We start from the raw sequence: 227,352 nt of genomic DNA, 5'->3' as shown, positions 1-227,352 counted from the left end.
ATACTGGCCATGCTGACGCTGATCCTGGTGCCCGCCCTGCTGGGCGCACGCTCAGCGAGAGGCGGGGTGCAATCCCGACCCTGAGGCGGCTACGTCGCCCGGCCCAGCCCGGCCATCAGGCGGTCCAGCGCATTGGCGAATTCACGGCGGTCCGCCTGGCTGAAGGGCGGCGGGCCGCCGATGTCGACGCCTGCGCCGCGCAGTTCCTCCATCATGTCGCGCATGGCCAGCCGCTCGCCGATGGAGCCGGCGTCCAGGCGTTCGCCGCGCGGGCTGAGCACCAGCGCCTGCCGGGCCAGCACCTGCGCCGCCAGGGGAATGTCGGCCGTGATCACCAGGCCGCCCGCGCCCACGTGCTGGACGATGTAGTCATCGGCCACATCGAAGCCGCGCGGCACCTGGACAGCGCGCAGCCATGGCGAGGGCGGGGTGCGCAGCATCTGGTTGGCCACCAGCGTCAGGCGCCGTTCCCAGCGCTGGGCGGCGCGATACAGGATTTCCTTGACCACCGCCGGGCAGGCGTCGGCGTCCACCCAGATGTGCATCGCTCACCGCTCCAGGGCCTGGGCCAGCAGGCGGTCGACCAGTTCGTTCATGGCCACGCCCTCGGCCGCCGCGCGTGCGCGCAAGGCATCGATCACGGGCTGGGTCAGCTTGACCGGGAAGGAGACCAGTCCGGCCGCCTGGTCCAGGCGGCGCTGTTCGCGCCGGTCGGGCACGACGGCTTCGCCGGCAAAGCGGGCCGGCGGCGTGGCCGCCTTCATCTTGCCCATCAGCTTCAGGGCCTTGTTTTTTTCGAGATCCGTTCGTTTCATGTGCTTTCCGCCAAGATCCGGCATGCCCGCCTGAAAGAAGCGGACTGCGCATGGCGGGCGCCATGTGCCGGCATGGCATGCATACTGCTCAGGACGGCCGCAAAAGTCCAGGCATTTATGGCGGCGCGCGACGGCCTGAAGCAAAAAATGCCCCCACGCTGCGCCTTCGGCTTGCTGCCCCCCGAGGGGGTGCTTTTTACCTTGGGGTGGCCCGGCGGCAAAAATGCCCCCACGCTGCGCAGGCTGATCGCCTGCTTGCTGTCCACCTCGAGGCGTGCATGCCGCTTGGACTCGCCAGCCGCGCTACCCCTGCGCGCCGACGTCGGCGCGCACGATGCCGCAGCGTTTGTGCGCCCGCATGACAACGGCGACATCGCTGTTGAGCACTCCCTCCATTTCCCCAAGGCGGCGCGTGACGACATCCCAGAGCTGGGTGCTGTCGCGGCACAGCACATGCCAGAAGAGCTGCGACGGGCCGCTGGTGCCGAAGAGGCAGCGGGTATTGGGATCCTGCGCCAGGTGGGCAGCCAGGGCGTTGACCGCCTGCGGGCGCACCTGCACCGACACCACCGCCTCGACCGGAAACCCCACCAGCGCGGGCTCGACCTCGACCCGGAACGACAGCGCCCGGCGCTCCACCAGATGCTGCAACAGGCGCTGCGCGGTCGGCTCGCTTACGCCGGCGTGCTCGGCCAATTCGGCCAGGCTGGCCCGGCCATCGCGCTTGAGCCGGGCCGCGATTCGCTGCTCGGCCTCGGTCAGCACCGCCGGAGGGCTGACCGGCGCTGCCCCCGCGTCGGCGGCGTGTTGCGCCTGGATGCGCCACTGACCCGCGCGCCGGAAAGAGCGCAGCACCAGACGCGCATCGACATGCTCCACCCCCGCCATGGACGGCAGGATGCGTGTCACCAGCTCGGGCATGTCGGCTTCGTCGGCCAGCGTCAGCTCCGCCATCAGGTCGGCGGAGCCGACCAGCGTCACGACCAATTGGCAGTTCTCCAGCCGCGCCAGCTCCTCGGCCACCTCCGGCACCTGTCCGGCGCGGCAGCGCATCCAGGCATGCAGCACCACGCCCCGCCCCGCAATCAGGGGATCGGTTTCGGCGATCACGCGCAAGGCATCCGTTTCCAGAAGGCGTTTGATGCGCCGCGCCACGGTGCGCTCGGCGATGCCGGCCGCCGCGCCCAGCTCGCGCCAGGACGCGCGCGGTTCGGCCTGCAGGGCGATCAGGCAGGCGAGATCGGTGTCATCGAGTGTTGGCATTAAGGGCTTACCCTTACTTGACCTGACTATATCCATCAAATTAACCTTCCGCAATTGCTAAAAACAAAAACTTTTACCTTAGTTTTGTCTAAAAATAAATTTCCTCGAGGTTTCCATGAGCACCCCCTCCCATCAACCGAGCGCCACGCAGGGAGCCGCCGCTGCCCCGGTGTCACGCGCCCGCACCATCCTGGCCGGTAGTGTAGGCAATGCCGTCGAATGGTTCGACTGGACCATCTACGCCTCCTTCGCCATCTTCTTCTCCAGCCAGTTCTTCCCCGAAGGCAATGAAACCGCAGCCCTGCTGGCGACCTTCGGCATCTTCGCGGTGGGCTTCTTCATGCGCCCGATCGGCGGCTGGCTGCTCGGCATCTTTTCCGACCGCTACGGCCGCAAGGCGGCGCTGGGGCTGACCATCCTGATGATGGCCGGCGGCTCGCTCATTATCGCCGTAACGCCCACCTATGCCGCCATCGGCCTGGCCGCCCCGCTGCTGCTGACCGCCGCGCGCCTGCTGCAAGGCCTGTCGCTGGGTGGAGAGTATGCCTCGGCCACGACCTTTCTGGCCGAAATGGCGCCGCCCAAGCGCCGCGGTTTCTATTCCAGCTTTGTTTTCTTCAGCGCCGCCGTCGGCATCCTCGCGGCTTCGGCCGTGGGCTGGATCCTCACCTCCCTGTTGAGCAAGGCGGAAATGGCCGCCTGGGGCTGGCGCATCCCCTTCCTGCTGGGCGCACTGGGCGGCGTGGCCGGCCTGTGGATCCGCCGCTCCATTCCGGAAACCGAAGCCTTCGCCGAGAGCAAGAAGGCCGGCGTCGAGAAGCAGCCGCTGCGCACCCTGCTGCGCGAGCACCCCGTGGAAGTGCTGCGCATCGTCGGCTTCTCCGTCCTGACGACCTTCGCGTTCTACATTTTCGTGGCCTATGTGCCCACCTACGCCATCCGCCACGTGCAGGCCGACCCCAAGGTGGCCTTCGCCGCCAACACCGTGGCGCTGATCGTCTTCATGCTGGTGCAGCCCCTGTTCGGCGCGCTGTCGGATCGCATCGGCCGCAGGCCGCAGCTGATCGTCTTTGCCGCCGGCTACCTGCTGTTCTTCTACCCGCTGATGAGCACGCTGGGCCCGTCTTTCGGCTCCATCCTGCTGGTGGAACTGTTCGGCCTGGTCCTTTACGCCATGTACACCTCCATAGCCCCGGCCATCATGTCCGAGCAGTTTCCTACCAGCGTGCGCGCCGTCGGCATCGGCACGCCCTATAACCTGATGGTGGCGCTGCTGGGCGGCACCACGCCCTATCTGCTCACCTGGCTGCAGAGCAACGGCCTGGAACGCTGGTTCTTCTACTACGTGCTGGCCGGCGCGGTGATTACGCTGTTCACTTTCATCCGCATGCCGGAGACGGTAGGCCAGAAGCTGCGTTGACCGCTCCTGCCCCGCCCGGCGGCGCCCCCGGGGCGCGCACGACCCGCTTGCGCGGGTCTTGTCCATTTTCAGGAAACCCCATGTCAGAACAAGATACCGCCCTACATTTCCGAGACGCACTTGAGATCGGTCGCGAGATCCGGCAAGGCCGACTGAGCGCGCGGCAGGTCGCCACGCATTTTCTGGACCGCATCGAGCGCGCCGCCGCCCTCAACGCCTTCAGCGTCGTCACCGCCGAACGCGCCCTGGCCCAGGCCGATGCCGCCGACCGCCTGCTGGCGGCCGGCATCGTGCTGGGCCCCTTTCATGGCGTGCCTGTCGCAGTCAAGGACAGCGTGCAATGGGAAGGCACCGAAGCAACGCTGGGCTCGCAGGCCCGCGCCGGGCAGCTCAGCACCGAGACCGCCGCCGCGCTGCGCCTGCTGGCCGCGCAAGGCATGGTCGTGCTGGGCAAGACCCGCATGACCGAGTTCGCCTTCGGCCTGTCGGGCCAGAATGCCACCCAGGGCACCGCGCGCAACCCCTGGGATGCGACCGTGGCCCGCGCCCCGGGCGGCTCTTCCAGCGGCTGCGGCGTGGCAGTAGCCGCTGGCCTGGCGCCCATCGCCCTCGGCGGCGACACCGGCGGCTCGGTGCGCGCGCCCGCCACCCTCAACGGCCTGGTCGGCTACAAGCCCTCCACGGGCGTGATCAGCCGCGCCGGCAGCCTGCCGCTCTCCGACACGCTGGACGTCCTGGGTCCTCTCGCCCGCAGCGTGGCCGACGCCCGTCAACTCGTCGCGGCCCTGTCGGGGCCGGACATCGCCGACCCCGCCACCCTCGCGCTGCCGGCGACTTGCGTGGCCGCCCTGCGCCAGCCCCCCACCCCCATGCGCGGCCCCATCGCGCTGCTCGCGCCCGAAGCCTGGCCGGCCACCCTGGACAGCGCCACGCAAACCCTCTGGCAACAGGCCCTGGACCGCCTGCAGCAGGCCAAACTGGAACTCCAGGTCTGGATGCCGCCGCCGTCGCTCTCCTTTGCGCGCATGGCCGAAGACAACTCGATCGTGCTGGCCTACGAAGCCTACCGCTACTACGGCGAACTGGCGTTGGCCCCCGAGCTGCCTCTGTGGCGCGTGGTGCGCGAGCGCATCGCCGCGGGCGGGCGCATCGATGCCGCCGACTACGAAGCCGCCCTGCAGCGGCGCAGCGCCGACATGCAAGCCTTCGCCCACGCCATGCAGGGCCGCGCCGCCCTGCTCATGCCGGCCTGCGACCAGGCCGCCCAGGCCCTGGACCCCGACGATCTGCGCCACGCCGGCCTGGGCAAGCTCCTGCGCCCCGGCAACTTCCTGGGCGCGGCCGCCATCTCGCTGCCCAGCGGCTTTGACGGCCAAGGCCTGCCCACCGGCGTGCAACTCATGGCGCCCAGCGGCCAGGACGCCGCGCTGCTGGACAGCGCCCGCATCGTCGAAGGCATCCTCGGCCGGCCCTCGCGCCATCCCGACCTCGCGGCCTGGGGCCTCTGAAACGACAACAGGCGCGGCGCCGGATCACGACGCCCAGCGCTTCCACATCCATGGCCTGGGGCGACGCAGTCCAGCGAACGACCGGGCTGGAATCGGTGTCAAAAAAAAAAACCCGCTGAAAGCGGGTTTTTTTGTCGAACCGGGGAATCAGTCCTGACGGTCGGTGACTTCCACCAGGTGGTAGCCGAACTGCGTCTTGACGGGGCCCTGGACCACGCCCACGGGAGCGCTGAACACGACTTGATCAAATTCGGGAACCATCTGGCCGCGGCCGAAGGTGCCCAGTTCGCCGCCCATGCGGGACGAGGGGCAGCTGGAATTTTCCTTGGCCACCTGGCCAAAGTCGGCGCCGGCTTCGATGGCGGCTTTCAGTTCGTTCGCTTTGGCTTCGGTGCTGACCAGGATGTGGCGTGCGGAGGCTTGTGCCATGATGTACTCCTTTTTTGGAAAATCGTTCCAGCTTAACCCAGAACCGGCCCCGGCGCGAAGCCCGGGGGCCGACCCGGGTTCAGCCGCATCAGGCCTGGACCGCCTTGCGCTTGCGCGCCGCCAGCACCCGGCCCAGCACCACGATCAGGATGGCGCCAATCGCCTCGGCGATCAGCTTGGTGGTGGTGGACGGAGCGCCGAAATGTTCCACGAAGACCACGTCGGTCACCAGCATGCCGCCGGCGATCCAGCCCAGCAGCGCCGCGCCGAAAGTGACCACGATGGGGAAGCGGTCGATGAGCTTGAGCACCAGGGTGCTGCCCCAGATGATGATGGGCACGCTGACCACCAGGCCGAAGATCACCAGGCCGATCTGGTGGTCGGGGTTGGCGGTCTGGGCGGCGCCGGCGATGGCGATCACATTGTCCAGGCTCATGACGAAGTCCGCCACGATGATGGTCTTGATGGCCTTCCACAGGGTTGCCCCGCCTTCGATGTTGCCGTGCGCGTCATCGTCGGGCAGCAGCAGCTTCACGCCGATCCATACCAGCAGCAAGGCGCCCACGATCTTCAGGTACGGCACCGCCAGCAGCGTCAGCGCGAACGCGATCAACACCACGCGCAGGCCGATGGCCCCGGCCGTCCCCCACAAAATACCCTGCATGCGCTGCTTGGCCGGCAGGTTCCGGCACGCCAGCGCGATCACCACGGCATTGTCGCCCCCCAGCAGGATGTCGATCATGATGATCTGGAACACTGCCGTCCAACTGATTGTCTGCAAAAGCTCAAGCATTTGTTGCCCGCCTCTTCAAGTTTTTTAATGGAAACCAGACAGCCATCTTGCAGAGTCCGGCGCGTGCAGGAATCGCCCGCGCACGATGCAAAACAAAATGGCCTGTTCCACCAGGGACACAGGCCATCTCCACTGTGGAGAGTTCGCCTTGCCCATGATGGCAAGGTCTTGCTTGCAACCGCTTGGTTGCCCGGACACCGGGAATGCGCAGATGACTGCGGCATTGCCGTAATGACGATGCGCCGGAAAGTAAGCTACTCCCCTTGATAGACGCAGAGTATAGCGGCCTTGCGGTGAACTGAAAAGTCTTCCGTGCGCAAATCCGCCGCCATTTTGTTCGGGATGGCGGCACGGCCCCGCAACATCGGCCGCGCATTGCCTAGATGCACTTGAGCGCGCCGACGTCCCCGGTGTAGGGAAAACGCAATTCCTCGTAGCCGAAGGGCTGAAAATGCACGGTCAGGCCGTCTTCGTTGGGCAGGATCACCGCGTAGCTGGCCGGCTCGAAAGCGGACGTGGCCGCGCCCGGACGCTCCAGGTCCAGCTCGTGCTGGTGATTGGTGCCGCTGACGGTCACGAAGGGAATGCCGTGCCACGTGCCGGCCGCGCAGCGGTGCACGTGGCCGGAGAACAGGTGCACGGGGGCGGGATGGGCCTTGAGCAGGGGCAGCAGCTGTTCCGCGTTGCTCAGGCGCAGCCAGTCCATGGACGGATACTGCAAGGCCGGCAAGGGGTGGTGCGAGAACAGCAGGACCGGTCCGGCATGGCGTTCCATCTCGCGCCGCAGCCAGCCCAGGCGGGCCTCGCACAGATAGCCGTTGGTGTAGCCGTCCTGCAGGGTGTCCAGATAAATGGCCCGCCAGTCGCCCAGGGTCTCGGCATGTTGCACAAAGCCCGGCAGTTCCGTGCGCGCATCGGGAAAGACATTCCAGAAGGCATGCCGGCTGTCGTGATTGCCCATCAGCAGGCGCACCGGCGGAATCAGGTCCTGCAGGCACTCGCGCAAGCGTTCATAGGCCAGGGGATGGCCTGCGTGGGTCAGGTCGCCGGTCAGCACGCACAGGTCCGCATCCGCGTGGTGACGGTTGATGTGCCGCACGCAGCCGAGCAGCCGGTCCGCGGGATCCGAACCGAACAACAGGCCGTCGGGCGGGGTGATGTGCAAGTCCGAGAACTGGATGATTTTCATGAGAGATCCTTAACGAATTCCGGCGCGCAGGAAAGCCTGCATGAACTGCTTCTGGAACAGCAGAAAGCCCAGCAGCAACGGCAAGATGGTCATCAGCGTGGCCGCGCTGATCAGGGAAATGCTGACCCCGCTTTCCGGCGCGCCGAACAGGGACAGCCCCACGGTCAGCGGCCGGGTGTGCTCGGAGCTGCTGATGACCAGCGGCCAGAGGAAGTTGTTCCAGTGCGTGGACACGGACACCAGCGCATAGGCCAGGTACACGGGCCTGACCAGCGGCACATAGACGCGCCACAGCACGCCCAGGCGGCTGCAGCCTTCCAGGCGGGCGGCGTCCTCCAGCTCGCGCGGCACCTGCTTGAAAGCCTGGCGCAGCAGGAAGACGCCGAAGGCGCTGGCCATGTAGGGCACGCCCATGCCCCAGACCGTATCCGTCCAGCCCAGCAAGGCCACCATGCGGTAATTTTCCACGATCAGCACTTCGGGCAGGATGAACAATTGCAACAGCAGCAGCATGAACAGGACCTGGCTGCCGAAGAAGCGAAAACGCGCGAAGGCATAGGCGGCCAGGGTGCAGAGCAGGAACTGGCCGGCCAGGATGGCGGCGACCAGCAACGTGGTGTTGAAGATGTAGCGCATCCAGGGCGCACGTTCCCAGGCCGCGCCGAAATTGGCCAGCGTCCAGCCCGAAGTCGGATCGAAGCGCAAGGCCGCCGACGGGTCGCGGAACGCCGCCCAGCAAGCGTACAGCAAAGGCGCGATCCACAGCAGCGCCAGCATGTGCGCGCCCAATGTATCCAGGGACGGCAGGCTGGGCGCGCGGCGTGGAGCGGGGGCGGTAAGAACAGTATCCATGGCGTTCACTGGTAATGCACGCGCCGTTCGGCGTAGCGGAATTGGAAGACGGCGATCAAGCCCAAGGCCAGCAACAGGCCCACGGTCAGCACGGCGGCGCTGGGCGTGTCCATGTAGGCGAAGGCGGTTTCCCATATCCAGTACAGCATCAGCTTGGATGCGTTGTTGGGGCCGCCCTTGGTCAGAATGAACAGGTGATCCACCAGCTTGACCGAATTGATCAGCGCATTGATCAGGATGAACAGGGTCGTGGGAGCCAGCAGCGGCAGCAGCACGCGCCGACCGTACTGCCAGCGGCTGGCGCCTTCCAGCCGGGCGGCATCGCGCAGCTCGGGCGGAATGGTCTGCAGGGCCGCCAGATAGAAGATCATGAAAAAGCCCGCTTCCTTCCAGATGGTCACCACCATGACCGCGCCCAGAGCCGTCTGCGGCTGGCCCAGCCAGTTGGTGGCGCCCTGGCCGAACAGGCGGGCGATCTGATCCAGCAGGCCCAGGTCCGGCGTGTAGAAGAACAGCCACAGGTTCGCGGCGGCAATCATGGGCAGCATGGTGGGCGTGAAATACGCGCAGCGCACCCAGGCCCGCATGCTCATGGCGCGGTTGGCCCACAAGGCCATCAGCAGCGCCAGGGCCATGGACACGGGAATGACGATAGCCGCGTACCAGAGGTTGTTCTTGAGCACCAGCCAGAAGGTCGGGTCGGCCAGCACCACATCGTAGTTGTCCAGTCCGACGAACCGGGCGGGACGGCGCGCCGTCCCCTTGCTCTGCAGGCTGGACCAGAACGTGTGCAGCGCCGGAATGAAGGCGAACACGCTCAGCAGCACGAACAGCGGCGTCAGCAACAGGTAGGCGAACACCCATTCTTTACGCAGCACACGCAATGGTTCAGCCATCACAGCACCCGCTTAGTTGAAAGGACGCAGCAGGCGCTCGGCCGCCGCCTGAGCCTCGTCCAGGGCCGCCTGGGGCGTCTTGGCATTGGTCAGCGCCGCCTGCACGGCATTGGACAGCAGTTCGCGCACGCGGGCGGTCTCGTAGGTGGCGAACTCGGGCGAGGCCACCGCCAGCTGGTCGCGGGCGACCAGGGCCTGCGGGAAGGTCTTGGCGTAGTCGGTCAGCGCCGGGGTTTCATAGGCGGCGGGGCTGATGCCCACGTAGCCCGTGGCCATGGACCACTTGGCGGCGCGCTCGGGCGCGGTCATCCAGCGCACGAAGCCCAGCGCCGCCTTCTTCTGCTCCTCGCTGGCGCCCTTGAACAGGTAGAAGTTGCCGCCGCCGGTGGGCGAGGCCGCTTTTTCCTTGGCCGGCAGCATGGCCACGCCGAAATCGAACTTGGCCTCGTTCTTGACGGCCGTCAGGTTGCCCGTGGTGTGCCACATCATGGCCGTCTGGCCTTGCACGAAAGCCTGGCGCAGCGTGCCCCATTCTATGGTGCCGGTCGGGCTGACCTTGTGCTTGTAGGCCAGGTCATGGAAGAACTGCAGGGCTTGCACCGACTTGGGATCGTTGAAATAGACCTTGTTGCCGTCCTCGTTCATCAGCTGGCGGCCGTTCTGCAGGGCCAGGGCCTGGAACATCCAATAGGGATAGCCGGTGGACGGGATCATCAGGCCGTGGCGCTTGTCCGTGGTCAGCTTCTTGGCCGTCTGCACCAGTTCGTCCCAGGTCTTGGGAGGCTGGTCGGGATCCAGGCCCGCTTCGCGGAACAGATCCTTGTTGTAGAACATGACGATGGTCGAGCGCTGGAAGGGAATCCCCCAGACCTTGCCTTCCAGGGTGCCGTTGGCCATCAGCGCGGGATAGAAGCTTTTGAGCCACTCCTGGCTGGCCGCATCCCGAGCCACGTCGCTGAAGGCTTCTACCAGGCCCTGCTCGACCAGGTCGTGGGTGTCCAGCGCGCCCAGCACGGACAGCTGCACGGGCTCGCCGGCGCGCAGCGCCGACAGGGCGCGCACGCGGGTTTCGTCGTAATTGCCGGAGTACACGGCCTTGACCTTCACATCGGGATTCTCGGCCTGGAAATCCTTGATCAGGCCGTCCACCACCTCGGTCAAGGGGCCGCCGACCGCGATGGGGTAGTACATGGTCAGTTCCACCGCACTGTGGGCATTGGCGCCCAGGCCCATCAACAGGGCGCTGGAGGTGGCAAGCAGATATTTCTTCAACATGAGAGACTCGCTGGAACGTTAGTCGGTGAATGCATGGGACGGCGACGGCAGGCGCGCCCCGCTGTCCTGGTTAAAGTAAAAAGCATGGGCGGGATCCCAACTCAGGCCGCAGCGAGCGCCCGCCTCGACGCTGCGGCTGTGCGGCGCGCGCACAATCAGGGTGCGGCCATCGTTCAGCCGCACATATACATACGCATCCGCACCCTGGAACTCCTGGTGCACGACCGTCACCGCGACGGTCTCGTCCGTCGCTTCCTGCAGGCGCAGATTCTCGGGACGCACGCCCACCAGCACGCGGTGCGGCTGGTCGAACTGCCGGCGCGCGGGCCACAGACTCAGGGGAACGTGATCGCTGTGGATCATCATCATGGGCGGGCTGCCGATGAAGCCGGCGGTGAAGACGCTGTTCGGCTCGCCGTACAGGTCCCGGGCGGCGCCCTGCTGCTCGATGCGCCCAGCATTGAGCAGCACGACGTGGTCCGCCATGCCCATGGCCTCGGTCTGATCGTGCGTCACGTACACCACCGTCAGACCCAGGCGCTGCTGCAGGGCACGGATCTCGTGGCGCACGGTGTGGCGCAGCTTGGCGTCCAGATTGGACAGGGGCTCGTCCATCAGGCAGATGCGGTGGCCCGACACGATGCTGCGCGCCAGCGCCACGCGCTGGCGCTGGCCGCCGGACAATTGACCGGGCTTGCGCTCCTCCAATCCTTCCAGATTGGTCAGGGCCAGGGCTTCGCGCAGGCGCTCCCGCTGCTGCTTGCGGTCGGCACGGCGCACCTGCAGGCCGAACAGGATGTTGTCGGCCACGTTCAGGTGGGGAAACAGGGCATAGGACTGGAAGACCATGCTCAGCCCGCGCCGGGCCGGCTCCAGCTGGGTGGCGTCCTGGCCGTTGATCAGCAGGCGGCCCTGATCAGGCGCTTCCAACCCGGCGATGATGCGCAGCAGCGTGGATTTGCCGCAGCCCGAAGGGCCCAGCAGGGCCGTGAACTTGCCTTCCTGGATGGACAGGTCCATCTGCCTGAGCACGGCCTGCTCGCCCCAGGACTTGCCTATGCCCTGCAATTCGATGGCGGCGCGGCTCATGGCAGCACCTCGTCGGCGATGACGACCCGCACCCGCGCCGGAATCCGCGTCCGGTATGGTTCCGGGATGGCCTGGTCGCACACCAGGACATCCACGTCTTCCAGCGAGCCACTGCGCACCGGGGCGCGGCGGCCGAACTTGGTGTGGTCCAGCACCAGGATGCGCACGCGGCAATTGCCGCGCAGCGCCTTGTGGCAATCGGATTCGGCCATGTCGAAATCCAGCAGGGCGCCGTCCGAATCGAAGCCGCCCACCCCGGACACGCCGAAGTCCGCCTTGAAACTGTTGAAGAGACGCTCGGCCTCCGGCCCCAGTATTTCCGGGTTGGGCTGGCGCAGCTGACCGCCCGCCAGAACCACGCGGTGGCTCGGGTTGTGCGTCAGCGCCAGGGCGGCGCTGATATTGTTGGTGACCACCGTCAGGTCCTGGTGGTCGGCCAGGGCCAGCGCCACCTGCTCGGGCGTGGTCCCGAAACCCAGCAGCACGCTGGCGCCCGGCGGAATCAGGCCGGCCACGGCGCGGCCGATGCGGGCCTTGGCCTGCAGCTGGGTGATGCGGCGCGTCTGGAAGGACACATTGCGCTCGGCCGCGTTCAGCTCCGCGCCGCCATGGCGGCGGCGCACCAGATCGGCCTCGTACAGGTGGTTCAGGTCGCGGCGTATGGTTTGCGGCGTCACCCCGAAATGCGAGGCCAGACCGTCCACCGACACCGCCCCCTGGGCCCGCAGCAAGTCAACAATAATGCTTTGCCGAACGGAAAGATTCATAACACTGCACGTTGGTTTCGTTTGAATACCAGGCAGTGTAGAAATCCCAGGTTACGGGTCGGTTACGCTCAGATGAAAGTTTTATGACGGATAAATGTTCACATGAACATTCATGGCTGAACGACAGCCGGACCCGCCGCGCTGAAGCCGCGGCAGGGCCCCCTCCAGTCGCTTACTTGCCGGCCTGCCCCGCGCGCCACTCACGCACGGCCTTCAAGGTGTTATTCACATGGTCGTCCGGCTCCATCGCCGTGTATTCGTAGATGATCCGGCCTTCGGGCGAGATCACGTACGAGATGCGCGTGGCGCGTTCCGACTGCGCGCCCATGCCCGCATCGTAGGCGCGTATCACCTTGCCGCCCGGATCCGCGCCCACCGCGAACTTGCTGCCGCAAGGGCCCGTGGAAAAGTCCTTCAAGGTGTCGATGTCGTCGGCGGACAGACCGATGACCGTGGCCCCCAGCGCCTTGTAGTCGGCTATGGCTTCGGCGAAGGTATGCGCCTCCACGGTGCACCCCTGGGTGAAGGCGGCCGGATAGAAGTACAGCACCACCGGTCCCTTCTGCAGCGCCCGGCTCATGGAGAAATCAAAGGTCTTGCCCGCCAGGGCCGCCTGCACCGTGAAATCCGGCGCCGTCGTTCCCACCGCCAGCGCCGCCTGCGCGCCGGGCGCGCCCGCCGTCAGGGCGATGCCCAGGGAGATTCCTGCCATTGCGTTTTTCATGCTGTCACCTTCATGCCGGAAGATTGAACCAGAAACCAGCGTAAGCCGATTAGCCGGCTCAATACAAGCCTTGTGCGGGATCAGGAAAGCAATCCGGACAGCACGCGCCCCTGGCGCGTCCGGACCGCGGCCATGGGGTAATATCCAGTGCGCACACGCGGAAAAAATGAGAACATCGCTGCACGATAGCCAAGCATAAACAAGGAGACACCATATGAAGATCCACCGTTTGCTGCGCCCCCTGCTGGCCGCCGCGCTGCTGGGCGGGGCATTCGCCGTCCAGGCCCAGGTCAACATGATGCTGCCGGCCAATCCGGGCGGCGGCTGGGACTCCACCGGCCGCCAGGCCATGCACGCCATGAACGAGGCCGGCATCTACACCGGCACGGTCAGCTTCACCAACAAGGGCGGCGCGGGCGGCACCATAGGCCTGGCGGACTTCCAGCGTTCGCAGAAAGGCAAGGCCGACGCCCTGGCCGTGTTCGGCGCGATCACGGTGGGCTCCATCTCCATGAACAAGTCGCCCATAGACCTGAGCAAGTTCAAGCCGGTGGCGCGCCTGACGGCCGAATACCTGGTGCTGGCCGTGAAAGCCGACGCACCCTACAAGACCCTGGACGAGTTCGTGCAGGCCCTGAAGGCCAATCCCGGCGGCATGCCCGTGGGCGGCGGCTCGGCCGGCGGCGTGGACCACATCGCGCTGGCCCTGCTGGCGCAGAAAGGCCAGGTGCCGGTGTCCGCCCTGAACTACATCCCCCAGGCGGGCGGCGCCGACACCGTCACGGGCATCGTCAACGGCACCCTCAAGGCCGGCATTTCGGGCGCGTCCGAATTCCAGCAGTTCGCCGACAGCGGCCGCATCCGCATCCTGGCCGTGTCCTCCGACAAGCGCATGAAGGGCCTGGACAACGTGCCCACCTTCAAGGAGGCGGGCTACGACGTGGAGATCGCCAACTGGCGAGGCATCCTGGGCTCGGTGGACATGCCCGACGAAAATTACCGCCAATGGGTGGAGCGCTTCACCAAATTGAACGACAGCCCGCAGTGGCACGCCACCATGGAGCGCCTGGGCTGGGAGCCCTACTTCCTGGGAGGCGAGGCCTTCGGCGAGTTCATCCAGGCTGAAAGCCAGCGCATCAACACCATCCTGCAAGACGCAGGCCTGGTCAAGTAAGACTGCGGAGGCTGTCCATGACGTCTGCACCCCGACAGCCCTGGTGGCTGGGGCTGGCGGTCATCCTGACGGGGGCCGTCTGTCTGTATGCATCCTCCTCCCTGACCCTGTCCGCGCAGTACGCCGCCATAGGCCCGGGCCTGTTCGTGGCCCTGGTCGGGGCGGGCCTGGTCGCGCTGGGCATTCTGCTGCTGTTCCAGATGGCCCGCGGCGCGGCTTTTGACGAAGAGGAACGTGCTGCCGACCCCGGCATGGACAAAGGGCCGTTCCTGACCGTGCTGCTGGCCGCCGTGCTGCCCTCCCTGACCATGGAGCAGCTGGGCCTGCCGCTGACCGCCGCCATCTGCTTCATGCTGGTGGCGCGCGCCCTGGGCTCGCGCCGCATCCTGCTGGACGTGGTCTCGGGCTTCGTGCTGGGCAGCGCCTGCTGGTTCCTGTTCGGCCGGCTCGGCCTGCAACTGGGCGGCTTCCTACCACTGGCGGGGGTGTGATGGATACTCTGTCCTTGCTCCTGCACGGCTTCGGCGTGGCCCTGCAGCCCATGAACCTGATGTGGGCCCTGCTCGGCTCCGTGCTGGGCACGGCCATCGGCATCCTGCCGGGCATAGGCCCGGCGCTGACCATCGCGCTGCTGCTGCCGGTGACCGTGTCGGTGGGGCCGGTGTCGGCCTTCATCATGTTCGCCGGCGTGCTCTACGGCGCCATGTACGGCGGCTCGACCACCGCCATCCTGATCAACACGCCCGGCGAGGCCGGCTCCATGATGACGGCGCTGGAAGGCAACAAGATGGCCCGGCGCGGGCGCGGCGCGGCCGCCCTGGCCACGGCGGCCATCGGCTCCTTCATCGCCGGCACCCTGGCCACCCTGGCGCTGACCTTCGCCGCCCCCGCGGTGGCCGAACTGGCCTTCATCTTCACCCCGGCCGACTACTTCGCCCTGACCATCATGGCCTTCACCTCCGTGGCCGTGGTCATGGGAGCCTCGCGCGTGCGCGGCTTCATTTCCCTGTTCCTGGGCCTGGCCCTGGGCGTGATCGGCATCGACGCCATGACGGGACAGCCGCGCATGACGTTCGGCATACCCGACCTGCTGGACGGCGTGGAGCTGACCGTGGTGCTGGTGTCCGTGTTCGCCGTGGGCGAAATTCTTTATGTGGCCAGCCGCTACCGCCATCAAAGCGAGGAAATCATCCCCATCCGCGGCAAGGCCTTCCTGACCAGGGACGAATGGCGCCGCTCCTGGAAGCCCTGGCTGCGCGGCACGGTGATCGGCTTTCCCATGGGCGCCATCCCGGGCGGCGGGTCCGAGCTGCCCACCATGCTGTCCTATTCCCTGGAAAAGAACCTGTCCAGCCGCAAGGAGGAATTCGGCAAGGGCGCCATCGAAGGCGTGGCCGGACCCGAAGCGGCCAACAATGCGGCTGCCGCCGGCATCCTGGTGCCGCTGCTGACCCTGGGCCTGCCGACCTCGGCCACGGCGGCCATCCTGCTGGTGGCCTTCCAGAACTACGGCCTGCAGCCGGGGCCGTTCCTGTTCACCAGCAATCCCGAACTGGTCTGGGGCCTGATCGCCTCGCTGTACGTGGGCAACTGCATGCTGCTGGTGCTGAACCTGCCTTTGGTGGGCCTGTGGGTGCGCCTGCTCTACATCCCCAAGCCGCAGCTCTACGCCGGCATCCTGGTGTTCGCCATGATAGGCATCTGGGGCGTGTCCGGCTCGGTGTTCGAACTGGCCATGATGGCGGCCATGGGCGTGCTCAGCTACGTGATGCGGGTGTACGGCTTTCCGATCGCGCCCCTGCTGATCGGCCTGATCCTGGTGCCGCTGGCGGAAAACCAGCTCCGCACCGCGCTGGCGGCCGGCCAGGGCGACTTCCTGGTGCTGTTCCACAGCCCCATCGCCGTCAGCTTCTACGTCGTGGCCGCACTGTTCCTGACCGTGCCCTGGCTGCTGAAACGTGTGCAGCGCTAAGAACGCGGACCGTTGCCCGAGGCAATCCCGTGTGTTGCCAAGGGGCGCCACGTGAATAAAGGCGCCCCTGACGATACGGCCGTCCGGCATTACCTGGGCCGCTGGAACCTGAGGCCGGAGGGGCCCGCCTGCACGAGCCGCACGCCGCCCCCTTGCCCAAGCTGACGCCGCTGGAGTCCTGGTTCCGGGATCTGCTGGCTGCCGACCCGGCCGCCCGCCCCATGCTGGAGCGCAGCGCCCAGGCGGCGCGCCGCCTGCTGAACGAGCCACAGGATGTTGGCGTGCTGCACGGCGACATGCACCACGGCAATCTGCTGGACTTCGGGCCGTCAGGCTGGCTGGCCATCGACCCCAAGGGCCTGCACGGCGAGCGCGGCTTCGACTACGCCAACCTGTTCTGCAACCCGGACCCCGCCACGGCCCTGGCCTTTTTTCACCGCCGCCTGAAGCAGGTCGTCCAGGCTGCCGGCCTGGACCGCCGCCGACTGCTGCAATGGATCCTGGCCTGGAGCGGTCTGTCCGCGCTCTGGCTGATGCAAGACGGGAAAGACGCCGCAGGCCGGCTGGATGTGGGGCGGATGGCGGCGCGCGAACTGGACCTGCCTGATTGATCAGGTAAAGAACCACGTCCCTTTCCACCTGAACAATCCTGAACTGGACGGGCATCAATCTGACGCTTCCAGGGCGCCGAACCCGGCGCCTCCTGCCAGCCTGCATTCTCCACTTTATTCTTCAGGGCGCATGTAGTAACGTTGCCACATAAGCCCGTAATTCTTTCTGGAGACGCCCATGACCGTGACGACTTTGTCCAGCCGGGAGCTGAACCACGACCTGGGACATGCTAAAAAGGCAGCGCAACAAGGTCCTGTCATCATCACCGATCGCGGCAAGCCCGCCCATGTCCTCATGAGCTACGAACTGTACCAACGCCTGATCGGCCGGCAACGCAGCCTGGTCGACGCCCTGGCCATGCCCGGCCTGGCGCAGATCGACTTCGATCCCGCACCCAGCCGCATCCACGGCAAGCCGGCCGACCTGTCCTGATGTTCATCCTGGACAGCAACGTCATCTCCGAACTGCGCAAGGCGGGCGACAACAAGGCCCATCCCGCCGTCGTCAACTGGATCGCCGCCCGCAGCGCCCAGGATTTCTTCCTGTCCTCCATCACGCTGATGGAACTGGAAATGGGCGTGCTGCGCATCGAACGCCGCGACGCGCGCCAGGGCGCCCTGCTCAGGCGGTGGCTGGACACGCGCGTGCTGCCCGAATTCGACGGCCGCATCCTGCCTCTGGACGACGCCGTGGCCCTGCGCTGCGCCCGTCTGCACATTCCCGATCCCCGATCCGAACGCGACGCCCTGATCGCCGCCACCGCCCTGGTGCACGGCATGACGCTGGCCACGCGCAACACGGCGGATTTCAGGGCAACGGGGGTCAGATTGGTCGATCCCTGGACGAGCGCCTGACAGGCTCGCCGGGCCTGTTACTACCGGTTCGCAAATCCCCGTACAATCGCCAGCGGCGCCGCCCCCCTGGCAGGCCCTGCGCGAAACGGGGACGAGCATAGGCCAGCATCTCCGCACCACAGAACAGGCACAAACCATGACAGAGCACCAAGCCGCCACGCCCGGCCCGTCCGACATCCCGCCCGCCCGGCGCTGGCCCTGGCTGAGCGTTCTGCTGGCCCTGATCCTGCTGGCCTGCCACGGCTGGCAGCTTCATCAGGCGGAGGCATTGGGGCTGTCCGGCTCGGCGCTGATGACGGAACTGGGCGCCAACGTCGCTCCCCTGAGCGCCACGGGCGATTACTGGCGTCTGCCCGCCAGCCTCTTCCTGCACCAAAGCTGGGAACACCTGTTGCAGAACCTGCTCGTCCTGCTGGCCGTGGGCCTGGCCCTGGAAGCCATCCTGTCCCGCTGGGCCCTGCTGGCCATTTTCACGGCAGGGGGAATATTCGCCGCGTGGGTGTCGGCCTTCGTGCATTTCGACTACACCGTCCAGACCCTGCTGGGCGGCGCCCGGCAAGTAATCTATGTCAGCACAGGCGCTTCAGGCGCCATCCTCAGCCTGACCGGCGCGGCGCTGGTCCTGGCGCTGGCCGCCCAATGGAACGGCCGAACCTCTGCGCACACCAGAAGCCTGATGCGCAGCGCCCTGTTCGTGTCCGTGCTGACCCTGGGCTACGGCATGGTGGACACGAGCATCGACAATACCGCCCATATCGCGGGGTTCGGCTTCGGCCTGCTGGCCGGCATGGTGATCGCCGTATCGCAGTACGCCCCCAAGCCCGCGTTGCTGCTGGGCTCCGGGCTGCTCGCCCTGGGCGTGACGGGCCTGATCGCCTGGACGGGCTATCAAGGCATCCGGCAGAACCCCTCCGCGCAGGACCTTCGGCGGATCACCCTCGACATGCAAAACGAAGCGACCAGAAGCCGCAACCAGAAGCGCCTGCTGGCTGCCGAGCAGGAAGGGCTGCCTCCGGCCGCCAGCGCCGAGGCGGCGCAAGGCCTCGTGATCCGGGAACCTTTCGTGGGGGGCGTCTACACCGCCGGCTCGACGGACCGCCTGCACCTGTTGAAGAATTACGACGAATCCGAAGCCAGGGAGTTCGACCTGAGCGCCGGCCGCGTGGTCTCGACCTGGATCCGCCATTCCTATCCGGACGGCATGACCTGGGGTTGCCCGCACAACTCCTGTTTCGGCGTCGGCGTCGCCGACCTGCACGTCGATGCCCAGCAGGCGTATTTAGCCAATCTGGTCAAAGGCGAGGTCAGCCGCGTGGACATGGCAAGCGGCAAACTGCTGTTCAGCACGCCCACCGGCCCCTTCCCGAGCCGCCTGCTGGTGCATGGGAACGTGATCTACGCCTACGACTGGGCCGCCGCCACGCTGACGCTGCTGGATGCCCGGAACGGCAAAATACTGCAGACCCTCGCCCTGGACGACGAGAAGGATGCCCGGTACCGGTGGCCCCATGGCGACACGCTGGCCTTGTCGCAAGACCAGACCCGGCTATACCTGCTGAGCCCATACGGCCGGGTCCATGTCTATGATCTGGCGGCGCATACGCTGACGCCCTGGGCATCGCCGACGGGCTCGTCCAGCCCGTACTGGCGGCTCCGGGGCGTCGATCCCGACCGCGTGGTGCGCATGGGTACGGACGGCCTGGGCCGGGTGTGGCTGCTGCATGCCGATGGCGTGTCCTATCCGGACGAAAACCAGCGCGGTCCTGCCATCCTCTACAAACTGCCCCGACAGCAGCGCTACCTGACCGACACATTCATGGACGCGGACGGGCGTCACGGCCTGATCCTGTCCATCCTGGACGGCTACATCGCCGCCAGCTCCGCCCAGACCGGCAGGCTGCTGCGCCTGTATCCCCTGGCTTTCCCCGCCTCTTCACTGCTGGTCATGGACATTCTGGACAAGCAGCGCTTCTATGTCGCCGGCCGCGAGGGAATCCAGATATTCGACATAGACCAGGCCTTGCGCGCCGACCCGATCGCCACCGACTACCAGCGGCTGCTGGACGACGAGCGCAAACGCATCAGCGCACTGAACCCGGCCTGAACTGCGTTTTTCCTGCTGCGGCCGGCCTGGCCGGGCGGGCGCCCGACAACCAGTGCCCAATGAAATTTCGGAACCTTCCTGGCCTGGCTGCTCACTTAACAGACTTGCTTCCTTTTGGTCGCATTTTTTTACAGGACGAGCGTGGCCTGCGTCGGCTGAACTTTCCATGCCAGCGCTGCTCAACATGAAACACCAAGCCGTTCGATCAAACACAGAAAAATACTCAACCGCATCAAGGAATAGAACATGTACATGTTTCTGCCATTTTTACTGGCGCTGGGCACGGCAATCAGCGTGCTGGCCGGCAAGAAAAAACTCAGTTATGCCCTGTGGGCGGCGTTGGTTCTGGTCACTGTTCTTTCGTTCAAGCACCACGTGACCGACCCGCTCTCCCTTTCTTTCTAAGACGCGCGATGAACAATACAGCACAACCGGCAGCTCCCCAGACCGTGAGCACGCTCATGAACACGCTCGGCCTATTGGGCATCTGCGTCGCGCTTTTGATCGCCTTTTATTACCAGCTTGCAAAGTCGGAATTGCCGTGCCCTCTTTGCCTGCTCCAGCGAGCCGGCCTGATCATTGTCGGCTGCGGATTCCTGTTCAATGTCCGCCTGGGCGTCAAAGGCGCCCACTACGGCATGGTGCTGGCAGGTTGCGTCATCACCGGCCTGATTGCCGTGCGGCAGGTATTCCTGCACATCCTGCCGGGCGACACCGGCTATGGCTCCGCCTTTTTTGGCCTGCATTTCTACACCTGGGCGCTGCTTGCATCCATCCTGATCGTGCTTGCCGTCGGCGTCATGCTCAGCCTGGGCGACCGGGAATTGCGCACGCTGAAGCTGCCGGCCTTGTCGGTGTTGAGCAAGGCCGTCGGCGTGCTGTTCGTCATCCTGATCGCGGCTAATCTTATTTCCACCATCCTCGAATGCGGAACCGGGCAATGCGAGGACGATCCGGTCAGCTATCAACTGCTGGAATGGACCCGCAGGTGAGCCCGCACCGGGCGCGGAATACTGCAGCCCGACGCTCAGGTCGGGCATGAGGAGGGGACCGACGCCTCGTCCTTAGTTCTACAATCAAGGATTTGCGAGGCGCCGCCGCACGCGTCGCCCTGTCCATGATGGTCCTTCCGTTCCGGCACAGCCGCCCTTCGTTTCCAGGGAGTTATCTATGAATTCTCCCTCCACCGCCCGACGCCCGCTCCACCCCGCCTGGGGCATCGCCCTTGTGGCGCTGATCGCCCTGGTCGGCCTGTATTACGTGAAGTGGTCGCCCTACTACGACCGCGCCTTCGTGGCGGCCCAGACCCACTCCATTGGCAGCTCCATCCTGACGGACGCCAGCGGCGCCGTGCCGGCGCCGTCCTTCCAGGCCGCGCTGGACTACGCCATGGCCTATGGCAAGGCCATCTGGAAAGCCCTGCTGCTGGGCCTGTTGCTGGGTTCGGCCATCCAGACCCTGCTGCCGCCGCAGTGGATCATCCGCTGGCTGGGCGGCTTTGGCGCGGGCAGCGTCGTGAAAGGCAGCCTGCTGGCCATTCCCGGCATGATGTGCACCTGCTGCGCCGCGCCGGTCGTCAGCAGCCTGCGGCAGTGCCGGGCCGCCCCCGGCAGCGCGGCCGCCTTCTGGCTGGGCAACACCATGCTCAATCCCGCCACCCTGATCTTCATGGGCTTCGTGCTGGGCTGGCATTGGGTCGGACTGCGGCTGGGATTGGGCATCGTCATGGTGCTGGGCCTGGGCTGGCTGATCAACCGCCTGAACCGCGGCAACAGCGCCACTGTGGAGGTGCCGGCCGCCGATATGGACCCGGTCGACCTGCACGCCGGCCCCTTGCTGCTGCGCTGGGCGCGCAGCTTCGGCCGCATGGCGCTGCGCCTGTTGCCGGAGTACGTGATCCTGGTCCTGCTGCTGGGCGCCGCCCGCACCTGGCTGTTTCCCGTGATGGACATGAGCATGGACAACAGCCTGTCCTGGATCCTGGGCGCGGCCGTCGCCGGCGCCCTGTTCGTCATCCCCACGGCCGGCGAAGTCCCCATCGTCCAGGCCATGCTGGCCCTGGGCGTGGCCGCGGGCCCCGCCGCCGCCCTGCTCATGACCCTGCCCCCCATCAGCCTGCCCTCCCTGATCGCCGTCTCCCGCTCCTTCCGCCGCACGGACGTGGCGGTGCTGCTGACAGGCGTGATCGGGATGGGGGTGTTGGCGGGTGGAGTGGCGACGGTTCTGAGGTTCTAAGGTCGTTGCGGAACCGGGAAGCCACGCAGCACGGCCGACACCGAAGCCCTGCCTGCGTTATCCGGCGCCCCGGGGCCGGCGCGGGAGCGCATCAGCCTGGCCTTCATTGTGGGCCGGCAAGCAATGCCTCGATCAGGGAATAAGTCGCCTCGACCCGTGCTTCATTCGGGAAATTTCTGTTCGCAAGCACGACTATGCCAAGGCCCTTGGCGGGAAGCATGGCTATATACCCGCCGAAGCCATTCGTTGAGCCCGTCTTGTTCAGTATGACGTCTTTTTGCGGCGGCAGCGCCGGGCTTATGCCTTCGACGGGCTGAGGGTGCAGGATGAAGTCCAGTCCGTTGCCCCGCTTCATAGTTTCCAGGTCGACCGGCCACGGGTACTGCTCCCAGATCATGCCTTGCGTAAAGGCCGTCGTCCGGAACCGTCCTTCCTGGGTGCGCCGCATGGCCGCTTCCAGTTCCGGCGATACGGGCGCGTTCCCAAGCTCGGCGTCCAGGAGCCGGAGCATGTCTCGAGCGCTCGACTTCACGCCGTACGCTTCTGAATCAAGCACGCCTGGCGTGACGCGAATCGCGGCATCGGTTTTTCTGTCATAGCCAAAGGCATACTTGCCCATAGCCTGTTCGGGCACCTGTACCCAGGTATTTTCCAGGCCCAGTTCCTGGATAAGCAGGGTTTCGACGGCATGGGCATACGTCATGCCCAGCGCCTGGGCCGTGATGCGCCCCAGCAGGCCGATGCTGATATTAGAGTAACTGCGGGCCCCAGGCTGCGATGGCTGCCATTTCTTCAGCCAGTCCACCAAGCCGTCCGCATCCTTCACGCCGTCGGGAACCTGCAAGGGAAGTCCGCCGGAATGATGGGTGGCCAGGTCCATCAAGCTCATGTCGTCGCCAATCTTGCAGGCATCGGCGCACAGGTAATGCGCGGCCTTGTCCTCGAGCGCCAATTTGCCGCGCTGCTCCGCCAAGGCGGCCAAGGTCGCATTGAACACCTTGCTGATCGACCCCAGTTCGAAAAGCGTATCCGGCGTGACGGGCTGCTTGTCGGCCCGCGATGCGAGGCCGACCGAGTAGAAATGGTGCTCGCCTCTGTCCGTGACGCCGACGACCAGCCCAGGAATCCTGTACTCGGCGACAGGGCCCGCAAAGGCGTTCCTTGCCTTGTCTTGAAAAGACAGTTCGCTCGCATGCCCGCTTGCCAAGGCGGATAGCGAGAACGTCAGTCCGACGATACGCAAAAACGAGATTTTCACTTCATGTTCCTTGAGATCCGATCAGAGTCATCCGCGATCCTAACACCGCCGCTCGACCACAATCATTGCGCCCGGGCCGGCCCATCGCCTTCAATCGGGCCGCAGCTTTGCCTGGCCGGCCGGACATTGAGCGGCACGTCTTCCTGTGCCGTTCCAGGACGCCGCAAGCTGCGCATGCCGACGCCATCGGTCTGTGCGCCACAATTGCTTTATGCATCACAAGGCGCCGGTTACACTAACCCGGTCTTTCCCGCATCCATCGCACACTCGATTGAGTCGAACTCCAAACTCCAGCCCCCTGCCGCCGGTACTCGCCGGCCCCATCCTGCGGCGCCTTGAGCCTGACCGCCTTGTGCTCTGGCTTGTCGGCAGCGCACCGCTGCGCCTGACCCTGCTGCTCGAGCCCAGCGGCGAGCCGGCCCGCCAGGTGCCGCTGGACGCCACGTGCTGTCGCCTCCTTCCCATCGGCCGCCACGCCTATCTGCATTTGATCGACGTGAACCTGCCTGAGCCCCTGCCGCAGGACGCGCTGATCCACTACGATCTGATCGTCACCGCAGAGGACGGCCGGCAAGCCGGCATCGCGCAATGGGCGCCGCACCTGCTCCATGACGGCGCAACACGCCCCAGCCTGGTGCTGCGCAGCCGCGCGGACAACATCCTCTACGGCTCGTGCCGCAAGCCGCATCATCGCTCCGCCGACGGGCTCGCGCGCGCGGACGGCCTGCTGGCCGGCCAGATCGCCCAGGCCGACGCCCGGCCCGCCATGCTCATGCTGTGCGGCGACCAGGTCTATGCGGACGACGTGGCCGGCCCCATGCTCGCAATGATCCATGCGCTGATCCAGCGCCTTGGCCTGTACGGCGAGCGCCTGGACGGCGCCGTCGTCTCCGACAGCGCCGAGCTTTACGCCCATCCCGCCGGCTATTACCGCCGCGAGGATTTGCTGCCTGCCTTCAAATCCAACGAGGCCTTGCGCGAACGCTTCTTCGGCGGCGTGGAAAAACCCGTCTTCACCACGGCCAATGCGCACAACCACCTTGTGACGCTAGCTGAGGTGCTGGCCATGTATCTGCTCGTCTGGTCGCCCGTGCCCTGGCAGCTCCTGCCCGAGCCCGAAATGCCCGCCCTGGATGCCGAACACGCGCAGCGCTGGCAACGCGAACTCGGGGCCCTGCAGGGTTTCCGCGGAGAACTGCCCCGCGCCGCGCGCCTGCTCGCCCACGTCCAGACGCTCATGATCTTTGATGACCATGACATCACCGACGACTGGAACCTCTCGGCCAAATGGGAAGCCACGGCCTACGGGCATCCATTCTCGCGGCGCATCGTGGGCAACGCCCTGATCGCCTACATGCTGTGCCAGGGCTGGGGCAACCGGCCCGATGTCTTCGGCGCCGTGCTCGACGACACGGATGCCCTGCTGGCCGCGCCCGACGACAAGGGCCGGCTCGACGCCGCGGCGCAGGATGCGCTGGTCGACCGCCTCCTGTCGTTCAAGCGATGGGATTATGTATTGCGGACCCAGCCCACCGTCATCGTGCTCGACACGCGCACGCGCCGCTGGCGCAGCCGTCGCCTGCCCAGCCGCCCCTCGGGACTGATGGATTGGGAATCGCTGGTCGAGCTGCAGCATGAACTGCTGGATGAAGCAGCCGCCGTGATCGTCTCGCCCACCCCCATGTTCGGCGTCAAGCTGATCGAAGTCATACAACGGATCTGCACCTTTGCCGGCCATGCGCTGACCGTCGACGCGGAAAACTGGATGGCGCACCGCGGCGCGGCCAGCGTCATGCTGAACATCTTTCGCCACTCCCGCACGCCCGGCAACTACGTCATCCTGTCGGGCGACGTGCACTACTCCTTTGCCTACGACGTGCAGGTGCGCGACAGCGACCGCATGCCGCACATCTGGCAGATCACCAGCAGCGGCATCAAGAACGAATTCCCGCGCCGGCTGCTGGACTGGCTGGATCGCCTGAACCGCTGGCTGTACGCGCCGCGCTCGCCCCTGAACTGGTTCACCCAGCGCCGCGACCTTGCCATCGTCCCGCGCCTGCCCGATCGCCGCCGCCGCGGCGAACGCGTATGGAACGGTTCGGGCATAGGTCAGGTCTGGCTGGACGCCCAGGGCCGCCCCTCCCGCATCCTGCAACACAACGCCGACGGCCAACCGTCCACTCAATTCCTGAAGCCCGAACAAGACCAGCCCGAAGTGGCGGCCGACAAGCACCCGGCCACGGACGCCTAGTCAAGCCTGATCAGCCCTTTTTATCGGGAACCGCGGCAGCGCCTGCCGCCACCCAAGATGGCGCACCTATGGCGCGACGACTGCGAACACCTGCTGCGTATCCTGAAGCGCAACATAGACAGATCGCGAAAAGCCGAAAAGATATCTCCAGCGTCAGCCAGTATCTTGTTAAGCTTGCATTGGCGCACCCAATGCCGGATAAGCAGGAACAGGAGCAAGAAGCAAATGAGAAAACTTCTCGTCAATACAGGCCTTGTTGTCCTGGGCCTTTCTACGTGGCCCCATGCGTGGGCAGACACCGTCAAACCATGCAAAACCTGCTCGGCGGCGGAAAAGCCCGGCTACGAGACGGGCGCCGTGGACAAGCGATTCAAATTCGGCGGCACCCCGCCCCCTCCGGCACCCCGGGCTTTGCCGATGCAGCCCGGCGTGCAAGCGCCCTCGAAAAACAAACAGGATTCCATCTTCGGAGACGGATCGAAAATATCGAAAGAATTCCGAGTCCAGGAAGAAAAAAATTCTGGCTACACAGGCACTCGATCAGTAAAAGCCTCGAACGGCGATATCGAGTTCAGCATTACACAGGATGACCGCAACCCCAACAGCCATGCGGGGCAACCATCCATCTTCGGATCGAGCGGCTATAACAACGGCCGCCCCCCCGGCATGCAGCCCGGCCCGACCGTGGACGACATCATGACGGGTAATCGGAATTTCAGGAGATAATATAATACTCCAGTAAAAACCTGCTCAAACCATATCAATGATTTACCACGTCGCACTGCCCGAAGCGGAGCAGCATGGTCGAGTGAGTGGTCCGGACATTGAAGGAACAAAGCGTGCATCGGTATTGCTTCGAAAACTTACGGTATGCTAACCGTATGCTTATCGACAGAACACGCTTTTATAAATAACTATCGGTCTTCACACCAGGTACTGAAGATGATGGCTCTAGCTGAGACTTACGCATTAGCTACTCAACCTGTGCAGGTTCTGCTGGGTAAATGCAATCACCGGTTAGAGCTATAAAATATCTTTATAGATCAACGCGGGCTCCACGTACATCCCTTACCTACCGAGGCCATCTGGCTCAACCCGATGCTTCACAAACATGAATTCGATATGTTTGTTGTCAATCGCCAGGTATGATTAATTATCTGTGGAAATCGGCTCATTATTAATTTCCCTGAATCCCTGCCGCAGGGCGCCGGGAATGCCTTTCCATGTGGATCAGATAGGGTTGCCATGACTGATACAATCAGTATCTCTGAACGAAGCCATGTCATGTCTCTGGTTAGAGCGAAAAATACTCGCCCCGAGATGCAGGTCCGGCGTCTTGTGTATAGTGCCGGCTATCGCTATCGCCTACACGAAGCCAAGCTACCTGGCAAGCCGGATTTAGTATTCGCGGGCCGACGTAAGGTAATCTTTGTGCATGGCTGCTTTTGGCATCGACACGAGTCTTGCACATTGGCGCGAATGCCAAAATCCAATCAAGATTTTTGGGCAGCCAAGCTGGAAGGGAACAAGACACGGGATGCCAACAACTATCGCAAGCTCCACGAGATGGGTTGGGAAGTAATGGTGGTTTGGGAATGTGAGTTGCGGGATATGGAGGCAGTGCTGCAAAGGATTACGTGTTTTCTTGACGAAACCCGTAAACCCTCGCTTACGCCTCAATAGCCACGCCATAGGAATAGATGGCATTTTCCTTAAAAAATAATGACGTGGCATGGCAACACAGTAATTTGCCAATTTAGTCTCAACGCGAACTTGACCGGAAGCAGTAGCTCACGAACCGTGTTAGTGCTCGTAGTGAGCGTCATCACAGGCGACTTCAAATCGTGATGAAGTCAACATAATCAGCCACCGAAATTCTGGTATCGAAGGTTATAGGCGAGTTCGTCTTTCATAAAACTCAACAAATCCGCGACTGTGAGAGCAGCCTAAGTGTCATTGCCCCTCGGCCTCGATAAACTGTCCGGATAAACAGGCAGGCGGCATTCGTAAATAGGTGGATGCGTCCTGCGCGATCTGAGCCTGGGTCTCAGGGCGCTGCGCCAGGTTCATGGCCCACGCGCGGCCGGGGTGCAGGACATCCCAGCGCGGTCGCATGCCCGCGTGCCTACCCTTCCCGGGATTATGATTGCCGAAACCATCGATTAGGGAGTTCCAGACGGGGGTGAAGCGCGCGATAATAAGAGATTCGCCCAGAGGTATCCAAATATCGTCCACCACTAGGAAGCGGCAATGAAAATCCTTGATGTGCAGGTTCTCAGCAGCCTTGACGCTTTCGGCGTGCTCCTTTAGCCGTTTATGCAAGACCTTGCCAGCGCTCAGCTCCAGATTGGAGCCCATGCGGGCACCGGCTGGCACCGCCTTGCCTACGTAGATGGGCCAAAGAAACTTCTCGTCCCGATTGAACCTAGCCAGTGATTCGTAGGCCTCAAAGTCGCCTGTGTAGTAGATAGCGTAAATGCCCGCGCCCTCAAAGGGAGAGAGTTCACCCAACGGATGTGCTTCCTTAGTGAGCAACGCCTCAGCAACGCTCGCGCCGAGGTTCTTCTTGTCTAATGGGTTGAATGGAATAACCTTAGCTGTCACGCGTTCACCCTTTTCCTGTCTTTTTGTGTTTTTCCTATGGCCCGCAGTTCGGCTAGCGCCAATTGTTCGGCCACGCTGGAGGCCACACGCTGCGCGAGTAGAACCGGTACGGCATTGCCCAATTGGCGCATGGTCTCGGTCCAGCTGCCGTGAAACCTGAATCCATCGGGGAAGGTCTGGATGCGTGCGCTTTCGCGCACTGTGAAATACCGCACACCGCCATTGTCGTCAACCAGCATGTTCTCACCGCCGGGCACGCCGTGATCGCCGGCTTTCAGTGTCTTGGCTGGCAGGTCCAATGGACTACCGGTGTGGCCGGGATAACTGCGTGCGCCAGCTTGGAACACATGATTAGGTACCTGCGCCGCCGCACGCGAGCGCGGATCGGGCAGCCCTTGAATCGCATCCCTGACCGTACGCCAGGCAAGCGTGTCAAAGAGCGGCGCTTGCCGCAATTTGGCCACTCGATTCGCGAGCTTTTGAGGCATGGGCGGCATACGCATACCATGTCGTCTCCAATAGATACCGGTTATCCACTGATCTCGCAACAACGCGTCATAGCTGTGAGTAGGATTTGGGAAGGACCATTCGATCCCCAAATCATCACGAAAACCAATGATAAAGACCCGCTCACGCTTCTGAGGAACGCCGTAATCAGCCGCGTTGACTAGCGTAGGCACCACGTTGTAGGTAAGCCCCCGCCCTTTGCGCTTACCTGACGTTTTTTCAATCTGCAGGCGGGCAAGATGCTCGGACCAGTCTTCGTTCTCCAGCGGAGGAACTTCGGGGAACTCCAACTGAAGCTGAACATAGGTGAAATAGTTAGCGAAGGATGAGCGCGTCAACCCCTTCACATTTTCGACAATGAAGGCCTTGGGTCTAAGTCGACGGATGATTTCGACCGTCGCTGGGAACATGTCACGGACGTCAACATAGGACTTATGCTTGCCTCCGATTGAAAAGGGTTGACATGGCGGGCCGCCGGAAAGCAAATCGATACCTGGTGGCACCGAGCTCCAATCGAATGTTCGGACATCGCCTTCGTGCAGCACCCAGTTGGATAACAGAGGATAGCCGCGGTTCTGATTCTCGCGCACAGTGTCACAGGCCCATCTGTCCCATTCAACTACGGCAAGGTGATTGAAACCCGCGATTTCGCAGCCCATGGCCAGCCCGCCCGCGCCAGCGAATAGCTCCACCGATTTCATGCCGCACCTCCAACACCAAAATACTGACTTTAAATACAGTATTCTACCAAAAAACCTTCGTTACCGGACCATACCACTTCTCTCGGCGTATCCGTGTCAAGACGCTAGTATAGTCATGCCCGAGCAGAATACACGCAAAAGTTCCAGAGAGACGTTTGCTCACAGTAAACGCTCGCAATCAATACACTATGGGAATCACACGGGGCAATCCGAGACTGGCCAACCTGCGGCTGGAGTGATTTAGTGGCCACCAGGGAGGATTGGCGGCGACATATAGATAAGTTAGATAAGTTCACTGGGGGCTGACCGAAGACAACCCGGGGGGCAAGGACATGCTGTTAGATATTGCCACTGCGGAACTTAGCCGCACTGAAGCAATCAGCACGATAGCGGCCATACTCAATAAGGGCGCCAAGGACGTGCTAGCCACAACCACCGACTTCCAGGCGAAGACCCACCGTTTCCTCAACGGTCCGCCCACGATTCGCACGTCACGTAGATGTTGTATGGCAGTGGACCAGCACTGGTCAACTCTGAGGTCGATGGAGCTTCCCACAGCCTCCCTCGAGGCGGCCGTTTCATTGCGGCATGACTATTCTGAGACAAGGACGCCGGCGGACGGACGAGATGGAGGCTTACATCAGCCCGGCCTGCGTCTCGACCGATAGCGCTGGCCCCGGCTTCGCCGCCTGCAGCCATGCTGCGCAGCCCGCCGGCGAACTCGTTCCGCTGACGTAGAGCGCGCCGGATCCATATAAGGCGAGACGCTCTCGCAACGAGAGGCCCTGCAGGACCCAGACGCCGCCGGCGCGGTCCGTCCAGACGATGCGGGCGTCGGCCCCGCCCAGCGCCTGGAGCAGACCCGCGGCCGATGCGTTCGGCCGCAGCGCCACTACCGTCGTGTCATTATCGTCGCGCAGGGGAAAGAGATTGGCTGCGGCAGCGCAGCTTAACGCGACGACCAGCAGGCCGACGCCGACGCGGGAACGCCTCTTCGGCGGGCCGCCGCCCGCGGACCGGCCGCGCCAACCCGCAAAAAACGGCGCCAGCCCAAACACCACCAGCCATGCCACATCCCAGACCAGTGGCATGTCCGAGTCCATACGGATGCGGTGGATGCCGATGATCCAGTGCGAGAACAGCGCATCGACGATGTGCCACATGCCGAAACCCATCCAGAACGTCGGCCACAAAGGACGCATGGGCGCCGCCGGTGCTCGTTTCCACACCCGGTAAAGAATCCACAGGCCGAACGCGGCCAGCACGTACATGAAGGCATGGAACAGGCCGTCCGCGGCCACCTGCATGCGCAGATCCCCCAGGATCCCGGTCTGGATTGCCGACAGCAAGTGATGCCACTGCAGGATCTGGTGCAACAGGATGCCGTCGAAAAAGCCGCCCATCGCGAAGCCCAGCAGCGCGCCGGCGCGGCGCACGCCGCGCTCGGACGCGTCCAGGGAGGACGCCGCGTCCACGCCTTACCCCGGATTCTTCGGACCGCTGCGCTTTTCCAACACGGCGGGCGTGTCGTCGGCGGGTTTGAATACGCCCGAGTCCTCGTCCCCGTGCGGATTCGGCGAGCCGTCGAATTGCGTCGCCTTGCGGCCGGCAGGCTCCGCTTGGCTCTCAGGTTCGCGCCGGTCTTTCGACTGTTTCAGATCCTTTTGCACACGCAAGGCAATGTCGACCTGGGATTCGCTGCTCGGCTCGGGCGCCTTGGTAGATGGCTGCTGCTGCGGGTCGCTATTGTGTGATGGCTTCATGGTCGCCTCCGTTGTTGCTTACAAAGCGCCCTCCAGCAAGCGGCGTGCCCGGCTGCGCAGCTCAAGCGCCACCGACGCCGCGCACAACCTTGCCTGTCCCGCCACAGGCGTCGCAGGGCTTCTGATCGACCTTGCCGCTGCCGTTGCAGGCGGGACAAATCACCTCGCCGGTGCCGGGCGTGCCGGGAACCGCCTGGTCGCCAGGATTCATGTCTTCGGGAGTGGGAGTCGTCATCATGGCCTCCAGCCGACAGGGGCGGCATGCGTGCAGTCGCCAGACTTTCCTGTCGGTAAATTTCACACTTTATTCCGCCCAGGGCCGCGATGCGGCCCTGGCGCCCTGCGTTTATCGCTTGGCCTGCGTGTCTGGATCTTCAGAGCGCGCAAGAAAACTTTGCACCAGGGCGGGCGAGTGCTCTTCCAGCCATTGCGCCATGGCCCGCTCTTCCCCCAGGATGCGCTGGCACACCGCAGCGGTCTCCATGTCGCCGAGGAAGTCGGCCGCGTCCTTGAGCTGGGTGTAAGCCGCGATTTCCAGGTTCTCGAAAGCGAAGCTGAACATCGCGCCCTTGACCACCTCGTCGGAAGCGAAAACGCCCGAGAAGCCCTGGAAAGCAGCCATGACCTTGCCGGTCAGATCCTTGAGCAGCGAGGTGTCGCCGCCGCGCCGCTCGATGCACGTGCGCACCAGCCGCTGCTGCTCGCGGGTTTCATCGATGTGGCGCTGGATGCGCATCCGCAGTTCCGGGTAACTTTCGATGCGCGAGAGCATGCTGCTCAACATGGTTTCAGATTGCTCCTCCATGGCATGCGCATCCCTGAGCCAGTCCATCAAGTGCTCGTTCGCACGTGAGTCATTTCTATCCATAGCATCCTCCAGTCAGTTTGCCTCCCCGCAACTGCGGCAGGCTGCCGGCCTCCAGCATGCGGCGTTCCCACGGGATGGGCTGGGCCCTGTCGGTGCGATGAAATGTTGGTCAGGACGGGGTAGATTTTGCTGTAGAGGCCGGGGGCGGCTCGGTGTGGTGGTGCGGTGCAAAAGCTGAGGGCGGTCTTTATTTCGTCAGTCCCGGGAACTTAAACTCATTGTCATGGCTAAGAACTAGGTGCGTAATTGCACCAATGTGCGACTGGGAAGATTTTTAGATAATGCCCGGGGCCGGGATCGAACCGGCATGCTTTGCGGCGGGGGATTTTGAGTCGGTGATTTACAGTGTTTCTACAGGGAAATGGCGCGAATTCTAGCGTAGGTCGAAATAGGTAAAACCAGTTTCAAATCAGTAAGTTAGCGTATTTTACCTGAGCTGCTGAAAACTGGTCACTGTACCTGTACTGTACCTGTACTTCACTGAAAAAATCAGTGTGAAGCGAGTAACAATCGCGCTGGTCACTAGCTCCGACTTTAGCTGCCTTGACGCTGCTGGAAGAGATTTCTAGCTCTCATTAGTCCACAAAGGGACAAGCTCTTTCATACACTTGAGAGGCCTTGACTCGAACTCAGGCTCCGTGAGTACCGTCAAGTGTATTGGAGCGCCGTACATTCTCATTGCGCTCACAAGCACCTCCCGCAAAGCATAGTAAGTTTCTATCATGGAACCGGCTTTTTTACCGAGTACGGCGAGTATGTCAATGTCCTGAAATTCTTCTCCGCGAAACGCGGATCCGAAACCATAGACAGAACTAAGCCTGCTCTCGACTAAAGTAATAGTTTGGATTGCCTTTCTGGTCTCGTTGATGATATCCCCAATATTCGCTGGCCCAAAGAGCACCCGACATTTCATTTGTGACATAAAGTCCTATACGCTCAGAAAGACAAAATTCCTTTGCTTGCTCCGTGTAACCGCACCACCCGCCACCAATATAAATAATTGATGGCTTTCCGAATTCATGGATAACACGATGTACTGCGGTAAGCCCCATTGCGTACTCGTTGAGACATATTATGGAAAGATGATCTTGCTGTTGACGTCGATCTAATTCGAACGCGATATCGTGATGCCGGCTGAGGTTGAGAAAGTTTCCGTGGCTTCGAATAAGTCGCTCGAGCCATGAAATCTGGGCAAAGCTCACATTCCAAGTGTTGCTTCCGTTCTGGCTCATGGTTGCATCGCTTTCTCAAACTCTTGGGGAAAAAGTGGGTAATTGTCTAACCTAGTGTATTGGTGTTGCTCAAAGGCCTTAGCGTGATTTTTAAATAAGAAAAATAGATATATTTCTGCTTTGCTGAGCAGCCTAAAGTTCGCCCCGATTGTATTGACGATTTCAATATTATTGGGGACGATCGTATCAAGTTTTCGCAACGTCCAAATTTCATGCATGTTTGATCCGGGATCTGTTTTTGCCACTGAGGATTGCGGCCCTATAGTGGTCCACAGCGCATGGTTTTCAGCAAGCAGAAATGTTATGTGTTTCTTTAATTCTTCAGAGTTCTGAAAAATTTTTGCCATGCCATTGGAACGAATGCTAGCCTCGTGAGATCTTTTCCATAAATGAAGCGTTTCCGTCGAGTAGGTTCCCGACGGAGCTTTGTCGATCTTACGATGACACGTTGGGCACAGAAGAATTAGGTTTTCATACTCATCACTTCCTCCGCCGGCCACTCCTCGTGGGCCAGTAGGGCTACTGGCAATAACATGAGCCATCTCGCCAACGTTGAAGCCACGAATACCCTCGAGCAGGACGGTCAGATCTTCCCGACAGCCAGGATTTGAGCAAATTCCGGCTGCACGGCCCCAGAGCAGCTTTACCGTGTTGTCACTAATTGCCATGGTTAAGCGACTCCATATGCTTCAAGTGCCGGATGGATTTCTACATTAGATATCCATATGGCTGCCCTAGTAATAAATAACGTAGATAACAGTGAGTTCCTAATCTTCCACAATAGCATGTGGCTTTCATTTGGCGAGGAGGATAAATTTTGCGACCCAAACAATTTATCTTCTCGTTTGGCTACGTAGTGACTCTACAGCTTTAGTCAGGGCTGCAACATTTGGAGCTTGTGTTCCCCAATCCTTCCAGAAATCTCGGGTTGCACTATCAGGAACTATGGTGGGCAAGTCCAGTTTGATACGAGAGGGTAGTAGAACCGCGTCGCCTAGCATCAAGGCTTCGCCTGTATCCAGTAAAGGGAGCACGCTGGTCAAGCCGGCTAAGGAATCGGGCATCAAGCGCTTAATTACTCCCTGGTCTGCATCGTTGGTTAATCTCAAAGACAAAAAGTTGTTGCATTGACTTAATATTGTTCTGCTGACGTCTGACGGGCGCTGACTAACGACTAACAATGAAAAGCCGTACTTCCGGCCTTCTTTGGCAATACGCTCGAAAGCCCCCAAGGCTTGACGCTGAACAGCATCAGCATCGTCACGTACCGGAAGGTAGAGGTGAGCCTCATCGCAAAGCAATGTGACCGGCGTGCGATCACTTCCGGCCATCCAGAACTGCACGTCATAGAGTAGTCGAGCAAGAGTTCCTGTGACTACCGGTAAGACATCTGATGGCACCTCTGAGAAGTCGATTATTTTTATGCCCTTTCCTCCATTCGAACCAAGCAATTTTGCAATCTGTCCGGCGAGCCAATCGTAGGCGATTGCAGGGGGTGGCGGGGAGAACATAAATCCATACCGTCGATCCTCCAATTTTGCTTCCATGCGAGAGATAAATCTCGTCAGTTTGTCTTCCCATTCACCTTTAACAGGTCCGTTTTTGCCGACGCCCTTGGTGGTATTGTCTATGTTTAAGAGATCCAGTAGATCCTTTATCTCGTACGGAACTGGAGAGTCAACAGTAAAGGTTTGCGCTACGTCATCTTTGCCTTCTGCTTTGAGCGTTCGCTCTTTTAAAGTGCGTACATGAGACGTGAACCTAGAAGCTTGATTGGGCGCATTTTGATCGCTACGGTCGAGAATCATTGACAGCATCTCATCTCGATTCAACAGCCAATAGGGAAGGAACAACGCGTCGTCGGCTGGCTGAGCCAAGTCCCCGGGGCCTGCGATGCGCAGTCTGCTGGCAAAGCCGCCCTTGCTCTCATCCGACAGCGGTGCATACTCTCCGTGCATATCAAACACAAGGATATTAGGGTACTTGAGCTGGGCTGCCCGCTCGAGAATTAATGCCACTGCATAACTTTTTCCCGAACCAGTACTTCCCAGAATCGCGGCATGTCTTTGGAAAAACTTATCGCCACTGGCAATAGCCTCTGCGGTTCTATCAGCAACAAAAGCTCCCAGCTTTAGTCTTTCGTTCGCCGGGTAGTCGGCGCCAAGTATGCCCATGAATCGTTGAAGATTTGCACCTTCTATGACATAACACTCGCGATCAATCTGTGGAAAACTATCAGCACCGCGTTTGAACGTATTTTTCTTTTCCCCATCTACGGTGCGAAAAGTCCCAATCAATGCGCCTCTTACCGCGTCGGTAGGTACAGCGGTTAGTGGTAAGTCCTCGCCATCCGCAGGCAATTGGTCAGGTAGCGCATCGCTTAGGATACGTGTGACCCGTTCTGTAATTGCAATTAGGAATTCGCGCTCGGTACTACCCTTAATTGCGATTAGGTTACCTATGCCTATTCTGGTCAATAACCCTGAGTTAGATACATCGACGGCGACTTGGCTTGTATCGACCGAAGACACTCGGCCAAGCAACTCAGCTTCGGAAAATTGTAGTGCTGCGGGTGTGGCTGTCATGGTTCAAGTACCTCCGTAACAAAGGAATCAACATCCCATATTGCAATATTTGGGAAGAAAAACTCTTGCTGTTCAATTATGGCGTTCGTGCCGGTGACCCCAGATTTCTGGGCGTGCTCAAGAGCAATAACGCTCGGGAATTTGAATGCAAAATCTCTTGCCACGGCAGATAACGAATGCGTCAGCATCAATGTTGGTTTGCCAGCCCTGATGCTGGGCGACAAATGCGTTTCTAAATGATCGTCGTTAAATCCGTACCCCAAGACTAAGAATCGACTCGCCCGGTCAATTGCTTCGTTTGCCTTGGACCGATGGTGGTCAAAAGGGCTTTCGTAGCCGTTACGAAACTTATTGTGTCCAGGCGTTATTATTAGGCGGCTGACTCCAGTTAATTCTCCGGCATAGAATACCGGGCGCCCATTTCTTGCGTACCAGTCAAGACTTCCGTGAGGTTTGCAAACGATAGCTCTGTGTCTGAACTGTAAAGAGGCCGCTCTCCGGGGTTTCATAGTGATTCCCCGACAGAAGCTCATCCGGCTTTCATTTTCGTTTAGCTGGCCGGCGAAGCGCCCGGTAAACATCGTATCAGCCCCAAGATCCGCCTCTTCCGCGGCGATTTCTACTAACCGGTCATAATTTGTAGTGACAATCGTTAGTCCAGAGGGCGGCTTAACGAGGTGCGAAAGCAGTCGAGTAAGTCGCAGTTTTCGCTTTCCAGAAAATACCTCAGATATAACCGATCGTTCACGCTCAGATATTAGCTCTGCCGTAGCAGAGGAAATGGCTGTTTCGAGGGCAGGTGTTGGAGGCATGGCTAAGAGCGCCGCCTCCAGGCCTTTGCTCAAAATTAATCGCCCTATCTCTTTCCACGCAGTCGAATCGTCTTCTTCTAAATTAGAACCAATATTGGTGAGCAAGTAATTTGCTAGTTCCCCCATCCCCGGGAGGCCCTCAGCGCAGGAGAGGCCGGAACCAACCACCGTAACCATTCCATCGCTGAGGTGCTCTTGAAGGCGTAATTTGACGCTATGAAGCTCCATCCGGTCCTCTCGTCCTTGAAGGTCTTATTAAACTAGCTAAAGATCGTGTTGACGCCCACGTGAGAGTTTTTAAATGACTGTGTAATACAGAACCCGGCGAAAGCCTATCCTGCACTAGTCCCCAAGCTCTAAATTCCTTCGTCATGACGAAGACTTTGGGAGCGTTAACGCGTCAGCGCGCGGCTGCACAAACTCTTGCAGGCTGATCTGACCATGGATGAAACGCTGGGCGTGGGCCTCATCGGCTTCACTGAGCGAGAAACCTTCTAGACCGACGGAGGCCCGCGCGTAGTTAACAGCCGATTGGCGTCGACAGCGTTCGGTCTCTGATATGGTTTTGTGGGGCTGTAACCCGCATTTACCTTCGCCAGCCATGGTGTCTCCTTGCTGTAGGTAACTCGATTTTACAAGAGGTACGCGTATTTTGGCTTAGGTACTCGCAACCTCAGGGGGGGGCGCTGAAATTGTCTTGTTTTACCTGCTATGGATCGCCTGTATTAGCCTGTATCGTAGTTTCCAAAGAGGCTTTGCCTCTCTGGACTCTCCACCCTCGCCGGCGGGAGCCTCGGGGGCAGGGGTTACGGGCCGCTGGCCCGGAACTCCTGTCCCCGGGGCATAGCGTGGGGCGCTCCTGCCGCGTCAAGGGGCCGTGTCCTCGCCCTGCGGGGCTGCGGGCCGCACCAACCCCTTGACCCGCCATCCGCTTGAGAGCACCGCTCCTGACGTTGTTTGGCTGGAAGAGGGGGCCAGGGCGGGACCGGAAGCCGCAGCCCGAAGCGGAGCGTAGGGAACGGGTGAGGATACCGGGCGTAGCCTTTACCCTTGACCCATCTGGAGGCCGTGCAGCCTGTGGCAAGGGGTAGGAACAAGGCGAAGCCGCCGGGCCTGCCCCCGCAGCCAGTCCGGCAAGATCGGACGCGGGATGCAACCGAAGAGGTTGCCCAAGCGAAGCGCGGAGTTTTGCCGCTAGGAATGAAAGGGCCTCGCCGAAAGCGAGGCCAATGCAGGGGCAGATGGCGGGCTATTCGCCTTTGACTGAGCCGCCTGTAGCCGGCCCCCAGTTTTTGCCCATGTTCTGCAAGACGTGTTGCCGGTACGCTGGGTTCCACATTGTGTTGCCTGCTGCGAGATGATTGAGCCGGCCCCCGGTGACCATCATGCCGCTTTGCATGTCGCGGCGAGTTGTTTGACGGTTGAGAACTTGAGTTACGGGGGATGCGGCGGCCTGGCTGACTTGCCTAAGCGTGATACCCGCCGAGGACACGCCTCCGGCCAGGTGCGATGCTGCCTCATATGCGCGTTGCAGCAAGAACAGGGTGACGCCCGTGACGATCAGGATTTCAAGCATTGTGGCAATAGGATGGTCAGTGGTGACGGCCAAAACTTTGGCCGTAAGTGCACTGAAGAACTTCATGCCCATGCCGAGAACCGTTGTCACCAAGGCGATTTGCATGATGTAGGTCATCACTTGGCCAAACCAGCTATCAAACCATTTCGCGGTGACGGGGAACATCAGCATGGCGATGAAGAACGGCCCGATGCCAAGCATGAGGGTGAGCATGATTTTGGCAACGATCACCATTGCCCCTGCCGGAATGGCAATGATGAGCGTGGCGGCGTAGATGATTAGGGCGTTTAGTAGGTCCCAAAACACCATGCCAATCTCATACCAGCGCCGTTTTCCCATCTTGTCGAGCATATCGCCGCCGATCTGGAAGCCATCGGACACCGCCTTATCGAGCACCTGATAAACCGAGGTTGCGGACGTACTGCTGCCGGATGCCGAAAAGGCGTCAGCGACGCCCGTTTCCAGGCCGCGCAATGCCTCGACAACCCATGACAGGTACGTAGGGGCGCTCATTGCCAAACCGCCAATGACGATGAACTTCCCGCAAGTCTTCATGAAGTTTGAGGCAGGGGCTTCGACATATCCGAAGATGATGGCGAATCCCATCATCACGAGTGTGAGCGTGCCGCCGTAGATGAAGATGTCAGTGAACATGGAAATGACATTGCCCGACGTCACCTGAACAAATGCGTTCAGCGTCATGTCGATGCTTTCGCCCATCCATTCAAAGATATTAGATTCAATTGCCACTATTTGCCCCCTTCGAGCACATTGATTGGCTCATGCTTTGTGTATCCGCGCTTCTCTACCGTCAGATTGTTCTGGGCGGTGACGGCATTTATGCAGTTCGGTGATGCGTCCGACTCGCCAGGGTTATTCCGGCACTTGGAAACCATCGCAGTGCGCTCGGCATCGTGCGCTTTGTACCAATCCACGGTTTGGACCGGCTCGGTCTGGTCGCAGCCCGCGAGTGTTGCTGCGACGAAAAGGGTGAGAACGAGCTTTTTCATTTCCGCATCTCCTGTGCGTTGATTTCGATGGTTCGGCCGCCGGTGTATCGGCTCTCGTGCTGCTGCAATACGCCGAGTGCGTGAGCCAGCTCGGCCGCGTCGATGATGCGTAGCGCCGCAACTGTGCGAAGTGCGCTTTCACGCGTGCCAGCCCAATTGCCTGCGATTCGCCCGCTAGAGTTGCGCAGGACGAGCGCGCAACCACCGAGGCAGGACAGTGAAATCAATGCCGCCATCCATGAAGACGTCGGACTCGACTGGCCGGGCAGGACAACCCCGGACCAATCTAGCGCCGCGATCACGAAGGGGAGGATGGCGAAGGCTGCGCCCAGAATGTCACCTTGAACAAGCGAAGGCGCGCGGCGGCCGACCTCGCGCGTGAAACCAAGGCGGTCTATGCATTGCCACCACCGGCGCATGAACATCAGTGTGAAAAAGCAAATTGCCAAAACAGGGATGTGAATATAGGAAATCATGGGCTTGTCTCCTCTTATTTATCCAGCAGATTGAAAGGCTGATGCTTCGTGTATTCACGATTCGCCAGGACCTTCGCGTTGATTTCACGCTGGCGCTGTTCCTGCAACCGGTCTTCCGCTGCCGCGACCATCTGGTACATCTGTAGCTTGGTCTGCTCGTTCTGAATCATGGCCTGCTCGGCCGCGATGCGGCCTTGCAGTTCAGCAATGGCTTTCGGGTCCTGTGTCTGATTGATCTGCCTCATCAACTGGTCGATTTGGCTGAGGCGCTTCTTCGCCGCGTCGTAGGCGTCGAGCGCAAAGGCTTTGTCTTGCGCGCCCTTGACGGCCTGCGCTTCGCAGTTGGTGCGCTGCTCGTTCGAGGTGAAGCCGGTGCAGGCGTCATACACCTTGTTGTTGTCGTAGATGGATTCTGCGCGCCCGCTCAGGCCAGCATAGCCGCCTGATTTCACGCTGTCATAGACCCCTTGCCAGTCTTGCGGCAGGTAGTCACGCAGCTGCGGGTTGTTGAACAGTTCGCCCATGCCGCGCGTGCCAGTGACCGCAGCGTATTGCTGCTTCATCTGGTCGATCTGGCTGACCATCTGGTCGTACTGCATCTTCCACTTCGCCATTGTTTCGATCTGGTTTTCCACGCTCTTGGCGATGGAAGCACCATCCGTCACGGGGATTTGTGCGAAGGCGGCCGACGACGCGGCAATGCCGACGGCCAGAATGCAAGAGGCTGATAGTTTCTTCATGTTCGCCACTCCTGAGAGGTTGAGGGCGAACGTAGGACCGTACTGTCCGGTCTGTCGGTCTGTTCAGTGACCGCGCCCAGTACGACTGTGCGTCCTTGGGGCGACTAAGCGGCCGATCTGCTCTCGGCGGTCGGAACCCTTCTTTTCGGGTCGGCACCCGGTACGCTAGGCGTCCTTGGGGCGGTGCAACGTTCGTTGTGATTAAAGGTACAACCGAAGTTGATTGTACTTACGGTTAATGCAAAGTAGTTTCCGACTACGGCGACCACGCGCGACGGTCAATGATGATGCGGTCCGATAGATACGAGATGTTCGCCAGTTCCGCCAAGGCCATTTCTACGGTTCGGAACCGGTACGGTCGACCCTTGTCGTCCATGACGCGGTGCTCTGTAGTGCCGTCCTGCACGGCCAACGCAAAGCCCTTCCAGTAGTGCGCATACAGAATGACCTGCACATCACCGGTGCGCGCTGGATCATCACAGTAGTCTTGCAGCGCGTCGTAGCGTAAAGCCATCTTATGGTCCTTCTTGCGCAATCAATCAACGGCTCAGGTCGTCTTTGCCTGGGTGGTTGGTCTTATCCAGTTGCTGGGCGTCCTTGGTCACTTCTGTGCTGCTCTGGCTACGCTGTGGGACCTGTAGCGTCTTGTCGTGCGAGGGATCAAGGAACCGCACAATTTCCACGGCAAGCGATTTGTCCTGTATGTCTCCAGCGGCCAAGGCTTTCGCAATGTGCCCGTAGCCATTCCTGATGGCACGTGAAACGCCCGAAAGCTTGCGTTGTTCCCGCTCGGCCGCTTTGGCGCTCTTGCCACGTTTGGCGGCATGTCGCGTCGCCTGCTTGACCGTAGCATGCGTGTTAGACCGTGCCCTACGCGGTGTGGCATTGGCCTCGATGCCTTGTTCACGCAGTGCCTCGGCGAAGCGCTCCCGCCAGCGTTGCAGGTCCGCTTTTCGTGGATTGAGCCGGCTGCCGTCGAGACCGAGCGTCTTAACGCAAAGGTGACCGTGGGGATGGGCTTCATCGTCATGGATTGCGAAGACATACGCGTGGTTGGCGCCGAATTCCGTTTTCGCGAATGCACGGATAGCGTCATTGACTGCGCGTCGGTCGGTGCCGGGTGGCATGGACAGCACGATATTGAACGTTTCGCGCCGCGAGCCGTTGTCAGGCAACCCGTACTGGCCGCTTTTCCATTCGTCGCGAACGTCCTGCACTGCCTCACGGCCAAGGATGATTTCCCCGTCTTCGTTCTCCAACGCTACCAGGCCGTTGCGCGATATGTAGTCGAGGTGTGCTTTCACCTGCGCGATGCCTTTGCCGCCGCCGGAGATCTTCACCATGACTTCGGGCGCTTTGCGAGTGGTGAGCATCAACTTGTCACGGACCCGAGCGCTGCCGGTCAGCAGTAGAGGCGTAGAGGGTGGCGAAGTGCGTGATCGCGTCACCGTGCGCTTTACGCCTTGGCTGGTGACGGGCTTGGTATAGATGCGTTCGCCCCAGTCCTTCAAAATTCCATCAATGACCAGACTCATTCCAGCCTCCAGCGGTCAATGTTGGCGCGCATGATGTCTGCCACCCGCGCGGTGTGGGTTTTGATATGACGGGTCAGTGTGTCGATACGCTCAGCGGTCACCACCGTCTCCAGCGCGCGTCCCGCGTTCATATGCCTGGCGATCTGGTTCAGGTTGCGGCCGATGGCAAGCAGCCTCGAATTCGATTCGCCCAGCGTTCGCAGCTCCGTCATGCCGAACTGTGGTTCGCCGCTGAGATTGGCCCGTATCAGGTGGATGACCCAGCGATTGGCGGACATGCCCTGCTGCAAGGCCAGTGCCTCGATACGGGCGTATTCCGTCTCAGTCAGGCGGAGTTCCAGGCGGCGACGCGAAGTATCGGGTTGCTCATGTGTTGATGGAGTGGGCGAACTGGCTGTTGTTGAGCCGTTGAGTAATCGAACGATGACCTGTCTCAGTGCGTCGCTGGGGGTGCTGCCCTGGCGGACGCAGAACACCTGCCAACGTCGCTTCAGATCGCTATCTAGTCGAACACTTAGTGTGGCCTTGTTGGTTTTCATTTTGGCGTCCTCGCGTGCATGCTCAACTTGGCCTTCAGGTCCTGAAGCCGGGCTAGCGATTCAGCTTTGCTGAGCGGTACAGATTCCGATGTGGGCGACATATCCCGAGCCGCTGTCAGACGTTCCCTTCTGGTTGCTATCGGGATGCCAGCAGCCGGCACGAATCCGCCTGTGCGGTGGCGGTCAACAAGTCCTTTGAGGTAAGCGACCTTCGTTGTTCTGATGGTGCCCGGTTTCTTGATTGCACCTTCCAGTTCGTCAAGCAAAGCCTGGGCGCTTTCGGCGGGAATGTTGGCGATCAGATTCTGTATCGACATCCTTTCAGCAGGAGCCAGCGAGCTAGGGTATTGCAAGCCGTTGCCGGTTCCCGTTGTAGTAGTAGTGTTATAGATAGAGTTAGTGTTAGTAGTAGTGTTACCCGGCCGCCTATCCATACGGTTTGGATAGGGTGTGCATAGGGTATCGGGTTCGCCAACTCCTTGATTAATAAGCGCGTCGTGTGGGGCGCTGTGAATCGATGATTGGCTATCGCTAGGGTCGGCATAGGCTGTCGATACCCTATCGCTAGGAGACGCCAATGCACTGGCTACCGTATCTCGCAGCGGGTCGTCGGCCGGCAGCCGATTGATGAAGTCGTCCACATAGTCGTTGCGCCAGCGTTCGGGAAGGGCTTCGATCTGTTGGAGTGTCTTCTTCCTGAGTGTGGACGCGACGGCCATCTTGGCGGAGTTGTGATCCCACCAGACCTTTACCCAGACGTAGTTCGCGTCAGCGTCGAAATAGATTAGATCGGCGTCAACAAGCCGGCGGATCACGTTTATCAGTTGCGACTCGACATCCCAACCCATTTCCGAGGCTGCAACGCGCAGGACGACTTCATAGGCGCCGATCACATTGCTGAATGGTGAGGTCAGGAAATAGAACAGCGCATAGCGGTCTTCGACCGTGCAGCCTGACAGGCGATTTGAGCGCCATATCTGGTCGTTGATGGTTCTTTGCCGACTCATGCGTGCGGCCCTCGCGTAGCGACCTCTGCGGGCGTGATTTCATCGTCTGCCGGCTGTTCCAGATTCAGCGCTTCCGTGACCTGCAACGTCCGAAAATAAACGCGGCGGCCGACCCGTAGCATGGCTGGTTTCAGCTTGCGCGAAAAATCGGTATCGGTATAAAGCGCAACGCGGACGCCATCGGGAGATCGACCTAGCAAGGTGGCAACGTCAACGATGCTCATCAACGGGCCAAACCGTCCCAACAAATATTCTCCAGTAGTCATTCATATGCCTCACAAGTTCACCGTAGGTAATGCCAGTCTTTACCGTGAAGGCATGGATGTCAAATTTAAGTCATTGATTTTAAATGCCAAAATGGGGTGGCGGCAAAAGCCAGGATTAGCTATCGCCAAATGCCAAGATATGGCACATTGGTTTTCTTGCGATGAAGCGATCAAGCAAGATGAATCTGGAAATCAAGGGCTTAGGCGCGGTCAGAGATGTGCCCTGATTTCGGCGTCTGAAACGTCGATGGACAAGGAAAAATTTTGTGGAAAATTACCAACGATGTGAGCGTGCTTACGCTGTTGGCCCCGCATTCGAAGTGATGACACCAGGATCAGCGGATTACGTGTCACGCTACCGTGGAGATCCACGTATCATGACGGGTATGCAGGACAAGTCGGTAGGGAGTTTTATGGAATTTGGAATGACGCCCGGTAATGTCCGAATCCGGCGCTTTCAATTGAATGCCAACGCCCGTGCAACGCCCGTGATTTCGCGGTGGGTGACATCTATGGTCATTTTGTTCGGCTTGAGGTCGCACTGGCTGCCGTAAAGTTCCCGCCAGAAAAGGACCGATTGTTTTCCGTAGGGGACCTTGTAGACCGAGGCCCTGAATCGGTCGATGTGCTGATTGGGATGCAGCGTATGTGGAATATGTGTTAGTCATCTATACACAGATTTCAAATAGGCACTAACCCAGCGATCAAGCGGATCTTGCTAAGGCGGTCTGCTTACCTTTATCGTGAGTTGTACTCTAAGGACAAAAAAATGGCAGATTGGATGTTTGATGGCCGTGGAGTGGCGAGTCTTATCCTTGACGGGAACAAAGTACGTAGCAATCGAGGACATGTTGTTGGGTGGGTCAACGGAAGTAATGTCTACTCGCTAAGTGGGAGCCACATTGGTTGGTTTGACGGTGGCGTCATCTATGATAGTAACAACTGCGCTCTCGCATTCACGCGCAACCGTACCGGTAGCCTCCCTAGCGTTCCTGGAGTTGGCGGAACTCCGGGTATGCCAGGCTTTTCAGGTACCCCAGGAAGGCCAGGCTTCTCCGGTACTCCCGGCAAACCTGGGCAGGGCGGCTGGTCCCGTCACAATGCGGCTGAGTATTTTGGCGTTTAACCCGGCGCTTAAACCGGCCCGCCGTTTTCGGTCGGCTTAGCTAGTTCATGAGGGCTCAGTTTGAGAGAACCAGACATCCCCCTTACCGCTGAAGAGCAAACCCTGTTCAAAGAAATTTGTTTTGACTGGCGGAACCACGAGGAACTGCGGGGCTCGCTCGCACCTATGGAGGCTCTAGCTTCAAGCCTTCTTGGGCGTGATATTGTTCCCGAAGTGCGAATGGCCTACTTCACTGTTCCTGAGTTCAACCCGACAGGTCGAGGTAAGTCGCGCCAGGAAATTTTCGAGAAAAATGGGACGTCTGGTGCGGAGATACTGAGGCACCCGCACTTTTTAAAGCATCTTGAGTACTTTATTTGCGGCCCCGACTTGCCGACAGCGGCGATTGAGAAGTTCAGACGTGAGGCTGGTTCTTCTTATCTTACTGGCAGTGATATTGTTGAGTTGGGCCCGTACGCTCGATCATGTGTGCGCCAGTATCGCTTGCATCCACATCACGCATCAGAAGAATTCTTCAAGCTGGCTGTCGAGTGTGGAGCTAATCCTAGCTTTGCGGACAACCTGCGCAAGTCGATTCGCGCTGTCAAGCTGACATAGAGTGAGTCCAATCAAGCCGGCGACGCCTTCCGGCACCGCATAATTCATGCTTTAGCAATTGTCTGCTTTGGTCGTTCCGCGCCCCCCAACCACCTCGCAGATCGGCGTAGAACCAAAGAAAAGGCCCTTCACTTACGGTGAAAGGCCTTTCGTTTTACAGCTGGCTCGGGGTTATTATCCGCGCTTGAACAGGCGCTCGTGCATCCATCCATCATTGGTCAGGATGACTGCCGCTTTACCCTGTATATCTCCCTGGGTCTGTTCCGCAAAATTCTTGTAATTGGCACGCATGCCTTCCGATTTGGCCCAGTCATCTGCACCTTCTACCTTGTAGCGGTAGTTCACCTGCGACAGCTTTACGCCCATCATGTCGCTGGGTTCAGTGAAGTTGCTCACTTCCACAACGGTGTACTTGCCGGTGCAGAAGGCATCTTGTCCAGCCATCGTATTGGCACCATTGGCGACGAGGAATTTCTTGCCGGTGTCAGTGATTTGGTACTCGGTGGCCGGCTCCATCTTGTTGCCGAACATGGCTTTGACTTCGGTGTCTCGCTTCGTCAGCAGCCCGGCATCGACCAGCGCGTCGGCGCGCTTCTTGCTCTGACCGCCCAGCATGTCTTGATTCGCCAGGGTGAACGGCAAGCCCTTTGCAGGAATCGCAGCGCACAGGCCCTTCTGAGTATCCAGGTATGCCTGTATGGCCTTGCTGAAGTTGCTCTTGTTGGCGTCCTTGGCGCTGCCGCACGCGGCAAGGGTAAGAGCAAGGCTGCTGATGGCGACGATCTTGATAGCGGTATGCAAAACTAGCTTCCTCCGTAGGTTAAGACAATCGGTTATTCATTATGGCAACGCGATGGAGCGATTACGCGTTGCTCTCTGTTTGGGAGTCGGCCTCACTCCGTTGTTTAGAAGTGGACGGCGCGCGACGCGCGAGGCGGTCCAGCTTCTGCACCAGGTCTTCGGCCCGCAGGTGCGTATAGCGCTTGAGCATCTGCATCGACTTGTGGCCGCTGATGGCCGATACCTCCTGATCGCTCAAGCCGGCTTCCACGAACCGGCTGACAGCCTCGTGTCGCAGGTCGTGAAAGCGGAAGTCTTCAAGGCCCGCTGCTCGCTTGGCATCGGTCCACGCTTTGTCGAACAGGTAGGGGCGTCGTATGCCATCCCGGCCGGGTTCGCCGAAGAACACCAATTCGGTTTCAGCAGGTCGAACGGGGTTGGCAAGCGCCGCGGTGAACACGCGCGTTGCCTCGGCAGTCAGCGGGACGGTACGGGGCGAAGAGTTCTTGGTGTGCTCCAGCCGAACGACGCGCCGCTCGATGTCCACTTGCCGAATGCGTAGCGTCGCAATCTCAGACAGCCGCATGCCGGTCTGGACGGCAATGCGGACGATCCAGCCGAACATCGGGTTCGAATGCTTATCGACGGCTTGTAGCAGACGGTTCTGCTCTTCGGGAGTCAATCGCCGGTTGCGGCCCGAGCCGGGGGCCGGGCGGCGAATGTTGGAGATTGGATTGAAGGGGAGGCCAATGCCCCATTCTTTGATGGCGACGGTGAACAGGTGACCCAGCAGGGCCAGTTCCAAGCGTACCGTGTTGTTACTGCGTGGGCGTAGCTTGCCGTTCTTGTCCACGTCGCCAGCCAGTCGCGTGTCACGGAACTGCGCCACGATCTCGGCGTTCAAGGCGGCCATCGAGTACTTGCCAAGATGCCGGATGATGACCTGCGCCTTCTTGTGCTCGCCGGCTTGTGTCGAGGCCCGCTTGGTGGGTGTGACTTCCTTGAGGTAGCGGGTCAGTGCCGCTTCGACGGTCATGCGCTCGGCGGGTGCGCGCTGGATATATACGCCGCGTACCATTTCGTCTTCGGTACGGCGCGCCCAGTCTTCGGCATCCCGCTTGGTGCGGAACGTCTTGGCCGTGGCCGGCCAGCCTGTCTTGCGAATGAGGGCTTTCCAAGTGCCCGAGGAAGTCTTAACGATCGTAGCCATGAGTACTCCGTATGGGGCTAGCGCCGCATCACTGTACCGAAACTGTACCTGACCACAATTTTAGGAAAATCCCCCGGTGCGGGGCTTGTACTGCGAAATCTTCTAACGGCTTGAATTAGCGGAAGATTTGGAGATGGTGCCCGGGGCCGGAATCGAACCGGCACGCCTTGCGGCGGGGGATTTTGAGTCCCCTGCGTCTACCAATTTCACCACCCGGGCTGCGTGTGGCACCTGGGAATCCAGGTGTGGAAGGGAAGATGCGTATTATACGCAGGTTTCGGGCTGGTGTGACAAGCCTGGTTCGGGCTTTTTTGATACAGGCGGGCGGGCGCCCGCGTGGGCTGGGCCTTGGCGGGCCCTGCCCTATGCAAAAGGCCCGGCTATTGCCGGGCCGTTTGTGTGGAATGCGGGGTTCATTTCTGAAGCGGGTTCAATCGACTTCCACGGGCGGGTGCGCGGCTTCGCCGTTGCGTATCCATTCGCGCCAGATGGCGACCAGCAGGGCCATCAGCACCGGGCCGATGAACAGGCCGACGATGCCCATGGTCTGCACGCCGCCGACCAGGCCGAAGAAGGTGGGCAGGAAGGGCAGTTTCACGGGGCCGCCGACCAGGCGCGGGCGCAGGGTCTTGTCCACGATGAACAGTTCGATGGAGCCCCACAGGAACAGCCCCACGCCGGCGACCAGGTGGCCGGAGCCCACCAGGTACAGCGACACCAGGGTGAAGGACAGCGGCGCCCCGCCCGGGATCAGGGCCATGAAGCCGGTGATGACGCCCAGCAGCACGGGCGAAGGCACGCCGGCGATCCAGTAGGCGATGCCCAGCACCACGCCCTCGCCCAGGGCGATCAGGCCCATGCCGGTGACGGTGGAGTTGACGGTGGCGGGCACCACGCGGGAAAACCGCCGCCAGCGGCCGGGCAGGATGCGCTCGCCCACGATGTCCAGCTGGCCCAGCAGGCGGTCTCCGTCCTTGAAGATGAAGAACAGGGTGATCAGCATGAACAGCACGGTCAACAGCAGGTGGAACACGTTGCCCGTGGCCGACAGCACCATGCGGTAGATATTGCCCAGGTGCTGGCCGCTGACCATCTCCACCATTTCGCCCAGGGCGTGCGGCTCGCCCAGGTAGGTCTGCCAGTATTCCGTCAGGCGCTCGCCCACCAGGGGCATGGCCTTGATCCATTCCGGCGTAGGCGTGCCGTAGCGGTTGGCCGCCAGCGCCCAGGTAATGAAGCTGCCGGCCTCCTTGATGGCGAAGGACAGGGCCAGCGACAGCGGCACGATCAGGACCAGGGTGATGATGAGCAGCGCGATGCTGGCCGACAAGGCCGTACGACCGTTGCAGTACGCCACCAGATGCTTGTACAGCGGCCAGCTGGCCAGGCCGATGATCAGCGCCGCCAGCACGGGAACCAGGAAACCACTCAGGAAATACACGCCCGCAGCAAGCAGGAGCAGCAGCAGCCAGCGGGCGATCAGGAATGCGGGTAAGACAGGTTGCATATAGCGTGGTGACCCTCGAGTCTGGTTGTCTAGAACTCTGGCCTTGCGGCCGGAGCTTCTTCGCCACGATGCGGCGGCGCTTTACGCGCCGCATCAATATCGCCTTGCCTGGCTGCGCCATGAACGGCGAGGCCGGCGCAAGGACGCGTGGCCAGGGCGTGGGCCGGTGCCCGGAGAGGGTTTGACAATAGCATGATAGAAGCAGGCCGAATACCCGTTTTTCCATTGTAAAGCTGAGCTTATTTTACGCTCATACTGACGGGGAGCTGAAAGCCAATATCGGTTCGGACTATGAAATAAGCCCGATCAGCTCCCCTGGAGCCACGCAGATCCGGCCAGTACCGCAACATCGCCTATAAAAGACGAAGAATAAAAAAGCCGGGTCACCCCGGCTTTTTTCAGCGCCGCGCTCAAGGCGCTACAGGCAGCGCCCGTTTGTGGGCGGAGGCATGGTAGGTGCGCAGAATGGTCTGTACGGCGTCCTCGTCTATGGTCTTGCCTTCCAGGAAGTCGTCGATCTGGTCGTAGCTGACGCCGAAGGCGTCTTCGTCGGGCTTCAGGGGAGTCAAGGTTTCCAGGTCGGCGGTGGGCACTTTGTAGACCAGCGGATCCGGCGCGCCCATGGCGGAAGCCAGTGCGCGCACGCGCCGCTTGTTCAGGCCGGCCAGGGGCGTGATGTCGGCCGCACCGTCGCCGAACTTGGTGAAGAAGCCCATCAAGGCCTCGGCGGCATGATCCGTGCCCACCACCAGCCCCGAACGGGCGCCCGCGATAGCGTATTGGGCGATCATGCGCTGGCGCGCCTTGATATTGCCCACCAGGAAATCCTGGTGCGCCGCGTCGCGGAAGCTCAGCCCGGAGGCCAGCAGTTGGTCCAGCATGGCGTCCGTGGCGGGCTTGACGTTGACGACCAGGGTATGGTCGGGCTTGATCACGGCCAGGCCGCCCTGCGCGTCGGCTTCATCGGCCTGCTCGCCATAAGGCAGGCGCACCGCGAAGAACTCCGCCTGGTGGCCCTGGCTGCGCGCCTGCTCAACGGCGCGCTGCGCCAGGCAGCCAGCCGCCAGCGAGTCCACGCCGCCGCTGATGCCCAGCACCAGGCTGCGGGTGCCGGTGCGTTGCAGATAGTCGCTCAGGAAGGTCACGCGACGCTCGATCTCCTGTCGGGCGTCGAACGAGTCGGTCAGGCCGAGCTCGGCACGGATACGTTGTTGCAGGGCGCGTTGATCATCAGTCATGGCGCAGGCTCTCGCAGCGAAGTGAACAAGGCCCTCATTGTAAAGGACTGGCCAGCCCATGCTGTTCAAGAGCCTGTCTCCCGGAGCGTCAATTGGTAACAGCGCAGCCATGAAAAACCCCCACCCCGCCCGTGGCGGAATGGGGTCTGCGGCCAGACGCTACGGCCTACTTTTCCAGTTGCGAAACGTCGCGCACGGCGCCGCGGTCGGCCGAGGTGGCCAGGGCGGCGTAGGCCTTCAGAGCCTGCGACACCACGCGTTCGCGCTTGGCGGGCTTCCAGGCCTTGGCGCCGCGCGATTGCATTTCGGCGCGGCGGGCGGCCAGCTCTTCGTCGGAGATGGCCAGGTGGATGCGGCGGTTCGGGATGTCGATCTCGATGGTGTCGCCGTCCTGCACCAGGGCGATGTTGCCGCCTTCGGCCGCTTCAGGAGAAGCGTGGCCGATCACCAGGCCGGACGAACCGCCGGAAAAACGGCCGTCCGTCAGCAAGGCCGAGCTCTTGCCCAGGCCCATGGACTTCAGGTAGGACGTGGGGTACAGCATCTCCTGCATGCCGGGGCCGCCCTTGGGGCCTTCGTAGCGGATGATGACCACGTCGCCAGCCTTGACCTGGCCGCCCAGGATGGCCTCCACGGAGTCTTCCTGGCTTTCGTAGACGCGGGCCTTGCCGGTGAAGGTCAGGATGCTTTCATCCACGCCGGCCGTCTTGACGATGCAGCCGTTGACGGCCAGGTTGCCGTACAGCACGGCCAGGCCGCCATCCTGCGAGTAGGCATGAGCCTTGTCGCGGATGCAGCCATTGGCGCGGTCGGTGTCCAGGGTTTCGTAGTAGCGGTCCTGGCTGAAGGCCACCTGCGTGGGGATGCCGCCGGGCGAGGCGCGATAGAAGTCGCTGACCGCCTTGACGTTGTCACCCATGATGTCCCAGCGCTTGATGGCTTCGCGCAGCGTGCCGCTGTGCACATTGCCCACGTCCAGGTTCAGCAGGTCGGCGCGGCCGAGTTCGGCCAGGATGGCCATGATGCCGCCGGCGCGGTGCACATCTTCCATGTGGTAGTCGGGCGTGGCGGGCGCCACCTTGCACAGGCAGGGCACGCGGCGCGAGATGCGGTCGATGTCGGCCATGGTGAAATCCACGCCGGCTTCCTGCGCGGCGGCCAGCAGGTGCAGCACCGTGTTGGTGGAGCCGCCCATGGCCACGTCCAGGGTCATGGCGTTCTCGAAGGCGCCGAAGCTGGCGATGTTGCGCGGCAGCACGGATTCGTCGTCCTGTTCGTAATAGCGCTTGGCCAGGTCCACGATCAGGCTGCCGGCGCGCTCGAACAGGCCGCGGCGACGGGCATGCGTGGCCACGATGGAGCCGTTGCCGGGCAGGGACAGGCCCAGGGCCTCGGTCAGGCAGTTCATGGAGTTGGCGGTGAACATGCCCGAGCAGGAGCCGCAGGTCGGACAGGCGCTGCGTTCCACGGTTTCCGCTTGTTCGTCGGAAATGTTGGGATCGGCCGCCTGGATCATGGCGTCCACCAGGTCCAGCTTCTGCACCACGGTCTTGCCGTCGGGCGAGTAGACCTTGCCGGCTTCCATGGGGCCGCCCGAGACGAAGACCACGGGAATGTTCAGGCGCAGGGCGGCCATCAGCATGCCGGGGGTGATCTTGTCGCAGTTGGAGATGCACACCATGGCGTCGGCGCAGTGCGCATTGACCATGTATTCCACGGAGTCGGCGATCAGTTCGCGCGAAGGCAGCGAGTACAGCATGCCGCCGTGCCCCATGGCGATGCCGTCGTCCACGGCGATGGTGTTGAATTCCTTGGCCACGCCGCCGGCCGCTTCGATCTGGCGGGCGACCAGTTGCCCCAGGTCCTTCAGGTGCACGTGACCAGGCACGAACTGCGTGAACGAGTTCACCACCGCGATGATGGGCTTGGAGAAATCGTCGTCTTTCATACCGGTGGCGCGCCACAGGGCACGCGCGCCGGCCATGTTGCGACCGTGGGTCGACGTACGGGAGCGATATTGGGGCATTACTGTTCTCTGGACAAAAAACTGTGTAAAGATATCTATCATAATCGTCCGCAGGCGCTTTGTGCGCGCCAGGGGGCTGGTAACCATCATATGGCTCCCCATATCCCGGCGCGGCTCTCCTGCCCGTATGCTGCAAACACCTCAACTGACTACAGGAGACGTATCATGCCGCAGGCCGTGCCTGACCTTTCCAACCTGCTCCGCCAGGACATCCGCTTTCTGGGCAAGGCCCTGGGCGAAGTCATCCGAGACAGCGAAGGAAAGGCCACCTTCAATCTGATCGAAGGCCTGCGCCGGGCCGCCGTGGGCTTTCGGCGCGAGCACGATCCGCGGCAGGCGCGCATCCTGGAGCAGGACATCCCCGCGCTCAGCGACACCCAGGCGCGCTCGGTGGCGCGCGCCTTCGCCTATTTCCTGCACCTGTCCAACATCGCCGAGGACCGCGACCAGAACCGGCGCCGCCTGGAGCACCGCCCCGAACAGCTGCCCGGCAGCCTGCAGCACGCCATCCGGGCCCTGATGGACGAAGGCCTGAGCGCCCGCAAGATCCGGCGCTATCTGCAGGAAGCCTGCGTGATGCCCGTGCTGACGGCTCACCCCACGGAAGTGCAGCGCCAGAGCACGCTGGCCGTGCACATGGCCATCGCCGCCGAGCTGCACAGCCTGGACCACGACGCCACCGAGGCCCGGACGGCGCGCATCCAGGAAAAACTGACCGGCCTGGTCTCGCTGCTGTGGCAGACGCGCATGCTGCGCGAGCACCGCCTGACGGTGCTGGACGAGATCGACAATGCCCTGGCCTACTACGGCTCCACGTTCCTGCCCACCATCCCGCAGCTCTACCGCGACCTGGACCGGCTGCTGGACAAGCCCGGCAAGAGCCTGCTGGACCAGAAGGCCCGCCCCCTGCCCGCCTTCCTGCGCATGGGCAGCTGGATAGGCGGCGACCGGGACGGCAACCCCAACGTGGGACCGGACACGGTGGAGCAGGCCGTGCTGCGCCAGGCCACCTGCGTGCTGCGCCACTACCTGGAACAGATACGCCTGCTGGGCACCGAAATATCCGTATCCGACGGCCTGAGCCGCGTCAGCAAGGAGCTGGCCGCCCTGTCGGCCCGCAGCCAGGACCCGTCGCCACACCGGCTGGACGAGCCCTACCGGCGCAGCTTCATCCATGTGTATGCGCGCATGGCCGCCACCGCCCAGGCCCTGCTGGGCCGCGAGCTGGCCGACCGCCCCACCTACCCCGCCGAGCCCTATGCCACGCCCCAGGAATTCGCCGCCGAACTGCAGGTGATCGCCGACTCCCTGGCCGACAACAAGGGCGGCGCCATCGCGGGCCTGCGCCTGAACGCGCTGATCCAGGCCGTGGAAGTCTTCGGCTTCCACCTGGCCACCCTGGACCTGCGGCAAAGTTCGGACGTGCACGAGCGCGTCCTGGACGAGCTGTTCCGCGTCGCAGGCACTGAATTCGACGGCCAGCCCATCAGCTACCGGCACCTGTCCGAAGAAGACCGCATCACCCTGCTGCGCTCGGAATTGCGCCACCACCGCCCGCTGGTCTCGCCCTGGTATCACTATTCCGAAGAGACGGAAAAAGAACTGTCCATCCTGCGCAAGGCCGCCGAATGCCGCCGCCGCTTCGGCGCGCGGGCCATCGAGCAGACCATCGTCTCGCACACCGAAACCCTTAGCGACCTGCTGGAAGTGCTGGTGCTGCAACAGGAGACCGGGCTGATCGTGCCCGGCTCCAGCCATCCCGACCAGCAAGGCCTGATGGTCGTGCCGCTGTTCGAGACCATCCCCGACCTGGAGCGCGGCCCCGAGATCATGCAGCAGTGGCTGGACATGCCCGAGATCCGCCAGCGCGTGCGCCATGCGCAGGACAGCGTGCAGGAAGTCATGCTGGGCTACTCCGACAGCAACAAGGACGGCGGCTACCTGACCTCCAACTGGACGCTGTACCGCGCCGAGCGCGAATTCGCACAGGTCTTCGCGCGCCGCAAGGTGCGCCTGCGCCTGTTCCACGGCCGGGGCGGTTCCGTGGGCCGGGGCGGCGGCTCCAGCTTCGACGCCATCCTGGCGCAGCCGCCCGGCACCGTGAACGGCCAGATCCGCCTGACCGAGCAGGGCGAGATGATCCAGAGCCGCTACAAGGACGCCGACGTGGGCCGCTGGCACCTGGAGCTGTTCGTGGCCGCCACGCTGGAAGCCAGCCTGGGCAGCCGCAACCACGGCCGGCCCAGCGACGATGAGCAACTGGCCGCCTACGGCCAGGCCATGGCCTGGATGTCCGAGCAGGCTCACCAGAGCTATCGCCAGCTGGTCTACAGCACCGAACATTTCGACCAGTACTTCTTCCAGTCCACGCCCATCCAGGAAATCGCCGGTCTGAACATCGGCTCGCGCCCCTCCTCGCGCAAGGCCACCCAGCGCATCGAAGACCTGCGCGCCATCCCATGGAGCTTCTCCTGGGCCCAGTGCCGCCTGCCCATACCGGGCTGGTACGGCGTGGGTACGGCGCTGAGCCGCTACCTGGAATACGGCGTGCCCGACGACGGCCTGACCCGCCAGCAGCGCCTGGAACAGTTGCAGAAAATGGCCAGCGACTGGCCCTTCTTCCGCACCCTGCTGTCCAATATGGAACAGGTGCTGGCCAAGACGGACCTGGACATCGCCGCCAAGTACGCCGGCCTGGTCAAGGACGAAGCCTTGCGCGAACACGTCTTCAATCAGATCCGCCACGAGTTCCACCTGACCGTGGAAATGTTCCGCCAGGTCACGGGGCACGAGCTCCTGGCCCGCGACCAGGCCCTGCAGGACGCCCTGGCCGAGCGCTTCGCCTACATCGATCCGCTCAATCACCTGCAGGTGGAATTGCTGCGCCGTCACCGCGGCCAGAGCGACAAAGCCCGCAAAGCCATACGCAATGGGGTGAACAAGCAGCACGTCATCCACCTGACCATCAACGGCATCGCGGCCGGCCTGCGGAACTCCGGCTGAGGCAATAGCAAGGCGTCTTATTTATAACTTTTATATATAAGCTAATTTCCAAAAGAAGTTAAAACGGTACAATTCCTGTATCGGAATTCTTCTTTTGGTCGAATGCGGGCCTGGCGCAAGCCGGGCCCGCGTCATTGAGCTTATGACGCTTGCCATCATTCTGGGCCTGTTGACCGGCCTGTCGCTGGGATTGACGGGCGCAGGCGGCGGCATCCTGGCCGTTCCCGCCCTGATGCTGGGCCTGGGCTACGACATGACGTCCGCCGCCCCGGTGGCGCTGCTGGCCGTGGGCGCCGCCGCCCTGGTGGGCGCGCTGGATGGCCTGCACAAACACATCGTGCGCTATCGCGCCGCCGTCTTCATGGCCCTCATGGGCGCCTTGATGACATCCGCCGGCATACGCATCAGCCATGCCCTGCCCGAACAACTGCTGGTCACGGTGTTCGCCATCATCATGCTGTGGATCGCCAGCAAGATGCTGCGCCGCCCCGCGGAACGCGCCCAAAGCCTGCCCCCTTGCCGCCTGAACCCGGACACCGGCCGGCTGAGCTGGACCGGCGCGGGCACGGCCACGTTGGCCGGCATCGGCGCCGTGGCCGGCCTGTTCTCCGGCATGCTGGGCGTGGGTGGCGGCTTCCTGATCGTGCCGGCGCTCAAACGCTTCAGCAACCTGGGCATGCACAGCATCGTGGCCACCTCCCTGATGCTGATCGCCCTGATCTCGCTCAGCGCCTCGGCCATCAGCCTGGCTCATGGCACGCTCATACCCGCCAGCGGCTGGGTTTTCGTAGGCGCGGCCATGGCCGGCATGGCGCTGGGCCGACAAGTGGCCCCGCACATCGCGCCCGAACGCCTGCAGCAGGGCTTCTCCGTGTTGACGGCCGTGGTGGCCGTGATCATGCTTGCGCGCAGTTATTTGCTGTAATTTTCAATCAATTTGGCTATTAATCATTCTAAGCGGCCAGCCATGGAATTTCGCATCATCAAAGAAAAACCGGCAAAAAAGCAAAAAACATTCATTTTTTATCAAATAATGCAAAAACGGATTGACGCCAAGATTAAATTAAATCAAATAAAATATAAAACATAAGCCAGGAAAACGACACCAAAGAGCTTGTTGATCTAGAGTTTGATGACACGAACACGCAGGAAAATAATAATAGCTTTAACGGCTTCTCGTGGCATGCATTTTCTGAAAATACAGCGATGATCAATCAAGGAGTAAATCCATGAAGATTAGTTCGAATAATTACTATACATATATAAATCAGGAAACCAAAAAAATTTCAGAAAATAGACAAATAAGCAAAAATTTTTCAGACGCACTGACCGCAACCACAGCCAGCAAGAAAAATACTGGAACAGCACAGATTGATTTCACGAAAATGTCGAATATTGAAATGTTCAATTGGATGAACAATCAAGTAAGAAATGGCGAAATGTCTCTAGACGAAAGCTTTCCATTCATGGCGATGACAATAAGAATTCCAGTAAGCGGCAATGTCACTGAGCTTACACACGAGAAGATTAATTTTATTGAGAAAATACGTGACGGTATTGCAGGTGCTCGATCGAGAAACGATGAAAACACCCTGAAAATGCTAGAAAAAGCTATGGCTGTCATACAGCGATTTCAAGGACGAGCCATTGGTGTTGACGCTCACGCTTAAAGCGCGCAGCTACTTGTTCTAATTCAGGCGCACAGGCTGCCGGCCGGCTCGCCGGGGTTGATCAGGTAGCGGCTGAACGAGCCGCTGTCGTCGCGCGGCCTCACGGCCACGATGCGCTGCACGATATGGTCGGGATTGGACTGGAAGCCGTGCTCGTAGGCCACGATGTCCAGGTCGGCGCACCAGCGCAGCAGCTCGCCCGGTTGCAACAGAAAATCGGGATTGCGCGGCGTGTTGTACTGCTCGTTGCCCACTCCAAAGGTTTCGTAGATCAGCACGCCGCCCGGCTCCAGGCTTTCCAGCAGCGTGGGCATCAGCGGCCGCCACAGATATTTGGTGACCACCACCGCGTCGAAGCGCCGGCCCGCGAAAGGCCAGGGACCGTTCTCGATGTCCGCCTGGACGATTTCCCCATAGGGCGCGCTGGCGGCCACGGCTTCGGGATCGCGGTCCACGCCGATCACGGTGTGCCCGCGCTGCGCCAGCCAACGCGCATTGCGCCCCCGGCCGCAGGCCACGTCCAGCACCGTGCCGGGATTGGAGGCCAGATGGGCCCATTGCCGCATCCACGCGCTGGCTTCCCCAGTATCTTTCATCGTCGTCTCCCCTCGATATCCGGGTAAAAACGCACATGGTAGCGCAGGATGCGCCGTGGAGAATTCCAGCCTCGCCCGGTCATCGGATTGCAGCATGGCCTGGGCTACAATCGAGGCAGTTCCCACCCTCTTTTCCGACGGCGTATGAAGACCCTGCTGCGCAAGCCCGTCCTGCTGATGGCCGTGCTGTGCCTGCCTCTCTGGATCATTTTCGGCAATTTCATCCTGGCCGCCGCGGCGTCCATCCTGATTGCCATGCTGGTCGGCATGCTGCGCACCTTGCAGCAACTGTCCCGCGCCCGGGACGCCCGCTCCGGCCCAGCCTCCAGCGCCGACTCCGAACCGCCCAACGACACGCCTCATTGACGCCATGAATGTACTGTCCGCCCCCTCCCTGCCCCACGGCCTGCCTCCCCTGTCGGACGAGCTCAAGGCCCATCTGGACCAGGTCAACCGCTACCTGCTGGAGCGCATCGAGGACGAAGGCGGCTTCCTGCCCTTCGACCAGTGGATGCATCACGCCCTGTACGCGCCGGGCCTGGGCTACTACACGGGCGGCAGCACCAAGTTCGGCGGCAAGCTGCCCACAGGCGACTTCACCACGGCCCCGGAGCTCTCGCCCCTGTTCGCCCAGACGCTCAGCCGCCAGGTCTCCCAGATCCTGTACGCCAGCCAGTCGGTCTCCATCCTGGAATTCGGCGCCGGCAGCGGCGCCCTGGCCGAAGCGCTGATCACGGAACTGCGCCGCCACGACATCGACCCCATCTATTCCATCCTGGAAGTCTCGCCCGACCTGCGCCAGCGCCAGCAGCAGCGCCTGGCTCCCTTGCAGGCGCGCGTCAACTGGCTGGACAGCGCCCCTCCCGACTTCAAGGGCTGCGTCATCGCCAACGAAGTCCTGGACGCCATGCCCGCCAGCCTGTTCACCTTCAGCCAGGACGAGCAGGTGCTGGAAGTGGGCGTGATCGCCGCCGACGACAGCACCGCGGGCGGCCTGCCCGCGCCCTTCTACCTGGCCACCCGCCCCGCCCCGGAACATCTGGCGCAGCTGGTGGCCGAGCGCGTGGAGCCCAATCCCTTCTATCTGTCGGAAATCAATCTGCAGGCCGAAGCCTGGGTGCGCAGCATGGGATCCTGGCTGAGCCGCGGCGCGGCCATCCTGGTGGACTACGGCTTTCCGCGCCACGAGTACTACCATCCCCAGCGCAGCCAGGGCACCCTGATGTGCCACTTCCGCCATCTGGCGCACGCCGAACCCCTGGTGCTGGCGGGCCTGCAGGACATCACCACCCACGTGGACTTCACCGCCATGGCCGACGCGGCCCTGGAAGGCGGACTGGACGTGCTGGGCTACACCACGCAGGCGCGTTTCCTGATGAACTGCGGCATCGCCAATTACCTGGCCACCCCGCCCGAGGACACCTCCCCCGTCGTCCAGCAGCAATGGGCGCGCACCATGGCCTCGGCCAACAGGCTTCTGTCCGAAGCCGAAATGGGCGAATTGTTCAAGGTGCTGCTGGTCGGCCGACACATGGCCTCGCCCCTGATGGGGAACATGAGCGGGGACCGGCGTGACCGGCTGTAAGAAGGGTTTGTTGCAGATTCAGTAGAATGGATCTGTTGATCGATAGCAGAATGGGACTTTGTAAAGACGCCGTTCAAGGAGCTCGAGGGGCAGGCTGGGCTGACTGCTTGCCGGTGCTGCGCACCGGTGCCCTGGTCGGTCCACGTAGCCGGGCGCGTCGTTAACTCCGGCGGGTTGCTCGCCTCCCAGGCGAGCAACAAGCGCCGCCGTCGAACAGAACGACGCTTAGCTCCCGTCCCCGCGTCCCGCCTGCGGCAAGCCGTCTGACCCGCCCTACCTGCCCCTCGAGCTCCTTGAACGGCTCACAATGCCCACTGTATCGGTCATCCTGCATGATTTGCTGCAACGCACTTCAAAGATGGAACTAACACTGCAATTGGAGTGATGCGCTGCCAATCCTGCATGAGTGGTTTTTCGCAAAACCCATCCCTGCTATCGATCAGCCGCCTCGCCCCAATAAAAACTGCAGGGCATCCAGATAAAAGCGGCCAGCATCAGGCCGCCCTCTCCATGGCCTCAAGCCGCGCAGCGCGTACGGCTTCGCGGATCCGGCCCGGTTCCTTCGTGTAGCGCGCCGCCACCGCGCCGGCATCCACCGCCGCCATGGCCTGGCGCAGGTGTTCCCAGTCGTCCACCGGCACATCCCGCAGGCAGGCTGCGGCGGCCAGCAGCTCGGCAAAGCGCCCCGGCTTGCGCAAGGCATCCAGATGCTCCATGACGCCCAGAGCCTGTTCCACCTGGCGGCGCGGCTGCAACAGGGCGGAATCCGCCAGGAGCACGGGCAGCAGGCGGGCCTGGTCCTTCCATTCGGACGGCGCCCGGACCTGGACCGCGACGTCGGCGGGATCATCCGAGACATGGCACAGGATGGCGAAACGTCCCGCCATGGGCAGGCCGCGATCACAGGCCGCCTGCACCCGTTCGCCGACCTCGTCAGTATAGGCCAGGCCGGGCATGACGCGCTCCAGCGCGCCCACTTCCCGCAGGACCTCGAACATGCGCGCCGGGCGCTGCGCCGCCAGGCCCTTGGCCAGTTCCATGTAGACCCGCTCGGCCACCAGCTCGTCGACCTCGCCCTGCTCCACCAGCTCTCGCGCCAGGGCCCAGGTATCGTCCGCCACCTGGAACTGCGTGAAGCGCGCGGCAAAGCGCGCCAGCCGCAGCAGGCGCACCGGGTCCTCGCTGAAAGCCGTGCCCACATGCCGCAACAGGCGCGCCTGCAGATCGGCAAGACCATTCAGGGGATCCTGCAGGCGGCCCTGCTTGTCCACGGCCATGGCATTGATGGTCAGGTCACGGCGGCGCAGGTCGTCAGCCAGGGTGACATCGGTGCCGGTATAGAAAGTGAAGCCCTTGTAGCCCCGGCCCGACTTGCGTTCGGTGCGGGCCAGGGCGAATTCTTCCTTGGTGCGCGGATTCAGGAAGACGGGGAAATCCCCGCCCACCGGCACGAAACCGCGTTCGGCCAAGTCCTCGGGACGCGCGCCCACCACCACCCAGTCCCGGTCGCCGGCCGGCAGGTCCAGCAAGGCGTCGCGCACCGCGCCGCCCACCACATAGACGTCCAGCCCCTCCAGCAAGGGGTCCGGGCGGCCCATGATGGCGGCCAGGGCCGCCTGCTGGCGGGCGTCGAGCATGGCGTCCGCCATCAGGGCAGCGATGCGGTGGTGACGCCGCTGGGGCTGACCGAGCCCAGGCGCGCCTTGAGCGACTGGGGCTGGCCGCTGAACAGCATGGAGTAATACGTGGCGTTGGACAGCACGTTCTTCACATACAGGCGTGTTTCCGTAAAGGGGATGGTCTCCGCGAAGATGGCGCCTTCCACCGTGCCGTTCAGGCGCGAACGCCACTGGATGGGGCGTCCGGGGCCGGCGTTGTAGCCCGCCGAGGCCAATACCTGGGAGCCGCCCAGCTGGCCCAGCACCATGTTCAGGTAATTGGTGCCCAGCACCGTGTTCACTTCGAATTCGTTCACGCGCGCGGGCGAGAAATCCGCCATGTCTATCTTCTTGGCCACCCAGCGCGCCGTGGCCGGCATCAGCTGCATCAGGCCGGATGCGCCCACGCCGGAGCGCGCATCGGTGATGAAGCGCGATTCCTGGCGGATCAGGCCGTAGACCCAGGCCGGATCCAGGTTGATGGACTTGGCCTGTTCGGTGACCCGGCCCTCGAACGGCGCGATGAAGCGCTGGCTGAAGTCGATCTCGTTCTTGGTCAGCAGGGAGGTGTTCACGACGCGGTCGTAGATGTGCTGCTCGCGGGCGAACTCGGCCGCCGCGCGCAACTGGCGGTCGTTCATGCCGCGCAGCGCGAAGTTCCATTCAGGCACGGCCTCGGGACGCCAGCCCAGCTTGAACAGCTCCACGGCCCGCAACAAACCGGCGTTGGTGCGCGCATCCTGCATGTCCTGCGGGGTCAGCGGCGCGGGCTGGGGCGGCAGCGTCGGAGTCAGGCCCAGTTCTTCGGTGGCCAGCTGGCCATAGAAGTTCAGGTCGCCCGTGATGGACTGGAATTCGGCGCGCGCCTGCTCCTTGTGGCCCAGGGCCTGCTGGGCGCGGGCGTGCCAGTACACCCAGACGGGTTCGGCGCGCTGGGCCGGGCCCATCTTGTTGACGGCGGCGGCCACCTGCTTCCAGTCGATCTGGGCTTCGCGCAGTTCGGCGCGCACCTGCCAGGCATGATTGTAGTCCGTCATGGGCGTGCGGCCGGAGCGCCGGTACCACTTGGTTGCGTCATTTTCCACACGCAAGGCGCTGACCAGGCCGAACTGTCCCCAGACCCAGTTCAGGTTCTCCTGGGGAATCTTGCCGGCCCAGGTCCGGTCTATGTAGGCGGCGGCCTTCTCGCGGTCGCCGCGGGCCAGCCGCGACAGGGCCAGCGTCACCAGCTCGGGATTGACGTTACTGCGCCCGGCCTGCTGGTCCAGCCACTTTTGCGGCGAGGCCATCAAGGCGGTGTAGTCCTTCATCTGCGGGCCGGTGAAGATGATGGCGGCCAGCCGGCGGGCCTGTTCGGGCTTGCCGTTCTCCAGGGCTTCGCGCATCAGGTCGCGCACCTGGTGGGTGCTGATGACCTTGCGGGCGTACAGCTGGTCCAATGCCGACCAGCAGGCGCGGCTGGGCGCAAAGGACTCCAGCAGATCGGTGACGTTCACGCCCTCGCCGGCCACGTTCTGCGCCAGCGCGACGGAACACTTGACCATGGACGTGGGCGCCTCCACCGGCCAGAGTTCACGCACCAGCTTGTAGTTGCCGGCGCGCGCCGCCGCCACGATCCAGTCGGATTTCAGGCGATTGGCCAGGTATTCATCCTGGTTGCCGGCCAGGAACAGTCGCACCTGATCGTCCGGCACGGGCTGGGAGTCGTCCTGCAGGATGCGGCGCAGGCGCCAGTATTCGGCGTAGGAACCCAGCACGGGATCGTCGGCGGCCACGGGCGCCAACGCATCGAGCGCCGTCCAGCGCTTGGCGTTGACGGCTTCGCGGGCTTCGATCAAAGCCTGGCGCGCCACGGGCGGAACCGGAGGCAGGCTGTCCCAGCGGCGCGCCGCCTCCTTGGCCGGCGGCAGTGCAGGCGCAGCCAGGGCGATCTGCTGGGCCGGGGCGGGCGTAGTGGCCTGGGCCTGGGGCTGCTCGGCGCCGGCGCAGCCCGCCAGCCCCACGGCCACCACCAGCAAGGTGCTCAGCGAAGGGCGCTGGAAAGCAGGCGGCGTGCCCCAGCCACGTGTTTTCTGGTACTTTAGCTGATCGATACCCATTGTGACGGCCTTTAAAAAATCACCCATGATTCAGAACGTAGAGCATAACGCAGTCGACCTGCGCACGCGACTAAAAGACCTGCGTGCAGGGCAGCCCTCCATCGAGACCAACCGGGGCGGCCTGCTGATCCGGGGCCGCCTGTTCACCTGGCTGGCCACCAACCGCAGCCGCCTGCGCGAGCAGGGCCGCCCGGAGCCGAAAACCATCGCCGCCTTCTGGCCGGTTCAGGGCGAACCGGACCTGCGTCCGCTGATGGCCCAATGGGTGGAGGAAGAAGGCCTGAACGTCTGCCTGCCCGTCGTCGGACAGCCCGACTCGCCGCTGGTCTTTCGCGAATGGACCCCGGACACTCCCATGGAAAAAGGCCGCTACGACATCGAGATCCCGGTGTCGCAAGAAGCCCCGCCGCCCGACATCGTGCTGGTGCCCACGCTGGGCTACACCCGCCAGGGCGATCGCGTGGGCTATGGCAAAGGATATTACGACCGCACGCTGGCCGCGCTCAAGCAGCAGGGCCACGCCTTCACCAGCGTGGGCATCGCCTGGGCGGTGGGCGATCTGTCCGGCACGGCCTACCAGCCCGCCCCCCACGACCAGCGGCTGGACACCATCCTGACCGACAAGGGCTGGGCGGTGCCCGCGCCGGAACTGTAGGCCGGCAGGCAAGGACAGCCTTTTTAAAAAGAAAACCCGCCGGGCTTGCGCCGGGCGGGTTTTTCAATGGGCGGCAGGAAAGGATCAGCGCCAGTTCAGGTTGGGCACGATGGCCATGCTGGCGTCCGCCCCGTTCAGGGTGTACATGTGCAGGCCGGGCGCGCCGCCGTCCAGAAGATCCTGGCACAGGCGCGAGATCACATCGATGCCGAAGGCGCGTATGGACGCGCGATCGTCGCCGAAGTCCGCCAGGCGCAGGCGTATCCAGCGCGGCACTTCCGCGCCGCACATATTGGAAAAACGCAGCAGTTGCGCCGAGTTGGTGATGGGCATGATGCCGGGGATGATGGGCACCGTGACTCCCTTGGCCCGGGCGCGCTCCACGAAGCTGAAGTAGGCGTCCGGGTTGAAGAAGTACTGGGTGATCGCCCCGTGCGCGCCCGCCTTCACCTTGGTCACGAAATGCGCCAGGTCGTCCTCGAAGCCGGTGGCCTGGGGATGCATTTCAGGATAGGCGGCCACTTCGATGTGGAAATGATCGCCATAGCGCTCGCGGATGAAGGCCACCAGGTCGCTGGCGTAGCGCAGCTCGCCCGCGCCGCCGCCCATGCCCGAAGGCAGGTCGCCGCGCAGGGCCACGATGCGCCGTATGCCCTGCTGGCGATAGCTGTCCAGCAGCTCGGCCAGCTGTTCACGGTTGGCGCCGATGCAGGACAGGTGCGGGGCCACGTCGAACCCCAGCTTCTGCAGCAGTTCCACGGCGCCCACCGTGCCCGCGCGCGTGGAACCGCCCGCCCCGAAGGTGACGCTGACATAGGCCGGATTCAGGCCGATCAGGGATTTGGCCGAGCGCACGAGCTTTTCCTGGGCCGCGATATCGCGCGGGGGGAAGAACTCGAGGCTCAGCGTTTGCTTATTTGTCATTTGACCAACAATCCAGACAGCAGCCCGGAGACCAGGCTGTAGACGATAGCCCCGATGACCGCCCACCAGAACCCGTTGACCTGGAAGCCTTTGAGGATGGAGCCGGCGAACCAGAACACCAGTGCATTGAGCACCAGCAGGAACAATCCCAGGGTCACGATGGTGATGGGCAGCGTCAGCAGCACCAGCACGGGCTTGACCAGCGTATTGAGCAGGCCAAGCACCAGCGCGGCGATCAGCGCCGAGCCAAAGGACGCCACGGTGATGCCGGGCAGGATATAGGCGACAACCAGCAAGGCGACAGCGTTCAGGATCCAGACGAGTAGCAAGGTCATGATAGGACTCCAAAAAACGGCGTGCGAAGACGCGCGGGCGTGGACTTAGTAGCGGTAGTGCTCAGGCTTGAAGGGGCCCTGCACCGGCACGCTGATGTAATCCGCCTGCTCCTGGGATAAGGTGGTCAGGTTCACACCCAGTTTCTTCAGGTGCAGACGGGCCACTTTCTCGTCCAGGTGCTTGGGCAGTACATATACTTTACCCGTTTCATAGGCGTCGCCGCGCGTGAACAGCTCGATCTGGGCAATGGTCTGGTTGGTGAAGGAGGCGGACATCACGAACGAGGGGTGGCCGGTGGCGCAGCCCAGGTTCACCAGACGGCCTTGGGCCAGCAGGATGATGCGCTTGCCGTCGGGGAAGATGATGTGGTCGACCTGCGGCTTGATTTCTTCCCACTCCAGGTCTTCCACGGACGCGACGTCGATCTCGTTGTCGAAGTGGCCGATGTTGCAGACGATGGCCTGGTCTTTCATGCGCTCCATGTGCGAGCGGTTGATGACGTGGTAGTTGCCGGTGGCGGTCACGAAGATGTCGGCCTTGTCGGCGGCTTCTTCCATGGTGACCACGCGATAGCCTTCCATGGAGGCCTGCAGGGCGCAGATCGGGTCGATCTCGGTGACCCATACCTGGGCGCGCAGCGCGGCCAGGGCCTGGGCGCAGCCCTTGCCCACGTCGCCGAAGCCGCAGACCACGGCGATCTTGCCGGCCACCATGACGTCGGTGGCGCGCTTGATGCCGTCCACCAGGGATTCGCGGCAGCCGTACAGGTTGTCGAACTTGGACTTGGTCACCGAGTCGTTCACGTTGATGGCGGGGAAGGCCAGCTCGCCCTTCTGGGACATCTGGTACAGACGGTGCACGCCGGTGGTGGTTTCCTCGGTCACGCCCTTGATCTGGGCCAGGCGGGTGGAATACCAGGTCTTGTCCGTTTCCAGGCGGGCGCGGATGGCGGCGAACAGCACGCGCTCTTCCTCGCTGCCGGGCTTGTCCAGCACGGACAGGTCTTTTTCGGCGCGCGCGCCCAGGTGCAGCAGCAGCGTGGCGTCGCCGCCGTCGTCCAGGATCATGTTGGCCTGCTCGCCGGGCCAGTTGAAGATTTCGTGGGTGTACTGCCAGTATTCTTCCAGGGATTCGCCCTTGACGGCGAAGACCGGCGTGCCGGTGGCGGCGATGGCGGCGGCGGCGTGGTCCTGGGTGGAGAAGATGTTGCACGACGCCCAGCGCACTTCGGCGCCCAGGGCCTTCAGGGTTTCGATCAGCACCCCGGTCTGGATGGTCATGTGCAGGCTGCCGGCGATGCGGGCGCCCTTCAGGGGCTGGGAAGCGGCGAATTCCTCGCGGGTGGCCATCAGGCCGGGCATTTCGGTTTCGGCGATGGCCAGTTCGCGGCGGCCCCAGTCGGCCAGGGAGATGTCGGCGATTTTGTAATCAGAAAAAGTCACAGTTGGGCTCCGTAATACGGCACGCAGACTGCGACGCGAGCGATGCGGCCCGCCAGCAGCCTGCCGTGCAGGTCGTGGCGAGCGTCGTTCTTGTGGGCGGCGATGCGCCCATCCATGGTCCGAGCCTGGCAAGACGCACGGGTCTTGTCGCAACGCCCCTCGGGCATGGAAATGATGCGGGTAATTGTACTCGTTTGCGTCGCCTTGGGAAGCGGGCGCCGCGGGGAAAGATCAATATTTGTTGCGGCGCGGGTAGCCCTGGGCGGTGATGCGGTCCCAGACCAGATCCTTTTCGTCCTGGCTCATGAAGACCCAGTTGGCCACCTCCATGGCGGTGCGCCCGCAGCCCCGGCAGATGTCGTCGTACAGCGTGGAGCAGACGGCCACGCACGGCGAGTCCCGGCGGGTCAGGCGGTGGTCTTCGTCGGCGGTGGGCAGGGAGGAGTTCAGGGTGCTCATGGACAAAATAATAGCATTGGCTCGGGGCCGGATCCGCGCATGACCCTGCTGCCGGCAGGCTTGTGGCGGATTGGCCTCAGACAAAAAGAAAAGCCGCCCGCAGGCGGCTTTTTCCTTGAAGAGCAAGCAGTTAGATGGCGTGGCGCAGCACCTGGGCCTTGTCGGTGGCTTCCCAGCTGAACTCGGGTTCGCTGCGGCCGAAGTGACCGTAGGCCGCCGTCTTGGCGTAGATGGGCCGCTGCAGGTCCAGCATCTCGATGATGCCGCGCGGACGCAGGTCGAAGTGGGCGCGCACCAGCTTGGCGATCTCGGCGTCGGGCAGCACGCCCGTGCCTTCGGTGTAGATCGTGATGTTGATGGGCTCGGCCACGCCGATGGCGTAGCTGAGCTGCACCTGGCACTGGCGCGCCAGGCCGGCGGCCACGATGTTCTTGGCCACGTAGCGCGCCGCGTAGGCGGCCGAGCGGTCCACCTTGGACGGATCCTTGCCGGAGAAGGCGCCGCCGCCGTGCGGGCATGCGCCACCGTAGGTGTCCACGATGATCTTGCGCCCGGTCAGGCCGCAGTCGCCCTGCGGGCCGCCGATCACGAACTTGCCGGTGGGGTTGACCAGAAAGCGGGTCTTGTCGGACAGCAGGTCCTCGGGGATGCAGGGCCGGATGATGTGCTCGATGACGGCCTGACGGATGTCTTCCTGGGAAATGTCGGGGGCGTGCTGCGTGGACAGCACCACGGTGTCCACTTCCACGGGACGGCCGTCCACGTAGCGGAAGGTGACCTGCGACTTGGCGTCCGGGCGCAGCCAGGCCAGGCGGCCGTCCTTGCGCAGTTCGCTCTGGCGCTGCACCAGGCGGTGGGCGTACCAGATGGGCGCGGGCATCAGGTCGGGGGTCTCGTCGCAGGCATAGCCGAACATCAGGCCCTGGTCGCCGGCGCCCTGGTTCAGGATTTCCTCGGGGCTGCGGTCCACGCCCTGGGCGATGTCGGGCGATTGCTTGTCGTAGGCCACCAGCACGGCGCAGGACTTGTAGTCGATGCCGTAGTCGCCGTTGTCGTAGCCGATGCGCTTGATGGTGTCGCGCGCCACCTGGATGTAGTCCACGTTGGCGTGCGTGGTGATCTCGCCGGCCAGCACGACCAGGCCGGTGTTGCACAGGGTCTCGGCGGCGACGCGGGCCTGGGGGTCCTGCTCGAAGATGGCGTCCAGGATGGCGTCGGAGATCTGGTCCGCGACCTTGTCGGGATGGCCTTCGGAAACGGATTCGGACGTGAAGAGGAAATCGTTGTTGACCACAGCGTTGCTTCCTTGGGTAAGGGCTGAAGCTTCAGCCCGAGGTTGAACAAACTGCGTTGCACCTCGGAGCCAGCGATGTGGTTACGATAGACGGGGCGCGACGCTTTAGCGGTTTATTGTGGACGGCAGGGCCGCCCTATCGCTCCGCAAGTTGTCGTTTAACTCAGCGATACAATCCATTTTAAGCGAAAATACGCAGTTGTTTCAGCAAAACCTACTTTTCATAGGATTGTCCGGCCCATGTTAGCCGCTCTCTTGCGCCTGGCGGCTCGTCTGCCCCTACCCGTGCTGCACCTGCTGGGCAAGGCGGCGGGACGGCTGGTGTACGCATTTCCCGGTCGCTACCGCCGCCGCCTGCAGGCCAACTGCCGCCAGGCCGGCTACGACGACCCCGCCTTCTTTCGCCGGGCGGCCGGGCACGCCGGCGCCATGATCCTGGAGACGCCGCGCGTCTGGCTGCACCCGGCCGATTGCCTGGCCCGCTGCACCGTGGACGATGAGCAGCTTCTGCGCGCCGCCCATGCCGAGGGGCGCGGCGTGCTCTACCTGACGCCGCACCTGGGCTGCTTCGAGATCACCGCCCGCTACATGGCGGGCCTGGGGCCGCTGACCGTCATGTTCCGTCCGCCGCGCCAGGCATTCCTGGAACCGCTGATGAAGGAATCGCGCGAGTTGCCCGGCCTGCACGCCGTGCCCGCCAACATGAAGGGGGTGCGCGAATTCGTGCGCGCTTTCCGCCAGGGCCAGTCGGTCGGCATGCTGCCCGACCAGGTGCCCAGCGGCGGCGACGGCGTCTGGGCGCCTTTCTTCGGCCGCCCCGCCCTGACCATGACCCTGGCCGGCAAGCTGGCCCGCCAGTCCGACGTCCCCGTCATCGTGACCGCCGCCGAGCGCCTGCCCAAGGGGCGCGGCTGGCGCATCCACAACCTGCGCCTGCCCGAGCCGCTGCCCGAGGATCCCGCCGCATTGGCCGCCTTGATCAACCAGTCCATGGAAACGCTGATCCGGCGCTTCCCCGAGCAGTACCTGTGGGGCTACAACCGCTACAAGATCCCGCACGACGCGCCTCCCATTCCCACCGAATCGACGCCATGAGTTTCAATTCCTATCCGCTGCTCAAGTCCATCTTCACCTATTTCGGACGGGCCTCGGTACGCCAGCGCCAGCGCTGGGGCGCCGTGCTGGGCTGGCTGACCCATCGCCTGGCCGGCCGGCGCCGCCACATCGTGCGCACCAATCTGGACCTGTGCTTTCCGGATGAACCCGAGAGCACGCGGCGCGCCTGGGAAAAACAGCATTTCCGGCTGCTGGCCCAGTCCTACCTGGACCGCGGCCTGCTCTGGTTCGGCCTGCCCAGCACCATCCTGAACACGCTCGAGCTGAGCGGCGAGGAGCACATCACCCGCGCCCTGGAACAGGGGCGGCGCGTCATGCTGCTGGTGCCCCATTTCCTGGGCATGGATGCGGCCGGCACGCGCCTGTCCATGTCCATCTCGCCGCTGGTGGCCTTCTACACGCCGCAGCGCGACCCGAACGTGGACCGCCTGATGTACGAAGGCCGCAGCCGTTTTTCGGACGTGCCGCTGATCTCCCGCAAGGACGGCATACGCGGCCTGATGCGCGCCCTGCAGAAAGGACAGCCCATCTACTATCTGCCCGACATGGACTTCGGCACAAAGGGGGCGGCCTTCGTGCCTTTCTTCAATGTGCCGGCCGCCACTCTGCTGTCCACGGCGCAGATCGCCCGCAACCAGGACGCCGTCGTCATTCCCGTCATCTCCCGGCTGGACGCCCGGACCGGCCACTACCACGTCCAGGTGCTCGAACCCATGGGGGACTTCCCCGGCGAGGACTCCCTGGAGCAAGCCACGGCGCGCATGAACGCCTTGATCGAAAAATACGTGCGCGAGGATCCGCCGCAGTATTATTGGGTGCATCGACGCTTCAAGACCCGGCCCGAAGGCCAGCCTCGCATTTACTGAACGACATCATGAACCGCCCCGCCCCCTCCACCCCTGCCGCATCCCTGTGGCGCTTCACCAAGATGCATGGCGCGGGCAACGATTTCGTCATGCTGGACGGCGTCAACCAGCGACTGGACGTCACTCCCGAACGGGCGCGCGCGCTGGCGGACCGCCACTTCGGCATCGGCGCCGACCAGATCCTGCTGGTGGAGCCCGCGCAGTCCGCGGACGCGGACTTCCGCTACCGCATCTTCAATGCCGACGGCGGCGAAGTGGAGCACTGCGGCAACGGCGCGCGCTGCTTCGTGCGCTTCGTGCACGAGCAGGGCCTGTCCGCGGCCAATCCGCTGCGGGCGCAGATCCGCACCGGCGTCATCACCCTGAACGACGATCCCGAACTGGGCGTGGAAGTGGACATGGGCGTGACGCGCTTTGCGCCTGCCGACGTGGATTTCGACGCGCAAGGGCTGGAGCATGCCGCCCAGGGCCAGGACACGCTCTGGATGCTGCCCATGCCCGGCCAGGACGCGCCCATGGCCTTGTCGCTGGTGTCCATCTCCAATCCGCATGCGGTGCAGGTGGTGGAAGACGTGCAGAACGCGCCGGTCCGGACCGTGGGCCCCTTCATCGAATCGCATCCGCGCTTTGCCCGCAAGGTCAACGCCGGCTTCATGCAGGTGATGGATCCCCACCACATCCGCCTGCGCGTCTATGAACGCGGCGCGGGCGAGACGCTCGCCTGCGGCACCGGGGCCTGCGCGGCCGTGGTGGCGGGCATACGGCGGGGATTGCTCCAGAGTCCGGTTGTCGTGGATACTCGCGGAGGCGCCCTGCGCGTCCAGTGGGACGGACGGCAACTGCGCATGAGCGGCCCGGCCCAGACTGTTTTCGACGGTCAGGTCGATATCGACGCGCTGTGCGCGTCCTTAGCCAGAAAGGAAACCTTCTAGACATGGATACCCCCAGCCTCAGCGCCGCGGACGTGGCCCAGTTCCTGAAAGCCAATCCTGATTTCTTCGACGCCCACGCCGACATCTTCGCCAATCTCATGGTGCCGCATCCGCACCAGAGCCGCGCCATCTCCCTGGGCGAGCGCCAGATCCTGCTGCTGCGCGACCGCGGCAAGAAAACCGAACGCCAGCTGGCCGCCCTGGTCGCCAACGCCCGCGGCAATGAAAAGATCTCGCGCCTGCTGCACCAGTGGAACTGCCAGATGCTGGCCGAGCCCGACCCCGCCGCCCTGCCGGAACTGATCTGCCGCAGCCTGGAGCGCATCTTCGAGATGCCCGTGGTGCGCCTGCATTGCTGGAATCCCGACGAAGTGCTGGCCGACGACCCGATCGCCGGCTGGGCCCACACCCTGTCCAAGCCTTGCTGCGGAGCGCGGCGCAACGAAGAATTCCTGGCGGAACTCCAGCAGGACGCCCAGTCGGCGGCCATCGTGCCCCTGAAGCAGCCCGGCGACGAGCAGCTCTTCGGCCTGCTGGTGCTGGGCTCGCCTGAAGCGGATCGCTTCACGGCCGACATGGGCACGGACTTCCTGGAAGGCATAGGCGAGCTGTGCAGCGCGGCGCTCAGCCGCCAGCAGGCGCGCACCGCCGCCGTCGAGCCCGAATGCCCGGCTTGACCACGCGCCTGCGCGCAGACCTCGCCGTCAACGGCGAGGTCAAGCAAGGCCAGACCGAAACGGCGCTGGAGGCGCCTCCGGATCGTGGCGGGCCAGCTCCGGCCAACAGGCCGGAAGCCCTCACCGAGCCCATGCAGCGCTGGCTGCATCTGCTGGCGCACGAAAAACGCTATTCAGACCACACGCTGCAAGCCTACCGCCGCGACCTGGGCCATCTGCTGGCCCAGCACCCGCAACGCGACCCCGACAGCCTGAACGAGACCGAACTGCGCCAGGCCGCCGCCGGCCTGCACGGCCAGGGGCTGGCTCCGCGCAGCCTGGCCCGCATCCTGGCCGCCTGGCGCGGCTATTATCAATGGCGGACCCGCCAGCAGGGCTGGCCGCGCAACCCGGCCGCAGGCCTGCGCGCCCCCAAGGCGGGCCGGCCGCTGCCCAAGGCGCTGTCGGTGGACCAGACCCAGCAATTGCTGGACAGGCCCGCCGCGCCCGTGCAGGACGACCCCATGGCCTGGCGCGACCAGGCCATGTTCGAACTGTTCTATTCCAGCGGCCTGCGCCTGTCCGAACTGGTCAGCCTGGACGTGCATTACCGGCAGGAGGGCGACTACCAGTCGCAAAGCTGGCTGCTGCTGGATGAAGGAGAATTGGTCGTGACCGGCAAGGGCGGCAAGCAGCGCCGCCTGCCCATAGGGCAAAAAGCACTGCACGCCCTGCGCCAGTGGCTGGAGCGCCGCGCCGTACCCGCCGCGCTGGCGCACGACCCCGACGCCCGCGCAGCCCTTTTCCTGGGCGCGCGCGGCGCGCGCATCCACCCTCGCGTGGTGCAGCAGCAATTGGAAAAATACGCGCGCGCCAGCGGCATGCCCGTGCACGTGCACCCGCACAGCCTGCGCCACAGCTTCGCCAGCCACCTGCTGCAGTCGGCGCAGGACCTGCGCGCCGTGCAGGAGCTGCTGGGCCACGCGAATATCTCCACCACGCAGATCTACACCCGCCTGGACTTCCAGCACCTGGCCCAGGCCTACGACCAGGCCCACCCTCGGGCGCGCCGCAAGAACGGCGGCCATCAGGACTGAGGTTCTTCGCGGATTTCCGGGCATGGGCTCGCCGGCAGCTAGAAGAAGCGCGAATGAAGCCGACTTTCGAAGGTGTGCCGGCCCCGTTCGGACTGACGGCCCTGGCGCCGGGCTTGAACGGCGGTTTCTCGAGTTTGCACCCTGCCCATCAATGGACAGCGGCCCAAAAAATGCTGCGAAGCACCCAGACTAGGGCGTCAGGGCCTCGATCAGCTTGTCGGTGTTCCACTTCATCATGCCCAGGTAGCTGTCCGCGCCCGAGCCGGGTTTGCCCAGCGCGTCCGAATACAGCGTGCCGCCGACCTTGGCGCCGGTTTCGCGGGCCACCTGCTCCACCAGACGCGGACTGACGGTGTTTTCCACGAAGATGGCATGGATGTTCTCGCGCCGCGCCTGCTCGATGACCTGCGCGATTTCGCGCGCCGAGGGCTCCGCCTGGCTGGACACGCCCACCAGGGAAATGAAGGTGATGCCGTATTCCTTGCCCAGGTAGGCGAAGGCGTCGTGCGAGGTGATGACCTTGCGCTGCTCGGCGGGGATGGCCTGCAGGCGCGACTTGATGCTCTGGTCGAGCTGCTGGGCGCGTTGGGCGTAGTCCTGCGCGCGCCGCTGGTAATAGTCCGCATTGGCCGGATCCGCCTGGGACAGCCCCTGGGCGATGTTGCCGATGTAGGTCTGCGCCAGGCTCAGGCTTTGCCAGGCGTGCGGATCCTGGCTGCCATGGCTGTGCGCATGGGGCGGCTCGGCCGCCTGCTCCTTGCCGTGGCCATGCCCATGGTCATGATCGTGATCGTGATCGTGATCGTGATCGTGATCGTGCCCATGATCATGCCCGTCGTCATGGTCCTGGCCGGATTCATGCGCATGATCATGCCCGCCCTCAAAAGCCAGGGCGTCTATGCCCTGGGTGGCCACCACCTGCGGCCCCCGGTAGCCGGCCGATTGCTGCAGGCGCGGCAGCCAGGCCTCGAAATCCAGGCCGTTGATCACCAGCAGCTGGGCCGAGGCCAGCGTCTTGGCGTCGCTGGGGCGTGGCTCGAAGGAGTGGGCGTCGCCATTGGCCGGCACGATGGCGCTGGCCATCACTTTGTCGCCGCCGATCTCGCGCACCATGTCGTTCAGAATGGAGAAACTGCTGACCACGCGCAGCGGCTCGGCCTGCGCCGGCAAGGCCAGGGCCAGCAGACTCAGCGACAGCAGCGCGCCGGCCCGGTTGAAAACTCGAACGTTCATGATTCATGCTCCAGAAGTGAGGCCATGCGCCGTCGCCGCGCCCGGAACGAAGACCAGGCGCGCACCAGGCCGCCGTGCGGCCCGAAACCGACGGACAGGAAATAGAACGCCCCGGCCGCCAGGATGATGGCGGGCGATGCCGGCACGTTGTAGTAATACGAGAACAGCAGCCCCAGGTAGGAGCTGACCATGCCCAGCACGGCCGCCACGATCATTTGCCGGCCCACGGAATAGACCCAGAAGCGCGCCGAGGCCGCCGGCAGCATCATGATGCCCACCACCATCAGGGTGCCCAGCACCTGGAAGCCCGACACCAGGGTGATGACCAGCATGAACAGAAAGACCATGTGCGCCAGCGAGCCGCGCCCGCCCTGGGTGCGCAGGAAGATGGGGTCCAGGCATTCAAGCACCAGGGGCCGGAAGATCAGGGCCAGCAGCGCCAGCGTGACCGAGCTGCTGCCGGTGACCAGCAGCAGCGAGGCGTCATCCAGCCCCAGCACCGTGCCGAACAGCACGTGGATCAAATCCATGTTGGAGCCGCGCAATGACACCAGCAGCACCCCCAGGCCCAGGGAGACCAGGTAGAAGGCGGCAAAGCTCGCGTCCTCGCGCTGCGGCGTCAGGCGCGCGACCAGGCCGGCCAGCAAGGCCACCGCGATGCCGGTGATCATGCCGCCCAGCGCCATGGCGCCCAGCGACAGGCCGGCCGTCAGAAAGCCCACGGCCACGCCGGGCAGGATGGCGTGCGCCATGGCGTCGCCCATCAGGCTCATGCGGCGCAGCACCAGGAAGATGCCCAATGGGCCGGCGGCCGCCGCCAGGGCGAAGGAGCCCGCCAGAGCGCGCTGCATGAAGCCGTAGTCGGCGAAGGGGCTGAACAGGAAATCCCAGAGCGCGCTCACAGGTAGTCTCCGGCGCACAGGTGGCGTGCCAGGTGCAGATGCTCGGGCGTGATCACGGAATCTGTCCGGCCCCAGGCCACGACCTGCCCGGCCAGCAGCAGGGACTGCGGGAAGAAGGCGCGCACCATGTCCAGATCGTGCAGCACGGCGATCACGGTGCGGCCCTGCTCGTGCCATTGGCAGATCAAGGCCATCAGCTCGTCCGAGGTCGCCTTGTCCACCGCCGCGAAAGGCTCGTCCAGCAGCAGCACCTGGGCGTCGTGCATGATCATGCGGGCGAACAGCGCCCGCTGCAGCTGGCCGCCCGACAGCGTGCCGATGGAGCGGCGCGCGAAGTCGGCCAGCCCGACCTGCTCCAGAGCGTGGGCGATGCGCTCGCGCTCCTGGCGCGAGAAGCCGCCGAAGGCGCCCACGCGCTTCCAGGCGCCCATGGCCACCAGGTCATGCACGGTGATGGGGAAGGTCTTGTCCAGGTCGCCCATCTGCGGCAGCAGGGCCAGCTCGTCGTTGACGGCCGGATCCAGTGCGATGCGCCCTTTGAGCGGATTGATCTGCCCGCTCAGGCCCTTGAGCAGCGTGGACTTGCCCGCGCCGTTGGGGCCCACGACCGCGGTCAGCGAGCCGCGCGTGAAGCGCCCGCTGATGTCGCGCAAGGCGATCTTGTCCTTCCAGCCCAGGGCCACATGGTCCAGCTCGATCAGGGTCTGCTGCATTGCGTCACCACCAGCCCAGGGCCCAGGATGTCAGCGCCCACAGGGCGGCGACCACGCACAGGGCGGCCAGCAGGCGCTGGCCGGCGGAGGCCAGCAGCAAGGAGCGGCGCGGCGCCGGGCTGCGGGGCGCGGGAGAAAATTGAGGACAGGACATGAAAAAGGGATAATGCGGCAAAGGCGGATAATATTTTATTCTTGCCATAATGTTATAACATAACAAATACACTGAACAAGCGCCCATGCCTGTGCACATCCTCACGCCCCACGCCATCGAACATCAGCTGGAGACAGCCGAACAGCTGTGCCTGCAGCGCGGCAAGCGGCTGACCTCGATACGCCGGCAGGTGCTGGAAATTCTGATCCAGGCCCAGCGCAGCCTGAAGGCCTATGAACTGCTGGACCGCGTGCGCGAGTTCCAGCCCGGCGCCAAGCCGCCCACCGTCTACCGCGCCCTGGACTTCCTGACCGAGGAGGGCCTGATCCACCGCCTGGACGCAGTCAATGCCTGGACGGCCTGCGTGGACGCCGGCGGCCATCCGCACGACCTGCTGATCGTGTGCACCCAGTGCGGCACGGTGGTGGAACTGTGCGCTCCGGCGCTCAGCCAGAAGCTGGCCGACTGCGTGCGCGACGCCGGCTTCGCCCTGTCCGGCCACGAAACCGAACTGCGCGCGCTGTGCCAGCGCTGCGCCCAGGGGCAAAGCGCTCGAAAACCCTTATCTGCCGCCTAAAACGTGGTGTTTTGCCCTCAATCAGTATATATTTCCCGATCTACTGGCAAACCGTCGCGCTGTTTGGATCACCGCCGTTTGCCGAACGGGCAAGGCTGTGATGTAATCGCACGTTGTTTTTGAGCGGATCAAACAAGCACAGGACGTCGCGGTCACGCCGTGCCCTGTACTCTTGCCATCCGCCTCTGCGAGGCCTGTTATGAACGCCGCATTAGATCTGAAGAAAATGGTCCCGGTCACTATCCTGACCGGCTTTCTGGGCGCAGGTAAGACCACGCTGCTCAAGCGCATCCTGTCCGAATACCATGGCCGACGCATCGCCGTCATCGAGAACGAATTCGGGCCCGAAGGCATCGACAACGATCTGCTGGTGCAGGACACCGAAGAGGAAATCGTCGAGCTGAGCAACGGCTGCGTGTGCTGCACGGTGCGCGGCGACCTGATGCGCACCCTGAACGATCTGCGCCTGCGCCGCCAGTCCGGCGAGCTGAACTTCGAGCGCGTCATCATCGAGACCACGGGCATGGCCAATCCCGGCCCCGTCTGCCAGACCTTCTTCATGGACGACGACATCGCCGAGTACTACCGGCTCGACGCGGTCATCACCATCGTGGACGCCAAGCACGGCATGGCCACCCTGGACCGCCAGGAAGAAGCCCAGAAGCAGGTCGGCTTCGCCGACAAGCTGCTGATCTCCAAGAAGGACCTGGTCAACGAGGTGGACTACGAGGCCCTGCGCGCCCGCCTGGTGCGCATCAACCCGCGCGCCACCATCACGCCGGTCAACTTCGGCGAGACCAACATCCAGGACCTGCTGGAGGTCAGCGGCTTCAACCTGAACTCCATCCTGGACATCGATCCGGACTTCCTGGCGGCCGAACACCCCGACGCCGCCCACGACCACGATCATCACCACGATCACGATGAAGGCGACTGCGGTCCGAACTGCGGCCACCATCATCACCACGAACATGCGGCCCACAACGATGAAATCGGGGCTTTCGTCTTCCGCTCGGACCGCCCCTTCGATCCCGAGCGCCTGGAAGACTTCCTGTCGGGCATCGTCCAGGTCTTCGGGCCGGACCTGATGCGCTACAAGGGCATTCTGTACCTGAAGGGCATCAATCGCCGCATGCTGTTCCAGGGCGTGCACATGATGATGAGCGCCGAGCCCGGCACCGCCTGGCTGGCCAAGGAAAAGAAAGGCAACAAAATGGTCTTCATTGGCCGCAAGCTGCCGCAGGATATCTTCACCCAAGGCCTGGAGAACTGCCTGGCCTGAAGTTATTTCTCATTCAGTAAATGCGGAGCGATTGCGCGTGACGAGAGTTACAGGCTCCCAGACGTCAACAAGAGGTAAGCATCATGGCAACGAAGTCACATGACAGTACTACGACCCTGCTGACCGAGCAGGAGCTTTTGGCGATGCCTGAGTCGGACTATATGAACCCCGCACAGCTGGAGTTCTTCAAGCACCGCCTGCGCCAGCTGGAACAGGAAATACTGGCCAACGCCGGCGCCACCACGGAGAACCTGCGCGAGACCCAGTTCGTCCCCGATCCGGCCGACCGCGCCACGATCGAAGAAGAACACGCGCTGGAGCTGCGCACGCGCGACCGCGAGCGCAAGCTGCTCAAGAAGGTGCAGCAGTCCATCGCCCTGATCGAATCGGGCGAGTACGGCTGGTGCGAGGAGACGGGCGAGCCCATCGGCATCCCCCGCCTGCTGGCCCGCCCCACCGCCACGCTGTCCCTGGAAGCCCAGGAACGCCGCGAGAAGCGCCAGAAGATGTTCGGCGACTGACCCTGGCCCGCCGCATTCTGCACAAGCCCCTGCCGACATGGACTGGCGGGGGCTTTTTTTTGGCTTGCGGGCCGGCCCGCGGCGCCTCGCGCTCTGCCCCAGGCGGCGCCGGTACAAATTCCCGCCTTGAAATTCTCTTGCTCATCCCCAGATTGGAGACTTAAAGGAAGGAACTCATGGAACAATTTCACGCCACTACCATTGTCTGCGTGCGCCGCGGCGACCAGGTCGCCATTGGCGGTGACGGCCAAGTCACCCTGGGCAACATCGTCATCAAGGGCACGGCCCGGAAAATCCGCCGTCTGTACAACGACAGCATCCTGGCAGGCTTTGCCGGAGCCACCGCCGACGCCTTCACCCTTCAGGAACGCTTCGAGGCCAAGCTGGAAAAGCACCAGGGCAACCTGCTGCGCGCCGCCGTCGAACTGACGCGCGACTGGCGCACGGACCGCGTGCTGCGCCGCCTGGAAGCCATGCTGCTGGTGGCGGACAAGGAACACACCCTGGTGCTGACCGGCAACGGCGACGTGCTCGAACCCGAACACGGGCTGGCGGCCATCGGCTCGGGCGGCGCCTACGCCCAGTCGGCCGCCCTGGCGCTGCTGCAGAACACCACCATGGCGCCGGCCGAGATCGTCAAGAAGTCGCTGGAGATCGCCGGCGACCTGTGCATCTACACCAATCAGAACCACATCGTCGAAACACTCTGACCTGCCGGACACGCACCATGTCTACCACCAACATGACTCCCGGAGAGATCGTCTCCGAACTGGACAAGCACATCGTCGGCCAGGGCAAGGCCAAGCGCTCCGTGGCCGTGGCCCTGCGCAACCGCTGGCGCCGCCAGCAGGTGGCCGAGCCCCTGCGCAGCGAGATCGTGCCCAAGAACATCCTCATGATCGGGCCCACCGGCGTGGGCAAGACCGAGATCGCCCGCCGCCTGGCCAAACTGGCCAACGCGCCCTTCATCAAGGTCGAGGCCACCAAGTTCACTGAAGTGGGCTATGTGGGCCGCGACGTGGAAACCATCATCCGCGATCTGGTGGACATCTCCGTCAAGCAGACCCGCGAAATCGAAATGCGCCGCGTGCGCATCCAGGCCGAGGAAGCCGCCGAGGACCGCATCCTGGACGTGCTGGTGCCGCCCTCGCGCGACGCCCACGGCATGCCCCAGCGCGAGGACAATTCCGCCCGCCAGGTGTTCCGCAAGCGCCTGCGCGAAGGCAAGCTGGACGACACCGAAATCGAGATCGAAATGGCCCAGGCCATGCCCCGCATGGAGATCATGGCGCCGCCCGGCATGGAAGAGATGACCGAGCAGCTGCGCAGCATGTTCTCCGGGTTGGGCCAGGACAAGACCAAGGCGCGCAAGCTGACCGTCAAGGAAGCCTTCAAGCAGCTGACCGAAGAAGAAGCCGCGCGCCGCGTCAACGAGGACGAGCTGCGCATGGCCGCCGTGGCCAATGCCGAACAGAACGGCATCGTGTTCCTGGACGAGATCGACAAGATCACGGCCCGCAGCGAGAACCAGGGCGGCAGCGGCGACGTGTCCCGCCAGGGCGTGCAGCGCGACCTGCTGCCGCTGGTCGAAGGCACCGCCGTCACCACCAAGTACGGCGTGGTGCGCACCGACCATATCCTGTTCATCGCCTCGGGCGCCTTCCACCTGTCCCGACCCTCGGACCTGATCCCCGAGCTGCAGGGCCGCTTCCCGATCCGCGTGGAGCTGGAATCGCTCAGCGCCGAGGACTTCGTGCAGATCCTGTCGGCCACGGATTCGTCCCTGACCAAGCAGTACACGGCCCTGCTGGGCACCGAGGACGTCCATCTGGACTTCCGCCCCGACGGCATCCGGCGCATGGCCGAGCTGGCCTTCGACGTCAACGAACGCACCGAGAACATCGGCGCGCGCCGCCTGTACACCGTCATGGAAAAGCTGCTGGAGGAGCTGTCCTACAGCGCCGGCAGCCATGGCGCACAGTCCGTGGTGATCGACGCCGATTACGTCAACCGCCAGCTGCAGGAAACCGCCGCCAGCCAGGACCTGGCACGCTACGTGCTGTAAGGCGCCGCTCCCGCCGCATGGAAAAGGGCCCCTTCAAGGGGCCCTTTCCGCATCCGACGCCGGAGGATCAGGACTTCTCGATCTTGGTGACGATGTAGTCGCCGTCGGTGCGCTGGGCGGTGAACTTCACCTTGTCGCCCGGATTGATGCCGGCCAGCAAGGCCGGATCGATCTTGTAGACCAGCGTCATGGCCGGCAGCTGCAGGGCGTCGATGGCGCCATGCTTGAGGGTGATCTTGCCGGCGGCCGCGTCCACCCGGCGCACCTCTCCCGATGCGCTGGCTTCCTGGGCCTGCGCCACCACCACGTATGCCGCCGTGGCGGCCAGACCCAGGGCTCCCGCCAGCAGTACGCTGCGTTGAGTGGTCCAAGTCATGTCAATCTCCTGCAAATTGGGCAGGGCCGGACAAATGGCCCATAATGCCTGTTTCCAGACGGTTACGCCGTCCGCTTCCAATCAAGCATAACGCCAAACTACAGCAAAAGCATGAGCGAATTTATCAAAGGGTATACGCTTCGCCCCGCCCGCCCCGCCGACATCCCCGCCATCCTGGGACTGATGCGCGACCTGGCCGCCTTCGAGAAACTGGAGCATATCTTCAGCGCCACTCCCGAATCGCTGCGCAACAGCTTCTTTGCCGACGAACCCAGCGCCTACTGCCTGGTCATCACCCCTGAAGACCAGCCGGACACGCCGATCTCCTACATCATGTGGTTCTACAACTACTCCAGCTTCCTGGACCGGCGCGGCATCTACCTGGAAGACCTGTACATAGACCCGGCGCACCGCAAGCAGGGCCTGGGCGCAGCCGTGCTGCGCCACCTGGCCAAGCTGGCCGTGGAACAGGGCTGCGGGCGCTTCGAATGGGTGGTGCTGGACTGGAACAAGAACGCCATCGACTTCTACGAGCACCAGGGCGCGCAGATCCTGCACGACTGGCGCGTGGCGCGCGTCACCGGCGAAGCCCTGCAGCGCCTGGCCGAAGGCCGTCCCGCCCCCGCCACCGCATAGGCCCGCCATGTCGATCCGACTTTCCATCATCAGCACGCGCACCGGCGACGACGGCACCACGGGCCTGGGCGACGGCAGCCGCCTGCCCAAGAGCGCCCCCCTGATCCATGCCCTGGGCGACGTGGACGAGCTCAACAGCCAGATCGGCGTGCTGCGCACGCTGGCGCTGCCGGCCGACGTCGACGCCCTGCTGTCCGACATCCAGCATGATTTGTTCGACATGGGCGCCGAGCTGTGCATTCCCGGGCATCAGGTGATCGCCGCCGGCCATGTGGAGCGCCTGGACCAGGCCATCCGCCATTACAACGAACCGCTGGGCAAGCTGCAGGAATTCATCCTGCCCGGCGGCAGTCCCGCTGCGGCCTGCGCCCACGTGGTGCGCTGCGTGGCGCGCCGCGCCGAGCGCAGCGTGGTGGCGGTCCCGGCCGAGGCCCTGCCGCAGGAAGGTCCGCGCCTGTACCTGAACCGCCTGTCCGATCTGATGTTCGTGCTGGCGCGCAGCCTGAACCGGCACGCCGGGCGCTCCGACGTGCTGTGGCAGCCCAAGCGGACGCAGAACACCTAGGCGAAGCGGCCTAGACCTGATCGATGCGGGTGATGTCGGCGAAGCGGAACTGCGGCTCGCCCGTGGGGTCTTCGTAGACCTGCCATTTCAGCGACTGGCTCCCCACCTGGATGTCCGCGGTGGCCAGCGTGTTTTCCGCATCGCTGTCGTCAGGCTCACAGCGCCAGATGGGATATTGCGCATGGTGCTGGTCCGACAGCACCGCCAGCGGGTCCAGCGCCGCGCCGGCCTGCGCCAGCAGCTGGTGCCCGCGCTCCTGGCGCAGCCGGGACGACTGGGTGATGCGCTGTTCGAATCCCTGCATGGCTTCATGCACGGCATGATTGGCGTGCAGGCTGTTCTGCATGATGGTGGTGACCGACACGGCCTGCGAGCTGAATTCCACGCTGAGCAGGCGCGCATCGCCGCGCTGGGCCAGGCTGAGGTGGAAGGCGCCGGCGCGCGGATGATCGCGCAGGACGGCCACGGCCTGGTCCAGGTCGGACTGGTCCAGCATGGCGCGCGTCAGCACCATGCGCGGCACGCCGGGCTCCACCTGGCGGGCGCGCACATTGTTGACCGTCATGGCCAGTCCCGCCTGGGTGACGGCGAAGGTGTGGCCCGGCACCGAAGCCGGATACACGAAGGACACGAAGGACATGCCGCTGTCGGGGATGAACTTGGCCACGCCGCAATGGCCCGCAAAGCCCGGATCGCCGTCCTCGTTGTGCACGATGCGCGGCTGCCCTTCCCCGGGCATCTGCACCGTGGTGCAGCCATCGGGAGCCATCGCCCAGAGATCGCCTCGGCAGTTCCAGAGCAGCACGTCTTCGAAGGGCAGTTCCAGTCCCAGGGCCAGCCCCTGCAGCTCGGTCCATATTCGGGGAAAATAGCGTTCCGTGAATTCAGCCATGCGGCGCGCCTGATCGCTGCCCTTCCATTGCATGACTCCCTGCCAGGGGGCCGAATGAATCAGATAGGCATGGGCGGCAGGTGCGCCGAAACGTCCCAGGGAATGGCCGATTTCTTTGGGGCCACCGCTCAACTCCAGGTAGGACAACTTAGCCATCGTGTCTATTTCCAGTAGGCACCGGATTGGTGCAATTGATTTTCGGCCAGCTCTATGCCGCTCACGGCCTTGCGTCCGGCCTTGGCCAGGACGTGCTCCACCAGCACCTCCACCAGAGCCTGGGCGGCCACGCCCGATGGAAAGAACGAGGGCACGTCGGTCCCAAACAATAATGTGCTGTCGGCCTCCAGCGCAATAGGGGCGAGCAGGCTGTCGCAAATGGCCAGCAGGCGCGCCCCGGCCTGGCGCGCGGCGCGGTGCGCCAGCACGCTTTCCTGGGAATAAGGCGCAAAACCGAACAGGACCAGCACATCATCCTTGTCCAGGGCGCGCAGGTCCATCTCCAGCGTGCCGGCGTCGCCGCGCAGCAGCGCGACGCTAGGCCGGAACAGGCGGTACTGATAATGAAAGGCGAAAGCGGGCGCGAACGAGGCCCGGAAACCGGCCACGTACACGCGCCGGGCGCGGCTGAGCAATTCCACCGCGGCCGGCAGGCGTTCCTGGTTCAATTCGCGCAAGGCCGCCAGATTGTCCATCTGGGCGGCCAGGGTCTGGTCGAAGCGGTCCGGCTTGTGCCGGTTGCGCACCACTTCCCGGGCCTGGTCCGCATAGCGGCGCGGCCCCTGGCCGTGGAGGGCCTGCGTGAACACCGCCTTGAGCTCCCCCCAGCCCGCGTAGCCCAGGGATTGCGCCAGGCGCAGCAAGGTGGCCGGCTGCACGCCCGCCTGGGCGGCGATCTGGCGCATGGACAGCAGGGGCACCTGGTCGGCATGGTCGAGCAGATGGCGCGCGCCCACCTGGAACTGGGGAGACATGGCGGAGAATTCCGCCTGGATGCGCTGCGTCAGGGTGCTCAGGGTAGTCATGGACAGACGGGGCGAGAGGCAATTCATAAAGTATATCGTGCGCAAAAGCGGCAAAAGGGCAACAGTGAAGAGTTTTATCCCGGCCTTGCGCCGTTCCGTTGATGATTTATTCGTTGAAAGTATTATTATTTAGTCAACAGTTGTTGAAAACATCCTGCTGTCCAACTTCCCACGGATCCGCGCCATGACTCATGTGTTCCATCGCAACCCCAGGCAGACGCTGCCCTCTGCCGTCAAAGGCGACGGCATCGCCATCGTAGACCGCGACGGCAAGCGCTACATCGACGCCAGCGGCGGCGCCGCCGTCTCCTGCCTGGGCCATAGCCATCCGGCCGTCATCCAGGCCATCAAGCGGCAACTGGACGAGATCGCCTACGCGCACACCTCCTTCTTCACCAGCCAGGCCGCCGAGGACCTGGCCGATTTCCTGGCCGAGCGCGCCCCCGGCGACCTGAACCACGTCTATTTCCTGTCCGGGGGCTCCGAAGCCGTGGAAGCCAGCCTGAAGCTGGCGCGCCAGTACTTCGTGGAGACCGGCCAGCCCGAACGCCGCATCTTCATCGCCCGCCGCCAGAGCTACCACGGCAACACCCTGGGCGCCCTGGCCATAGGCGGCAATGAATGGCGGCGCCAGCCCTTCCTGCCCCTGCTGGCGCAGGCGCACCATGTGTCGCCCTGCTACCCCTACCGCGACCAGCGCGCCGATGAAAGCGCCGAGCAGTACGCCGACCGCCTGGCGCAGGAGCTGGACGAGACCATCCGGGAGCTGGGACCGCAGAACGTGGCGGCCTTCGTGGCCGAGACGGTCGTGGGCGCCACGGCCGGCGCCCTGGCGCCCGTAGGCGACTACCTGCGTAAAATCCGCGCGGTATGCGATCGCCACGGCGTGCTGCTGATCCTGGACGAGGTGATGTCCGGCATGGGCCGCACCGGCCATCTGTTCGCCTGCGAAGAAGATGGCGTGACGCCCGACATACTGGCCATCGCCAAGGGCCTGGGCGCGGGCTACCAGCCCATCGGCGCCATGATCGCCAGCGACCGCATCTACCAGGCCATCCTGGACGGCTCGGGCTTCTTCCAGCACGGCCACACCTACATGGGCCACGCCACCGCCTGCGCGGGCGCGCTGGCGGTGCAGCGCGCCATCGAGCAGGACGATCTGCTGGCCAATGTGCGCGCCCGCGGCGAGCAATTGCGCGCCGAGCTGCATGCCGCCCTGGACAGCCACCCCAACGTGGGCGACATCCGCGGACGAGGCTTGTTCGTGGGCATCGAACTGGTGCAGGACAAGGCCGGCAAGCAAGTGCTGGACCCCGCCCTGAAGACGCACGCGAAGCTGAAGAAGCAGGCCTTCGAGAACGGCCTGATGATCTACCCCATGGGCGGCACCATAGACGGCGTGCACGGCGACCATATTTTGCTCGCCCCGCCCTTCATCTGCACGCCCGAGGACATCAGCCGCATCGTGCAATTGCTGACGCAAACCATCGAGACCGTGCTGCCCCGCCAGGCACCCAACGCCGGCTTTTGACGAGGAGAACCATGGCCCGCCTGCCTTACGCCAATCTTGCCGCCCCCGATGCCGCCGCCCTGGTGGAACAGATCATCGCCGAGCGCGGCAGCGTGCTGCATCTGTACCAGATGCTGCTGCACAGCCCGCCCATCGCGCGCGGCTGGCTCACGCACCTGACCGGCATCCGTCACCACAATTCGCTGCCCGGCGATCTGCGCGAGCTGGTCATCATGCGCGTCGCCATCCTGAACCGCGCGCCCTACGAGGCCGACCAGCACGCCCCCATCGCCCTGAAGGAAGGCATGAGCCAGGCGCAGCTGGACGCCCTGCCCCACTGGGAGGATTCGGACCTGTTCAGCGCGGCCCAGCGCGCCGTGCTGGCCTACACCGACGCCATGACGCGCAACGTGCAGGTCGAAGACCCCGTCTTCCAGGAAGTGCGCCGCCATTTCGACGAACGCCTGACTGTGGAGCTGACGGCGACCATCGCGACCTACAACATGGTCTCGCGCTTTCTGGAGGCCCTGCAGATCCACTCCCACGACGCGCGTTAAGGTGGATCGGCCCCCGCGGCCGACAGGCGGCGGGCCAGGAATTCCACGAAGAGCCGCAGCTTGGGCGGCAGGTGCCGCGTAGGCGGATACAGCGCCCAGGCCGCCCCGCAATAATTGGTGCGGAAACCCCAGTCCGGCAGGACCTGCACGATGCGCCCCTCCCGCAGGGCGGCCCCGGCCACGAAGCAAGGCAGACTGCCTATGCCCAAACCGCGCTCGACCGCGTCCAGCCGCACGCCCGTATGATTGGCGGCGTAACGGCCGCGCACGGTCACGCTGACGGCGCGGCCCGCCTTGCTGAACCGCCAGCGCGCATCGCCCGGCTCCTCTCCCAGATAAATGCAATCGTGCTCGCACAGCTGCTGCGGATGCGCGGGCGCGCCCCTGCGCTCCAGATAGCCGGGACTGGCGAACAGACTATGGGTGATGTCCGTCAAGCGGCGTCCCATCAGGCCCGGCGGAGGCTGATCGGTGATGCGGATGGCCAGGTCGAGCTGATCGTCGATCAGGTCCGCATGACGATCGTCCAGCCGCATGAGGACGTCCACCTTGGGATGGGCTTCCAGAAAAGCCGGAATGTGCGGATGGATCAAAAAACGCCCCACGGCCTTGGGCACGCTCAGGCGGATCTGGCCTTGCGCCTCGTCGTGGAATTGGCCTGACACTTCCAGAACGGCGTAGGCGCAGGCCAGCATGTCGCGCGCATGGCCGTAGACGACCTGGCCGCTGTCGCTCAGGCGCAGCTTGCGCGTGGTTCGTTGCAGCACGCGCGTCCCCAACCTCTTCTCCAGGCGGGCCACGGCCCGGCTCACCGCCGAGGGCGTGGATCCGAGCTGGCGCGAAGCCTCCGAGAAGCTGCCCGTCTCCACCACTTTGACGAATACCGCCATGTCGCTCATCAGCGAGCTCAGATTATTTGTGCTCATGGGGAACAAATTATTGTCCTGGACAGGTAATTATCACGGCAAGCACCGGCTTCTACAATGAGGATGGACACACCATCAGACGCAAAAACCCATGACACGCAAACTGTATCTGAACAGTCATGACCTGCAGGGCCAGGCCATCGTTCTCGATTGCCGGCCTGCCGGAGACGATCGCTATGCGATCCGGCTGGATCAGACGCTGTTCCATCCGCAGGGAGGAGGCCAGCCCAGCGACGGCGGTTACCTCAATGACGCCCCTGTCCTGCACGTGATGCAGGATGAACACGGCCATGTCATCCATCTAGTGGCCGAGCCCCTGCCGCCAGGGCCAGCCACGATGCGGGTCGACGCCCCCCGACGGGAGCGACACGCCCGCCTGCATACCGCCGGGCACTTGATCGGGCATATCCTGGCCCGCGCCGGCTGGCGCCCCATCAAAGCACACCACTGGCCTGGAGAGTGCAAAGTCGTCCTTGCCGGCCCCGGGGCCGACCACCTGCCCGATCCGGACTGGCTGCAAGGCGCGTGCGCCGCCGCCATCTTGCGCAACTTGCCTGTCCAGGCGATCCTGCGAGAGGACGGCCGGCGCACTGTCCGCATCCAGGACCTGGGCGACTTCCCGTGCGCCGGCACCCACGTGCGGGGGACTGGCGAGCTGGACGGGCTCCAGATCGTGAGCGTCCAGTTCAAGAAAGACACTCTGACTATCCGCTATGACCTCGCCTCAGACGCCTGAGCCATAAAAAACCCCGGCCTTGCGGCCGGGGCTTGCGGGCGTACCGGGTACGCCAGAGCGCAATCAGATCATGGACTTGCCGCTCTTGCGGGCCTCGATCAAATCACGCGCCAGGTTCGCGACCAGGATCAGCAGGATCACGGCCGAGATCGTCGGCCAGACCAGGATGTACAGGGTCAACCACATGATGTTCTCCTTGCAATAGGGGTTCAGGCGCGCGCCGATGCGGGCTCGCCCTGCTGTCCGGGCGCTTCCTTGCCCAGCATGCGCGCTTCTTCGTAATGGAAGGAAGTGACGCGCTCGGCCAGCACCGAGAAATCGAAACGCTCCTGGCTGCGCAGGCTCAGGGCCACGCAGACCACGGCGCTTACGCCATAGGCGGTCAGGGAGCCGGTCAGCACGATGTACTCGCGCAGCGCGCCTACGAAATTAGGCAGCATGATCAGGGTGGCAATCACGCCCAGCGCGATGGCGATCCTGCTGCGGAAAAAGGCGAAGGCCATCAGCCCTATCACCACGCCGCCGCCAATGGACGCGCAGATCTCGTAGAACACGGCCACTGCGCCCTGGATGGGCACCAGTTCGAAGCGCACGATGGTGAACAGCGCCACGGCGCTGAGCACGGACCAGGTAAAGGCCTTGTTGGTCACGCGGTCCCAGTAGAAGCTGGCGATCACGGGGAACACGATGGCGCCCCAGAGTGCGCCCACGAATACCAGCATCACCAGGATGTCCAGGCGCAGGCTGGCGAAGATCACGCCCACCATGGTCGCCACGATCATGGTGGCGCGGCCCCACCAGAGCATGCGCTGGGGGTTGGGGCGGCCGCGCGCCACGTTCTTGGCGTAGACGTCGGTCATCATGATGGCCGAAAGAGCCGCCAGGTCCGAGTCCGCCGTGGAAGACAGGGAGCCCACCACCAGGATGAAGAACAGCGCGATGCCGAAGGGCGGCAGATACGTGGAGGCCATCTGCGGAATGATGTTGTTCATGTTGCCGTCGGCCGGCTGCAGGCCGGCGAACAGGGCCAGCAGGCCCAGCATGCCCAGGCCGATCACCACCGCGCCGTAGCCCACGGTGGCGGTCAGGAACGTGGACTTGATCAGGTCCTCGCGCACCGCGAACAGGCGCTGGGCGATGGTCTGGTTGCCGATGGCGTAGGCCAGCACCGCGACGAAGTACGGCGCGCCCTGCTCCAGGATGGCCTTGGTGGAATAGAAGTCGGCCTGCTCCGCATCCAGGCGCCACATATTGGTCTGCAGCATCTCGGTGCCGCCGGCGTTGTAGAAGATCAGCGGGATGATCACCACGGCCGACAGGATCATGGCCACCAGCTGGGCGAAGTCCGTCATGACCGACGCCCTGAAGCCCGACCACAGCGTGTAGGACAGCACGCCCAGCCCGGCGATCAGCACGCCCTGGATGAAGGACAGGGGGCTGAGCACGGACACCAGCGCGCCGGCCGCCGTGAAGTTGACCATCAGGCTGATGCAGCTTCCCACGATATTGGAGACGGCCATGATCATCTGGCTGGAGGCGCCGTGGCGGGCATGCACCACTTCGGCCAGCGTGTGGGCCTGCGGCGCCAGCTTGCGAAAGCGCCGCCCGAAGGGGTAGATGAACAGGATCATCAGGGCGCCCCAGAAGCCGTAGTGCAGCGGCCCCGACAGGCCGTACTTGAAGCCCGAGGTCGCGCTGGCATAGAACGAGGCCGCCCAGATCCAGGTGGCGATCATGCTCGCGGCCGACAGGCCGAAGCCCACGGCGCTGTTGGACACCATGTAGCCGTCCACGTTTTCTTTCTTTTGACCGATCAGCAGCGACATCAGGAACGTCGCGCCGTAGAAACCGACCAGCAGCAGCAAGGCCGTGGTCGTCGAGAGTTGAAAAAACTCCGCCTCTTGCATGTCTTTTTTCCTTCCTCTTCTGCGCGCCGGCCGCCGCGAAGGCAGACGGACACGCATGCGTGCCGATTCCGCCTGAGCGCGCTGGGCGGCACTGATCCCATGTGGACCGACACACCCGAAGCCGAAAATGACGCGCGCACACGAGCGCCCATGCTTTTCTCGTGAAAAAGCAAGGCGATGAGCAAGACACACCGCAAGGTGCCTTACATCACGGCAAGCCTGCAGGCCTTACAGACTGGAGAATGGCCAGAGTCATGCCGCTCTGTTGCTGGCCGGAGCCCGGGGGCGTCCGGCTGATTGTTCCGCGACCGGGAGGGTCGGGTGGGGTGTTTCGGCCTGTGAAGCCGGGCTGCTGTGCAGCAGCCTGTTGATGGACCGGCCGGGCTTCCGGCTTGCCTGGCAAGCGGAAATACGGCCTGTTCCGGATGCTGGCCTGAATGGCCAGAGACATGAAGTATACAGATTTAAAATTTAATGGTCTAGTTCATGCTTTTTAAGCATTGATATAAGCATCAAATCATTGCTGGTGAATGCATTCAGAAAGAGTCTTCCTCCAGGCAGGCGCGCGCCTGCTCCTGGCTGGCCGGCTGTACCTTGCCGACGAAGGCGTAACCCTCGCCGCGCACCGAGCGTATGGGCAGCTCCTCCCCGAAGGACGTCAGCTTGCGCTTGAGCCGGCTGATGAGCACGTCCACCGATCGGGCCGTGGTCTCGCGCCCGGTCTCGGACGGAAACAGGCGGTCGCGCTCGACCGTATCAGGGCAATAGGCGAACAACATCTGCATGATGCGCCGTTCGCCGCGCGTCAGCATGACCGAATGGCCCAGGGGCGTGAACAGACGCCAGCCGTTCTCGCGCAGCTCCCATTCCTGCGACAGCACGGCCTGTCCCGCGCCCAGGGCGGCCGGAGCCGACACGCCCGCTCTGGCCGCGCCGCCCGTCTGCAGGCTTTGCCTGAAGGCGCGGCCGCGGCGACGCAAGGCCTGCACGCCCGCCACCACTTCCACCGGCAGGGCGCCCGCATCGAAGCAGGCGTCGGCGCCCACCAGCAGCAAATGGCCGCGCTCCAGGCCGGCCACGCTCTCGGCGCGCAGAATGATCACGCCTGCGGCCGGAAAATCGGCCCGCAGGCGGTTGACGTACAGAAACACGCTGTCGGACTGGAAGCGCAGGGCGCAGACCACGTCCGTAGAGTCGGTGCGCGCCACGGCCAGACATTCATCCATGGACCCGAAGGCCTGTATGCGTACCCCCCACTGTTCAGACTCGGAAGCGATCGTCTGCAACATCGCTTCGTCGTCGTACAACAGAAACACCTGCTCCATCGTCATGGTCTCATTCCTTGCTGCTCCCGGCCGGCGCTTTATTCAATGTCGTTCTTCAGCCTTGTATGCGCCGCAACAGTTGCTGGGCAGCAGCGTCGTCCGGCACGGCCAGGTAGATGCTGCCCTGGTTCATGGGCCCCCCGATGCGCGCCACATGCGCCACCTTGTCGTCCATGACCAGGATCAGCAAGGCGCCGACATTGCTCGCGCTGACCTCGGCCAGCTTGCGGGCGCCCAGGGCGTTGAGATCGAACTGCACCAGATGCCGGCCTTGCGCCGTGCGCACGGTCGCCACCCGGGTCAGGTCCGTGCGCTGCACGATGACCTGGGGGTACAGCCACAGGGGGCCGGCCGGGCCGTCCACCTGCACCAGTCCCTGGGTCGGCTGGGGCATGCCCACGAAAAAGTCCACCTGCGGCGCGCGCGCCGGCACCGGCGTCTGGGACGCCAGAAAGCTGCGCGTGCCGTCCTCGGACTCCACCTCGCGAGGCGCCTGGAGCGCGGGCGGCGTCAAGTCCGCGCCGCCCAGCGAAGCCTGCGGCCCCGTCGTCTGGCAGCCGGCCAGCGCCGCCAGGAACAGAAGGCCCAGCAGGCGCAGCATGGCGAACCCGGCGCGCATGATCAGCTCCGTGCCGAAATGTCGACGCGCCGGTTGGGCTTGAGGCAGGCCAGCAGCTCGCCGCGCTGCGTCTGGGTGCAATTGACCAGCGGTTGCGATTCGCCGGCGCCCGTCACCGTCATGCGCGTGCCGTCGATCCCCTGCGCGCGCAGCTCATTGGCCACGGCCTGGGCGCGCTGCTCGGACAGACGCTGGTTGTAGGCCTGGGCGCCCAGGCGGTCGGTATGCCCCACCACCTGCACGCTGTTGTAAGGCTGCTCCCGCAGCTCGGCGGCGATGCGCGCCACCTCCTGGCGGCCTGCGGGCGAGAGCTGGGCGCTGTCGAAGCCGAACAGCACGTCCGCGCCCAGGCTGAAGTCGCGCTGCGCGGGCGCCGCCTGGCCGGTCTTGAGCAGGTCCGCACAAGCCGGATCCTTCCACAGGAAGCTCTGGGCGCGCTTGTCCGAATCGAACAGGACCTTGTACTGGCAGCTGACATCGCCCTGGGGAGTGCGGAAGTGGAACCAGTAGTCCCATTCGCGCACGCCGACCAGGCCTTCGCTGAAATGCGGCCGGCCCAGCAGGTTGTACAGCTGGTCCTTGGTCATGCCGCGGTCCACCATGCGCAGGTTGTCCAGGTTGGGATAGGACCCGTTCTTGAAGGTCGCATGCTGCGGGTTTGGCCACACGGGCTCCTGCGTGGCGCCCTTGTCGTCCACGCGGCTCAAGTTGCCGCATGCGGCCAGCATCATCGAGGCGGCCAGCGCCAGCGCGCCTTTGCCAACGTTCTTCAGTGTCTTGTGCATTCTTTCTTCTCCGTTCCGGACGGGCCGGGCGGCCATCGTTCCGGACTTGCGAAACCGGGCCGGGCCCGGCGAACGGGTCGCGCGCCGAAGCGACGCGACCCTGCCATTCACAGTCTTACCACTGGTAGCCCACGCCTACCGAGCCGCCGTAGTCGCCGCGGGACGAGCCGGCGACCGTGCCCTTGAGCACCCAGCTGCCGTTGTCGGACACCGTGGACAGGCCCATGGCGTAGCCGCTCTCGCCGTTCCAGGCGCCGCCGGCCACCGAGAACATGCTCTTGCCCGGCATGTAGGCCTGCGGCAGGCCGGCCGTTGCCAGCGCGGCCGCAATGCCCGCATTGGCCCGGTTCTCGACCTTGTTGATGCGGCCGTCCAGGTGGTTGATCTGCCCCTGGATGTTGGCCGTGGCCTGACCCAGCTGGCGTACGTTCACGGCGTCCTGAGGCGCCTTGCCGTCCGCAACGTTGCTGATGGTCTTGTCGTGCATGTCGATGCCGTTCTGGTTGATGGTCGGACCGTTCTCGATCTTCAGCTCGTTCGTGGTCACCGATTTGGCCACCACGCTGTTGACCTTGATGTCCTGCGCCAGCGCCACCTTCACATCCAGGCCCGACCGGGTGATCTCGATGTTGTCGCCGTTCAGGAACTGGACGGTCGAGCCCGGAGCCACCTTGTCGGCCACATCGCCATTGGTCCGGATGTTCCAGCCTGCGCTGGCCACCTGGCCGATGTTGTCGATCTTGTTGTCCAGGCCGCCCAGAGCGTCGTTGACGTTGTGGTAGGTGTTGCCGCCCACGTTCAACTCCGTCACCAGCTTGCCGTCCTCGAACCTGGAGCCGCCGCCCATGCCCTGAGCGATGCTGTCGCCCATGTCGGAGATCTGGCTGCCGTTGACCGCATCCGTGCTGTTGGAGGAGATATCGCCGCGCGCCACATTGGTGATGCCGGTGCCGCCGGTGCGGCCGCCATCGGTGGACTTGTCGCCCTCCATGGAGACCTTGCCCTTGTTGACGGTGCCGTCGCTGTTCAAGTCGTACTTGACGGCGCGGTCGGTCAGGTTCTGCTCCACCTGCTTGAGCTGGCTCACGTTCACCGCATCCGTATCGGCCGTACCGGCCGCCACGTTGGTGATCTTGTGCCCGCCGGCATTGATGCCCTGCTGGTTGATCACCACATCGAAGGCCTTCAAGCCATTGCTGGTCAGCGCCACGTTGTCGCCCACGCTGAAGCCCTTGTTGTTCATCACGATGGAAGGCTTGCCGTCCTCGTCCAGAACAACCACCCCATCCTTGTTCATGGTGGTGTTGCCGGTCTTGACGCTGTTCAGGTCCAGATCATCGTTCAGCGCGATGGTCAGCTTGCCGTCCTGGGCATGGGTGGCGATGTTGCTGTTGCTGCCTTCCACGACCAGGGTTTCGCCCAGCTTGCGATCTGTCGTCGAACCGTCCGATCCCTTGAAGGTCAGCGGATTGTTGTTGATGACGTTCTGCGAGCTGTTGTCCACGTACTCCTTGTTCACGATGTGCGTGTTCTCGGTGATGGGGCCGTCGTAATGAACATCGCCGCCCTGGTTCACCGTGAAGTGATCGCCCAGCCTGGTCACGCCGGTCGTCGTCAAGTTGTTCAGGATGGTGTCGCCGTTCACGGTCAGGTTCTGGTTGACCGTCACGTTCTCGACCTTCAGATCATCGTTCAGCGCGATGGTCAGCTTGCCGTCCTTGGCCTCGGTCGTGATGTTGCCGTTGCTGCCCACCACTTCCAGCGTCTCGCCCAGCTTGCGCTCGGTCGTCGAGCCATCCGAACCCTTGAAGGTCAGCGGATTGTTGTCGATCACGGCCTGCGAGCTGTTGTCCACGTACTCCTTGTTCACGATGTGCGTGTTCTCGGTGATGGGGCCGTCGTAATGAACATCGCCGCCCTGGTTCACCGTGAAGTGATCGCCCAGCTTGGTCACGCCGGTCGCCGTCAGATTATTGACCGTGGTGTTGCCCTGGACCGTCACATTGGTCAGTGCCAGGTCCTTGGACAGCGTCAGGTTCACGTCCGTGCCGGTCTGCGTCAGCACGATGTTGCCGTCCGAGCTGGACAGGTCCACCTTGCCGCCGGGGGCGACCTTTGCAGCCGGGTCCCCGTTGGTGCCCAGGTTCCAGCCTGCATTGGCCGTCGCTTCCACATCCTTCAACTGGCCCAGATTGACCGCATGGTCGTTCTGCGTGCCGTCGGCCAGGTTGGTGATCTGCTTGCCGCCCATATTGATGCCGCCGCCGTTGATCACCGGACCGCCGTTGTTGATGGTCAGGCTGTCAGCCGTCAGGTTCTTGTTCAGCGCCACGGTCAGCGTATCGGCGCCATCGGCTGTCGTGGTGATGTTGCTGTCGCCCTTGACCAGCAGCTTCTGACCCAGGTCGCGATGCACGTCCGTGCCGCCGTCCGCGCCAAAGTTCATGCCCTTGGCCGTCAGCGTGGTATCCAGGTTCGTGATGCTGGTGTTCAGCTGGCCCAGGTTGACCGCATGATTGTTCTGGGTGCCGTCGGCCAGATTGGTGATCTGCTTGCCGCCCATATTGATGCCGCCGCCATTGATCACCGGACCGCCGTTGTTGATGGTCAGGCTGTCCGCGGTCAGGTTGTTGGCCAGCAGGATCTCCATCTCGCCCGCACTGTTCACACTGGTGCGGATATTGCTGGTATTGGCGGCCGCGCTGGACGCCAGCGTACCCTTGATCACCTGGGTTTCACCCAGCTTGCGCGGAGTCGAGCCCGTATTGCCCTGGAAGGTGATGGGCTTGTTCTCCACCTGGTACAACTGGGAGCCGTTGACAGCGTCCTTGCTGGTGGAGGAGACCGTGCCGTCGGCCACATTGGTGATCTTCTGGCCGCCCATGTCGGCGCCCTTGAAGTGCGGCGTCTCGGCGAACTGGATTTCGATCTTGCCGCCTTCATAGACGACGTCTCCGTTCGCATTCGTCCTCTTGGTACCTGAGGTCACCACGGTCTTGACGTTCTGGTTGCTAGTGGTAGAGGTCGTATTGCCGCCGACGATGGCGACAGACGAGTCCATCGTCTGTTGCGTCGATCCCGAATTGCCCGTGAAAGTCCAGGGCGTGTCACGCACGGCGCGAAGCTGTCGGACGTTGACGGCATCCGTATCGGCCATGCCGCCGGCCACGTTCGTGATGCGACGCTGGATGCTGTTCGCACCATTTTCGCCGCCATGGTCCCCGACCGAGATGACACCATGCTTGGAGTCATCGTGCTCCACGCCAGAATAGCGGGCCTTAGACTGCCCATAGCTGGACTGAGTCTTGGAATCCGAACCCAGGGCAACCGAGCCTTTTGCCTGCGAGGAGGCACGCGAACCCAAAGCCAGCATGTCCTCGTTAACCAGCGCATCTTCAGGATTGGGCTGGGCTTTGCCCGCAACGGCACCTACACCCATGGCCATGCTGTTCACGCCATACGCTTGCGCACCGGAACCAGTTGCCACGGATCCAGCAGCGCTAGCGGATGTATTCGAACCCAAGGCGACGGAGTCCGCCGCTTTCGCATGCGCCTTGAACCCTTGTGCGGTACCGCGTACGCCAGAAGTCGACGCTTCGTGCCCGATTGCAATGCCATCGTCGGCCGTCACCTCGGCAGAGCTGCCAAGCACCACGGCATAATTTACTGTGGCACTCGTGTTCTTGGGATCAGCCTGTGCGTTAGTGCCGATTACGATCGAGTCGATGCCTTTGCTGATGCCATCGCGACCGATGGCAATGCCGCCCTCGCCATAGACTTCACTATCAATGCCTACGACAACGCCCTTCTCGCCTAAAGATTGGGTCAAGTGGCCGATCGCTACGCCGCCCGTCTTATTAGTCGATGCCTGGTAGCCCATGGCGATGCTTTGATCTCCGGTGGCACGCGCCTGTGGGCCGATGGCCATGGCCTCCAGGCCGGAGGCGCCGGTATTTTCACGATTGGACGCGTCGGAGGAATTGATAGCGACGTAATGGGTTTTCTTGTTCGCGATCTCCGTATCGACGTAGCGCTTGTTGGCTGCGTCCATGGCGTCGACAGGGGCTGCCACATTGCTGATGACCGTCCCGGTCCCTTGCTCCAATGTGATCTTCCCACGATTCGTATTCGGCTCAAATCGCACCACGTCGGGGTCGATCGGACCCAATGTCCCGCCAGGGGTCGTGATCTGCGACAGGGCCTCATTGATGGAGTTGTAGTAGTTGTCGCCGATCTTGATAGGGCCTTTGCCCGCTTCAGGACCGACCAGCTTGCCGTTTTCACCCACGTGGACTCCGCCGCCCAGGATGCTGCCCACATCGTTCTGGGCAGCCTGCAATTGCCGCACGTTCACCGCATCGGTGGCTGCAGAACCATCCGCCACATGGGTAATGCGCCGGGTCAACTCACCCGCGGCATTGCTATAGCCCAAGGACAGCACCGAATTAGGTGCTGCACTTCCGGTCAGATAACCAGTCGCCGTTGCCGCGGGTCGCTCCGCCTTCGACATCTGGCCCAAGGCAATGCTGTCGCCCTCGGCCTGCGCCTCGCTGCCCAGCGCGATTCCGCCGCCCTCCAAGGCCTTGGCATTGACACCGATCGCCACAGAGGCGTCCTGGATTGCCGATGCTCCGTACCCCACGGCAACCGAATTCGTTCCGGCTCGAGTCTTGGCGCCCAGCGCTGTCGCATGTTCAATCTGGCCTGCATTCTCATTGGCCTGATGCCCCAGCGCCGTGTTGTAATCGCCTTTCAGGCTGGTGCCGGCATGGTTGCCAACGGCAACGTTGTTATCGCCCTCGACGTCATTACCGCTCTCAAAACCCACCGCAATGTCCTGGTTGCCTTTCACGTTCCGGCCTGCGCGGGTGCCGATGGAAATGTGGGACGTGCGGTCGTCCCCCGGAGAGCTGAGCGTACCTTGTCCTGCTCCATTGCCAAGCGAAATACTGTCTATGGTATCGGCCGCTGCGTTCATGCCCATGGCTAGAGCGTTGCCAGCCGAGGCCCGGGCGCCGGCGCCGATGCCCACCGCGCCGGCTGAACTGGCCTGCGCGTCCTTGCCCACGGCAATCGTGGCGGAGTGACCCGCCGTGGCGCCGGTGCCCAGCGCCAGCGCATCGCTGCTAAGGTCACCTGTAACCTTAGCTCCAGTGCCGACTGCCACTGCGTTCTTGGCAAACTCGGACTCAATGGCTGCGTTCTGGCCCAAGGCAATACCGCTTTCACCTTGCACATTGGCCATTTTGCCGATACTGATGCCCGCTTTGGCCTTTTCCCCGATCACCGTGCCATCACCGACGGCAACGGCAGACTCTGCGGCTGCATCCACCATAGCCTCGGCTCCCAGTGAAACCGACCGCTTGGCGCCGGCATTCGCCTGCAGGCCGGCTGCCAATGCGGCTTCACCCGCAGCCGAGGCCTGGGGCCCGATGGCGATCGCATCCGTGCCGCCCGCCGTCGAATCCGCCTTGGTGGAATTGGCATGGAAGTACTTCATGCCATTGCCCGAATTCAAAGCGTTGTATAGCACTTTGCCGGAAATCGCTTCCGTGCTGGTGGCGCTGACCACGCCGTCCGCCAGCCCCGATATCTTGTTGTTGTTCACGTTGACGGCGCGCAGGCTGCTGGTGCCGGTGGCCGTCAAGGTCCCGGTAGTCACGCCGCTGGCATTCAATTGATGTGCCTGCACGGCGCCGTTGATGATGGCGCTGCCTGCGGTCAGTTGATTGGCTACGGTGGCGGAGTCAGCCTGCAGGTTGCCCTGCACCACCGCCGAGCCGGCGCTGAGCTGACCGGTGAATTCCCCCGTCGCGCCCTTGATGGCGCCCGTAGCCGTCATTGAATCGACCGCCAGGTTGGGGTTCAATGCAACGGTCACTTCGCCGTTGTTCTGTGTCAGCGCAATATTGCTGCCCGAGTTCAGCGCGAAGGCGCCGCCGGGCGCCACATGGAAGGCAGCGCCATTGTCCACGCTCAAGTCCCAGCCGTCCGCCGCCTGAGCAGCGGCCGGACGCGCCAGCAGCCCCGCGCTCAGCAGCGCCAGCATGACGGCGCCCAGCTTCCAGCTCAATCCCTGAGTCGGCCCGAAAGCCGCATCCATCCCCATCGTCGTCCCGGTGCTGCGCTTGCCACGGGCTTTGGTGTTCTCAGCCACGGCAACAAACGTACCGGTCTGCTCACTCCAAATCGACTTATAGATTTTGTTCATGATCTCTACGCCTAAAAAGGAAATTAGCGGTGCGCCCTCCCTCCCCGCCTCCCCTCCGCGCGGCCGCGCGTCGATGTTTTTCAGGCGCAACAAGCCCCCTCGCCCCGTCATGGCGATAAATTGGACTTGTCGAGTTGGAAAGACTTGCTGAATCAACCAAATGGATTCAGACAGTTTTATTTTCTTACCTTCTCAGAAACCAAACTTTTGATTTCCTGCGAAAGACTTTTGATTTCCCGAAAAACAACATCAAGAACAGTTAATTTTCTATTTTAAAAATTGATTCAAAGTTTAGTACGGTGCCGCCGCCGGTAGGTGGACGGGGAGAAGCCGCTGTACTGCCGGAAGGCCGTGGCGAAGTTCGCGGGATTGATGTAGCCCGACTCGGCCGCCACGCTGGTGACGGCCAGGTCTGTTTGACTTAGCAGGCTCATGGCATGGCGCATGCGCGTTGAGCGTACGAAATCGTGCACCGTCAAGCCGGTCGTCTGTTTGAATTCGTCATTCAAGCGCCGCTCGCTGGCGCCGAAGAGGGTCGCCAGGTATTCGGCGGACAGGGGCTCGGACAGGTTGTCGCGGATGTACTGCTGGACGGCTTCAACCATGAGGTTGCGGGGCAGATCTTCTTCGCGGCGAATGATATTGTCAGATTCCTGACCACGTTCTTTTTCACGGTCGGCCTCACGCAGATTCAAATGCAGCCTGAGCCGCTCCACCACCAGCTTTTCGTCAGTCTTATTGAAAATGAAATCGCGCGCACCGCTGCGCAAGGCCTGGAGCTGGCTTTCCGCGCAGGCGACAGAGGACAGGAACAGCACGGGAATGGCCGCGGTCAAAGGATTGGCGCGCAGCATGCGCATGAACATGTCGCCGCGCAGACTAGGCAGTTCGTATTCGCTCAAGACGATATCGGGTCGCAGGGACTGGCAACGCGCCAGGCCCTGCTGGGCGTTCAGCGCAAAACTGATGCGGGAGAAGCAGGACCTCAGCAGGGCCGTCAGTTCGGAGACCCCTGCCGGCTCGGGGGCTATGACCAGGATGTGGGCATCAGACGTGGCATACATGACAATCAACCAGAAAGGGCGAGCGCAACGCTCTTGTTCTTAGCTGATTAGCATTCTAATTACTAAAAAAATGTTTCCATTACTATTTACTTAATTTGACTTTTCCCCATTTCAATAAATTTCAATAAAAAATTACATTGTTTCGTTGCGTTACTCATAACACATCGAATTCAAAATCAAATGCAATGAAATAATTCTACAATCCATTAATTCGTTCTTATTTTTTCACAAATATTGCTGAAGTGTAAATAAAAGATACTGAAAAGCACAAATATCCGGCAATAAAAAACCCCGCCTAAGCGGGGTTGCCATTTGTGGCGCCGGCGTCACTGGTCATGAATGCAAGCGTACCCGGCTTGCGCCAGCACCTCCAGGGGCCCCATCTCGCGCACGATGTCGATCTGTTCGGGGGTGCGCACATAAATGCAGCCCGCGTAGGACAACGCATTGATGGAAATACCTTCCACCAGTTCCATGGAGCGCGGCACGACCAGCATCCAGCCGCAGCCGGCCAGCACATTGTGCGCGGGCAGCAGGCCGTCCTGGTCGGGCTTCAGGTCCAGCAGGGAGCAGGCCTGCCTGTGGGCCTGCAACAAGCTGTCGGCCAGCAAGGCTTCGTCGTCGGTATCGGCCAAGCGGATGAAGCAATGCGCAAACGGCAAGGCCGCATGGCGGTGGCTGGTGCCGGGCGCGGCGTCGGCCGGCAGGCCGTCCAGGTACAAGGCCAGAGTCCCGTTGCCCGGCGCCGCCGGCACCCATTGCGTATGCTTATGACGCTGGCTGGCGCCGGCAGGCCCGCCGCCGTTGTAAAAGCCCAGGCCGCCGCAGGCCGCCAGGAAATGCGCCAGCACGCGCAGATCCGTGTCGCGCAAAGGGCTTAGCTGCTCGGAAAACACCTTGTCCGCCAGCACCAGATGCAGCTCGCACACCGCGAACTTGTTCAGCACGATGTTGTGCGTGGCACTGGCGTCATCCACGGTCAGCGCGGGATCCGGAGGCAGGAAAGGATTGAAGTTGGGGTCGCGCGGGCCGCCGGGAATGGACACCTTGGCGGCGTCCTTGGCCGCCAGCGTGGACACCCAGCGCACATGAAAGGGCAAGCCCTGTTCAACGATCAGTTCCTCCTGGGCCTGCACGGGCAGCAGGTCGCCGCTGGCCAACGCCGACTGGCTCAAGCGTTTCAGACGCTGCAACAACTCCTCGTTCATGACTCCTCCTTGCGTGTTCAAGTTGTATAGTGACCCTTATTGTAGGCAAGTCGAGGCCCGAAACCTCCGCTGCCTCTTCATCCGGTTTTTTCACTTCTTTTTATACTCAGGAGAACTTTATGTCCGGCATCCGCCGCATCGCCAGCCCGCTGCCATTGCCCTTTTCCCGCGCCACCATCGCCGGCGGCTTCCTGTTCCTGTCCGGCCAGATTCCCTATGACGCACAAGGACAGGTCGTGCGCGGCTCCATCCAGGACCAGACCCATGCCGTGTTCGATCGCCTGATCGAAGGCCTGGCGCTGGCCGACGCCACCCTGGCCGACGTGGTCAAGGCCACGGTGTGGCTGTCGGACATGACGCTGTTCGAAGACTTCAACAAAGTCTATGCCGAACGCTTCGGCGACACGCTGCCCACCCGCTCGCTAGTGCAGGCCAAGCTCGCCAAGAACGTGGACGTGGAAATCGAAGTCCAGGCCTGGATCGGCGATCGCGCCTGATCCATTCGCCTTCGGACAAGACACAGAAAATAACGCATGAGCTCCAGGGCTATGGCACACTGGACCTTCCATTCATAGCCAGGACACTCAAGGAGAATTCCATGCGTTTCTTTGCCTTGACCCGCGGCGGCCTGCTGGCCGCCGCCCTGCTGGGCGCAGGCCTGACCGGCGCCCAGGCAGCGGACGCAGCCGCTTCCAATTCCCAGGCCTCGGCCATCAAACGCTATGCCAGCGATTCGCCCATGCCCTTCTCGCGCGCCGTACAGGCCGGGGGCTTTCTGTTCCTGTCGGGTCAGATCCCCATCAACGACAAGGGCGAGATCGTGCGCGGCAGCATCCAGGACCAGACCAACGCCGCCCTGGACCGCATCGAAGAAACCCTGGCGCTGGCCGGCGCGGACCTGAGCAATGTGGTCAAGGCCAATGTCTGGCTTTCCGACATGGCCTTGTTCGACGAATTCAACAAGACCTACAAGGAGCGCCTGGGCAGCAATTTCCCCACCCGCTCGCTGGTGCAGTCCAAGCTGGCCGCCGGCGTGGACGTCGAAATCGAATTCCAGGCCTGGATAGGCGACAAGGCGCCGCCCGCCCAGAAATAACGCCACTATAGGCATACGGATATGAGCGACCGCGACCCTGCCCACGCAGCTTGTATGGCACACTAGGCGCTCATTCAAGAATGAAGCATCCCGCGCCAGGCTCTCGAGCCTGGCGTTTTCATGCCTTTTCGGAATTTCCATGATCTACGCGATTACCGCTCTGTTCGTCTTTCAACTGCTTGGCGAGATCCTGGTGCAGGCGCTCTCCCTGCCCCTGCCCGGCCCTCTGGCCGGCATGCTGCTCCTGGCCGTGGCCTTTTTCCTGCGCGGCGGCGTGCCCGCCGCCATGGAACAGACCGCCGGCTCCATGCTGCAGCACCTGATGCTGCTGTTCATTCCCGCCGTCACCGGCGTCATGATGTACTTTGATCACGTGGCCAAGGAATGGCAGCCCTTCCTGATCGCCACGCTGGGCGGCACGCTCATCACCCTGGTGGTGACCGCCGTGGTGCTCAACCGCCTGCTGAAGAATCATAAGGAAGACCAGAAATGAAAGACGGCCTTTTCCAGATCTGGGTCTTCCTGTCCAGTTCGCCCCTGCTGTGGCTGGCGCTGACGTTCTCCGTCTATGCCGGCTCGGTCTGGGTGTACCGCCAATGCGGCAGCACGCCCTTTCTGCTGCCCATCCTGACTTCCGTGGTGGTGATCGTCAGCCTGCTGCTGCTGACCGGCACGCCCTACCCCGTCTATTTCGAAGGCGCCAAGTTCATCCACTTCCTGATCGGCCCGGCCACCGTGGCCCTGGCCGTGCCGCTCTACAGCCAGCTGCGGCAATTGCGCAGGATATGGAAGCCCGTCTGCATCGCGCTGCTGATCGGCTCGGTGACCGCCATCGTCAGCACGGTGCTGATCGCGTGGGCGCTGGGCGCGTCCCTGGAAACCGTGATCTCGCTGGCGCCGCGCTCGGCCACCATGCCCATCGCCATGGCGCTGGCCGACCATTTCGGCGGCCAGGCCTCGCTGGCGGCGGTGGCCGTGGCCATGACCGGCATCGTGGGCACCATCGTCGCCCCGCCGCTGCTCAATCTGCTGCGCATCGACCGTCCCGAGGCGCGCGGCTTCGCCGTGGGCGTGACCGCCCATGCCATCGGCACGGCCCGCGCCCTGCAGGTGCATGAAACCATCGGCGCCTTCTCGGCCCTGGGCATGAGCCTGAACGGCATCCTGACCGCCGTCCTGATGCCCTTGCTGCCCTTTCTGCTGCGCTGGCTGGGGCTGGTGTAGCCGCCCCATCCGTCAGATCCGCGACGCAGTCAGCGCCACTCGTCGCGGTACACGAAGCGCGGCATCTGCCAGTTCAGGCGCAGGGCCAGCATGCGGAAGCCCAGCCCGATGGACATGGGCGCCAGCAGGGCCACGTAGGGATTCAGGTCCAGGTGCATGGCGCCCAGGTACAGGGCGCCGGTCAGCATGGACACGCTGGCGTACATTTCCTTGCGCAGCAGCAAGGGAATGTCGTTGCACAGGATGTCGCGCAACACGCCGCCGGCGCAGCCGGTGATCATGCCGCTGAGCAGCACCACGGTGATGGGCAGGTTCATCTCCAGGGCGATCTGGCAGCCGATCACCGTGAACACCACCAGGCCCATGGCGTCCAGCAGCAGGAACAGGCTGTGCAGGCGGCGCATGACGGGCGCGATCAGCGCCGTCAGCAGGGCCGCGCCGGCCGTGATCCACAAGTATTCCGGGTGCTTCACCCAGGTCAGCGGGTAATGTCCGAGCAGGACGTCGCGCACCGAACCGCCGCCCAGGGCGGTCACGCAGGCGATGGTGCACACGCCCACCCAGTCCATGTCGCGGCGGCCGGCGGCCAGCGCGGCGGTCATGGCCTCGGCCGTGATGGCAATGATGTAGAGCACAAGTAAAAGCATGGCGGTCAGGCATCCAACTGGTTGATAAGGCGCCGGTAGCCGCGCAACATCAGCAGCCCCGGCAGAGCGATCAGCACGGTGCAGATGAAAAAGACCGGCCAGCCCAGGGACTGGACCAGCACAGGCGTCAACGGCCCGGCCAGGTAGGTGCGCCCCACCGCCGACAAGGCCGACAGCAAGGCGAACTGGGTGGCCGAATAGCCCCGGTTGCACAAGGCCATGAGCAGCGCCACGAAAGCCGCCGTGCCCAGGCCGCCGCACAGATTCTCCAGGGCCACCACCACGCTCATCAGCACCATGGAGGGACTGCTCTGGACGGCGATGAACCAATAGCCCAGGTTGGAGACCGCCTGCAGCAGCCCGAACACCATCAGGGCCCGGTACAGTCCGAGCCGCGCCATGACGGCCCCGCCCAGCAGGGCGCCCACCACCGTGGCGGCCAGGCCGAACACCTTGTTGATGGTGCCCACTTCCGACAGCGAAAAGCCGGCGGCGCGGATGAGAAAGGTGGTGGACAAGGCCCCGGCGAACGCGTCGCCCAGCTTGTAGAGCACGATCAGCAGCAGTATGCCCCAGGCGCCGGGCCGCGAAAAGAACTCGGCCAGCGGGGCGGCGACCGCTTCGGACAGGCTGCGCGGGGCGCGGCTGTCCAGCTCCGGCTCGGGCGAAATCAGGGTGACCAGCGCGCACAGGGCCATGAACAGGCCCATGAGCAGATAGGTGTTGGACCAGCCCAGCCAGCGGTCGGCCAGGATCAGGGCCAGGCCGCCGGAGGCGATCATGGCCAGCCGGTAGCCCATGACCTTGACGGCGGCCCCGGCGGCGCGCTCCGGCGCGCGCAGCACATCCGTGCTGTAGGCATCGAAGGCGATGTCCTGCGTGGCCGAAAGAAAAGCCACCCACACGGCCAGCAGGGCCAGGGCGGTCAAATGCGTGCCCGGAGAGAACAGGCCCATGGCGGCGATCGAGGCCGCCAGCAGAAGCTGCGTCAGCAGGATCCAGCCGCGGCGCCGGCCCAGGAAAGGCGGCGCGTAGCGGTCCACCAGGGGCGCCCAGAGAAACTTCAGCGTGTAGGCCGAGCCGACCAGCGTCAGAAAGCCGATTTCAGTCAGCGAAACATTCTCGACGGTCGCCCAGGCCTGCAGAGTGCCGGACACCAGCGCCAGGGGCAGGCCGCTGGCGAACCCCAGAATCAGCAGAGGCAGGACTCGGGGACTGGCGTAGACATGGGACACGGACAGCCTCAGCGCTGGGAAGAGAGAAAATGAGGGGATTCGAAGCGATACACCGCCAGGGTGCTGCGCCAGCCGGGCAGCACGCGCACCTCGGCGCGGTCATTGAAGGCCGCGCGGTGCGTGATGCGCAGCCCCAGTGAACTGGCCAGGTCCTGGAAGTCCTTCATGGTGCACAGGTGGATGTTGGGCGTGTCGTACCACTGGTAGGGCATCTCGCCGGTGACCGGCATGCGCCCGCGCAGGATGGCCCAGCCATGCGGCCAGTAGCCGAAATTCGGAAAGGACACGATGCCGTAGCGGGCGACGCGCGCCATCTCGCGCAGGATGTGCTCGGTATGGTGCATGGACTGCAGCGTCTTGGACAGCACCACGGTGTCGAACTGCAGGTCGCTGAACAGCGCCAGCCCTTCCTCCAGGTTCTGCTGGATGACGGGCACGCCGCGCCGCACGGAAGCGATCACGGACTCGTCGTCCAGCTCCACCCCGGTGCCCGCGACCTGGCGCGTATCGCGCAGGTGGGCCAGCAGGGCGCCGTCGCTGCAGCCCAGGTCCAGCACCTGCGAGCCGGGTTCGATCCACTGGGCGATGCGCAGCAGGTCCTGGCGCAGCGCAGGCTTGTTTTCCGAAATGACAGCAGACATCAGGCCAGCACTCCCGTGGTACGTTGACGCGCCGGCAGGCCCAGCGATGACGCGATCTGATCATAATACCCCTGCACGATGGCGTGATAGCGGGCGTCCTCCAGCAGGAAGGCGTCATGCCCGTGCGGCGCATCGATTTCGGCGTAGGTGACCTGGCGGCGGTTCTTGAGCAGCGCCTGCACGATCTCGCGCGAGCGCTCGGGCGAGAACCGCCAGTCCGTGCTGAAGGACACCACCAGGAACTTGGCCCGGACCTGTTCCAGCGCCTTGGCAAGGTCGCCCTGGTGATGGCGCGAGGGGTCGAAATAATCCAGGGCCCGCGTGATGATCAGGTAGGTGTTGGCATCGAAGTAGCGCGAGAATTTTTCTCCCTGGTAGCGCAGGTAGGATTCGACCTCGAACTCCACGCCATAGTTGTAGTGGAACTCGCCGCCTTCGGCGGGCGCGCGCTGGGTGCGGCCGAATTTCTCGGCCATCACGGTGTCGGACAGGTAGGTGATGTGTCCCACCATGCGCGCCACGGCCAGGCCGGCCTTGGGCACCACGCCATGCTCGTAGTAGTTGCCGCCATGGAACTGGGGGTCGGACAGAATGGCGCTGCGCGCCACTTCGTTGAAGGCGATGTTCTGGGCCGACAGACGCGGCGTGCTGGCGATGACTACGCAATTTTCGACGCGCTCGGGGCAGCTGATGGCCCAGCTGAGCGCCTGCATGCCGCCCAGCGAGCCGCCCATGACGGCGGCGAACTTGCGGATGCCGAAATAGTCGGCCAGGCGCGCCTGGGCGCGCACCCAGTCCTCCACGGTCAGCACGGGGAAGTCCGCGCCCCAGGGCTTGCCTGTGGCCGGATTGATGCTGGACGGGCCCGTCGAGCCGAAGCAGGACCCGATGTTGTTCACGCCGATGACAAAGAAACGGTCCGTGTCCACGGCCTTGCCGGGGCCGACCATATTGTCCCACCAGCCGCGGTTCTTCGGATCGTCCTCGTAGTAGCCGGCGACGTGGTGCGAGGCGTTCAGGGCGTGGCAGACCAGGACCGCATTGCTGCGTTCGTCATTCAGGCGCCCATAGGTTTCCACGGCCAGTTCATAGCCGGGCAGCACCTGTCCGCTGCTCAGGCGCAGGGGTTCGTCAAAGGCGATGAGTTCGGGTTGCACGGGGCCCACGGAGCCTTCGGGGATCAGACCGCAGGATGGGCGAGACGCGCCGTTGTCGGCGCAAGGGACGGATTCAGTGGCCATCAGGACCTCTTTAGCTGGATTTATGGAGCGCCCGCAAGCGGATCAGGCAAATCGGCGCAAAACGTATAGCGGGAAAGTTTAGCACTGCGCCCGCCCGGCGTCCAAATCCAAGGAAAAGGTATCGCCAAAAATGACCTACGGTACCCGCAGAAAATCCTCAGTGCTTTGATTCAAATCATTATTTTCAGGCTTATCAGTATGCCGGCCGCGGTAGAAATTAGTTACATTGCCCCGATGTCCACCACGACCGCAAAAGGAATAGCTTTACCGTGACGCACTTAACTTCACGCGAGCAGTCCTGCCTGAACTGGGCTGCCCATGGCAAGACCAGCTGGGAAATCAGCATCATCCTGGGCATCACTGAACGCACCATCAACTTCCACTTCCAGAACGCCTACGCCAAGCTGGGCGTCTACAGCCGCCAGGCGGCCATCACCCTGGCGCTGCAGCAGCGCCTGATCAGCGGCGATCCGACGAGCGAGCCAAGCCGTCAAAAAAGACCTTCGCCTGCTCGGCGTCCGGCGCCTTCCCGGAATCCGTCATGACAAAGCCCTCCACCAGCCAGCCGGGCTCCACGCGCACCATGCCCTGCATGCGCAGGACCGTGCCGCCCACGTCGCGTCCCATGGAAAAGATTTCACCAGGCGCGGGCAGGGCCGGCGGCGCCTGGCCGGGCGCCTGCCCGGCGGGCACGAACTTCTGGCGCAGCGAATCCTGGACGGCCTGATAGAGCCGCATCCGGGCCGCCTCGTCCTGCTGCAGCTCCGGCGGCAGCAGCGCATGGCCCACGGTGTAGATCTGGCCGCCGGCGGCGGCCGTGGTCAGGTAGAAATCCAGCCTGTGGCGTTCGAAATCCAGCGGGCGGTGGCTGGTGACGGGCTTGCCCGGCAGCATGGCCGGCAGGTCCGTATGCTCGAGCCGGACCTGGCGCCAGTTGAACTCCGGACTGCAGGCGGTCAAGGCCAGGGCGGCCGCCATCGCGGCCAGGGTGCGCCAGATAAGTCTCATGATATTTCCGTATCCTGTCTCGTGCTTTTGCCGCGGCGGCGCAGCGCCGGCTTTATACTCGCCTTCCAAAGAACCAGTTCCAAGCCCGCCGATCTCATGCAACTTAACAAAGCGGACGGGCTCGGACTACTATTTATAATCGGGCAGATGCCCATTGAACAGCCCCGGACCACGCGCCCGATCCTGAAAGTGGGAAACACCGACATGACGACCAGCCACCACCGCCAGCTTGCCCTGCAACAGAATCCCGACATCCTGCGAGGCATTTTGCGCGGTATCGAAAAAGAAGGCCTGCGCGTGGACGCGCAAGGCCGGCTGGCCCGCACGCCCCACCCGCAGGCCGTGGGCTCGGCCCTGACCAATGAACGCATCACCACGGATTACGCGGAAAGCCTGCTGGAGCTGATCACCCGGCCGCATACGCGGGTCGAGGACCTGCTGCAGGAGCTGCGCGACATCCACACCTTCGTGGCCGGCAAGCTGGACCAGGAAATGATCTGGAACCAGTCCATGCCCGCGACCCTGCCGGACGAAAAGGACATTGCGATCGCCTGGTACGGCACGTCCAACACCGGCATGCTCAAGCATGTCTACCGGCGCGGCCTGGCCGAGCGCTACGGCAAGACCATGCAGTGCATTGCCGGCGTGCACTACAACTTCTCGCTGCCCGACGCCATCTGGCCGCTGCTGGGCGCGCCGGGCGAGAGCCTGCAGGACCAGCGCTCCAACGGCTACCTGGCCCTGATCCGCAACTTCACGCGGCACTCCTGGCTGCTGATGTACCTGTTCGGCGCCTCCCCCGCCCTGGCCTCCAGCTTTCTGCACGGCCGGCCCAGCACCCTGGACCATGTGGACGCCGACACCCTGACCATGCCCTGGGCGACCAGCCTGCGCATGAGCGATCTGGGCTACCACAACAAGGAAGCCCAGGCCGAGCTGCAGCTTTGCTACAACGACCTGGACACCTTCGTGATGCGCATGTATCACGCCGCCGTCACGCCCTGGCCCGACTACGAGAAGATCGGCACGCATCGCGACGGCGAATGGATACAGCTGAACACCCACATCCTGCAGATCGAGAACGAGTATTACTCCAGCATCCGCCCAAAACGCACCACGGCCCGTTGCGAGCGGCCCGCCACGGCGCTGGCCCAGCGCGGGGTGGAATACATCGAAGTGCGCTGCATGGACATAGACCCCGAATCGCCCGTGGGCATCTCCGAGCAGACCTGTCGCTTCCTGGACACCTTCCTGCTGTACTGCGCCGCCGAGGACAGTCCCTACTTCCCCGACGGCGGCTATTGCCAGGACAGCAAGAACAACTTCGCCACCGTGGTGCGCGAAGGACGCCGCCCCGGCCTGACCCTGATCAACCAGCAGAAGCAGGTCGTCACCCTGCAGGATTGGGGCCGCGACGTGCTGCAGGAGCTGCTGCCCTACGCCCGCCTGCTGGACCAGGCCCTGGACACCCAGGCCCACACGCAGGCCGTGCAGGCGCAGCTGGGCAAGCTCGTCGATCCCGAACAGACTCCCTCCGCCCAGTTGCTGGCCCGCCTGCGCGAAAGCGGCCTGAGCTTTCACGACTATTCCCTGCAACGCAGCCGCGAGCACCACGCCGCCCTGCTGTCCGAGCCGCTGCAGCCTGCCGCACAGGCCGCCTACGAGGAACAGGCCGCCGAATCGCTGCTGGAACAGGCGCGCATCGAGGCGCGCGACGAGGTTCCCTTCGAAGAATACGTGCGGCTCTACGAGCGCAACCTGGTCCCGCCGGAACTGCAGCCCGACTGAGCTCTCCCCCCGACCGCCCGCCCTGCCGGGCGGTTTTCATTTCCGCCTCGCTGGCGGCACCGGCCTGCCCGCAATGCCCCTGCGCTGGGCCGGGCCATTCCGTCTGCGCACACAAATTGTTATGTTATAACATCACAATTTTTAACGACCAAGCGCAGAAAAACCATGCAAGCCACTCCCCGCCCCTTGTCGCTGGCCCTGGCCCTGACGATCAGTCCCCTGGCCCAGGCGGCCGGCCAGCCGCCCGTCGCCCAGCTGGAAGCCATCCGCATCTCCGTCAGCCCGCTGGCGTTGAGCCAGCAGGAACTGCTTTCGCCCTCCACGGTGCTGCAAGGCCCCAGCCTGGACCTGCGCCGCGCCGCCACCCTGGGACAGCTGTTGGACGGCGAGCCCGGCATCCATTCCGACACGTTCGGCGCCGGCGCCAGCCGACCCGTGATCCGCGGCCAGACCGCGCCGCGCGTCAAGGTATTGAGCGACGGATCGGATGTCATGGACGCTTCGGCGGTTTCGCCCGACCATGCCGTTACGGTGGACACCTGGCTGGCCGGACGCGTGGAAGTGCTGCGCGGGCCTGCCGCCCTGCTGTACGGCGGCGGGGCCATCGGCGGCGTGGTCAATGTGCTGGACCGCAAGATCCCCAGCGCCATTCCCGAGAACGGCTTCGAAGGCTCGGCCCAGGCGCAGGGCTCCACCGCCGACAAGGGACGCGCCGGCGCCGTGGAGCTGACGGCCGGCCAAGGCAATGTGGCCGTGCACGTCGAAGGCGCTTCGCGCCGCGGCCGCGACTATCGCGTGCCGGACTGGACCGACGGCCGCGTCAAGGACTCGAATGCGCGCAGCGACACCGCCAGCGTGGGCCTATCCTTCATCGGCGAGCGCGGCTACATCGGCGCGGCCTACTCCTATCGCGACGACGTCTACGGCCTGCCCGGCCACAGCCACGAGTACGAAGACTGCCATCCGCACGGCGCCACGCTGCATTGCGGCGGCCACGGCCACGATCACGGCCATGACCATGGGCACGATCATGATCACGAACACGCTCATGAGCATTCGGCCACCGCCCATCTGCGCAGCGAGCGCTTCGACCTGCGCGGCGAGCTGCGCGATCCGCTGCCGGGCTTTCAGCGCGCCCGCCTGCGCGCCGGCGTCACGGATTACCGCCATGTGGAAAAAGACGGCGACGTGGACGGCACCCGCTTCAGCAACCGCGGCTACGACGGCCGCCTGGAGCTGGAACATCGCCCCCTGGGCCCCTTCAGCGGGGTGATCGGCCTGCAGACCGCCCTGTCCGATTTCGAATCCCGGGGCGGCAGCGAGGACTTCATCCCCAAGACCCGCAGCCGCAGCCACGGCCTGTTCATCCTGGAGAACCTGCGCTGGCAGGACTGGCGCTTCGAATTCGGCGCGCGCCAGGAATGGCAGACCATCACGCCCGACTCCCCGCGCCTGGAACGCCGCGAGGGCACGGCCAGCTCGCTGTCGGCCGGCGCGGTGTGGGACTTTGCGCCGCAGTATGCCGCCAGCCTGTCGATCTCGCGCTCTCAGCGTCTTCCCAATGCGCAGGAACTGTACGCCCGCGGCGTGCACTTCGCCACCCTGAGCTATGAACGCGGCGATGCCGACCTGGGCCGCGAGACCAGCCACAACGTGGACCTGGGCCTGCAAAAGCACGCCGGCGACCTGCGATTCGACCTGCGCGCCTTCTATACCCGCAGCAAAGGCTATATCTACGGCCGCACCCTGGACCGGCACGAGGACTTCAGCCTGATCCAGTACAGCCAGGATGACGCCCGGTTCTGGGGCCTGGAAGGCAAGGTGTCCTATCCCGTGCGCCGCTGGGCCACCGTCAGCGTGTTCGGCGACGTGGTGCGCGGTAAACTGCTGCATCCGGACCGGAACCTGCCGCGCATGCCGGCCGCCCGCCTGGGCGTGCGCGCCGACCTGGACTGGCGCAACTGGTCGGGCTTCGTGGATTACACGCACACCTTCGCCCAGGGCCGCCTGGCCGAGTTCGAGCAGCGCTCGCCGTCCTACGGCATGCTGGGCGCCGGCGTCAGCTACCGGGGCCGACTGGACCAGACCGACTACACCCTGTACCTGAGAGGAAGCAACTTGCTGGACAAACTGGCCTACAACCACACCTCCTTCATCGCCCGCCAGGCGCCCTTGATGGGCCGCAACATCATGGCCGGGGTCAAGGTGGAATTTTGAGCGCGACTGCGATCCATACCGGCAGCCGCCTGTTCCAGGTCGTGGCCGACATGCAGGGCGAACAGCCCTGGGGCCGCTTCCTGGACGCGGGCACGGGCCGGGGCTCCATGAACTGGCTGCTGACCCTGCCCACGGATGGCTGGACCGCCGTTACCGGCGCGCAGGGCATGGCCGAGCAGGTCAGGCGCGAGCTGGGCGAGCGGCAGCGCCCCCAGGACAGGCTGGTGGTGGGCAACTGGACCGATCCGGCCCTGCTGGAAGGCGAATGCTTCGACACTGTCCTGGCCGACTATCTGCTGGGCGCGATGGACGGCTTCGCCCCCTATGCCCAGGACCAGCTCTTCGCCCGTTTGCGTCCCTTGACCGGCCGGCGCCTGTACGTCATCGGCCTGGAGCCCTATGTGCCCTACTCGGCCGCCGACCCGGCAGGAGCGCTGGTGGTGGAGATAGGCCGCCTGCGCGACGCCTGCCTGCTGCTGGCGGGCGAGCGTCCCTACCGCGAATACCCCATGGACTGGGTGCTGCGCCACCTGCGCCTGGCCGGATTCCGCTGCGTGGATGCGCAGCGCTTCGGCATACGCTACGGCGAGCGCTTCATCCATGGCCAGCTGGACATGTGCGCGCAACGCCTGCGCCGGCTGCGCGACCGCAGCCTGGCCCTGGCCCTGTCCGAGCACGTGGAGGAGCTGCGCCGCCGCACGCTGGCCCTGTGCCAGGCCGAAGGCGGACTGCGCCACGGCCACGACTACGTGATCTGCGCCGAGCCGGCCTGACATCCGCGCCCAAAACAACACATGCAACGACACATGCGTGCGATATGGGGACAGATGAGCAAAAATAGGCCTACAATACTGGGCATTGCCATCCATACTCGACATCAGGCGGCAGCGCCGCCTGCCTTTTCAACTTACGGAGCACACCATGCCGGACGATCCCGAACCGGGGCAACGTCGGCCTGACGCTCTGCCTGCCTGACACATGATGCCGGGCGGCCAGAAGCCATGCCACCGCCCGCCCCTTGCGCCTTATCCGCGCGTCCCGCCTGCCGCCCTGCACAGGCCGGGCGCGCGCCGTTCCTCCCGGCCCGCCCCGCGGGCCCAAGACGACAAGGACCGACATCATGTTCAACTTCGCCTTTCTGAACCTGGGCAAGACGCCCCATTGCCTGAGCCTGGACACCCAGGGCCGCTGCCTGCGCGAGCTGGAGACGGAACTGCGCCGGGCGGCGCGCCAATGCGGCCTGCGCCTGCACTCCTGCCAGCGCCTGAGCCGCCCCGCCACTGATCCGGCCGACAAGACCTGGCGCCTGCGCGTGGAATTCAAGGCCCGCGCCGGCCAGACCCATCGCTTCATGCAGGCGTTCATGGGCCAGGCCGGAACCTTGCCCTTGCGCCAGGTCCGGCTGGAACGCGTCGCTCGCGGGCGCCGTTCATGAACTGTCATCATTTTGTTATGAGCACTATCCACATCACTGCCTATATGTGATGACGGGCCTACCGTAACCGAAGATGCGCCCGCGCATCCTGCGCGGCGCGCCCTTCATCACCAGGCCCACGATGCAGACACAATCCACCACCTCCGGCTCCTGGCTGGCCCGCCAGCCTCTGAACAAACAGCTTTTCCTGGCCTGCACCCTGGCGACCGCCGTGGTCATGGCGCTGATCGGCGCCGTCATGGCCTGGCAAAGCCAGCAGGTCGCCATCGCCAACGTGCGCGCGGCCAACCTGGACTCCCTGGACGCTTTCAACCGTCCGCTGCAGTTGACCTACAACATGGCCATGGAGCGCAGCCAGTCCCTGTATCCGGTACTGCTGCGCTACCTGGGCGGGACGCCCGCGCCTGCCGATCCGCAGGCCATCGAGCACGATACGGGCGAGGCGCCGGAGCTGGGCGTGCAGGGCCTGGCCGTCAACGGGCGCAACGACCTGATGTCCAGCGTGACCGGCCTGCAGGCCGAGATCCTGGCGCGCAGCGGGCGCAACTGGTATCGCATCGCCTCCGCCCTGCATCCGCAGAAGCTGGGCCTGTTGCCCGCGAACCATCCGCTGCTGGACGAACTGGCCCGCGGCGAACCCGCCGCCAATATCGAAAGCCAGGGCGACAAATGGTTCGCCACCTATGCCCATCCCCTGCGCGACGAGGCCGGCCGCCTGTACGGCAGCATTCTCACCCGCATCGACGTCAGCGCCCAAGTCAATCCGCTGCTGGAGGAGATCAAGACCTTCAAGCTGGCGACCTACGGCACCATCAGCATCGTCAAGGCCGCGGCCGACGGCCAGGACTGGGTGCGCATCGGCGGCGCCTACGGCAAGCCCGGCAGCCTGCTCAGCAAGGACAACCCGCCCCAGGACTTCGAAGCCTTCAAGAAGGCCTTCCAGCAGAAACAGGGCGTAGAGCGCCTGATCATCGACGGCAGATCCGTCTTCCTGGCCTGGCGCACCATCGAGAACTGGGGCTGGATCGTCTACGGCTTCGGCGCGGCCGACGACTTCCTGGCGCAGAGCCGCGAACAGACCTGGATCCAGCTGGGCATGATGCTGGCCGGCACCCTGGTCATCGCCCTGCTGGTGGGCGTGACGGCGGCGCGCACGCTGCGGCCCGTGCGTCATGTCGTCGACGGCATGGGCCAGCTGGGCCGGGGCGTGCTGAACTCGCCCATGCCGGGCTTTCCGCCGAACAGCCGCAATGAAGTCCACATCCTGCTGGAGAGCCTGCACCGCTCCAAGGCGGGCCTGCGCCAGGCCTTCGGCCAGGTGCGCGACAGCGTGGGCGAGATCAACGTGGGCATCAGCGAGATCGCCGCGGGCAATACCGACCTGTCCGCGCGCACGGAACAGCAGGCCGCCTCCCTGCAGGAGACGGCTTCCAGCATGGAGCAGCTTGCCTCGACGGTGCGCCAGAACGCGGACCACGCGCGCCAGGCCAGTTCGCTGGCCGAAGAGGCCTCGGCCATCGCCCAGCAAGGCGGCGCCGCCGTGTCCAATGTGGTGAGCACCATGGAACGCATCTCGCAAAGCTCGGGACGCATCGGCGAAATCGTCAATGTGATCGACGGCATCGCCTTCCAGACCAACATCCTGGCGCTGAATGCGGCCGTGGAAGCCGCGCGGGCCGGCGAGCAGGGCAAAGGCTTCGCCGTGGTGGCCGGCGAGGTGCGCTCGCTGGCCCAGCGCAGCGCCGAGGCCGCGCGCGAGATCAAGGACCTGATCGAACACTCCGGCGCCGAAGTCGACAGCGGCGCCCGCCTGGTATCCGAGGCCGGCGCCACCATGGACAGGCTGCTGGATGCGGTCGAGTCCGTGACCGCCCTGATGAAGGAAATCGCGTCCGCCTCCCAGGAGCAGTCCAGCGGCATCGACCAGGTCAACATCGCCGTCGCGCAGATGGACGCCGGCACGCAGCAGAACGCGGCCCTGGTCGAAGAAGCCGCCACCGCCGCCCAGTCCCTGCAGAACGAGGCGCACCGCCTGGCCCGGATCGTGGCCCGCTTCAAGACCGAGGAACGCCCCGAGGAAGCGAGACCGGCAGGCTACCTGGACTGAAGAGCGGGCTTGGCCGCGTGCCTGGCGGGCGGGCAACCCGGGCGCTGAACCCGTCTGCTTGCCGTATCACGATGCGGACGCGCTTCCTGCCCCGCATCGAACCGGCCCGGGTCGCCCCCCCCCCTGGATGCAAGGCGATGACCTGCCACGCCACGAGGGCTGGCAGCCTGGACGTTGAAGCCGTCTGACTGAACGACAAAAGCAGCGCGGCTTTGTGCAAAAGCATGTGGCTCACCGCCGCTTCCGGTCCTCCAGCGTCACTTCCTTCTGGGCCTGCCGCTCCGCTTCTGGCCAGGAGCTCTTGATGTAGGCCAGCGCTGCGACGATGTCTTCGTCGGGCAGGATGCCGGCGTAGGCCGGCATGTCGCTGCGGTAGCCTTCGGGCGCCGTGCGGCCGGGGACCAGGCCGTGGCGGGTGATGTCCAGCAGCACCGCGTCGGCATGGTGCCAGGTGTGGCCGCTGGCATCGTGCGGCGGCGCCGGCAGGCGGCCGTCGGGCCGACGCCGGCGCCAGTCGGGCTGGCCTTCCAGCTGCGCGCCATGGCAGGCCGCGCAGTTCTGCGCATAGACCGTCTTGCCCCGCAGGACCAAGGCTTCATCGTCCGGGGAAATATAGGATGCGCCGGCGTCTGTGCGCATTGCGTACGCGACCAGCGCGACGGCGCAGGCCGCCGCGGCCGCAAGCCACAGGGCCTGCTTCTTTGTTGGCATGAGACAAATGATCCGGATCAACTGTTTGGCGACATCCGGACCTTAGCACGGCGGGCGGGCCAGGGGCGCAGACGATAAAAAAGGCAGCCTTGCGGCTGCCTTGGCAGAGGCCAACAAGCGGCGCCCCGCTTGCGACAATAACAGGCCGTGCATGAAAGCAAACCTTTGAATTCTGGCGCGACCGACAGGAATCGAACCTGTATCGAGAGCTTCGGAAACTCTAATTCTATCCATTGAACTACGGTCGCCAAGACGACTATTGTAGCCTGAGTTTGAATTTTTTTTCAGCAACTATCAGCGAAAGCCATGGCCGGCTTTGCAAGATGCGAATACAAGAGCGGCACACTTCGCTATAATTGGAGGTTGCGCACCTGGGTACGTGCCTTGACACGCGCCCGCTCGCACGAATTTTCGCAGGCGCAAGCCTTCGCTGGTGGCCATTGTTGGCCCTCCCGTCTTTTCTTGTACGAACTCGCAGGATCCGATAATGAGCAACACGGAACAAAAACCCGAAGAACACAACGAGGGTCACAACGCCATGATCAAAACCCCCAAACAATTGCTCGTGACCGTGGCTCTGGCTTTCCTGGTGCCCATCGCGATCATTGTCATGCTGGTCAATCTGGTCACGGCCACCATGAGCACGGGCGCCGGCTCGGACGCCCTGACCCCTGAAGCCATCGCCGAACGCATCCAGCCCGTGGCGGGCTTCAAGCTGGTCGACGCCAATGCCGTCAAGGAACTGAAGACCGGCCAGCAAGTGTACGAAACCACCTGTACCGCATGTCACGCCGCCGGCATCGCCGGCGCGCCCAAGTTCGGCGACAAGGGCGCCTGGGGCGGCCTGATCAAGCAGGGCCAGGATACGCTGGTCGACGCCGCCATCCACGGCATCCGCGCCATGCCTCCCAAGGGCGGCAACCCCTCGCTGGACGACGTCGAAGTGGCCCGCGCCGTGGTCTACATGGCCAACGCCGCCGGCGCCGACTTCAAGGAACCCGAAGCTCCCGGCGCCGCGGGCGACCAGGAAGCCAAGGCCGACGCCAAGCCTGCCGACGTGAACACCGCTCCCAAGACGACCGAAGCGCCCAAGGCCGCCGAGCCCGCCGCCGGCAAGCCTGCCGCCGCCGCTGCCCAGGACGCCGCCAAGGTGGATCCCGCCGGCATCAAGCTGTACGACACCGTCTGCTTCGCCTGCCACGCCGCCGGCGTTGCCGGTGCGCCCAAGTTCGGCGACCAGGCCGCCTGGAAGCCCTACATCGAGACCGGCATGGACACCATGGTCCAGAAGGCCATCCACGGCGTGGGCGCCATGCCTCCCCGCGGCGGCTCGCAAGCCTCGGACGAAGAAATCCGCGCTGCCGTGCAGCACATGGTCAACGCCGCCAAATAATCCCGGCGACGTCCACGAAAAAGCCCGCTGTAAAGCGGGCTTTTTTCATGTTCCCGGGCAATGAGCCCGGGGCCCTGCGCCTAGTGCGCCCGGCACTGGGGCAAAGCCGTCAGGGACAGGCCCAGTTGCACGCGACGCTGCAGCCAGGGGCTGGCGCGATAGCGCATGTCGCCCGTCACCGCCTGCAAGTTGCGCAGCACATCGAGCAGGTCGGCCGCGCCCACGGCGTCGCCCATGGACAAGGGGCCGTTGTGCGGATAGCCCAGGCCCAGGCGCACGGCGGCGTCGATGTCCGAAGGCGTGGCGATCTGCTGCTGCGCGATGTCGCAGGCAATGTTCACGATGGTGGCCACCAGCCGCTGGGCCACGAAGCCGGCCGAATCCTCGATCACGCTGACGGCGGTGCCGTCGCGAGCCAGCAAGGCCCAGGCCTGGTCGCGCCATTGCGGCGCGGTCGCGGCCGAACACATCAGCACGCGACGGCGGCCCTGCTCCAGGCCGAACAAGGTGTCCAGGGCCACGCTGCGGGCCGGATCCAGGCCGTGGCGGGCCACCAGCGTGGCCACGTCCTCGCCATAGGGCGTCAGCAGGATCAGGGCGCCGGCGGGCGGATCGGCCTGTTCGGGCGCCAGCGTGGCGCCCAGGCGCTCGAGCAGCTCGCGCGCGCGCTCGTACCCTTGCGCATGGCAGGGCGCCACCCAGACGGGCGCGGCCTGCTCGACCACAGGCGCGGCAGGCTCGTCAGGAACCTGCTTCCTGCCCTCCACATAGGTGTAGAAGCCTTCCCCGTTCTTGCGGCCGAACAGCTTGCCGGCATGGCGGACCGCCGTGATGGGTGAAGGACGGAAGCGCGGCTCGTCGTAGAACTGGCGATAGATGGACTCCATCACCGGATGGGACACGTCCAGCGCGGTCAGGTCCAGCAGCTCGAAAGGCCCCATGCGGAACCCCGCCTGCTCGCGCATGATGGCGTCCACCTGGTAAAAGGGTGCGACGCATTCCTGGGCGATCTTCAGGCCCTCGATGTTCATGCCGCGCCCGGCGTGGTTGACGATGAAGCCGGGCATGTCCTTGGCGCGCACGGGCGTGTGCCCCATCTCGCGCGAGACCTGCATCAGGGCGTCGCCCACCTCGGGCCGTGTGCGCAGCCCGTCGATGACTTCCACCACCTTCATCAGGGGCACGGGATTGAAGAAGTGGTAGCCTGCCACGCGTTCCGGATGGCGGCAGGCCTGGGCGATGGCGGTGATGGACAGGGACGAGGTATTGGAGGCCAGCACGCAGTCGGGCGCGACGATGTCCTCCAGCTGCTGCAAGAGGCCCTGCTTGACGTCCAGCCGCTCCACGATCGCTTCCACGACCAGATCGGCGCCGGCCAGCGCCTGGAGGTCCGGGGCCACCTGCAGGCCCGCCTGGGCCGCCTGCACCTGTTCGGCGCTGAGCTTGCCCTTTTCCTGCAGCCGGTTCCAGACCGAGCGCAGGTCCGCCAGGGCAGCCTGCACGGAATCGGGGTTCACGTCGTACAGCAGCACCTGCTTGCCCGCCTGGGCGGCGATCTGGGCAATGCCGCGTCCCATGGCGCCGGCTCCGACGATGGCGATGGTTTGTATCTGTTTCATGTCTCGCAACCTGATCAATAAGCAATGAAAATATCGGCGCGCCGCCCCTAGTTGGACAGGACGGCGTCAATGTCTTCCGGCCCCAGCTCCAGCACCCGCGCCAGCACCTGGCGGGTATGCTCGCCCAGGCGCGGCGGCGCGCTGCGGTATTGGACCGGCGTGTCGGACAGGCGCAGGGGACTGGCCACCGAAGGCACGCTGTCGCCGTCCGGGCGCGGCAAGTCCAGGCGCAGGCCGCGCGCCTGCACCTGCGGATCCTCGTAGACCTGCGCCATGGTGTTGATGGGACCGGCCGGCACGCCCGCGGCCTCCAGGGCCTGCAGCCAAGCGTCGCGCGAACGGGTGCGCATGACCTGCGCCAGCAGCGGCACCAGCTCCTCGCGGTGCACCACCCGGCCCGCATTGCGCGCAAAGCGCGGGTCCTGGGCCCATTCGGGATGGCCCAGTTCCTGGGCGAAGCTGCGGAACTGGGCGTCGTTGCCCACCGCCACGATCAGGTGGCCGTCGCTGGCGGCGAACACCTGGTAGGGCACCAGGTTCTGGTGCGCGTTGCCGGGCCGCTGCGGCGCCTGTCCGGTTGCCAGGAAATTCATGTTCTGGTTGGCCATCATGGCCACCTGGCAATCGAGCAGGGCAATGTCCAGGTGCTGGCCCAGGCCGCTGCGCTGACGCTCCAGCACGGCCGCCAGGACGGCCACCGTGGCGTACATGCCGGTCATGACGTCCGCGACAGCGACGCCCGCCTTCTGCGGTTCGCCGCCGGGCTCGCCCGTCAGGGACATCAGGCCGCCCAGGCCCTGGATCATGAAGTCGTAGCCGGGCCGGGCCGCATAGGGCCCGGTCTGCCCGAAGCCGGTGATGGAGCAATAGATCAGGCCCGGGTTGAGCGCCTTGAGCGACTCGTAGTCCAGCCCGTATTTCTTCAGCCCGCCCACCTTGAAGTTCTCCACCAGGATGTCGCTGCGGGCCGCCAAGCGGCGCGCCAGGTCGGCGCCCGCCGGGGTGGCGATGTCCAGGGCGACGGATTCCTTGTTGCGGTTGGCGGCGCCGAAATAGGCGGCGTCGGCCGTGTCCGCCCCGTGGGCGTCTTTCAGGTACGGAGGCCCCCAGCCGCGGGTGTCGTCCCCCGCGCCGGGGCGCTCGATCTTGATGACTTCAGCGCCCAGGTCCGCCAGGTTCTGGGTGCACCAGGGCCCGGCCAGCACGCGCGTCAGGTCCAGCACGCGCAATCCGGCCAGGGGGGAGGTTCGTACGGTCGTGGTCATAAAAAAGCAGCGATCCAGTTAAGCGTTCAATTCTGCATCATTGAAGACAGTCCGGCGTGCGGACAGGTCAAAATGCTCATGCAATGGTCGTTTCGCCACCGGCGCTCGTTGGCGAAGCCGTCTGCGCGCAGGCGCTGAAAACCATCCTAGAATAGCCACAATAGATGGTCAGCGGCAGATGTTCCTCAGGACCTGCTCAATGTCTTTTCATGGCGACCGTTGCTCCTGCCAGTCTGCGGATGCAAGGCGCAGGCGGGCTGCCAGCCCGGCAGGCATCACGAAAAGACATTGAACAGGTTCTTAAAACCCCGCTCAGGCTTGCCGGCGGGGCGCGTATTCCGTTTCCAGGAGACCCGGCTCATGCCTTCGACCTTGACCCAGCAGCTCTACCAGTCCCTGTCCCTGCCCGTCATGGCGGCGCCCATGTTCATCGTGTCCTGCCCGGCGCTGGTCATCGCCCAGTGCGCCAGCGGCATCATAGGCTCGGTGCCCGCCCTGAACGCGCGGCCCCAGGAACGCCTCAAGGACTGGCTGGACGAGATCGACGCCGCCCTGGCCGACCTGCGCGAGCGGCATCCCGAGCGCCGCATCGCCCCCTACGCCATCAACCACATCATCCACCAGTCCAACGACAGGCTGGAGCAGGACCTGGCGGTCTGCGCCGACCATCGCGTGCCGCTGGTCATCACCAGCCTGCGCGCGCCCCAGGAAATCGTCCCGCAGGTGCACGCCTGGGGCGGCAAGGTCTTTCACGACGTCACCACCTTGCGGCACGCGGAAAAAGCCCTGGAGGCCGGCGTGGACGGCCTGATCGTGGTCGCCGCCGGCGCCGGCGGCCATGCCGGCACGCTCAGCCCCTTCGTGCTGGTCAACGAGATCCGCCGCATCTTCGACGGCCCCATCGCCCTGTCCGGCGCCATGACGCGCGGGCACGACATCCTGGCCGCGCAGGCCATGGGCGCCGACCTGGCCTACATCGGCACGCGCTTCATCGCCAGCACCGAGGCCAACGCCTCCGAGGAATACAAGAACATGATCGTGCGCGGCCGCGCCGCCGACATCGTCTACACGCCTTTCTTCACCGGCATACCGGGCAACTACCTGAAGGACAGCATACGCGCCGCCGGCCTGGATCCGGAACGCCTGGACCCGGAACACGCGGCCAACACGAACTTCGGTTCGGGCCTGAGCAAGGCCTGGCGCGACATCTGGGGGGCCGGCCAGGGCATAGGCGGCATCGACGCCGTGCAGCCCACGGCCGACATCGTGGCCCAGCTGCAGGCCGAGTACCGGCAGGCCCGGCAGGCACTGCTGGACTCCCCCTTTTCCTGACCCGTCCGCAGGAGACCGTCATGATACGCACCCATATTGCCGAACACTGGCTGGAAATCACGCTGGACCGCCCCGAACGGCGCAACGCCCTGACCAACGCCATGTACGACGAGCTGGCCGAGCAGATCCGGCAGGCCGACCGGAACACCCAGTGGCGCGCCCTGATCCTGAACGGAGCCGGAGAGCATTTCTGCGCCGGCAACGACCTGTCCGAACTGTCCAGCGTGCGGACAGACGAGGAGCCGCCCGCCATCCGCTTCCTCAAGAGCCTGGTGCAGGCCGACATCCCCATCATCGTCGCCGTGGAGGGCCATGCGGTGGGCATAGGCGTCACGCTGCTGCTGCATGCGGACTTCGTCTTCGCCGCCCGCGACGCCCGGCTGCGCATGCCCTTCACCGCCCTGGGCCTGTGCCCGGAAGGCGCGTCCAGCCACCTTCTGGCCCAGATCGTGGGGCCGCGCCGGGCCAGCCAGTGGCTTCTCCAGTCGCAGGCCTTCACGGCCGAGCAGGCCATGCAGGACGGCCTGCTCACCGAACTCACCGATCCGGGCAACAGCCTGGAGGCGGCGCGCGCCTGCGCGCGTACGCTGGCCGAACAGCCGCCCCTGGCTCTGCGCGCCAGCAAAAGACTGCTGCGCGCGCCCCAGCGCCAGACCCTGCTGGAGGTGCTGGAACGAGAGCGCCAGCTCTTCCTGCAATTGCTGCAAAGCGACGAAGCCCGCCAGATCCTGGCGCAGATGGCGGCCCGCCGCAACCCGGGCTGAGCGGGAGCCGTTTTAGTTAAACCATCAAGCATCAATTCGGACCTGCGGCCGTGGCGCCACAGCCAAACCCTTGGCTGGCACGGCTTACGGGCAAATCGGGGGAGGCGGGAATTTTTTTTGCCCGATCGCAAAAAAATTCTTGCGCGAGAAAAAAAAAAGGCGGTATTTTATTTTTTGCGCTGCAACAAATGCAGCGCTTCACAACGTTCTTTGCGGATGCCCCCCCATGACAAAGTCCTGTCTCCCCCAAGCCCAAGGCTTGTACCACCCCGCCAATGAACACGACGCCTGCGGCGTCGGCTTTATTGCACACATCAAAGGCCAGGCGAGCCACGCCATCATCACCCAAGGCCTGAAAATCCTCGAAAACCTGGACCACCGCGGCGCAGTGGGAGCCGATCCCCTGATGGGCGACGGCGCAGGCATCCTCATCCAGATCCCCGACCAGTTGTACCGCGAAGAGATGGCGGCCCAGGGCGTGACCCTGCCGCCGCCCGGCGAATACGGCGTGGCCATGGTGTTCCTGCCCAAGGAGACCGCCTCGCGCCTGGCCTGCGAGCAGGAGCTGGAGCGCGCCGTGCGCGCCGAAGGGCAGGTGCTGCTGGGCTGGCGCGACGTGCCCGTGGACACCACCATGCCCATGTCGCCCACCGTCAAGGCCAATGAGCCTGTGATCCGCCAGCTGTTCATCGGCCGCGGCCCGGACGTCATGGTGCCCGACGCCCTGGAGCGCAAGCTGTACGTCATACGCAAGACCGCCAGCCATGCCATCCACCGCATGCAGCTGGCCCACGGACAGGAATACTTCGTGCCTTCGGCCTCGGTGCGCACCGTGGTCTACAAAGGCCTGCTGCTGGCCGACCAGGTCGGCCGCTATTACCGCGACCTGGCCGACACCCGCGCCTGTTCCGCCCTGGCGCTGGTGCACCAGCGCTTCTCCACCAACACCTTCCCCGCCTGGCCGCTGGCCCACCCCTACCGCCTGATCGCCCACAACGGCGAGATCAACACCGTGCAGGGCAACTTCAACTGGCTGCGCGCCCGCGAAGGCACCATGGAATCGGCCGTGCTGGGCGCCGACCTGCAAAAGCTCTACCCCATCGTCTACGAAGGCCAGTCGGACACGGCCACCTTCGACAACTGCCTGGAGCTGCTGGTGATGTCCGGCTACTCCCTGCCCCACGCCATGATGATCATGATGCCCGAGGCCTGGGAGCAGCACGCCGAAATGGACGAGAGCCGGCGCGCCTTCTACGAATACTACGCCGCGCAGATGGAGCCCTGGGACGGCCCGGCCGCCATGGCCTTCACCGACGGCCTGCAGATCGGCGCCCTGCTCGATCGCAATGGCCTGCGCCCGGCCCGCTACGTCATCACCGACGACGACATGATCGTGCTGGCCTCCGAGGCCGGCACCCTGCCCATACCCGAACACCGCATCGTCAAGAAATGGCGCCTGCAGCCGGGCAAGATGCTGCTCGTCGACCTGGAGCAGGGCCGCATCATAGCCGACGCCGAGATCAAGTCCCAGCTGGCCAACGCCCACCCCTACAAGCAGTGGATCGACCGCCTGCGCCTGCGCCTGGATTCGCTGCCGGGCGTGCCCGGCGTGCGCACCCAGCTGTCCGAGCGCGACCTGCTGGACCAGCAGCAGGCCTTCGGCTGGACCCAGGAAGACCTGAAGGTGGTGCTGCAGCCCATGGCCGGCAAAGGCGAGGAAGCCACCGGCTCCATGGGCAACGACGCCCCCCTGGCCGTGCTGTCCGACAAGCCCAAGACCTTCTACAACTATTTCCGCCAGTTGTTCGCCCAGGTCACCAACCCGCCCATCGATCCGATCCGCGAGCAGATGGTGATGTCGCTGGTGTCCTTCATCGGCCCCAAGCCCAACCTGCTGGACATCAACAACGTCAATCCGCCCCTGCGCCTGGAAGTGTCCCAGCCCATCCTGAGCCCGGCCGAGATGAACCAGATCCGCCGCGTGGAACAGGCCAGCAACGGCAAGTTCCGCAGCTTCGAGCTGGACATCACCTACCCGCGCGCGTGGGGCCGCGAAGGCATCGAAGCCAGCGTGGCCGCGCTGTGCGCCCGCGCGGCCGATGCCGTGCGCAGCGGCTACAACATCCTGATCATCACCGATCGCCGCATCGACGCCGAGCATGTCGCCATTCCGGCGCTGCTGGCCACCTCGGCCATCCACCAGCACCTGATCCGCGCCGGCCTGCGCACCCGCACCGGCCTGGTGGTGGAAACCGGTTCGGCCCGCGAAGTGCACCATTTCGCGCTGCTGGGCGGCTACGGCGCCGAAGCCATGCACCCCTGGCTGGCCTTCGAGACCCTGCAGCACCTGGCGCAGGACCCGGCCAGCGGCATTGCGGCGGCCACTGCGGAAAGCTACTACATCAAGGCCATCAACAAGGGCCTGTACAAGGTCATGTCCAAGATGGGCATCTCCACCTATATGTCCTACACCGGCGCGCAGATCTTCGAGGCCATAGGCCTGTCGCGCTCGCTGATCGACAAGTATTTCGTGGGCACCGCCTGTCCCATCGAGGGCATAGACATCTTCACCGTGGCCGAGGAGGCCCTGCGCCAGCACCAGGCCGCCTACGGCAACGACCCGGTGCTGCAGAACCAGCTGGAGGCGGGCGGCGAATACGCCGTGCGCGTGCGCGGCGAAGAACACATGTGGACGCCGGACTCCATCGCCAAGCTGCAGCATTCCACCCGCGCCAACAATTACGGCACCTACAAGGAATATGCGCGCCTGATCAATGACCAGAGCCGCCGCCACATGACGCTGCGCGGCCTGTTCGAATTCCGCCTGGATCCGGCGCGCGCCATCCCGCTGGACGAAGTCGAGCCCGCCAGCGAGATCGTCAAGCGCTTTGCGACCGGCGCCATGTCGCTGGGCTCCATCTCCACCGAAGCCCACGCCGTGCTGGCCGTGGCCATGAACCGCATCGGCGGCAAGTCCAACACCGGCGAAGGCGGCGAGGACGAGCGCCGCTACGAGCACGAGATGCAGCACGGCGCCAGCGGCATCCGCCAGGGCGACACGCTGGCCGGCATCCTGGGCGAGGACCGCGTGGTCGCCCACGTGGAGCTGCAGGAGAACGACTCCCTGCGCTCGCGCATCAAGCAGGTGGCCTCGGGCCGCTTCGGCGTCTCGGCCGAATACCTGTGCAGCGCCGACCAGATCCAGATCAAGATGGCCCAGGGCGCCAAGCCCGGCGAGGGCGGCCAGCTACCCGGCCACAAGGTGTCCGAGTACATCGCCAAGCTGCGCTATTCCGTGCCCGGCGTGGGCCTGATCTCGCCCCCGCCGCATCACGACATCTATTCCATCGAGGATCTGGCCCAGCTGATCCACGACCTGAAGAACGTCAACGCCAGCGCCGACATCTCGGTCAAGCTGGTCTCCAAGGTGGGCGTGGGCACGGTGGCGGCCGGCGTGGCCAAGGCCAAGGCCGACCACGTGGTGATCGCCGGCCATGACGGCGGCACCGGCGCCTCCCCCATCTCCTCCATCAAGCATGCCGGCACCCCCTGGGAGCTGGGCCTGGCCGAAACCCAGCAGACCCTGCTGCTGAACCGCCTGCGCAGCCGCATCCGCGTGCAGGCCGACGGCCAGATGAAGACCGGCCGCGACGTGGTCATAGGCGCGCTGCTGGGCGCGGACGAATTCGGCTTCGCCACCGCCCCGCTGGTCGTGGAAGGCTGCATCATGATGCGCAAGTGCCACCTGAACACCTGTCCGGTGGGCGTGGCCACGCAGGATCCCGTCCTGCGCCGCAAGTTCCAGGGCAAGCCCGAGCACGTGGTGAACTATTTCTTCTTCGTGGCCGAGGAAGTGCGCGAACTGATGGCCCAGTTGGGCGTGCGGCGCTTCGACGACATGGTCGGACGCAGCGACTGGCTGGACATGCGCGCCGGCGTGGAACACTGGAAAGCGCGCGGCCTGGACTTCTCGCGCCTGCTGCACCGCGTGGACACGGACGAGTCCCCGCGCCAGATCGGCGTGCAGGACCACGGCCTGGAGCACGCGCTGGACCTGCAGCTGATCGAACGCAGCGCCGTCACCCTGAACGAAGGCAAGCCGCTGTCCTTCATCACCCCGGTGCGCAACCGCAACCGCAGCGTGGGCGCCATGCTTTCGGGCGTGTTCACCAAGAAGTACGGCCACCGCGGCCTGCCCGACGACACCCTGCACATCCAGTGCAACGGCACGGCAGGCCAAAGCTTCGGCGCCTTCCTGGCTCGCGGCATCACCCTGGACCTGGTGGGCGAGGCCAACGACTACGTGGGCAAGGGCCTGTCGGGCGGCCGCATCATCGTGCGCTCCCCCAATGACTTCCGCGGCTACGGACCCGAGCACATCATCGTGGGCAATACCGTCCTGTACGGCGCCCTGGCCGGCTCGGCCTACTTCAACGGCGTGGCCGGCGAACGCTTCGCCGTGCGCAACTCCGGCGCCAGCGCGGTGGTCGAAGGCGTGGGCGACCACGGCTGCGAATACATGACCGGCGGCACCGTGGTGGTGCTGGGCCAGGTGGGCCGCAACTTCGCGGCCGGCATGTCCGGCGGCGTGGCCTATGTCTGGGATCCGGAGCGCCGCCTGCAATTGCGCTGCAATCCCGGCATGGTGGACCTGGAGCCGGTGCTGAGCAAGGCCGATCAGGAAATGCAGAGCGACATCTCCAGCTGGCACAGCCGCAGCCCGGACACGGGCCGGCAGACGGACGAAGCCATTCTGCGCGGCCTGATCGAGGACCACTTCCGCGCCACCGGCAGCTTCCAGGCGCGCGAGCTGCTCAGCGACTGGGACAGCGCCCGCCAGCAGTTCGTGAAAGTGATTCCGCGCGAGTACCGCCGCGCGCTGACCGAGCTGTGGCAGCCGCCGCAGGAGGCGCCCGCGCAGGACAAGCCCGCCCGCAAGAGCAGCAAAACCCGCAGTTCGGCTTCGGCCTGAACCCTTCCCATCACCATCAGGAAACGGAAACATCATGGGAAAGACCACTGGATTTCTTGAGTACCAACGTTTGCAGGAAGCGGTCGAGGCGCCCCTGACGCGGGTCAAGCACTGGAAGGAATTCGTCCAGGCCCTGGACGACAAGCAGGCGGGCGTGCAGGCGGCCCGCTGCATGGACTGCGGCATCCCCTTCTGCCACAACGGCTGCCCGGTGAACAACATCATTCCGGACTGGAACGATCTGGTCTACCGGCAGCAGTGGCGGCAGGCGCTGGATGTCCTGCACTCCACCAACAACTTCCCCGAAGTCACCGGCCGCATCTGCCCGGCGCCCTGCGAGGCGGCCTGTACGCTGAACATCGACCGCATGCCGGTGGGCATCAAGTCCATCGAGCACGCCATCATCGACAAGGGCTGGGAGAACGGCTGGGTCGTGCCCCAGCCGCCCAGCCAGAAGACCGGCAAGCGCGTGGCCGTCGTCGGCTCCGGACCGGCGGGCCTGGCCTGCGCCCAGCAGTTGGCGCGCGTCGGCCACCAGGTCACGGTGTTCGAAAAGAGCGACCGTATCGGCGGCCTGATGCGCTACGGCATCCCCGACTTCAAGCTGGACAAGCACCTGCTGGACCGCCGCATCGCCCAGATGGAAGCCGAAGGCGTGGAATTTCGCCCGTCCACCTATATAGGCCGGGCCGAGGACGCGGCCGCCCGCGAGCCGGGCCTGACGGTGCTCTCGTCCGCAGACCTGGATCAGCAGTTCGACGCCATCGTGCTGGCCGGCGGCGCCGAGACCCCCCGCATGCTGGATGTGCCCGGCAGCGAGCTGGACGGCGTGCATCCGGCCATGGATTTTCTGCGCATCCAGAACAAGCAGGTGGCCGGCGACCGCGGCAAGCCCGCCATCAGCGCCAAGGACAAGCACGTCATCGTGATCGGCGGCGGGGACACCGGCTCGGACTGCGTGGGCACCAGCAATCGCCAGGGCGCCAAGTCCGTGACCCAGTTCGAACTGATGCCGCGTCCGCCCGAGCAGGAGAACACCGCCCTGGTCTGGCCCTACTGGCCTGCCAAGCTGCGCACGTCCTCGTCCCACGAGGAAGGCTGCGAGCGCGACTGGGCCGTCAGCACCGTGGGCCTGGACGGCAAGGACGGCCAGGTCCGGCAGCTGCGCGCCGTGCGCGTGCAATGGCAGACCGACCCCGAGACCGGCCGCATGAGCATGGCGCCCGTGGAAGGTTCGGAGATGACCTTCCCCGCCGACCTGGTGCTGCTGGCCATGGGCTTTGTCTCGCCCGTGCGCCAGGTGCTGGACGCCTTCGAACTGCAGCCCGACGGACGCGGCAACGTGGCCGCCAGCACCGAGGACTACCAGACCGGCCGCGCCAAGGTCTTTGCCGCCGGCGACATGCGCCGCGGCCAGTCGCTGATCGTCTGGGCCATCCGCGAAGGCCGCCAATGCGCGCGCTCAGTGGACCAGTTCCTGATGGGCAGCTCCACCCTGCCGCGCTGACCTGGCCTCATCCCGCCTCGAGAACCCGTCCGCATTGCGGGCGGGTTTTTTTGTCCGGACTGGTATTTCCACGCAGGACAATCGCTGCCTTGCGTCGTAGCCCCGCGCGCTGAAAACCCGCATGCTGGCGACTGTGCTTTGCGAGGCTTTCATGAATGTGCAGGACAGTTGCTACCGCCGGCTTTTTTCTCATCGCGTGCTGCTCCAGGCCCTGGCAAGAGCCGTCCTTGCGGGTCCTCTCCTGCAGCGCTGGCGGTTGGATCAGGCACAGCCTGCCTCGCCAGTCTATGTCGGCCCCGACCTGCAGAACCGCCAAGCCGATCTGGTCTGGAACATTCCTGCGCGGCAGTGCGGACAGAATCCCATCGCGCTGCTGATCGAACACCAGTCCCAGCCGGACCATGCCATGCCGCTGCGCATGCTTACCTATACCGTGCTGCACTATCAGGCCTTGCAGCGCGCCTATCCCCGCCGCAAGGAAAAACTGCCCTGGCTGCTGCCTGTCATCCCCTATAGCGGCCGGCGCCCCTGGCCCCAGCCTGTCCGCATCCAGAATCTGATCGATGCAGCACCAAGTCCGTGGCTGGAGTGCCACAGGCCCCGGCAAGATATTTTGCTTTTCGACCAGAAAAAACAGGTCCTTACAGGCTTATTGCCGCCTGAAGATCCATTGATGCTGATTTGCCAAATGGAGCACAACCAGGGCCTGGTTCATCTAGCGGACTTGCTGCACACTGTTCATTGCACCCTTCCCGACCCGTGCCTGCAGCGAGACCTGGCAATCTGGGTCAACCGCGTGCTCCTGCCCCGCCATCTCCCCCACTTGACTCTGCCTCGTTTTGACCAACTGCTGGAGATCCAAGCCATGCTCATCGATCATTCATATTCCTGGACTCATCAATGGCTGGCGCAAGGACGGCAGCAAGGCATTCAGAAAGGTATACAAGTAGGACGACTACAATCGCACCGTTCGTTGCTCAGCCGCCAGATGCGCCATAAATTCGGCCGTCTTTCCCAAGCCCATTGGGAGCTGCTCGCCCAGGCCGATCTGGCCCAGTTGCAGGCCTGGAGCATCCGGCTGCTGCAGGCTCAAACCTTGGAAGAGGTCTTCAGCCCGTCTCCTGACCGTTCAACAAAACCTCGGTTTTGAGCAGGCCCCCCCGGCGATGCGCATGCGGCCGGCTTTATCGCCCCGCCCTCTTGGCGTCATCTGACGTTTTCCTGAGCCGACGCGCATCAGCCTGGCGCCATCGGCGCGGCAAGGCATGACTGACTGACTGACTGACTGACTGACTGACTGACTGACTGACTGACTGATAATCAAGTTCATGATTTCTGGTTATTTTTTCATGAAACCTAGGGTTTTCCCTAAAAAACCACAACCCTAGGGCCACCTAGGGTTTACCCTTGCTTTAACCCTAGGGAAAACCCTATAATGAAATCTCTTTCAGTCAGACCTTCACCATAAAGGCAAACGAAATGTCTACCATGACCACTTACTCGCACTACATCCACTGGAGTGACGCTGTTGAGCGTGGGGTTATGCAGCATGCCCTGGAAAACGGTGAATCCGTGTCTCTCGTAGCGCTGACCAAGGAAGGCTCGTCGCTGATCTCCCGCGCCGCGCGTAGTGTGTTCAACTATCTCGTCAGCGTTACCCGTGCATTGGACGAAGCCCGCATCCGCGACGCTCGCATGTCGGCCTGCTACTGGTAATCCACGCAACACCGCTGTACACCGCAACCAGATCATCGGTTGATGTTGAAAAGCCTGCTGATTCAGCAGGCTTTTGTTTTTTCCGGACCTAAGTCCTGTTGAGCAGGTTCTTGAGCATGTCCAGGCGTTGCTTGGGGCTCATGGCCGCCTGAGCCGGATCTTCCTGGGCGGCGGGTTCCTCTATTTTCATTTCGTCCACGAAGCGCGAGCGCTCGCGCACCAGGTTCTCCCGGGCGCGGCGGCGCTTCTTGCACCAGGTCAGGCGCAGGCTGCGCTGGGCTCGCGTGATGCCCACGTACATCAGGCGGCGCTCTTCCTGGATGCGCTGCGCCAGGACCTCGGCTTCGCGCTCCGGCGCGATGTCCTCGTCATCCCGCCCCACGTGCGGCAGCAAGCCCTCTTCCACGCCCACCAGAAACACATGCGGATACTCCAGACCCTTGGAGGCGTGCAGCGTAGACAGCTTGACCGCATCGGGGTCTTCGTCCTCGCCGCGCTCCAGCATGGTGATGAGCGCCACGCGCTGGACCAGGTCGTTCAGGCTGAGCTGGTCATCCAGCGCCTTGGCCTTGAGCCAGGTGAGCAGTTCCAGCACGTTTTCCCAACGGGTCTGGGCGGGGCGCTCATCGAACATGTCGTACAGATAGCGTTCGTAGTCGATGGCCCGCAGCAACTCGCCCAGCAGTTCGCTGACGGCGGTTTCATGTTCTTCCAAATCGCTGTCCACCCGGTCGGCCCGTTGCTGGATGCGCTGGATGAACTGGGCGAAGACCTGCAAGGGTTCGAGCTGGCGCTCCGGCAGGCGATCGGTCAGGGCGATCTGGAAGACGGCGGCGAACAGGGACAGTTTCTGTTCGGCGGCGAACTGGCCCAGCACCTGCAAAGTGGCCTGCCCGATGCCGCGCCGCGGCGTGGTGGCCGCGCGGATGAAGGCCGGATCGTCCTCGTCGTTGGCGATCAGGCGCAGATAGGCCAGGATGTCGCGCACCTCGGCCTTGTCGAAAAAGCTTTGGCCGCCCGAGATCGTATAGGGGATGCGCAGATTGCGCAGGGCCTGCTCGAATACGCGCGCCTGGTGGTTGCCGCGATACAGGATGGCGAAGTCGCGCCATTGCGCCTGGCGCTCGAAGCGTTCGGCCGACAGGCGTATGGCCACCGATTCGGCCTCGGCCTGTTCGTCGTCGGCGGCGCTGACCTGGATGGGCTCGCCATAACCCAGGTCCGACCAGAGCTTCTTGCCGAACACCACCGGATTGTTGCCGATGACATTGTTGGCGGCGTGCAGGATGCGCTGCACGGAACGGTAGTTCTGCTCCAGCTTGATGACGCGCAGCGTCGGGTAATCGGTAGGCAGCTGGGCCAGGTTTTCCACCGTGGCGCCGCGCCAGGCGTAGATGGCCTGATCGTCGTCGCCCACCACGGTGAACATGGCGCGCTGCCCGGTCAGGCTGCGCACCAGCCGGTACTGGCACAGATTGGTGTCCTGGTATTCATCCACCAGCAGGTACTGCACCCGGTGCTGCCAGCGTTCGCGCACCTCGGGATTTTCTTCCATCAGTTGGGCGGGCAGGCGGATCAGGTCATCGAAATCCACCGACTGATAGGCGATCAGGGTGGCGGCGTAGCTGCGGTAGACCCGGGCGGCCTCGATCTGGCTGGGCGAGCTGGCGGCGCGCTCGGCCTCGTCCGGACCCATCAGGGCGTTCTTCCACAGGGAAATTTCCTGCTGCACGGCTTTCAGGCGCGCCTTGTCGGTCGTGGCCAGCAGTTCCTGGATGATGGCCAGCGCGTCGTTCGAATCCAGGATGGAAAAGCGCGGCTTCAGGCCCACATGCTGAGCTTCTTCGCGCAGCATGCGCAGGCCCAGCGAGTGGAACGTGCTGACGGTCAGGCCGCGCAGCAGCTTGGGGTCCACCAGGGCCCGGATGCGCTCGTTCATCTCGCGCGCCGCCTTGTTGGTGAAGGTGAGCGCCACCACCTGCCGGCCGCTGTAGCCGCATTCGCGCAGCAGATAGGCGATCTTCTGGGTGATCACCCGCGTCTTGCCGCTGCCCGCGCCCGCCAGGACCAGGCAGGGCCCGTCCATGTAGAGCACCGCCTGGCGCTGCATGGCGTTCAGGTCGGTGGGAACCGTGTGACCGGGCGTGGGCAATGGGTTGGACATTTAGGGCCTGCCAATACTATTCAAGGAGCTCGCGTTCGAGCCAAAGCGGATTGGGTGCAAGGCGCCCGCCGCAGCAAGGCCGGATGCCTTGAAAGGATGGGCAAGGCAAAGAACGGTCCGCTCTGGCTCGAACCCTTCGGGCAGGCATGAAAGCCCCTTCCACTCGGTGTTGCACATCTTGTGCGTATCGACATACGCACCACGACGTACGCCTTGATTGAAAGGGGCTTTCATGCCTTCGCGCCTCCTTGAATAATGTTGACAGGCCCTAGATTTCAAGCGGATCGACTTCGATGGTGATGCGGATTTTCTGCTGTCGGGCCAGTTCCGCGACCCGGGGCGCCCAATGGCGCACGAATGCCTGCAAGGCCGGCCTGTGCACGCTTTCCAGGAGCAGCTGGGCGCGTTCCACCCTGGCCACCCGCACCACGCGCAACGGTACAGGATCATACAGGAAGACCTGGTCGGCGCCGGGATAATCCTGGGGATGTTCTTCAGGCAGGCGGCGCGCCTGCGTCAGCAGGCGTATGGCGTCGGCCAGTTGGGCCGCCTCGGCGGACAGCAGCACCTGATAGGCGAAAGGCGGCAGGCCCACGGACTCGCGCTCGGAGAGGGCCGCCTGGGCGAAGCCGATGTAATCGTGACGCACCAGGCTCTGGTAGACGGCCTGCTCCGGGTAGCCGGTCTGGATGATGACGTCCGCGCCTTCCGTGTGGCGGCCGGCGCGGCCGGCTACCTGCATCAACTGGGCGAACAGGCGCTCCGGCGCGCGGAAATCGTGGGCGAACAGGGTGGCGTCGGCATTGAGCACGCCCACCACGCTGAGCCGGGTGAAGTCATGCCCCTTGGCCACCATCTGCGTGCCCACCATGATGTCGACCGCGCCCGCGTGCACCTGCTCGAACAACTGCTGGGCGCTGCCCTTCAGGCGCGTGCTGTCGGCATCGATGCGGGCGATGCGCGCCGACGGGAAATGTTCGCCCAGGAACTCCTCGATGCGCTGCGTGCCCCTGCCCATGGGCTGCAGGTCCTGGTCGCCGCAATCGGGGCAGGCGCGCGGGACCGGCGCCTGGTAGCCGCAATGGTGGCATTGCAGATTATGGCGATAGCCCGATTGCCGATGCAGCACGGTATACACCGTGCAGCGCGGGCATTGCGACAGCCAGCCGCAGGAGGCGCAATGCAGCACAGGCGCATAGCCGCGCCGATTGATGAACACCAGAGACTGTTCGCCCCGGTCCAGGCAGGCCTCCAGCGCATCGAGCAATTGCGGTGAAAAGCCCGATTCCAGGCGCAGGCGGCGCGTGTCCACCAGCCGCACCCGGGGCAGCGACACGGCCCGCGCGCGGTTGGGCAGGCTGAGCAGCGCGTAGCGCCCCTGGCGGGCATGATTCCAACTTTCCAGAGAGGGCGTGGCCGAACCCAGCACCACCGGGATCTTCAGGTCATGGCCGCGCCAGACGGCCAGGTCGCGCGCCGAGTAGCGCAAGCCGTCCTGCTGCTTGTAGGACGTGTCGTGTTCTTCGTCCACGATGATCAGGCCCAGTTCGGGCATGGGCGTGAAGATGGACAGGCGCGTCCCCAGCAGGATGCGCGCCTGGCCGCTGGCCACCCGCAGCCAGGCGCGCAGCCGATCGCCTTCGGACAGGCCGCTGTGCAGCACCGCCAGCACGTCGCCCGGCAGCACGCGCGCCAGACGGGCGCGCAGCACCTGCTCGAACTGGGGCGTCAGATTGATCTCCGGCACCATGAACAGCACCTGGCGGCCCGCCGCCAGCACCTGTTCCAGCGCGCGCATATAGACTTCCGTCTTGCCGCTGCCGGTGACGCCGTGCAGCAGTACGCAGCCGCCCTCGCCCGCGGCCAGGATGCCGTCCACCGCCGCCTGTTGCTCGGGATTCAGCGTGGGCAGCAGGTCGGGGTCGACGGGCTCGACCTGGCGCGGCTTGCGCTTGGCCATGCGGCGCACCGGGCCGCCCGCGGAGCGCTTGCCCAGATAGGCGGAAGGCTTGCGCAGCGGTCCGGGCAGCGCCGGCATCATGACCTCGCCCAGAGGGCGGTGATAGTACGCGGCGGCGAAACGCGCCATGCGCAGCCAGTCGGGCGGGAAAGGCGGCAGATCGTCCAGGACCTGATCGATGGGCTTGACCTGCTCGGGCGGGTAGGAAGGCTGCTGCGGCAGGGCGACCACCACGCCTATCATCTGGCGCCGTCCGAAGGTGACGATGACCCTCTGGCCGACCTGCACCGCATCGGCATGCTGGTAGTCGAAGACCCCGTCCAGGGGCACGTCCAGCGCGACGTGCAGCCAGCAGGGTCCTTCGGCGCGTTCAGTAGCCGGGGAAGGGATGGCGGCGGGATCGGCAGTCATGGAATGACCCTGGTAGAGAGGCGAAAAAGGCTGAAAGCCTGATAACTCAAGGCCTTACAGAACTGTGGATAACTTTGGGGAAAATGAGATGAATAAACTGGGAAAAGATGCAAGCACAGATACAATTTAATTGCCCGGATCATTGATTTTCAGTAAAAACTATAAATATCAATAAGTTATTGGCTAATATTAAAATCAAATCTGGAATGCAGGTGTATCGTGGCGGGTCGACAAGGTGTGCATAACCCTGGCTCGCCGCCGCCAGGGGGGCGGCGAGCCAGGTCCGTCAGGCGCCGTGGAAGCGGCTGCTGTAGGAATGCACTTCGTCGACCAGGATGCCGACGGCCTCGGGGTCCGTGAAGCGCGAAATGCCGTGGCCGAAGTTGAACACATGGCCGCCTTGCCTCACTGGGCCGAAGTCCTCCAGCACGCGCCGGGCCTCCGAACGGATGGCGGCTTCGCCGCCGAACATGGTCATGGGGTCCAGGTTGCCCTGGAAGGCCACCTTGTCCTGGACGCGGGCGCGGGCGCGCGTCAGGTTGACGGTCCAGTCCACGCCCACGGCGTCGGCGCCGCAGGCGGCGATGTCTTCCAGCCATTGGCCGCCGCCCTTGGTGAACACGATGATGGGCACGCGGCGACCGTCATGCTCGCGGATCAGGCCGTCCACCACCTGGCGGGTGTACTGCAGGGAGAACTGCTGGAACAGGGAGTCGGACAGCACGCCGCCCCAGCTGTCGAACAGCATGACGGCCTGGGCGCCGGCGCGGATCTGGGCGTTCAGGTATTGCTGCGTGGTGCGGGCGTTGATCTCCAGCATGCGGTGCATGAGGTCCGGACGCTGGTACAGCATGCTCTTGACCAGGCGGTAGTCGTCCGACCCCTGGCCTTCCACCATGTAGCAGGCGATGGTCCAGGGGCTGCCGGCAAAGCCGATGAGCGGCACCTTGCCGTCCAGCTCCTTGCGGATCAGGGACACGGCGTCGAACACGTACTGCAGCTTGCCCAGGTCAGGGACTTCCAGGGCCTGCACGTCGGCTTCGGTGCGCACGGGGCGGGCGAAGCGCGGCCCTTCGCCGGCCACGAAATCCAGGCCCAGGCCCATGGCGTCGGGCACGGTGAGGATGTCCGAGAACAGGATGGCGGCGTCCAGCCCGAAGCGGCGCAAGGGCTGCAGCGTGACTTCGCAGGCGAATTCGGGATTCTGTGCCAGCCCCATGAACGATCCGGCCTGCGCGCGCGTGGCGTTGTATTCAGGCAGGTAGCGGCCCGCCTGGCGCATCAGCCAGATGGGCGTATAAGGAACAGGTTCACGCAGCAGCGAACGCAGCAAGACATCGTTTTTCAGTTGAGGTAAAGACACGGCAATCCCTATTCAAAAATGCCTGTTGATTTTAACCATCGTGTTCTTCGTTTGGGTTTGACGCGGATCGAAAGCGCGAGGCATCGATGTGGTGCTTGCGCATCAGGGCCCAGAAAGCACGCCGGTGCTTTTGCGCGGAGCGGGCCGCCATGGCGATGTTGCCGCTGTGGCGGTCGAGGGCGGCGTGGATATAGGCCTGCTCGAAGCGGGCGACGATCCGCCCCTTGGCTTCCTTGAAGGATTCCTGGCTGCACGCATAGCGCGACGCCACGGCCGCCGCGTAGGCGTCCAGGGTGGTGCCTTCCTGCTGCAGGATGGTCTGCGACAGGCGCTGCTCCGTCGGGCCGGGGTGCAAGACCAGATCCTGGCACTCCTGCACCCTATAGTGTAGCCGACCCGGCTGCCGCGGTTCAGTCACGCCCGGCGGCCCGGCGTACAGGCGATGGCGATTGATGCGGGCGCGCAGGTCTTCCAGGCACAAGGGTTCGCGCACATAGTCGGCCAGGCCCAGCTGCAGCAGGTCCAGGAGCGCGGCCGCCTTGATGTGGCGCACCAGGCCGAAGACGGGTATGGGCAGGCTTGCCTGCGCGGCCGACAGGGCCCGGCGGGTGCTGGCCAATGTGGCTTCCTCGATGGGGATGAGACAGGCGTCGAAGCGCAGCAGCAGGGCCGAGGAGCGGCGCAGGAACAGATAGTCCTGGTCGGGATGGGGTGCGGGCGGGGCCAGCAGCGCGTGCAGTTGCAGGCGTTCGCAGGCCGGGGTCGCAGCCAGCAGATCGTCGGCCCAGCCGGGGCGGGTATGGAGAAGGACGCAGTCCAGATGATGACGCATGGGGGCATTCCTTGAGACGGCGGGCGGGCCACGCCGGCCGCCCGATTCATGTCTTCTAGGATAGGGAGCGCCACCTGTCGGAAACAGTCGGAATTCTGTCTACGTAACTTTACTTACTCGGCCCCGATCCGGGAGCGCCGCCACTCCGTGGGCGAGACCCCGAAGCGGCGCCGGAAAGCATGGCTGAACACCGCGGCGTCGGAAAAGCCGACCTGCCAGGCCAGTTCGCTGATCTGGCGCCCCGGATTGCCATCGGCCAGCATCTGGCAGGCCCGCTCCAGGCGGGCGGCCAGAATATAGTCGGCCGGCGCCTGGCCCTGCCGCTCGAACAGCTTGTACAGATAGCGGCGCGATATGCGGAACTGCGCGGCCAGCGCCTGGGCCGTCAGGCCCGGATCGCCCAGATGCGCCTGGATATGCTGCTGGATCTGCAGCAACTGGCCGCGCCGCACCTCGTCCAGGGCCGATTCCGTGGGCGCCGCACGCCCTTCGGCCAGGCTCAGGCCCATCATGCGGATCACGGTGTCCGACAGCTCGGCCAGCGCCGAGGCCGACAGACTGCCGCGCTCCTCCAGGCCCAGCCGCAGCATGTCCATCGCGATGCGGGCCGGCCCGGTGGCCGCGGTAAAGGACCGCGCCACCGCGTCGCGCAGCCAGGGCTGCCAGGACAGCAGGCGCTCCTCCTGGAACTGCAGCACCAGGAAGTGCGACCGGTCCTCCACCGAGACTTCGTAGGGCCGGGTGGTGTCGTAGATGCCCCATTGCCCGGCCTGCAGCACGCTGCGGCGATTGTCCTGCTCGATCTGGCTGCTGCCGCTCAATTGCAGCGTCACCTTGTACAGGGCCTGCTCGGACTGGCTGGCCAGGGCCTGCGTGCGGCGCACGCGCTGGGCGCTGGTGCGCAGTTCGGTGATGCCGACCGCGCCCAGCCGGTCGCTGGCGGCCAGGTTGCAGAAGCCGCGCCGCGAGGCCGGCTGGATCTCCAGCGGCACGAAATAATCGCACACCACCTCCTGCCAGGCCGCCAGGCTCTTGAAGGAGGAAGAAGGAGTGCGCAATAACATGGACATTGCCTGAAGGCCGGATGCGGCCGCCGCCGTTGATCGGAACCGGGACGCGCCAGAGCGTCCCGCTGATTTTTTATAGCTTTAAAAAATTCAAGCGTCTACGGTCGTTAACCCGGCCTTTCAGCGTTCCATGGAGCCGTAGGTGTACGGCGCGGGCTCCAGCCCCATGTCCTGCAACTGCCGGGTCAAGGCGGTGCGCGCCTGCAGGACATCGTCAAAGCGCTGGCGGCGCGAGGCCCCGACCTCCGCGGACGTGAAGGGTTTGTAGTCCGGGGTGATGTCCTCGGGGCTGTACTTGGCCACGATCCAGTTCAGCACCCGGGCCAGTTCCGCATTGTCCAGCTGCGACTGGGCCGCGCCCGGCACCCGTATCATGTATTGCCGCCCGGCGGGCAGGCGCGTGAACAGCCCGATGGACTGGTTGAAATCCGGAATGCCGCGATGCGACAGGCCACGGCCGTCGTAGCGATGGCATCCCGCGCACTGCAGCATGTAGTCCTTGAAGGCCTGGGAGCTTTGCAGGTAGTCGCCCGTCCCCGTCATTTCCTCCTGGGCGTCCGCGAGCGGCGCCAGCGCCAGCAGCAGGGCGCTCCAACAGGCCAGGCGCAAACGTGTGAACACAGTCAATGCCTCCTTGTCGCCGGGCGCCCCGCAAGGCGTCCCGGCCCCTATCCGGCCCGCGGGCCTGTCAGTTCTTGGCCAGCCCCACCAGCACCGAGGTGGTGCAGTGGAACGTGCTGTTCTCGTTGGCCATGCACCAGTTGACGTCATTGTGCAGGAAGAACTCGTAGCCCGGCCGCTCGCGCGTCTGGGTATTGCACTGGCAGCGGCCGCAGGCCGTCTTGCCGCAGCAATCGTGGTAGCTGATCAGGTAGTCCTTGCCGTCATGCGGATTGTGGCAGGTGCCGATCCACGAAATGGGCGAAGGCGTGGAGCCGGGCGGGCAAGTGGTCGTGGTGCCGCCGCAGCAGGAACACAGAAAGCCGTCCACTGCGCAGTGACGCCAGTAATCGCAGGAGTTCAGTTCCTCCTCGCTGACCGAATCCAGGTCCAGGCTGGGGTGCCCGCCTCCCCCGCCGCCGGCGGCGCGGGCCACCGGCAGCACAGGCAGCACGAACGCCGAGCCCACCATCATCTTGCCCACGGTGCGCAGCATGCTGCGGCGCGACGCCTTGTGGGCTACCGAACGGGAGAAGGCCTCCCCGAATTTATCCAGCCAACGCATTGACGTTCTCCTTACGTGATATCTGCACTTCCTTCATGCCGGCGCCCGCGGCCAGGTACTCCTGGGCCGAGGCCACGCCCAGCTCCTTGGCGTTGAACAGGCTCTCGAGCTGCTCACGCGAATTGACCAGCCCCTTGGCCCGCACCACGCCGGCCTCGTCGATCAGCACGGCATAGGGCAGCTTGCTGATCTGGAAGCCCATGCCCAGCTGCGTGGACAGCACATAGGGGAAGGCGTCCAGCTGGGCCTTCTGATAAAAGGCCAGGTGCTCGGGCATTTCGCCGTCGCTGGCCAGCACGATGTCCACCCATTGACCTTCCGAGCCCTGGATGGACTTCAGGATGGGCAGCAGCTTCTTGCACACCGGGCAGGTGGGCGACATGAAGAAGATCAACTGGCTGCGGGGCCGCGCCACGCCCACCGACACGGGGCGCCCGCGCAGGTCCTGCAGCTCCAGCACCGGCGCGGCATCGCCCACCTGGGGTCCCTTGTCCATGGTCAGCGCGCCCATGGGCGCCACGCGTTCGTACAGCACGCCGATCTGGCGCGACAGGGCGAGCACGACCAGCACCAGCGCCAGCACGACCACCCACAGAATGACATTGGAAATCATCAAAGCTGTCATGTTTGTCTCCTAGGACTTCTGCATATTCTGGAATTTGAGATGCGACTCGATCACCTGGTTGGCCGCGTGGTACAGGCCCAGCAGCGCCAGCGTCGCGCCGAAAAAGGTCAGGCCGTCCACCCAGGCCAGCTCGCGCGAACTCTGGCCCGCCCAGCCGCCGCCGGCCAGCGCCAGCAGGGCCAGCAGCGCGTTGCGCCCCACCAGCCACCAGGACAGGCCGGCCGATGATTCGCCCAGGCCCGAGCAGCCGCAATCCACGTCGCGACGGCCGCGCAGCAGGTTCAGCACGATGCCGGCGGTAGCCACGGCCAGAACCGCCAGCGTCAGCACGGCGCCGGCCTGGCGGCTGGCCGGCCACAGCAGCAGGGGCGCCGCCAGGGCCTCGCCGGCCACGAAGGCCACGGAAAACGGCCGCAGCAGCGTTTCGGGCAGCAGGCGATAGCCGCCCACCGCCGCCTCGAACAGGCCGAAGTGGCGCAGCTTGTCCAGCGCCCCCAGCCCCATCAGCACCGCCAGGCAGGCGACGCTGGCGTAGATCAGGACCGGATCCATGTCAGGCCCCTTCCGACGGATGCGACTGGACCTGCAGGGATGCTTCGGCGGCGTTCTCGATGGTGCGCAGGTGCTTGGGCTCGGGCTGGCTGATGTCGTAGACATGGACGTTGCCGCCGTCCAGGGTCAACAGCCGGTTCGCCTTCTGGTCTATGCTCATGGACAGGGCGTCGCGGCCCGGGATGCGCGCCACGCGCTTGTGGGTCCTGGTGTCCATGACCCAGATCTCGGCGGCCGGGAATTTGTGCGTGCCTTCCTTGCCGTCCGGGTGCATCAGCACGTACAGGCGGCCGCTGGCCTGGTGCATGCCGGTCAGGTTGTAGCCGCCGGGCACCCAGCCCTTGACCCGGTCCTCGTCGGTCAGCAGCGACCAGGGCTCCTCGAGTTTCAGTTCCTCGCCGCTGAAGTCCGCCGTGTAGACATTGCCGTAGAAAGACACGAAGCTGACCTTGTCCTTCTGCAAGGCGGGCGCGATGAAGATCGGATCGTCCTTGGTCGAGAACATGGGCTTGCTGCGCGACTGGCTGGCCACCTTGCCGTCCTCGCCCAGATTGATGGTCAGCAAGGCGCCGTCCCCGCAGATGGTCATGAAGCTGCGCGGGCGGTTGGGCTGGGGGATCACGCTCCAGCAGCCGGCGGCGGCGGTGATGTCCTGTACGTAGTCGCCCTTGGCCACGTCCACCACCCCGATCGAGGTGGCGGGCGAGGCGTTCTGCAGCACGATGAAGCGTCCGTCCGTGGTCTGACGGAACATGCCGTCGTAGTTCAGGCCCTGCACGCGCTTCGGGGGAACGATGATCTCCTTGTCGAAGGTCAGCTTGTCGGCGTCCCAGACTTCCACCACGTCGGTGCGCTTGCCGCGCGTGACCCGCTCGTGATAGGTCGTCATGGTGTAGATCTTCCTGCCGTCGTTGGACAGCTGCACGTGGCCGTTGAAGGACGTGGGCACCAGCCCCAGGAACTTGCCGTTGGTGACGTCGTAGACGTGCACGCGGCTTTCGGTCAGGTGGTTGAACACCGAATCCATCACATAGATGCGGTTTTCCCTGGGCGCCGCCACGCTGTGGCCGCCGGTCAGCACTTCGCGCGGCTTGTCCTGCGCCTGCGCCCCGCCTGCCAGGGCCAGCAGGCCGACCAGGGTCGCGGCGGCTGTTTTTCTGAACATGGACTTCATTTGACGTCTCTCCTCATTCGCGGCCACGCATTCAGAACGCGTAGACATAACGGAACTGCAGACCGCGCATGCGCGGGCCGTTCTCGACTTTCAGATCATGGATGTACTGCAGCTGCACCTGATGCGCATCGGTCAGCTGATGAGTGATCTCCGCCGCCAGCTGGTGGTTGCGCGCCCGGCTGACCACGGTCTCGCCGGCTATCCGCTCGCGCCCGCCGGTCTCATAGCGGTAGCGCAGGCCCACATAGGTGTTCTCGGTCAGATTGGTCGAGGCCAGGGCCATCAGGCGGATGGCCGGGTCCTTCTTCAGGGTCTGGCCGTAGTAATTGTCGTTCTTGCCGAAGAACTCGAATTCCGCCACGCCTTCCAGGAACGAAGATTCGCCGAATCCTTTCACGATGGCGAAGTCCTGGATGGTGCTCCAGCGGTTCTTGCCCGCCGAGATGTCCGCGCGCGAGCCGTGGTATCGGCCGGTGGGAACGGTGACGAAAGGCTCCCAGGCGAACCAGAAGCGGTTCTCGGGATCGTTGTGCAGCCACACGGCCGCCCCCGCCGTCACGTCGCCTATGCCGGTCAGGCGATCGCGCGGCTCGCCCGGGATGTCCATCGTCGTGCGAAAGCCAGGCACGATCAGCTCGTACTGCACCGTCTTGCCGGCCAGCTCGCGAAAGTGCATCTGACGATAGATCAGGCCCTGCACGCCCAGCTTGGGGCTGTCGTCCAGGCGCGAGCCTCTTTCATAAAAGCCATGCGACTTCATGCCGGCCATGTAGACCGCCAGCAGGTTGGTCCCCACCGGGGCCGGGATCCAGTCCCTGGCGCTGGGGTCGCCCGCGACGGCCGTCCCGGCGCACAACCCGCACAAGGCGAGCGCGGCGCCTGCGCGCCGAAATGTTGCGTGCATTTTCCTGTCTCCTCATGAAAGGCGCGGGCGGTATCGTTATAGTGTCCGCGCCCGTATCCCTCGTTATGCGGCCGGATAGGCCATGCAGACCGACTTGGTCTCCAGGTAGGCCTCCACGGCGGCCCGGCCGTGCTCGCGGCCCAGGCCCGACTGCTTGTAGCCGCCGAAGGGCATGCCCGGGTCCAGCATGTTGTGGGTGTTGACCCAGACCGTGCCGGCCTTGATGCCCGAGACCAGCCGCTGCACCCGGGCCACGTCCTGGCTCCAGACGCTCGCGCCCAGGCCGTAGTCCGTGTCGTTGGCCAGGGCCAGCGCCTGCGCCTCGGTCTCGAAGGAGGTCGCCACCACCACGGGCCCGAAGATCTCCTCGCGCATGATGCGCGCATCCGGCGCCACGTCGGCGAATACGGTGGGCCGCACGAAATAGCCCTGCTCGGGACGCTCGCCCTCGCCCGCCAGCATGCGGCCGCCCTGCTGGCGGCCCAGCTCGATGTAGGACTGCACGCGCTGCTGGTGGCGGGCGGAGATCAGGGGAGCGATCTGGGTGGACTCGTCAAAGCCCGAACCCAGCTTCATGGACGCGGCCAGGTCGGCCACGCCCCGCACCACGCGGTCATAGATGCCCTTCTGCACGTACAGGCGCGAGCCCGCCGTGCAGACCTGGCCCTGGTTGAAGAAGATGGCATTGGCGGCGCCCTGGATGGCCGCATCCACGTCGCAGTCGTCCATGACGACGACCGGCGACTTGCCGCCCAGCTCCAGCGACATGCGCTTCATGCCGTCCACGGCCTGGTGGCCGATCAGCTTGCCCACTTCGGTGGAGCCGGTGAAGGACACCTTGTCCACGCCGGGATGCGCCACCAGAGCGGCGCCGGTGCTCTCGCCCCGGCCGGTGATCACGTTGATGACGCCGGGCGGAAAGCCGGCGTCCAGCGCCAGCTCGGCCAGACGTATGGCCGTCAGCGGCGTTTCCTCGGCGGGCTTGAGCACCACGGTGCAGCCGGCCGCCATGGCCGGCGCGATCTTCCACACCGCCATCAGCAGGGGGAAGTTCCAGGGCACGATGGCGCCCACCACGCCCACCGGCTCGGGGCGCGTGTAGGCGTGATAGCGCACGCCGGGCGGAAAAGCGATGGAGGGCGAGAGCAGCTCGCCGCTGATCTTGGTGGCCCAGCCGGCCATGTAGCGCAGCCACTGGGCGCTGGCGGCCACTTCCAGGCCGTAGGAAAAGAACAGCAGCTTGCCGTTGTTGAGGGTTTCCAGGCGAGCCAGCTCGTCGCCGTGCTGCTCGACCAGGTCGGCCAGGCGCAGCAACAGGCGCTCGCGCTGGGCGGGCAGCATCTGCGCCCATTCCCCCTGCTCCAGCGCCTGGCGGGCGGCGCGCACGGCGCGGTCCACGCCCTGGGCCCCGGCTTCGGGCTGGTGCGCAATGAGCTGCGCGGTGGCGGGGTCGTACACCGGAATGCGCTCGCCCTGGGAGTGGCTGACGGCCTGGCCGTCGATGATCATGTGTTCGCGAATCGCGGTCCGCTCGGGTCTCTCGTCCTGGCCCATGTTCTGTCTCCACACGCAATGGTTGTGATTCTGGATGGGGCCAGTATAGGAAGGAGAAAGCCGCCGAACTTGCGATTCTGTGCACGGCGGCTTGTCGATTTGGGTACGGAGTGCGAGACGGCTTGCGCTAGAGCAGATCCAGCTCCAGCTGGCTGGGCAGGCTGTCATGGATGCGGCCCTGCCCGCAGGCGCGCACGCGCCGCTCGAAATGCAGCAGGGTGGCCTTGCGGTGCAGGCCGGAGCTGAAACCGGTCAGGCCGCCGTCCGCCCCCTGCACGCGATGGCAGGGCACGACCACGCAAAAGGGGTTCAGGCCGCAGGCCTGCCCCACCGCGCGCATCGCCTTGGGACGGCCCAGGTGCTCGGCCATCTGGCCATAGGTCCAGGTCTGGCCGTAGGGAATGGTCCGCAAGGCCTGCCAGACCTGCCGCTGGAATTCGGTGCCGTGCAAACTGAGGGGCAGGTCGAAATCCTGGCGGCGGCCTTCGAAGTAATCCTCCAGTTGCGCCTGCACCGGCCCGGCCAGGGAGGGATCGTCCACCAGGCCGGCCAATTGCGACGGCGCCAGCCCGTGGACGGCGTCCTCTTCGAAGTCCAGGCGCAGCAAGGCGCCTTGCGGGTCCGCCACCAGGCGCATGGCGCCCAGCGGCGTCTCGAAACGGGCTGTACGCAGTCCGGCGTAGGCAAACATGGCAATCCACCTGTACATGGGTATGCCTTCGATGATACTGCGAGCGCGCCGCCGCTTCAAAGACGGCTGTTGAAGCGATAGAACGGCTCCTCGAACTGGTCCTCGTGCCAGCCTGCGTACCAGTCCTGCATGTAAGGCTTGAGCTGCCCCAGCCGCGCCAGGCGCTCGCGCTGCGCATCGGTCAGGCCGCGTGCGCAGTAATCGCGAACCTCGCAGAACAGGGCCTCCACATCCAGCTGCATGAAGCGCCGGTCGAGCACCGCCACCTTGCCGCCCACCACCACCGTGGCCACGTCCCGTCCCAGGCCACGCTGCAGGAAGGCCTCCATCAGGTCCGCGCGTCCGTCCAGCCAGGGATCCTGGCTGATACCCTCCAGGTCCACCAGGATCGCATCGGCCTTGCTGCCCGGCTGCAGCGTGCCCAGCCCGACCCCGAAACCGCAGACCTGGGCGCCGTTGACGGTAGCCATCTCCAGCACCTCGTAGGCGTCCAGCGCGGGCGAGCGCAAGTCATAGGATGCGCAGCGGTGCATCTTGTGCACCATGCGCATCTCCATGACGGCATCCTCGTCGTCGTTGATGGTCTTGTCGTCCATGCCCATGGCCACGCGCACGCCCGCCTGGCGCAGCTGCGGCAGGGGCGCCAGGCCGTTGCGCATGATGAAATTGCAACTGGGATGATGCGTGACGGACACGCCGCGCGCGCCCATCAGATCGATGTCGGCCTGCGTGACATGAATGGCGTGGCCGAAGACCACGTGCTCGTTCAGGAACTCCTGCTCGTCCAGCCAGGCCACGGCGGTCTTGCCATGGCGTCGCAGGCTGTAGGCCTTCTGGATGGGAGTCTGCAGGGTATGGATGTGGATCTTGACCCCGCCCAGCCGCGCCGAAGCGTCGCGGCAGCGGCGCAGCAGCTCGGGGCTGGCGCCGTGCGCCCAGGAAGGCGAGAGCAGGATGCGCGTGTCGCCGTCGTCGAAATCCCGGTGCAGGGAGTCGAACAGATCGAAGTACGCATCGCGCAGCGCCGCCTTGTCGTAGAAGACCCCGTCGCGCGCCCACTGCCGGATATCCGCGGGCAAGGTGTCGAAGAAGCCCTCCTCGTCCAGCGCAAGCTTGGATTCATCACGCAAGCCAGGGGAGAAGGCCAGCCGCAGGCCGCTGCCCAGGTAGGTGGCGATGGACTGGCGGGCCGCCTGCGGGCCCGAGACATCATCGTCGAATCCATTGTGATGCAGGGTCGTGCAGCCGCTGCGCAGATGGCGATAGGCGCACATGGCCGAGCTCAGCTCGGGCGGCAGCACCACCATGGCCGCCCAGTCGTACAGGGCGTTCTCCAGGAAATCGTTGGCCACGCCTTTCTGGATGGGCGACAGACCGCGCCCGTGACTGTGGGCGTCCACCAGTCCCGGCAGCAGCAGCTGACGGCCATTGCCCAGGACCTGAGCCTGGGGGTAGCGGGCCAGCGTCTCGGGGGTATCGGGCTCGATGCTGCGCACGCGGCCGTCCTCCACCACCAGCACAACGCCCTCTTTCATGCCGGCCTGCTTGAGACGGGCGTCGATCAGGGCATGGCGGGCTCTCAACAGCAACATGGCGGTCTCCTCGATATAAGGCCGGTCCTATACCGGCTGCACGGCCTGGATGGACAAGTCCAGGCCGACGCGGCGCACCACGGCCTCGAATTCGCCGCGGCTGACGTGGTCCAGCGGCGTGGCCGGCTCGCGCACGGCGTCGCTGGCGATCACGCCGCGCCGCATGTAGGAATACTTGCGCAGGGCCAGGGCGACCAGGGGCTGGAACTCGTAGCGGATCAGGGAACAGTAGCGGTCGAACACCCGTGCGGCTTCCTCGCCCTCCCCTTGGCAATGCAGGGCGTAGACCCGCAGCAGGATCTCGGGAAAGGAAAAACCGGTCACCACGCCGTCCGCGCCCCGCTGCAGCTCTTCCAGGAAATGCATCCCGCCCAGCCCGCTGAAGATGCGGAAATCCTCGCCCGCCAGAGCGCGCACGGCGGATATCTTGAGGCCGACCGGCGGGTCCTCCGAATTGAGGACGGCCACGCCGGCCTCGCGGTGCAACTGCGCCGCCAGGGATGGACTGATGCGCGCGGCGAACAGCTCCGGGAAATCATGGATGACCACCGGGATGCGGATGGCCTGGACCACTTGCCGGTAGTAGGCCAACTGCATTGCATCGTCCGCTCCGGCCAGCGGGGCGACGAAGACGGCGTCCGCGCCCAGGTCCTCGGCGCTGCGCGCCTGCTCCACGGCGGCGGCCGTGCCCATGGCGCGCACGCCCACCCAGACCGGCACCGCCCCGCGCACCGCCGCCACCACGGTCTCGATGACGCGCCGGCGCTCGAAGGTGCTCAGCTTGTGCAGTTCACCCATCACGCCCAGTACGGCCAGGCCATGGATGCCGGCCTCCAGCTGGAAGTTGACCAGCCGCACCAGGCTTTGCAGGTCCAGTTCGCCGCCGGGCTTGAACGGCGTGGGACAAATGGAAAAAACACCTTTGTTTCTCATCATGATGCGACAGACTCAACGGGGAATGACCACTGGCTTCTGCATGCGCGAGATGGCGCGCACCAGGGGCCAGAGAAGGATGAAGTAGATCAGGGCGGCGGCGATCAGCGGCGTCTGGCTGTAAGTCTGGCCCTGGGCGATCTGCGCGGTGCGCAGCAGTTCGGGCAGGGCCACCGCCGAGGCGATGGAGGTCTGCTTGATGGCTTCCAGCGTGTTGCTGGCCAGGTCCGGCACGACGTTGCGCACGCCCTGGGGCACGATCACGTGCATCATGGCCTGGCGGGCCGTCAGGCCGGTGGAGCGCGCCGCCTCGTTCTGGCCGGGCGCCACCGACTCCAGCCCGGCGCGGAAGATCTCGGCGAAGTAGCCGCTGCTGTTGAGCACCAGCGCCAGCACCGTGGCCGTGAACTCATTGAGCGGCAGGCCCAGGAAGGGCAGCCCGTAATAGATGAAGATCAGCAGCACCAGGGGCGGAAAGGCGCGGAAGAAATCCACGTACAGCAGGATCAGGCGATTGAGCCAGCGGTGGCGCTGATAGTGCGCGCAGGCGATCAGCAGGCCCAGCGCGGCGGCCAGCGGCACAATGATGACGGCCAGCCTGACCGTCAGCCACAGCCCCTGCAGCAGCAGCGGCCAACTGGCGACCAGCACGTCCGGGTTGAAGAAAGTGTCTATCAGGTCCATGCCGCCTCCTCCCTACTTCTTGATGGCATAGCGCTTTTCCAGCACGCGCGTGAAATGGACGAACGGAAAGAAGATCAGGCAGAACAGGATGGCCCCGGCCGTGAAGGCGGTCGGGTTGGCGATGGTGGACTGGATGTTGCTGGAGACATTGAGCAGCTCCGGCACGGCGATCACCGAGCCCAGCGTCGTGCCCTTGGTGATGCCGATGGCCCGGTTGGTCAGCGGCGGGATGGCCAGCCGCACCGCCTGGGGCAGGATGATGGCGAACAGCGTCTGGCTGAAGCCCATGCCCGTGGAGCGCCCGGCCTCCCACTGCCCCGCGGGCACGGCAGCGATGCCGGCCCAGAAGATCTCCTCGGCAAAGGCCGACAGCACCAGGCTCAGCGCCAGCACGGTGGCCGGCAGGGGGTCGATGACGATGCCGAAGGACGGCAGGGCAAAGAAAGCCAGCACGATGATGACCAGCTGCGGGATGGCGCGAAAGACATCGACATACAGCGTCATCAGGATATTGACCGGCCGCCAGCCGTAGCAGCGCAGCACCGCCAGCAGCAGGCCCAGGGCCGTGCCGAACAGCACCGTCAGCACCGCCATCTGCAGCGTCACCCAGAAACCCTGCAGGATCTCGGGCAGGTAGGGGCTGATCAGCGTCCAGTTGAAGAAGTAATAAAGGATCTGCTCCATGCCGCGACCTCAGTGCAGGCGGCTCAGGAAGTCCTGGATGCGCTTGTGCCGCGGCCTGGCCAGGATTTCCTCGGGGCTGCCCTGGTCCAGGATCACGCCCTGGTCCATGAACACGATGCGGTCGCCCACCTCACGGGCGAACTGCATCTCGTGCGTGACGATCACCATGGTCATGCCCGCGTCGCGCGTGCGCTTCATGACATTGAGCACTTCGCCGACCAGCTCCGGATCCAGGCCCGAGGTCGGCTCGTCGAACAGCATGACCTTGGGTTCCAGGGCGAGCGCCCGGGCGATGCCCACGCGCTGCTGCTGGCCGCCCGAGAGCTGGCTGGGGTAATGATCGATGCGCTGGGCCAGGCCGACCTGCTCCAGGTGGTGGCGGCCCAGTTCCTCGGCCCGGGTTCTGGGCAGCCCCTTGACCTTGCGCAGGGCCAGGGTGACGTTGCCCAGCGCCGTCATGTGCGGATACAGGTGTATGCCCTGGAACACCATGCCTATGTTCTGCCGCACCTGGTTCAGGTCGGTGCGCGGACAGGTCACCTCGCTGCCGGCCACCACGATGGAGCCGCTGGTGGGCGTCTCCAGGCGGTTGATGCAGCGCAGGCAGGTGCTCTTGCCCGAGCCCGAACCGCCTATCATCACGACGACTTCGCCGGTCTGCACGGTCAGGTCTATGCCCTTGAGGATCTCGGCCTGCCCAAAAGATTTGCGCAAGCCCTGGATGCGGACAATGTCATTCATGGTCGCTCCTTGCTGCGCCTGCCGCAGGCAGGCGGGAACCGGCCCGGTGCGGGCCGAACGGTTGGGGGAAAGGCGCGCGGCGCCTCAGGGACGGGAGCAGTCGGGCGTGTGCTCGACGGGGTCGTGGCCGGGCAGGCCGGGCACGCCGTAGCCGGGATAGGACTTGGTCATGGCCGTGCCGGCGTCCGGCTCGGTGCCGAACCATTTGACATGCAGCTTGACCAGCGAGCCGTCCTGCTTCATGCACTCCAGGACTTCGTCGACCCGGTTGCGCAGGGCCGTGTCGTCCTTGCGAAAGACAAAGGCGTAATTGCTGTCCGTGGTGTAGTCGTAGACCGGGGCCAGGGCCGGAGTCTGGGTGGCGATCCAGCGCGCCAGCGGCGTCTCGGACAGATTGGCGAAGGCCCGGCCTATCACCACGGCCTGGACCGCGTCATTGTTCTTGTTGAAGCGCTGGATCTGGAAGCCGTACTTGGCCTGGTTGTCCTGCAGCCAGCGGTCCGAGAAGCTGCCGTTGTTCACGGCGATGGTCTTGCCCTTCAGGTCCTCCAGCTTGTCGACCACCGCGCCCTTCTTGGCCAGGAAGCTCAGGCCGCCGGCCATGTAGGGTTCGGAATACAGCATCTGCTGGGCGCGTTCCATGGTGGTGTTGATGGGGCCGGCCACCATGTCGTAGCGGCCCGAGAACAGGCCCGCGAAGATGGCCGAGAAGGGCGTATCGATTACCTCCAGCCCGTCGTAGCCCATGCGGGCCGCCAGTTCGCCGGCCAGATCGTTGGAAAAGCCGTCCATCTTGCCATCGGGCGCCTTCATGAAGAACGGCACCAGGCCCACGTCCGCCGCCACCTTGAAGCGCTTGCCCTGGTTCGGGTTCTGCGCCTGGGCAGGCAGGCTCAGGGCCAGGCCGGCCGCCAGCGCGGCCAGCAGCATCCTGCCCATGCTGGGGGAATGGCGGCTCCGGCTGCGTTCAGTCCTGCCCGAAACGGCCGCGCCCAACGCGGCGAATTTGCTTGCGCCTTGCATAGTGTCTCCTTGCCAATCGATTTTTCTGCTTGTGGTGAATCGATTCTAGGGGCAGCAAATTCTTGATGTCATATGCTTTTTTATTCGCACTTCATAACATCACGTTAAGTTCATTGCCATTCCACGCGCATGCCGCGATAGCGGGTCGTCACCAGGATGTCCATGAAATCGCGGGCCAGTTGCGAGACCGGGACGACGTTGGAGTGCAGCATGTGCAAAGGCATGGTGGTGCGCGGATTGATGGGACGCACCACCACGTCCGGCCAGACGCGCCCGGCCACGGCCAGTTCGTCCACGATGGCGATGCCCGCCCCCGCCTGGACCATGGCGCAGGCGATGTGCGTCAGGCGCACTTCCACCGCCAGTTGCGGCACGCCGGGCCGGTTGCCGAACAGCTGCTGCACCATCTGCCCGTAGGGGGTGTCGTTGCCATAGCCGATCAGGTCCTGGCCTTCCAGGTCGCTGGCGTCCAGCTCCTGCTTGTCGGCCAGGGGATGGCTGGCCGGCAGCACCGCGACCAGGTGGTTCTCGTAGATGGCCCGGGCGTGCAGGCTGGGGTGGGTCAGGGGCACGATGGCCACGCCCACCTCGGCCTGCTGGGTGATCAGGGCCTGCACCAGGTCGGTGGAGATCAGGGTGCGCACATGCACCTTGACGTCGGGAAAGGCCTTGCGAAAGCGCGTGACCGCCATGGGGATGAGCGTCTGGCCCAGGCTGGGGCTGACGGCGATGTGCAGGCTGCCGTGGCGCTTTTCCACCAGGTCCGTGGCCACTTCATTGACGCGCTGCACGCTGCGGTGCACCTGCTCGACTTCCTGGTACAGGCGGCGCGCCTCGGGCGTGGGATAGAGCCGCCCCTTGATGCGTTCGAACAGCACCAGGCCGATGCGCGATTCCGTGTAGGACAGCAGGCGGCTGATGGCGGGCTGCGAGACATTGAGCAACTGGGCCGCCTTGCTGATCGAGCCGGTCAGCATGATGGCGCGGAAAACCTCGATCTGGCGAAGATTCAGAAGCATACCTTAACGTAGCCTTATGTTTCGAGCACAAATAAGCATAAGACATTTTGGTTTGCCTATGTTTCAATTTTTTCAGGCCGCCATCCCGGCGCGGCCATGCCGTGCCGGGGCAGCAGAGCGGTCCACTGACTACGACACGGAGACGACATCATGCATACCCTGCTCGCACGCGCCCTGGCGGCGCTGGGCCTGGGGCTGGCCGCCGCGGCGCCCACAGCCCAGGCGGCCGACAAAGTCCACCTCATGCTGGACTTCATCCCCACCGGCGACTACGCGCCCTACTACTCGGGCATCGCCAACGGCATCTACGAAAAGAACGGCATCACCCTGAACATCACGCGCGGCACCGGCTCGGGCGACACCGTGCTGAAAGTGGCCGGCGGCGCGGCCGACATCGGCCTGGCGGACATCTCGGCCATCCTGACTTCGCGCCAGAACAGCCAGACGCCGGTCAAGGCCATCGCCTCCACCTTCTCGCATTCAGCCCATTCGCTATTCGTGCTCAAGGACTCGGGCATCACCAGCTTCACGGGACTGGAAGGCAAGAAGATCGCCGTCTCTCCCGGCAACAGCCACAAGCTCTACTTCCCCATGGTGGCGCGCCGCGCCAACACCGACCCCGACAAGATCCAATGGGTCACCGTGGACGGCTCGTCCATGGCGCCGCTGCTGATCAACGGCAAGGTCGACGCCGCCCCCTTCCTGGCCACCAACCACTATTACCAGAACAAGCAGGCCAAGCGCTTCGGCAAGGAGATCGTGGTGCTGCCCTTCAGCGACCAGGGTTTCAACATCTACGCCCTGTCGATCTTCACCACCGACAAGACCCTGGCCGAGCGCCCGCACATGGTGCAGAACTTCCTGAACGCCACCATCCAGGCCTGGGACGCCGCCCGCCAGGATCCGCAAGCCGCCTGCCAGGCGCACGTCAAGGCCAACCCCGAGATCGACCTGGACGACTGCATGGGCAACCTGAAGGCGGTGCTGGGCTACATCTACACCGATTTCAGCGCCCGGCACGGCGTGGGCAGCCTGGAGGAAGAGCGCATGAAGACGACCTACGAGGCCGTGGCGCAGGCCCAGCAGCTCGACCCCGCCTGGGACTACCACCAGGCCTACGACACCCGGTTCATCGTCAAGGCCAACGGCACGGCCAAGCCCTGACCTGCCCATCGCGCGCTCGCCGACGGGCCCGGACGGGCCGGCCGGCGAGCGCCAAGGAGCGCAATGTGATACGCATTCAAGACGTCAACCTGATCTACGGGCGCAACACCGACCGCGAGACCCAGGCGCTGAAACAGATCAACCTGGACATCCAGGACCATGAAATCATCGCGATCGTGGGCGCCTCGGGCTGCGGCAAGTCCACCTTGCTGCGCCTGATCGCCGGCCTGCTCATGCCCACCAGCGGCAGCGTCAGCATCGACGGCGAGACCGTCGCCCACCCCCGCCAGGACACCGGCATCGTGTTCCAGGCCCCGACCCTGGTTCCCTGGGCCAACATCCTGGACAACACCCTGCTGCCCTCCAGCATCATGGGCCGGCTGGACGCGCAGGCGCGCAGCCGCGCCGAGCGCCTGCTGACCACGGCCGGTCTGGGACGCTTCCTGCAGCACCACCCCAAGCAGCTGTCCGGCGGCATGCAGCAGCGCGTGGCCATCTGCCGCGCCCTGGTGCACAACCCCAAGGTCGTGCTCATGGACGAACCCTTCGGCGCCCTGGACGCGCTGACCCGCGAGACCATGACGCTGGAGCTGCTGCGGCTCTGGTACGAGGATCCCAAGACCATCGTCTTCGTGACGCACTCCATCTCGGAGGCCGTCATGCTGGGCCACCGCGTGGTGGTCATGTCGCCCCGCCCAGGCCAGATCCGCGAGATCCTGGAGGTGAACCTGCCCCGCGAGCGCGACTTCTCCCTGGTGGGCACGCCCGAATTCACGCGCTGCGCGGCCGCCGTGCGCGAACTCATTTTCCAGCACGAGGTAGCCTGATGAGCGAACAGACCCAAACCCTGGCCCCGCCGGCCGCGCGCAAGCGCCGCCTGCGCCTGGGCGACTTCAATGAAATCACCATTCCCGCCCTGACCCTGGTCGCCGTGGTGCTGCTCTGGGAACTGGCCAGCCGCCTGTTCGACATTCCCGAGTACCTGGTGCCCGCCCCCTCCCGGATCTGGGAGGACTCGATGCAGATGAAGGACGCCATGCTGATGCACACCCTGGTGTCCGTGCGCACCATCATGCTGGGATTTCTGCTGTCCATCCTGGTCAGCTTCCCGCTGGCGGTGCTGATCACCTACTCGCGCTTCTTCGAGCAGGCCATCTATCCGCTGCTGATCCTGACGCAGTCCATCCCCAAGGTCGCCCTGGCGCCCATCCTGGTCATCATCTTCGGGCCCACCGAGCTGCCGCGCGTGGTCGTGACCTTTCTGGTGGCCTTCTTCCCGCTGGTGATCTCCATGACCTCCGGCCTGCTGGCCGCCCCGCCCGAACTGATCGAGCTGGTGCGCGCCTGCCGCGCCACGCGGCTGCAGGAGTTCTTCCGCATCCGCCTGCCCTACGCCGTGCCCTTCATCTTCTCGGGCCTGAAGGTCGCCATCACGCTGTCGGTGGTCGGCGCCGTGGTGGGCGAGTTCGTGGCCGCCGACAAGGGCCTGGGCTACCTGATCACCACCTCCACCGCCTTCTTCAAGACGCCCGTGGCCTTCGGCGCCATGGCCATCCTGTCCGTCCTGGGCATCGTGTTCTTCCAGGTGATCTCGGTGGCCGAACGGATCCTGTTCCCCTGGGCCGTCAAGGACAACCGGAGCTGAGGCCATGACGTCGACCTATACCGTGATACGCGGCGGCCTGGTGCTGGCGCACGCCCAGGCCCAGGCCGAGCCGCTGGACATCCTGATCAAGGATGACGAGATCCAGGCCATGGGCCCGCCCGGCCTGACCGCCCCGGCCGAGGCCGCCGTCGTGCGGGCCGAGGACCAGCTGCTGCACCCGGGCCTGATCAATGCGCATACCCATGGCCACGGCACCTACGCCAAGGCCATGGGCGACCGCTGGTCCCTGGAGCTGCTGCTGACCGCCGGCCCCTGGATCAACGGCGACCGCCACCTGGAGGACAAGTACCTGAGCACGCAGTTGAACGCGGCGGAAATGCTGCTCAAGGGCTGCACGGCCAGCTACGACCTGTATTCGGAAATCCCCGTGCCCAGCGCCGAGGGCATGGCCGCCGTCGCGCAGGCCTACCAGGACGCCGGCATGCGCGCCACGGTGGCCCCCATGATGGCGGACCTGTCCTTCTACCAGTCCGTGCCCGGCCTCATCCAGGCCATGCCCGAGGAACTGCAGGATTTCGTGCGCCGCCTGGCGCCGCAACCCTTCGAAGCCACCCTGGCCGGACTGGCCGGCTTCCTGGATCAGCGGCACGATCCGGATCGCATCCGCGTGGCCCTGGCGCCCACCATCCCCATGCTCTGCTCCGACGAGTTCCTGCAGGCCTGCGGCCGGATCAGCCTGGAGCGCGGCATAGGCCTGCACAGCCACGTGGGCGAATCCTATGTGCAGGCCCTGACCGGCATGAAGCGCTACGGAACCACCATCGTCCAGCATCTGGACAAGCTGGGCCTGCTCTCGCCCCGCTTCACTCTGGCGCACGCCATCTGGCTGGACGAGCGCGACATGGACATCCTGGCCGAGCGCGACGCCATGATCGCCCACAATCCGGCCAGCAATATGCGCCTGGGCAACGGGATCGCCGACCTGCACGCCATGCTGGAGCGCGGCATCACCGTGGGCCTGGGCACCGACGGCTCGAACAGCGGCGACAACCAGAACATGTACGAGGCCATGCGCCTGGCGTCCTTCTCGTCCAAGGTGCGCGGCCCCGATACGGCGCGCTGGGTCACCACGCGCCAGGCCCTGGCGGCCGCCACCGAAGGCAGCGCCCGCTGCTTGGGGCTGGGAACGCAGCTGGGGCGGCTGGAGGCCGGGCGCAAGGCCGACATCGTCTTCCTGGACCTGGCCCACATCAACTGGATCCCGCACAACGACACCGTGAACCAGCTGGTGCACCTGGAGGACGGGCTGGCGCTGCGCCACGTGATGGTGGGCGGGCGCTTCGCCGTGCGCGATCGCCAGTTGACCCAGGTGGACATGGCGCAGCTGCGCCGGCAGGTCGAGCAGGCCCAGGAGCGCATCGAGCGCAATACCCGCGACAAGCGCCGTGTCACCGAACAGCTGGCCCGCGCCGTGGGCGCTTTCTGCCTGTGCCTGGGACATGACCGCTACCACGTGCAACGCTGGGCGCATCCGGACCAATCATTAACCTGACCTTATGTTTTTCGAATAAATAGGCATACGACATTCATGTCGGGATTTGCTTCAATCTTCAATGACAACATCGCGGACACGCGGCAAGCGCGGGTCCGGGCTATCCAAGGAGGAAAAGAATGAGTGACTTCGATCTGGTGGTACGGGGCAACATCATCGAGCGCGACCGCATCATCACCGACGGCTGGGTGGCCGTGCGCGAGGGGCGGGTGGCGGCGCGCGGCACCGGCGCCGCCCCGCAGGCGCGCGAGCATGTGGATGCGCGCGGCCTGTGGGTGATGCCGGGCGTGCTGGACGGCCAGGTGCACTCGGGCAGCCAAGCGAATCAGGAAGGCCTGGGCTGGGCCTCGCGGGCGGCGGCCGCGGGCGGGGTGACCACCATGGTGGAAATGCCCTATGACGATCCCGAGCCAGTCGCCTCGCGTCCGCAGCTGGACGAGAAGATCGCCCGCATCGAGAGCGACTGCCACGTGGACGTGGCCTGCTACGGCACGCTGAACGACAAGCACGGCCTGGAAGCGGCCGCCGGCCTGATCGAAGGCGGCGTCTGCGGCTTCAAGTTCTCCACCTTCGAGGCCAGTCCGGGACGCTTCCCGCGCGTGGAAGAGGACGTGCTGATGGAGGCTTTCCGCCTGATCGCCCCCTCGGGCCTGGCCTGCGGCGTGCACAACCAGGACCAGGAGCTGACCCGCAAGAACATCAAGCGCATGGTGGAAGCCGGCGACACGGGCTGGGACGCCTTCCTGCGCGCCCACACGCCCCTGATCGAGAACCTGGCCACCAGCGCCATCTACGAGATCGGCGCCCAGACCGGCGCGCGCGCCCACGCCGTGCACGTCTCGCTGTCACGCGGCTTCGAGATCTGCAATATGTACCGGCGCGCGGGCCACAAGGCTTCCATCGAAACCTGCGTGCAGTACCTGATGCTCAACCACGAAGCACACACGCGCCGCTTCGGGGCCAAGACCAAGCACTACCCGCCCATCCGTCCCAAGGCGGAAATGGACCTGCTCTGGACCCATATCGCCAACGACGAATGCACCTTCGTGTCCTCGGATCACGTCAGCTGGGGGCTGGAGCGCAAGCAGTTCGACAACGTCTTCCAGAACTCCTCCGGCGGGCCCGGCCTGGAAACGCTGCTGCCGGCTTTCTGGACCGGCTGCGCCGAGCACGGCATCTCGCCCACCATGGTGGTCAAGCAGCTTTGCTGGGGCCCGGCCCAGCATTTCCTGCTGGAGCATCGCAAGGGTTCGCTGAACGTGGGCGCGGACGCCGACATCGTGATCCTCAAGCCCGAAACCTACCGTTTCGATCCCTCCACCAGTTTATCGGCGGTGACCTGGAGCTCCTTCGAGGACCGCGAATTCCACGTGCGCGTGCAGGCCACCTACGTGCGCGGCCAGCTCGCCTGGGACGGAAAAGCGGTGCGCAACGCGGCGGGCGACGGCCAGTTCATCCGCCCCCACAAGGCAGGCGAGCTGTCATGAGCCCGGCCATGCCCTTGCTGAACCAGGAGCGCCTGTGGCGCAGCACCCAGGAACTGGCCAGGTTCACCCTGCCCGACCAACCCTGGACGCGGCGCGCCTTCTCCGAACTGTTCATGCAGTCGCGCCAGTGGCTGCAGGCGCAGTTCGAGCAGGCGGGCCTGACGGTGCACGTGGATGCGGCCGGCAACCTGATCGGCCGGCGCGAAGGCCGCAAGCCCGGCCTGGCCCCCATCACGACGGGCTCGCATTGCGACACGGTCATGTACGGCGGGCGCTACGACGGAATCATCGGCGTGCTGGCCGGCCTGGAAGTGGCGCGCTGCCTGGACGAACAGGGCGTGGAACTGGATCACCCCTTCGAAGTGGTGGACTTCCTGTCCGAAGAACCCAGCGACTACGGCGTGTCCTGCGTGGGCAGCCGCGCCATGGGCGGGGTGCTGAGCGCCGCCATGCTGGCCGAGCGCAATCCCCAGGGTGAGACGCTGGCCCAGGGCATCGCCCGCATCGGCGGGCGGCCCGGGGAGCTGGACCGGGTTCGGCGCGCGCCGGGCGACACGGCGGCCTTCGTGGAGCTGCACATCGAGCAGGGGCCCGTGCTGGAATCCCGCCGGCTTCCCATCGGCGTGGTCAGCAACATCGTGGGCATCTGCCGGCATCGCCTCATCGTCGAAGGCCGCCCCGATCATGCCGGCACCACGCCCATGGACATACGGCGCGATGCGCTGGTGGGCGCCAGCCTGATCATCGGCGCCGTGGACCGCAAGGCGCGCGCCTACCTGGGCGGCCCCGACTACGTGGTGGCCACCATCGGCAATCTGAACCTGACGCCCAACGCGTCCAACGCCGTTCCCGGCCGCGTGGAAATGATGGTGGAGGTGCGCAGCGACCGCCAGGACATCATGGAGTCCTTCACCCGCGAATTGCTGGAGGAGCTGCGGCCCGGGATCGAGGCCATGGGGCTGGGCCTGGAGGCCGCCCAGGTCAGCCTGGCCCGGCCGACGGACTGCCATCCCGGCGTGATGCGCGTGATCAGCGAAGCCGCCGCCTCGCTGGGCTACCGCAGCATGACCATGCCCAGCGGCGCCGGCCACGACGCCGTCTACATGGCCGGCAGCGGCCCCATGGGCATGATCTTCATTCCCTGCCTGAACGGGCGCAGCCATTGTCCCGAGGAGTCCATCACGCCCGAACAGCTGCTGGACGGCGCGCGCGTGCTCTACCAGACCATCGTGATGCTGGACCGGGCCCTGGAGAGCTGACATGGACTGGCGCTGCGACCAACTGAGCGAACGGGAGCGCTACCGGCTGCTGGTCAACACCGTGCTGCCGCGTCCCATCGCGCTGGTCACCACCTGCGACGGGCTGGGCCGCGTCAATACCGCGCCCTTCAGCTTCTTCAATGTGATGGGCTCGGAGCCGCCGGTGGTGGCGCTGGGCCTGGAGCACGATCCGCACTCGCCCGACGGGCTGAAGGACACCACGCGCAACATCCTGGCCGGCGGGCAGTTCGTGGTCAACCTGATCAGCGCCTCCATGGCGCGGGCCATGAACATCTGCGGCATCCCCTACCCGCCGGACCAGGCCGAGCACCCGGACGCCGGCCTGGACCTGGCCCCCAGCCGGCAGGTGCGCCCGCCGCGCATCGCCCAGTCGCCCGTGCAGTTCGAGTGCCGCCTACACACCGCGCTGGACCTGGGGCCGCTGCGCCACATCGTCATCGGCGAAATCGTCCATCTGCACTGCAGCGACCGTATCCTGACGCCGGAGGGGCGCATCGACATGGACGCCTACGATCCCATCGGGCGGCTGCATGGCTCCGACTGGTACCTCGGCCTTCAAGGCCGCTTCCAATCCGAAAAATATACCCAATATCCCGGGCCCGGCGCCCACGACACGGCAGGCACACCATGAATCGTCGTACGCATATCTACGTCCTGAACCCCAACTCCAGCCAGGCGGTGACCGACGGCCTGGACCGCGCCGTCCAGCCCCTGCGCCTGGCGGATGGGCCCGTCATCACCTGCCTGCGCCTGCCCGAAGGCCCGCCCGGCGTGCAGAGCCAGACCGACATAGACGCGCTGGTCCCGCACCTGCGCGCCCAGGCCCTGAGCCTGCGGGACCAGGCCGCGGCCTACGTGGTGGCCTGCTTCAGCGACCCCGGCCTGTACACGCTGCGCGAAGCCGTGGACGTGCCGGTGCTGGGCATCGCCGAGACCGGCGTGCTGACCGCTCTTGGCATGGGCCAGCGCTTCGGGGTGCTGTCCATTCTGTCGGCCTCCATCCCGCGCCACCTGCGTTACTTCGGCGCCATGGGCGTGACGGACAGGCTGGCCGCCGACCTGGCCATCGACATGGGGGTGGCCGAGCTGGTCGATCAAGGCAAAACCTTGCAGCGGCTGACGCAAGTGGGCCGGCGCCTGCGCGACGAGCACGGCGCCGACGTCGTGGTGCTGGGCTGCGCCGGCATGGCCGGCCAGCGCGAGGCCCTGGAGCAGGCGCTGGGCATCGCCGTGGTGGAGCCTACGCAGGCGACGGTGGCTGCGGCGCTGGGCCGCTGCCTGCTGGGCTGGTGAGCCGCCATGGACTCGCCGCACTACCCCGACTGCCTGGCCGCCGCGCAGCGCCTGCTGGAGGCGCGCCGCCTGGATGCGCCCATTCTCGACTGGCCCGATGCGCTGCGTCCCGCCTCCTTTGAGCACGCCTATGTCATACAGGCCTTGCAGATGACGGCGCTGGGCCCTGTCGGCGGCTGGAAGGTGGGCGCCGCCGCGCCGGCCGCCCCGCCCACCTGCGCGCCCCTGCCCCTGCGCCACCGGCATGCCGATCCCGGCCGGCTTCCCGGCGACGGCTTGTCCGAACGCGGCGTGGAAGTGGAGATCGGCGTGGTGATGGCCCGCGACCTGCCCGTCGAGGACGGTCCCTACGACGCCGAACAGGTGTGGAGCGCCGTCAGCCAGGTCTGCGTGGCGGTGGAAATGGTGGAGTCGCGCTTTGCCGCGCGCGACAAGGTGGGACGGCTGTCCACGCTGGCCGATCTGGCCAGCCATGGCGCGCTGGTCTACCAATCCAGGGGCGCGCCCGCCCGCGACCCTCGTCTGCTGAACCCCGCATGTGTCCGCTTGCAAGTAGGCGGCCAGCCGCCCCTGCAGGGTCCCAGCCAGAACCCGGCCGGCGACCCGATGCGGCTGCTGCTGTGGCTGGCCAACCAGGGCAGCCGCCACGGCGGCGGACTGCGCCAGGGTCAGGTCGTCATCACCGGCTCCTGTCTGCCCATGCTGCGGGCCGCGCCCGGCGACCTGATCCAGGCCGCCGTGGACGGTCTGGGCGAGCTGGAATTCATCTGTGGATAGAGCCGGTCCGCTCCGCCGGCGCCCTCAATTCAGATGCCGCGACACAAAGGCCTCGATGGCGGCCTTGCTGCCGGCGCCGGTCATCCGATCCAGCACTTTCCCGTCCTTGAACAGCAGCACCGTGGGGATGCTTTGCACGCGAAAGCGGCTGGCCAGCTCAGGCGCCGCATCGATGTCCACCTCCGCGAAATGAGCCTGCTCCTGCATGTCGCGCGCGGCCTGCGCATACAGGGGCGCCATCATGCGGCAGGGGCCGCACCATTCGGCCCAGAAGCGCACGACGTGCAGCCCGGGCATGGGGGTGACGGCGCGGTCGAAATTATCGTTGGTCAGAATGCTGATCATGTTGGCGATACCTCGGGAACAGAAAAAACGGGAAGGCGCCGGCCTCAGGCCAAAAAGCGCGAATACAGCCAGGCGGCAATGTAGAGGCCCGCGCCGAAGGAGGCGTGCGCCATCAGGCTGCGCAGGCGCGCCACGCTGGGCTGCGGCGTGCGGGAAGCGAAAAAGCCGGCCCCCATGCCGGGCTGCAGCACCAGAAAGGGCGCGGCCACGGTGAACACCCCCCAGGCCAGCGCGGGCAGAAACGTCGGGGCGCGCAGCCAGTCCGGCCCGGCCAGAGCCAGCAGCACGGCAGCAAAGACCACGCCGACCAGATAATGCACGCCCCAGCCCAGCACCGCCTCGCCGGCGACCGGCGCGGCCTTGGCAATGCTTTCGTGCATCAGGCGGCCGCGCGGCAGATGCGCCGCCCAACGGCCCACCATGGCGTAATTGAGCGATGGGGCGCCGAACAGCCGCTTCAACAGCCACGCCCAGGCATCCATGACCAGGGTGGCCCCTGCGCCGATCAGCGCCGACTGCAGCAAGAAAGACCAGGTTGCGTTCATGTTTCATCCACTCCCGTTCGCATCGGCTGAACAGGCCGATGTCTGATGACTGTGCAGGGCAAGCAGCCCGCCGGCGGGCCGCTCGCGCAGGGACGGTCCGTTTCGACCAAATTAAATTCATTCAATTGAATGATTGAATTGTAGATTGATGCTAGACTTTTCGCCATGAAACCGTCAAGCCTGCCCCTGGATAAAAGCCTGGATCTGGCCGAGGTCGCCAAGACCCTGGGCCATCCGCACCGTCTCGTCCTGCTGCGTCACGTCGAACACGGCGAGCAGCCCGTCGAGCGTCTGGCCGAGCTGTGCGGCATGGCGATCGCCAATGCATCGCAGCACCTGCAGGTGCTCAAGCGCGCCGGCATGGTGCAGACGCGGCGCGAGGGCAAACATGTGTTCTACCGCCTGGCCCCCGGCCCCATCGTGGATATCGTGGACGCCTTGCAGGCTTATGTGGATTTCCGCCATGCGGAGATTCAAGCCCTGGTCCAGGACAGCCGCAATGGTCCTGAAGGGCTGGAGGCCATTGCCCTGAAGGATTTGCTGGAGCGCATGCAGATGGACGACACCCTGGTGCTGGACGTGCGCCCGCAGGACGAGTTCGAGCAGGGCCATCTGCCCGGAGCGCTCAACATCCCGCTGGATGTGCTGGAAAGCCGCCTGGGGGAGCTGCCGCCCGGCCGCCATATCGTGGCCTACTGCCGCGGCCAGTACTGCGTGCTGTCGGCCGAAGCCGTCCAGGCCCTGCGCGCCGGCGGCTACGATGCGCGCCGTTTCGAAGCGGGTTTCGATGGCTGGCAAAAGGCCGGCTTGAAGATCGAAGCGGCTTCGTCCTGAAGGCGGATTGGGGCGCGCCTTCCTGAGCACTGCTTTGAACATGGAAAGCCAATCGCACGCTCCATGAAAAGTATCGGCTGACCGATAGCAGAGATGGTCTTTGTGAAGACGCCGTTCGAGAAGCCCGGGGGACAGTCTGGGCTGGCCGCTTGCCGGTGCTGCGCACCGGTGCCCTGGTCGGGGTATTGCTCCGGGCGCGTCCTTAACTCGTGGGGTGTCTCGTCCCCCGGACGAGACACAAGCGTCCCACTCGAACAGAAGGACGCTTGCCTCCCTGCGCAATTCCCCGCCTGCGGCAAGCAGCCTGACCCGCCCTGTCTGTCCCCCGGGCTTCTCGAACGGCTCACAATAACTATCTCATCGATCACCCGATAGAAGCGTCGCCGATGAGAAACGTCTTACCGCATCGTGACCTTGGGAACCTGCACCGCAGGTCTTGATGGCGCTGGCCCAGCGCTGTTTGGGCCAAGCAAAGCGATGCTGTTTTCTTGAGGGGGGCCTGGGCGGGCCGGCGGGCGAGTCAGGGACTTCGCCGCAGGCAGCACGTTGGGGCGGGAGGCAAGGGGCGTGCTGTTCGAGGAGCGCGCTTGCGGTTCGTCCGGGGGACGAATCGCGCTCCGAGTTCACGACCCGCCCGCCCCGGCGTGCTGACAAGGGAACCCGTGCGCAGCACGGGCGAAGGACCCAGCCAAGCCGGCCCGTCCAGGCCCCCCTCAAGAAAACCGAGACTTTTCCCTGCTTGGCCCAAAAAACACAGCCAGTATCGAAACGTCCCGATAAACAATGAAGCGCCGAAAAAAAAGCCCGCGCAATGCGCGGGCCAAGGTCTGGCTGCAGTACTGCGGAAAAACTCAGATGCCGCCCATCAGCATGTATTTGACGACCATGTAGTCGTCCAGGCCATAGTGCGAGCCTTCGCGGCCCAGGCCGGATTGCTTCACGCCGCCGAAAGGCGCGGCCTCGTTGGACAGCAGGCCGGAATTGATGGCGACCATGCCGTATTCCAGGGCCTCGGCCACGCGCCAGACGCGGCCGATGTCGCGGCTGTAGAAGTAGGAGGCCAGGCCGAACTCGGTGTCGTTGGCCATGGCGATGACCTCTTCTTCCGTGCTGAAGCGGAACAGCGGCGCCAGCGGGCCGAAGGTCTCTTCCTTGGCGACCTTCATGTCCGGGGTGACGTCGGCCACCACGGTGGGCTGGAAGAACAAGCCGCCCAGCTCATGGGACTGGCCGCCCAGCAGCACGCGCGCACCCTTGGAGACGGCGTCAGCTATATGCTCGCGCACCTTGTCCACGGCGGCCTGCTCGACCAGCGGGCCTTGCAGCACGCCTTCGTCCATGCCGTTGCCCACCTTCAGGCGCGACACGGCCGCCACCAGTTTTTCGGCGAATGCGTCATACACCTTGTCATGCACGTACAGGCGGTTGGCGCAGACGCAGGTCTGGCCCATGTTGCGGAACTTGCTGGCCAGCACGCCCTCCACGGCGGCGTCCAGGTCCGCGTCCTCGAACACGATGAAAGGCGCATTGCCGCCCAGCTCCAGCGAGATCTTCTTGATCTGCGCGGCGCTCTGCTGCATCAGCAGGCGGCCGATCTCGGTCGAGCCGGTGAAGCTGACCTTGCGCACCAGCGGATTGCTGGTCATCTCGCCGCCGATGGCCGAGGCCGAGCCGGTGATGACCGAGAACACGCCCGCGGGCACGCCGGCCTCTTCGGCCAGGGCGGCCAGGGCGAAGGCGGAGTACGGCGTCTGGGTGGCGGGCTTGACCACGATGGTGCAGCCGGCCGCCAGGGCCGCGCCCACCTTGCGGGTGATCATGGACGAGGGGAAGTTCCAGGGGGTGATGGCCGCGCACACGCCCACCGGCTCCTTGGTGACCACGATGCGGCGATCGCCCGCCGGTCCGGGAATGGTGTCGCCGTAGGCGCGCTTGGCTTCCTCGCCGTACCACTCCAGGTAGGAGGCGCCGTAGGCGATCTCGCCCATGGACTCGGCCAGGGGCTTGCCCTGCTCGGCCGTCATGATGCGTGCCAGGTCCTCCTGGTTCGCCATGACCAGGTCGAACCAGCGGCGCAGGATGACGGCGCGGGCCTTGGCCGTCAGGGCGCGCCAGCCGGCCCAGGCCTGGTTGGCGGCCTCGATGGCGCGGCGGGTTTCCTCGGCGCCCATCTTGGGAATGGTGCCGATCTGCTCGCCCGTGGCCGGATTGCTCACCGCGATGCTCTGGCCCGAGTCGGCATCCGCCCATCGGCCATTGATGTACGCCTGCTGGCGCAGCAATTCCATTCGTTTCAGTTGCAGCATTTCGCTTTCCTTGTGCCGGCCCGGCCGGCGGGATGACATTAAATGTGTAGCGCCCGGCCGTAGGCGGCCAGCACGGCTTCGTGCATGGCCTCGGACTGGGTCGGGTGGGCGAAGACCGTGTGCATCAGGTCCTCTTCCGTGGTCTCCAGGCCCATGGCGATGGCGTAGCCCTGGATCATCTCGGTCACTTCATCGCCCACCATGTGCGCGCCCAGCAGCTCGCCGCTCTGCTCGTCGAAGATCACCTTGACGAAGCCCTCGGTCGAGCCCATGGCCAGCGCCTTGCCGTTGGCCGCGAAGGGGAAGCGGCCCACGCGCACGGCGCGCCCGCCGGCCTTGGCCTGCGTTTCGGTCAGGCCCACGTGCGCCACCTGCGGATGGCTGTAGGTGCAGGCCGGAATGGCGTCGGCGTTCAGCGGCGCGGGGTTCAGCCCGGCGATGTGCTCCACGCAGATCACGGCCTCGTGCGAGGCCTTGTGCGCCAGCCAGGGCGCGCCGGCCACGTCGCCGATGGCGTACACGCCGGGCTCGCCGGTCGCGCAGAAGGCGTCGGTCACGATGTGGCTGCGGTCCACCTTGACGGCCGTGCCCTCCAGGCCCAGCTCTTCCACATTGCCCACGATGCCGGCGGCCACCAGCACCACGTCGGCCTGCACGCTCTGCGCCGCGCCGGGACCCTGCAAATCCAGCTTCCAGCTGCCGTCGGCTTGCCTGCCGCTGGCGACGATGCGCGTGCCGGTGTGCAGCTCGATGCCGTCCTTCTTCAGGGACGCGGCCACGTGGGCGGACACTTCCTCGTCCTCGGCCGCCAGGATGCGATCGCCCATCTCGATGACGCGCACCTGCGCGCCCATGGCGCGGTAGAAGCTCGCGAATTCGATGCCGATGACGCCGGCGCCGATCACGGCCAGGCGCGTGGGCACGGCCTTGGGGACCAGCGCTTCGCGATAGCTCCAGACCGACTGCCCGTCCACGGGAAAATCGGGCAGGCTGCGGGCGCGCGCGCCCGTGGCCAGGATCACGTGGCGCGCCAGCACGGTCTGCTCGCCGGACTCGGTGCGCACGCTCAGGCGGTTCCGGCCCGCCTGGCGGCCGGCCAGCCGGCCGTGACCGTTGAGCACGGTCACGCCGTTCTTCTTCATCAGGTGGCTCACGCCGCGCTGCAGCTGCGCGGACACCGAGCGCGACCGCGCCACGACGGCCTGCAGGTCCACGCTGACGCCTTGCGCCTGTATGCCGAAGCCGCTGGACTGCGTCATCAGGCGCAGCACGTCGGCCGAACGCAGCAGGGCCTTGGTGGGGATGCAGCCCCAGTTCAGGCAGATGCCGCCCATATGGGCTTTTTCCACCACGGCGGTGCGCAGGCCCAGCTGGGCGGCGCGGATGGCGGCCACATAGCCGCCGGGGCCGCCGCCCACCACCACTGCATCGAAATTCTGTTCAGCCATGGCAGTCTCAGATCAGCGCGGACAAGGGGTTTTCGACGATGCGCTTGAACACGCCCAGCCAGCGGGCCGCCAGGGCGCCGTCGATGGCGCGGTGGTCCACGGACAGGGTCACGGTCATCATCTGGGCGATGGCCATCTGGCCGTCCTCGACAATCACGCGCTGGCTGGCCGCGCCCACGGCCAGGATGGCGGCCTGCGGGGGATTGATGATGGCGGCGAACTCGTCCACGCCGAACATGCCCAGATTGCTGATGGTGAAGCTGCCGCCCTGATACTCGGCGGGCTGCAGCTTGCCGGCGCGGGCGCGCTCGGCCAGGTCGGCCACGCTGCGGCTGATGTCGGAAATGGATGCGCGGTCCGCGCCCTTGACCACGGGGGTCAGCAGGCCGGTGTCGGTGGACACGGCTACGGAAATGTCCACGTCCTTGTACTGGCGCAGGGCCTCATCGGTCCAGCTCACGTTCATCTCGGGCATTTCGCGCAGCGCGGCGGCCACGGCCTTGATGATGAAATCGTTCACCGACACCTTGCGCGGCGCGGCGGCGTTGACCTGGGCGCGCAGCGCCAGCAGCGCGTCCATGCGGCAGTCGGCGCGCAGGTAGAAATGCGGCACGCTGGACTTGCTCTCGGTCAGGCGGCGCGCAATGGTGCGGCGCATGGCGCTGTGCGGCACGTCGGTGTAATTGCCGGCGGCCGGGGCGGCCGCGACAGGAGCGGCGGCAGGCGCCGCAACGGGAGCAGGCGCTGCCACGGGACGGGCGGCGCTCTGCGCCTGCAGCACGTCGCGCTTGATGATGCGGCCGCGCGGGCCGCTGCCGCTCAGCGCGGCCAGGTCCAGATTGGCCTCGCGGGCCAGGCGGCGCGCCAGGGGGCTGGCGAAGATGCGCCCGCCGGCCTGAACCGCCGCAACGGGAGCGGACGCCGCCGCGGGAGCCGCTTCAGCGGCAGGCGCCGCGGCAGGAGCGGCCTCGCCCGCGGCCGCTTCCGCATCCACGCCGGCCAGGGCGGCCTGCAATTGGGCATCGCCTTCGCCCTGGGCCAGCAGCACGCCGATGGGCGCGCCCACCTCGGCCGTCCGGCCGGCGGGCACCAGGATGCGGGCCAGCACGCCGGCGCTTTCCGCATTCATTTCGACGATGGCCTTCTCGGTCTCGATCTCCAGCAGCACGTCGCCCACGGCGACGGCCTCGCCTTCCTGCTTGCTCCAGGCCACGATGAGGGCGCCGTCGTCGCCCGTCGCCACGCCGGGCATTGTCAATACAGTGGCCATGACTTCAGTTCCTCTTGTCCAGGTCGTTTCGGTATTCGCGGATGTCGGCGTATTCCACCAGCTCCAGCACATTGCCTTCGGGGTCGCGGCAGAAGGCCAGGTACACGCCGGGTCGCACCTCGATGCGTCCGGGCCCCGTCATGAACGAGGCGCCGGCCGCCTGCAGGCGGGCGATGGCGGCGTCGATGTCCGCGACGATGAAGGTCAGGTAGGACGAGGTGGGCCGATCCAGGATCCATTCGGTGGGCGCGGGCAGCTCGCCCGCCTCCACGGCCTGGATCAGCTTGATGCGCTCGCCGTAGGACGTCTGCAGGCGGACCACGGTGTAGCCAGCGGCCGACATGGCGGCGGCGCGGGCCTTGTCGGCCGGCACCACGAATTCGCTGACGAACTGGAAGTCCAGCACGTCTTCGTAGAAGCGGCGCAGGGCCGGCAGGTCGCGGCAGCTGATGCCCACTTCCAGGGGGGAAACCATCTTCATGTTCATGATCACAGTCCTTGTTCGCGCATCACGCGCTCCAGGCCTTCCACGACTTCTTCCGTGCGGGCGCAGGCGGCGCGCTCGAGCACCTTGGAGATGCTGGGGGAGGCTTCGCCGCCGGTCACGCGCTGGATGGGCTGGTCCAGCCAGTCGAAGAAGCGGCGCTGGATCTCGTCGGCCAGCCAGCCGCCGTAGGACGTGCCCACCGAACCCTGCTCGACAATCAGCACATTGTTGGTCTTGCGGATGCTTTGGCCGATGGTGTCCCAGTCCAGGCTGGCGCGGTCCAGCCAGCGCAGGTCGATGACTTCGGCGTCCACGCCGGTCTGCTCCACGGCCTCCAGCGTGTGCTGGACCATGGACAGGTAGGTCAGCACCGTCACGGCCTGGCCTTCGCGGCGCACGGCCGCCTTGCCGAAGGGCAGGCAGTAGTCCAGATCGTCCACGGGAGCCAGGCCCGAGGAGGCGTACAGGTCCACGTGTTCGATGACCAGCACGGGGTCGTTCAGCTTCAGGGCGGCGTTCATCAGGCCCACGTAGTCGAAAGGCGTGGACGGGGCCACGATGCGCCAGCCGGGGCTGGTGGCGTAGATGCCGGCCGGGTCCATGGAGTGCTGCGAACCGTAGCCGCTGCCCATGGCCACCTTGCTGCGCAGCACCAGGGGCACGGCCATGTCGCCGCCGAACATGTGGCGGGCCTTGCCGATCTGGTTGAACACCTGGTCGGCCGCCACCCACATGAAGTCGGGGTACATGAACTCGACCACGGGACGGTAGCGGCCGTCCATGGCCAGGCCGCCGCCCAGGCCGGCGAAGGCATTCTCGCTGATGGGCGTGCCCAGGATGCGGTCCGGGAAACGCTCGGCCAGGCCGCGCGTGGCGCCGTTGGTGCCGCCTTTCAGCCGGTGCACGTCCTCGCCCATCACGACCACGCCGGGGTCGGTCTCCATGCGGCGGCCCATGACGTCGGCCACGACATCGATGAATTTGCGCTCCTGCAGCTGGCCGGAAAAGGTGGCCTGTTCTTCGGTGCGTACGCCTTCCAGTTCGCTCAGGTCGCCGCGCAGGCCCACGTCGCGGAAACCGGGCTCGGGCCACAGTTCGGGGCGGATGCGGCGCTTGTTCTTCTTGCCGGCCGGATCGGCCTCGACCAGGGCGGCCACGGCCTGCTTCATGGACGCCTGGATGCGGGCGCGCAGTTGCGCAACCTCGTCGGCGCTGATCAGGCCCAGCTCCTGCATCTTGCGGCCCATCAGGTCCAGCGGGTCGCGCTCGCGCCACTGCTGCTCTTCTTCCTTGCTGCGGTAGCCGAAGGCGCTGCCGGGGAAGCCGCCGTTCTGATGGTAGAAGCGGTACAGGTCCGCTTCCACGATGGTGGGGCCCTTGCCGGCGCGCATGTGCTCGACCGCCTGCTCCATGGCCAGGTGCACGGCCAGCGGATTCATGCCGTCCACTTTCCAGCTGGGGATGTTGAAGGCCTGGCCGCGGGCCGACAAGCGCGGCTCGGCGGTGGACTCTTCCACATTGGTGGACACGGCGTAGCGATTGTTCTCGATGAAGAAGCACAGCGGCAGCTTCCAGGCGGCTGCCAGGTTCATGGTCTCCAGCGCGGAGCCGATGTTCACGGCGCCGTCGCCAAAATAGGTCACGGCCACGGCATCGGTGCCGGCATGCTTGTGCGCCCAGGCGGCGCCGGCGGCCAGCGGAATGCCGCCGCCCACGATGGCGTTGGTGCCCAGCACGCCCGCCTCGTCCCAGCGCAGGTGCATGGAGCCGCCGCGGCCCTTGCAAAAGCCCTGGGCCAGGCCCAGGATCTCGGCCAGCGTGCGCTGCAGCAGCGCGTCCACGGCAGGGCTCAGCTCGGCCTTGGGATCAAAGCCGGCGGGCTGCAGATGGGCCAGCGCCTTGCTCAGGAACTGATGGTGGCCGCGGTGCGAGCCGTTGATCTGGTCGGCGGTCTTCAGTTGCACCAGCGAGCCGGCCGCCCCGCCTTCCTGGCCGATGCTGGAGTGCGCGGGGCCATGCACCAGGCCTTCCATGGCCAGTTCCACCACGGTCTCCTCGAAGGCGCGGATCATGTGCACGTGCGTCAGCAGCGTGCCCAGCAGGGCCGGATCGGCTTTTTTCCAGTCCTCGTCGGTCACGCGGAATTCGACCCACTGCGCGCCGGATTGCAAAGAAGTAATTTCTGGCATGAGTATTCTCTTGGGTAGGGTGTTCGTGCGGCTCAGATGTAGCTGTAGGAGGACCAGCCTCCGTCGGCCACGATGACCTGGCCATTGATGAAGGAGGACTGGTCGGAGGCCAGGAAGAGCGCCAGGGCGGCGATCTCCTGCGGCTCGCCGATGCGGCCCATGGGCGTGCGCTTGCTGAGCGCCTCCAGGTCCATGCGGCCCGCCTTGCACAGTTCCTCCACCAGCGCGGTCTTGATGTAGCCCGGGGCGATGGCGTTGACGCGCAGGCCCGAGGCGGCCCATTCGATGGCCAGCACCTTGGTCAGCATGGCCACGGCGGCCTTGCTGGTGCAGTAGGCGGCGCGATTGGGCGCGGCCACCACGCCGTACATGGACGACAGGTTCAGGATCGTGCCCGAGCCCTGCTCCAGCATGCGGCGGCCGGCGGCCTGCGCGCAGTAGAAGACGCCGTTGACGTTGATGTCCATGGCCTTGCGCCAGTTCTCGCCGGACAGCTCCAGCGTGGGCATGTTCATGGATATGCCAGCATTGTTGATCAGCACGTCCAGCCGGCCGTGCCGGCCCACGATGCCGTCGATGACCGCCTGGACGGCGGCTTCGTCGTTGACCCCGGCCAGCCAGGTGCTGGCCACGGCTTGCGGCGCGACCTCCAGGATCTGGCCGCGCGCGGCCTCCAGGTTGGCGGCGTTGATGTCCAGCAGCGCCACCTGCGCGCCGTTGGCCGCGAAGGCCAGCGCGGTGGCCAGGCCTATCCCGCTGCCCGCGCCCGTGATCAGGACGACCTTGTCCTTCAGGTCCAGGAATGTTTTGCCCTGCGCCAGGCGCGCCAGGGTGTCCAACGACATGCTCGTGCTCATACAGCTAACCAGTCTTTCAGTAGTTGGGGGTTGTCCAGCAAGGCGTCCGGCGTGCCCTGGAACACCACGTTGCCGTGGCCCAGCACGCACACGCCGGTCGAAATCTTCATGGCGATGGTCAGCTTCTGCTCGACCAGGATCACCGACACCCCGCGCCGGTGGATCTCTTCGATGGCTTCGCCCACGACGGTCACGATCTTGGGCGCCAGCCCTTCGGTAGGCTCGTCGATCAGGATCAGGCGGGGATTGCCCAGCAGGGAGCGGCACATGGTCAGCATCTGCTGCTCGCCGCCGGACAGATTGCCGGCCTGGGTGTTGCGGCGCTCCTTCAGGCGCGGGAAGAAGTCGAACATCTGCTCCATGGTCCAGCTGGGCGCGTCGTTGCGCGGCGGCTGCATGCCCATGACCAGGTTCTCTTCCACGCTCAGGTTGCCGAAGACATCGCGCTCCTCGGGAACGAAGGCCACGCCGGCGCGCGCGATCTGGTAGGCGGACTTGCCGGCCAGCTCCTTGCCGGCCAGCGTGACGCTGCCCGCGCTGGGCTTGAGCATGCCCATGATGGCCTTGAGGGTGGTCGAGCGGCCCGTGCCGTTGCGGCCCAGCAGGCTGACCACTTCGCGCTCGCCTACATCGAAGCTCACGCCGTGCAGGATGTGGCTCTTGCCGTAGTGGGCGTGCAGGCCCTGGACCGACAGCAAAGGTTGGGAAGGCGTCGATGTCATGCCTGTACCTCCGTGCCCAGGTAGGCTTCCTGGACCAGCTTGTTGTTGCGGATTTCCTCGGGCGTGCCCGTGGCGATGATCTGGCCGTAGACCAGCACGCTGATGCGGTCGCTCAGGGAGAAGACGACGTCCATGTCGTGCTCCACGATCATCAGCGAACGCCCCTGGCTCAGATCCTTGATCAGTTGCGTGGTGTAGTCGGTCTCTTCGCGCGACATGCCGGCCATGGGTTCGTCCAGCAGCAGCACCTTGGGCTCGGAGGCCAGGGCGATGCCGATCTCCAGCGAACGCTGTTCGGAATAGCTCAGTTCGCCCGACAGGGTGTCGCGGTGCGCCGTCAGGCGCACGCGCTCGAGCAGCTGCTCGGCTTCCTGATTGACAGCGCGCATCGTGGAGACGCGGCGCCAGAAGTTGTAGTCCAGGCCGTGGCGGCGCATCACGCCCAGGCGCAGGTTCTCGAACACGCTCAGTCCGGGAAACACATTGGTGATCTGGAAGGAACGCGCCAGGCCCTGGCGGTTGATCAGGCGCGGCTCCATGTCGTGGATGGGCTTGTCGCCCAGCAGGATCCGGCCCGAGGTGGGATGGAAATAGCCCGAGATCAGGTGGAACAGCGTGGACTTGCCCGCGCCGTTGGGCCCGATGATGGCGTGGCGTTCGCCCTCGATGAGCTGCAGGTTGACGCCGCGGATGATGTGCGCCTCGCCGAAGTGCTTGTTGACATCGGTCAGGGTCAGCGCGATGCGTTGTGCGGATTGGGTCATGGCGGTCACTCCTCGTTGATGGCGTGCCATTTGCGGGTCAGGCCGACCGTGATGGCGGTGCCGATCAGGATCAGCGCCACGGGCAGCAGCCAGGTCGTGGCGGCGCCGGGCAGCCAGTCCTGGCCGAACACGGTCACGGCGGGCCAGTCGCCGCCGGCGCCCAGGCGCGCCTGGTAGTCCTGGCCCAGGATGCGCTCCAGCAGCTCCACGCCGAACACCACGCCGGCGCCCGCAACCAGGATGCCCGCCAGCCAGCCCAGCAGGAAAGCGAAGCGCGTGGCCATGGAATGGCGCTCGCGGCCGCGGTGCCACCACTGAACGATGCTGAACAGGCCGGCCGGCAGGAACATCATGACCAGCACGAAGATGATCCCCTGGTACAGCAGCCAGGAGCGGGTCATGTCGGACACGGCGTAGCCGAAGAAGCTCATCACGGCCGCGCCCATGGCGGGGCCGAAGAAGCTGCCTATGCCGCCGATGTAGGAATTGAGCACCGCCTGGGTGGACAGTGTCATGTCGAACAGCACGTAGTTGGCCGCTTCGTTGTTCAGCGCCTGCAGGCCGCCGGCCAGGCCGGTGAAGGTCGCGGATACGGTGAACACCAGCACGCGCAGCGTGTGCACGTTGTAGCCCAGGAAGCGCAGGCGGTTGGTGTTCTCGCGCAGGCCGTTGCACAGGCGGCCCAGCGGCGTGCGGGTGAAGTAGAACAGCAGGGCCACGGCCAGCAGCACCCACGCCAGGGTCATGTAGTACACCTGGATGGAATCGCCGAAATCAAAGCCCCAGGCCGGCATGCGCATGGCGGATACGCCGCCTTCCCCGCCGAACACGTCTTTCAGGTGCGGGGCCAGGGCATGCAGCAGCTCGGCCAGGGCCAGGGTGATCATGGAAAAATACACGCCGCTGCGCTGGGTGGAGAACCAGCCGGCCACCAGGCCCAGCAGGCAGCCGCCCAGGGCGCCGATCAGCGGCAGCAGGGGCGTGGGCAGCAGGCCCATGCCCTCCACCGCATTCATGGCGTGGATGGTGGCGAAGGTGCCGATGGCGAAGTAGGCGGAATGGCCGAAGGACAGCATGCCGCCCTGGCCGGCCAGCACATTGAAAGCCGTGGCGAACAGCACGGCGATCAGCATCTGGATGGCCGCATTCAGCAACGAGGCGCTCAGGTAGTACGGCGCGGCGAACAGGGCGAGCGCCAGAACGAGCAGGATAAGCAGAGAACGTTTCAAGGCACTACTCCCGGTTGCCCATCAGGCCCGATGGACGCACTAACAAGACCAGCAACATCAGCAGGAACGGAATGGTCGCGGACAGGGACGAGACCTTCAGCGTCAGCAGCCCGCCCGCTTCCCGGGCCCAGTCGCCGGCGCCGAACAGGCCCAGCAGGTCCGCCAGGCTCCAGTCAATGCCCACCGAGAAGGACGAGACCAGGCCGATGATCAACGAAGACAGCATGGCGCCGCCCAGCGAGCCCAGGCCGCCCACCACCACGACCACGAACACCAGCACGCCCAGCTCCAGGGCCATGTTGGGATTGGTGGTGTAGAAGGCGCCGGCCACGGCGCCGGCCAGGCCGGCCAGGCCCGCGCCCACGCCGAACACGCCCATGAACACCATGGGCACGTTATGGCCCAGGGCCTCGACCATGCGCGGCTTGTAGATGGCCGAGCGCACCACGATGCCCACGCGCGTCTTGGTCAGCAGCAGGTAGACCAGGCCGAACATCAGCAGCGAGACGCCGCCGATCAGCAGACGGTAGAAGGGATAGTCGGTGCCGAAGATGGAAAAGGCCGAGAAGTTCAGCTCCGCAGGCACGCGGTAGTCCACGGGATAGTTGCCGTAGAACAGCTTGATGGCTTCCGTGGCGATGAAGGAGATGCCGAAGGTCAGCAGCAGCTGGTGGCCATGGCCGTAGCGGTGCACGCGGCGCAGCATGTAGCGCTCCACGAACGCGCCGATCAGCCCGACCAGGATGGGGGAGATGATGATGGCGGGCCAGAAGCCCACGCTTTTCTGCAGCGTGTAGGCCAGGTAGGCGCCTATCATGTAGAAGGACGTGTGGGCGAAGTTGAGCACGCCCATCATGCCGAAAATCAGGGTCAGTCCCGCCGAAACCATGAACAGCAGCAAACCGTAGATGCTGCCGTTCAAAAGCGACACGATAAAAAATTCCATACGAATACCTTTCTGTGGCCAGAACGCTGGCATGCACCGCCCTTGCCGGCGTGGCGCAAGGCGCGCGGGCGGGGCGTCTAAGGCTTAAGGGGAGAACAAGGCCGGCCCTGGGCGGGCCGGCCCGGGCGCCGGTCAGGCCGGGCGCTTCATCTTGCAGGTGGTTTCCACCGGATTGACGGCGTCGGGACCGCTCAGGAACTTCACGACTTCAAAGCCCATGTCGGTACCGTCCACGGCATGCTTGGCTTCGCGCGAGACCTTGGAGACCACGATGGGCAGCATGACCTGGTGGTCTTCGGCGCGGATCGAGGTCGGGCCCATGGGCGAATCGATGGTGACTTTCTCCAGGTTCAGGGCCAGATCGGTCACGTTCAGCTTGCCGCCCTTGGCGGGCGTGTTCTTCAGGGCCTCGCCCACCATCTGCATGCCGAACACCGTCTGGGGTTCCACATAGGTCGGATAGTGGCCGGTCTTGGCCTTGTAGTCCTCGGCAAAGGCCAGGGTCTTGTCGTTGGTGTCGATGTTGTAGGCGTGGGCGATGTAGTGGCCCAGAGCCAGGTCGCCGGCATTGGCGATGTTGCCGGGCTGGTCCAGGAACACCGTGCCGAAACGCAGCTTCAGGCCCGCATCGCGGGTGGCTTTCATCAGCAGCAGCAGGTCGTTGGACCAGTTGCCGGTGATGACGGTCTCGGCGCCGCTGGCCTTGATGCGGCTGGCGTAGGGCGAGAAGTCCTGGATGCGGTTCACGTCGTGCAGGGTCTTTTCGACCACGGTGTAGCCGCCGGCGGCCGCGTTCTGCTCGATGGCCTTCTGCATGTCCGCGCCCCAGGAATAGTTCTGGTTCATGGAATAGACCTTGGTGCCCAGCTCGTTCACTTCTTTCATGGCCGCGACCAGCGCCTTGACGCGGATCGGGGCGTTGGTGGTGAAGCGGAAATGGTAGAAGTGGCATTTCTCGGCTGTCAGTTCCAGCGCTTCGCCGCCCATGTTCAGGTACAGCACTTCCTTGCCGGGATTGCGCAGATTGTATTTGCGCACGTCTTCGGTGATCTGTCCGGACACGGCCGAGGACGAGCCCTGGATGATGATGCGCGCGCCGTCGGCGATCGCCGCCTTGACCTTGTCGGAAGCGCCCGCGGGGCCGCCCTGGTTGTCGTACTCCATGACCTGGATGGCTTCGCCGTTCCAGCCGCCGGCCTGGTTGATGTAGTCGAGCTGGTACTTCACCGCCGTGCGGTACAGCAGGCCTGTGGAAGCCTGGGGACCCGACAGGGTTTCCACCAGAGCCACTTTCAGGGGTTCGGCGCTTGCCGTGCCGAAAGCCATCAGGCCGGTCACCGTCATGGCCAGCGCCAATTTTGTCAATTTCACGCTCTCATCTCCAAAAGGGGTAAGGAATTTACCGGGAAGCAGGTTCACCGACGGTCGTTCCGCACCGGGAACCGGCCTGGCACAAGGTCTGTTGTATAGGACATGAAAGCCAGATTCTGCGTAGGTAAACTCTTTTTTATAGATAACTTGTCTGATAAGATTTGCCAACTTATCTGACAAGTGAAAAATTCTACACTACGCAAAAAATCAGTGTCAACGAAGCGCCCGGCGAAATCCGGCAACCACCGCTTCGGGCATTGAATCCCGTGGAAAATCAACAGCTTGTCTATATAAGTAGAAACCCTAATACGGAGTAGAGATGATCAGTTTCAAGGGACAGACTGTATTGATTACCGGCGCGGCCGGCGGCATAGGCCGGGCCGTGGCCCTGCAGATGGCGGGGGCGGGCGCGGCGATCGCGCTCAGCGACATCAACCGCGAGGCGCTGGACGCCCTGGCCGCCGAAATCCGCGCCCTGGGCGCGACGGCCAGCGTGCACGTCACCGACGTCAGCCGTCAGGAAGACTGCCTGCGCACCGCTCAGGAAGCGGCGCAGCAGCACGGCGGCATAGACCATCTGGTGCACTCGGCGGGCATCTATCCCGAAGTGCTGGTCAAGGACATGAGCGCCGAGCAGTGGCGCCGCCTCATGCAGATCAACCTGGACGGCACGTTCTTCATCTGCCAGGCCGTGATCCCTTACTTGCGCGAGCGCAGCTCCATCGTCAACCTGGCTTCGGTGGCCGGTCACAAGGGCAGCCATTCGCACGCCCACTATTCCGCATCCAAGGGCGCGGTCTCCAGCTTCAGCAAGAGCCTGGCCCTGGAACTGGCGCCGCGCACGCGCGTCAACATCGTGGCCCCCGGCATCATCGAAACGCCCATGACGGCCGACCTGCTGCGCGCCAAGGGCCAGGCCCTGCTCGATGCCACGCCCCTGCGCCGTTTCGGCAGCGCCGAGGAGGTGGCCGGCGCCATCGTGTTCCTGTGTTCGGACCTGGCCTCCTTCGTCAACGCCGAGACGATCCACGTCAACGGCGGCCTGTATATTGTTTAAGATACGCTGCGCGCATGCCGCCCCGCGGGGCGGCATGTTCACGACAATAACTCTGTAGGAAGACAACACCGCTTATGGCAGGACGCAAACTGAACGCCGCCTTGTCCACCCCCATCGTCGACTGGCTCAAGGCCGAGATCGACGCGGGCCGTCTGCAGGCCGACGACAAGCTGCCCAGCGAAGCCCAGCTCTGCGAGCGCTTCGCGGTCAGCCGCTCGGTCGTGCGGGAAGCCTTGTCGCAACTGAAGTCCGAAGGCCTGGTGCGCTCGCACCAGGGACGCGGGGTCTTCGTCAATGCGCGCGGCACCCGCCGCACCTTCAGCCTGGACCCTTCCGCGCTGAGCGACACCAAGAACCTGGGCCACGTCATCGAGCTGCTGGTGGCCATCGAGGCGGCCGCCGCCCGGCACGCCGCCGAACGGCACACGCCCGAGGACCTGAAGAAGATCCGCCAGGCCCTGATCGGCATGGAGTACGCCATCGCCTGCGACCAGTTGGGCGACGAGGAGGACTTCGCCTTTCACCAGGCCATCGTGGACGCCACCCACAATCCGCACTTCGTCACGCTGAACGAGTACCTGGAGCAGCACGTGCGCCGCCTGATCCGCCAGGCGCGCAGCAACACGGCCCAATATCACCACAACCTAATCAAGGACGTGCAGGCCGAACACCAGGCCATCGTGCAGGCCATCGAAAGCCGCGACCCGGCGGCCGCCGCCGACGCCGCCGAGCGCCATCTGCGCAATGCGGCCAAGCGCCTGAACACCTACATCAAGAACTGAGTCGGCTCCCGGGAAACGAATACGCTTTCCGGGACGCTCAAGCATGCTACATCGCCATCATCAAACGGCCTGGCGATAACCATGGCGACGCAGCGGCAGACTATGCGCCCGCTCTCCAGTTGCCGCCAGCAAGGCATTACACAAAGCAGGAGCAAAAGGCGGAACCGCAGATTCTCCCACGCCGCCGATAGGCCCGTCGCTCGTCAGCAACAGGCACTCAATGGGAAACATATGCTTCAGACCCGGCAAATGGTAGTTATGGAAATTGGACTGTTGCACCTGTCCATCCTTGACCGTGATCTCGCCATCAAACACGCTGGCCAAAGCCCAGACAATGCCTCCCTCCAACTGGCGCCGAACGGTTGCAGGATTCAGTACGGGACCGCAATCAATGGCGCAAACAACCCGGTGGATCACCACATCTTTGCCTTCCAGGGATAACTCCACGCCGACCCCGCATAACGATCCCCAAGCGCTGCTGAAAGCAATGCCGTGAAAACATCCTTCGGCCGCGTGCCCCCATCGCAGCTCATCACTCAAGCGACGCAACAAAGTCTGCGCCCTGTCTTGCCCCTCCAGCAAGGCCAATCGATAGCCCAATGGGTCCTTGCCAGCGGCCCGAGCCAGATCATCCACAAAGCTTTCCAAAAAAAAGCAGTTTTGCGTATAACCCACCCCTCGCCAGAACCCTGCCGGCACTACCGTATTGACCATGGCGTAACGCACCGTCATATTGGGTAGGCTGTAGAGATGGTCAACCACCCCTTCGACCGACTTGGGATCCACGCCCGCCTTGACGCGATCTGGGAAATTTCGGATGTAGATCGACGAACATGCCAATTTGACCTCCATCGCCCAGGGCATCCCCTTCTTGTCCAGCACAGCTCGAAACAAGGCAGTGGCGGCTGGCCGATAGAAGTCTTGCTGTATGTCTTCCTCGCGGGACCATACCAGCTTGACAGGCCGGCCTGAAGCCTTAGACGCCAAGGCAGCCTGAATGAAGACATCGAACTCCTCCCTTCGCCCAAAACCACCGCCCACGAACGTGCTGTGCACTGTAACCTGCTCTTCCTTCATGCCCAGCACGGGCGCGAGCTGCCCAGCCAGTTCGCCGGCAACCTGAGTCGACCCCCAGACCTGAACGCTGTCGGCCTGAACATGAACGGTCGCATTCATGGGCTCCATGGTGGCGTGGGCCAGATAAGGCACTTCGTACTCCACCTCGATCCATTGCTCCTGCTGCGCGTCCATCGCCGCGGAGTCTCCCCGCTGCAAGGCCACCACTCCATCACTGGCAGCCGCATCACGCAATTGTTCCATCAAGGTATCACTCTGCAGCAAAGCGCCTTGCGGCGCAGCCCACTGAGGTTTCAAGCTGAACAAGCCCATACTGGCTGCCCAATAGTGATCAGCCAGCACGATCACCGCCTGATCCAGCTTGACCACCTGCCGCACGCCTTTTCTGGCCAGCGCCGGCCCATCCTCCACGCTCACCAAACGCCCCCCTCGATAAGGGCAGGCCGCAATCGCGCCAACCAGCATGTCCGGCACCTGCACGTCCATTCCAAACTGGGCCAAACCGCTGGTTTTCAGAGGGATATCCAAGCGCTGTACCGACTTGCCCAGAAGGCGCCATTGCGATGCGGGTTTTAATTGAACCTGTTCGGGGCGCGGCAACACAAAGGCTTGAGCGGCCAGCTCCCCATAAGCAAGATGACGACCGCTGGGCTCGTGTCTCACCTGTCCCTGAAATACGCTCACCTCTGCCAGTTCGACCTCCCATCGCTGTGCGGCCGCCAGCTTCAGCATTTCCCTGGCATACGCGCCAATCCGGCGCAGCGGCTCGAACGACCACCGCGCTGACGTGCTGCTCGCGACCGCTTGCACCTTGAACATGCGATTGTTGTAGACAGGATTCGTGGGTGCGATCTGCGCCCGCACCTGGCGCCAGTCGCACTCCAGTTCTTCGGCGACCAGCATGGGAGCAGTCGTGTACACACCCTGCCCCAATTCGGCGGTCGGCACCATGATGGTGACCAGGCCATCGGGCGCAATCACCAGCCAGGCATTTACATCATCTTCATCCTGAAAACTAACCGAGCGCGCCGACGCAACAGGCAGGCGGAACCCCAATGCCAGGGCGGCTCCCGTCAAGGCGCCCGCCTGAAGCAGGCGTCGGCGAGAGATATTAAGCGTCATGCCGGCCTCCTCTGACTATCTGCGCAGAGGCGCCGCAAGGCCTTATCAATGTGTGGATACGTGCCGCAACGACACAAATTGGTCATCCCTGCCTTCATCTCATCATAGCTGGCGCCTTTGCCCTGATTCATCAGACCCGCCGCAGCCATAATCATCCCAGGCTGACAGTACCCGCACTGCGGCACTTGCTCCCTGATCCAGGCAAGCTGAACGGGGTGATCGTTATTCTTGGACAGGCCCTCGATCGTTGTCACCCTGGCATGCCGCACGGCCCCTATCGGAACCACACAGGAACGTACAGGCTGGCCATCAACATGCACCGTGCAAGCGCCGCACAAGCCTCGCCCGCAACTGAACTTAGTGCCGGTCAGGCCAAGCAGATCACGCAACACCCACAACAGGGGGACGTTCTGTTCCACCTCTATGCTGTAGTGTTTATTGTTGATCATGAGGTTCATGAATCAATCTCCTCTCTTCAAGAATCATTCAGACCTGCCGTCACGTCGGCACGGCCAGGCTTGCTTCCAGCAATCGCGCCACCGCCTCTCTGGCCTGCGCCCTCAATTGTTGAACATCCAGTCCCGGAATCGCTCCCTGATCGACCACGACGCTTCCTTGGATCAGGCTGTAACGAACACGCGCGGGCTCCCCGGCAGCCACAGGCGCTACGGCAAGGTCATGGAAGCCGTAGAAACGAGGATGGTCCAGATCGTAAACAACCAGGTCGGCGGCTTGGCCCACTTCCAGCGTTCCTACTTGGCCAAGGCCCAATACCTGGCTGCCACCCCGGCTTCCCCAGGAGATGACGTCCTCGATACGGGTGGCGGCCGCCCCTTGATTGGCACGATGGATCAGCCAGGCGGTATTGAGTTCTCCGAGCATGCTGCCGGACTCATTGGATGCGACGCCGTCCACACCGACGGAAATGGGCACTCCCGCCTGGGCCATCTGGACCACGGGTGCAATACCGCTGCCCAATCGGGCATTGCTGACCGGGCAATGCGAAATCCCGGTACCCGTACGGGCCAGGACTTCTATTTCACTGGCGCGCGCATGAACCATGTGGGCGAACCAGACATCAGGCCCCAGCCATTCGTGCTCCTCGACGAACTCCACAGGCAACTGGCCGTACTTCTCCCGACAAAAGCGCACGTAGTTATCCGTTTCGGACAGATGCGAGTGCAGGCGCAGCCCTTCGCTGCGCGCAAAGCGCGCAACCTCTCTCAGGATATCCGGCGGCATGGAGAAGGTCGGCGTGGTGGGGGCCACCACCACGCGGCGCATCGCATCGCCGGCCTGATCGTGATAGGCCGACTTCAGGCGAACAATATCGCTCTGCATCTCGTCCAGGGTCTCAGGCTCCAGCCCTGTCTTGGCAAAACCCGGGTGCGCCGAGGCGGACTGTATGGCGCCGCCGCGGCACAGCACGAACCGCATGCCGAACTCTGCGGCGACCTCGAACAGCACATCCCCGGTTTCCCGGCCTGTGCCGGCGTAATAGAGAAAATGATGATCGGCGCAGGTGGTCACACCCGACAACAGCAGCTCCGCCATGCCCAGCCGCGCCGCCGTGCGCAGCAATTCGGGGGTAAAGCGCCCCAGGCGGGGATAAGGCACGGCCGCCAACCATTCCTGCAGGTCGGCATTGATGCCTTCGGGCACCGCCTTGAGCAGGTTCTGGAACAGATGATGGTGCGTGTTCACCCAGCCGGGATAGACCACGGCGCCGGAGGCCTCGAGCACCCGCTCTCCCGCCCGGGGCTGCAGACCGGCCGCCATCTCCGCGATGCGGCCGTCGCGGATCCGGATGTCCACCTTGCCGGCGCGGGCGGCTGAACCGGCCAGGCCGGTCATGACCGCCTCGGCGTGCTGGATGAGTAGCGCCTGATTGTCGGTATGCGTCTGCATATCATTCCTTGTCATTGTCGGTTTCTTGCCGCCGGTCAGGTCAGGCTGGACCGGGACGATAGTTCTGAAGGCGCCTCGAAGTGCCCCTGGGCCTCGTGTTCCTCCTGCTTGCCGCAGCCGTTCAGGAGCAGATTCAGCAGGACCGAGGCGAGGCAGGCAACCACCACGCTGCTGTGCAGGAAGGGCTGGGACCACTCGGGCAGTTGCTTGAACAGCGCAGGAGCCAGGACCGGCACCAGCGAGATGGCCAGGGTGAAGGCCACGATGAGAATGTTGTAGCGGTTATGGGTGTAGTCCACTTTGGCCAGGGACTGGATGCCCGCCGCCGTGACCACGCCGAACATGGCGATGGCCGCGCCCCCCAAGGCAGGCGCGGGCGTGGCGGCCAGCACGGCGCCGGCCTTGGGAATCAGGGCCACGGCGCACATGAGCACGCCGCTCATGGCCACGACCCAGCGGCTGCGCACGCCGCTCAGGATCACCAGGCCCACATTCTCCATATGGGCGATGAAAGGAAAGGCGGCGAACATGCCGGCAATGGAGCTGGCCAGCCCATTGGCCCGCAAGCCATTGGTCACGTCCTCGCGCGACACCTTCTTACCGACCAGATCGCCGATGGCCAGGAACAGGCCCATGGACTCGACCATCTGGACGATCATGACGATGGCGATGGTGAGAAAGGGGATCAAGGCGAAAGTCGGCACACCGAAATGCATGGGCAGGGGCACGGTAAGCCAGGGCGCCTCGTCCACGCCGTGAAAATCGCCGGCGCCCAGCATGAAGGCCACGATGGCGCCCAAAGCCATGCCGATCAGCACGGCCAGGTTGCGCAGCAAGGGGGATCCGTAGCGATTCAGCACCAGGATGATGCCGATGACGGACACCGCGATCAGCAGGAACAGCGGCGAGCCGTACTCCGGATGGCCGCGCCCCCCGCCCACCCACTGGTAGGCGACGGGCAGCAGCTGCACGCCGATCACCGTCACGATGCAGCCGGTGACCACGGGCGGGAACAGCCGGCGCAGGCGTCCCAGGAAAGGAGCCATCAGCATGATGAATACGCCCCCGGCCATGACGGCGCCGGAAATGCCGGGGATGCCTACGCCCGGCATCGAACCGATGACGATGATGGGCGTCACGCTGCTGAAGGCCACTCCGTTCAGGATGGGCAGGCGCACGCCGAACTTCCAGAAGCCGACGGTCTGCAGGAGCGTCGCCACTCCCGAACAGAACAAGGTGGTGCTGATGAGAATGATGGTTTCCTCGGTCGACAGGCCCAGGGCCCCCGCGATGATCAGGGGTACCGCGACGGACCCGACATAGGACACAGCCATGTGCTGCAGTCCAAGAGTGAACATTTGCTTCAGTGGTAATACTTGATCCACCGGATGTACTTCGTTCGTCATCGTTGTCTCCGTTATTTCGTTTTTTCGATGCGTACAACAAAGCGGTGTTACCAACTAGCAGATAAGGATCGGGACGCGGCCGGAGCCGCGCGGATTCAGTGCCCGACCAGACACTGGGCCAGCCGGTCATTCAGTGCGGCGCGATCCAGATTCCGGCCGATGAACACGATTTTGTTGCGGCGTTGATCACCGTCATTCCAGGGGTGATTGGGGCGGAACTCGATCTCTTTGTGCACACCGTGCAGCACATAGCAGAAATCGTCGTCCTTGATGGAGAAAATGCCTTTCATGCGGAACAGGTCCTCGCCTTCCGATTGCTGCATCTCCGCGATCCAGCGGCGCATGGCGACCGGATCAATGTGTCCGTCCATCTCGATGCCGACCGAGCTCACGCCCGGATCATGGCGGTGCTCATGCGGCTCGCTCCAGTCATGGCCATGGTCGTGATGCTCGCCATGATCATGGGAGGAATCATGCAGCGCGCCCTCCAGCACGTATTGGCGATTGCGGTCGAATGCGCCCAGGCCAAGAATCTTCTTCAGATCAACACGCGCATAATGGGACGTCACCACGTCGGCCGTTTCATTCAGCTTGCGGATCCGCTCGCGCACCTGCGCCAGTTCGGCTTCATCCACGAGATCGGCCTTGTTGAGCACGACCCGATCCGCGCACACTATCTGGTCCACGGCCTGATTGTCGATGCCGTCGTCCTTGACCTCATCCAGGTGCAGGCCGATATGCTTGGCGTCCACCAGGGTGACCACTCCGTCCAGATACGTCTGCGCGCGGATGGGATCGTCCAGGAAAAAAGTCTGGGCCACGGGATAGGGATCGGCCAGGCCGCTGGTCTCGATGATGATCATGTCCAGGCGCTGAGGGCGCTCCAGCAATTGGCGCACGACACGCAGCAGATCGTCGCGCGCCTCGGCCACGCAGCACACGCAGCCGTTGGTCATCTCGAAGATCTCCTCCGTACTGCCGATGACCAGGTCTCCGTCTATGCCGATCTCACCGAATTCATTCTCGATGACGGCGATCTTCAGGCCATGATTCTCCTTGAGGATGTAATTGAGCAGGGTCGTCTTTCCCGACCCCAGGAAACCGGTCAGGACCGTGACCGGAATGCGGTGCGCTTGCCGAGCGTCGAACATGATGTGTCTCCTTGCTTTTTTGACGTAAAACCGGATACAGGGCGTATCAGGGGGTCTTGAGCCAGCGCTTGACGGTCGCCGACTCCAGATCGAACAAATCAAGCACGCGGCCAAGCGTGTGATCCACCATGCTGGCCAGGCTGTCGGGGCGCGCATAGAAAGCCGGCACGGGCGGAGCGATGACCGCCCCCATCTGCGTGACCGTCAGCATGTTGTGCAGATGCACCTGATTCAGTGGGGTTTCGCGCGCCAGAAGGACCAGCCTGCGGCGCTCCTTGAGCACCACGTCGGCGGCCCGGCCCACCAGGCCGCTGGACACGCCGCCCGCGATTTCCCCCAGGGTCTTCATGGAGCATGGCGCGACGATCATGCCCAAGGTGCGGAACGAGCCGCTGGAGATGCTGGCCGCCACATCATCGGGCTTGTAGAGAAAGTCCGCCCGGCTTTCCAGGTCGGCCAGCTTGAAGTCGGTCTCGTAGGCCATGGTCAGCAAAGCAGACCGGCTGGCGATCACGTGGGTTTCCACGCCCAGTTCCCGCAGCAGCTCCAGCAGGCGGATGCCGTACACGAAGCCCGACGCCCCGGTGATGCCCACGACGATCCGCCGCGGCTCGAGTGTGTTTCGGAACAATGCATTCATGGCGGCGCCCTCAGATTCCATCGAGCAAGGCGGCCGCCCTTGCGACGCTGGCCGCAGCGACGCGGGCGCGCACGCCGTGGAAATGCTCTCCGCGCGTCGCATCCAGGGCCAATCTGGAGGTCGTGCCGTCCGCCGTCGAGGACGGATCCAGGGGACTCCCCGGCAGGCCGTCCACCATGAACAGGTCGCGATGGGGCTGGAAATGGGTGGCCAGCGCCCACAGCACGTCTGAATCGCGCGTCACGTCCACATCGTCGTCCACCGCGATCACCGTCTTCAGGTAGGGATCCCAGCCCATCAAGCCCAGCAGCACCTGGCGGGCCTCTCCGGGCCTGCTCGCCCTGAGGGACACATAGCAGTGGAAATGCGTGCCCGAAGTCGGGTAGTGCAGGCGCGTCACGCTGGGAAAACGCGCCTTCAGCTTTTCGAACATCTCGGCCTCGCGCGGCAGGCGGGCCAGATTCAGGTGTTCGGCGGTCGCCCCGCCCACCACGTCCACCAGCCACGGATCCGTGCGCGACAACATGCTGTCGACGTGAAACACCGTGTTGGTCGAACGGTCGGACGAATAGCCGGAAAACTCCCCGAACGGCCCTTCCTGGGCATGGGCTTCGGGGTCCAGGCGCCCCTCCAGCACGAATTCGGCCGCTGCGGGAACGCCGATCCCGTAGCGGGGGGTCTGGATCAACTGCAAGGGCGCCCCGAACAGGCCCCCCGCCACCGCCCGCTCGTCCACGCCGAAAGGCAGCCTGGCCGAGGCGGCCAGCATGAACAAGGGGTGCGCGCCCACCACCATGGCGACGGGCAGCGGCCGCCCTGCTTCGCGGCACTGCTGGTACATGCGCCAGAGATGCCCCCTGGAATGCAGACTGGTCGCCAGCGCGGCCCGCGCATGCCGCATCGAACGGTGGTAACTCATATTGCTGACGCCCGTCACGGGATCCGTGGCGACAATGATGGCGTTCGTGATGTAGGGACCGCGATCGCTGTCGAAGTGGCGGATCATCGGCATGCGCTCCAGGTCCACGTCCATGTCCTCGAGCACATGCTCGGTGACCGGCCCCTGGCTTAGCACCTGGGGTGCAACGGGCGCATTGGCGCGCCTCTGGTAGTGCTCGTGCAGCGAGCCGACGTCCGTGCCGAACAAGCGTGCGATCCGCTCCCGGCACGCAAAGACATTGGTCACCAGGGGCGCGCGACTGCCCGCGACGGCATCGCACCACAGCATGGGCCGGCGCCCGCGCGCCTCCAGCTCCTGAACCAGGGCCGTCACATCCTGCCCATCGTCAAGCGCCTGGCTCACCCGCAGGACGTCGTCGGGGTAGGCGCTCTGGTACTGCTGCGCAAAGACATGGAAGTCCTGACTTTCGGAAAACGGGGAATAAGACATGGACATCTCCCGGGAAAGCGGCTTGCGGATCAGGAGCGGCGGCGCTCGCACGCCGCAAGCCGTCCGTCATCAGACGTAGGTGGCCTTCAGGCGCTTCTCGGCCTCGGCCAGATCTTTTGGCGGCTTGGTGGGCTCCAGGCCGATCAGGCGGGCGATATTGTTGCCCAGGTAGTCTTCCAGCCCGTCTTCGCTCAGGTTCATGCCCTGGGGCTCGGGGGTGCACAGCACTTCCAACTCCCGCAGCCACATCCCCGGCTCATTGGGCGGCGAGTCCGTGCCGAAGACGATCTTGTTCCTGGGCAACTGCTTGGCGAACTCCACGATGCGCGACTGGAAGCACCAGCCCGATTCGCAATACACATTGGGCGTGTCCATGGCCATCCAGAACGCCTCGAACGAGTAATTGCCCCCCGTCTGGATGCCGAAGTGCCCGATGATGAAGTTCACCATGGGGAATTCGCGGATGATGGGATAAAACTGCGTCGGGATGGAATAGGGGCCATCGCCGGTGTGGATCAGCACCACCACGCCCAGCTCCGCGCATTTCTTCAGGGCCGGACGCAGCCATTCCAAGGCGCGGTCGGGCCGGTAGCCGTGCATGTTGGTGTGCAGCTTCATCATCTTGAAGCCGTATTCCTTCACGTGGAACTCAAGCTCGGCGGCGCCGTTCTCGGGACCCCAGCGTGGATTGAAGGTGAAGTTGCCGATGAAGCGGTCCGGATACTTCTGGGTCAGTTCAGCCACGTATTTCATGTAGTCGCGTATGCCTTCGCGGCCGCGGCGGTTGCCGTCGCGATAGCCGGTATTGCCGGGCGGAGGCTGGATGAAGCCCATGTCGATGCGGCGCGGCTTGCCGTTGATCATGTAGGGTCCGTCCATCAGCTTGAGCATGCGCTCGCCGGTGAAGGGCTCACCCGTATGGCGCCAAGCCTCGTCGACCAGGTTCGTGGGATGCAGGTGGGTGTCGATAATCATCTGTCTCGCTCCTTCAGGCGATGGGGGTGGCCAGGTAGTGTTTGTTCTTGATGCCGTATCCGGCCAGGGCCGCCTCGGCCTCTTCGACCGTGCGCGGGGCGGGGGTCGGCTCGATGCCGATCATGCGGGCCAGGTTGTTGCCCAGGTAATCCTCCAGCGTGTCTTCATCCAGGTTCAAGCCCTGAGGCGGCTCGTGGCACAGCACCTCCAGCAGGCGCAGCCACATGCCCGGTTCATTGGGCGGCGAATCCGAGCCATACAGGATCTTGTGCGTGGGCAGCTCCTTGGAGAACTCCACGATGCGCGACTGCAGACACCAACTGCTCTCGCAGAAAACGTTGGGATACTCCATGGCCCACTGGAACGGCTCGAAACAATAGACGCCGCCGGTCTGCACGCCGAAGTGCGCCATGATGAAGTTGATCTTGGGGAACTCCTTGATCATGGGCACCCATTCGGTCGGGATGGAGTACGGGCCGTCGCCCGTGTGCAGTTTGACCAGCACGCCCAGCTCCTCGCACTTTTTCAGGGCGGGCCGTATCCAGTCTTTGGCGCGGTCGGGACGATAGGCGTGCATGTTGGCCTGGAACTGGACCATCTTGAAGCCATGTTCCTTCACATAGCGCTCTATGGCCTGCACGCCGTTCTCCACGCCGCAGCGCGGGTTGTAGACGAAGCAGCCCAGGAAACGGTCGGGATATTTCCGCACCATCTCCAGGGTGTAGGCCATGTAGTGATCGATGGATTCGCGGCCATCGAGTTCGCCATCGGTCCAGGTATAGATGGTATTGCCCTGAGGCGGCTGGATGAACGCCTTGTCGATGCGGCGCGGCTTGCCGTTGATCATGTAGGGGCCGTCCATCATCTGCAGCATGCGCTCGCCCGTGAAAGGCTCGCCGTCGTGCTGCCAGGCCAGGTCGACCAGATTGGTCGGATAGCAACTGGTGTCGATAATCATGTGCGTGGTCTCCTGTTGCACGGATTCGTTCACAGCGCTGAAGCAACGCTGCGCCAGCTTCCAAACCGCCGGCAACGGGGCGCCCTGTCTTCTCCCGGCCAAATTGATGAAATGCCTGGGAGTATCCTGCAGCCACCTACCGTTGTTTTGAGCTGAAGCCACTATCCCATTCGGTCAACGGTACGTAAAATATTATTTATTCTTCACTTTGATACTTTTTTTATATGACCAAAGACGCACTGAGGCAGATCGACGTCCGCGCACTGCGTTATTTTTCGGTCCTGGCCGAAGAACTGCACTTCGGTCGCGCCGCCGCCAGGCTCAATATCTCGCAGCCCCCTTTAAGCCTGCAGATACGCCTGCTGGAAGAGCGGCTTGGCACGGCCCTGTTTCGTCGCACGCACCACAAGGTCGAGCTCACCGCGGCGGGGGCGACGCTGAAAGACCAGGCGGCGCTGGTGTTTCTGCAGCTCGAGAAAGCCATTGAAATGACGCGTCAGACCGCCCGCGGCCACATGGGCTTTCTGGAAATCGGCGTCATCAGTTCGTCCATGGTTGGCGTGGTGCCCGAGACCTTGCGGGTTTTCCGTGAACGCTACCCGCAAGTGCACTGGCAACTGCACGAATTGACGCCCAATCGGCAGATCGAGGGGCTGCTGGAGCGCCGCATCGATGTCTGCCTGTTTCGCATGCCTCCGGTACAGGAAGGGCTGCACAATGAGCTGATCATGTATGAGGCCTTGTATGCCGCCCTGCCCCAGGGACATCGTCTGGCGCAGCACGAGTCCGTGAGCCTGCAGGACCTGCGCGACGAGCCCTTCGTCATCTTCGGGCTGGGGCAATCCCGCTTTGCCAATTTTCTGTACCAGTGCTGCGTCCAGGCCGGCTTCACGCCCATCATCCACCAGCAGGTGGTCGAGGTGCAGACCCAGCTTAGCCTGGTGGGAGCCAACCTGGGGGTCGCGCTGCTGCCGGCCAGCATGCAGCAGATCGCGCCTCCCAGCGTCGTCTTCAAGCCGATCCAGCCGGCCATACCCAAGGTGCCGCTCTATGCCATTTATCGCGACAAGGACGATTCCGCCGCGCTGCGGCTGTTTCTGGACGTGCTGCGCGAAAAAGTAGGGAACGCCAGGCTCGAGCAAAAGCCTGCAGCCGGGCGCAAGACATCCGTGAAGCGGGCCCGGCGCACGCCCTGACACGGCTGCCCGCCCAGTCGGGCAGGCCCCGGACGCTCAATACCCGAAATACGCCACCATATGCCGCACTTGCTCATCGAGCATGTGCTTGCCAAGGTGGATGCGGCAGCCGGCGGCGTGGGCGGCGTGCAGCAGGGCCGTCATCTCGGGCTTCATGATGATCTCGGCCACCAGTTGCCCCGGCTGCAGGGTGGCGGCCTCCAGCGGCAGGGCGTCGCCCTCTTTCATGCCCAGGGAAGTCGCATTGACGATGATGTCGTAGCCGGCGGCGTCGGCCGTTCCCAGGGCAAAGTCCACGTCCGGGAAGCAAGGCCGCACGCGGTCCAGCACGTCCTGGGCCTTGGAGGCCGTGCGGTTGGCCACGGCCAGATGGGCCACGCCGGCCTGCGCCAGGGCAAAGGCGATGGCGCCGGCCGCGCCGCCCGCGCCCAGCAGCAGGACGCGGCGTCCGCGCGGATCGTTGCCCTGCGCGATCAAGCCGCTGACAAAGCCCGCGCCGTCGAACATATCCCCTTCCAGCGTGCCGTCGGGCAGACGGCGTATGGTGTTGATGGAGCCAATCGCCTCGCCGGCCGGCCCCAGCTTGTCGCACAGCGCGGCCACGTCGGTCTTGTGGGGCACCGTGACGATGATGCCGCCCAGGTTCTTCATCTGGCGAAAAGCCTGCATGACGGCGGGCAGGCCCTCGGATCCCACATGCATGGGCACCATGACGGCGTCGATGCCGTGTTCGGCGAAATAGGCGTTCAGGACTTCGGGCGTGCGGACCTGGGAGACGGGATCGGCAATGATGCCGAAAAGGCGGGTGGAACCGGTAATTGTCGTCATCGGCTTGTAAAACTAAACGAAAACAAGATAGAAAACGACTGTACCACGCCACATGTCAGACAAGTCAAAAACAAGTTGCGGGGCCATTCCAGGCCCCGCGCAGGCGGATTCAGGCCTGGGACTGCGGCGAAGAACCGGCCTCCTGCACAGCCGCGCACCCGCCTTGTTCCGCCCGCTCCTGGTCCTGCTTCATGCGGCTCAGCAGGCTGTGCAGCATTTCCGTGGACAGGCCGTGCAGCACCAGGCGGTAGCCGGCCCGCAGCGTGGACATGGGCACCAGGGGGTGGCCGTTGTTCACCAGGATCAGGTGCTCGGGCGCCTGCAGGATGCGGGCGGCATAGATGCCTATCGTCTCGTCCAGTTGCAAGGAATTGGCGGCGCGCCAGAAGTCGTTGTCGGTCAGCAGCAGCTGGTACAGCGGCGTGAACAGCTCGATGGCGCTTTGCAGGTCCATCTTGTTCAGCCGACCCTGCGGCATGTCGGCCAGCGCCAGCGGCACGGGCCGGATCATGGAGAAGTCCACCCTGGCGGGCGGCCCTATCTCCTTGCCCTGCGCCCGCAAGGTCTCATTCAGGCGGATCACGAAATTGAACAGGTTCAGGTCATGCTTGACGAAGGCATGGTCGCGCAGCTCGTCCAGGTTCATGGGCGTCAGCGGCGAGGTCGAGACCGGCGCGGGCGAATTGGCCGCGATGAAGGCCAGCACCTGGGAGCCCAGGTGGAAATGTCGCAGGATCAGCCAGTTCGCCTCGGGCGAGACGAAACGTTTCAGGCCCCACACCAGGATGCGGTGCAGAAAGCCCGAATGCGACCAGTTGCGCGGCAGGAAGGTCTTGACCACCTGGATCAAAATGATCATCAGCCGCGCCAGCGGCCGCAGAAAGGGCAGCAGGTACTGGCGCGAGGACGAGCTGGAGTCGGCCAGCCAGGCCTGCTTCACATCGTCGGGCAGCGGCGTGCTGCGGTCCAGGTACAGGGCCAGCCAGGGGCTGGGGTCCTGGGGATCGTGGGGCTTGCTCAGGAATTCGGGGCGTCGGTCCATGGCTCACGACTCTTTCACGTATTGGAACTGCATCAGGTACAGGGCGGCCGTGCGGCGCGCCGTCTCGACGATGACCTGCTCGGCGCGGCCGGTATCGTCGCAATCCAGGGCCAGCTCCACGGCCATCAGCCAGCGTGCCAGGTGATGCTCGTCGTTCTGGCCGTGATAGTGCAGGAAGCGGTACATGGACGGATCCAGGTCCAGCGAGGACTTGAGCAGCGGCAGCAGGGCCGGCACGATGCGCTGGCCCGTGCCTTCGATGATGTATATGGCGCCCAGCAGGCCGATCGGGTCGCGGCTGGCGGCCAGGGCGTGCAGATAGGCGTTCAGGGCCTCGCCGCCGGGGTTGCGCGCCAGTTGCGCGATGTCCGTCCTGTCGCCGCCGGCCTGGCGATAGTCCTCGAACAGGATCCGGAAGTCGTCCTGCTCTTCGCCTGCGTGCAGGCGGATCAGCTCGGCCAGGGGCGCATAGGCGGGAGACAGGGAATCGCAGGCCTCGCGCATCCACTTGGCGCCCTCGCGCACCTGGGGAATCCAGTCGGCCATCCACTTGCGGTAATCCTCCATGCCGATGGTGCCGTCATGCAGGCTGCGCAGCAAAGGCGTGCGCCAGACGCGCGAGCGGTAGTCGTGCCAGATGGGCGCCAGGCGCGTCAGCAGCTCGCGCAGTCCCTCCGGCGCATCGTCCGGATCATGCGGCGGAGCGATGTCCACCTGGGCCTCGGGCGTCGCCGCCCGCGCCTGGACCGCGGGACGGGACAAGGCCGGGGCCGGCGCGTCGCAGGCCTCCGCCTCCAGCAGCATGTAGGCCGTCATGAAGCGGCCCGATTCGGGGATGTAGCACAGAATCTGCTCGCCGGGCTTCAGGATCCGGTCGCGCAGGAACTCGGCGAGCATGATCAGGATGGAGGCGGCGCCCGTGTTGCCGCGCCAGCGCAGATTGCTGTACCAGCGCTCGGCCGGGATGGCCAGGCCGGCCTGCTCCAGCAGATCGGCGACCACGGGCATGAATTTTTCGGAAGAGTAATGGCACAGGAAATGGCTGATGCGGGCCGGGTCCACCCAGCCGTCGCGCACCAGCTTCACATATTCGTGGATGCCGATGTCGAACAAGTGCGGCAGCAGACGTATGTCCTGGCGCAGCGCCAGGGCGCCGGCCTGCTCTGCCTGTGCCCAGGAGTCGTAGTCCAGGTGGCTGCGGGAGGATTCGCGCCCTGCTCCCAGCTGCATGCAGACGGGATAGTCGCCCGAGAAGGACTTCTGGTGTATCCAGCGCAGCCGCAGGCGCAGGCCCGGCTGCGCCGTGGGCAGGACTTCGTCCTGATGGCTCAGCAGGGCGGCGCCGGCGCCATCGGACAGCATCCAGCGCAGGAAATGGGAATCGAAGTCCGCCTGGTAGTCCTGCGACGCAAAACGCGAGCGGCGGAACAGGCGCGAAGGCATCTCGCTGGCCACCGCCACGCCGTGCCGGTGCGCGCCCAGTTCGATGCCCTGGGCCGCGGCCTGCAGCGCCGTCACGCCGGCCGCGCAGATGCCGTGCACCGAATGCACTTCCAGGGGCGGCGCGCCCAGCTCGCCCTGCACGGCATTGGCCAGTCCGGGCATCAGCAGGTCGCCGCCGGAGGAGCCGCTGGCCAGCAGGCCGACTTCGCCCAGCGCCAGCCCCGCCTCCTGCAGGCAGGCGCGCACCGCATTGGCGGCCATGACGGTATGGCTCCAGCGGGTGGCGCCGTCCTCGCCGATGGCGTAGTAACGCTGGCGTATCCCGTTCTCCGCCAGGATGCGCTGCTTGATGCGCCCGGACAGGCGGTTCAAGGGCGCGATGAAGCGATCCATGGACTCATTGTCCACGGGTTCGCCCGGCATGAAGAACTGCGCCTGATGGATGACGACCTGCTCGAAGGCCACGGGCATGGGAATACTCCTGACTAGACGGGATCGCGCCGGCGCTCTGGCTCGCCGGCGGGCATGAAAGGTTGACTGCGGCAGGCCGGCACGAACAGCCCCAGCACGAAGACCCGCAGCATGTAGGGCAGCAGGCCGCCCTCGTTCAAGGCGGCGGACGTGCGGTCGCGGTACTCGGTCTCGTGCAGGCGCGTCAGCTCCGACCAATGGGCGCGCGAATGCTCGTGATGCGCCACGTGCAGGCCGATATTGAACAGCAAAGGGTTGACCATGCCTTCGAAATTGCGGGCATAGGCCAATTGCGGGCCGCGGCGCCCCTGCGGCCGGCCGTCCGCATGGGCGTGCTGCAGGTAATTGGTGCTCAGCAGCCAGTGCAGGCCGTGCAACTGCGGCAGGATCACGTACAGGAACCCCTTGACCGGATCCAGCGCCAGGGCCAGGCCCCAGCTGCCCAGCCACAGGCCGTACTGCGCCATGCAATAGCGCCACACGCCCGGCCGGCGGCGGCGCAGGCCGCCCAGCCAGCCAAAGATCAAGGGGTACAGCGCCGGTACCGCTTCGAAAGGATGGATGAGCCAGCCCAGGGTATCGTTGGTGTCGCCGCGCCGGAAACGGTAGGTGCGGGCCACGTCGCGCTCGCCATGCTTGTAGCGATGGTGGTTGCGGCCATGCGCCGGCCAGAACACGCAGGCGGGATGGCCCTGCAGCAGGGTCAGCCAGAAGTCCGTCAGCCGGTTGGGCAGGCGGCCATGCCACATGCGCAGGTGATGGTGGTTGTGATTGATGACGCCCACGCCCAGCGTCAGGAACAGCAGCAGGCCGTACAGCACCCACGAGAACCCGCCCCGCCACAAAGCGGCAGCCAGCGTCGGATAGGCCAGCAGATAGGCCACGCTCTGCCAGTCGCGGCCGTTGCGCAGCCGCCAGCCGGCCGTCATGCCCGCGGCTCCTCCGCCGGCGCGGGACGCTCCGTCAGGCGCGTGCCGAACAGGCGGTCCATGAAGGTGAACTGGAAACCGTAGTTGCCGTTGTAGCGGGCATGGTGCGTCTGGTGCCGGCGGCTGGCCGCCAGCCAATGGCCGCCCGAGACGCGCGGGAAGAAGTCGTAGTTGGAATGGCCGATGCTGTTGAAAAACAGGCTGAACAGCGGCACCGACAGCAGGGACCAGAAGCTGAAGTCGTGCACCACCATGGGCAGCAGGATCACGTTGCCCAGCATCAGCGATTCGATGGGATGGAAGCTGTAGGTGGAGAACGGCGTCACCACCACCGAAGAGTGATGCGGACCGTGGAAGCGCCGCAGCCAGGCCGTGTGCAGCAGGCGGTGATTGATCCAGAAATGCACCTCGTTCCAGATCACCAGCGCCAGGATCTCCAGGGCGATGCGGCCCGCGCCGGCGTCGGGCGTCAGATGCGCCCAGCCCAGCTGCAAAAGCCCCCAGGGAAAGGCCATGCCGGTGCCGAAGATCAGGATGGCGGTGCCGGACTGCTTCAGTTCCCGGCGCAGCTGGCCGGGGCGCAAGGGGCGCGTGTCCAGCGGACGCCCCCAGCCCAGGGCCGGCAGCAGCCAGCGCGTCAGGGCCAGGGTGCCCAGTGCGAACAGCAGGTAAATCCCGCCGAAGAACAACAGCCCCACGCCCATCACCTGCCAGACGTTCAAGGCCTGAAAAGCCTGCCCCATTCCATTCTCTGTGTATCAAATTGCGCCCATCGTAGCCTGAGCGCGGGTAAATCGCCTGCAATATTGGTTACAAATTGCTGTATGCGGCAAAGTGCAAAGGAGCAATACAGTTTTGCGCCAGCGGGGGCTAATCAAGCGCGGGAATCAGGACTACCCTTTGATATATAAACTTTTTTTCGACAGGAACACAACAATGAAAAACGTAATGAGCGTCCTCAACGCACCCCGCCCCCACTGGGTCGGAGACGGCTTTCCCGTCCGCTCCCTGTTCAGCTATCACGACGATGCCGCGCAGCACAGCCCCTTCCTGCTGCTGGACTACGCCGGTCCCGCGCAGTTTCCCGCCGGCTCGCACCGGCGCGGCGTGGGCCAGCACCCGCATCGCGGCTTCGAGACCGTGACCATCGTCTACGACGGCGAGGTCTCGCACCGCGATTCGACCGGCCAGGGCGGCACCATCGGCAAGGGCGACGTGCAATGGATGACGGCCGGCGCCGGCATCCTGCACGAGGAGTACCACTCCGATGCCTTCGCGCGCGACGGCGGCACCCTGCACATGGTGCAGCTGTGGGTGAACCTGCCCGCCAGCGCCAAGATGACGCCGCCCCGCTACCAGGCCATCCTGGACGCCGACATTCCCGCCGTGCCCCTGGAAGGCGATGCCGGCCAGGTGCGCGTGATCGCCGGCGACTACCAGGGCCGCAAGGGCCCGGCCGACACGCACACGCCCATGCACGTGTGGGACGTGCGGCTGAAGGCCGGCTGCCAGGCCCGCTTCACCCTGCCCGAAGGCTGGAACACGGGCGTGGTGGTGCTGGGCGGCACGGTGCAGGTCAACGAGCAGACCATCGCACGCGAAGCCCAAATGGTATTGCTGGATCAGAAGGGTACGGAAGTGCGCCTGGAGGCCAACGGCGATGCGCAATTGCTGCTGCTCAGCGGCGAGCCGATCGACGAGCCCGTGGTGGGCTACGGTCCCTTCGTCATGAACAGCCAGCAGGAGATCGTCGAAGCCATCAATGACTTCAACGCCGGCCGCTTCGGCCAGATGCAGTAAGGCGAGCGGCCCTTCGGGGCCGCGCCTTCTCTTTGCCGCGCGCCCGCTTGCATGCGCGGGCCGGGCATACGATATACTGGGGCTCCCCTGACTTGCTCCCGACAATATGAGACGCTGGTTCGTCGTCGTCTTACTGCTCATTCTCCCCTTCCAGGCCTACAGCGCCCACTACCAGGCCACCGTCCAGGACGGCCTGTCCGCCATGGCTCGCCACGAAGTCAGCCAGGCCTCGCCCGCCGATCGCCTGGGCGCCCGCTGGGTGACGTCCCTGCAGAATCTCTCCGCCCTCATGGCCGAGACCACCATGCAGGACTATGTGGACCATGCCGACACCCCGCTGCCCAGCCTTGCGCAGCCCTCCTGGCTGCTGCTGTGGCCGCCCGAATTCACCCGCCTTTTCCTGCCTGCCATTTCCTGCGAGTTCGCCCCCGAGCGCCGGCCGCCGCGCGCCTGACCTTTGCGCGCGCCCGCGCGCCTTGCACGAAATCCCCGCAGTCTTTTCTTTTTCTGTCTAACAGGACCCCCTTATGGAATGGCTACTCGACCCCAGCATCTGGGTCGGTTTACTGACCCTCGTGGTGCTTGAGATCGTTCTCGGCATCGACAACCTCATCTTCATCGCCATCCTGGCCGACAAGCTGCCGCCCGAGCAGCGCGATCGCGCCCGCCTGATCGGCCTGTCTCTGGCGCTCATCATGCGCCTTGGCCTGCTCAGCGTCGTCTCCTGGCTGGTGACTCTGACCACCCCGCTGTTTTCCCTGGGCCCGCTGAGCTTTTCGGGCCGCGACCTGATCCTGCTGCTGGGCGGCCTGTTCCTGCTCTTCAAGGCCACCAGCGAGCTGCACGAACGCCTGGAAGGAGGCAGCCACCACACCAGCGCCAACAAGGCCTACGCCAGCTTCGGCGTGGTGGTCGCGCAGATCGTGGTGCTGGACGCCGTGTTCTCGCTGGACGCGGTCATCACCGCCGTGGGCATGGTGGAACAACTGCCCGTCATGATGGCGGCCGTCATCATCTCCATCGCCCTGATGATCTGGGCGTCCAAGCCGCTCACCAGTTTCGTGAACAATCACCCCACCGTGGTGGTGCTGTGCCTGAGCTTCCTGCTCATGATAGGCCTGACCCTGACGGCCGAGGGCCTGGGCTTCAAGATACCCAAGGGCTATCTGTACGCCGCCATCGGCTTCTCCATCCTGATCGAATTCTTCAACCAGATCGCGCGCCGCAGCGCCCTGCGCTCGCAATCGCGCCGCCCCTTGCGCGACCGCACCGCCGAGGCCGTGCTGCGCATGCTCAGCAACCGCAAGAGCGAGGCCGGCAAGGACGAGGGCCAGGACGAGCATGCCGCCGAACAGGAGGAACAAGCTTTCCGCACCGAGGAGCGCAACATGGTCAGCGGCGTGCTGAGCCTGGCCGAGCGCCCCATCCGTTCGCTGATGACGCCGCGCCAGGAGATCACCTGGCTGGACACCGAGGACGACCTCGACACCCTGCGCCAGCTGTTGCGCTCCACGCCGCACAGCTTCCTGCCCGTGTGCCAGGGCCAGCTGGACCAGGTGGTGGGCGTGGCGCGCGCCAAGGATCTGCTGGCCGACCTGGATGATTACCCGCAGATCAGCCAATGGCCGGACTTGCGCGAGCCCATCATCGTGCATGAGCACACCGATGTGCTCAGCGCCATTGCCATCCTGAAACAGTCCAACGGCCAGTTCGTGCTGGTCACGGACGAGTACGGCGCCATCGAGGGGCTGCTCACGCCCATCGACATCCTGGAGGCCATCGCCGGCGAGTTCCCGGACGAGGACGAGCAGCCCGCCATCCAGCAGATCGGCCCCAATCTGTGGCAGGTGGACGGCGGCACGGACTTGCTGCTGCTGGCCCAGGCCGTGGACGCCGAGGAGCTGTTCCTGAAGGACAGCAGCTTCAGTTCCGTGGCCGGCTTCCTGCTGGAGCGCCTGGACTCCCTGCCCGAGGTGGGCGCCGTGGTGGAGGCCGACGGCCTGCGCTTCGAGATCACCGAAGTCAGCCAGCGCCGCATCGCCACCGTGCGCGTCAGCCGCCTGCAGGATGCCGAGGCTCCGGCCGAATAAGAAGGCCGGCCCGGCTCAACGACAAAAGCCACTCCTGCGGGGGGTGGCTTTTTTATATGGCTCCTCGCGCAGTACCCCAAGGCCACGATGCGTCACGACGTTCTTTATCGGCAAACACCCCCATCGGCTGGTCGATAAGGTGCCCATTGCTTGAACGGCGTCTTCACAAAGACCAGCTCTGCTATCGATCAGCCGATTTGCGCCCCAACAGGACGATGCCGCCCGGCAGGCGCGTCAGCTCCACCCCGCAGGCGTTGCGTATCCGTTCGGGCGCCTCGTCCAGGCGGTCCAGCGTGAACTGCGCGGTGACGCGGCTGCCGCCCAGCGAGTCATCGGTCAGGATCAGGCGGCCCGCCCAGTAGCGGTTCAGCTCGCGCACCACGTCCGACAGCGGCACATTGTCGAACACCAGGCGGCCCTGGCGCCAGGACGGCGCCTGCGGCTGCGGCACGGCCTGCGGCTGGCTCAGCGGCCGACGACCGTACACCACCTGCTGCCCGGCCTCCAGCGTCTGGCGCTGGCCGGAATAATCCACCAGGGCGCCGCCCGACAGGCAGGTCACGCAGACCTCGCTGTCCAGGTAGCGGATATTGGTGCGGCCGTTGAAGGCCTGGATGGCGCCCGTCCCCGCGAACACGGTGAAGGCCGCCGCCGACATCCCGGCCTGGCGCACCTCGATCTCCCCGTCCAGCAGTTCCACGGCACGGCCCAGGTGCGGATCGTCGCGCAGGTTCAGGCGGGTGCGGGTGTTCATGTCCAGCCAGACGTGCTCGGCCACTTCCACGCGGCGCTGCTCGCCCGCGCCGGTGCGGTAGTCGGCGCGCAGGTCGGCCAGGCTGGGCCACAACTGCATGGGCGGACGGGCGACCAGGTACAGCGCGCCGCAGGCCGCGACGCCGCCCAGGAAGGCGCGCCGCGCCGGGCTGTGGCGGCGCCCCTGGCGCATCTGGAAGTCCTGCGTCCATTGCTCACGGGTCTGCGGCAGGGCCTCCCAGACTTCGCGCGCCTGCGCGAAGGCCGTGGCGTGCGCCTGGCTGCGGCCGCACCAGCGGCGGAACTCGCGCGCCTGCCGCTCGGTCAGGGAAGAGGTCTTCAAACGGATCACCCAGGCCTGCGCCTCCAGCTGCAGGGCGTCGTCGTCCAGATTCGGGGCGGGTGGGGTGGCTGGGTTCATCAAAAAATCAATCAGACAGGGGTGAAACAAAGACGGCTCAGGGCATGGGAGCGCCGACCTGACGGCAATCCGAGCCGGCACCGGGACGCGGCGCCACCGCCAAGGTGACGGGCTGAGCTAAATTGTCCGGAACGCGACCCGGTATCGTCAAGCCGTACGCGTTTCCGACAAGCTGGAGCGGGAAAACGCGGGCAAATAATGCCCATCAGGCGCGGTGGCCCCAATCCGGCACGCGAATACGGCAAGATAAGGCCTGTTTCAACTCTGGAGATTGCTTCATGCCCGGCTCATCCCTGTTCAGCATGCTCATCGCCCTGCTGGCCGGCTCGGCCGTTCCCTTCCAGGCCGCCAGCAATGCGGTCCTGGGCAAGATACTGGGGCATCCGCTCTGGGCCACCCTGGTGTCGCTGGCCGTCAGCGCCGCCCTGGTCGTGCCCACCCTGTGGCTGATGCGCGCGCCCGCGCCGCTGACCGCCCAATTGGCCCATGCCCCCTGGTGGGTGTGAACGGGCGGGGTGGGCGGGGTGATCTACATCAGCGCCGCCCTGATCCTGACGCCGCGCATGGGCGCGGCCAGCTTCATCGTCTGCGTGGTGGCCGGCCAGATGCTCAGCTCCATGCTGATCGACCATTACGGCCTGATGGGGCTGACGCCCCGTCCCGTGCATGCGGGACGCATCCTGGGCGTACTCCTGATCCTGGCCGGCATGGGACTGGTGCAGTGGTTCACTCCGTCCACGCCGGCCCAGGCGTCCAGCGCCGATTCCTCCGCGTCTTAAGACCTGCTCCAGGCCTCAGGCGCTCTGCGCCGCCGCGCCGCGCTGGCTGCACCACCACAGCGAGGCCGACAGCGTCGCGCTGGCCAGCATGCCCAGGGCCAGCAGCAGCGCGCTGTCGAACAGCAGGGGCGCGATCACGCCCGATACCGTCGCGAAGATCAGCATCTGCACCGCGCTCTGCAGCGACGAGGCCAGCCCGCGCATGGTGGGAAAGGTGCCCAGGGTCACCACCGTCATGCCAGGCAGGGCCATGGACATGCCGAAGGCGTAGATGAAGATGGGCAGCACCGCCCAGGGCACGGCGGCCTGGAAGAACAGGTTGTACACCGTGTTCAGCCCCGCGCCCAGGAACAGGATGCTCAGGCCCAGGCGTATCATGCGCGCCGGAGCAATGCGTTCGGCAAAGCGCGCATTGATCATGGAGCCGCCCAGCATGCCGCCGATGAATGGCAGGAACAGCCAGGCAAAGGCGGTTTCGGGCAGGCCGAGAATGCCGATCACGAAGCCGGCGGCCGAGGCGATATACAGCGCGAAGCCGCCGAAGGCGAAGGCCACGGCCAGGATGGCCAGCAGGAAGCGCCCGTTGCGCACGGCCCGGCAATAATTGCCCAGGACCGGCAGCAGCTTCATGGGCTGGCGCGATGCCGGCGGCAGGGTTTCGGGCAGCTGGCGCAGGCACAGCGCGATCAAGCCGACGGTCACCAGCGTCAGCATCCAGAAGATGGCCCGCCAGCCGGTATGGCTGCTCAGGTAGCCGCCCACCACCGGCGCGATGGCCGGCGCCAGGCTGAACACCATGGTGATGTGGGCGAACAGGCGCTGGGCGGCGGCGCCCTGCACGCAGTCGCGCGCCAGGGCCTGGCCGACCACCCGCCCCGCGCCGGCCGAGCAGCCCTGCAGCATGCGAAAGAACAGCAGCCAGCCGAAGGACGGCGCCAGCGCCGACCCGATGGAGCCGATGCCGAACAGGATCAGCGAGGCCAGGATGACGGGTCGCCGCCCGAAGCTGTCGGACAAGGTGCCCCAGAACAGGCTCATGAAGGCAAAGCCGAAGAGGTAGACGCTCAAGGTCTGCTGCACCAGGGACGGGTCCACCTCGAACTCGGCGCCGATGCGATGGAAAGCGGGCAGGTAGGCGTCCGTGGCGAACGGTCCCAGCATGGCCAGCGCCGCCAGCACCAGCGTCAGGTTGCGGTAATTCATACGCGAATATATGTAGACGAATGGAATACGGCATCGTACTCGGATATGTCGCATCGCAGGGGATTTACTGCCGGCTGTCCCTCAGGCTTCTTGAACGGCTCACAGTAACTCTGCGGTGTTCATTCCTGCCTGGAGGGCCCCGCTGTAGGCCGAATCAGGATCGCCGCTGCACTGCCGGCGTGCCGAAGGCTTCACGGCTGGTCTGGCCGAAGCCGCTCTGGTGCAGCAGGCTGCGCTCGATGAAGCGGCTGACTTCGGCGCGCAGCTCCGGCAGCCAGGCCCCTTGGTCGAACACCTGCGGGAACTTCATGCTGAACCAGGCGTACAGGCTGATCTGCTTGCTGAGCAGTTCGGCGTCTTCCAGGCGCGACGGGCTGGCCGATTTCAGCCAGGACGGCGCCGGCGGCAGGGCCAGGGGCCGTTGCGCGACATAGGCGGCCAGGCAGCGCTTGAAGTAGTCCAGCTCCGCGTCCTTGTCCACCGACACGGGCGCGCAGGCAAAGGTGAACTTCTCGCGCAGGTCCAGCCGGGGCGCCAGGCGGTCCACGCAAAAGCCCAGCTCGATGGCGTCCTTCAAGCCCGCCGTCTGGAACAGGGGACTGTCCGAGGCCACTTTCTGGGCGAAATACTGCAGCACCGCGCCGATGTTCTGGTTGTCCAGCAGCTCGGCCAGCGCCTGCACATGGTCCGGGCCGGGCGCGATGGGCAGGCGCAGGTCCACGGGCGGGACGTCGGCCTGCAGCTGCGCGCGCACGTGCTGCAGGTCATGCGCGTCCATGGCGCCTGCGTAGCCTTTGGGATAGAGCCCGTAGCGGCCGGCCCGGCCGGCGATCTGGCGCACTTCGGTGGCGTTGAGCGCGCGCATGGAGCGGCCGTCGAACTTGTGCACGGTGGAGAACAGCACGCGCCGTATGGGCAGGTTCAGGCCCATGCCGATGGCGTCGGTCGCCACCAGCACGTCGGCATGCCCCTGCGAGAAGCGTTCCGATTCGGTGCGCCGCACCTCCGGCGCCAGGGCGCCGTAGATGGTGGCCACCTTCAGACCCTGGGCGCGATAGCGGGCGCTGAGCGTCAGCACATCCTTGCGCGTGAAGGCGACGACGGCGTCTCCCTTGGCCACGCCCTGGGCGTCGCGCTGGCGGTCCTTACGGCCGCGCCAGGGCGGCGATTGGCGGCCGCGCTCGCCGCCGCGTGTGGCGCGCGGCGGCTCCACGGGATGCGCCATGACTTCCAGCGGCGTCTTGCGTTCGGTGAAGGCCAGCTCCATGCTTTCCTCCATGGCGCGCACCAGGCGCTCGCACGGCCGCAGCACGGACGGGTCGCCGCAGACGAACAGGGTGCGCGCCGGCATGCCCACCAGCGCCGCCGTCCAGGCCCAGCCGCGCTGCTCGTCCTGCAGCATCTGGATCTCGTCCAGGACGGCGACGCGCACTTCCATGGTCGGGTCCATCATTTCCACGGTGCAGGCCGTGTGCCGGGCTCCGGGCACCATCACGCGCTCTTCGCCCGTCACCAGGTTGCAGGGAATGCCTGCATTCATCAGCCGGTCCCGCACCTCCATGGCCAGCAGCCGCAATGGCGCCAGGTACACGCCCGAGCGGGCTTCCATCAAGGCCTCCAGCGCCTCGTGGGTCTTGCCCGAATTGGTAGGCCCCAGGCGGAAGACCAGGTGCCGCCGTATGCCGCGCGCCAGGCTGAACATCTGCGGGAAGTCGCCCAGGCGCAGCAGGTCCTGGGCGCGCTGGCGCTCCACGGTCTCCAGGATGCGCCGCACCGGTCCGCCCGCCAGGCGTTTTTCGAAATCCCCGGCCTCGATGTCCTGCTGTTCGATCCCTTCCTCCAGGGCCTGGCGCAGGGCCCGCGCCAGTTCCAGGAAGGACTGGCCGTCGATCAGGGGGCGCTGGGCCTGCAGAAACGCGTCCAGGGCGTCGGCCAGGCGCTGCGCCAGCCGGTTCTGCGCGGCCTGGGTGAACAACACCGCGACGCGCGCGGGCAGGCGGTCCAGCTCGGCGCCCGTGCGCGGCAGGGGCAGAGCCGTCTGCATGCGCACATTGGCCCGCCAATGCTGCAGTTCGCCCGCCACCGGCACCGCGACCGGCAGCCACAGGTCCTTGCGCCACCACAGGCGCTGCGGGTCCTCGGGGTCCGCTTCGTGATGGCATTGTTCCTGGGCATCGATCTGGGCCAGCACCTGCTGCTGCCGCCATTGCGTGCGCGCCCGGTCGGCCGCGCGCTCGTACTGGGCGCGGTCGCGCGCGTTCATGCGCGCCAGCGCCTCCCGGCGCCATTGCTCGATCTGCGCCTGGTCGATGGCGGCCAGCAGGTCGGGATGATGCGCCACGCGGGCGCGTCCACCCTTGGCCGCTCCGCGCAGCTCCAGCTTGACGCTGGGCAGGCGCCGGTCGGCCAGCCAATGCTCGTACTCCTGGCGCGTGATGCCCAGCATGGCCATGACCTCCTCGGGGCCCACGCATTCCTGCTCCCAGGCCCAGCGCTGCTGGCGCTGTTCGCGCAGGCGCTCTTCGCGCTGGGCCTGCGCCTGCAGCAGGATGTCCTTCTGGTCCTGGGGCAGGTCGAACACCTGGGCCAGCACGCCGGCGCTGGCATTGCGGCCGTGCACGGTCATGAACCAGTGCGCCGGCTCGCCGGACTGCAGGCCTTCGAAGGCCTGCACCGGAATGAAATTCGGCCCCGCTCCCTGCTCCCGCAGCCAGCCCTCCAGCCGCTCCCGGGCCTGGGCCAGCTTGCTCTGTTTCTGTTCCTGCTCCTGGCGGCGCGCCTGCTCGCGTTCCTGCCTGGCCTGCTCCCAGCGCTGGCGGCGCAAGTCCTCATCCCTGCGCTCGGCCTGCAGGCGCCATAGATAAGCCTGGGCCAGGGGCAGGGCCTGCCAGGCGCCCACCAGGGCCTCCAGGCGCTCGCCCCGCTCGGCCTCGGGCCAGGCGTCGCTCAGCGGCAGGGACTGGGAGGCGATCGCGCCGGCCAGTTCGGCGCGCCGTTCGATCAAGGCCCCGCGCAAGGCGGCGAAGGACGCCGGATCCAGGTCGGCTTCGCTCATCTGGAACAGCAGGCGCAGGCATTGCACGACCACCTCGGGCACGCCTTGGGCGCGCAGGCGCTCATCGGCATCCGGCAAGGCCAGCTCGGCAGCGATGATCTGATTGAAGAACGCCGCGTCCTGCGGCAGCCGCCAGGCCTTGAGCCACAGGCGGCGGATCGCCTGGCAGTCCTCGAAGCGGGCTTTCTTGACCGCCTGGCGGGCGACGCCTTCCAGGCGCGGATAATCCAGCCATTGCGCATGCAACAGCAGACCCGTCTGCTCGGCTGGGGAGTCGGAATGAGAACAAGCGCGATGCGCGGCCATAGGGCAGGACCTGAAAACACGGTGCGGGAAACAGAAAAGGCCTGGAAACGGCCAGGCCTTCGGCCTCGCCCATTATACGGAACCCCGGCGCGCAACCGCAGTGAAGAACTCAGGCCGCGCAGCCGGGCGGATCAGCTCTTTCATTAAAAACTTGTCGCCCAGCAATAAGTTTTGTCTACAATACGCCGGTTGGCATTCACGATGTCCTCACGGAGTTTCCATGCCCGCCATCTTTCCCCCCGATGACTTCCTGCCCGGCGCCCAGCTGACCGGCAAATCCCTGCAGGCCATCACCCGCATCGCGTCCTGGGCGCGCTGGTTCCTGCTGGTCGTCAGCACCCTGCTGTTCTTGGGGGCCGTCGGACTATGGATCCCGGACGAGGATTTCATGCCCTCGCTGATCATGTTCCTGGAGATCACGCCCGAACAGGTCGACTGGCTCCACATCACGCCGCTGCACCGGCTGGTGGGCTTCGTCATCACCCTGGTGCCCGCCCTGCTGCTGATCCGCAGCATGAACCATGCCCGGCACATGCTCAACAGCTTTACCCGCGGCCAGGTGCTGACCTTGCTCAACGCCATGCGGCTGCGCAGCATCGCCGCCCTGATCACCGGGTTCGGCATCGCCTTCCCCTTGTCCAAGACTCTGACGGCTATCACCCTGACCATCAACAATCCGCCCGAGCGCCAGATCTATTCCTTCATCCTGAACCTGAGCGACATGATGCTGCTGGGCCTGGGCGTGTTCCTGTGGGTGCTGTCCTGGGCCATGGTGGAGGCCGCCCGGGTTGTCGAAGAGAACAACAGCTTTGTCTAAGCTCCTGAACAGGCCCTAACGCCATGATCATCATCCGCCTGGACGTCGTGCTTGCCCTGCGCAAGATGAAGGCCCGCCAGCTGGCCCAGGAAATCGGCATCACCGAACAGAACCTGTCCCTGCTCAAGTCCGGCAAGGTCAAAGGCATACGCTTCGAGACCTTGGAGAAGCTTTGCCGGGCGCTGCACTGCCAGCCGGGAGATCTGTTGGAGTATCAGCCGCACGCTGGCGAATCCTCCGATGCTTGAACAGACCACAAGTTGCAAGCTGCGCGCAGCACAAACTTGACGATTAAAGCAAAGATACGACAAACCTCAGTCTGCTCCCCTGTAAAGCAGGCTTGGAACTTTTACGCTCTGTTGGTTACGCATTAACCGAAAATAATGTCTAAAAAGTGGATGAACGAAAATGTCGGCAGCCAACACTTTTATTTAAATATAAATAAATAAGTAACAAGCGTCTTCCTTTCAGCGCATTTCGCTCGTCTGGTGTAATAATTAATTCCAATTCGATTGATTTGCATGCACTTTGTAATCAAGAGATAGGGGTCAGTCGACGTGCTCCAGACCCGTGGCGTCCCGCCATATTGCCGCTGTTGCGCCTCCTATACTGTGGAACTCTTCCATCATGACTCAACGCCGTCGCCCCGTTCCGGTTGCATTCAAACATAAAAAGAATCAAATATTTGCAGCTCGCAGCTCGCTGCTCGCCCTGGAAACCCGAACCTTGTTCGACGGCGCGATGGCCCCGACCGCCGAACACACGCTCGACGCCGACAAGGGAAACACGAACGGCCCCTCGCCCTCATCGGAAGCCGTCGAACCCACGGCCCTTACGGCCGGCAACAAGAGCGCGGACGGGGCCGCCGGCCCCCGCATTCCTGGACCGGGCCTGCCCGGTTCGGGCGGCGCGACCGACTACGACGACGGCGACAATCAGGCCAGCCTCCTGCCCGGCGACAACCAGGGCCGCAATGTGCCGGTCGCTGTGGACGAAGGCGGCTTCATCGTCATCGACTCCGGCAATCTGAGCGCCTACGACCCCGACTCGCCCGCCGAGCAAGTGCAGTACACCATCACCGTCGAGCCTGCGCAGGGCCGCGTGTACTACCAGACCACGCCCAACGGGCCTGTCACGTATCTGGGCGTGGGTTCCACCTTCACTCAGGAGGACGTCAACCAGGGCCGTATTCATTACATGCATTCCGGCGCGGAAACCTCCGCCAGCCAAACCGGCCCGACGGACAAGTTCACCTTCACCCTGTCCGACGGCGCAACCGAGATCCTCGATAACGAATTCCACATCTACGTTCTGCCGACCAACGACGCACCCACGATCACCGCCCCGGACGGCCCGATTCGCATCATCGATCCGAACGGCGCCACGCCCATCCCCGATGTGTCCATCGGCGACAAGGACCAGGACGGCGGCGGCCAGCTTGTGGATGACTTCGTCCAGGTCGTGGTTCGCCTGCAGAACGGCAACGGTTCGCTGAATGTGGATTACAACGGCGTGACCATCGCCGTGGGCGCGAGCTATTCCGGCCTGCTGATGCCCGGCAAGCCCGATGGCAATGGCACCTACCTGATGCTGCAGGGCAAGCTGGCGGAGGTGAACGCCGCGCTGTCTTCGCTGAGCATCAACTTCAGCAACGATCGCAACGCAATCTATCACCTGGAAATCATCGCGGACGACCGCCTGCGCAACAGCGCCGGCGCGCTGACCGGCGGCGCCAACGGCGGCGGCCAAAACCAGGCGGAGGATGGCTCCCAATCTTCGTTTCCCGTGGACCCGACCGACTACGACTGGAGCAGGGATACGGTGCCGACCGAATCCGGCAACCTGAGCGCCAAGACCATCGTGCTGTGGGCCAGCCGGGACAATGATCTGCCCGTGTTCACTCTGCCTTGGGCAGACGCGATCTATGAGGATGTGGGCTACGAATTCAGTCGCGCAAAGGGCAATCGCATAACGATTGCCGATGAAGAATCGAGCGCCTTCGGCAGCCCCATGCGCCTGACCCTGACAATCTCGAACGGCACGCTGAGCTTCAAGGACACCACCGGCGTGAGGGTGATCGAAGACGGCGGTGGACGGTATGTGTTCGAGGGTTCCGTAGCGCAACTGGAAGCCATGCTGGATCACGGCTACACACTCAAGGCCAGTGCCGACCACCACGGCGAGTCGAGCGTCGTACTCTCCGCTTCGCTTCAAGAAGACAATGGCGGGCTGGATGCCGGCGTCAGCACCAATATCGCCTCCGCCGAAGGACCGCTGCCCATCATTCCCGTCAACGACAAGCCGACCATCGACATTGGCAATAAGGTCGACCTGGGCGGCAACGACTTCGTGCCGCTGGCCATTACCGGGGTCTCGGACGCCAGCGACGCGCAGGGCGCTGACACCGAGCACACCTTGAAAGCGCGCGTGGTCGTGCGCTTCACCGATCCGCAAGGCCATATCGTGACCGAGTCCGACGGCGGGCCCATCCAGTTCCGCCTGGGCGCCGACGATGCCACGATGCGCGACGGCTACTTCGAAATGTTCGGCACGATCGCCGAGATCAACGACGCGCTGGCTCGGCTCCAGGCCAGGTTCTCCGGCGACGCCAACGCCACCTATAGCCTGCAGGTCATCGTCGACGACCGCAACTATTCGACTGACGGCACACTGAGCGGGGGCGCCAACGGCGGAGCCTGGAACCCGGACCCCGACTCGCCCACGGGCGTGAGCCCGGTGGACGGCACGACGACCTGGGACGCCACCACGGCGAGCGGCGGTCTGCCCGCCTTGTACAACATTGCGCTGGCTGCCAAGGACGTCAACGTCTCGGGCATCAACGACGCTCCATACCCAGTGTACGTAGACACGCTCATAGCCACGGAAGACACGCTCAGCACGCTCAAGACAGCCGCCGGCACCCCCTTGAGCATAAGCGACGCGGACGACTTCGGCAGCGACTTCACGGTCGCGCTGAGCGTATATTCCGGCGCCCTGTCTTTCCCAAGCACGACCGGCAGCGGCGTGATGGTCACGGAGAACGGCTCGGGCGGTTTGATCCTGGTCGGCAATCTGACTAATATCAACGCCCTGCTCGAGACCCTGCAGTACCAGCCCCTCGCCGACATGCACAGCGGCACGGGCGGCCCCGCGGGAAAAGTTCCCATCTACGTGGCGGTAACCGACACGCCCCTGCCCGGCAGCGGTCCCGCGCACGAAACCGTGGGCTACTTCGAGATCTTGATAATCCCGCAGAACGATCGCCCCACGATCAACAAAGATGTCAATCTGGGCCCGGCGCATGAGGACGATTCCTTGTCCGTCAGCGTCATCAAGGACCTGGACTTCGGCTATTCGGACGCGCGCGACGACCAAAGCGCCAATTGGGGCGGCAATACCGCGACCGACTTCAGCTACATCGCCATCGTCGGCTCTCAGGGCTACGACCCGCGCCAGGGCCAGTGGCAGATCAACGACGGCAACGGCTGGATCACCATCCCCGCCGCGGGCCTGAGCGACAATGCCGCGCTGGTCTTTCGCAGCTCGGCGCAGATCCGCTTCACGCCCGCCGCCGATTACCACGGCGAACCGGGCAAGCTCGTCATCCGCGCGGGCGACCAAAGCGCGACGCATACCAGCAGCGCGAACGCCGCCGCCACACAAAGCCTGATCCTGGGCCAGACCAGCTCTTGGTCAGACGAAAAGCAGACTATCGGCGTCACCGTGACAGGGGCCAACGACAGCCCCGTCATCGATGACAATGGCATCCTGCCGGCCGGCACGGAGGACGTCACCAACTCCAACGGAAGCTTGGTGAGCGACCTCATCCAGGGCTATGACGATAGTCGCGACAATCAAAGCGGCATTCCGGGCGGAGCGGACAACGCAGGCGTCCTGGGCGGCGTGGCCATCGTGGGCCTGGAAGGATACGATGCGGCGCAGGGAACCTGGGAATATTCTGTAGACGACGGTACAACCTGGAATGCCATCGGCGGCAGCACCAGCGCCGCCTCCGCCATCGTGCTGGACACCGCCGCGCGCGTGCGTTTCGTGCCGTCAGCCAATTTCAATGGAGACGTCAGCGGCAAGCTGGTGCTGCGCGCCAGCGACAAGCCCGTCGCCGGTCGGACCGGCGTGCACGACATCAGCGCCGAGATTGGCGCGGCGAACAGCCAATGGTCCAATGAGGGGAAAATCACCACGTCCATTGCCGCCGTCAATGATGCGCCGACACTGACCGGCTTGCCCGCGCAGGAAGGCTACACGGAAGAATTCTATGAAGGCGCCCCAGCCTACATCATCTCGCTGTACGCCGACGTTACGGTGAACGACGTAGACCTGGGCTCCACGCCCGGCCTGGGCAGCACCATCTTTGGCGCTGGAACCATCACGGTCACGATACGCGGCTACCTGGCCGGCGACACCCTGATCGCCCAGACCAATCCAGGCGTAGCCGACATCAACCAGAACGGCAACACACTCGTCATCACTCTGAACGACAGCGCTACGCTGGCTCAGGTCAAGCAGGCGATCGAATCCATCAAGTTCTACAGTACCAGCCACAACTCGACCGACTTCCAGAGCCACGGAGAGAGATACTTTGATCTGGTCCTGAACGACGGCAAGAACCAGCACGGCGGCTCGAATGCCGGCTCGGGCACGAGCCTGGACAGCAACATGCTGACGGCCTATGTCTTTATCCTGCCGACCAACGACGCGCCGGCCATCGACGGCGTCGCCAACACGGTGACGTGGACCGAGTCCGAGGGAAATGCCGGCGCTCCCGTCAGAATTCTGCCCGACATCATCGTAACAGATGCGGACAACCGCAGGCTGGACCGCGTCGAACTGGACCTGAGCAACTTCGCATATGGCAGCGTCGAGCAGTTCATCTTCGACGGCCGGCAAATCAGCCTGAGCGGCGATAGCCAGCTTACCGTCGGCGAATTCACCATCACTGTCACAGTCAATGAAACGAATGCCAAGGTCGTCATCAGCACTACGGACGGCCAGGGCCGCTCCCCCGGCGAATTCCAGAATCTGCTGCGCGGCATCGAATACAACCTGGACATGCAGGACCCCGAGGCTCAGCTCGACGGCATGGACCGCAGCGTCACGATCACAGTCTATGATCGCGGCAATCTCGACGCCGATCCGGATCGCCAAGAGTCCGCTTCCACAGTCTTCATCCTGAAGGTTGTACCCACTAATGACGCGCCCACTCTAACCAACGGCAGCGGCGCGCTGGGTGCCATCGAGTTCGAAAATGTCGCCAGGCCGCTGGCTCCGGGCATCACGCTTGAGGACCGCGAACTGGAGTCGCGCGATGACTGGCAGGGCGCCACGCTGACTTTGGGTCGCACGCAGCCATCCTCCGACGATGTGTTCGGCTTTGTTCCCGGCATCACGCTGGACGGCAGCGCCATCAAGATCGGCGACAAGACCGTGGGCATGCTGGACGCAAGCACGCCCGGCCAATGGACAATCATCTTCGCCGCCGGCGCCACCTCGGCCGAAGTCAACCAGCTGGCCCGCGCCATCACCTATCGCAACATCAATGCCGCTCCTGGTTCCCTGGACTACAGTTCATACGCCATCAACTGGACTCTGAACGATCGCAACGGCGAAACAGATGGACAGGCTCAGGGGCAGGGCGGCGCCAAGACCGCCATCTGGAGCCAGACACTGAACTTCAATCGCCCCCCTCTCGCCCAGACGGACGCCAATGAGGTCCGGCCCGGCGCGACGGTCGGCGCCAATGTACTGACCGGCAAGGACGGCCAGGGTGTCGACTCCGATCGCGACACCGACGCCTTGGCCGTGACCGGCGTCATCGCCGGCGCCGCCAACGACATCGGCGGCGTGGGCAGCGCCAACGTGGGCTCGGCCCTGACCGGCGCCTACGGCACCCTGACCCTGAACGCCGACGGCTCCTATACCTACATCGCCAACGATGACGCCACGCTGCGCGCGCTCAAAGTCGGCGAGAACGTCCAGGACGTGTTTTCCTACTCCATCTCCGACGGCAAGGGCGGCGTGGACTACACCACCCTGACCATTACCATCCAGGGCCAGAACGATGCGCCCGCCGCAACCCCTGACGGCCACGCCGTCGCCGCCGGCGGCACGGTAGGCTCGAACGTGATCGCCGGCAACGACGGCGCGGGCCGGGACACCGACCCCGACGGCGACGCTCTGACCGTGACCGGCGTGACCGCCGGCATCGTCAGCGACATCGGCGGCGTGGGCAGCGCCAACGTGGGCTCGGCCCTGACCGGCCTCTACGGCACCCTGACCCTGAACGCCGACGGCTCCTATACCTATGCCGCCGACCAGGGGGCGGCCGCAAGGCTGCCCCAGGGCGCCATCGCCACCGACACCTTCACCTACGCCATCTCCGACGGCGAAGGCGGCACGGCCTACGCCACGCTGACCATCACCGTCACCGGCGTCAACGATGCGCCGGTTGTGCTCACGCCGCTGCCGCCGAGCGCCGGCCTGGACAATGCCCCCCTCGCCCCTATCGACACCTCCGTCGGCTTCACGGACATCGACGGCGACGCCCTGACCTACACGGCTGCCGGCTTGCCTTCCGGCCTGAGCATCGATCCGGCCACCGGCATCATCTCCGGCACCCCGGACAGGAGCGCCAGCCAGGGCGGCACGGGCGGCGTCTATACGGTGACGATCACCGCCAGCGACGGCAAGGGCGGCAGCGCCAGCCAGATTGTCGAGATCACCATCGCCAACCCCGCGCCCGCCACCGCGCCTGACAACAATGCGGTCAACGCCGGCGGCACGGTAGGCTCGAACGTGATCGCCGGCAACGACGGCGCGGGCCGGGACACCGACCCCGACGGCGACGAACTGATCGTGACCGGCGTGACCGCCGGCATCGTCAGCGACATCGACGGCGTGGGCAGCGCCAACGTGGGCTCGGCCCTGACCGGCGCCTACGGCACCCTGACCCTGAACGCCGACGGCTCCTATACCTATGCCGCCGACCAGGAGGCGGCCGCAAGGCTGCCCCAGGGCGCCATCGCCACCGACACCTTCACCTACGCCATCTCCGACGGCGAAGGCGGCACGGCCTACGCCACGCTGACCATCACCGTCACCGGCGTCAACGATGCGCCGGTTGTGCTCACGCCGCTGCCGCCGAGCGCCGGCCTGGACAATGCCCCCCTCGCCCCTATCGACACCTCCGTCGGCTTCACGGACATCGACGGCGACGCCCTGACCTACACGGCTGCCGGCTTGCCTTCCGGCCTGAGCATCGATCCGGCCACCGGCATCATCTCCGGCACCCCGGACAGGAGCGCCAGCCAGGGCGGCACGGGCGGCGTCTATACGGTGACGATCACCGCCAGCGACGGCAAGGGCGGCAGCGCCAGCCAGATTGTCGAGATCACCATCGCCAACCCCGCGCCCGCCACCGCGCCTGACAACAATGCGGTCAACGCCGGCGGCACGGTAGGCTCGAACGTGATCGCCGGCAACGACGGCGCGGGCCGGGACACCGACCCCGACGGCGACGAACTGATCGTGACCGGCGTGACCGCCGGCATCGTCAGCGACATCGACGGCGTGGGCAGCGCCAACGTGGGCTCGGCCCTGACCGGCGCCTACGGCACCCTGACCCTGAACGCCGACGGCTCCTATACCTATGCCGCCGACCAGGAGGCGGCCGCAAGGCTGCCCCAGGGCGCCATCGCCACCGACACCTTCACCTACGCCATCTCCGACGGCGAAGGCGGCACGGCCTACGCCACGCTGACCATCACCGTCACCGGCGTCAACGATGCGCCGGTTGTGCTCACGCCGCTGCCGCCGAGCGCCGGCCTGGACAATGCCCCCCTCGCCCCTATCGACACCTCCGTCGGCTTCACGGACATCGACGGCGACGCCCTGACCTACACGGCTGCCGGCTTGCCTTCCGGCCTGAGCATCGATCCGGCCACCGGCATCATCTCCGGCACCCCGGACAGGAGCGCCAGCCAGGGCGGCACGGGCGGCGTCTATACGGTGACGATCACCGCCAGCGACGGCAAGGGCGGCAGCGCCAGCCAGACTGTCGAGATCACCATCACCAACCCCGCGCCCGCCGCCGCGCCTGACAGCAATGCGGTCAACGCCGGCGGCACGGTAGGCTCGAACGTGATCGCCGGCAACGGCGGCGCGGGCCGGGACACCGACCCCGACGGCGACGAACTGATCGTGACCGGCGTGACCGCCGGCATCGTCAACGACATCGGCGGCGTGGGCAGCGCCAACGTGGGCTCGGCCCTGACCGGCCTCTACGGCACCCTGACCCTGAACGCCGACGGCTCCTATACCTATGCCGCCGACCAGGGGGCGGCCGCAAGGCTGCCCCAGGGCGCCATCGCCACCGACACCTTCACCTACGCCATCTCCGACGGCGAAGGCGGCACGGCCTACGCCACGCTGACCATCACCGTCACCGGCGTCAACGATGCGCCGGTTGTGCTCACGCCGCTGCCGCCGAGCGCCGGCCTGGACAATGCCCCCCTCGCCCCTATCGACACCTCCGTCGGCTTCACGGACATCGACGGCGACGCCCTGACCTACACGGCTGCCGGCTTGCCTTCCGGCCTGAGCATCGATCCGGCCACCGGCATCATCTCCGGCACCCCGGACAGGAGCGCCAGCCAGGGCGGCACGGGCGGCGTCTATACGGTGACGATCACCGCCAGCGACGGCAAGGGCGGCAGCGCCAGCCAGATTGTCGAGATCACCATCGCCAACCCCGCGCCCGCCACCGCGCCTGACAACAATGCGGTCAACGCCGGCGGCACGGTAGGCTCGAACGTGATCGCCGGCAACGACGGCGCGGGCCGGGACACCGACCCCGACGGCGACGAACTGATCGTGACCGGCGTGACCGCCGGCATCGTCAGCGACATCGACGGCGTGGGCAGCGCCAACGTGGGCTCGGCCCTGACCGGCGCCTACGGCACCCTGACCCTGAACGCCGACGGCTCCTATACCTATGCCGCCGACCAGGAGGCGGCCGCAAGGCTGCCCCAGGGCGCCATCGCCACCGACACCTTCACCTACGCCATCTCCGACGGCGAAGGCGGCACGGCCTACGCCACGCTGACCATCACCGTCACCGGCGTCAACGATGCGCCGGTTGTGCTCACGCCGCTGCCGCCGAGCGCCGGCCTGGACAATGCCCCCCTCGCCCCTATCGACACCTCCGTCGGCTTCACGGACATCGACGGCGACGCCCTGACCTACACGGCTGCCGGCTTGCCTTCCGGCCTGAGCATCGATCCGGCCACCGGCATCATCTCCGGCACCCCGGACAGGAACGCCAGCCAGGGCGGCACGGGCGGCGTCTATAAGGTGACGATCACCGCCAGCGACGGCAAGGGCGGCAGCGCCAGCCAGACTGTCGAGATCACCATCGCCAACCCCACGCCCGCCGCCGCGCCTGACAGCAATGCGGTCAACGCCGGCGGCACGGTAGGCTCGAACGTGATCGCCGGCAACGGCGGCGCGGGCCGGGACACCGACCCCGACGGCGACGAACTGATCGTGACCGGCGTGACCGCCGGCATCGTCAGCGACATCGGCGGCGTGGGCAGCGCCAACGTGGGCTCGGCCCTGACCGGCGCCTACGGCACCCTGACCCTGAACGCCGACGGCTCCTATACCTATGCCGCCGACCAGGAGGCGGCCGCAAGGCTGCCCCAGGGCGCCATCGCCACCGACACCTTCACCTACGCCATCTCCGACGGCCAGGGCGGCGCCGCCTACGCCACCTTGACTATTACGGTCACCGGCACCCTGCGCACCGAGACGCAACTCCCGCAGCCCGAACCGCCCGCCATTCGCGATGTGCCACCGATGGTGGAGCACAGCATCCCTGGGGAGGCTGGGCTCCACGACCACAGGCTGGCCTCGCACCCGTCCACCGACATGGTCAACCTGGGAATTCCGCTCCACCCCATCATGTATGTGGGAGCCGCGGTCCAGGCCGCACAGATGGAGCGCGAGCTCCAGGACGTCCTGACTCGCGCGGGCTCGCCGGCCCGGTACGGCCTGGACTCTTTCGCCATGCCCGCCGCCCCGCTTCACTTGGGACCGGATCCCGTGCCTTACGTGAGCCAGGCCATTGCCCAGGCCCAGGCCGAACAGGTAAAGCGCTCGCTTGCGGCGAACAACCAGTCCGCCCAGATCCATCTGCAAGGCCATCCAGCCTCCCTGGCCACCGCTCCCGAAACGCTCAGGATGCACAGCCTGGCCGGACAAGACGCGGAAGTCGCGCCGGCCGCGCCCTCAAGCCAGGATGGACAGGATGCGCCCCCGCAAAGCCCCGACGCCGCGCCGCAGCAGACGGGCGCGGAGTCTTTTTCACGCCAGCTTCTGCGTCACACCCTGCCAGACCCGAACGATCGGAACCAGATCGAATCAGGCTCTGGCACGACATCCGCCCCTCACTCCAATTAATTACTGACGACACAGACTCATGCAGAGCACACTGAAAAAAATTGGCGCAATGACTGCGCTGACGCTGGCTTTGGCAGGTTGTTCCACGATCACGCCCACTCCGTTCACCGAGGACGAGATCAAGGAGCGTGTCGCCACCGACCGGGCCGAGATGTACGCCGGACAGGAGCCCATCCAGGGGCCCCTGAGCTTCAATGAGGCGGCCGCGCGCGCCCTGAAGTACAACCTGGACTACCGTCTGAAGCTGATGGAGAACGCCCTGGCCAGGGGCCTGCTGGACGTGTCCCGCTGGGACATGATGCCACGCGTGCTGGCGGGCGCCGGCTACTCCACCCGCAACAATGACTCGGGCGGTCGCTCCATCAATATCGAGACCGGCCAGGAATCGCTGGCGCCCTCCACGTCCCAGGAGCGCAGCCATACCATGGCCAATATGGAAATCTCCTGGAACCTGCTGGACTTCGGCGTCTCCTACTATCGCGCCCAGCAGAAAGCCGATCAGTACCTGATGGCCAGGGAGCGTGAACGCAAAGTTATCCAGAACGTGCTGCAGGACACCCGCAACGCCTACTGGCGCGCTCTGGGCGCCCAGAAACTGATCACCCGCGTGGATTCGTTGATCACTCGTGTGGAAGAAGCGCTGGAGCAGTCGCGCCGCGTCGAAAAACAGGGTCTTCTGCCCCAGCCCGTCGCCCTGGGCTACCAGCGCGCCCTGCTGGATGCCGTCGGCCTGCTGTCGCTGCGCCGCCAGGAGCTGGAACTGGCCCGCGCCGAACTCTCCGCCCTGCTGAGCCTGCCTCCGGGCACGCAATATACCCTGGCCGAGGACCACATCCCCGAGCTGCCCCCCATGCCGGCCGACCTGGAAAAGCTGGAGACCATCGCCTTGCAGCGCCGCCCCGAGCTGATGGAGGAGTGGTATCGCAAGCGCGTCACCGCCAATGATATCAAGGCGGCCATGGTGCAGGCCCTGCCGGGCATCCAGCTGGACTTCCTGAACGTGCAGTACGACAGCAATCGTTATCTGTACAACAGCTCCTGGGTCGATTCAGGCGTGCGCCTGTCCTGGAACCTGTTCCGTCTGGCCAGCCTGCCGGCCCTCAAGCGCGCGCATGAGGCCCAGAACCGTACCGACGACTTCCGCCGCATGGCGCTGGGCATGGCCGTGCTGACCCAGGTGCGCATCGGCGCGCAGCGCTATGCCCTGTCCCGCTCGGACCTGAAGCTGGCCGAGGAATCCGCCCGCGTGGACGCCCGCCTGCTGAACTACGCACGCGCGGCCAGGAGCTCGCGCGTGGACTCCGAACTGGAGGTGATCCGCGCTGAAGCGCGCCAGTTGCTGAGCGAATACCAGCAGTACGCCAGCTACGCCAATGCGCAATCAGCCTGGGGCCGGCTGTACAACTCCGTCGGTCTGGATGTGTTGCCCGATGAGATCGCCAACCTGAATGTGGCCACCTTGGCCCAGGCCATCGGCAAGACCACCAGCCAATGGGAAGACAGCGTGTTCGCCGACGGCGCGCCGGCTCCTCTTCCTACCGCCAGGGTGGAACCCGTCGCCAAATCCGCCAATACGATTTCCAAATAGACATCATGACTCGCATCCTCACTTCGAGAACAGCGCTGGCCCGGGGAACACGCCTGCTGGTCGCGGCCGCATGCCTTGCCGTCAGTCCCGCCGCCCCGGCGCAGTTCGCGGACGCCCACAACGCAGACGCCGTCCGCGTCCTGATCTCCCCCGCCCGGGAGACCACGCTGGTCGCTTCCATGGCCGGCAACATCAACGTTCTGCCCATCAGCCTGGGCAGCGCATTCAAGCAGAACGACGTCCTGATGGGTTTTGACTGTGCCGAAGGGCAGGCCAAGTCACGCATCGCCCGCGCCGAACTGCGCGCCGCGCGCGAGAACCACCAGGCCAAGACCCGCCTGCGTTCGCTGGATGCCGCCGGAGACGTGGAAGTCAACCTGGCCGCCGCCGAAGTTGAGAAAAACGCCGGCCAGGTGGAGCTGGCGCGCGTGCAGGCCGAGTTCTGCACCATCAGGGCGCCGTTCTCGGGCCGCGTGGCCCGCTTGCACATCAAGCAATTCCAGGGAGTAAGCCCCGGTGCGCCCCTGGTGGACCTGATCAGCGACGGCCCCCTGAAGGTCCGAGTCAACGCCCCCTCCAAATGGCTGGCCCGCCTGAAGAGGGGCAGCGCTTTCGAAATCGCCGTGGACGAGACCGGCAAACGCTATCCCGTCAAGGTGTCGGCCGTGGGCGCACGCATCGACGCGGCCGCACAAGCCATTGAAATCGAAGGGCAGTTCGACGGAGAGTTTCCCGAACTGCTGGCCGGCATGAGCGGAACGATCTACTTTCCCGAGCCTCGATGAGCGCTGCCGCCTCGATCGAAGCCGCTCTGCTCGGAGGCGAACAGCGCTGCCGCCAGGCGGCCGACGTCCACGAACTGGCCTTCACCATTGTCAATGAAACTTGGCAGATCTGGCCCTACCGCCAGGCGCAGCTCTGGCAGTCGGGCCCGCTGGGGCCGCAATGCAGCGCCATCTCGGGCCTGGCCGTGCTGCCCGAGGACAGCCCCTTCACTGTCTGGTCCCGCCGCCTGGTGCGCGCCCTGGCCCCCGGCCTGGGACAGCGCCTGCGCGTCGTCAACTTCGCCGACATCGCCGTCCGCGGAGCGCCGAGCGAGCTGCCCATGCTCACTCCGGAGCTGATCGCCGGCTGGGAGGAATGGTGGCCGCCCTATCTCGTGCTGGTTCCGCTGCTCCACCAGGACAAATTCCTGGGCGTGGCGCTCTTCCTGCTGGACGAGCCGCCGCCCGTTGCCGCCTTGCAGGTCTTTGCCCGGCTGCAGTTGAGCTGGTCCTACTGCCTGTGGGCCCTGACTCCGGCCATGCGCCGCAAACCCTGGCTGCGCCTGCCCAGGGGGCAGAAGTGCTGGATCGCAGCGGCGCTGGCCCTGCTGGCGCTGTGCATTCCCGTGCGCCAGTCCGCGCTGGCGCCGGCGGAGATCGTACCTTCGGACGGCACCGCCGTCGCCTCACCGCTGGACGGCGTCATCAAAACCTTCCATGTGGCCCCCAACCAGATGGTCAAGACGGGCGAACCGCTTTATTCACTGGATGACACCACTTTGCGTAACCGCCGCGAGATCACCGCCCGCGCGCTGGAAGTGGCGGCCGCCGAGCTGCTGTCCGCCCAGCAGCGCGCCTTCGCGGACCCTAAGGCCAGCAGCGAGATCGCCGTGCTGCAGGGCCGCATCGCCGAGAGGAGAGCCGAACTGCAGGCCGTGCAGGAGCAACTGTCTCGCATCGACGTGACTGCATCACGCGACGGGGTAGCCGTGTTCACGGACATCGACGATTGGCAGGGCAAGCCCGTGGTGACGGGCGAGCGCATCATGCAGCTGGCCGACCCCAAGGACATCAGCGTGCGCCTGTTCCTGCCGGTGGCCGACGCCATTGCCCTGGAACCGGGCGCGGACATCCGCGTCTTCCTGGATGTGGCGCCGCTCTCGCCCCTGGCGGCCACGCTGGTGCAGACCAGCTATCAATCGGTGCTCTCGGCCGACGGCATCGCTTCCTACAGCCTGCGCGGCCGCCTGCTGGACCGCGAACACGCCCGCATCGGCTTAAAAGGCACGGCCAAGGTCTACGGCGAGAAAGTGCCGCTGGTCTACTACCTGCTGCGCCGCCCCTTGGCCGCACTACGCCAATGGAGCGGCCTGTAAATGCAGCTTGAATCCGCCATCGCGGCGCCTTCCGCCCCGGCCCCGGAGCTCACGACGCTGCCCGCCCTGCGTCAGGACCTGCAGCTTCACACCGCCGCCCGCAACAAGGACGGTTCGCCCGCGTGGATGATCCAGGATCCGGTCACCAACCGATTCTTTCGCATCGGCTGGCTGGAATTCGAATTGCTGCGCCGCTGGCAGCGCGACCCCGAAACGCTGCTGGAGCGGCTGGAGCGCGAGACACCCCTGAACGCCGACGAGGAGGTGCTGGCCGGCCTGGTCGCGTTTCTGGAGCACAACAGCCTGCTGCGTGCCGACACGCCCGAGGCCAGCGCCCGCCTGGGCGCCATCGCGGCCCGCCAGCGCAGACGCGACCTGCGCTGGCTGCTGCATAATTACCTGTTCATCCGCGTGCCGCTGGTGCGTCCGGACCGCCTGCTGCAGCGCATGCTGCGCTGCCTGAGCTTCATCTACACACGCTGGTTTGCCGCGCTTATCCTGGGCCTGACCATCTGGGGCGTGGCGCTGGCCTCGCGTCAGTGGGATGTGTTCCTGGCCAGCTTCCAGGACAGTTTCACTCCGTCCGGCATCCTGGCCTACATGACGGCCCTGGCTTTCGCCAAGATCATGCACGAACTGGGCCATGCCCTGACGGCCACCCGCTACGGCGTGCGCGTGGCGCACATGGGCGTGTCTTTCGTGGTGCTGTTCCCCATGCTGTACACGGACGCTTCCGAGTCCTGGAAGCTGACGGACCGCCGCCAGCGCCTGGCCATCGTGGCGGCGGGAATCATCACGGAGCTGGCCATCGCGGGCCTGTCCACTTTGGGCTGGAGCCTGGCCAGCGACGGTGTCGTGCGTTCGGCTTTCTTCTTCCTGGCCACGACCTCCTGGATACTGACAGTGGTCATCAATGCCAGCCCCTTCATGCGCTTTGACGGCTACTTCCTGCTGTCAGACCTGCTGGACTTTCCCAATCTGCACCAGCGCAGCTTCGCCTTCGGCCGTCAGCGCCTGCGCAACGCGTTGCTGGGCTGGCAGGAGCCCGCGCCCGAACCGCTGACGCCGGTCATGCAGCGCTTCTTGGCCATCTTTGCCTATTTCGTCTGGGGGGTACGCTTTACCGTATTCCTGGGCATCGCTGTCAGCGTCTACCTGTATTTCTTCAAAGCACTGGGAATTTTCCTGTTCCTGGTGGAAATCGCCTGGTTCATCGTCATGCCCGTCTGGTCCGAAGTCAAAATCTGGGTCGCGCATCGGGGCAAGATCGCCCGCGCGCGCCGCGCGGGCTTCCTCGCGCTGTCGTCAGCCCTTCTGCTGTTTCTGTGCCTGCCCTGGAAGCGTGCCGTCGAGGCGCCGGGCTGGATACAGGCCGAACACAGCCAGGTCCTGTACGCTCCGTTCCCCGCCCAGCTCAGTTACATTCACCCTCCCGGTCCGGTGCGGACGGGCCAGCTGCTGGCCAGCTTCGTTTCGCCCGACATGCAGGCCCAGCGCCAGCAGGCCATGGCTTCCAGTGCCACCACCTGGGCCGAGCTGCAGCGCAGCGGCGTGATCGAGGAGGAGCAGGTGCGCCGCGCTACCCTGAGCAGCCGCCTGCGGCAGGGCCAGGCCGAAAGCCTGAGCGCAGCCGAGGAGTTGCAGCGCCTGGAGCTGAAGGCGCCGTTCAACGGCATGGTCAGCGACATCGACCCGCAGCTCAAGCCCGGCGTGTGGGTCAAGCCGGATCAGGCCCTGGGGCTGGTCTACCGTCCCGATGCATGGATCGCCGAAGCCTACACCCGGCAGGAAAGCCTGAGCCGCCTGCAGGTGGGCGCCGCCGCCCGGGTTTACACTTCCACCAGCAGCGCTCCCATTGCCGCGCGCATACTAAGCATCGACTCCACCCGCACCCAGAAGCTGCCCGATCCCATGCTGGATGCCGCGCACGGCGGCAGTATCCGCGTCAGCACCGTCAATCAGAACCAGGAAGTGCAGCACGCGCTATACCGGGTCACGCTGGCGCTGGAGGAGCCGCCCGGACAGGCACGCAGCCAGCTGGTCAACGTCGTGATCCAGGGCGAGCCGCACTCCATCGCCGGCCATTGGCTGCGCTACCTGGGCGCGCTGGCCATACGCGAGAGCGGATTCTAGGACTGCCGGCCGCGCAGCCAGTCCAGGCAGGCCTGCGGCAAGGCCGTGGGGCCCGCCGTACCGTGCGTGCAATGCGGCAGGATGCGGAACCGGGGCTCTGCGTCCTGCTGGCGGGCCAGAGCCTGCGCCAGTTCGCGCGCACCGTCGACCATGCGCCGCTCCCGGCGGCGTTCCAGGCGCTGCGCCTGGACGTCCGGCGGCAGGGTCCGCTCCTCGGGCCCCAGACCCTGTTCATGCTCCCCCACCGTGATGGCGACCGGCACGGCCAGCGCCTCGCGAGGCAGCGGCTGGGCCAGCAGGCGCGCCAGGCAGCCCTCGCCCCACCAGACCGAGGGGCTGGACACCGCCATGGCCTGGAACAAGCCGGGCAGGCGATACAGCAGGAGCAGGGCGAACAGTCCGCCCAACGAATGGCCGCACAGCAGCCGGCGCTGCGCATCCAGCGGCGCCCGCGCGTGCGCCCAGGGCAGGGCGACGTCGCGCAGCAGGGCCATGAAATCATCCGCCCGTCCCGCTTCGCCGGGTGCGCCCGGGGTATAGTCCTGCTCGCGCCAGTTCTGCTGCGCATAGCCCACGCCCAGCAGGGCGCCGGGCAAGTCCCCCGATCCCTGCAGGGCCGCCAGCGCGGCCTGGAACTGCGGCTCGTCCAGCACGCAGGCCAGCGGCCAGCCGGCGGCCGGCGCCGGGCCGTCGGGCGTGGCCAGGGTCAGGCGGTAATGTCGCCCCAGGGGCGAGAAATGGTCCAGATAGTCAAGCGGCATAAAAGAATCACGGTGATGGCGCCAAAGCGGAGCCGATGAACTATACTTCTTTCTGCGTAAACAGTTCTCATTCAGACACTTAATGTCCACATCTGCTGTTCCGGCCACAGCGCTGGCCGATTATCGACACATCCTCAAGCGGCGCTGGCTGCTGGTGGGCGCCCTGGTCCTGATCATTATGACCTCCATCGTGGCCGATTTCATGCTCGGCCCCTCGGGCCTGAGCTTGTCCGAGCTCAGCCACGCCCTGTTCAATCCGGAACAATCCGATCCCACCACGCGCGTCATCGTCTGGGAGATCCGCCTGCCCTACGCCCTCATGGCCATGGCCATCGGCCTGGCCCTGGGCCTGTCCGGCGCGGAGATGCAGACCATCCTGAACAACCCGCTGGCCAGCCCCTTCACGCTGGGCATTTCTTCTGCGGCCGCCTTCGGCGCCTCGCTGGCCATCGTGCTGGACCTGTCCCTGCCCGGCGTGCCGCAGGCCTGGACCATCGCCGCCAACGCCTTCATCTTCGCGCTGCTCTCGGCCATGCTCCTGGACGCGGTCGCGCGTTGGGGCGCCATGAGCACCGCCAACCTGGTGCTGTTCGGCATCGCCCTGGTGTTCTCCTTCAATGCCCTGGTGTCGCTGGTGCAGTTCGTGGCCAGCGCCGAAGCCCTGCAGGGCCTCGTGTTCTGGACCATGGGCAGCCTGTCGCGTTCTTCCTGGGCCAAGGTGGGCATCATGCTGGCGGTGTTCGCCCTCATCCTGCCGCTGTCGCTGCGCGACACCTGGAAGCTGACCGCCCTGCGCCTGGGCGAAGACCGCGCCGCAAGCTTCGGCATCAATGTCTCGCGCCTGCGCCTGACCTCCCTCATCCGCATCAGCCTGCTGGCGGCCATGGCCGTGTCCTTCGTGGGCACCATCGGCTTCGTCGGCCTGATCGCCCCGCACATCGCCCGCCGCCTGTTCGGCGAGGACCACCGCTTCTACCTGCCCGGCAGCGCGCTGGTGGGCGGAGTCATCCTGTCGCTGGCCTCCATCGCCTCCAAGAACATCGTGCCGGGCATCATCATCCCGGTGGGCATCGTCACGTCCCTGGTCGGGGTGCCTTTTTTCCTGGGCGTCGTGCTGCGGCGCCAAATGAAGTAAGCCATGCTTGAAGTCCGCGATCTCAGCCTGTCCTACGGCAAACGCCCGATCCTGTCCGATCTGACCGTACAGCCCCTGCAAACCGGCCAGCTGGTAGCCCTGCTGGGCCCGAACGGCAGCGGCAAGTCCACCCTGCTCAAGTCCCTGGCCGGGCTGCTCAAGCCCACGGCCGGCCACATCCTGCTGGACGGCCAGGAACTGAACGGCGTCAGCTTCGAGCAGCGCGCCCGGAAAGTCGTCTACCTGCCCCAGTCCCTGCCGGCCTCGGTGCACCTGCGCGTGTTCGAATCCGTGCTGGTGGCCGCCAACGCCTCGGCGCCCGGCGGCCAGGCCCGCGACGTGGACCACGAGCACATCCTGCGCATCCTGCAGCGCCTGGGCATCGCGCACCTGTCCATGCACTACCTGGACCAGCTCTCGGGCGGCCAGAAACAATTGGTGGGCCTGGCCCAGGCCCTGATCCGCAAGCCCAGGCTGCTGCTGCTGGACGAACCCCTGTCCGCCCTGGACCTGAACTACCAGTTCCACGTCATGGACCTGCTGGCCCAGGAGACCCATGACAACCAGCTCATCACCCTGATCGTGCTGCACGACCTGAACGTGGCCCTGCGCCACAGCGACTACGCCCTGATGATCCAGGGCGGCGGCCTGCTGGGCCAGGGCGCGCCGCGCGCGGTCATCACCCCCGATTCCCTGGCGCAGGCCTACGGCGTGCGCGCCCGCGTGGAGAGCTGCTCGCTCGGCACGCCGCAAATCATCATCGACGGGCTGCAAGAGCCCGTGCTGTGACCCCGGAGACCCCATGAAGATCCTGCGCCACCTGCTCGTCTCGCTGTCCCTGCTGCTGCCGCTGGCCGCCCACGCCCAGGCCATCCAGGTCACCGACGCCATGGGACGCCAGGTGGAGCTGCCCGGCCCGGCCAAGCGCGTGGTGCTGGCCCAGGCGCGCCACTTCCCCGTGCTGGCCCTGGTGCATCCGGACCCCGCCGGCATCGTGGCGGGCTGGTCGGACGAATTCAAGACCTCGTTTGCCAACGAATACGAAAACTACCTCAAGCGCTTCCCCCAGCTGGCTTCGGTGCCCGTGGTGGGCCGCCACACCGCCGACACCTTCTCCGTGGAGCAGACCCTGGCGCTGCGCCCCGACCTGGTGGTGCTGACCGCCGCCTTCGCGGGCCTGACCCCCGGCCAGGACGCCGGCGACTCGCCCCTGATCCAGCGCCTGACTGCCGCACGCGTGCCGGTCATCGTCATCGACTTCTTCGTCAACCCGCTGGAGAACACCGTTCCCAGCCTGCGCGCCCTGGGCTACGCCGTGGGCGAACAGGCCCGCACGGACGAATTCATCGCCTTCTACGAGCAGCACATGAAGGGCATCGCCCAGCGCCTGGCCGATCTGCCCGAAGGGCAGCGCCCGCCGGTCTTCGTGCACGCCCATGCCGGCAGCACGGACTGCTGCAATTCGCCGGGCGCCGGCACCTTCAATGACATGATTTCCTATGCCGGCGGCCACAACATCGGCGCCGACGTGCTCAAGAGCTCCACCGGCAAGCTGAACTTCGAGTACATCAACTCGCGCGCGCCCCTGGTCTACGTGGCCACCGGCACCGGCTCGGGCAAACGCACCAGCTCGGGCCTGCGCATCGGCACGGGCGTGACTCCCGAGCAGGCGCGCGCAAGCCTGCAGGCCATCATAGACGGCAACCGCCTGCAGGCCCTGCCGGCCGTGCGCAGCGGCAACAGCCACGGCATCTGGCACGCCTTCAACGATTCTCCCCTGCACATGATCTTCATCGAAGCCCTGGCCGGCTGGATCCACCCGGACCGCTTCCAGGACGTATTCGCCGCACAGACGCTGCAGGAGGTCAACGAACGCTTCCTGACCGTGCCCATGGAAGGCACCTACATGATAGACCTGAAGGACGGGCCGGCTCAGAGCGCAGCCGCCCGCTGATCCATGGCCCGCCTGATCCCGCTGGACCTGCCCCCTGCCGGGGGGCATGAACACCAGGCGCAACTGCGCCTGCCGCAGCGATCCCCCGCCCGCGCCCTGCCCCTGCTGTGCCTGCTGGACGGCCAGTGGACCCTGCCGCTGCTGGAACAAAGCGGCAACCCGGCACTGGAGCGCTGCGCCGTCCTGGCGCTGGGCTATGCCGGCGACCCGGAGCACATCAAGCGTTGCCGCGCCCTGGACTACACCCCGCCCGCCCCCGACGGCGCCCTTTGGACGGATCCGCGCGTGCCGCGCTGGCAGGCCGGCGGCGCCCCCGCCATGGTCGAACAACTGCGTCTGGCGCTGGCCCTGTGCCGCCAGGCCGAGCCCGCCCTGGCCTCGTCCCCCGCCAGCCTGTACGGCCACTCCTACGCCGGCCTGTTCGTGCTCTACGCGCTGGTCCGGGGCGCCCTGCCCCTGGACCGCTACCTGTGCGCCAGCCCTTCGCTGTGGTGGCGCGATCCCCTCGTCTGGACCTTGCTGGAAGGCGCCGCCGCGCCGGCCTGCGTCGATATCCTGGCCGGCGCCTCGGAAGCCTGGTATCCGGTCAGCGCCCAGGCGGCCGGTCCCGAAGGGCGCCGCAACGGCGTGCCCACCCTGCCCGCCATGCAAAAGCTGCAAAGCCTGCTGCAGAACCGCGGCCTGGCCGCGCAACTGCACGTGCTGCCCGACGCGGGCCACGGCCAGATGCTGGCCCAGGCCACCGTGCGCGCCCTGGAACTGGTCGCCGTCGCGCCGCAGCCCTGAACGCCCCTAGGGTAATTCCCCCCCTTTCCCTCCCTTGTTTTAAGCCTAAACATCTTTTAGTCTGTATTTATATGCAAGTGCATAGAAATAACGAATCAAAGACTGGAGACAGACATGAAGGTAGCGGTATTAGGTGGCGGACACGGTTGTTACGCGGCGGCAGCCGACCTGAGTGAACAGGGCCACGAGGTGCGCCTGTGGCGCCGCGACACGGCCCAGCTCCAGCCCCTGCTGGATCGCCCCGTCATCACCCTGAAGGACGAACGCGGCGAGCGCGAGGTCGCCATCGCCCGCGTGTGCGCCGACATCGGCCAGGCCATCGCCGGCGCCGACCTGGTGCTGATCCCGTCGCCGGCCATCGCCCAGCGGGACATCGCCCGCGTCATGGCCCCGCACCTGAGCGACGGCCAGGTCGTGTTCCTGCCGCCGGGCACCTTCGGCTCCTTCCTGATGAGCGAGATCGTGCGCGAACACGGCAATACGGCCGACGTGAGCTGGGCCGAGACCGGCACCCTGCCCTGGCTGGCGCGCAAGCACGGCGACACCGTCATCAACATCACCACCCGCGCCACGCGCCTGCCCACCGGCGTCTACCCGGCGCGCAACACCGACCACGCGCTGCAGGTCATCAGCAAGGTCTTCCCCAGCGTGGAGCGCTGCGAAGACGCCCTGTCCGGCGCGCTGATGAACGCCGGCCCCATCATCCACCCACCGCTCATCCTGATGAACGCCGGCCCCCTGGAGCACTTCCCCGCCTGGGACATCCATAACGAAGGCACCCAGCCTTCGGTGCGCGCCGTGACCACGCAGCTGGACAATGAGCGCATGCGCGT

The 227,352-nt window shown here is 64.9% G+C and carries 206 protein-coding genes, 2 tRNA genes, 3 pseudogenes and 2 riboswitches (2 of these 213 cut by a window edge); of the genes and pseudogenes, 88 read left to right on the top strand and 123 right to left on the bottom strand.

Annotated elements, in window-relative coordinates; genetic code table 11:
• Positions 1-84, top strand: the final stretch of a protein-coding gene (locus ACF3ND_RS02355) for an MFS transporter (protein WP_394063873.1). It extends 1,158 nt beyond the left edge of the window; only the last 84 of its 1,242 coding nucleotides appear in the window; its start codon lies beyond the left edge, outside the window; its stop codon occupies positions 82-84.
• 5 nt (positions 85-89) lie between these two features.
• Here ACF3ND_RS02355 and ACF3ND_RS02350 read toward each other — a convergent pair whose 3' ends face one another.
• From ACF3ND_RS02350 to ACF3ND_RS02340, 3 genes are all read right to left on the bottom strand, one after another.
• Positions 90-545 carry a YaiI/YqxD family protein gene (locus ACF3ND_RS02350; RefSeq protein ID WP_394063871.1) on the bottom strand — a complete coding sequence of 152 codons (456 nt, stop codon included), beginning with the start codon at positions 543-545 and terminating at the stop codon, positions 90-92.
• Positions 546-548: 3 nt separating this feature from the next.
• Positions 549-815: a hypothetical protein gene (locus tag ACF3ND_RS02345; protein WP_394063869.1), complete on the bottom strand. Its 267-nt coding sequence runs from the start codon at positions 813-815 to the stop codon at positions 549-551.
• A 303-nt stretch (positions 816-1,118) separates the two neighbouring features.
• Positions 1,119-2,114 carry an Lrp/AsnC family transcriptional regulator gene (locus ACF3ND_RS02340; protein WP_394063867.1) on the bottom strand — a complete coding sequence of 332 codons (996 nt, stop codon included), beginning with the start codon at positions 2,112-2,114 and terminating at the stop codon, positions 1,119-1,121.
• A gap of 79 nt (positions 2,115-2,193) precedes the next feature.
• Between ACF3ND_RS02340 and ACF3ND_RS02335 the strand changes: the two genes are divergently transcribed.
• Together ACF3ND_RS02335 and ACF3ND_RS02330 are read left to right on the top strand one after the other, a co-directional pair.
• Entirely contained in the window at positions 2,194-3,498 is a 1,305-nt protein-coding gene (locus ACF3ND_RS02335) for an MFS transporter (RefSeq protein WP_394063865.1), read from the top strand.
• Between the two features lie 80 nt (positions 3,499-3,578).
• A complete protein-coding gene (locus tag ACF3ND_RS02330; protein ID WP_394063863.1) occupies positions 3,579-5,006 on the top strand; it encodes an amidase in 1,428 nt (475 codons plus the stop codon).
• Between the two features lie 147 nt (positions 5,007-5,153).
• Here ACF3ND_RS02330 and ACF3ND_RS02325 read toward each other — a convergent pair whose 3' ends face one another.
• The 9 genes from ACF3ND_RS02325 to ACF3ND_RS02285 form a co-directional block, all read right to left on the bottom strand.
• The gene (locus ACF3ND_RS02325; protein ID WP_394063861.1) at positions 5,154-5,435 is read right to left on the bottom strand and encodes a peptidylprolyl isomerase; all 282 of its coding nucleotides are present in this window, start codon (positions 5,433-5,435) and stop codon (positions 5,154-5,156) included.
• A gap of 88 nt (positions 5,436-5,523) precedes the next feature.
• On the bottom strand, positions 5,524-6,228 hold the full coding sequence (locus tag ACF3ND_RS02320) for a TerC family protein (RefSeq protein ID WP_394063859.1): 705 nt from the start codon (positions 6,226-6,228) through the stop codon (positions 5,524-5,526).
• A 379-nt stretch (positions 6,229-6,607) separates the two neighbouring features.
• Positions 6,608-7,417 carry a phosphodiesterase gene (locus ACF3ND_RS02315; RefSeq protein ID WP_394063857.1) on the bottom strand — a complete coding sequence of 270 codons (810 nt, stop codon included), beginning with the start codon at positions 7,415-7,417 and terminating at the stop codon, positions 6,608-6,610.
• A 9-nt stretch (positions 7,418-7,426) separates the two neighbouring features.
• Positions 7,427-8,269 carry a carbohydrate ABC transporter permease gene (locus ACF3ND_RS02310; protein WP_394063855.1) on the bottom strand — a complete coding sequence of 281 codons (843 nt, stop codon included), beginning with the start codon at positions 8,267-8,269 and terminating at the stop codon, positions 7,427-7,429.
• Between the two features lie 5 nt (positions 8,270-8,274).
• Positions 8,275-9,165 (bottom strand): carbohydrate ABC transporter permease, encoded by an 891-nt coding sequence (locus ACF3ND_RS02305; protein WP_394063853.1) that lies wholly within the window; start codon positions 9,163-9,165, stop codon positions 8,275-8,277.
• A gap of 12 nt (positions 9,166-9,177) precedes the next feature.
• Positions 9,178-10,440 (bottom strand): ABC transporter substrate-binding protein, encoded by a 1,263-nt coding sequence (locus ACF3ND_RS02300; protein WP_394063851.1) that lies wholly within the window; start codon positions 10,438-10,440, stop codon positions 9,178-9,180.
• An 18-nt stretch (positions 10,441-10,458) separates the two neighbouring features.
• Entirely contained in the window at positions 10,459-11,529 is a 1,071-nt protein-coding gene (locus ACF3ND_RS02295; RefSeq protein WP_394063850.1) for an ABC transporter ATP-binding protein, read from the bottom strand.
• The gene (locus ACF3ND_RS02290) at positions 11,526-12,296 is read right to left on the bottom strand and encodes a DeoR/GlpR family DNA-binding transcription regulator (protein WP_394063848.1); all 771 of its coding nucleotides are present in this window, start codon (positions 12,294-12,296) and stop codon (positions 11,526-11,528) included. Before ACF3ND_RS02290 ends, ACF3ND_RS02295 begins: the two co-directional genes overlap by 4 nt.
• A 172-nt stretch (positions 12,297-12,468) precedes the next feature.
• Entirely contained in the window at positions 12,469-13,020 is a 552-nt protein-coding gene (locus ACF3ND_RS02285) for a peroxiredoxin (RefSeq protein ID WP_394063846.1), read from the bottom strand.
• Between the two features lie 214 nt (positions 13,021-13,234).
• On the opposite strand from ACF3ND_RS02285, the gene ACF3ND_RS02280 reads away from it, so the two are divergent.
• The 10 genes from ACF3ND_RS02280 (at position 13,235) to ACF3ND_RS02235 (ending at position 21,971) form a co-directional block, all read left to right on the top strand.
• A complete protein-coding gene (locus ACF3ND_RS02280; protein ID WP_394063844.1) occupies positions 13,235-14,194 on the top strand; it encodes a Bug family tripartite tricarboxylate transporter substrate binding protein in 960 nt (319 codons plus the stop codon).
• Between the two features lie 17 nt (positions 14,195-14,211).
• The gene (locus ACF3ND_RS02275; protein ID WP_394063842.1) at positions 14,212-14,685 is read left to right on the top strand and encodes a tripartite tricarboxylate transporter TctB family protein; all 474 of its coding nucleotides are present in this window, start codon (positions 14,212-14,214) and stop codon (positions 14,683-14,685) included.
• The gene (locus tag ACF3ND_RS02270; RefSeq protein WP_394063840.1) at positions 14,685-16,166 is read left to right on the top strand and encodes a tripartite tricarboxylate transporter permease; all 1,482 of its coding nucleotides are present in this window, start codon (positions 14,685-14,687) and stop codon (positions 16,164-16,166) included. Before ACF3ND_RS02275 ends, ACF3ND_RS02270 begins: the two co-directional genes overlap by 1 nt.
• A gap of 101 nt (positions 16,167-16,267) precedes the next feature.
• Positions 16,268-16,777 (top strand): aminoglycoside phosphotransferase family protein, encoded by a 510-nt coding sequence (locus tag ACF3ND_RS02265; protein ID WP_394065764.1) that lies wholly within the window; start codon positions 16,268-16,270, stop codon positions 16,775-16,777.
• A 178-nt stretch (positions 16,778-16,955) separates the two neighbouring features.
• On the top strand, positions 16,956-17,210 hold the full coding sequence (locus ACF3ND_RS02260; RefSeq protein WP_394063838.1) for a type II toxin-antitoxin system Phd/YefM family antitoxin: 255 nt from the start codon (positions 16,956-16,958) through the stop codon (positions 17,208-17,210).
• Positions 17,207-17,632 (top strand): type II toxin-antitoxin system VapC family toxin, encoded by a 426-nt coding sequence (locus ACF3ND_RS02255; protein ID WP_394065763.1) that lies wholly within the window; start codon positions 17,207-17,209, stop codon positions 17,630-17,632. Before ACF3ND_RS02260 ends, ACF3ND_RS02255 begins: the two co-directional genes overlap by 4 nt.
• Before the next feature lie 136 nt (positions 17,633-17,768).
• Positions 17,769-19,736 (top strand): rhomboid family intramembrane serine protease, encoded by a 1,968-nt coding sequence (locus tag ACF3ND_RS02250; protein WP_394063836.1) that lies wholly within the window; start codon positions 17,769-17,771, stop codon positions 19,734-19,736.
• Positions 19,737-19,982: 246 nt separating this feature from the next.
• Complete coding sequence (locus tag ACF3ND_RS02245) at positions 19,983-20,141, top strand: DUF5993 family protein (RefSeq protein WP_394063834.1); 159 nt, start codon at positions 19,983-19,985, stop codon at positions 20,139-20,141.
• A gap of 56 nt (positions 20,142-20,197) precedes the next feature.
• On the top strand, positions 20,198-20,728 hold the full coding sequence (locus ACF3ND_RS02240; RefSeq protein ID WP_394063832.1) for a disulfide bond formation protein B: 531 nt from the start codon (positions 20,198-20,200) through the stop codon (positions 20,726-20,728).
• A gap of 178 nt (positions 20,729-20,906) precedes the next feature.
• A complete protein-coding gene (locus ACF3ND_RS02235) occupies positions 20,907-21,971 on the top strand; it encodes a permease (protein ID WP_394063830.1) in 1,065 nt (354 codons plus the stop codon).
• 103 nt (positions 21,972-22,074) lie between these two features.
• Here the strand turns inward: ACF3ND_RS02235 and ampC are convergent, their stop codons facing one another.
• Positions 22,075-23,229, bottom strand: coding sequence for a class C beta-lactamase (gene ampC / locus ACF3ND_RS02230; protein ID WP_394063828.1), 1,155 nt, complete (start codon positions 23,227-23,229; stop codon positions 22,075-22,077).
• Positions 23,230-23,440: 211 nt separating this feature from the next.
• Between ampC and ACF3ND_RS02225 the strand changes: the two genes are divergently transcribed.
• The 3 genes from ACF3ND_RS02225 to ACF3ND_RS02215 all read left to right on the top strand — a co-directional run bounded on the left by ACF3ND_RS02225 (position 23,441) and on the right by ACF3ND_RS02215 (position 27,163).
• Positions 23,441-25,480 carry an alkaline phosphatase family protein gene (locus ACF3ND_RS02225; RefSeq protein WP_394063826.1) on the top strand — a complete coding sequence of 680 codons (2,040 nt, stop codon included), beginning with the start codon at positions 23,441-23,443 and terminating at the stop codon, positions 25,478-25,480.
• 225 nt (positions 25,481-25,705) lie between these two features.
• On the top strand, positions 25,706-26,206 hold the full coding sequence (locus tag ACF3ND_RS02220; RefSeq protein WP_394063824.1) for a hypothetical protein: 501 nt from the start codon (positions 25,706-25,708) through the stop codon (positions 26,204-26,206).
• 519 nt (positions 26,207-26,725) lie between these two features.
• Complete coding sequence (locus tag ACF3ND_RS02215) at positions 26,726-27,163, top strand: very short patch repair endonuclease (protein ID WP_394063822.1); 438 nt, start codon at positions 26,726-26,728, stop codon at positions 27,161-27,163.
• A 270-nt stretch (positions 27,164-27,433) separates the two neighbouring features.
• Here ACF3ND_RS02215 and ACF3ND_RS02210 read toward each other — a convergent pair whose 3' ends face one another.
• The 20 genes from ACF3ND_RS02210 to ACF3ND_RS02115 form a co-directional block, all read right to left on the bottom strand.
• Complete coding sequence (locus ACF3ND_RS02210) at positions 27,434-28,084, bottom strand: Eco29kI family restriction endonuclease (protein WP_394063820.1); 651 nt, start codon at positions 28,082-28,084, stop codon at positions 27,434-27,436.
• Positions 28,081-29,292: a DNA cytosine methyltransferase gene (locus ACF3ND_RS02205; RefSeq protein WP_394063818.1), complete on the bottom strand. Its 1,212-nt coding sequence runs from the start codon at positions 29,290-29,292 to the stop codon at positions 28,081-28,083. Before ACF3ND_RS02205 ends, ACF3ND_RS02210 begins: the two co-directional genes overlap by 4 nt.
• A 635-nt stretch (positions 29,293-29,927) precedes the next feature.
• Complete coding sequence (locus ACF3ND_RS02200; protein WP_394063816.1) at positions 29,928-30,767, bottom strand: DUF2243 domain-containing protein; 840 nt, start codon at positions 30,765-30,767, stop codon at positions 29,928-29,930.
• A gap of 3 nt (positions 30,768-30,770) precedes the next feature.
• On the bottom strand, positions 30,771-31,055 hold the full coding sequence (locus tag ACF3ND_RS02195; protein WP_394063814.1) for a hypothetical protein: 285 nt from the start codon (positions 31,053-31,055) through the stop codon (positions 30,771-30,773).
• A 61-nt stretch (positions 31,056-31,116) separates the two neighbouring features.
• Positions 31,117-31,356, bottom strand: coding sequence for a hypothetical protein (locus ACF3ND_RS02190; RefSeq protein WP_394065880.1), 240 nt, complete (start codon positions 31,354-31,356; stop codon positions 31,117-31,119).
• 45 nt (positions 31,357-31,401) lie between these two features.
• Complete coding sequence (locus ACF3ND_RS02185) at positions 31,402-31,923, bottom strand: ferritin-like domain-containing protein (protein WP_394063812.1); 522 nt, start codon at positions 31,921-31,923, stop codon at positions 31,402-31,404.
• A gap of 812 nt (positions 31,924-32,735) precedes the next feature.
• Complete coding sequence (locus tag ACF3ND_RS02180) at positions 32,736-33,155, bottom strand: hypothetical protein (protein ID WP_155848064.1); 420 nt, start codon at positions 33,153-33,155, stop codon at positions 32,736-32,738.
• On the bottom strand, positions 33,152-33,823 hold the full coding sequence (locus ACF3ND_RS02175) for an HNH endonuclease signature motif containing protein (RefSeq protein ID WP_394063810.1): 672 nt from the start codon (positions 33,821-33,823) through the stop codon (positions 33,152-33,154). The genes ACF3ND_RS02180 and ACF3ND_RS02175 overlap by 4 nt, the downstream gene beginning before the upstream one ends.
• A gap of 165 nt (positions 33,824-33,988) precedes the next feature.
• Positions 33,989-35,740: an ATP-binding protein gene (locus tag ACF3ND_RS02170; protein WP_394063808.1), complete on the bottom strand. Its 1,752-nt coding sequence runs from the start codon at positions 35,738-35,740 to the stop codon at positions 33,989-33,991.
• The gene (locus ACF3ND_RS02165; RefSeq protein WP_394063806.1) at positions 35,737-36,780 is read right to left on the bottom strand and encodes an SIR2 family protein; all 1,044 of its coding nucleotides are present in this window, start codon (positions 36,778-36,780) and stop codon (positions 35,737-35,739) included. Before ACF3ND_RS02165 ends, ACF3ND_RS02170 begins: the two co-directional genes overlap by 4 nt.
• A gap of 141 nt (positions 36,781-36,921) precedes the next feature.
• Positions 36,922-37,155, bottom strand: a complete 234-nt coding sequence (locus tag ACF3ND_RS02160) for an antitoxin VbhA family protein (RefSeq protein ID WP_263898824.1) — start codon at positions 37,153-37,155, stop codon at positions 36,922-36,924.
• A 646-nt stretch (positions 37,156-37,801) separates the two neighbouring features.
• Positions 37,802-38,878 carry a type IV secretion system protein gene (locus tag ACF3ND_RS02155; protein ID WP_236628420.1) on the bottom strand — a complete coding sequence of 359 codons (1,077 nt, stop codon included), beginning with the start codon at positions 38,876-38,878 and terminating at the stop codon, positions 37,802-37,804.
• A complete protein-coding gene (locus ACF3ND_RS02150) occupies positions 38,878-39,138 on the bottom strand; it encodes an EexN family lipoprotein (protein WP_394063803.1) in 261 nt (86 codons plus the stop codon). The genes ACF3ND_RS02155 and ACF3ND_RS02150 overlap by 1 nt, the downstream gene beginning before the upstream one ends.
• Entirely contained in the window at positions 39,135-39,614 is a 480-nt protein-coding gene (locus ACF3ND_RS02145) for a hypothetical protein (protein WP_394063801.1), read from the bottom strand. Before ACF3ND_RS02145 ends, ACF3ND_RS02150 begins: the two co-directional genes overlap by 4 nt.
• Positions 39,615-39,628: 14 nt before the next feature.
• Positions 39,629-40,354, bottom strand: a complete 726-nt coding sequence (virB5, locus tag ACF3ND_RS02140) for a P-type DNA transfer protein VirB5 (RefSeq protein WP_394063799.1) — start codon at positions 40,352-40,354, stop codon at positions 39,629-39,631.
• 256 nt (positions 40,355-40,610) lie between these two features.
• Positions 40,611-40,868, bottom strand: a complete 258-nt coding sequence (locus tag ACF3ND_RS02135; protein WP_231838575.1) for a hypothetical protein — start codon at positions 40,866-40,868, stop codon at positions 40,611-40,613.
• A gap of 25 nt (positions 40,869-40,893) precedes the next feature.
• Positions 40,894-41,889 (bottom strand): relaxase/mobilization nuclease domain-containing protein, encoded by a 996-nt coding sequence (locus ACF3ND_RS02130; protein ID WP_394063797.1) that lies wholly within the window; start codon positions 41,887-41,889, stop codon positions 40,894-40,896.
• Positions 41,886-42,428 carry a hypothetical protein gene (locus ACF3ND_RS02125; RefSeq protein ID WP_394063795.1) on the bottom strand — a complete coding sequence of 181 codons (543 nt, stop codon included), beginning with the start codon at positions 42,426-42,428 and terminating at the stop codon, positions 41,886-41,888. The genes ACF3ND_RS02130 and ACF3ND_RS02125 overlap by 4 nt, the downstream gene beginning before the upstream one ends.
• A complete protein-coding gene (locus ACF3ND_RS02120) occupies positions 42,425-43,435 on the bottom strand; it encodes a hypothetical protein (protein WP_394063793.1) in 1,011 nt (336 codons plus the stop codon). Before ACF3ND_RS02120 ends, ACF3ND_RS02125 begins: the two co-directional genes overlap by 4 nt.
• Complete coding sequence (locus ACF3ND_RS02115) at positions 43,432-43,701, bottom strand: hypothetical protein (RefSeq protein WP_394063791.1); 270 nt, start codon at positions 43,699-43,701, stop codon at positions 43,432-43,434. The genes ACF3ND_RS02120 and ACF3ND_RS02115 overlap by 4 nt, the downstream gene beginning before the upstream one ends.
• Positions 43,702-43,705: 4 nt before the next feature.
• Between ACF3ND_RS02115 and ACF3ND_RS02110 the strand changes: the two genes are divergently transcribed.
• From ACF3ND_RS02110 to ACF3ND_RS02095, 4 genes and pseudogenes are all read left to right on the top strand, one after another.
• Positions 43,706-43,990: a hypothetical protein gene (locus ACF3ND_RS02110; protein WP_394063789.1), complete on the top strand. Its 285-nt coding sequence runs from the start codon at positions 43,706-43,708 to the stop codon at positions 43,988-43,990.
• A gap of 171 nt (positions 43,991-44,161) precedes the next feature.
• Positions 44,162-44,353: pseudogene (locus ACF3ND_RS02105) on the top strand (serine/threonine protein phosphatase); the annotation flags it as partial.
• Positions 44,354-44,470: 117 nt separating this feature from the next.
• Positions 44,471-44,827 carry a 4-fold beta flower protein gene (locus tag ACF3ND_RS02100; protein WP_394063787.1) on the top strand — a complete coding sequence of 119 codons (357 nt, stop codon included), beginning with the start codon at positions 44,471-44,473 and terminating at the stop codon, positions 44,825-44,827.
• Between the two features lie 60 nt (positions 44,828-44,887).
• Positions 44,888-45,424 (top strand): hypothetical protein, encoded by a 537-nt coding sequence (locus tag ACF3ND_RS02095; protein WP_394063785.1) that lies wholly within the window; start codon positions 44,888-44,890, stop codon positions 45,422-45,424.
• 174 nt (positions 45,425-45,598) lie between these two features.
• Here ACF3ND_RS02095 and ACF3ND_RS02090 read toward each other — a convergent pair whose 3' ends face one another.
• The 6 genes from ACF3ND_RS02090 to ilvD form a co-directional block, all read right to left on the bottom strand.
• Positions 45,599-46,225 carry a hypothetical protein gene (locus ACF3ND_RS02090; RefSeq protein ID WP_070541142.1) on the bottom strand — a complete coding sequence of 209 codons (627 nt, stop codon included), beginning with the start codon at positions 46,223-46,225 and terminating at the stop codon, positions 45,599-45,601.
• A 61-nt stretch (positions 46,226-46,286) separates the two neighbouring features.
• A complete protein-coding gene (locus ACF3ND_RS02085) occupies positions 46,287-47,414 on the bottom strand; it encodes a site-specific integrase (protein WP_394063783.1) in 1,128 nt (375 codons plus the stop codon).
• Between the two features lie 134 nt (positions 47,415-47,548).
• Positions 47,549-47,633, bottom strand: a tRNA-Leu gene (locus tag ACF3ND_RS02080).
• A 211-nt stretch (positions 47,634-47,844) separates the two neighbouring features.
• Positions 47,845-48,921 (bottom strand): AI-2E family transporter, encoded by a 1,077-nt coding sequence (locus tag ACF3ND_RS02075; protein WP_394063781.1) that lies wholly within the window; start codon positions 48,919-48,921, stop codon positions 47,845-47,847.
• A gap of 410 nt (positions 48,922-49,331) precedes the next feature.
• Positions 49,332-50,159 carry an ammonia-dependent NAD(+) synthetase gene (gene nadE / locus ACF3ND_RS02070; RefSeq protein ID WP_394063779.1) on the bottom strand — a complete coding sequence of 276 codons (828 nt, stop codon included), beginning with the start codon at positions 50,157-50,159 and terminating at the stop codon, positions 49,332-49,334.
• A gap of 166 nt (positions 50,160-50,325) precedes the next feature.
• On the bottom strand, positions 50,326-52,185 hold the full coding sequence (gene ilvD, locus ACF3ND_RS02065) for a dihydroxy-acid dehydratase (protein WP_394063777.1): 1,860 nt from the start codon (positions 52,183-52,185) through the stop codon (positions 50,326-50,328).
• A 165-nt stretch (positions 52,186-52,350) separates the two neighbouring features.
• Here ilvD and ppc point away from each other — a divergent pair, with 165 nt between their 5' ends.
• From ppc to ACF3ND_RS02050, 3 genes are all read left to right on the top strand, one after another.
• Complete coding sequence (ppc, locus tag ACF3ND_RS02060) at positions 52,351-55,188, top strand: phosphoenolpyruvate carboxylase (RefSeq protein WP_394063775.1); 2,838 nt, start codon at positions 52,351-52,353, stop codon at positions 55,186-55,188.
• A gap of 142 nt (positions 55,189-55,330) precedes the next feature.
• Positions 55,331-56,113 carry a sulfite exporter TauE/SafE family protein gene (locus ACF3ND_RS02055; protein WP_394063773.1) on the top strand — a complete coding sequence of 261 codons (783 nt, stop codon included), beginning with the start codon at positions 55,331-55,333 and terminating at the stop codon, positions 56,111-56,113.
• Between the two features lie 304 nt (positions 56,114-56,417).
• Positions 56,418-56,858, top strand: a complete 441-nt coding sequence (locus ACF3ND_RS02050; RefSeq protein ID WP_394063772.1) for a hypothetical protein — start codon at positions 56,418-56,420, stop codon at positions 56,856-56,858.
• Between the two features lie 23 nt (positions 56,859-56,881).
• Here the strand turns inward: ACF3ND_RS02050 and ACF3ND_RS02045 are convergent, their stop codons facing one another.
• Positions 56,882-57,454 carry a class I SAM-dependent methyltransferase gene (locus ACF3ND_RS02045; RefSeq protein WP_394063770.1) on the bottom strand — a complete coding sequence of 191 codons (573 nt, stop codon included), beginning with the start codon at positions 57,452-57,454 and terminating at the stop codon, positions 56,882-56,884.
• Positions 57,455-57,598: 144 nt separating this feature from the next.
• On the opposite strand from ACF3ND_RS02045, the gene ACF3ND_RS02040 reads away from it, so the two are divergent.
• Both ACF3ND_RS02040 and ACF3ND_RS02035 read left to right on the top strand, forming a co-directional pair.
• On the top strand, positions 57,599-57,820 hold the full coding sequence (locus ACF3ND_RS02040; protein ID WP_394063768.1) for a hypothetical protein: 222 nt from the start codon (positions 57,599-57,601) through the stop codon (positions 57,818-57,820).
• 4 nt (positions 57,821-57,824) lie between these two features.
• On the top strand, positions 57,825-59,039 hold the full coding sequence (locus ACF3ND_RS02035; protein ID WP_394063766.1) for a class I SAM-dependent methyltransferase: 1,215 nt from the start codon (positions 57,825-57,827) through the stop codon (positions 59,037-59,039).
• 494 nt (positions 59,040-59,533) lie between these two features.
• Here ACF3ND_RS02035 and ACF3ND_RS02030 read toward each other — a convergent pair whose 3' ends face one another.
• Both ACF3ND_RS02030 and ACF3ND_RS02025 read right to left on the bottom strand, forming a co-directional pair.
• The gene (locus ACF3ND_RS02030; RefSeq protein ID WP_394063764.1) at positions 59,534-60,676 is read right to left on the bottom strand and encodes a tRNA CCA-pyrophosphorylase; all 1,143 of its coding nucleotides are present in this window, start codon (positions 60,674-60,676) and stop codon (positions 59,534-59,536) included.
• 11 nt (positions 60,677-60,687) lie between these two features.
• Positions 60,688-62,796, bottom strand: a complete 2,109-nt coding sequence (locus tag ACF3ND_RS02025) for a transglycosylase SLT domain-containing protein (protein ID WP_394063763.1) — start codon at positions 62,794-62,796, stop codon at positions 60,688-60,690.
• A gap of 25 nt (positions 62,797-62,821) precedes the next feature.
• Between ACF3ND_RS02025 and ACF3ND_RS02020 the strand changes: the two genes are divergently transcribed.
• Positions 62,822-63,451, top strand: coding sequence for a 5-formyltetrahydrofolate cyclo-ligase (locus ACF3ND_RS02020; protein WP_394063762.1), 630 nt, complete (start codon positions 62,822-62,824; stop codon positions 63,449-63,451).
• 84 nt (positions 63,452-63,535) lie between these two features.
• Here the strand turns inward: ACF3ND_RS02020 and metF are convergent, their stop codons facing one another.
• The 5 genes from metF to metK form a co-directional block, all read right to left on the bottom strand.
• Entirely contained in the window at positions 63,536-64,375 is an 840-nt protein-coding gene (gene metF, locus ACF3ND_RS02015; protein ID WP_394063760.1) for a methylenetetrahydrofolate reductase [NAD(P)H], read from the bottom strand.
• Complete coding sequence (locus ACF3ND_RS02010; RefSeq protein WP_394063758.1) at positions 64,372-64,710, bottom strand: phage holin family protein; 339 nt, start codon at positions 64,708-64,710, stop codon at positions 64,372-64,374. The genes metF and ACF3ND_RS02010 overlap by 4 nt, the downstream gene beginning before the upstream one ends.
• A 45-nt stretch (positions 64,711-64,755) precedes the next feature.
• Complete coding sequence (gene ahcY, locus ACF3ND_RS02005) at positions 64,756-66,153, bottom strand: adenosylhomocysteinase (RefSeq protein WP_394063757.1); 1,398 nt, start codon at positions 66,151-66,153, stop codon at positions 64,756-64,758.
• 87 nt (positions 66,154-66,240) lie between these two features.
• A riboswitch (S-adenosyl-L-homocysteine riboswitch) is annotated at positions 66,241-66,320 on the bottom strand.
• A gap of 64 nt (positions 66,321-66,384) precedes the next feature.
• Positions 66,385-66,612: a DUF1289 domain-containing protein gene (locus ACF3ND_RS02000; RefSeq protein ID WP_394063755.1), complete on the bottom strand. Its 228-nt coding sequence runs from the start codon at positions 66,610-66,612 to the stop codon at positions 66,385-66,387.
• 130 nt (positions 66,613-66,742) lie between these two features.
• Positions 66,743-67,906 carry a methionine adenosyltransferase gene (gene metK, locus ACF3ND_RS01995; protein ID WP_394063753.1) on the bottom strand — a complete coding sequence of 388 codons (1,164 nt, stop codon included), beginning with the start codon at positions 67,904-67,906 and terminating at the stop codon, positions 66,743-66,745.
• Positions 67,907-68,146: 240 nt separating this feature from the next.
• On the opposite strand from metK, the gene ACF3ND_RS01990 reads away from it, so the two are divergent.
• From ACF3ND_RS01990 to xerC, 5 genes are all read left to right on the top strand, one after another.
• The gene (locus ACF3ND_RS01990) at positions 68,147-69,001 is read left to right on the top strand and encodes a lysophospholipid acyltransferase family protein (RefSeq protein ID WP_394063751.1); all 855 of its coding nucleotides are present in this window, start codon (positions 68,147-68,149) and stop codon (positions 68,999-69,001) included.
• Positions 68,998-69,888 carry a lysophospholipid acyltransferase family protein gene (locus ACF3ND_RS01985; RefSeq protein WP_394063750.1) on the top strand — a complete coding sequence of 297 codons (891 nt, stop codon included), beginning with the start codon at positions 68,998-69,000 and terminating at the stop codon, positions 69,886-69,888. The genes ACF3ND_RS01990 and ACF3ND_RS01985 overlap by 4 nt, the downstream gene beginning before the upstream one ends.
• Positions 69,889-69,896: 8 nt before the next feature.
• Positions 69,897-70,820 (top strand): diaminopimelate epimerase, encoded by a 924-nt coding sequence (gene dapF / locus ACF3ND_RS01980; protein ID WP_394063749.1) that lies wholly within the window; start codon positions 69,897-69,899, stop codon positions 70,818-70,820.
• A 2-nt stretch (positions 70,821-70,822) separates the two neighbouring features.
• The gene (locus ACF3ND_RS01975) at positions 70,823-71,497 is read left to right on the top strand and encodes a DUF484 family protein (RefSeq protein WP_394063748.1); all 675 of its coding nucleotides are present in this window, start codon (positions 70,823-70,825) and stop codon (positions 71,495-71,497) included.
• A gap of 131 nt (positions 71,498-71,628) precedes the next feature.
• A complete protein-coding gene (gene xerC / locus ACF3ND_RS01970) occupies positions 71,629-72,573 on the top strand; it encodes a tyrosine recombinase XerC (RefSeq protein ID WP_394065762.1) in 945 nt (314 codons plus the stop codon).
• Between the two features lie 189 nt (positions 72,574-72,762).
• On the opposite strand, the gene ACF3ND_RS01965 is transcribed toward xerC, so the two are convergent.
• The 4 genes from ACF3ND_RS01965 to ACF3ND_RS01950 are packed head-to-tail and all read right to left on the bottom strand — an operon-like array spanning position 72,763 to position 75,575.
• The gene (locus tag ACF3ND_RS01965) at positions 72,763-73,806 is read right to left on the bottom strand and encodes a metal ABC transporter substrate-binding protein (protein ID WP_394063746.1); all 1,044 of its coding nucleotides are present in this window, start codon (positions 73,804-73,806) and stop codon (positions 72,763-72,765) included.
• Complete coding sequence (locus ACF3ND_RS01960) at positions 73,803-74,657, bottom strand: metal ABC transporter permease (protein ID WP_394065761.1); 855 nt, start codon at positions 74,655-74,657, stop codon at positions 73,803-73,805. The genes ACF3ND_RS01965 and ACF3ND_RS01960 overlap by 4 nt, the downstream gene beginning before the upstream one ends.
• 47 nt (positions 74,658-74,704) lie before the next feature.
• Positions 74,705-75,421, bottom strand: a complete 717-nt coding sequence (locus ACF3ND_RS01955) for a metal ABC transporter ATP-binding protein (protein ID WP_394063744.1) — start codon at positions 75,419-75,421, stop codon at positions 74,705-74,707.
• A 4-nt stretch (positions 75,422-75,425) separates the two neighbouring features.
• Positions 75,426-75,575 carry a hypothetical protein gene (locus ACF3ND_RS01950; RefSeq protein WP_394063742.1) on the bottom strand — a complete coding sequence of 50 codons (150 nt, stop codon included), beginning with the start codon at positions 75,573-75,575 and terminating at the stop codon, positions 75,426-75,428.
• A gap of 85 nt (positions 75,576-75,660) precedes the next feature.
• Here ACF3ND_RS01950 and ACF3ND_RS01945 point away from each other — a divergent pair, with 85 nt between their 5' ends.
• From ACF3ND_RS01945 to hslU, 5 genes are all read left to right on the top strand, one after another.
• Positions 75,661-76,152, top strand: coding sequence for a Fur family transcriptional regulator (locus ACF3ND_RS01945; RefSeq protein WP_394063740.1), 492 nt, complete (start codon positions 75,661-75,663; stop codon positions 76,150-76,152).
• Between the two features lie 199 nt (positions 76,153-76,351).
• Entirely contained in the window at positions 76,352-77,434 is a 1,083-nt protein-coding gene (locus ACF3ND_RS01940) for a CobW family GTP-binding protein (RefSeq protein ID WP_394063739.1), read from the top strand.
• An 83-nt stretch (positions 77,435-77,517) separates the two neighbouring features.
• The gene (gene dksA / locus ACF3ND_RS01935; protein ID WP_394063737.1) at positions 77,518-77,955 is read left to right on the top strand and encodes an RNA polymerase-binding protein DksA; all 438 of its coding nucleotides are present in this window, start codon (positions 77,518-77,520) and stop codon (positions 77,953-77,955) included.
• A gap of 176 nt (positions 77,956-78,131) precedes the next feature.
• Positions 78,132-78,665, top strand: a complete 534-nt coding sequence (gene hslV, locus ACF3ND_RS01930) for an ATP-dependent protease subunit HslV (protein ID WP_394063735.1) — start codon at positions 78,132-78,134, stop codon at positions 78,663-78,665.
• A gap of 17 nt (positions 78,666-78,682) precedes the next feature.
• Entirely contained in the window at positions 78,683-80,020 is a 1,338-nt protein-coding gene (gene hslU / locus ACF3ND_RS01925; protein ID WP_394063733.1) for an ATP-dependent protease ATPase subunit HslU, read from the top strand.
• A 67-nt stretch (positions 80,021-80,087) separates the two neighbouring features.
• Here the strand turns inward: hslU and ACF3ND_RS01920 are convergent, their stop codons facing one another.
• Positions 80,088-80,396 carry a copper-binding protein gene (locus ACF3ND_RS01920; RefSeq protein ID WP_394063731.1) on the bottom strand — a complete coding sequence of 103 codons (309 nt, stop codon included), beginning with the start codon at positions 80,394-80,396 and terminating at the stop codon, positions 80,088-80,090.
• A gap of 111 nt (positions 80,397-80,507) precedes the next feature.
• On the opposite strand from ACF3ND_RS01920, the gene ACF3ND_RS01915 reads away from it, so the two are divergent.
• Both ACF3ND_RS01915 and ACF3ND_RS01910 read left to right on the top strand, forming a co-directional pair.
• Positions 80,508-81,032: a GNAT family N-acetyltransferase gene (locus ACF3ND_RS01915; RefSeq protein WP_394063729.1), complete on the top strand. Its 525-nt coding sequence runs from the start codon at positions 80,508-80,510 to the stop codon at positions 81,030-81,032.
• A gap of 7 nt (positions 81,033-81,039) precedes the next feature.
• Positions 81,040-81,597: a cob(I)yrinic acid a,c-diamide adenosyltransferase gene (locus ACF3ND_RS01910; protein WP_394063727.1), complete on the top strand. Its 558-nt coding sequence runs from the start codon at positions 81,040-81,042 to the stop codon at positions 81,595-81,597.
• Between the two features lie 10 nt (positions 81,598-81,607).
• On the opposite strand, the gene ACF3ND_RS01905 is transcribed toward ACF3ND_RS01910, so the two are convergent.
• Together ACF3ND_RS01905 and ACF3ND_RS01900 are read right to left on the bottom strand one after the other, a co-directional pair.
• The gene (locus ACF3ND_RS01905; protein WP_394063725.1) at positions 81,608-82,645 is read right to left on the bottom strand and encodes a C45 family autoproteolytic acyltransferase/hydolase; all 1,038 of its coding nucleotides are present in this window, start codon (positions 82,643-82,645) and stop codon (positions 81,608-81,610) included.
• A 5-nt stretch (positions 82,646-82,650) separates the two neighbouring features.
• Positions 82,651-83,511 carry a MurR/RpiR family transcriptional regulator gene (locus ACF3ND_RS01900; RefSeq protein ID WP_394063723.1) on the bottom strand — a complete coding sequence of 287 codons (861 nt, stop codon included), beginning with the start codon at positions 83,509-83,511 and terminating at the stop codon, positions 82,651-82,653.
• 184 nt (positions 83,512-83,695) lie between these two features.
• Here ACF3ND_RS01900 and ACF3ND_RS01895 point away from each other — a divergent pair, with 184 nt between their 5' ends.
• Both ACF3ND_RS01895 and ACF3ND_RS01890 read left to right on the top strand, forming a co-directional pair.
• Complete coding sequence (locus tag ACF3ND_RS01895) at positions 83,696-85,042, top strand: aspartate aminotransferase family protein (protein ID WP_394063721.1); 1,347 nt, start codon at positions 83,696-83,698, stop codon at positions 85,040-85,042.
• An 11-nt stretch (positions 85,043-85,053) separates the two neighbouring features.
• Positions 85,054-85,578, top strand: coding sequence for a carboxymuconolactone decarboxylase family protein (locus ACF3ND_RS01890; protein ID WP_394063719.1), 525 nt, complete (start codon positions 85,054-85,056; stop codon positions 85,576-85,578).
• Here ACF3ND_RS01890 and ACF3ND_RS01885 read toward each other — a convergent pair.
• Positions 85,575-86,504 (bottom strand): LysR substrate-binding domain-containing protein, encoded by a 930-nt coding sequence (locus tag ACF3ND_RS01885; RefSeq protein ID WP_394063717.1) that lies wholly within the window; start codon positions 86,502-86,504, stop codon positions 85,575-85,577. The genes ACF3ND_RS01890 and ACF3ND_RS01885 overlap by 4 nt on opposite strands.
• A gap of 91 nt (positions 86,505-86,595) precedes the next feature.
• Here ACF3ND_RS01885 and ACF3ND_RS01880 point away from each other — a divergent pair, with 91 nt between their 5' ends.
• A complete protein-coding gene (locus ACF3ND_RS01880; RefSeq protein WP_394063716.1) occupies positions 86,596-87,240 on the top strand; it encodes a threonine--tRNA ligase in 645 nt (214 codons plus the stop codon).
• 63 nt (positions 87,241-87,303) lie between these two features.
• On the opposite strand, the gene ACF3ND_RS01875 is transcribed toward ACF3ND_RS01880, so the two are convergent.
• The 8 genes from ACF3ND_RS01875 to ACF3ND_RS01840 form a co-directional block, all read right to left on the bottom strand.
• Positions 87,304-87,426, bottom strand: coding sequence for a putative transporter small subunit (locus ACF3ND_RS01875; protein ID WP_394063714.1), 123 nt, complete (start codon positions 87,424-87,426; stop codon positions 87,304-87,306).
• 23 nt (positions 87,427-87,449) lie between these two features.
• A complete protein-coding gene (locus ACF3ND_RS01870; RefSeq protein ID WP_394063712.1) occupies positions 87,450-89,147 on the bottom strand; it encodes a sodium:solute symporter family protein in 1,698 nt (565 codons plus the stop codon).
• A 536-nt stretch (positions 89,148-89,683) separates the two neighbouring features.
• A complete protein-coding gene (locus ACF3ND_RS01865; protein ID WP_394063710.1) occupies positions 89,684-90,478 on the bottom strand; it encodes a winged helix-turn-helix domain-containing protein in 795 nt (264 codons plus the stop codon).
• A gap of 49 nt (positions 90,479-90,527) precedes the next feature.
• A complete protein-coding gene (locus tag ACF3ND_RS01860; RefSeq protein ID WP_394063708.1) occupies positions 90,528-91,091 on the bottom strand; it encodes a hypothetical protein in 564 nt (187 codons plus the stop codon).
• 2 nt (positions 91,092-91,093) lie between these two features.
• Positions 91,094-91,876, bottom strand: a complete 783-nt coding sequence (locus ACF3ND_RS01855) for an OmpA family protein (protein ID WP_394063706.1) — start codon at positions 91,874-91,876, stop codon at positions 91,094-91,096.
• Between the two features lie 115 nt (positions 91,877-91,991).
• Positions 91,992-98,087 (bottom strand): YadA-like family protein, encoded by a 6,096-nt coding sequence (locus ACF3ND_RS01850; protein WP_394063704.1) that lies wholly within the window; start codon positions 98,085-98,087, stop codon positions 91,992-91,994.
• 284 nt (positions 98,088-98,371) lie between these two features.
• Entirely contained in the window at positions 98,372-99,151 is a 780-nt protein-coding gene (locus ACF3ND_RS01845) for a helix-turn-helix domain-containing protein (protein ID WP_394063702.1), read from the bottom strand.
• 326 nt (positions 99,152-99,477) lie between these two features.
• A complete protein-coding gene (locus ACF3ND_RS01840; RefSeq protein ID WP_394063700.1) occupies positions 99,478-100,359 on the bottom strand; it encodes a phosphorylase in 882 nt (293 codons plus the stop codon).
• Positions 100,360-100,478: 119 nt separating this feature from the next.
• Between ACF3ND_RS01840 and ACF3ND_RS01835 the strand changes: the two genes are divergently transcribed.
• The 4 genes from ACF3ND_RS01835 (at position 100,479) to ACF3ND_RS01820 (ending at position 102,679) form a co-directional block, all read left to right on the top strand.
• On the top strand, positions 100,479-100,856 hold the full coding sequence (locus ACF3ND_RS01835) for a RidA family protein (RefSeq protein WP_394063698.1): 378 nt from the start codon (positions 100,479-100,481) through the stop codon (positions 100,854-100,856).
• Positions 100,857-101,098: 242 nt separating this feature from the next.
• Positions 101,099-101,455 (top strand): RidA family protein, encoded by a 357-nt coding sequence (locus ACF3ND_RS01830; protein ID WP_394065760.1) that lies wholly within the window; start codon positions 101,099-101,101, stop codon positions 101,453-101,455.
• A gap of 139 nt (positions 101,456-101,594) precedes the next feature.
• A complete protein-coding gene (locus ACF3ND_RS01825) occupies positions 101,595-101,948 on the top strand; it encodes a CidA/LrgA family protein (RefSeq protein ID WP_394063696.1) in 354 nt (117 codons plus the stop codon).
• A complete protein-coding gene (locus tag ACF3ND_RS01820; protein WP_394063694.1) occupies positions 101,945-102,679 on the top strand; it encodes an LrgB family protein in 735 nt (244 codons plus the stop codon). The genes ACF3ND_RS01825 and ACF3ND_RS01820 overlap by 4 nt, the downstream gene beginning before the upstream one ends.
• A gap of 29 nt (positions 102,680-102,708) precedes the next feature.
• On the opposite strand, the gene ACF3ND_RS01815 is transcribed toward ACF3ND_RS01820, so the two are convergent.
• The 4 genes from ACF3ND_RS01815 to ACF3ND_RS01800 form a co-directional block, all read right to left on the bottom strand.
• Complete coding sequence (locus ACF3ND_RS01815) at positions 102,709-103,326, bottom strand: trimeric intracellular cation channel family protein (protein ID WP_394063692.1); 618 nt, start codon at positions 103,324-103,326, stop codon at positions 102,709-102,711.
• A 5-nt stretch (positions 103,327-103,331) separates the two neighbouring features.
• A complete protein-coding gene (locus ACF3ND_RS01810; RefSeq protein WP_394063690.1) occupies positions 103,332-104,561 on the bottom strand; it encodes a muropeptide transporter in 1,230 nt (409 codons plus the stop codon).
• Positions 104,562-104,569: 8 nt separating this feature from the next.
• Positions 104,570-105,202 (bottom strand): methionine biosynthesis protein MetW, encoded by a 633-nt coding sequence (metW, locus tag ACF3ND_RS01805; RefSeq protein ID WP_394063689.1) that lies wholly within the window; start codon positions 105,200-105,202, stop codon positions 104,570-104,572.
• Entirely contained in the window at positions 105,202-106,443 is a 1,242-nt protein-coding gene (locus ACF3ND_RS01800) for a homoserine O-acetyltransferase (RefSeq protein ID WP_394063687.1), read from the bottom strand. The genes metW and ACF3ND_RS01800 overlap by 1 nt, the downstream gene beginning before the upstream one ends.
• Positions 106,433-106,511, bottom strand: a riboswitch (SAM riboswitch). Its footprint overlaps the gene before it by 11 nt.
• A gap of 201 nt (positions 106,512-106,712) precedes the next feature.
• On the opposite strand from ACF3ND_RS01800, the gene ACF3ND_RS01795 reads away from it, so the two are divergent.
• Positions 106,713-106,988, top strand: a complete 276-nt coding sequence (locus ACF3ND_RS01795; RefSeq protein WP_394063685.1) for a response regulator transcription factor — start codon at positions 106,713-106,715, stop codon at positions 106,986-106,988.
• On the opposite strand, the gene ACF3ND_RS01790 is transcribed toward ACF3ND_RS01795, so the two are convergent.
• A complete protein-coding gene (locus tag ACF3ND_RS01790) occupies positions 106,903-107,451 on the bottom strand; it encodes a hypothetical protein (protein WP_394063683.1) in 549 nt (182 codons plus the stop codon). The two genes, ACF3ND_RS01795 and ACF3ND_RS01790, sit on opposite strands and share 86 nt — an antisense overlap.
• Positions 107,452-107,655: 204 nt before the next feature.
• Here ACF3ND_RS01790 and gshA point away from each other — a divergent pair, with 204 nt between their 5' ends.
• The 5 genes from gshA (at position 107,656) to ACF3ND_RS01765 (ending at position 114,998) form a co-directional block, all read left to right on the top strand.
• Positions 107,656-109,239: a glutamate--cysteine ligase gene (gene gshA, locus ACF3ND_RS01785; RefSeq protein WP_394063681.1), complete on the top strand. Its 1,584-nt coding sequence runs from the start codon at positions 107,656-107,658 to the stop codon at positions 109,237-109,239.
• A gap of 165 nt (positions 109,240-109,404) precedes the next feature.
• Complete coding sequence (locus ACF3ND_RS01780; protein WP_394063679.1) at positions 109,405-111,456, top strand: TonB-dependent receptor domain-containing protein; 2,052 nt, start codon at positions 109,405-109,407, stop codon at positions 111,454-111,456.
• The gene (locus tag ACF3ND_RS01775) at positions 111,453-112,229 is read left to right on the top strand and encodes a class I SAM-dependent methyltransferase (protein ID WP_394063677.1); all 777 of its coding nucleotides are present in this window, start codon (positions 111,453-111,455) and stop codon (positions 112,227-112,229) included. The genes ACF3ND_RS01780 and ACF3ND_RS01775 overlap by 4 nt, the downstream gene beginning before the upstream one ends.
• A 347-nt stretch (positions 112,230-112,576) precedes the next feature.
• Positions 112,577-112,891, top strand: coding sequence for a hypothetical protein (locus ACF3ND_RS01770; protein WP_394063675.1), 315 nt, complete (start codon positions 112,577-112,579; stop codon positions 112,889-112,891).
• 121 nt (positions 112,892-113,012) lie between these two features.
• Positions 113,013-114,998 (top strand): methyl-accepting chemotaxis protein, encoded by a 1,986-nt coding sequence (locus tag ACF3ND_RS01765; protein ID WP_394063673.1) that lies wholly within the window; start codon positions 113,013-113,015, stop codon positions 114,996-114,998.
• 231 nt (positions 114,999-115,229) lie between these two features.
• Here ACF3ND_RS01765 and ACF3ND_RS01760 read toward each other — a convergent pair whose 3' ends face one another.
• The gene (locus ACF3ND_RS01760) at positions 115,230-115,709 is read right to left on the bottom strand and encodes a c-type cytochrome (protein WP_394063671.1); all 480 of its coding nucleotides are present in this window, start codon (positions 115,707-115,709) and stop codon (positions 115,230-115,232) included.
• 173 nt (positions 115,710-115,882) lie between these two features.
• A tRNA-Arg gene (locus tag ACF3ND_RS01755) sits at positions 115,883-115,957 on the bottom strand.
• 239 nt (positions 115,958-116,196) lie between these two features.
• Between ACF3ND_RS01755 and ACF3ND_RS01750 the strand changes: the two genes are divergently transcribed.
• Positions 116,197-117,102 (top strand): c-type cytochrome, encoded by a 906-nt coding sequence (locus tag ACF3ND_RS01750; RefSeq protein ID WP_394063669.1) that lies wholly within the window; start codon positions 116,197-116,199, stop codon positions 117,100-117,102.
• 80 nt (positions 117,103-117,182) lie between these two features.
• On the opposite strand, the gene ACF3ND_RS01745 is transcribed toward ACF3ND_RS01750, so the two are convergent.
• Together ACF3ND_RS01745 and ACF3ND_RS01740 are read right to left on the bottom strand one after the other, a co-directional pair.
• On the bottom strand, positions 117,183-118,721 hold the full coding sequence (locus ACF3ND_RS01745) for a 3-hydroxyacyl-CoA dehydrogenase (RefSeq protein ID WP_394063667.1): 1,539 nt from the start codon (positions 118,719-118,721) through the stop codon (positions 117,183-117,185).
• A gap of 47 nt (positions 118,722-118,768) precedes the next feature.
• Positions 118,769-119,986 carry a CaiB/BaiF CoA transferase family protein gene (locus ACF3ND_RS01740; RefSeq protein WP_394063665.1) on the bottom strand — a complete coding sequence of 406 codons (1,218 nt, stop codon included), beginning with the start codon at positions 119,984-119,986 and terminating at the stop codon, positions 118,769-118,771.
• 360 nt (positions 119,987-120,346) lie between these two features.
• On the opposite strand from ACF3ND_RS01740, the gene ACF3ND_RS01735 reads away from it, so the two are divergent.
• The 6 genes from ACF3ND_RS01735 (at position 120,347) to ACF3ND_RS01710 (ending at position 130,277) form a co-directional block, all read left to right on the top strand.
• Entirely contained in the window at positions 120,347-121,318 is a 972-nt protein-coding gene (locus tag ACF3ND_RS01735) for an NAD(P)H-dependent flavin oxidoreductase (RefSeq protein ID WP_394063663.1), read from the top strand.
• A 20-nt stretch (positions 121,319-121,338) separates the two neighbouring features.
• Complete coding sequence (locus ACF3ND_RS01730) at positions 121,339-122,082, top strand: enoyl-CoA hydratase/isomerase family protein (RefSeq protein ID WP_394063661.1); 744 nt, start codon at positions 121,339-121,341, stop codon at positions 122,080-122,082.
• 226 nt (positions 122,083-122,308) lie between these two features.
• The gene (locus ACF3ND_RS01725) at positions 122,309-127,054 is read left to right on the top strand and encodes a glutamate synthase-related protein (protein WP_394063659.1); all 4,746 of its coding nucleotides are present in this window, start codon (positions 122,309-122,311) and stop codon (positions 127,052-127,054) included.
• Between the two features lie 34 nt (positions 127,055-127,088).
• The gene (locus ACF3ND_RS01720; protein WP_394063657.1) at positions 127,089-128,561 is read left to right on the top strand and encodes a glutamate synthase subunit beta; all 1,473 of its coding nucleotides are present in this window, start codon (positions 127,089-127,091) and stop codon (positions 128,559-128,561) included.
• Between the two features lie 121 nt (positions 128,562-128,682).
• Entirely contained in the window at positions 128,683-129,711 is a 1,029-nt protein-coding gene (locus ACF3ND_RS01715; protein ID WP_394063655.1) for an Rpn family recombination-promoting nuclease/putative transposase, read from the top strand.
• A 329-nt stretch (positions 129,712-130,040) separates the two neighbouring features.
• Positions 130,041-130,277, top strand: coding sequence for a hypothetical protein (locus ACF3ND_RS01710; protein ID WP_394063653.1), 237 nt, complete (start codon positions 130,041-130,043; stop codon positions 130,275-130,277).
• An 88-nt stretch (positions 130,278-130,365) separates the two neighbouring features.
• Here the strand turns inward: ACF3ND_RS01710 and ACF3ND_RS01705 are convergent, their stop codons facing one another.
• From ACF3ND_RS01705 to ACF3ND_RS01610, 20 genes are all read right to left on the bottom strand, one after another.
• Positions 130,366-132,441, bottom strand: a complete 2,076-nt coding sequence (locus ACF3ND_RS01705; protein ID WP_394063652.1) for a UvrD-helicase domain-containing protein — start codon at positions 132,439-132,441, stop codon at positions 130,366-130,368.
• Positions 132,442-132,709: 268 nt separating this feature from the next.
• The gene (locus ACF3ND_RS01700) at positions 132,710-134,812 is read right to left on the bottom strand and encodes a primosomal protein N' (RefSeq protein WP_394063650.1); all 2,103 of its coding nucleotides are present in this window, start codon (positions 134,810-134,812) and stop codon (positions 132,710-132,712) included.
• A 286-nt stretch (positions 134,813-135,098) separates the two neighbouring features.
• The gene (gene hemE, locus ACF3ND_RS01695) at positions 135,099-136,175 is read right to left on the bottom strand and encodes a uroporphyrinogen decarboxylase (protein WP_394063648.1); all 1,077 of its coding nucleotides are present in this window, start codon (positions 136,173-136,175) and stop codon (positions 135,099-135,101) included.
• A 31-nt stretch (positions 136,176-136,206) separates the two neighbouring features.
• Positions 136,207-137,007, bottom strand: coding sequence for a hypothetical protein (locus tag ACF3ND_RS01690; RefSeq protein WP_394063646.1), 801 nt, complete (start codon positions 137,005-137,007; stop codon positions 136,207-136,209).
• Between the two features lie 113 nt (positions 137,008-137,120).
• On the bottom strand, positions 137,121-138,071 hold the full coding sequence (locus tag ACF3ND_RS01685; protein ID WP_394063644.1) for a helix-turn-helix domain-containing protein: 951 nt from the start codon (positions 138,069-138,071) through the stop codon (positions 137,121-137,123).
• Positions 138,072-138,194: 123 nt separating this feature from the next.
• The gene (locus ACF3ND_RS01680; RefSeq protein ID WP_394063642.1) at positions 138,195-138,695 is read right to left on the bottom strand and encodes a cytochrome C; all 501 of its coding nucleotides are present in this window, start codon (positions 138,693-138,695) and stop codon (positions 138,195-138,197) included.
• Between the two features lie 67 nt (positions 138,696-138,762).
• Complete coding sequence (locus ACF3ND_RS01675) at positions 138,763-139,299, bottom strand: methylamine dehydrogenase light chain (protein ID WP_394063640.1); 537 nt, start codon at positions 139,297-139,299, stop codon at positions 138,763-138,765.
• Positions 139,283-139,924: a methylamine dehydrogenase accessory protein MauD gene (mauD, locus tag ACF3ND_RS01670; protein ID WP_394063638.1), complete on the bottom strand. Its 642-nt coding sequence runs from the start codon at positions 139,922-139,924 to the stop codon at positions 139,283-139,285. The genes ACF3ND_RS01675 and mauD overlap by 17 nt, the downstream gene beginning before the upstream one ends.
• Before the next feature lie 9 nt (positions 139,925-139,933).
• A complete protein-coding gene (locus ACF3ND_RS01665; protein ID WP_394063636.1) occupies positions 139,934-140,476 on the bottom strand; it encodes a MauE/DoxX family redox-associated membrane protein in 543 nt (180 codons plus the stop codon).
• Position 140,477: 1 nt separating this feature from the next.
• Positions 140,478-141,650, bottom strand: a complete 1,173-nt coding sequence (locus tag ACF3ND_RS01660) for an amine dehydrogenase large subunit (protein WP_394063634.1) — start codon at positions 141,648-141,650, stop codon at positions 140,478-140,480.
• A gap of 31 nt (positions 141,651-141,681) precedes the next feature.
• Entirely contained in the window at positions 141,682-142,554 is an 873-nt protein-coding gene (locus tag ACF3ND_RS01655) for a transporter (RefSeq protein ID WP_394063632.1), read from the bottom strand.
• A gap of 63 nt (positions 142,555-142,617) precedes the next feature.
• On the bottom strand, positions 142,618-144,108 hold the full coding sequence (locus tag ACF3ND_RS01650; protein WP_394063630.1) for an aldehyde dehydrogenase family protein: 1,491 nt from the start codon (positions 144,106-144,108) through the stop codon (positions 142,618-142,620).
• A gap of 127 nt (positions 144,109-144,235) precedes the next feature.
• Complete coding sequence (locus ACF3ND_RS01645) at positions 144,236-144,799, bottom strand: methylated-DNA--[protein]-cysteine S-methyltransferase (RefSeq protein WP_394063628.1); 564 nt, start codon at positions 144,797-144,799, stop codon at positions 144,236-144,238.
• A gap of 56 nt (positions 144,800-144,855) precedes the next feature.
• Positions 144,856-146,391, bottom strand: coding sequence for an amidohydrolase family protein (locus ACF3ND_RS01640; RefSeq protein ID WP_394063626.1), 1,536 nt, complete (start codon positions 146,389-146,391; stop codon positions 144,856-144,858).
• A 27-nt stretch (positions 146,392-146,418) separates the two neighbouring features.
• On the bottom strand, positions 146,419-147,327 hold the full coding sequence (locus tag ACF3ND_RS01635) for a dihydrodipicolinate synthase family protein (protein WP_394063624.1): 909 nt from the start codon (positions 147,325-147,327) through the stop codon (positions 146,419-146,421).
• A gap of 12 nt (positions 147,328-147,339) precedes the next feature.
• Positions 147,340-148,008 carry an amino acid ABC transporter permease gene (locus ACF3ND_RS01630; protein WP_394063622.1) on the bottom strand — a complete coding sequence of 223 codons (669 nt, stop codon included), beginning with the start codon at positions 148,006-148,008 and terminating at the stop codon, positions 147,340-147,342.
• A gap of 12 nt (positions 148,009-148,020) precedes the next feature.
• The gene (locus ACF3ND_RS01625; protein ID WP_394063620.1) at positions 148,021-148,692 is read right to left on the bottom strand and encodes an amino acid ABC transporter permease; all 672 of its coding nucleotides are present in this window, start codon (positions 148,690-148,692) and stop codon (positions 148,021-148,023) included.
• Between the two features lie 9 nt (positions 148,693-148,701).
• The gene (locus ACF3ND_RS01620; protein WP_394063618.1) at positions 148,702-149,433 is read right to left on the bottom strand and encodes an amino acid ABC transporter ATP-binding protein; all 732 of its coding nucleotides are present in this window, start codon (positions 149,431-149,433) and stop codon (positions 148,702-148,704) included.
• Between the two features lie 84 nt (positions 149,434-149,517).
• Positions 149,518-150,456: a substrate-binding periplasmic protein gene (locus ACF3ND_RS01615; protein WP_394063616.1), complete on the bottom strand. Its 939-nt coding sequence runs from the start codon at positions 150,454-150,456 to the stop codon at positions 149,518-149,520.
• Positions 150,457-150,566: 110 nt separating this feature from the next.
• The gene (locus tag ACF3ND_RS01610) at positions 150,567-151,475 is read right to left on the bottom strand and encodes a LysR substrate-binding domain-containing protein (protein ID WP_394063614.1); all 909 of its coding nucleotides are present in this window, start codon (positions 151,473-151,475) and stop codon (positions 150,567-150,569) included.
• Positions 151,476-151,625: 150 nt separating this feature from the next.
• On the opposite strand from ACF3ND_RS01610, the gene ACF3ND_RS01605 reads away from it, so the two are divergent.
• From ACF3ND_RS01605 to ACF3ND_RS01565, 9 genes are all read left to right on the top strand, one after another.
• Positions 151,626-152,639, top strand: coding sequence for an ABC transporter substrate-binding protein (locus ACF3ND_RS01605; protein ID WP_394063612.1), 1,014 nt, complete (start codon positions 151,626-151,628; stop codon positions 152,637-152,639).
• 65 nt (positions 152,640-152,704) lie between these two features.
• Positions 152,705-153,466, top strand: coding sequence for an ABC transporter ATP-binding protein (locus ACF3ND_RS01600; protein WP_394063610.1), 762 nt, complete (start codon positions 152,705-152,707; stop codon positions 153,464-153,466).
• Positions 153,466-154,284, top strand: coding sequence for an ABC transporter permease (locus ACF3ND_RS01595; protein ID WP_394063608.1), 819 nt, complete (start codon positions 153,466-153,468; stop codon positions 154,282-154,284). The genes ACF3ND_RS01600 and ACF3ND_RS01595 overlap by 1 nt, the downstream gene beginning before the upstream one ends.
• 4 nt (positions 154,285-154,288) lie before the next feature.
• A complete protein-coding gene (locus tag ACF3ND_RS01590) occupies positions 154,289-155,797 on the top strand; it encodes an amidohydrolase family protein (protein WP_394063607.1) in 1,509 nt (502 codons plus the stop codon).
• Positions 155,798-155,916: 119 nt separating this feature from the next.
• Complete coding sequence (locus tag ACF3ND_RS01585) at positions 155,917-157,284, top strand: dihydroorotase family protein (protein WP_394063605.1); 1,368 nt, start codon at positions 155,917-155,919, stop codon at positions 157,282-157,284.
• The gene (locus ACF3ND_RS01580; protein WP_394063603.1) at positions 157,281-158,543 is read left to right on the top strand and encodes a Zn-dependent hydrolase; all 1,263 of its coding nucleotides are present in this window, start codon (positions 157,281-157,283) and stop codon (positions 158,541-158,543) included. Before ACF3ND_RS01585 ends, ACF3ND_RS01580 begins: the two co-directional genes overlap by 4 nt.
• Before the next feature lies 1 nt (position 158,544).
• Complete coding sequence (locus tag ACF3ND_RS01575; RefSeq protein ID WP_394063601.1) at positions 158,545-159,195, top strand: flavin reductase family protein; 651 nt, start codon at positions 158,545-158,547, stop codon at positions 159,193-159,195.
• Positions 159,192-159,857 (top strand): aspartate/glutamate racemase family protein, encoded by a 666-nt coding sequence (locus ACF3ND_RS01570; RefSeq protein ID WP_394063599.1) that lies wholly within the window; start codon positions 159,192-159,194, stop codon positions 159,855-159,857. Before ACF3ND_RS01575 ends, ACF3ND_RS01570 begins: the two co-directional genes overlap by 4 nt.
• Before the next feature lie 6 nt (positions 159,858-159,863).
• A complete protein-coding gene (locus ACF3ND_RS01565; protein WP_394063597.1) occupies positions 159,864-160,634 on the top strand; it encodes a 2-keto-4-pentenoate hydratase in 771 nt (256 codons plus the stop codon).
• Between the two features lie 24 nt (positions 160,635-160,658).
• Here ACF3ND_RS01565 and trxA read toward each other — a convergent pair whose 3' ends face one another.
• Positions 160,659-160,979, bottom strand: a complete 321-nt coding sequence (trxA, locus tag ACF3ND_RS01560) for a thioredoxin (RefSeq protein WP_394063595.1) — start codon at positions 160,977-160,979, stop codon at positions 160,659-160,661.
• Positions 160,980-161,023: 44 nt separating this feature from the next.
• The gene (locus ACF3ND_RS01555; protein WP_394063593.1) at positions 161,024-161,524 is read right to left on the bottom strand and encodes a DUF2938 domain-containing protein; all 501 of its coding nucleotides are present in this window, start codon (positions 161,522-161,524) and stop codon (positions 161,024-161,026) included.
• Between the two features lie 165 nt (positions 161,525-161,689).
• On the opposite strand from ACF3ND_RS01555, the pseudogene ACF3ND_RS01550 reads away from it, so the two are divergent.
• Positions 161,690-161,941, top strand: a pseudogene (locus ACF3ND_RS01550) (ArsR/SmtB family transcription factor); the annotation flags it as partial.
• 132 nt (positions 161,942-162,073) lie between these two features.
• The gene (locus ACF3ND_RS01545) at positions 162,074-162,358 is read left to right on the top strand and encodes a rhodanese-like domain-containing protein (protein WP_394065759.1); all 285 of its coding nucleotides are present in this window, start codon (positions 162,074-162,076) and stop codon (positions 162,356-162,358) included.
• A gap of 851 nt (positions 162,359-163,209) precedes the next feature.
• On the opposite strand, the gene gabD is transcribed toward ACF3ND_RS01545, so the two are convergent.
• The 11 genes from gabD to ACF3ND_RS01490 all read right to left on the bottom strand — a co-directional run bounded on the left by gabD (position 163,210) and on the right by ACF3ND_RS01490 (position 175,920).
• Positions 163,210-164,664: an NADP-dependent succinate-semialdehyde dehydrogenase gene (gene gabD / locus ACF3ND_RS01540; protein ID WP_394063591.1), complete on the bottom strand. Its 1,455-nt coding sequence runs from the start codon at positions 164,662-164,664 to the stop codon at positions 163,210-163,212.
• 38 nt (positions 164,665-164,702) lie between these two features.
• On the bottom strand, positions 164,703-166,112 hold the full coding sequence (gene lpdA, locus ACF3ND_RS01535) for a dihydrolipoyl dehydrogenase (RefSeq protein ID WP_394063589.1): 1,410 nt from the start codon (positions 166,110-166,112) through the stop codon (positions 164,703-164,705).
• A gap of 7 nt (positions 166,113-166,119) precedes the next feature.
• Entirely contained in the window at positions 166,120-167,382 is a 1,263-nt protein-coding gene (locus tag ACF3ND_RS01530) for a pyruvate dehydrogenase complex dihydrolipoamide acetyltransferase (protein ID WP_394063587.1), read from the bottom strand.
• A 4-nt stretch (positions 167,383-167,386) separates the two neighbouring features.
• The gene (locus ACF3ND_RS01525) at positions 167,387-167,869 is read right to left on the bottom strand and encodes a VOC family protein (protein ID WP_394063585.1); all 483 of its coding nucleotides are present in this window, start codon (positions 167,867-167,869) and stop codon (positions 167,387-167,389) included.
• A 2-nt stretch (positions 167,870-167,871) separates the two neighbouring features.
• Positions 167,872-170,058 carry a thiamine pyrophosphate-dependent enzyme gene (locus ACF3ND_RS01520; RefSeq protein ID WP_394063583.1) on the bottom strand — a complete coding sequence of 729 codons (2,187 nt, stop codon included), beginning with the start codon at positions 170,056-170,058 and terminating at the stop codon, positions 167,872-167,874.
• A gap of 32 nt (positions 170,059-170,090) precedes the next feature.
• Positions 170,091-170,903 carry an SDR family NAD(P)-dependent oxidoreductase gene (locus ACF3ND_RS01515; RefSeq protein ID WP_394063581.1) on the bottom strand — a complete coding sequence of 271 codons (813 nt, stop codon included), beginning with the start codon at positions 170,901-170,903 and terminating at the stop codon, positions 170,091-170,093.
• A gap of 8 nt (positions 170,904-170,911) precedes the next feature.
• Positions 170,912-171,637 (bottom strand): ABC transporter ATP-binding protein, encoded by a 726-nt coding sequence (locus ACF3ND_RS01510; RefSeq protein ID WP_394063579.1) that lies wholly within the window; start codon positions 171,635-171,637, stop codon positions 170,912-170,914.
• On the bottom strand, positions 171,634-172,401 hold the full coding sequence (locus tag ACF3ND_RS01505; protein WP_394063577.1) for an ABC transporter ATP-binding protein: 768 nt from the start codon (positions 172,399-172,401) through the stop codon (positions 171,634-171,636). The genes ACF3ND_RS01510 and ACF3ND_RS01505 overlap by 4 nt, the downstream gene beginning before the upstream one ends.
• Before the next feature lie 5 nt (positions 172,402-172,406).
• Complete coding sequence (locus ACF3ND_RS01500; RefSeq protein WP_394063575.1) at positions 172,407-173,630, bottom strand: branched-chain amino acid ABC transporter permease; 1,224 nt, start codon at positions 173,628-173,630, stop codon at positions 172,407-172,409.
• A 4-nt stretch (positions 173,631-173,634) separates the two neighbouring features.
• On the bottom strand, positions 173,635-174,576 hold the full coding sequence (locus ACF3ND_RS01495) for a branched-chain amino acid ABC transporter permease (protein ID WP_394063573.1): 942 nt from the start codon (positions 174,574-174,576) through the stop codon (positions 173,635-173,637).
• 132 nt (positions 174,577-174,708) lie between these two features.
• A complete protein-coding gene (locus ACF3ND_RS01490) occupies positions 174,709-175,920 on the bottom strand; it encodes a branched-chain amino acid ABC transporter substrate-binding protein (RefSeq protein WP_394065758.1) in 1,212 nt (403 codons plus the stop codon).
• 346 nt (positions 175,921-176,266) lie between these two features.
• On the opposite strand from ACF3ND_RS01490, the gene ACF3ND_RS01485 reads away from it, so the two are divergent.
• Entirely contained in the window at positions 176,267-177,004 is a 738-nt protein-coding gene (locus tag ACF3ND_RS01485; RefSeq protein ID WP_394063571.1) for an SDR family NAD(P)-dependent oxidoreductase, read from the top strand.
• A 74-nt stretch (positions 177,005-177,078) separates the two neighbouring features.
• Positions 177,079-177,786 (top strand): FadR/GntR family transcriptional regulator, encoded by a 708-nt coding sequence (locus ACF3ND_RS01480; RefSeq protein ID WP_394063569.1) that lies wholly within the window; start codon positions 177,079-177,081, stop codon positions 177,784-177,786.
• A 60-nt stretch (positions 177,787-177,846) separates the two neighbouring features.
• Here ACF3ND_RS01480 and ACF3ND_RS01475 read toward each other — a convergent pair whose 3' ends face one another.
• The 9 genes from ACF3ND_RS01475 to ACF3ND_RS01435 form a co-directional block, all read right to left on the bottom strand.
• Entirely contained in the window at positions 177,847-179,985 is a 2,139-nt protein-coding gene (locus tag ACF3ND_RS01475; RefSeq protein ID WP_394063567.1) for a molybdopterin cofactor-binding domain-containing protein, read from the bottom strand.
• Positions 179,982-180,443, bottom strand: a complete 462-nt coding sequence (locus ACF3ND_RS01470) for a (2Fe-2S)-binding protein (RefSeq protein WP_394063565.1) — start codon at positions 180,441-180,443, stop codon at positions 179,982-179,984. The genes ACF3ND_RS01475 and ACF3ND_RS01470 overlap by 4 nt, the downstream gene beginning before the upstream one ends.
• A 40-nt stretch (positions 180,444-180,483) precedes the next feature.
• Positions 180,484-181,893, bottom strand: a complete 1,410-nt coding sequence (locus ACF3ND_RS01465) for an amidohydrolase family protein (RefSeq protein WP_394063563.1) — start codon at positions 181,891-181,893, stop codon at positions 180,484-180,486.
• Positions 181,894-181,928: 35 nt separating this feature from the next.
• Positions 181,929-183,299, bottom strand: coding sequence for a nucleobase:cation symporter-2 family protein (locus ACF3ND_RS01460; RefSeq protein WP_394063562.1), 1,371 nt, complete (start codon positions 183,297-183,299; stop codon positions 181,929-181,931).
• A 95-nt stretch (positions 183,300-183,394) separates the two neighbouring features.
• The gene (locus ACF3ND_RS01455) at positions 183,395-184,450 is read right to left on the bottom strand and encodes a CobW family GTP-binding protein (protein ID WP_394063560.1); all 1,056 of its coding nucleotides are present in this window, start codon (positions 184,448-184,450) and stop codon (positions 183,395-183,397) included.
• Between the two features lie 46 nt (positions 184,451-184,496).
• A complete protein-coding gene (locus ACF3ND_RS01450; protein ID WP_394063558.1) occupies positions 184,497-185,090 on the bottom strand; it encodes a UbiX family flavin prenyltransferase in 594 nt (197 codons plus the stop codon).
• Between the two features lie 10 nt (positions 185,091-185,100).
• Complete coding sequence (locus ACF3ND_RS01445) at positions 185,101-186,480, bottom strand: UbiD family decarboxylase (RefSeq protein WP_394063556.1); 1,380 nt, start codon at positions 186,478-186,480, stop codon at positions 185,101-185,103.
• 69 nt (positions 186,481-186,549) lie between these two features.
• Complete coding sequence (locus ACF3ND_RS01440) at positions 186,550-187,455, bottom strand: amidohydrolase family protein (protein ID WP_394063554.1); 906 nt, start codon at positions 187,453-187,455, stop codon at positions 186,550-186,552.
• Between the two features lie 13 nt (positions 187,456-187,468).
• Positions 187,469-188,413 (bottom strand): amidohydrolase family protein, encoded by a 945-nt coding sequence (locus tag ACF3ND_RS01435; RefSeq protein ID WP_394063552.1) that lies wholly within the window; start codon positions 188,411-188,413, stop codon positions 187,469-187,471.
• A 248-nt stretch (positions 188,414-188,661) separates the two neighbouring features.
• Here ACF3ND_RS01435 and ACF3ND_RS01430 point away from each other — a divergent pair, with 248 nt between their 5' ends.
• Entirely contained in the window at positions 188,662-189,609 is a 948-nt protein-coding gene (locus tag ACF3ND_RS01430) for a LysR family transcriptional regulator (RefSeq protein ID WP_394065757.1), read from the top strand.
• A gap of 36 nt (positions 189,610-189,645) precedes the next feature.
• On the opposite strand, the gene ACF3ND_RS01425 is transcribed toward ACF3ND_RS01430, so the two are convergent.
• The 5 genes from ACF3ND_RS01425 to ACF3ND_RS01405 form a co-directional block, all read right to left on the bottom strand.
• Entirely contained in the window at positions 189,646-190,437 is a 792-nt protein-coding gene (locus tag ACF3ND_RS01425) for a shikimate dehydrogenase family protein (protein ID WP_394063550.1), read from the bottom strand.
• 109 nt (positions 190,438-190,546) lie between these two features.
• The gene (locus ACF3ND_RS01420; RefSeq protein WP_394063548.1) at positions 190,547-191,479 is read right to left on the bottom strand and encodes a DUF6999 family protein; all 933 of its coding nucleotides are present in this window, start codon (positions 191,477-191,479) and stop codon (positions 190,547-190,549) included.
• A 3-nt stretch (positions 191,480-191,482) separates the two neighbouring features.
• Positions 191,483-193,393 carry an iron-containing redox enzyme family protein gene (locus tag ACF3ND_RS01415; RefSeq protein WP_394063546.1) on the bottom strand — a complete coding sequence of 637 codons (1,911 nt, stop codon included), beginning with the start codon at positions 193,391-193,393 and terminating at the stop codon, positions 191,483-191,485.
• Between the two features lie 14 nt (positions 193,394-193,407).
• Positions 193,408-194,322: a fatty acid desaturase gene (locus ACF3ND_RS01410; protein ID WP_394063544.1), complete on the bottom strand. Its 915-nt coding sequence runs from the start codon at positions 194,320-194,322 to the stop codon at positions 193,408-193,410.
• Positions 194,319-195,065 carry a sterol desaturase family protein gene (locus ACF3ND_RS01405; protein ID WP_394063542.1) on the bottom strand — a complete coding sequence of 249 codons (747 nt, stop codon included), beginning with the start codon at positions 195,063-195,065 and terminating at the stop codon, positions 194,319-194,321. Before ACF3ND_RS01405 ends, ACF3ND_RS01410 begins: the two co-directional genes overlap by 4 nt.
• Before the next feature lie 193 nt (positions 195,066-195,258).
• On the opposite strand from ACF3ND_RS01405, the gene ACF3ND_RS01400 reads away from it, so the two are divergent.
• The 3 genes from ACF3ND_RS01400 to ACF3ND_RS01390 all read left to right on the top strand — a co-directional run bounded on the left by ACF3ND_RS01400 (position 195,259) and on the right by ACF3ND_RS01390 (position 198,212).
• A complete protein-coding gene (locus tag ACF3ND_RS01400; protein WP_394063540.1) occupies positions 195,259-196,122 on the top strand; it encodes a pirin family protein in 864 nt (287 codons plus the stop codon).
• Positions 196,123-196,228: 106 nt separating this feature from the next.
• Positions 196,229-196,576 (top strand): hypothetical protein, encoded by a 348-nt coding sequence (locus ACF3ND_RS01395; RefSeq protein WP_394063538.1) that lies wholly within the window; start codon positions 196,229-196,231, stop codon positions 196,574-196,576.
• 73 nt (positions 196,577-196,649) lie between these two features.
• Entirely contained in the window at positions 196,650-198,212 is a 1,563-nt protein-coding gene (locus ACF3ND_RS01390; RefSeq protein WP_394063536.1) for a transporter associated domain-containing protein, read from the top strand.
• A gap of 181 nt (positions 198,213-198,393) precedes the next feature.
• Here ACF3ND_RS01390 and ACF3ND_RS01385 read toward each other — a convergent pair whose 3' ends face one another.
• A complete protein-coding gene (locus ACF3ND_RS01385; protein ID WP_394063534.1) occupies positions 198,394-199,386 on the bottom strand; it encodes a FecR family protein in 993 nt (330 codons plus the stop codon).
• A 278-nt stretch (positions 199,387-199,664) separates the two neighbouring features.
• Here ACF3ND_RS01385 and ACF3ND_RS01380 point away from each other — a divergent pair.
• Positions 199,665-200,165 (top strand): annotated as a pseudogene (locus ACF3ND_RS01380) (DMT family transporter).
• A 15-nt stretch (positions 200,166-200,180) separates the two neighbouring features.
• Here ACF3ND_RS01380 and ACF3ND_RS01375 read toward each other — a convergent pair.
• Together ACF3ND_RS01375 and ACF3ND_RS01370 are read right to left on the bottom strand one after the other, a co-directional pair.
• Positions 200,181-201,368 carry a multidrug effflux MFS transporter gene (locus ACF3ND_RS01375; RefSeq protein ID WP_394063532.1) on the bottom strand — a complete coding sequence of 396 codons (1,188 nt, stop codon included), beginning with the start codon at positions 201,366-201,368 and terminating at the stop codon, positions 200,181-200,183.
• Positions 201,369-201,522: 154 nt separating this feature from the next.
• Positions 201,523-204,729: a helicase-related protein gene (locus tag ACF3ND_RS01370; RefSeq protein ID WP_394063531.1), complete on the bottom strand. Its 3,207-nt coding sequence runs from the start codon at positions 204,727-204,729 to the stop codon at positions 201,523-201,525.
• 220 nt (positions 204,730-204,949) lie between these two features.
• Between ACF3ND_RS01370 and ACF3ND_RS01365 the strand changes: the two genes are divergently transcribed.
• From ACF3ND_RS01365 to ACF3ND_RS01335, 7 genes are all read left to right on the top strand, one after another.
• The gene (locus tag ACF3ND_RS01365) at positions 204,950-205,546 is read left to right on the top strand and encodes a hypothetical protein (RefSeq protein WP_394063529.1); all 597 of its coding nucleotides are present in this window, start codon (positions 204,950-204,952) and stop codon (positions 205,544-205,546) included.
• A gap of 23 nt (positions 205,547-205,569) precedes the next feature.
• Positions 205,570-205,794, top strand: a complete 225-nt coding sequence (locus tag ACF3ND_RS01360; RefSeq protein ID WP_394063527.1) for a helix-turn-helix domain-containing protein — start codon at positions 205,570-205,572, stop codon at positions 205,792-205,794.
• A 379-nt stretch (positions 205,795-206,173) separates the two neighbouring features.
• The gene (locus ACF3ND_RS01355; protein WP_394063525.1) at positions 206,174-216,022 is read left to right on the top strand and encodes an Ig-like domain-containing protein; all 9,849 of its coding nucleotides are present in this window, start codon (positions 206,174-206,176) and stop codon (positions 216,020-216,022) included.
• Positions 216,023-216,071: 49 nt separating this feature from the next.
• Positions 216,072-217,610, top strand: coding sequence for a TolC family protein (locus ACF3ND_RS01350; protein ID WP_394063523.1), 1,539 nt, complete (start codon positions 216,072-216,074; stop codon positions 217,608-217,610).
• A gap of 5 nt (positions 217,611-217,615) precedes the next feature.
• On the top strand, positions 217,616-218,395 hold the full coding sequence (locus tag ACF3ND_RS01345; protein WP_394063521.1) for an efflux RND transporter periplasmic adaptor subunit: 780 nt from the start codon (positions 217,616-217,618) through the stop codon (positions 218,393-218,395).
• On the top strand, positions 218,392-219,750 hold the full coding sequence (locus tag ACF3ND_RS01340; RefSeq protein ID WP_394063519.1) for an efflux RND transporter periplasmic adaptor subunit: 1,359 nt from the start codon (positions 218,392-218,394) through the stop codon (positions 219,748-219,750). Before ACF3ND_RS01345 ends, ACF3ND_RS01340 begins: the two co-directional genes overlap by 4 nt.
• Entirely contained in the window at positions 219,751-221,883 is a 2,133-nt protein-coding gene (locus ACF3ND_RS01335) for a site-2 protease family protein (protein WP_394063517.1), read from the top strand. It abuts the gene before it with no gap.
• Here ACF3ND_RS01335 and ACF3ND_RS01330 read toward each other — a convergent pair.
• Positions 221,880-222,644 carry an alpha/beta hydrolase gene (locus ACF3ND_RS01330; protein ID WP_394063515.1) on the bottom strand — a complete coding sequence of 255 codons (765 nt, stop codon included), beginning with the start codon at positions 222,642-222,644 and terminating at the stop codon, positions 221,880-221,882. The genes ACF3ND_RS01335 and ACF3ND_RS01330 overlap by 4 nt on opposite strands.
• A gap of 82 nt (positions 222,645-222,726) precedes the next feature.
• Here ACF3ND_RS01330 and ACF3ND_RS01325 point away from each other — a divergent pair, with 82 nt between their 5' ends.
• The 5 genes from ACF3ND_RS01325 to ACF3ND_RS01305 form a co-directional block, all read left to right on the top strand.
• The gene (locus tag ACF3ND_RS01325) at positions 222,727-223,779 is read left to right on the top strand and encodes a FecCD family ABC transporter permease (RefSeq protein WP_394063513.1); all 1,053 of its coding nucleotides are present in this window, start codon (positions 222,727-222,729) and stop codon (positions 223,777-223,779) included.
• A 3-nt stretch (positions 223,780-223,782) separates the two neighbouring features.
• Positions 223,783-224,568, top strand: coding sequence for an ABC transporter ATP-binding protein (locus tag ACF3ND_RS01320; protein ID WP_394063511.1), 786 nt, complete (start codon positions 223,783-223,785; stop codon positions 224,566-224,568).
• Positions 224,569-224,581: 13 nt separating this feature from the next.
• Positions 224,582-225,733: an ABC transporter substrate-binding protein gene (locus tag ACF3ND_RS01315; RefSeq protein ID WP_394063509.1), complete on the top strand. Its 1,152-nt coding sequence runs from the start codon at positions 224,582-224,584 to the stop codon at positions 225,731-225,733.
• 3 nt (positions 225,734-225,736) lie between these two features.
• Positions 225,737-226,519 carry an alpha/beta hydrolase gene (locus tag ACF3ND_RS01310; protein WP_394063507.1) on the top strand — a complete coding sequence of 261 codons (783 nt, stop codon included), beginning with the start codon at positions 225,737-225,739 and terminating at the stop codon, positions 226,517-226,519.
• A gap of 114 nt (positions 226,520-226,633) precedes the next feature.
• Positions 226,634-227,352: the 5' portion of an NAD/NADP octopine/nopaline dehydrogenase family protein gene (locus ACF3ND_RS01305; protein WP_394063505.1), read on the top strand. Its footprint extends 364 nt past the window's final position; only the first 719 of its 1,083 coding nucleotides appear in the window; its start codon is at positions 226,634-226,636; its stop codon lies beyond the right edge, outside the window.

The organism is Alcaligenes sp. WGS1538 (genome assembly GCF_043187505.1).
Lineage (GTDB): Bacteria > Pseudomonadota > Gammaproteobacteria > Burkholderiales > Burkholderiaceae_B > Alcaligenes.
The sequence above is the reverse complement of the archived record's forward strand: the minus strand, read 5'-3'. Positions and strand labels throughout refer to the sequence as shown.

Excerpts from the sequence above, each read along its gene's own strand:
- ACF3ND_RS02350 (WP_394063871.1), bottom strand. The coding sequence starts at position 545 with ATGCACATCTGGGTGGACGCCGACGCCTGCCCGGCGGTGGTCAAGGAA.
- ACF3ND_RS02345 (WP_394063869.1), bottom strand. The coding sequence starts at position 815 with ATGAAACGAACGGATCTCGAAAAAAACAAGGCCCTGAAGCTGATGGGC.
- ACF3ND_RS02340 (WP_394063867.1), bottom strand. The coding sequence starts at position 2,114 with ATGGATATAGTCAGGTCAAGTAAGGGTAAGCCCTTAATGCCAACACTC.
- ACF3ND_RS02335 (WP_394063865.1), top strand. The coding sequence starts at position 2,194 with ATGAGCACCCCCTCCCATCAACCGAGCGCCACGCAGGGAGCCGCCGCT.
- ACF3ND_RS02330 (WP_394063863.1), top strand. The coding sequence starts at position 3,579 with ATGTCAGAACAAGATACCGCCCTACATTTCCGAGACGCACTTGAGATC.
- ACF3ND_RS02325 (WP_394063861.1), bottom strand. The coding sequence starts at position 5,435 with ATGGCACAAGCCTCCGCACGCCACATCCTGGTCAGCACCGAAGCCAAA.
- ACF3ND_RS02320 (WP_394063859.1), bottom strand. The coding sequence starts at position 6,228 with ATGCTTGAGCTTTTGCAGACAATCAGTTGGACGGCAGTGTTCCAGATC.
- ACF3ND_RS02315 (WP_394063857.1), bottom strand. The coding sequence starts at position 7,417 with ATGAAAATCATCCAGTTCTCGGACTTGCACATCACCCCGCCCGACGGC.
- ACF3ND_RS02310 (WP_394063855.1), bottom strand. The coding sequence starts at position 8,269 with ATGGATACTGTTCTTACCGCCCCCGCTCCACGCCGCGCGCCCAGCCTG.
- ACF3ND_RS02305 (WP_394063853.1), bottom strand. The coding sequence starts at position 9,165 with ATGGCTGAACCATTGCGTGTGCTGCGTAAAGAATGGGTGTTCGCCTAC.
- ACF3ND_RS02300 (WP_394063851.1), bottom strand. The coding sequence starts at position 10,440 with ATGTTGAAGAAATATCTGCTTGCCACCTCCAGCGCCCTGTTGATGGGC.
- ACF3ND_RS02295 (WP_394063850.1), bottom strand. The coding sequence starts at position 11,529 with ATGAGCCGCGCCGCCATCGAATTGCAGGGCATAGGCAAGTCCTGGGGC.
- ACF3ND_RS02290 (WP_394063848.1), bottom strand. The coding sequence starts at position 12,296 with ATGAATCTTTCCGTTCGGCAAAGCATTATTGTTGACTTGCTGCGGGCC.
- ACF3ND_RS02285 (WP_394063846.1), bottom strand. The coding sequence starts at position 13,020 with ATGAAAAACGCAATGGCAGGAATCTCCCTGGGCATCGCCCTGACGGCG.
- ACF3ND_RS02280 (WP_394063844.1), top strand. The coding sequence starts at position 13,235 with ATGAAGATCCACCGTTTGCTGCGCCCCCTGCTGGCCGCCGCGCTGCTG.
- ACF3ND_RS02275 (WP_394063842.1), top strand. The coding sequence starts at position 14,212 with ATGACGTCTGCACCCCGACAGCCCTGGTGGCTGGGGCTGGCGGTCATC.
- ACF3ND_RS02270 (WP_394063840.1), top strand. The coding sequence starts at position 14,685 with ATGGATACTCTGTCCTTGCTCCTGCACGGCTTCGGCGTGGCCCTGCAG.
- ACF3ND_RS02260 (WP_394063838.1), top strand. The coding sequence starts at position 16,956 with ATGACCGTGACGACTTTGTCCAGCCGGGAGCTGAACCACGACCTGGGA.
- ACF3ND_RS02250 (WP_394063836.1), top strand. The coding sequence starts at position 17,769 with ATGACAGAGCACCAAGCCGCCACGCCCGGCCCGTCCGACATCCCGCCC.
- ACF3ND_RS02245 (WP_394063834.1), top strand. The coding sequence starts at position 19,983 with ATGTACATGTTTCTGCCATTTTTACTGGCGCTGGGCACGGCAATCAGC.
- ACF3ND_RS02240 (WP_394063832.1), top strand. The coding sequence starts at position 20,198 with ATGAACACGCTCGGCCTATTGGGCATCTGCGTCGCGCTTTTGATCGCC.
- ACF3ND_RS02235 (WP_394063830.1), top strand. The coding sequence starts at position 20,907 with ATGAATTCTCCCTCCACCGCCCGACGCCCGCTCCACCCCGCCTGGGGC.
- ACF3ND_RS02225 (WP_394063826.1), top strand. The coding sequence starts at position 23,441 with ATGCATCACAAGGCGCCGGTTACACTAACCCGGTCTTTCCCGCATCCA.
- ACF3ND_RS02220 (WP_394063824.1), top strand. The coding sequence starts at position 25,706 with ATGAGAAAACTTCTCGTCAATACAGGCCTTGTTGTCCTGGGCCTTTCT.
- ACF3ND_RS02215 (WP_394063822.1), top strand. The coding sequence starts at position 26,726 with ATGACTGATACAATCAGTATCTCTGAACGAAGCCATGTCATGTCTCTG.
- ACF3ND_RS02205 (WP_394063818.1), bottom strand. The coding sequence starts at position 29,292 with ATGAAATCGGTGGAGCTATTCGCTGGCGCGGGCGGGCTGGCCATGGGC.
- ACF3ND_RS02195 (WP_394063814.1), bottom strand. The coding sequence starts at position 31,055 with ATGAAGCCATCACACAATAGCGACCCGCAGCAGCAGCCATCTACCAAG.
- ACF3ND_RS02185 (WP_394063812.1), bottom strand. The coding sequence starts at position 31,923 with ATGGATAGAAATGACTCACGTGCGAACGAGCACTTGATGGACTGGCTC.
- ACF3ND_RS02180 (WP_155848064.1), bottom strand. The coding sequence starts at position 33,155 with ATGAGCCAGAACGGAAGCAACACTTGGAATGTGAGCTTTGCCCAGATT.
- ACF3ND_RS02175 (WP_394063810.1), bottom strand. The coding sequence starts at position 33,823 with ATGGCAATTAGTGACAACACGGTAAAGCTGCTCTGGGGCCGTGCAGCC.
- ACF3ND_RS02170 (WP_394063808.1), bottom strand. The coding sequence starts at position 35,740 with ATGACAGCCACACCCGCAGCACTACAATTTTCCGAAGCTGAGTTGCTT.
- ACF3ND_RS02165 (WP_394063806.1), bottom strand. The coding sequence starts at position 36,780 with ATGGAGCTTCATAGCGTCAAATTACGCCTTCAAGAGCACCTCAGCGAT.
- ACF3ND_RS02160 (WP_263898824.1), bottom strand. The coding sequence starts at position 37,155 with ATGGCTGGCGAAGGTAAATGCGGGTTACAGCCCCACAAAACCATATCA.
- ACF3ND_RS02150 (WP_394063803.1), bottom strand. The coding sequence starts at position 39,138 with ATGAAAAAGCTCGTTCTCACCCTTTTCGTCGCAGCAACACTCGCGGGC.
- ACF3ND_RS02145 (WP_394063801.1), bottom strand. The coding sequence starts at position 39,614 with ATGATTTCCTATATTCACATCCCTGTTTTGGCAATTTGCTTTTTCACA.
- virB5 (WP_394063799.1), bottom strand. The coding sequence starts at position 40,354 with ATGAAGAAACTATCAGCCTCTTGCATTCTGGCCGTCGGCATTGCCGCG.
- ACF3ND_RS02135 (WP_231838575.1), bottom strand. The coding sequence starts at position 40,868 with ATGGCTTTACGCTACGACGCGCTGCAAGACTACTGTGATGATCCAGCG.
- ACF3ND_RS02130 (WP_394063797.1), bottom strand. The coding sequence starts at position 41,889 with ATGAGTCTGGTCATTGATGGAATTTTGAAGGACTGGGGCGAACGCATC.
- ACF3ND_RS02125 (WP_394063795.1), bottom strand. The coding sequence starts at position 42,428 with ATGAAAACCAACAAGGCCACACTAAGTGTTCGACTAGATAGCGATCTG.
- ACF3ND_RS02120 (WP_394063793.1), bottom strand. The coding sequence starts at position 43,435 with ATGAGTCGGCAAAGAACCATCAACGACCAGATATGGCGCTCAAATCGC.
- ACF3ND_RS02115 (WP_394063791.1), bottom strand. The coding sequence starts at position 43,701 with ATGACTACTGGAGAATATTTGTTGGGACGGTTTGGCCCGTTGATGAGC.
- ACF3ND_RS02110 (WP_394063789.1), top strand. The coding sequence starts at position 43,706 with ATGCCTCACAAGTTCACCGTAGGTAATGCCAGTCTTTACCGTGAAGGC.
- ACF3ND_RS02100 (WP_394063787.1), top strand. The coding sequence starts at position 44,471 with ATGGCAGATTGGATGTTTGATGGCCGTGGAGTGGCGAGTCTTATCCTT.
- ACF3ND_RS02085 (WP_394063783.1), bottom strand. The coding sequence starts at position 47,414 with ATGGCTACGATCGTTAAGACTTCCTCGGGCACTTGGAAAGCCCTCATT.
- ACF3ND_RS02075 (WP_394063781.1), bottom strand. The coding sequence starts at position 48,921 with ATGCAACCTGTCTTACCCGCATTCCTGATCGCCCGCTGGCTGCTGCTG.
- nadE (WP_394063779.1), bottom strand. The coding sequence starts at position 50,159 with ATGACTGATGATCAACGCGCCCTGCAACAACGTATCCGTGCCGAGCTC.
- ilvD (WP_394063777.1), bottom strand. The coding sequence starts at position 52,185 with ATGCCCCAATATCGCTCCCGTACGTCGACCCACGGTCGCAACATGGCC.
- ppc (WP_394063775.1), top strand. The coding sequence starts at position 52,351 with ATGCCGCAGGCCGTGCCTGACCTTTCCAACCTGCTCCGCCAGGACATC.
- ACF3ND_RS02055 (WP_394063773.1), top strand. The coding sequence starts at position 55,331 with ATGACGCTTGCCATCATTCTGGGCCTGTTGACCGGCCTGTCGCTGGGA.
- ACF3ND_RS02050 (WP_394063772.1), top strand. The coding sequence starts at position 56,418 with ATGAAGATTAGTTCGAATAATTACTATACATATATAAATCAGGAAACC.
- ACF3ND_RS02045 (WP_394063770.1), bottom strand. The coding sequence starts at position 57,454 with ATGAAAGATACTGGGGAAGCCAGCGCGTGGATGCGGCAATGGGCCCAT.
- ACF3ND_RS02040 (WP_394063768.1), top strand. The coding sequence starts at position 57,599 with ATGAAGACCCTGCTGCGCAAGCCCGTCCTGCTGATGGCCGTGCTGTGC.
- ACF3ND_RS02035 (WP_394063766.1), top strand. The coding sequence starts at position 57,825 with ATGAATGTACTGTCCGCCCCCTCCCTGCCCCACGGCCTGCCTCCCCTG.
- ACF3ND_RS02030 (WP_394063764.1), bottom strand. The coding sequence starts at position 60,676 with ATGCTCGACGCCCGCCAGCAGGCGGCCCTGGCCGCCATCATGGGCCGC.
- ACF3ND_RS02025 (WP_394063763.1), bottom strand. The coding sequence starts at position 62,796 with ATGGGTATCGATCAGCTAAAGTACCAGAAAACACGTGGCTGGGGCACG.
- ACF3ND_RS02020 (WP_394063762.1), top strand. The coding sequence starts at position 62,822 with ATGATTCAGAACGTAGAGCATAACGCAGTCGACCTGCGCACGCGACTA.
- metF (WP_394063760.1), bottom strand. The coding sequence starts at position 64,375 with ATGACAAATAAGCAAACGCTGAGCCTCGAGTTCTTCCCCCCGCGCGAT.
- ACF3ND_RS02010 (WP_394063758.1), bottom strand. The coding sequence starts at position 64,710 with ATGACCTTGCTACTCGTCTGGATCCTGAACGCTGTCGCCTTGCTGGTT.
- ACF3ND_RS02000 (WP_394063755.1), bottom strand. The coding sequence starts at position 66,612 with ATGAGCACCCTGAACTCCTCCCTGCCCACCGCCGACGAAGACCACCGC.
- ACF3ND_RS01990 (WP_394063751.1), top strand. The coding sequence starts at position 68,147 with ATGTTAGCCGCTCTCTTGCGCCTGGCGGCTCGTCTGCCCCTACCCGTG.
- ACF3ND_RS01985 (WP_394063750.1), top strand. The coding sequence starts at position 68,998 with ATGAGTTTCAATTCCTATCCGCTGCTCAAGTCCATCTTCACCTATTTC.
- dapF (WP_394063749.1), top strand. The coding sequence starts at position 69,897 with ATGAACCGCCCCGCCCCCTCCACCCCTGCCGCATCCCTGTGGCGCTTC.
- ACF3ND_RS01975 (WP_394063748.1), top strand. The coding sequence starts at position 70,823 with ATGGATACCCCCAGCCTCAGCGCCGCGGACGTGGCCCAGTTCCTGAAA.
- xerC (WP_394065762.1), top strand. The coding sequence starts at position 71,629 with ATGCAGCGCTGGCTGCATCTGCTGGCGCACGAAAAACGCTATTCAGAC.
- ACF3ND_RS01965 (WP_394063746.1), bottom strand. The coding sequence starts at position 73,806 with ATGAACGTTCGAGTTTTCAACCGGGCCGGCGCGCTGCTGTCGCTGAGT.
- ACF3ND_RS01960 (WP_394065761.1), bottom strand. The coding sequence starts at position 74,657 with ATGCAGCGCGCTCTGGCGGGCTCCTTCGCCCTGGCGGCGGCCGCCGGC.
- ACF3ND_RS01955 (WP_394063744.1), bottom strand. The coding sequence starts at position 75,421 with ATGCAGCAGACCCTGATCGAGCTGGACCATGTGGCCCTGGGCTGGAAG.
- ACF3ND_RS01950 (WP_394063742.1), bottom strand. The coding sequence starts at position 75,575 with ATGTCCTGTCCTCAATTTTCTCCCGCGCCCCGCAGCCCGGCGCCGCGC.
- ACF3ND_RS01945 (WP_394063740.1), top strand. The coding sequence starts at position 75,661 with ATGCCTGTGCACATCCTCACGCCCCACGCCATCGAACATCAGCTGGAG.
- ACF3ND_RS01940 (WP_394063739.1), top strand. The coding sequence starts at position 76,352 with ATGAACGCCGCATTAGATCTGAAGAAAATGGTCCCGGTCACTATCCTG.
- dksA (WP_394063737.1), top strand. The coding sequence starts at position 77,518 with ATGGCAACGAAGTCACATGACAGTACTACGACCCTGCTGACCGAGCAG.
- hslV (WP_394063735.1), top strand. The coding sequence starts at position 78,132 with ATGGAACAATTTCACGCCACTACCATTGTCTGCGTGCGCCGCGGCGAC.
- hslU (WP_394063733.1), top strand. The coding sequence starts at position 78,683 with ATGTCTACCACCAACATGACTCCCGGAGAGATCGTCTCCGAACTGGAC.
- ACF3ND_RS01920 (WP_394063731.1), bottom strand. The coding sequence starts at position 80,396 with ATGACTTGGACCACTCAACGCAGCGTACTGCTGGCGGGAGCCCTGGGT.
- ACF3ND_RS01915 (WP_394063729.1), top strand. The coding sequence starts at position 80,508 with ATGAGCGAATTTATCAAAGGGTATACGCTTCGCCCCGCCCGCCCCGCC.
- ACF3ND_RS01910 (WP_394063727.1), top strand. The coding sequence starts at position 81,040 with ATGTCGATCCGACTTTCCATCATCAGCACGCGCACCGGCGACGACGGC.
- ACF3ND_RS01905 (WP_394063725.1), bottom strand. The coding sequence starts at position 82,645 with ATGGCTAAGTTGTCCTACCTGGAGTTGAGCGGTGGCCCCAAAGAAATC.
- ACF3ND_RS01900 (WP_394063723.1), bottom strand. The coding sequence starts at position 83,511 with ATGACTACCCTGAGCACCCTGACGCAGCGCATCCAGGCGGAATTCTCC.
- ACF3ND_RS01895 (WP_394063721.1), top strand. The coding sequence starts at position 83,696 with ATGACTCATGTGTTCCATCGCAACCCCAGGCAGACGCTGCCCTCTGCC.
- ACF3ND_RS01890 (WP_394063719.1), top strand. The coding sequence starts at position 85,054 with ATGGCCCGCCTGCCTTACGCCAATCTTGCCGCCCCCGATGCCGCCGCC.
- ACF3ND_RS01885 (WP_394063717.1), bottom strand. The coding sequence starts at position 86,504 with ATGAGCACAAATAATCTGAGCTCGCTGATGAGCGACATGGCGGTATTC.
- ACF3ND_RS01880 (WP_394063716.1), top strand. The coding sequence starts at position 86,596 with ATGACACGCAAACTGTATCTGAACAGTCATGACCTGCAGGGCCAGGCC.
- ACF3ND_RS01875 (WP_394063714.1), bottom strand. The coding sequence starts at position 87,426 with ATGTGGTTGACCCTGTACATCCTGGTCTGGCCGACGATCTCGGCCGTG.
- ACF3ND_RS01870 (WP_394063712.1), bottom strand. The coding sequence starts at position 89,147 with ATGCAAGAGGCGGAGTTTTTTCAACTCTCGACGACCACGGCCTTGCTG.
- ACF3ND_RS01865 (WP_394063710.1), bottom strand. The coding sequence starts at position 90,478 with ATGACGATGGAGCAGGTGTTTCTGTTGTACGACGACGAAGCGATGTTG.
- ACF3ND_RS01860 (WP_394063708.1), bottom strand. The coding sequence starts at position 91,091 with ATGCGCGCCGGGTTCGCCATGCTGCGCCTGCTGGGCCTTCTGTTCCTG.
- ACF3ND_RS01855 (WP_394063706.1), bottom strand. The coding sequence starts at position 91,876 with ATGCACAAGACACTGAAGAACGTTGGCAAAGGCGCGCTGGCGCTGGCC.
- ACF3ND_RS01850 (WP_394063704.1), bottom strand. The coding sequence starts at position 98,087 with ATGAACAAAATCTATAAGTCGATTTGGAGTGAGCAGACCGGTACGTTT.
- ACF3ND_RS01845 (WP_394063702.1), bottom strand. The coding sequence starts at position 99,151 with ATGTATGCCACGTCTGATGCCCACATCCTGGTCATAGCCCCCGAGCCG.
- ACF3ND_RS01840 (WP_394063700.1), bottom strand. The coding sequence starts at position 100,359 with ATGAACGAGGAGTTGTTGCAGCGTCTGAAACGCTTGAGCCAGTCGGCG.
- ACF3ND_RS01835 (WP_394063698.1), top strand. The coding sequence starts at position 100,479 with ATGTCCGGCATCCGCCGCATCGCCAGCCCGCTGCCATTGCCCTTTTCC.
- ACF3ND_RS01830 (WP_394065760.1), top strand. The coding sequence starts at position 101,099 with ATGCCCTTCTCGCGCGCCGTACAGGCCGGGGGCTTTCTGTTCCTGTCG.
- ACF3ND_RS01825 (WP_394063696.1), top strand. The coding sequence starts at position 101,595 with ATGATCTACGCGATTACCGCTCTGTTCGTCTTTCAACTGCTTGGCGAG.
- ACF3ND_RS01820 (WP_394063694.1), top strand. The coding sequence starts at position 101,945 with ATGAAAGACGGCCTTTTCCAGATCTGGGTCTTCCTGTCCAGTTCGCCC.
- ACF3ND_RS01815 (WP_394063692.1), bottom strand. The coding sequence starts at position 103,326 with ATGCTTTTACTTGTGCTCTACATCATTGCCATCACGGCCGAGGCCATG.
- metW (WP_394063689.1), bottom strand. The coding sequence starts at position 105,202 with ATGTCTGCTGTCATTTCGGAAAACAAGCCTGCGCTGCGCCAGGACCTG.
- ACF3ND_RS01800 (WP_394063687.1), bottom strand. The coding sequence starts at position 106,443 with ATGGCCACTGAATCCGTCCCTTGCGCCGACAACGGCGCGTCTCGCCCA.
- ACF3ND_RS01790 (WP_394063683.1), bottom strand. The coding sequence starts at position 107,451 with ATGAGACTTATCTGGCGCACCCTGGCCGCGATGGCGGCCGCCCTGGCC.
- gshA (WP_394063681.1), top strand. The coding sequence starts at position 107,656 with ATGACGACCAGCCACCACCGCCAGCTTGCCCTGCAACAGAATCCCGAC.
- ACF3ND_RS01780 (WP_394063679.1), top strand. The coding sequence starts at position 109,405 with ATGCAAGCCACTCCCCGCCCCTTGTCGCTGGCCCTGGCCCTGACGATC.
- ACF3ND_RS01770 (WP_394063675.1), top strand. The coding sequence starts at position 112,577 with ATGTTCAACTTCGCCTTTCTGAACCTGGGCAAGACGCCCCATTGCCTG.
- ACF3ND_RS01765 (WP_394063673.1), top strand. The coding sequence starts at position 113,013 with ATGCAGACACAATCCACCACCTCCGGCTCCTGGCTGGCCCGCCAGCCT.
- ACF3ND_RS01760 (WP_394063671.1), bottom strand. The coding sequence starts at position 115,709 with ATGCCAACAAAGAAGCAGGCCCTGTGGCTTGCGGCCGCGGCGGCCTGC.
- ACF3ND_RS01750 (WP_394063669.1), top strand. The coding sequence starts at position 116,197 with ATGAGCAACACGGAACAAAAACCCGAAGAACACAACGAGGGTCACAAC.
- ACF3ND_RS01745 (WP_394063667.1), bottom strand. The coding sequence starts at position 118,721 with ATGAAACAGATACAAACCATCGCCATCGTCGGAGCCGGCGCCATGGGA.
- ACF3ND_RS01740 (WP_394063665.1), bottom strand. The coding sequence starts at position 119,986 with ATGACCACGACCGTACGAACCTCCCCCCTGGCCGGATTGCGCGTGCTG.
- ACF3ND_RS01735 (WP_394063663.1), top strand. The coding sequence starts at position 120,347 with ATGCCTTCGACCTTGACCCAGCAGCTCTACCAGTCCCTGTCCCTGCCC.
- ACF3ND_RS01730 (WP_394063661.1), top strand. The coding sequence starts at position 121,339 with ATGATACGCACCCATATTGCCGAACACTGGCTGGAAATCACGCTGGAC.
- ACF3ND_RS01725 (WP_394063659.1), top strand. The coding sequence starts at position 122,309 with ATGACAAAGTCCTGTCTCCCCCAAGCCCAAGGCTTGTACCACCCCGCC.
- ACF3ND_RS01720 (WP_394063657.1), top strand. The coding sequence starts at position 127,089 with ATGGGAAAGACCACTGGATTTCTTGAGTACCAACGTTTGCAGGAAGCG.
- ACF3ND_RS01715 (WP_394063655.1), top strand. The coding sequence starts at position 128,683 with ATGCTGGCGACTGTGCTTTGCGAGGCTTTCATGAATGTGCAGGACAGT.
- ACF3ND_RS01710 (WP_394063653.1), top strand. The coding sequence starts at position 130,041 with ATGTCTACCATGACCACTTACTCGCACTACATCCACTGGAGTGACGCT.
- ACF3ND_RS01705 (WP_394063652.1), bottom strand. The coding sequence starts at position 132,441 with ATGTCCAACCCATTGCCCACGCCCGGTCACACGGTTCCCACCGACCTG.
- ACF3ND_RS01700 (WP_394063650.1), bottom strand. The coding sequence starts at position 134,812 with ATGACTGCCGATCCCGCCGCCATCCCTTCCCCGGCTACTGAACGCGCC.
- ACF3ND_RS01690 (WP_394063646.1), bottom strand. The coding sequence starts at position 137,007 with ATGCGTCATCATCTGGACTGCGTCCTTCTCCATACCCGCCCCGGCTGG.
- ACF3ND_RS01685 (WP_394063644.1), bottom strand. The coding sequence starts at position 138,071 with ATGTTATTGCGCACTCCTTCTTCCTCCTTCAAGAGCCTGGCGGCCTGG.
- ACF3ND_RS01675 (WP_394063640.1), bottom strand. The coding sequence starts at position 139,299 with ATGCGTTGGCTGGATAAATTCGGGGAGGCCTTCTCCCGTTCGGTAGCC.
- mauD (WP_394063638.1), bottom strand. The coding sequence starts at position 139,924 with ATGACAGCTTTGATGATTTCCAATGTCATTCTGTGGGTGGTCGTGCTG.
- ACF3ND_RS01665 (WP_394063636.1), bottom strand. The coding sequence starts at position 140,476 with ATGGATCCGGTCCTGATCTACGCCAGCGTCGCCTGCCTGGCGGTGCTG.
- ACF3ND_RS01660 (WP_394063634.1), bottom strand. The coding sequence starts at position 141,650 with ATGAAGTCCATGTTCAGAAAAACAGCCGCCGCGACCCTGGTCGGCCTG.
- ACF3ND_RS01655 (WP_394063632.1), bottom strand. The coding sequence starts at position 142,554 with ATGCACGCAACATTTCGGCGCGCAGGCGCCGCGCTCGCCTTGTGCGGG.
- ACF3ND_RS01650 (WP_394063630.1), bottom strand. The coding sequence starts at position 144,108 with ATGGGCCAGGACGAGAGACCCGAGCGGACCGCGATTCGCGAACACATG.
- ACF3ND_RS01645 (WP_394063628.1), bottom strand. The coding sequence starts at position 144,799 with ATGTTTGCCTACGCCGGACTGCGTACAGCCCGTTTCGAGACGCCGCTG.
- ACF3ND_RS01640 (WP_394063626.1), bottom strand. The coding sequence starts at position 146,391 with ATGTTGCTGTTGAGAGCCCGCCATGCCCTGATCGACGCCCGTCTCAAG.
- ACF3ND_RS01635 (WP_394063624.1), bottom strand. The coding sequence starts at position 147,327 with ATGATGAGAAACAAAGGTGTTTTTTCCATTTGTCCCACGCCGTTCAAG.
- ACF3ND_RS01630 (WP_394063622.1), bottom strand. The coding sequence starts at position 148,008 with ATGGACCTGATAGACACTTTCTTCAACCCGGACGTGCTGGTCGCCAGT.
- ACF3ND_RS01625 (WP_394063620.1), bottom strand. The coding sequence starts at position 148,692 with ATGGAGCAGATCCTTTATTACTTCTTCAACTGGACGCTGATCAGCCCC.
- ACF3ND_RS01620 (WP_394063618.1), bottom strand. The coding sequence starts at position 149,433 with ATGAATGACATTGTCCGCATCCAGGGCTTGCGCAAATCTTTTGGGCAG.
- ACF3ND_RS01615 (WP_394063616.1), bottom strand. The coding sequence starts at position 150,456 with ATGCAAGGCGCAAGCAAATTCGCCGCGTTGGGCGCGGCCGTTTCGGGC.
- ACF3ND_RS01610 (WP_394063614.1), bottom strand. The coding sequence starts at position 151,475 with ATGCTTCTGAATCTTCGCCAGATCGAGGTTTTCCGCGCCATCATGCTG.
- ACF3ND_RS01605 (WP_394063612.1), top strand. The coding sequence starts at position 151,626 with ATGCATACCCTGCTCGCACGCGCCCTGGCGGCGCTGGGCCTGGGGCTG.
- ACF3ND_RS01595 (WP_394063608.1), top strand. The coding sequence starts at position 153,466 with ATGAGCGAACAGACCCAAACCCTGGCCCCGCCGGCCGCGCGCAAGCGC.
- ACF3ND_RS01590 (WP_394063607.1), top strand. The coding sequence starts at position 154,289 with ATGACGTCGACCTATACCGTGATACGCGGCGGCCTGGTGCTGGCGCAC.
- ACF3ND_RS01585 (WP_394063605.1), top strand. The coding sequence starts at position 155,917 with ATGAGTGACTTCGATCTGGTGGTACGGGGCAACATCATCGAGCGCGAC.
- ACF3ND_RS01580 (WP_394063603.1), top strand. The coding sequence starts at position 157,281 with ATGAGCCCGGCCATGCCCTTGCTGAACCAGGAGCGCCTGTGGCGCAGC.
- ACF3ND_RS01575 (WP_394063601.1), top strand. The coding sequence starts at position 158,545 with ATGGACTGGCGCTGCGACCAACTGAGCGAACGGGAGCGCTACCGGCTG.
- ACF3ND_RS01570 (WP_394063599.1), top strand. The coding sequence starts at position 159,192 with ATGAATCGTCGTACGCATATCTACGTCCTGAACCCCAACTCCAGCCAG.
- ACF3ND_RS01565 (WP_394063597.1), top strand. The coding sequence starts at position 159,864 with ATGGACTCGCCGCACTACCCCGACTGCCTGGCCGCCGCGCAGCGCCTG.
- trxA (WP_394063595.1), bottom strand. The coding sequence starts at position 160,979 with ATGATCAGCATTCTGACCAACGATAATTTCGACCGCGCCGTCACCCCC.
- ACF3ND_RS01555 (WP_394063593.1), bottom strand. The coding sequence starts at position 161,524 with ATGAACGCAACCTGGTCTTTCTTGCTGCAGTCGGCGCTGATCGGCGCA.
- ACF3ND_RS01545 (WP_394065759.1), top strand. The coding sequence starts at position 162,074 with ATGCAGATGGACGACACCCTGGTGCTGGACGTGCGCCCGCAGGACGAG.
- gabD (WP_394063591.1), bottom strand. The coding sequence starts at position 164,664 with ATGCTGCAACTGAAACGAATGGAATTGCTGCGCCAGCAGGCGTACATC.
- lpdA (WP_394063589.1), bottom strand. The coding sequence starts at position 166,112 with ATGGCTGAACAGAATTTCGATGCAGTGGTGGTGGGCGGCGGCCCCGGC.
- ACF3ND_RS01530 (WP_394063587.1), bottom strand. The coding sequence starts at position 167,382 with ATGGCCACTGTATTGACAATGCCCGGCGTGGCGACGGGCGACGACGGC.
- ACF3ND_RS01525 (WP_394063585.1), bottom strand. The coding sequence starts at position 167,869 with ATGAACATGAAGATGGTTTCCCCCCTGGAAGTGGGCATCAGCTGCCGC.
- ACF3ND_RS01520 (WP_394063583.1), bottom strand. The coding sequence starts at position 170,058 with ATGCCAGAAATTACTTCTTTGCAATCCGGCGCGCAGTGGGTCGAATTC.
- ACF3ND_RS01515 (WP_394063581.1), bottom strand. The coding sequence starts at position 170,903 with ATGTCGTTGGACACCCTGGCGCGCCTGGCGCAGGGCAAAACATTCCTG.
- ACF3ND_RS01510 (WP_394063579.1), bottom strand. The coding sequence starts at position 171,637 with ATGACATCGACGCCTTCCCAACCTTTGCTGTCGGTCCAGGGCCTGCAC.
- ACF3ND_RS01505 (WP_394063577.1), bottom strand. The coding sequence starts at position 172,401 with ATGACCCAATCCGCACAACGCATCGCGCTGACCCTGACCGATGTCAAC.
- ACF3ND_RS01495 (WP_394063573.1), bottom strand. The coding sequence starts at position 174,576 with ATGGAATTTTTTATCGTGTCGCTTTTGAACGGCAGCATCTACGGTTTG.
- ACF3ND_RS01490 (WP_394065758.1), bottom strand. The coding sequence starts at position 175,920 with ATGACGGTGACCGGCCTGATGGCTTTCGGCACGGCAAGCGCCGAACCC.
- ACF3ND_RS01485 (WP_394063571.1), top strand. The coding sequence starts at position 176,267 with ATGATCAGTTTCAAGGGACAGACTGTATTGATTACCGGCGCGGCCGGC.
- ACF3ND_RS01480 (WP_394063569.1), top strand. The coding sequence starts at position 177,079 with ATGGCAGGACGCAAACTGAACGCCGCCTTGTCCACCCCCATCGTCGAC.
- ACF3ND_RS01475 (WP_394063567.1), bottom strand. The coding sequence starts at position 179,985 with ATGACGCTTAATATCTCTCGCCGACGCCTGCTTCAGGCGGGCGCCTTG.
- ACF3ND_RS01470 (WP_394063565.1), bottom strand. The coding sequence starts at position 180,443 with ATGAACCTCATGATCAACAATAAACACTACAGCATAGAGGTGGAACAG.
- ACF3ND_RS01465 (WP_394063563.1), bottom strand. The coding sequence starts at position 181,893 with ATGCAGACGCATACCGACAATCAGGCGCTACTCATCCAGCACGCCGAG.
- ACF3ND_RS01460 (WP_394063562.1), bottom strand. The coding sequence starts at position 183,299 with ATGACGAACGAAGTACATCCGGTGGATCAAGTATTACCACTGAAGCAA.
- ACF3ND_RS01455 (WP_394063560.1), bottom strand. The coding sequence starts at position 184,450 with ATGTTCGACGCTCGGCAAGCGCACCGCATTCCGGTCACGGTCCTGACC.
- ACF3ND_RS01450 (WP_394063558.1), bottom strand. The coding sequence starts at position 185,090 with ATGAATGCATTGTTCCGAAACACACTCGAGCCGCGGCGGATCGTCGTG.
- ACF3ND_RS01445 (WP_394063556.1), bottom strand. The coding sequence starts at position 186,480 with ATGTCTTATTCCCCGTTTTCCGAAAGTCAGGACTTCCATGTCTTTGCG.
- ACF3ND_RS01440 (WP_394063554.1), bottom strand. The coding sequence starts at position 187,455 with ATGATTATCGACACCCACCTGCATCCCACGAACCTGGTCGACGAGGCT.
- ACF3ND_RS01435 (WP_394063552.1), bottom strand. The coding sequence starts at position 188,413 with ATGATTATCGACACCAGTTGCTATCCGACCAATCTGGTCGACCTGGCC.
- ACF3ND_RS01425 (WP_394063550.1), bottom strand. The coding sequence starts at position 190,437 with ATGACGACAATTACCGGTTCCACCCGCCTTTTCGGCATCATTGCCGAT.
- ACF3ND_RS01420 (WP_394063548.1), bottom strand. The coding sequence starts at position 191,479 with ATGGACCGACGCCCCGAATTCCTGAGCAAGCCCCACGATCCCCAGGAC.
- ACF3ND_RS01415 (WP_394063546.1), bottom strand. The coding sequence starts at position 193,393 with ATGCCCGTGGCCTTCGAGCAGGTCGTCATCCATCAGGCGCAGTTCTTC.
- ACF3ND_RS01410 (WP_394063544.1), bottom strand. The coding sequence starts at position 194,322 with ATGACGGCCGGCTGGCGGCTGCGCAACGGCCGCGACTGGCAGAGCGTG.
- ACF3ND_RS01405 (WP_394063542.1), bottom strand. The coding sequence starts at position 195,065 with ATGGGGCAGGCTTTTCAGGCCTTGAACGTCTGGCAGGTGATGGGCGTG.
- ACF3ND_RS01400 (WP_394063540.1), top strand. The coding sequence starts at position 195,259 with ATGAAAAACGTAATGAGCGTCCTCAACGCACCCCGCCCCCACTGGGTC.
- ACF3ND_RS01395 (WP_394063538.1), top strand. The coding sequence starts at position 196,229 with ATGAGACGCTGGTTCGTCGTCGTCTTACTGCTCATTCTCCCCTTCCAG.
- ACF3ND_RS01390 (WP_394063536.1), top strand. The coding sequence starts at position 196,650 with ATGGAATGGCTACTCGACCCCAGCATCTGGGTCGGTTTACTGACCCTC.
- ACF3ND_RS01385 (WP_394063534.1), bottom strand. The coding sequence starts at position 199,386 with ATGAACCCAGCCACCCCACCCGCCCCGAATCTGGACGACGACGCCCTG.
- ACF3ND_RS01375 (WP_394063532.1), bottom strand. The coding sequence starts at position 201,368 with ATGAATTACCGCAACCTGACGCTGGTGCTGGCGGCGCTGGCCATGCTG.
- ACF3ND_RS01370 (WP_394063531.1), bottom strand. The coding sequence starts at position 204,729 with ATGGCCGCGCATCGCGCTTGTTCTCATTCCGACTCCCCAGCCGAGCAG.
- ACF3ND_RS01365 (WP_394063529.1), top strand. The coding sequence starts at position 204,950 with ATGCCCGCCATCTTTCCCCCCGATGACTTCCTGCCCGGCGCCCAGCTG.
- ACF3ND_RS01360 (WP_394063527.1), top strand. The coding sequence starts at position 205,570 with ATGATCATCATCCGCCTGGACGTCGTGCTTGCCCTGCGCAAGATGAAG.
- ACF3ND_RS01355 (WP_394063525.1), top strand. The coding sequence starts at position 206,174 with ATGACTCAACGCCGTCGCCCCGTTCCGGTTGCATTCAAACATAAAAAG.
- ACF3ND_RS01350 (WP_394063523.1), top strand. The coding sequence starts at position 216,072 with ATGACTGCGCTGACGCTGGCTTTGGCAGGTTGTTCCACGATCACGCCC.
- ACF3ND_RS01345 (WP_394063521.1), top strand. The coding sequence starts at position 217,616 with ATGACTCGCATCCTCACTTCGAGAACAGCGCTGGCCCGGGGAACACGC.
- ACF3ND_RS01340 (WP_394063519.1), top strand. The coding sequence starts at position 218,392 with ATGAGCGCTGCCGCCTCGATCGAAGCCGCTCTGCTCGGAGGCGAACAG.
- ACF3ND_RS01335 (WP_394063517.1), top strand. The coding sequence starts at position 219,751 with ATGCAGCTTGAATCCGCCATCGCGGCGCCTTCCGCCCCGGCCCCGGAG.
- ACF3ND_RS01330 (WP_394063515.1), bottom strand. The coding sequence starts at position 222,644 with ATGCCGCTTGACTATCTGGACCATTTCTCGCCCCTGGGGCGACATTAC.
- ACF3ND_RS01325 (WP_394063513.1), top strand. The coding sequence starts at position 222,727 with ATGTCCACATCTGCTGTTCCGGCCACAGCGCTGGCCGATTATCGACAC.
- ACF3ND_RS01320 (WP_394063511.1), top strand. The coding sequence starts at position 223,783 with ATGCTTGAAGTCCGCGATCTCAGCCTGTCCTACGGCAAACGCCCGATC.
- ACF3ND_RS01315 (WP_394063509.1), top strand. The coding sequence starts at position 224,582 with ATGAAGATCCTGCGCCACCTGCTCGTCTCGCTGTCCCTGCTGCTGCCG.
- ACF3ND_RS01310 (WP_394063507.1), top strand. The coding sequence starts at position 225,737 with ATGGCCCGCCTGATCCCGCTGGACCTGCCCCCTGCCGGGGGGCATGAA.